The 229085-nt window shown below is 62.8% G+C and carries 214 protein-coding genes and 5 pseudogenes (1 of these 219 only partly in view); 98 read left to right on the top strand and 121 right to left on the bottom strand.

All coding sequences use genetic code 11. From position 1 onward, the window contains the following. Window positions 1-215: 215 nt before the first annotated feature. From AB3X94_RS05040 to AB3X94_RS04985, 12 genes and pseudogenes are all read right to left on the bottom strand, one after another. Window positions 216-1259 carry an XdhC family protein gene (locus AB3X94_RS05040; protein WP_368611025.1) on the bottom strand — a complete coding sequence of 348 codons (1044 nt, stop codon included), beginning with the start codon at window positions 1257-1259 and terminating at the stop codon, window positions 216-218. A 49-nt stretch (window positions 1260-1308) separates the two neighbouring features. Continuing rightward, entirely contained in the window at window positions 1309-1692 is a 384-nt protein-coding gene (locus AB3X94_RS05035; protein WP_368610924.1) for a BON domain-containing protein, read from the bottom strand. 28 nt (window positions 1693-1720) lie between these two features. Further along, on the bottom strand, window positions 1721-2866 hold the full coding sequence (locus AB3X94_RS05030) for a porin (protein ID WP_176107112.1): 1146 nt from the start codon (window positions 2864-2866) through the stop codon (window positions 1721-1723). Window positions 2867-3131: 265 nt separating this feature from the next. Next, a pseudogene (locus AB3X94_RS05025) lies at window positions 3132-3440 on the bottom strand (transposase); the annotation flags it as partial. 16 nt (window positions 3441-3456) lie between these two features. Further along, the gene (locus tag AB3X94_RS05020; protein ID WP_368610923.1) at window positions 3457-4929 is read right to left on the bottom strand and encodes an MFS transporter; all 1473 of its coding nucleotides are present in this window, start codon (window positions 4927-4929) and stop codon (window positions 3457-3459) included. Continuing rightward, entirely contained in the window at window positions 4893-5546 is a 654-nt protein-coding gene (locus AB3X94_RS05015) for an SRPBCC family protein (protein ID WP_368610922.1), read from the bottom strand. The genes AB3X94_RS05020 and AB3X94_RS05015 overlap by 37 nt, the downstream gene beginning before the upstream one ends. Next, the gene (locus AB3X94_RS05010; protein WP_368610921.1) at window positions 5534-7117 is read right to left on the bottom strand and encodes an alpha/beta fold hydrolase; all 1584 of its coding nucleotides are present in this window, start codon (window positions 7115-7117) and stop codon (window positions 5534-5536) included. Before AB3X94_RS05010 ends, AB3X94_RS05015 begins: the two co-directional genes overlap by 13 nt. Continuing rightward, complete coding sequence (locus AB3X94_RS05005; RefSeq protein ID WP_176107108.1) at window positions 7114-8361, bottom strand: CaiB/BaiF CoA-transferase family protein; 1248 nt, start codon at window positions 8359-8361, stop codon at window positions 7114-7116. The genes AB3X94_RS05010 and AB3X94_RS05005 overlap by 4 nt, the downstream gene beginning before the upstream one ends. Window positions 8362-8386: 25 nt before the next feature. Then, on the bottom strand, window positions 8387-11311 hold the full coding sequence (locus tag AB3X94_RS05000; RefSeq protein ID WP_368610920.1) for a molybdopterin-dependent oxidoreductase: 2925 nt from the start codon (window positions 11309-11311) through the stop codon (window positions 8387-8389). 7 nt (window positions 11312-11318) lie between these two features. Continuing rightward, window positions 11319-12185, bottom strand: a complete 867-nt coding sequence (locus tag AB3X94_RS04995) for a xanthine dehydrogenase family protein subunit M (RefSeq protein ID WP_368610919.1) — start codon at window positions 12183-12185, stop codon at window positions 11319-11321. Window positions 12186-12188: 3 nt separating this feature from the next. Further along, window positions 12189-13361: a thiolase family protein gene (locus AB3X94_RS04990; RefSeq protein WP_176107105.1), complete on the bottom strand. Its 1173-nt coding sequence runs from the start codon at window positions 13359-13361 to the stop codon at window positions 12189-12191. Next, a complete protein-coding gene (locus AB3X94_RS04985; protein ID WP_217709891.1) occupies window positions 13358-13795 on the bottom strand; it encodes a Zn-ribbon domain-containing OB-fold protein in 438 nt (145 codons plus the stop codon). The genes AB3X94_RS04990 and AB3X94_RS04985 overlap by 4 nt, the downstream gene beginning before the upstream one ends. Window positions 13796-13937: 142 nt before the next feature. Between AB3X94_RS04985 and AB3X94_RS04980 the strand changes: the two genes are divergently transcribed. Continuing rightward, complete coding sequence (locus AB3X94_RS04980) at window positions 13938-14639, top strand: TetR/AcrR family transcriptional regulator (RefSeq protein ID WP_176107103.1); 702 nt, start codon at window positions 13938-13940, stop codon at window positions 14637-14639. A gap of 334 nt (window positions 14640-14973) precedes the next feature. On the opposite strand, the gene AB3X94_RS04975 is transcribed toward AB3X94_RS04980, so the two are convergent. The 4 genes from AB3X94_RS04975 to AB3X94_RS04960 form a co-directional block, all read right to left on the bottom strand. Next, window positions 14974-15171: a hypothetical protein gene (locus tag AB3X94_RS04975; protein ID WP_368610918.1), complete on the bottom strand. Its 198-nt coding sequence runs from the start codon at window positions 15169-15171 to the stop codon at window positions 14974-14976. Window positions 15172-15341: 170 nt separating this feature from the next. After that, window positions 15342-15857 (bottom strand): hypothetical protein, encoded by a 516-nt coding sequence (locus tag AB3X94_RS04970; RefSeq protein WP_176107101.1) that lies wholly within the window; start codon window positions 15855-15857, stop codon window positions 15342-15344. 250 nt (window positions 15858-16107) lie between these two features. Further along, the gene (locus AB3X94_RS04965; RefSeq protein WP_176378817.1) at window positions 16108-16587 is read right to left on the bottom strand and encodes a nuclear transport factor 2 family protein; all 480 of its coding nucleotides are present in this window, start codon (window positions 16585-16587) and stop codon (window positions 16108-16110) included. Window positions 16588-16596: 9 nt separating this feature from the next. After that, window positions 16597-17268, bottom strand: coding sequence for a TetR/AcrR family transcriptional regulator (locus AB3X94_RS04960; protein ID WP_368610917.1), 672 nt, complete (start codon window positions 17266-17268; stop codon window positions 16597-16599). A gap of 122 nt (window positions 17269-17390) precedes the next feature. Between AB3X94_RS04960 and AB3X94_RS04955 the strand changes: the two genes are divergently transcribed. After that, window positions 17391-18041: a YceI family protein gene (locus tag AB3X94_RS04955; RefSeq protein ID WP_368610916.1), complete on the top strand. Its 651-nt coding sequence runs from the start codon at window positions 17391-17393 to the stop codon at window positions 18039-18041. A gap of 41 nt (window positions 18042-18082) precedes the next feature. On the opposite strand, the gene tdh is transcribed toward AB3X94_RS04955, so the two are convergent. Beyond that, window positions 18083-19114: an L-threonine 3-dehydrogenase gene (gene tdh / locus AB3X94_RS04950; RefSeq protein ID WP_368589635.1), complete on the bottom strand. Its 1032-nt coding sequence runs from the start codon at window positions 19112-19114 to the stop codon at window positions 18083-18085. A gap of 28 nt (window positions 19115-19142) precedes the next feature. Beyond that, window positions 19143-20348, bottom strand: coding sequence for a glycine C-acetyltransferase (locus tag AB3X94_RS04945; protein WP_368610915.1), 1206 nt, complete (start codon window positions 20346-20348; stop codon window positions 19143-19145). Between the two features lie 137 nt (window positions 20349-20485). Here AB3X94_RS04945 and AB3X94_RS04940 point away from each other — a divergent pair, with 137 nt between their 5' ends. The 3 genes from AB3X94_RS04940 to AB3X94_RS04930 all read left to right on the top strand — a co-directional run bounded on the left by AB3X94_RS04940 (window position 20486) and on the right by AB3X94_RS04930 (window position 22796). Then, on the top strand, window positions 20486-21133 hold the full coding sequence (locus AB3X94_RS04940) for a helix-turn-helix domain-containing protein (protein ID WP_368610914.1): 648 nt from the start codon (window positions 20486-20488) through the stop codon (window positions 21131-21133). A 67-nt stretch (window positions 21134-21200) separates the two neighbouring features. Then, entirely contained in the window at window positions 21201-21599 is a 399-nt protein-coding gene (locus AB3X94_RS04935; protein WP_368610913.1) for a DUF2471 family protein, read from the top strand. A gap of 114 nt (window positions 21600-21713) precedes the next feature. Beyond that, on the top strand, window positions 21714-22796 hold the full coding sequence (locus AB3X94_RS04930) for a site-specific integrase (protein ID WP_176107093.1): 1083 nt from the start codon (window positions 21714-21716) through the stop codon (window positions 22794-22796). A 70-nt stretch (window positions 22797-22866) separates the two neighbouring features. Here the strand turns inward: AB3X94_RS04930 and AB3X94_RS04925 are convergent, their stop codons facing one another. After that, window positions 22867-24096 carry a DNA-binding protein gene (locus AB3X94_RS04925; RefSeq protein WP_368610912.1) on the bottom strand — a complete coding sequence of 410 codons (1230 nt, stop codon included), beginning with the start codon at window positions 24094-24096 and terminating at the stop codon, window positions 22867-22869. Between the two features lie 1964 nt (window positions 24097-26060). Here AB3X94_RS04925 and AB3X94_RS04920 point away from each other — a divergent pair. After that, the gene (locus AB3X94_RS04920) at window positions 26061-27410 is read left to right on the top strand and encodes a replication initiation protein (protein WP_176107091.1); all 1350 of its coding nucleotides are present in this window, start codon (window positions 26061-26063) and stop codon (window positions 27408-27410) included. A gap of 59 nt (window positions 27411-27469) precedes the next feature. On the opposite strand, the gene AB3X94_RS04915 is transcribed toward AB3X94_RS04920, so the two are convergent. Further along, window positions 27470-28525: a ParB/RepB/Spo0J family partition protein gene (locus AB3X94_RS04915; RefSeq protein WP_176107090.1), complete on the bottom strand. Its 1056-nt coding sequence runs from the start codon at window positions 28523-28525 to the stop codon at window positions 27470-27472. Between the two features lie 24 nt (window positions 28526-28549). Next, window positions 28550-29209 (bottom strand): ParA family partition ATPase, encoded by a 660-nt coding sequence (gene parA, locus AB3X94_RS04910; protein ID WP_176107089.1) that lies wholly within the window; start codon window positions 29207-29209, stop codon window positions 28550-28552. Between the two features lie 725 nt (window positions 29210-29934). On the opposite strand from parA, the gene arsC reads away from it, so the two are divergent. Continuing rightward, window positions 29935-30294 carry an arsenate reductase (glutaredoxin) gene (arsC, locus tag AB3X94_RS04905; protein ID WP_368610911.1) on the top strand — a complete coding sequence of 120 codons (360 nt, stop codon included), beginning with the start codon at window positions 29935-29937 and terminating at the stop codon, window positions 30292-30294. A 54-nt stretch (window positions 30295-30348) separates the two neighbouring features. On the opposite strand, the gene AB3X94_RS04900 is transcribed toward arsC, so the two are convergent. After that, entirely contained in the window at window positions 30349-31332 is a 984-nt protein-coding gene (locus tag AB3X94_RS04900; protein ID WP_176107087.1) for a sulfonate ABC transporter substrate-binding protein, read from the bottom strand. Between the two features lie 180 nt (window positions 31333-31512). On the opposite strand from AB3X94_RS04900, the gene AB3X94_RS04895 reads away from it, so the two are divergent. Further along, a complete protein-coding gene (locus tag AB3X94_RS04895) occupies window positions 31513-31800 on the top strand; it encodes a DUF1272 domain-containing protein (protein ID WP_176110511.1) in 288 nt (95 codons plus the stop codon). A gap of 24 nt (window positions 31801-31824) precedes the next feature. Here the strand turns inward: AB3X94_RS04895 and AB3X94_RS04890 are convergent, their stop codons facing one another. Both AB3X94_RS04890 and AB3X94_RS04885 read right to left on the bottom strand, forming a co-directional pair. Further along, window positions 31825-32031: a zf-HC2 domain-containing protein gene (locus AB3X94_RS04890; RefSeq protein WP_176107086.1), complete on the bottom strand. Its 207-nt coding sequence runs from the start codon at window positions 32029-32031 to the stop codon at window positions 31825-31827. Then, window positions 32018-32626, bottom strand: a complete 609-nt coding sequence (locus tag AB3X94_RS04885) for an RNA polymerase factor sigma-70 (protein ID WP_368610910.1) — start codon at window positions 32624-32626, stop codon at window positions 32018-32020. The genes AB3X94_RS04890 and AB3X94_RS04885 overlap by 14 nt, the downstream gene beginning before the upstream one ends. A gap of 452 nt (window positions 32627-33078) precedes the next feature. Here AB3X94_RS04885 and AB3X94_RS04880 point away from each other — a divergent pair, with 452 nt between their 5' ends. After that, window positions 33079-33213, top strand: coding sequence for a hypothetical protein (locus AB3X94_RS04880; protein WP_260331982.1), 135 nt, complete (start codon window positions 33079-33081; stop codon window positions 33211-33213). Between the two features lie 83 nt (window positions 33214-33296). Here the strand turns inward: AB3X94_RS04880 and AB3X94_RS04875 are convergent, their stop codons facing one another. Further along, window positions 33297-33512: a hypothetical protein gene (locus AB3X94_RS04875; RefSeq protein ID WP_176107084.1), complete on the bottom strand. Its 216-nt coding sequence runs from the start codon at window positions 33510-33512 to the stop codon at window positions 33297-33299. Window positions 33513-33801: 289 nt separating this feature from the next. On the opposite strand from AB3X94_RS04875, the gene AB3X94_RS04870 reads away from it, so the two are divergent. Beyond that, window positions 33802-34359, top strand: a complete 558-nt coding sequence (locus AB3X94_RS04870; RefSeq protein WP_176107083.1) for an NADPH-dependent FMN reductase — start codon at window positions 33802-33804, stop codon at window positions 34357-34359. A 104-nt stretch (window positions 34360-34463) separates the two neighbouring features. On the opposite strand, the gene AB3X94_RS04865 is transcribed toward AB3X94_RS04870, so the two are convergent. From AB3X94_RS04865 to AB3X94_RS04855, 3 genes are all read right to left on the bottom strand, one after another. Next, entirely contained in the window at window positions 34464-35636 is a 1173-nt protein-coding gene (locus AB3X94_RS04865) for a hypothetical protein (protein ID WP_368610909.1), read from the bottom strand. Window positions 35637-35872: 236 nt separating this feature from the next. Next, window positions 35873-38140 (bottom strand): response regulator, encoded by a 2268-nt coding sequence (locus AB3X94_RS04860; RefSeq protein WP_368610908.1) that lies wholly within the window; start codon window positions 38138-38140, stop codon window positions 35873-35875. A 255-nt stretch (window positions 38141-38395) separates the two neighbouring features. Further along, on the bottom strand, window positions 38396-38542 hold the full coding sequence (locus tag AB3X94_RS04855) for a hypothetical protein (protein WP_176107080.1): 147 nt from the start codon (window positions 38540-38542) through the stop codon (window positions 38396-38398). A 203-nt stretch (window positions 38543-38745) separates the two neighbouring features. On the opposite strand from AB3X94_RS04855, the gene AB3X94_RS04850 reads away from it, so the two are divergent. From AB3X94_RS04850 to AB3X94_RS04820, 7 genes are all read left to right on the top strand, one after another. Beyond that, a complete protein-coding gene (locus tag AB3X94_RS04850) occupies window positions 38746-39111 on the top strand; it encodes a response regulator (RefSeq protein WP_176107079.1) in 366 nt (121 codons plus the stop codon). Beyond that, window positions 39104-39727 (top strand): chemotaxis protein CheC, encoded by a 624-nt coding sequence (locus tag AB3X94_RS04845; protein ID WP_176107078.1) that lies wholly within the window; start codon window positions 39104-39106, stop codon window positions 39725-39727. Before AB3X94_RS04850 ends, AB3X94_RS04845 begins: the two co-directional genes overlap by 8 nt. Next, a complete protein-coding gene (locus AB3X94_RS04840; protein ID WP_176107077.1) occupies window positions 39724-40674 on the top strand; it encodes a diguanylate cyclase in 951 nt (316 codons plus the stop codon). The genes AB3X94_RS04845 and AB3X94_RS04840 overlap by 4 nt, the downstream gene beginning before the upstream one ends. Before the next feature lie 232 nt (window positions 40675-40906). Then, window positions 40907-41755, top strand: coding sequence for a presqualene diphosphate synthase HpnD (gene hpnD / locus AB3X94_RS04835; protein ID WP_176107076.1), 849 nt, complete (start codon window positions 40907-40909; stop codon window positions 41753-41755). A 4-nt stretch (window positions 41756-41759) separates the two neighbouring features. Continuing rightward, window positions 41760-43028, top strand: coding sequence for a hydroxysqualene dehydroxylase HpnE (gene hpnE / locus AB3X94_RS04830; RefSeq protein WP_176107075.1), 1269 nt, complete (start codon window positions 41760-41762; stop codon window positions 43026-43028). Further along, on the top strand, window positions 43025-45109 hold the full coding sequence (gene shc, locus AB3X94_RS04825; RefSeq protein WP_368610907.1) for a squalene--hopene cyclase: 2085 nt from the start codon (window positions 43025-43027) through the stop codon (window positions 45107-45109). The genes hpnE and shc overlap by 4 nt, the downstream gene beginning before the upstream one ends. Window positions 45110-45112: 3 nt before the next feature. Beyond that, window positions 45113-45871: a phosphorylase gene (locus AB3X94_RS04820; protein ID WP_368610906.1), complete on the top strand. Its 759-nt coding sequence runs from the start codon at window positions 45113-45115 to the stop codon at window positions 45869-45871. A gap of 328 nt (window positions 45872-46199) precedes the next feature. Here the strand turns inward: AB3X94_RS04820 and AB3X94_RS04815 are convergent, their stop codons facing one another. Both AB3X94_RS04815 and AB3X94_RS04810 read right to left on the bottom strand, forming a co-directional pair. Beyond that, a complete protein-coding gene (locus AB3X94_RS04815; RefSeq protein WP_176110510.1) occupies window positions 46200-46580 on the bottom strand; it encodes a DUF1493 family protein in 381 nt (126 codons plus the stop codon). Beyond that, window positions 46580-47011 (bottom strand): STM2901 family protein, encoded by a 432-nt coding sequence (locus AB3X94_RS04810; RefSeq protein ID WP_368610905.1) that lies wholly within the window; start codon window positions 47009-47011, stop codon window positions 46580-46582. The genes AB3X94_RS04815 and AB3X94_RS04810 overlap by 1 nt, the downstream gene beginning before the upstream one ends. 274 nt (window positions 47012-47285) lie before the next feature. Between AB3X94_RS04810 and AB3X94_RS04805 the strand changes: the two genes are divergently transcribed. Together AB3X94_RS04805 and AB3X94_RS04800 are read left to right on the top strand one after the other, a co-directional pair. Continuing rightward, entirely contained in the window at window positions 47286-47762 is a 477-nt protein-coding gene (locus AB3X94_RS04805) for a DUF3828 domain-containing protein (RefSeq protein WP_368610904.1), read from the top strand. A 236-nt stretch (window positions 47763-47998) separates the two neighbouring features. Beyond that, window positions 47999-48484: an acyl-CoA thioesterase gene (locus tag AB3X94_RS04800; protein WP_176107069.1), complete on the top strand. Its 486-nt coding sequence runs from the start codon at window positions 47999-48001 to the stop codon at window positions 48482-48484. Window positions 48485-48581: 97 nt separating this feature from the next. Here the strand turns inward: AB3X94_RS04800 and AB3X94_RS04795 are convergent, their stop codons facing one another. Together AB3X94_RS04795 and AB3X94_RS04790 are read right to left on the bottom strand one after the other, a co-directional pair. Beyond that, window positions 48582-49601: a VacJ family lipoprotein gene (locus tag AB3X94_RS04795; protein WP_368610903.1), complete on the bottom strand. Its 1020-nt coding sequence runs from the start codon at window positions 49599-49601 to the stop codon at window positions 48582-48584. Between the two features lie 2 nt (window positions 49602-49603). Further along, entirely contained in the window at window positions 49604-52219 is a 2616-nt protein-coding gene (locus AB3X94_RS04790; protein ID WP_176107067.1) for an MMPL family transporter, read from the bottom strand. A 211-nt stretch (window positions 52220-52430) separates the two neighbouring features. Here AB3X94_RS04790 and AB3X94_RS04785 point away from each other — a divergent pair, with 211 nt between their 5' ends. After that, complete coding sequence (locus AB3X94_RS04785) at window positions 52431-53033, top strand: phospholipid-binding protein MlaC (protein WP_176107066.1); 603 nt, start codon at window positions 52431-52433, stop codon at window positions 53031-53033. Between the two features lie 115 nt (window positions 53034-53148). Here the strand turns inward: AB3X94_RS04785 and hpnH are convergent, their stop codons facing one another. Beyond that, entirely contained in the window at window positions 53149-54303 is a 1155-nt protein-coding gene (gene hpnH / locus AB3X94_RS04780) for an adenosyl-hopene transferase HpnH (RefSeq protein WP_368610902.1), read from the bottom strand. A gap of 10 nt (window positions 54304-54313) precedes the next feature. After that, a complete protein-coding gene (ispH, locus tag AB3X94_RS04775) occupies window positions 54314-55258 on the bottom strand; it encodes a 4-hydroxy-3-methylbut-2-enyl diphosphate reductase (RefSeq protein ID WP_368610901.1) in 945 nt (314 codons plus the stop codon). Window positions 55259-55635: 377 nt separating this feature from the next. Here ispH and hpnC point away from each other — a divergent pair, with 377 nt between their 5' ends. Both hpnC and AB3X94_RS04765 read left to right on the top strand, forming a co-directional pair. Next, entirely contained in the window at window positions 55636-56502 is an 867-nt protein-coding gene (gene hpnC, locus AB3X94_RS04770) for a squalene synthase HpnC (protein WP_368610900.1), read from the top strand. Then, window positions 56502-57674, top strand: a complete 1173-nt coding sequence (locus tag AB3X94_RS04765; RefSeq protein ID WP_368610899.1) for a glycosyltransferase — start codon at window positions 56502-56504, stop codon at window positions 57672-57674. The genes hpnC and AB3X94_RS04765 overlap by 1 nt, the downstream gene beginning before the upstream one ends. 95 nt (window positions 57675-57769) lie before the next feature. Here AB3X94_RS04765 and AB3X94_RS04760 read toward each other — a convergent pair whose 3' ends face one another. Together AB3X94_RS04760 and hpnA are read right to left on the bottom strand one after the other, a co-directional pair. Next, window positions 57770-58324, bottom strand: a complete 555-nt coding sequence (locus tag AB3X94_RS04760; protein ID WP_368610898.1) for a hypothetical protein — start codon at window positions 58322-58324, stop codon at window positions 57770-57772. 112 nt (window positions 58325-58436) lie between these two features. Then, window positions 58437-59447 carry a hopanoid-associated sugar epimerase gene (hpnA, locus tag AB3X94_RS04755; protein ID WP_368610897.1) on the bottom strand — a complete coding sequence of 337 codons (1011 nt, stop codon included), beginning with the start codon at window positions 59445-59447 and terminating at the stop codon, window positions 58437-58439. Window positions 59448-59584: 137 nt separating this feature from the next. Here hpnA and AB3X94_RS04750 point away from each other — a divergent pair, with 137 nt between their 5' ends. Then, window positions 59585-59878, top strand: a complete 294-nt coding sequence (locus tag AB3X94_RS04750; protein WP_013092809.1) for an acylphosphatase — start codon at window positions 59585-59587, stop codon at window positions 59876-59878. Between the two features lie 103 nt (window positions 59879-59981). Here the strand turns inward: AB3X94_RS04750 and egtD are convergent, their stop codons facing one another. Next, window positions 59982-60965 carry an L-histidine N(alpha)-methyltransferase gene (gene egtD, locus AB3X94_RS04745; RefSeq protein WP_368610896.1) on the bottom strand — a complete coding sequence of 328 codons (984 nt, stop codon included), beginning with the start codon at window positions 60963-60965 and terminating at the stop codon, window positions 59982-59984. Between the two features lie 557 nt (window positions 60966-61522). Here egtD and rarD point away from each other — a divergent pair. After that, window positions 61523-62413 (top strand): EamA family transporter RarD, encoded by an 891-nt coding sequence (gene rarD / locus AB3X94_RS04740; protein WP_368610895.1) that lies wholly within the window; start codon window positions 61523-61525, stop codon window positions 62411-62413. 20 nt (window positions 62414-62433) lie between these two features. On the opposite strand, the gene AB3X94_RS04735 is transcribed toward rarD, so the two are convergent. The 20 genes from AB3X94_RS04735 to AB3X94_RS04640 form a co-directional block, all read right to left on the bottom strand. Beyond that, window positions 62434-62973, bottom strand: coding sequence for a DUF962 domain-containing protein (locus tag AB3X94_RS04735; RefSeq protein WP_368610894.1), 540 nt, complete (start codon window positions 62971-62973; stop codon window positions 62434-62436). Between the two features lie 129 nt (window positions 62974-63102). Further along, on the bottom strand, window positions 63103-63420 hold the full coding sequence (locus AB3X94_RS04730; RefSeq protein ID WP_368610893.1) for a hypothetical protein: 318 nt from the start codon (window positions 63418-63420) through the stop codon (window positions 63103-63105). 241 nt (window positions 63421-63661) lie between these two features. Further along, window positions 63662-64048: a hypothetical protein gene (locus AB3X94_RS04725; RefSeq protein ID WP_368610892.1), complete on the bottom strand. Its 387-nt coding sequence runs from the start codon at window positions 64046-64048 to the stop codon at window positions 63662-63664. Between the two features lie 148 nt (window positions 64049-64196). Beyond that, window positions 64197-66191: a putative bifunctional diguanylate cyclase/phosphodiesterase gene (locus AB3X94_RS04720; RefSeq protein ID WP_368610891.1), complete on the bottom strand. Its 1995-nt coding sequence runs from the start codon at window positions 66189-66191 to the stop codon at window positions 64197-64199. 136 nt (window positions 66192-66327) lie between these two features. Continuing rightward, the gene (locus AB3X94_RS04715) at window positions 66328-67053 is read right to left on the bottom strand and encodes a GGDEF domain-containing protein (RefSeq protein ID WP_176107052.1); all 726 of its coding nucleotides are present in this window, start codon (window positions 67051-67053) and stop codon (window positions 66328-66330) included. Window position 67054: 1 nt separating this feature from the next. Next, on the bottom strand, window positions 67055-67450 hold the full coding sequence (locus AB3X94_RS04710; RefSeq protein WP_176107051.1) for a DUF1987 domain-containing protein: 396 nt from the start codon (window positions 67448-67450) through the stop codon (window positions 67055-67057). 19 nt (window positions 67451-67469) lie between these two features. Further along, a complete protein-coding gene (locus AB3X94_RS04705; protein WP_176107050.1) occupies window positions 67470-68033 on the bottom strand; it encodes a SiaB family protein kinase in 564 nt (187 codons plus the stop codon). Between the two features lie 12 nt (window positions 68034-68045). Next, window positions 68046-69161: a SpoIIE family protein phosphatase gene (locus AB3X94_RS04700; protein WP_368611024.1), complete on the bottom strand. Its 1116-nt coding sequence runs from the start codon at window positions 69159-69161 to the stop codon at window positions 68046-68048. A gap of 309 nt (window positions 69162-69470) precedes the next feature. Then, complete coding sequence (locus AB3X94_RS04695) at window positions 69471-69731, bottom strand: hypothetical protein (protein ID WP_176107048.1); 261 nt, start codon at window positions 69729-69731, stop codon at window positions 69471-69473. Further along, window positions 69724-70473: a DNA/RNA non-specific endonuclease gene (locus AB3X94_RS04690; RefSeq protein WP_368610890.1), complete on the bottom strand. Its 750-nt coding sequence runs from the start codon at window positions 70471-70473 to the stop codon at window positions 69724-69726. The genes AB3X94_RS04695 and AB3X94_RS04690 overlap by 8 nt, the downstream gene beginning before the upstream one ends. 321 nt (window positions 70474-70794) lie before the next feature. Further along, window positions 70795-71154, bottom strand: a complete 360-nt coding sequence (locus AB3X94_RS04685) for a DUF3564 domain-containing protein (protein ID WP_013092796.1) — start codon at window positions 71152-71154, stop codon at window positions 70795-70797. 216 nt (window positions 71155-71370) lie between these two features. Further along, window positions 71371-73083 carry an acid phosphatase gene (locus AB3X94_RS04680; protein ID WP_368610889.1) on the bottom strand — a complete coding sequence of 571 codons (1713 nt, stop codon included), beginning with the start codon at window positions 73081-73083 and terminating at the stop codon, window positions 71371-71373. A 101-nt stretch (window positions 73084-73184) separates the two neighbouring features. Beyond that, the gene (locus tag AB3X94_RS04675) at window positions 73185-73481 is read right to left on the bottom strand and encodes a hypothetical protein (protein ID WP_176107045.1); all 297 of its coding nucleotides are present in this window, start codon (window positions 73479-73481) and stop codon (window positions 73185-73187) included. A 192-nt stretch (window positions 73482-73673) separates the two neighbouring features. Next, entirely contained in the window at window positions 73674-74135 is a 462-nt protein-coding gene (locus AB3X94_RS04670) for a GNAT family N-acetyltransferase (protein WP_176107044.1), read from the bottom strand. 142 nt (window positions 74136-74277) lie between these two features. Next, window positions 74278-74481, bottom strand: coding sequence for a DUF3562 domain-containing protein (locus tag AB3X94_RS04665; protein ID WP_176107043.1), 204 nt, complete (start codon window positions 74479-74481; stop codon window positions 74278-74280). Window positions 74482-74717: 236 nt separating this feature from the next. After that, complete coding sequence (locus tag AB3X94_RS04660; protein ID WP_368610888.1) at window positions 74718-76016, bottom strand: TAXI family TRAP transporter solute-binding subunit; 1299 nt, start codon at window positions 76014-76016, stop codon at window positions 74718-74720. Window positions 76017-76366: 350 nt separating this feature from the next. After that, entirely contained in the window at window positions 76367-76804 is a 438-nt protein-coding gene (locus AB3X94_RS04655; RefSeq protein ID WP_246391978.1) for a hypothetical protein, read from the bottom strand. Continuing rightward, window positions 76805-77149 (bottom strand): STY0301 family protein, encoded by a 345-nt coding sequence (locus AB3X94_RS04650; RefSeq protein ID WP_368611023.1) that lies wholly within the window; start codon window positions 77147-77149, stop codon window positions 76805-76807. Next, window positions 77136-77522, bottom strand: a complete 387-nt coding sequence (locus tag AB3X94_RS04645) for a BPSL0067 family protein (RefSeq protein WP_176107041.1) — start codon at window positions 77520-77522, stop codon at window positions 77136-77138. Before AB3X94_RS04645 ends, AB3X94_RS04650 begins: the two co-directional genes overlap by 14 nt. Before the next feature lie 220 nt (window positions 77523-77742). Next, entirely contained in the window at window positions 77743-78669 is a 927-nt protein-coding gene (locus AB3X94_RS04640; protein ID WP_176107040.1) for a LysR substrate-binding domain-containing protein, read from the bottom strand. Between the two features lie 124 nt (window positions 78670-78793). Between AB3X94_RS04640 and AB3X94_RS04635 the strand changes: the two genes are divergently transcribed. After that, a complete protein-coding gene (locus AB3X94_RS04635; RefSeq protein ID WP_368610887.1) occupies window positions 78794-79888 on the top strand; it encodes a tartrate dehydrogenase in 1095 nt (364 codons plus the stop codon). Window positions 79889-80066: 178 nt separating this feature from the next. Continuing rightward, on the top strand, window positions 80067-81377 hold the full coding sequence (locus AB3X94_RS04630; RefSeq protein ID WP_368610886.1) for an MFS transporter: 1311 nt from the start codon (window positions 80067-80069) through the stop codon (window positions 81375-81377). Between the two features lie 81 nt (window positions 81378-81458). Here the strand turns inward: AB3X94_RS04630 and AB3X94_RS04625 are convergent, their stop codons facing one another. Continuing rightward, window positions 81459-82067, bottom strand: a complete 609-nt coding sequence (locus tag AB3X94_RS04625; RefSeq protein ID WP_176107037.1) for a hypothetical protein — start codon at window positions 82065-82067, stop codon at window positions 81459-81461. 606 nt (window positions 82068-82673) lie between these two features. Between AB3X94_RS04625 and AB3X94_RS04620 the strand changes: the two genes are divergently transcribed. Beyond that, complete coding sequence (locus AB3X94_RS04620) at window positions 82674-83222, top strand: hypothetical protein (RefSeq protein ID WP_176107036.1); 549 nt, start codon at window positions 82674-82676, stop codon at window positions 83220-83222. On the opposite strand, the gene AB3X94_RS04615 is transcribed toward AB3X94_RS04620, so the two are convergent. Next, complete coding sequence (locus AB3X94_RS04615; protein ID WP_176107035.1) at window positions 83216-83551, bottom strand: DUF4148 domain-containing protein; 336 nt, start codon at window positions 83549-83551, stop codon at window positions 83216-83218. The two genes, AB3X94_RS04620 and AB3X94_RS04615, sit on opposite strands and share 7 nt — an antisense overlap. Before the next feature lie 369 nt (window positions 83552-83920). Here AB3X94_RS04615 and AB3X94_RS04610 point away from each other — a divergent pair, with 369 nt between their 5' ends. Next, window positions 83921-84844: a LysR family transcriptional regulator gene (locus AB3X94_RS04610; protein WP_176107034.1), complete on the top strand. Its 924-nt coding sequence runs from the start codon at window positions 83921-83923 to the stop codon at window positions 84842-84844. Between the two features lie 11 nt (window positions 84845-84855). On the opposite strand, the gene AB3X94_RS04605 is transcribed toward AB3X94_RS04610, so the two are convergent. Beyond that, window positions 84856-85467 carry a hypothetical protein gene (locus AB3X94_RS04605; RefSeq protein ID WP_368611022.1) on the bottom strand — a complete coding sequence of 204 codons (612 nt, stop codon included), beginning with the start codon at window positions 85465-85467 and terminating at the stop codon, window positions 84856-84858. Window positions 85468-85474: 7 nt separating this feature from the next. Continuing rightward, entirely contained in the window at window positions 85475-86494 is a 1020-nt protein-coding gene (locus tag AB3X94_RS04600) for an AraC family transcriptional regulator (RefSeq protein WP_176107033.1), read from the bottom strand. A 200-nt stretch (window positions 86495-86694) separates the two neighbouring features. On the opposite strand from AB3X94_RS04600, the gene AB3X94_RS04595 reads away from it, so the two are divergent. Then, complete coding sequence (locus AB3X94_RS04595; protein WP_368610885.1) at window positions 86695-88962, top strand: glycoside hydrolase family 3 C-terminal domain-containing protein; 2268 nt, start codon at window positions 86695-86697, stop codon at window positions 88960-88962. A gap of 105 nt (window positions 88963-89067) precedes the next feature. Here AB3X94_RS04595 and AB3X94_RS04590 read toward each other — a convergent pair whose 3' ends face one another. After that, window positions 89068-89472: a DUF3224 domain-containing protein gene (locus AB3X94_RS04590; RefSeq protein WP_176107032.1), complete on the bottom strand. Its 405-nt coding sequence runs from the start codon at window positions 89470-89472 to the stop codon at window positions 89068-89070. A 93-nt stretch (window positions 89473-89565) separates the two neighbouring features. Continuing rightward, window positions 89566-90516 carry a LysR family transcriptional regulator gene (locus tag AB3X94_RS04585; protein ID WP_368610884.1) on the bottom strand — a complete coding sequence of 317 codons (951 nt, stop codon included), beginning with the start codon at window positions 90514-90516 and terminating at the stop codon, window positions 89566-89568. A gap of 82 nt (window positions 90517-90598) precedes the next feature. Here AB3X94_RS04585 and AB3X94_RS04580 point away from each other — a divergent pair, with 82 nt between their 5' ends. After that, window positions 90599-91318, top strand: coding sequence for an SDR family oxidoreductase (locus AB3X94_RS04580; protein ID WP_368610883.1), 720 nt, complete (start codon window positions 90599-90601; stop codon window positions 91316-91318). A 32-nt stretch (window positions 91319-91350) separates the two neighbouring features. Here AB3X94_RS04580 and AB3X94_RS04575 read toward each other — a convergent pair whose 3' ends face one another. The 3 genes from AB3X94_RS04575 to AB3X94_RS04565 all read right to left on the bottom strand — a co-directional run bounded on the left by AB3X94_RS04575 (window position 91351) and on the right by AB3X94_RS04565 (window position 94487). Beyond that, a complete protein-coding gene (locus AB3X94_RS04575; protein WP_368610882.1) occupies window positions 91351-92751 on the bottom strand; it encodes a DHA2 family efflux MFS transporter permease subunit in 1401 nt (466 codons plus the stop codon). Between the two features lie 55 nt (window positions 92752-92806). Beyond that, window positions 92807-94075 carry a multidrug effflux MFS transporter gene (locus AB3X94_RS04570; protein ID WP_368610881.1) on the bottom strand — a complete coding sequence of 423 codons (1269 nt, stop codon included), beginning with the start codon at window positions 94073-94075 and terminating at the stop codon, window positions 92807-92809. A 187-nt stretch (window positions 94076-94262) separates the two neighbouring features. Continuing rightward, complete coding sequence (locus AB3X94_RS04565) at window positions 94263-94487, bottom strand: hypothetical protein (RefSeq protein WP_176121089.1); 225 nt, start codon at window positions 94485-94487, stop codon at window positions 94263-94265. Between the two features lie 186 nt (window positions 94488-94673). Here AB3X94_RS04565 and AB3X94_RS04560 point away from each other — a divergent pair, with 186 nt between their 5' ends. Beyond that, window positions 94674-95558 (top strand): LysR family transcriptional regulator, encoded by an 885-nt coding sequence (locus AB3X94_RS04560; protein ID WP_368610880.1) that lies wholly within the window; start codon window positions 94674-94676, stop codon window positions 95556-95558. Between the two features lie 274 nt (window positions 95559-95832). Here the strand turns inward: AB3X94_RS04560 and AB3X94_RS04555 are convergent, their stop codons facing one another. Beyond that, window positions 95833-96816, bottom strand: a complete 984-nt coding sequence (locus tag AB3X94_RS04555; RefSeq protein ID WP_176107026.1) for an aldo/keto reductase — start codon at window positions 96814-96816, stop codon at window positions 95833-95835. Window positions 96817-96996: 180 nt separating this feature from the next. Between AB3X94_RS04555 and AB3X94_RS04550 the strand changes: the two genes are divergently transcribed. The 6 genes from AB3X94_RS04550 (at window position 96997) to AB3X94_RS04525 (ending at window position 102482) form a co-directional block, all read left to right on the top strand. Further along, window positions 96997-97974, top strand: coding sequence for a LysR substrate-binding domain-containing protein (locus tag AB3X94_RS04550; RefSeq protein WP_368611021.1), 978 nt, complete (start codon window positions 96997-96999; stop codon window positions 97972-97974). 120 nt (window positions 97975-98094) lie between these two features. Beyond that, window positions 98095-98694: a cytochrome b gene (locus AB3X94_RS04545; protein WP_176107025.1), complete on the top strand. Its 600-nt coding sequence runs from the start codon at window positions 98095-98097 to the stop codon at window positions 98692-98694. 63 nt (window positions 98695-98757) lie between these two features. Then, window positions 98758-100209, top strand: coding sequence for a glycosyltransferase family 2 protein (locus AB3X94_RS04540; protein ID WP_368610879.1), 1452 nt, complete (start codon window positions 98758-98760; stop codon window positions 100207-100209). 225 nt (window positions 100210-100434) lie between these two features. Beyond that, on the top strand, window positions 100435-101625 hold the full coding sequence (locus AB3X94_RS04535) for an aromatic ring-hydroxylating dioxygenase subunit alpha (RefSeq protein WP_176107023.1): 1191 nt from the start codon (window positions 100435-100437) through the stop codon (window positions 101623-101625). 225 nt (window positions 101626-101850) lie between these two features. After that, entirely contained in the window at window positions 101851-101976 is a 126-nt protein-coding gene (locus AB3X94_RS04530; RefSeq protein ID WP_281374993.1) for a hypothetical protein, read from the top strand. A 71-nt stretch (window positions 101977-102047) separates the two neighbouring features. Continuing rightward, window positions 102048-102482, top strand: coding sequence for a rubredoxin (locus tag AB3X94_RS04525; protein WP_368610878.1), 435 nt, complete (start codon window positions 102048-102050; stop codon window positions 102480-102482). A 33-nt stretch (window positions 102483-102515) separates the two neighbouring features. Here AB3X94_RS04525 and AB3X94_RS04520 read toward each other — a convergent pair whose 3' ends face one another. Both AB3X94_RS04520 and AB3X94_RS04515 read right to left on the bottom strand, forming a co-directional pair. Beyond that, window positions 102516-103370, bottom strand: a complete 855-nt coding sequence (locus tag AB3X94_RS04520; RefSeq protein WP_176107020.1) for an oxidoreductase — start codon at window positions 103368-103370, stop codon at window positions 102516-102518. A 216-nt stretch (window positions 103371-103586) separates the two neighbouring features. Continuing rightward, window positions 103587-104525, bottom strand: a complete 939-nt coding sequence (locus AB3X94_RS04515; RefSeq protein ID WP_176107019.1) for a LysR family transcriptional regulator — start codon at window positions 104523-104525, stop codon at window positions 103587-103589. 107 nt (window positions 104526-104632) lie between these two features. Between AB3X94_RS04515 and lysA the strand changes: the two genes are divergently transcribed. Beyond that, window positions 104633-105901: a diaminopimelate decarboxylase gene (lysA, locus tag AB3X94_RS04510; RefSeq protein WP_368610877.1), complete on the top strand. Its 1269-nt coding sequence runs from the start codon at window positions 104633-104635 to the stop codon at window positions 105899-105901. A gap of 10 nt (window positions 105902-105911) precedes the next feature. Here the strand turns inward: lysA and AB3X94_RS04505 are convergent, their stop codons facing one another. Continuing rightward, complete coding sequence (locus AB3X94_RS04505; protein ID WP_368583390.1) at window positions 105912-106832, bottom strand: LysR substrate-binding domain-containing protein; 921 nt, start codon at window positions 106830-106832, stop codon at window positions 105912-105914. A gap of 113 nt (window positions 106833-106945) precedes the next feature. Between AB3X94_RS04505 and AB3X94_RS04500 the strand changes: the two genes are divergently transcribed. The 3 genes from AB3X94_RS04500 (at window position 106946) to AB3X94_RS04490 (ending at window position 110107) form a co-directional block, all read left to right on the top strand. Continuing rightward, window positions 106946-107713 carry a transporter substrate-binding domain-containing protein gene (locus AB3X94_RS04500; protein WP_176107017.1) on the top strand — a complete coding sequence of 256 codons (768 nt, stop codon included), beginning with the start codon at window positions 106946-106948 and terminating at the stop codon, window positions 107711-107713. Window positions 107714-107749: 36 nt separating this feature from the next. Next, window positions 107750-108865, top strand: coding sequence for a succinylglutamate desuccinylase/aspartoacylase family protein (locus tag AB3X94_RS04495; protein ID WP_368610876.1), 1116 nt, complete (start codon window positions 107750-107752; stop codon window positions 108863-108865). A gap of 324 nt (window positions 108866-109189) precedes the next feature. Continuing rightward, entirely contained in the window at window positions 109190-110107 is a 918-nt protein-coding gene (locus AB3X94_RS04490; protein ID WP_368610875.1) for a dihydrodipicolinate synthase family protein, read from the top strand. Between the two features lie 76 nt (window positions 110108-110183). On the opposite strand, the gene AB3X94_RS04485 is transcribed toward AB3X94_RS04490, so the two are convergent. Next, complete coding sequence (locus tag AB3X94_RS04485; RefSeq protein WP_176107014.1) at window positions 110184-112319, bottom strand: phosphocholine-specific phospholipase C; 2136 nt, start codon at window positions 112317-112319, stop codon at window positions 110184-110186. A gap of 210 nt (window positions 112320-112529) precedes the next feature. Here AB3X94_RS04485 and AB3X94_RS04480 point away from each other — a divergent pair, with 210 nt between their 5' ends. The 5 genes from AB3X94_RS04480 to AB3X94_RS04460 all read left to right on the top strand — a co-directional run bounded on the left by AB3X94_RS04480 (window position 112530) and on the right by AB3X94_RS04460 (window position 120600). Beyond that, window positions 112530-114500: an amylo-alpha-1,6-glucosidase gene (locus AB3X94_RS04480; protein ID WP_368610874.1), complete on the top strand. Its 1971-nt coding sequence runs from the start codon at window positions 112530-112532 to the stop codon at window positions 114498-114500. Window positions 114501-114552: 52 nt separating this feature from the next. Then, complete coding sequence (locus AB3X94_RS04475; protein WP_176107012.1) at window positions 114553-117324, top strand: glucosidase; 2772 nt, start codon at window positions 114553-114555, stop codon at window positions 117322-117324. A 110-nt stretch (window positions 117325-117434) separates the two neighbouring features. Then, window positions 117435-119054, top strand: coding sequence for a glucose-6-phosphate dehydrogenase (gene zwf, locus AB3X94_RS04470; RefSeq protein ID WP_368610873.1), 1620 nt, complete (start codon window positions 117435-117437; stop codon window positions 119052-119054). A gap of 63 nt (window positions 119055-119117) precedes the next feature. Beyond that, window positions 119118-119942 carry an ROK family protein gene (locus AB3X94_RS04465; RefSeq protein ID WP_176107010.1) on the top strand — a complete coding sequence of 275 codons (825 nt, stop codon included), beginning with the start codon at window positions 119118-119120 and terminating at the stop codon, window positions 119940-119942. 91 nt (window positions 119943-120033) lie between these two features. Further along, a complete protein-coding gene (locus tag AB3X94_RS04460) occupies window positions 120034-120600 on the top strand; it encodes a YbhB/YbcL family Raf kinase inhibitor-like protein (protein ID WP_368610872.1) in 567 nt (188 codons plus the stop codon). 47 nt (window positions 120601-120647) lie between these two features. Here AB3X94_RS04460 and AB3X94_RS04455 read toward each other — a convergent pair whose 3' ends face one another. Then, entirely contained in the window at window positions 120648-121643 is a 996-nt protein-coding gene (locus tag AB3X94_RS04455; RefSeq protein WP_368610871.1) for an aldo/keto reductase, read from the bottom strand. A gap of 480 nt (window positions 121644-122123) precedes the next feature. Here AB3X94_RS04455 and AB3X94_RS04450 point away from each other — a divergent pair, with 480 nt between their 5' ends. The 5 genes from AB3X94_RS04450 to AB3X94_RS04430 all read left to right on the top strand — a co-directional run bounded on the left by AB3X94_RS04450 (window position 122124) and on the right by AB3X94_RS04430 (window position 126985). After that, the gene (locus AB3X94_RS04450; protein WP_368610870.1) at window positions 122124-124352 is read left to right on the top strand and encodes a TonB-dependent receptor; all 2229 of its coding nucleotides are present in this window, start codon (window positions 122124-122126) and stop codon (window positions 124350-124352) included. Window positions 124353-124431: 79 nt separating this feature from the next. Further along, the gene (locus AB3X94_RS04445; RefSeq protein WP_176107005.1) at window positions 124432-125115 is read left to right on the top strand and encodes a Fe2+-dependent dioxygenase; all 684 of its coding nucleotides are present in this window, start codon (window positions 124432-124434) and stop codon (window positions 125113-125115) included. Next, window positions 125112-125834, top strand: a complete 723-nt coding sequence (locus AB3X94_RS04440) for a PepSY-associated TM helix domain-containing protein (protein WP_368610869.1) — start codon at window positions 125112-125114, stop codon at window positions 125832-125834. Before AB3X94_RS04445 ends, AB3X94_RS04440 begins: the two co-directional genes overlap by 4 nt. Before the next feature lie 110 nt (window positions 125835-125944). Further along, complete coding sequence (locus AB3X94_RS04435; protein ID WP_176107003.1) at window positions 125945-126634, top strand: nitroreductase; 690 nt, start codon at window positions 125945-125947, stop codon at window positions 126632-126634. A 36-nt stretch (window positions 126635-126670) separates the two neighbouring features. Next, a complete protein-coding gene (locus AB3X94_RS04430) occupies window positions 126671-126985 on the top strand; it encodes a high-potential iron-sulfur protein (protein ID WP_176107002.1) in 315 nt (104 codons plus the stop codon). A gap of 26 nt (window positions 126986-127011) precedes the next feature. Here AB3X94_RS04430 and AB3X94_RS04425 read toward each other — a convergent pair whose 3' ends face one another. After that, complete coding sequence (locus tag AB3X94_RS04425) at window positions 127012-127362, bottom strand: DOPA 4,5-dioxygenase family protein (protein WP_176110502.1); 351 nt, start codon at window positions 127360-127362, stop codon at window positions 127012-127014. Between the two features lie 48 nt (window positions 127363-127410). Beyond that, a pseudogene (locus AB3X94_RS04420) lies at window positions 127411-127897 on the bottom strand (N-acetyltransferase family protein). A gap of 347 nt (window positions 127898-128244) precedes the next feature. On the opposite strand from AB3X94_RS04420, the gene AB3X94_RS04415 reads away from it, so the two are divergent. The 5 genes from AB3X94_RS04415 (at window position 128245) to AB3X94_RS04395 (ending at window position 132240) form a co-directional block, all read left to right on the top strand. Then, window positions 128245-128517: a DUF1488 domain-containing protein gene (locus tag AB3X94_RS04415; RefSeq protein ID WP_176107001.1), complete on the top strand. Its 273-nt coding sequence runs from the start codon at window positions 128245-128247 to the stop codon at window positions 128515-128517. A gap of 697 nt (window positions 128518-129214) precedes the next feature. Beyond that, a complete protein-coding gene (locus tag AB3X94_RS04410; protein ID WP_176107000.1) occupies window positions 129215-129688 on the top strand; it encodes a hypothetical protein in 474 nt (157 codons plus the stop codon). A gap of 315 nt (window positions 129689-130003) precedes the next feature. Then, window positions 130004-130357 (top strand): YciI family protein, encoded by a 354-nt coding sequence (locus AB3X94_RS04405; protein ID WP_176106999.1) that lies wholly within the window; start codon window positions 130004-130006, stop codon window positions 130355-130357. 178 nt (window positions 130358-130535) lie between these two features. Continuing rightward, window positions 130536-130949 (top strand): YciI family protein, encoded by a 414-nt coding sequence (locus AB3X94_RS04400; protein ID WP_176106998.1) that lies wholly within the window; start codon window positions 130536-130538, stop codon window positions 130947-130949. A 16-nt stretch (window positions 130950-130965) separates the two neighbouring features. Continuing rightward, complete coding sequence (locus tag AB3X94_RS04395) at window positions 130966-132240, top strand: RNA polymerase sigma factor (RefSeq protein WP_368610868.1); 1275 nt, start codon at window positions 130966-130968, stop codon at window positions 132238-132240. 25 nt (window positions 132241-132265) lie between these two features. Here the strand turns inward: AB3X94_RS04395 and AB3X94_RS04390 are convergent, their stop codons facing one another. The 8 genes from AB3X94_RS04390 to AB3X94_RS04355 form a co-directional block, all read right to left on the bottom strand. Then, the gene (locus AB3X94_RS04390; protein WP_176106996.1) at window positions 132266-132883 is read right to left on the bottom strand and encodes a LysE family translocator; all 618 of its coding nucleotides are present in this window, start codon (window positions 132881-132883) and stop codon (window positions 132266-132268) included. 55 nt (window positions 132884-132938) lie between these two features. Then, window positions 132939-133526, bottom strand: a complete 588-nt coding sequence (locus AB3X94_RS04385; RefSeq protein WP_176106995.1) for a DUF4337 domain-containing protein — start codon at window positions 133524-133526, stop codon at window positions 132939-132941. A gap of 150 nt (window positions 133527-133676) precedes the next feature. Further along, the gene (locus tag AB3X94_RS04380) at window positions 133677-134645 is read right to left on the bottom strand and encodes a zinc-binding alcohol dehydrogenase family protein (protein WP_368610867.1); all 969 of its coding nucleotides are present in this window, start codon (window positions 134643-134645) and stop codon (window positions 133677-133679) included. 95 nt (window positions 134646-134740) lie between these two features. Then, on the bottom strand, window positions 134741-137809 hold the full coding sequence (locus tag AB3X94_RS04375; RefSeq protein WP_368610866.1) for an efflux RND transporter permease subunit: 3069 nt from the start codon (window positions 137807-137809) through the stop codon (window positions 134741-134743). A 16-nt stretch (window positions 137810-137825) separates the two neighbouring features. Continuing rightward, window positions 137826-138977: an efflux RND transporter periplasmic adaptor subunit gene (locus AB3X94_RS04370; protein ID WP_176378731.1), complete on the bottom strand. Its 1152-nt coding sequence runs from the start codon at window positions 138975-138977 to the stop codon at window positions 137826-137828. A 54-nt stretch (window positions 138978-139031) separates the two neighbouring features. Continuing rightward, on the bottom strand, window positions 139032-140549 hold the full coding sequence (locus AB3X94_RS04365) for an efflux transporter outer membrane subunit (protein WP_368610865.1): 1518 nt from the start codon (window positions 140547-140549) through the stop codon (window positions 139032-139034). 290 nt (window positions 140550-140839) lie between these two features. Next, window positions 140840-141502 (bottom strand): VC0807 family protein, encoded by a 663-nt coding sequence (locus AB3X94_RS04360; RefSeq protein WP_368610864.1) that lies wholly within the window; start codon window positions 141500-141502, stop codon window positions 140840-140842. A 208-nt stretch (window positions 141503-141710) separates the two neighbouring features. Next, complete coding sequence (locus AB3X94_RS04355; protein ID WP_368610863.1) at window positions 141711-142445, bottom strand: GNAT family N-acetyltransferase; 735 nt, start codon at window positions 142443-142445, stop codon at window positions 141711-141713. A gap of 93 nt (window positions 142446-142538) precedes the next feature. On the opposite strand from AB3X94_RS04355, the gene AB3X94_RS04350 reads away from it, so the two are divergent. From AB3X94_RS04350 to AB3X94_RS04340, 3 genes and pseudogenes are all read left to right on the top strand, one after another. Next, entirely contained in the window at window positions 142539-144140 is a 1602-nt protein-coding gene (locus tag AB3X94_RS04350; protein ID WP_368610862.1) for a PLP-dependent aminotransferase family protein, read from the top strand. A 203-nt stretch (window positions 144141-144343) separates the two neighbouring features. Then, window positions 144344-144679 (top strand): hypothetical protein, encoded by a 336-nt coding sequence (locus AB3X94_RS04345; protein WP_176106988.1) that lies wholly within the window; start codon window positions 144344-144346, stop codon window positions 144677-144679. A gap of 138 nt (window positions 144680-144817) precedes the next feature. Continuing rightward, a pseudogene (locus tag AB3X94_RS04340) lies at window positions 144818-145078 on the top strand (flavin reductase); the annotation flags it as partial. Window positions 145079-145111: 33 nt separating this feature from the next. Here AB3X94_RS04340 and AB3X94_RS04335 read toward each other — a convergent pair. The 4 genes and pseudogenes from AB3X94_RS04335 to AB3X94_RS04320 all read right to left on the bottom strand — a co-directional run bounded on the left by AB3X94_RS04335 (window position 145112) and on the right by AB3X94_RS04320 (window position 147327). Then, window positions 145112-145609, bottom strand: coding sequence for a GNAT family N-acetyltransferase (locus AB3X94_RS04335; protein ID WP_176110500.1), 498 nt, complete (start codon window positions 145607-145609; stop codon window positions 145112-145114). Between the two features lie 142 nt (window positions 145610-145751). After that, on the bottom strand, window positions 145752-146117 hold the full coding sequence (locus AB3X94_RS04330) for a PQQ-binding-like beta-propeller repeat protein (protein ID WP_281375091.1): 366 nt from the start codon (window positions 146115-146117) through the stop codon (window positions 145752-145754). A gap of 462 nt (window positions 146118-146579) precedes the next feature. Next, a pseudogene (locus tag AB3X94_RS04325) lies at window positions 146580-146888 on the bottom strand (hypothetical protein); the annotation flags it as partial. Between the two features lie 55 nt (window positions 146889-146943). Continuing rightward, complete coding sequence (locus tag AB3X94_RS04320) at window positions 146944-147327, bottom strand: hypothetical protein (protein WP_368610861.1); 384 nt, start codon at window positions 147325-147327, stop codon at window positions 146944-146946. Window positions 147328-147476: 149 nt separating this feature from the next. On the opposite strand from AB3X94_RS04320, the gene AB3X94_RS04315 reads away from it, so the two are divergent. Then, complete coding sequence (locus AB3X94_RS04315) at window positions 147477-148349, top strand: GyrI-like domain-containing protein (protein WP_368610860.1); 873 nt, start codon at window positions 147477-147479, stop codon at window positions 148347-148349. Window positions 148350-148704: 355 nt separating this feature from the next. Continuing rightward, entirely contained in the window at window positions 148705-150069 is a 1365-nt protein-coding gene (locus tag AB3X94_RS04310) for an MFS transporter (RefSeq protein WP_368610859.1), read from the top strand. A 58-nt stretch (window positions 150070-150127) separates the two neighbouring features. Here AB3X94_RS04310 and AB3X94_RS04305 read toward each other — a convergent pair whose 3' ends face one another. Together AB3X94_RS04305 and AB3X94_RS04300 are read right to left on the bottom strand one after the other, a co-directional pair. Then, on the bottom strand, window positions 150128-150961 hold the full coding sequence (locus AB3X94_RS04305; protein ID WP_176106984.1) for an AraC family transcriptional regulator: 834 nt from the start codon (window positions 150959-150961) through the stop codon (window positions 150128-150130). Between the two features lie 45 nt (window positions 150962-151006). Beyond that, window positions 151007-152500, bottom strand: coding sequence for a DHA2 family efflux MFS transporter permease subunit (locus AB3X94_RS04300; RefSeq protein ID WP_368610858.1), 1494 nt, complete (start codon window positions 152498-152500; stop codon window positions 151007-151009). Between the two features lie 315 nt (window positions 152501-152815). Here AB3X94_RS04300 and AB3X94_RS04295 point away from each other — a divergent pair, with 315 nt between their 5' ends. Then, entirely contained in the window at window positions 152816-153193 is a 378-nt protein-coding gene (locus AB3X94_RS04295) for a hypothetical protein (RefSeq protein ID WP_368610857.1), read from the top strand. 8 nt (window positions 153194-153201) lie between these two features. Here AB3X94_RS04295 and AB3X94_RS04290 read toward each other — a convergent pair whose 3' ends face one another. The 12 genes from AB3X94_RS04290 to AB3X94_RS04235 form a co-directional block, all read right to left on the bottom strand. Then, window positions 153202-154425, bottom strand: coding sequence for a dienelactone hydrolase family protein (locus tag AB3X94_RS04290; protein ID WP_368610856.1), 1224 nt, complete (start codon window positions 154423-154425; stop codon window positions 153202-153204). A 33-nt stretch (window positions 154426-154458) separates the two neighbouring features. Then, on the bottom strand, window positions 154459-156099 hold the full coding sequence (locus tag AB3X94_RS04285; RefSeq protein WP_368610855.1) for an AMP-binding protein: 1641 nt from the start codon (window positions 156097-156099) through the stop codon (window positions 154459-154461). A gap of 84 nt (window positions 156100-156183) precedes the next feature. Continuing rightward, on the bottom strand, window positions 156184-156582 hold the full coding sequence (locus tag AB3X94_RS04280; RefSeq protein WP_176106979.1) for a RidA family protein: 399 nt from the start codon (window positions 156580-156582) through the stop codon (window positions 156184-156186). Beyond that, entirely contained in the window at window positions 156582-157022 is a 441-nt protein-coding gene (locus tag AB3X94_RS04275) for a thioesterase family protein (RefSeq protein ID WP_176120955.1), read from the bottom strand. Before AB3X94_RS04275 ends, AB3X94_RS04280 begins: the two co-directional genes overlap by 1 nt. After that, window positions 157019-158230: an acyl-CoA dehydrogenase family protein gene (locus AB3X94_RS04270; protein WP_368610854.1), complete on the bottom strand. Its 1212-nt coding sequence runs from the start codon at window positions 158228-158230 to the stop codon at window positions 157019-157021. Before AB3X94_RS04270 ends, AB3X94_RS04275 begins: the two co-directional genes overlap by 4 nt. A 1-nt stretch (window position 158231) precedes the next feature. After that, window positions 158232-159083 carry an enoyl-CoA hydratase family protein gene (locus AB3X94_RS04265; protein WP_176106976.1) on the bottom strand — a complete coding sequence of 284 codons (852 nt, stop codon included), beginning with the start codon at window positions 159081-159083 and terminating at the stop codon, window positions 158232-158234. 19 nt (window positions 159084-159102) lie between these two features. Continuing rightward, complete coding sequence (locus AB3X94_RS04260; protein ID WP_176106975.1) at window positions 159103-159657, bottom strand: MarR family winged helix-turn-helix transcriptional regulator; 555 nt, start codon at window positions 159655-159657, stop codon at window positions 159103-159105. Continuing rightward, the gene (locus AB3X94_RS04255; protein ID WP_368610853.1) at window positions 159654-160427 is read right to left on the bottom strand and encodes an SDR family NAD(P)-dependent oxidoreductase; all 774 of its coding nucleotides are present in this window, start codon (window positions 160425-160427) and stop codon (window positions 159654-159656) included. The genes AB3X94_RS04260 and AB3X94_RS04255 overlap by 4 nt, the downstream gene beginning before the upstream one ends. Beyond that, window positions 160424-162808 carry a bifunctional salicylyl-CoA 5-hydroxylase/oxidoreductase gene (locus tag AB3X94_RS04250; RefSeq protein WP_368610852.1) on the bottom strand — a complete coding sequence of 795 codons (2385 nt, stop codon included), beginning with the start codon at window positions 162806-162808 and terminating at the stop codon, window positions 160424-160426. The genes AB3X94_RS04255 and AB3X94_RS04250 overlap by 4 nt, the downstream gene beginning before the upstream one ends. A 257-nt stretch (window positions 162809-163065) precedes the next feature. Then, entirely contained in the window at window positions 163066-163680 is a 615-nt protein-coding gene (locus tag AB3X94_RS04245) for a hypothetical protein (protein WP_176106953.1), read from the bottom strand. 49 nt (window positions 163681-163729) lie between these two features. Further along, window positions 163730-164524: a molybdopterin-dependent oxidoreductase gene (locus AB3X94_RS04240; RefSeq protein ID WP_176106952.1), complete on the bottom strand. Its 795-nt coding sequence runs from the start codon at window positions 164522-164524 to the stop codon at window positions 163730-163732. A 3-nt stretch (window positions 164525-164527) separates the two neighbouring features. Further along, a complete protein-coding gene (locus AB3X94_RS04235) occupies window positions 164528-165109 on the bottom strand; it encodes a cytochrome b/b6 domain-containing protein (RefSeq protein ID WP_368610851.1) in 582 nt (193 codons plus the stop codon). A gap of 429 nt (window positions 165110-165538) precedes the next feature. On the opposite strand from AB3X94_RS04235, the gene glnH reads away from it, so the two are divergent. Genes glnH through AB3X94_RS04210 form a run of 5 tightly spaced genes read left to right on the top strand, consistent with a single transcriptional unit; the run spans window position 165539 to window position 169733 of the window. Further along, window positions 165539-166285 (top strand): glutamine ABC transporter substrate-binding protein GlnH, encoded by a 747-nt coding sequence (gene glnH / locus AB3X94_RS04230; protein ID WP_176106950.1) that lies wholly within the window; start codon window positions 165539-165541, stop codon window positions 166283-166285. Between the two features lie 27 nt (window positions 166286-166312). Then, window positions 166313-166969: a glutamine ABC transporter permease GlnP gene (glnP, locus tag AB3X94_RS04225; protein ID WP_018438276.1), complete on the top strand. Its 657-nt coding sequence runs from the start codon at window positions 166313-166315 to the stop codon at window positions 166967-166969. Further along, complete coding sequence (gene glnQ / locus AB3X94_RS04220) at window positions 166966-167703, top strand: glutamine ABC transporter ATP-binding protein GlnQ (protein ID WP_018438275.1); 738 nt, start codon at window positions 166966-166968, stop codon at window positions 167701-167703. The genes glnP and glnQ overlap by 4 nt, the downstream gene beginning before the upstream one ends. 10 nt (window positions 167704-167713) lie before the next feature. Continuing rightward, window positions 167714-168799 (top strand): C45 family autoproteolytic acyltransferase/hydolase, encoded by a 1086-nt coding sequence (locus AB3X94_RS04215; RefSeq protein WP_368610850.1) that lies wholly within the window; start codon window positions 167714-167716, stop codon window positions 168797-168799. Next, a complete protein-coding gene (locus tag AB3X94_RS04210; protein ID WP_176106948.1) occupies window positions 168735-169733 on the top strand; it encodes a MurR/RpiR family transcriptional regulator in 999 nt (332 codons plus the stop codon). Before AB3X94_RS04215 ends, AB3X94_RS04210 begins: the two co-directional genes overlap by 65 nt. Window positions 169734-170121: 388 nt before the next feature. Here AB3X94_RS04210 and AB3X94_RS04205 read toward each other — a convergent pair whose 3' ends face one another. The 5 genes from AB3X94_RS04205 to AB3X94_RS04185 form a co-directional block, all read right to left on the bottom strand. Further along, complete coding sequence (locus AB3X94_RS04205; RefSeq protein ID WP_368610849.1) at window positions 170122-171150, bottom strand: hypothetical protein; 1029 nt, start codon at window positions 171148-171150, stop codon at window positions 170122-170124. A 71-nt stretch (window positions 171151-171221) separates the two neighbouring features. Continuing rightward, on the bottom strand, window positions 171222-172106 hold the full coding sequence (locus tag AB3X94_RS04200) for a polysaccharide deacetylase family protein (protein WP_368611020.1): 885 nt from the start codon (window positions 172104-172106) through the stop codon (window positions 171222-171224). Window positions 172107-172181: 75 nt separating this feature from the next. Beyond that, window positions 172182-173444, bottom strand: coding sequence for an FAD-dependent oxidoreductase (locus tag AB3X94_RS04195; RefSeq protein ID WP_368610848.1), 1263 nt, complete (start codon window positions 173442-173444; stop codon window positions 172182-172184). Continuing rightward, window positions 173444-174646 (bottom strand): carboxylate--amine ligase, encoded by a 1203-nt coding sequence (locus tag AB3X94_RS04190; protein ID WP_176106945.1) that lies wholly within the window; start codon window positions 174644-174646, stop codon window positions 173444-173446. Before AB3X94_RS04190 ends, AB3X94_RS04195 begins: the two co-directional genes overlap by 1 nt. A gap of 143 nt (window positions 174647-174789) precedes the next feature. Continuing rightward, window positions 174790-176124: a glycosyltransferase gene (locus AB3X94_RS04185; protein ID WP_246391963.1), complete on the bottom strand. Its 1335-nt coding sequence runs from the start codon at window positions 176122-176124 to the stop codon at window positions 174790-174792. Window positions 176125-176275: 151 nt separating this feature from the next. Between AB3X94_RS04185 and AB3X94_RS04180 the strand changes: the two genes are divergently transcribed. The 4 genes from AB3X94_RS04180 (at window position 176276) to AB3X94_RS04165 (ending at window position 182274) form a co-directional block, all read left to right on the top strand. Further along, window positions 176276-178513, top strand: coding sequence for a polysaccharide biosynthesis tyrosine autokinase (locus AB3X94_RS04180; protein WP_368610847.1), 2238 nt, complete (start codon window positions 176276-176278; stop codon window positions 178511-178513). A gap of 119 nt (window positions 178514-178632) precedes the next feature. Further along, window positions 178633-179847 (top strand): glycosyltransferase family 4 protein, encoded by a 1215-nt coding sequence (locus AB3X94_RS04175; RefSeq protein WP_368610846.1) that lies wholly within the window; start codon window positions 178633-178635, stop codon window positions 179845-179847. A gap of 22 nt (window positions 179848-179869) precedes the next feature. Further along, window positions 179870-181090 (top strand): glycosyltransferase family 4 protein, encoded by a 1221-nt coding sequence (locus AB3X94_RS04170; protein ID WP_176106942.1) that lies wholly within the window; start codon window positions 179870-179872, stop codon window positions 181088-181090. After that, the gene (locus tag AB3X94_RS04165) at window positions 181087-182274 is read left to right on the top strand and encodes a glycosyltransferase (protein ID WP_246391961.1); all 1188 of its coding nucleotides are present in this window, start codon (window positions 181087-181089) and stop codon (window positions 182272-182274) included. Before AB3X94_RS04170 ends, AB3X94_RS04165 begins: the two co-directional genes overlap by 4 nt. Window positions 182275-182336: 62 nt before the next feature. Here AB3X94_RS04165 and AB3X94_RS04160 read toward each other — a convergent pair whose 3' ends face one another. Continuing rightward, a complete protein-coding gene (locus AB3X94_RS04160) occupies window positions 182337-183614 on the bottom strand; it encodes a hypothetical protein (RefSeq protein WP_176106941.1) in 1278 nt (425 codons plus the stop codon). A 399-nt stretch (window positions 183615-184013) separates the two neighbouring features. On the opposite strand from AB3X94_RS04160, the gene murJ reads away from it, so the two are divergent. Genes murJ through AB3X94_RS04145 form a run of 3 tightly spaced genes read left to right on the top strand, consistent with a single transcriptional unit; the run spans window position 184014 to window position 187777 of the window. Then, on the top strand, window positions 184014-185378 hold the full coding sequence (gene murJ, locus AB3X94_RS04155) for a murein biosynthesis integral membrane protein MurJ (RefSeq protein ID WP_176106940.1): 1365 nt from the start codon (window positions 184014-184016) through the stop codon (window positions 185376-185378). Between the two features lie 29 nt (window positions 185379-185407). After that, a complete protein-coding gene (locus AB3X94_RS04150; protein ID WP_368610845.1) occupies window positions 185408-186547 on the top strand; it encodes a glycosyltransferase family 4 protein in 1140 nt (379 codons plus the stop codon). A gap of 51 nt (window positions 186548-186598) precedes the next feature. Continuing rightward, window positions 186599-187777 carry a glycosyltransferase family 2 protein gene (locus tag AB3X94_RS04145; protein ID WP_176106938.1) on the top strand — a complete coding sequence of 393 codons (1179 nt, stop codon included), beginning with the start codon at window positions 186599-186601 and terminating at the stop codon, window positions 187775-187777. Window positions 187778-187858: 81 nt separating this feature from the next. Here AB3X94_RS04145 and AB3X94_RS04140 read toward each other — a convergent pair whose 3' ends face one another. Then, window positions 187859-189841 carry a phosphatase PAP2 family protein gene (locus AB3X94_RS04140; protein ID WP_368610844.1) on the bottom strand — a complete coding sequence of 661 codons (1983 nt, stop codon included), beginning with the start codon at window positions 189839-189841 and terminating at the stop codon, window positions 187859-187861. Window positions 189842-190581: 740 nt separating this feature from the next. On the opposite strand from AB3X94_RS04140, the gene galU reads away from it, so the two are divergent. The 3 genes from galU to AB3X94_RS04125 all read left to right on the top strand — a co-directional run bounded on the left by galU (window position 190582) and on the right by AB3X94_RS04125 (window position 193640). Beyond that, window positions 190582-191481, top strand: a complete 900-nt coding sequence (gene galU, locus AB3X94_RS04135) for a UTP--glucose-1-phosphate uridylyltransferase GalU (protein WP_368610843.1) — start codon at window positions 190582-190584, stop codon at window positions 191479-191481. A 377-nt stretch (window positions 191482-191858) separates the two neighbouring features. Then, window positions 191859-192515 carry a peroxiredoxin gene (locus tag AB3X94_RS04130; protein ID WP_176106935.1) on the top strand — a complete coding sequence of 219 codons (657 nt, stop codon included), beginning with the start codon at window positions 191859-191861 and terminating at the stop codon, window positions 192513-192515. A 57-nt stretch (window positions 192516-192572) separates the two neighbouring features. Then, a complete protein-coding gene (locus AB3X94_RS04125) occupies window positions 192573-193640 on the top strand; it encodes a rhodanese-like domain-containing protein (RefSeq protein WP_176106934.1) in 1068 nt (355 codons plus the stop codon). Between the two features lie 31 nt (window positions 193641-193671). Here the strand turns inward: AB3X94_RS04125 and AB3X94_RS04120 are convergent, their stop codons facing one another. Further along, the gene (locus tag AB3X94_RS04120; protein ID WP_368611019.1) at window positions 193672-194676 is read right to left on the bottom strand and encodes a DMT family transporter; all 1005 of its coding nucleotides are present in this window, start codon (window positions 194674-194676) and stop codon (window positions 193672-193674) included. Window positions 194677-195154: 478 nt separating this feature from the next. Here AB3X94_RS04120 and AB3X94_RS04115 point away from each other — a divergent pair, with 478 nt between their 5' ends. Continuing rightward, on the top strand, window positions 195155-195772 hold the full coding sequence (locus AB3X94_RS04115; RefSeq protein WP_176106933.1) for a dihydrofolate reductase family protein: 618 nt from the start codon (window positions 195155-195157) through the stop codon (window positions 195770-195772). 39 nt (window positions 195773-195811) lie between these two features. Here AB3X94_RS04115 and AB3X94_RS04110 read toward each other — a convergent pair whose 3' ends face one another. After that, on the bottom strand, window positions 195812-196756 hold the full coding sequence (locus AB3X94_RS04110; RefSeq protein ID WP_368610842.1) for a LysR family transcriptional regulator: 945 nt from the start codon (window positions 196754-196756) through the stop codon (window positions 195812-195814). Window positions 196757-196881: 125 nt separating this feature from the next. On the opposite strand from AB3X94_RS04110, the gene AB3X94_RS04105 reads away from it, so the two are divergent. Further along, entirely contained in the window at window positions 196882-198099 is a 1218-nt protein-coding gene (locus AB3X94_RS04105) for an FAD-dependent monooxygenase (RefSeq protein WP_368610841.1), read from the top strand. A 161-nt stretch (window positions 198100-198260) separates the two neighbouring features. Here AB3X94_RS04105 and AB3X94_RS04100 read toward each other — a convergent pair whose 3' ends face one another. Both AB3X94_RS04100 and AB3X94_RS04095 read right to left on the bottom strand, forming a co-directional pair. After that, window positions 198261-198593 (bottom strand): hypothetical protein, encoded by a 333-nt coding sequence (locus AB3X94_RS04100; RefSeq protein ID WP_176106930.1) that lies wholly within the window; start codon window positions 198591-198593, stop codon window positions 198261-198263. 73 nt (window positions 198594-198666) lie between these two features. Further along, window positions 198667-198885: a hypothetical protein gene (locus tag AB3X94_RS04095; RefSeq protein WP_176106929.1), complete on the bottom strand. Its 219-nt coding sequence runs from the start codon at window positions 198883-198885 to the stop codon at window positions 198667-198669. A 40-nt stretch (window positions 198886-198925) separates the two neighbouring features. Between AB3X94_RS04095 and AB3X94_RS04090 the strand changes: the two genes are divergently transcribed. Continuing rightward, entirely contained in the window at window positions 198926-200125 is a 1200-nt protein-coding gene (locus AB3X94_RS04090; RefSeq protein ID WP_368610840.1) for a TIGR03118 family protein, read from the top strand. Window positions 200126-200180: 55 nt separating this feature from the next. Here the strand turns inward: AB3X94_RS04090 and AB3X94_RS04085 are convergent, their stop codons facing one another. Both AB3X94_RS04085 and AB3X94_RS04080 read right to left on the bottom strand, forming a co-directional pair. After that, complete coding sequence (locus AB3X94_RS04085) at window positions 200181-200918, bottom strand: transporter substrate-binding domain-containing protein (protein ID WP_368610839.1); 738 nt, start codon at window positions 200916-200918, stop codon at window positions 200181-200183. Further along, window positions 200915-201058, bottom strand: coding sequence for a hypothetical protein (locus AB3X94_RS04080; RefSeq protein ID WP_176378701.1), 144 nt, complete (start codon window positions 201056-201058; stop codon window positions 200915-200917). The genes AB3X94_RS04085 and AB3X94_RS04080 overlap by 4 nt, the downstream gene beginning before the upstream one ends. Between AB3X94_RS04080 and AB3X94_RS04075 the strand changes: the two genes are divergently transcribed. From AB3X94_RS04075 to AB3X94_RS04060, 4 genes and pseudogenes are all read left to right on the top strand, one after another. Then, window positions 201057-201638 carry an RNA polymerase sigma factor gene (locus AB3X94_RS04075; RefSeq protein ID WP_368610838.1) on the top strand — a complete coding sequence of 194 codons (582 nt, stop codon included), beginning with the start codon at window positions 201057-201059 and terminating at the stop codon, window positions 201636-201638. The two genes, AB3X94_RS04080 and AB3X94_RS04075, sit on opposite strands and share 2 nt — an antisense overlap. A gap of 12 nt (window positions 201639-201650) precedes the next feature. Next, window positions 201651-201959: a hypothetical protein gene (locus tag AB3X94_RS04070; protein ID WP_176106925.1), complete on the top strand. Its 309-nt coding sequence runs from the start codon at window positions 201651-201653 to the stop codon at window positions 201957-201959. A gap of 72 nt (window positions 201960-202031) precedes the next feature. Further along, window positions 202032-202079 carry a hypothetical protein gene (locus AB3X94_RS04065; protein WP_368611018.1) on the top strand — a complete coding sequence of 16 codons (48 nt, stop codon included), beginning with the start codon at window positions 202032-202034 and terminating at the stop codon, window positions 202077-202079. A gap of 22 nt (window positions 202080-202101) precedes the next feature. Next, window positions 202102-202815, top strand: a pseudogene (locus AB3X94_RS04060) (O-methyltransferase). Window positions 202816-202945: 130 nt separating this feature from the next. Here AB3X94_RS04060 and AB3X94_RS04055 read toward each other — a convergent pair. Further along, entirely contained in the window at window positions 202946-203494 is a 549-nt protein-coding gene (locus AB3X94_RS04055) for a carboxymuconolactone decarboxylase family protein (protein ID WP_368610837.1), read from the bottom strand. Between the two features lie 324 nt (window positions 203495-203818). Between AB3X94_RS04055 and AB3X94_RS04050 the strand changes: the two genes are divergently transcribed. Beyond that, window positions 203819-204235, top strand: a complete 417-nt coding sequence (locus tag AB3X94_RS04050) for a plastocyanin/azurin family copper-binding protein (RefSeq protein WP_368610836.1) — start codon at window positions 203819-203821, stop codon at window positions 204233-204235. 120 nt (window positions 204236-204355) lie between these two features. On the opposite strand, the gene AB3X94_RS04045 is transcribed toward AB3X94_RS04050, so the two are convergent. Next, window positions 204356-205771: a UbiA family prenyltransferase gene (locus AB3X94_RS04045; RefSeq protein ID WP_368610835.1), complete on the bottom strand. Its 1416-nt coding sequence runs from the start codon at window positions 205769-205771 to the stop codon at window positions 204356-204358. 825 nt (window positions 205772-206596) lie between these two features. Here AB3X94_RS04045 and AB3X94_RS04040 point away from each other — a divergent pair. Further along, a complete protein-coding gene (locus tag AB3X94_RS04040) occupies window positions 206597-208201 on the top strand; it encodes a hypothetical protein (RefSeq protein ID WP_246391959.1) in 1605 nt (534 codons plus the stop codon). Between the two features lie 327 nt (window positions 208202-208528). Here AB3X94_RS04040 and AB3X94_RS04035 read toward each other — a convergent pair whose 3' ends face one another. Further along, window positions 208529-208690, bottom strand: coding sequence for a hypothetical protein (locus AB3X94_RS04035; protein WP_368610834.1), 162 nt, complete (start codon window positions 208688-208690; stop codon window positions 208529-208531). A 92-nt stretch (window positions 208691-208782) separates the two neighbouring features. Next, on the bottom strand, window positions 208783-209694 hold the full coding sequence (locus AB3X94_RS04030) for a CHAD domain-containing protein (RefSeq protein WP_368611017.1): 912 nt from the start codon (window positions 209692-209694) through the stop codon (window positions 208783-208785). A gap of 240 nt (window positions 209695-209934) precedes the next feature. On the opposite strand from AB3X94_RS04030, the gene AB3X94_RS04025 reads away from it, so the two are divergent. Continuing rightward, window positions 209935-210303 (top strand): NUDIX hydrolase, encoded by a 369-nt coding sequence (locus AB3X94_RS04025; protein ID WP_176106920.1) that lies wholly within the window; start codon window positions 209935-209937, stop codon window positions 210301-210303. Between the two features lie 66 nt (window positions 210304-210369). Here AB3X94_RS04025 and AB3X94_RS04020 read toward each other — a convergent pair whose 3' ends face one another. Further along, window positions 210370-211611 carry a cystathionine gamma-synthase family protein gene (locus AB3X94_RS04020; RefSeq protein ID WP_176106919.1) on the bottom strand — a complete coding sequence of 414 codons (1242 nt, stop codon included), beginning with the start codon at window positions 211609-211611 and terminating at the stop codon, window positions 210370-210372. Between the two features lie 202 nt (window positions 211612-211813). On the opposite strand from AB3X94_RS04020, the gene AB3X94_RS04015 reads away from it, so the two are divergent. Next, window positions 211814-213433 carry a DHA2 family efflux MFS transporter permease subunit gene (locus AB3X94_RS04015; RefSeq protein ID WP_368610833.1) on the top strand — a complete coding sequence of 540 codons (1620 nt, stop codon included), beginning with the start codon at window positions 211814-211816 and terminating at the stop codon, window positions 213431-213433. 10 nt (window positions 213434-213443) lie between these two features. On the opposite strand, the gene AB3X94_RS04010 is transcribed toward AB3X94_RS04015, so the two are convergent. Both AB3X94_RS04010 and AB3X94_RS04005 read right to left on the bottom strand, forming a co-directional pair. Beyond that, complete coding sequence (locus tag AB3X94_RS04010) at window positions 213444-213842, bottom strand: hypothetical protein (RefSeq protein WP_368589765.1); 399 nt, start codon at window positions 213840-213842, stop codon at window positions 213444-213446. Between the two features lie 93 nt (window positions 213843-213935). Continuing rightward, window positions 213936-214931 (bottom strand): aldo/keto reductase, encoded by a 996-nt coding sequence (locus tag AB3X94_RS04005; RefSeq protein WP_368610832.1) that lies wholly within the window; start codon window positions 214929-214931, stop codon window positions 213936-213938. Window positions 214932-215105: 174 nt separating this feature from the next. On the opposite strand from AB3X94_RS04005, the gene AB3X94_RS04000 reads away from it, so the two are divergent. The 8 genes from AB3X94_RS04000 to AB3X94_RS03965 all read left to right on the top strand — a co-directional run bounded on the left by AB3X94_RS04000 (window position 215106) and on the right by AB3X94_RS03965 (window position 223235). Then, window positions 215106-215702 (top strand): isochorismatase family cysteine hydrolase, encoded by a 597-nt coding sequence (locus tag AB3X94_RS04000; protein WP_368610831.1) that lies wholly within the window; start codon window positions 215106-215108, stop codon window positions 215700-215702. A gap of 84 nt (window positions 215703-215786) precedes the next feature. Then, the gene (locus AB3X94_RS03995; protein ID WP_368610830.1) at window positions 215787-216296 is read left to right on the top strand and encodes a hypothetical protein; all 510 of its coding nucleotides are present in this window, start codon (window positions 215787-215789) and stop codon (window positions 216294-216296) included. Window positions 216297-216413: 117 nt separating this feature from the next. After that, the gene (locus tag AB3X94_RS03990) at window positions 216414-217259 is read left to right on the top strand and encodes a helix-turn-helix domain-containing protein (protein WP_368610829.1); all 846 of its coding nucleotides are present in this window, start codon (window positions 216414-216416) and stop codon (window positions 217257-217259) included. Between the two features lie 45 nt (window positions 217260-217304). Next, a complete protein-coding gene (locus tag AB3X94_RS03985) occupies window positions 217305-217712 on the top strand; it encodes a DUF2000 domain-containing protein (RefSeq protein ID WP_013092622.1) in 408 nt (135 codons plus the stop codon). Between the two features lie 613 nt (window positions 217713-218325). Then, on the top strand, window positions 218326-219717 hold the full coding sequence (locus AB3X94_RS03980; RefSeq protein WP_176106912.1) for a class I SAM-dependent methyltransferase: 1392 nt from the start codon (window positions 218326-218328) through the stop codon (window positions 219715-219717). A 22-nt stretch (window positions 219718-219739) separates the two neighbouring features. Next, a complete protein-coding gene (locus AB3X94_RS03975; RefSeq protein WP_176106911.1) occupies window positions 219740-221095 on the top strand; it encodes a sensor histidine kinase in 1356 nt (451 codons plus the stop codon). Between the two features lie 8 nt (window positions 221096-221103). Next, on the top strand, window positions 221104-222228 hold the full coding sequence (locus AB3X94_RS03970; protein ID WP_176106910.1) for a hybrid sensor histidine kinase/response regulator: 1125 nt from the start codon (window positions 221104-221106) through the stop codon (window positions 222226-222228). After that, window positions 222228-223235 carry a response regulator gene (locus AB3X94_RS03965; RefSeq protein ID WP_176106909.1) on the top strand — a complete coding sequence of 336 codons (1008 nt, stop codon included), beginning with the start codon at window positions 222228-222230 and terminating at the stop codon, window positions 223233-223235. Before AB3X94_RS03970 ends, AB3X94_RS03965 begins: the two co-directional genes overlap by 1 nt. Window positions 223236-223366: 131 nt before the next feature. On the opposite strand, the gene AB3X94_RS03960 is transcribed toward AB3X94_RS03965, so the two are convergent. Then, window positions 223367-224257, bottom strand: coding sequence for a 2OG-Fe(II) oxygenase (locus tag AB3X94_RS03960; protein ID WP_176106908.1), 891 nt, complete (start codon window positions 224255-224257; stop codon window positions 223367-223369). A 436-nt stretch (window positions 224258-224693) separates the two neighbouring features. On the opposite strand from AB3X94_RS03960, the gene AB3X94_RS03955 reads away from it, so the two are divergent. Together AB3X94_RS03955 and AB3X94_RS03950 are read left to right on the top strand one after the other, a co-directional pair. After that, the gene (locus AB3X94_RS03955) at window positions 224694-225965 is read left to right on the top strand and encodes an efflux RND transporter periplasmic adaptor subunit (protein WP_176106907.1); all 1272 of its coding nucleotides are present in this window, start codon (window positions 224694-224696) and stop codon (window positions 225963-225965) included. A 15-nt stretch (window positions 225966-225980) separates the two neighbouring features. Continuing rightward, window positions 225981-229085 carry the 5' portion of an efflux RND transporter permease subunit gene (locus tag AB3X94_RS03950; RefSeq protein ID WP_368610828.1) on the top strand. 21 nt of this gene lie beyond the right edge of the window, so 3105 of the gene's 3126 nt are visible here — the first part of the coding sequence; its start codon is at window positions 225981-225983; its stop codon lies beyond the right edge, outside the window.

Here is a 229085-nt window from a genome sequence, read left to right as displayed (position 1 = left end):
ATTGCTCGGTCCGGGTGAAGCGGGAGCCTTTTGCTCCCGAAAAACCTCACCTTAGGGCCATCGCCCTCATTGCTTCCGGCTCCTATCGCAGCACAAAAAAGATGCGACCTGTCCGCGGTGACAGCGGCTGGCCATTCCCAGACCGACCTTTCCGAACTGCGTGAAATCATGCGGGGAAGCTGCGCTCGGCCGCCTCGTGGCTGTACACCGGGAAGTCAGGCATCATCCAACCATGTGAGATGCCCCGCATTTATTGCTGTGTCATTCGTGACTTCTTTTTCCGTCTTGCCACGCTCGACCCTGAGGATTGCCGGTAGCAACACGCTGTTCTTCGCCGCCGTCACTTCAGCGAGAATCGATATCGCGATTTCGGGTGGCGTGCGGCTACCGATATAGATTCCGGCCGGACCGCGCAATCGTGCAAGCTGTGCGTCGCTCAGATCGAACTCTTTAAGCCGCTCTCGCCGCGCAGCATTGTTGCGCCGCGAGCCAAGCGCGCCGACGTAAAACGCGGGTGTCTTCAGCGCTTCCATCAGCGCGAGATCATCGAGCTTTGGATCGTGCGTAAGTGTAATCATCGCACTGCGTTCGTCGAGTTTCATATCCAGGACCGTATCGTCGGGCATCGTGCGCACGAGCGTCGTGCCGGGCACATCCCATGTGTGCACGTACTCCTCGCGCGGGTCGCACACCACCACCTGATAATCGAGTCCTATCGCGACCTGGCATAAGTAACGCGAGAGCTGCCCCGCGCCAATAACGAGCATACGGTAGCGGGGCCCGTGAATCGTCGTCAGACGCGTCTCGTTGAAGTACACGCCATCAGTCGTGCTCGCTGGACCAAGTGTGACAGCACCGGTTGCCATGTCTAGCGTGCGCGCCACCAGTTCGCCGCGACTGAGCGCTTCGTGCAGGGTCTGCATGCCGCTTTGCTGCGTAATCGGCTCAAGCACGAGCTGCATCGTCCCTCCGCAAGGCAACCCGAAGCGACGCGCCTCTTCGGCGCTCACGCCATATTCAACCACTTCCGGTGTCCTTTGCGCGACGCCGCACCGACGCACCTGGTCGATGAGGTCATCTTCGATGCAGCCGCCCGAAATAGAGCCCACCACTTGACCATCGTCGCGCAGGACAAGCATCGCCCCCTCCGGGCGAGGCGACGAACCCCAAGTCTTCACCACCGTCACGAGCAGCATGCGGTGGCCTGCATCGAGCCAGCGCATCGTAGCTTCCAGCACCTCAAAATCGACACTGTTCATGCTCACATTTTCCTTCGGTACGTGGTCAAACACCGTCATGCACGCGCGCCTACTGACTGCCGAACGGCTTTTTGACCGTCAGCCTGTTGGTCACGGACGTCACGCCAGGAACTCCTTTCGTGATCTCCGTGGCCTCGCCGACCTGGGAGGCATCCGCCACCGTCCCGTCGAGCGTCACCACGCCACGCTTCACGACCACGCTGATGTTGCCGGCGTTGATCTCCTTGTGCTGCGCGATCGCTGCATAGACCCTGCGGCGCAGCGCAAAATTGTCTTTCGGGTTGATCGGCGCGGTCATGCCCCCGGAAGCTTCGGTCACGGTGCCTTTCGACACGCTACGCGCTTCGCTCTCGCTGGCCTGCGCCCAGACGTGCATGGATGTTGATCCGACCAGTATCCCAACAGCGATCTTTAGTGCCCTGCTTGTCTTCATCGAATGCTCCAGTTCGGCCGGCGTGAAATCAGAACGCGTGGCGGATGCCGAGCATCGCCGCGGTGCTTGAAGTACCCTCGGGAACCGGCGCGCCATAGGCGATCGTCTGGCTCATCTTGCCCCGGTTATTGACATGGCCAATCTGTACATAGGCGATGGTGGTCCTGGACAAACTGTATTCGGCACCCACCGCGTACGAATCCGATTGATTGGATGAAACGTTGCGATCCTTGAGGTAATAGAAGCCCGAGGTGACCTTGAGGGAAGGCGTGAACTTGTAGCCGAGCCCCCCGGAAATCATCTCGAAGTCGTTCTGACCACTGTTCGCCGGATTCCTGCCGATGCTGTATGACGTCGACACTGACAGATCGTGGAACGTGTACATCGCGCCGAAATAGTAGAAACGGTTGTTATTGAGCCCCGTGGGTGGCGCCGTGATGATCCCGCCGGTGGCCGTCGTCGTGAACGGATTGGTGTCGTGGCCGTTATAGTAGACAGCCGAGAGGTTCAGACCGTAGTTCGAATACCGGAGCACTGCCGACTCGCGCGTGCCGCCCTGGAATTGACCAGCGACACCACCCGGCGCGTATTCGAGACCAAGCGATATACCGTGAAACTTCGGCGACTGATAAACAATCGCGTTGGAGTCGTACAACGCACCGATCGCTCCGTTTGTACTGGTGCCTTGCCAGCCTGCAGCCTGATTCATGCCAAGCCACGCGGTGAGGATACTGCCGAAGAATTGAGCACTCCGTACGTCAGTGTCGGCCATCGCAAATATCATCGGCACGAACTGACGGCCCGCGTCGATCGAGCCGAAAGGACCGGAGACGCCCAACGTCGATTGCTGGCTGAAGATTGCGGCGGAGCCTGGCGTGTCGGACAGCCCGAACCTTCCATTGGTGCTGGTAAATGCTCCCTGGAGCCTGAAGTTGACCTTGTAGCCGCCTCCGATGTCTTCGGTACCCTTGAGCCCCCAGAAACTGGTGAAAATCCCCGCGTCCTTGAGTTCGTACACGTGCCCGAGATTCACTTTCGACTGGAAATTAGGCGCATTCGCGCTTTGATACAGCAATCCGGTGTCGATGGCGCCATACAGCGTCACAGATGATTGCGCGTGTGCCGTGACCGCCCAAGCAACGAGCGTCGACGCGACGATCACTTTCAAATTCATGTTGTCTTATATGGACGCCTCCCGGTTTGTCAGGTGATATTTGGTGTGCGGCGGACAGGATGAGGATGCAGACTTATATCCCGCCTGTGACGCGGATGGCGGTCCGCTGGCCCTGATGGAATCTGCCGGGGAAGGGCTCAACTCCTCTGTGCCCTCGAAGGACAAGATTCAGGTTTGCTTTCCCGCGGTCCTACCTGTTTTGCCATCACATGTATCTCAACCTGCGCAACCTATTAGCGACCAGTCTCCTTAGTGAGTTGATGTTCTATGTGGCATGCGCCACGTAGTCGGGTTGATACGTACGAGCGTGGGCAAGTAGCGCCCAGATCGTGCGTGCCATCTTGTTGGCCAGTGCGACGACCGCTACGTTGAAGGGTCGTCGGGCGAGCGAACGTTGCAGCGAGTCGCTCAGGTGCTTCGAATGGGTGAGCACTGAGCGTGCGCCGTGGATCAGTAAGGTTCGCAAGTAGACATCGCCTCGTTTGGTGATGCGCAGGAGCTTCACGCGGCCTCCCGTGCCGCTTTGTCGGGGCACCAGGCCCAGGAATGCGGCGACCTCGCGCCCCGAGCGAAAACATGCTGGCGTTTTTTCAGCCAGTTTCCGGGCCAAAAAATATAGCGGCCAGTCCGATTCCGAATACGGTTGCGAGAGCGATTCCCACCACACGAAATCCCAGATTTGCCGACGCAGACGACACGATCAACGGTCCAAGCGCGGTGAACAGACGTGCCATATTCCAGGCGAAGCCCTGGCCCGTGGCGCGAACATGGAGCGGATAAAGCTCCGTCAGGTACAGCGCGACTATCCCAAACCCGCCCAATCCGAAAAAGCCGAACCCAAGCATCGCGACATAAAACGTCCCCAGTGTTTTCGCACCGCCAAAAAGTGCAACGCCTGCAATCCAGGCGCCTGCGCAAAACACCGCATAGACGGCCCGTCTGGAGATACGCGGTATTAAAGTGACGAGGAGCAGAATCGAAGCGAATCCAAGTACCGCGCCGACGTTGGTCGCCATGAACGCGATGCCGGTCTGCCTGGTGAATTCCGGGTTGCCGGCGGATGGGAAGAACTCTCTCAGCAATGCGGGAAATAGGATGGATGCCCCCCAGCTACCGATCATCATTGCCGAGGCGATGAGCGTGCCCACCACGGTCCGACGACGCAATTGACGGCCGAATATCTCGGAAATCGAGCCCATTCTCGGACCTGCGTGACGAATTTCGGCCGCACGCGACTGCTCCCAACTAGCCGATTCCGGTGTGATGAACCGCAGGCCCAGGCTCGCGATTGCCGGTACCGCCCCCACGCCGAGCACCCAACGCCATCCAGCACCTGACAGAAGGATCGCAATCGCGGACGCGGCAATCAGCCCTACCACATTGGCAACCTGCATGACCTGGACAGCCTTCGCCCTGTGTTTTTCCGGCCAGGTCTCCACGACAAGCGCGGCGCCAGCGGCCCATTCACCCCCTATTCCAAAACCCGCCAGCATCTGAAACGCGAGGAGTTGATGCCAGTCCTGCGCCAAGGCACCGGCCGCCGTGAATACCGAGTAGATCAGCATCGTGCCGAGCATGACTCGAGCTCGCCCAAATCGGTCGGCCAGGACGCCAAACAGAATGCCGCCGATGCCCCAGCAAACCAGTTTCGCGCCGACAATGAGCGCTCCGATCTGCAGGGCGCTGCCTTGTGAAGGCCCGAGCAGGTCGTGAAGGGCCGGCACCATGATCATGGTGAAAAGGTAGAGATCCATCGCATCGAACATCCACCCTATAAACGCGGACGCAAGGACAATCCAGGCTGCCTTGCCCACGACAGAAGCACCGAAATTGCTCCTACGGTCTGTCGACTCGAACGTAGTCGAGTTCGTCTCCATCTGCTCATCTCCTTCGTTGTACTGCTTATAATTATCGAAGCACTCGCCCGCACTTCGATGCCATCGTGTGCCGTGCATCGCAAGGCTCAGTAGAAGCTGCTGCCTTTTTCCAACCGGGCCAAATTGAACAGAAAAATCAACGAAGAGAACTATGATGAATGCGCGCTGGCAAACCACTGCCTGCATTTTGCAACCACCGTTGCCCACACCAGGCCGAGCACGGAAATCTCGTTCGTTGAGCCCGCAGTGTTGTCGCTGCGTCTTGCCGCCACGGGTTCTCTTTCTCCAGTGGACGTTGAGGCGAACGCGTCCGCGCCGGCTAAGGACGCCGCTATTGCAGCCGGACGATCCGCGAGTTTTTTCAGCAAATTTTCAGCGAATTGACGGACCATCTGTTCCGATACGGCGTTGATGATTCCAACCCCGCGGCCATACTGCGCCACCTGCCCCGCCATCTTCACAGTGGTGTGGACGTCGACCTGAGTGCCGGCGACGTCACCGAGTCGCGATAGAGAAAACGTGGTCACCGTAGTGGCCGATCCGCGGTTTTTGGTCTCCTGCCAGGCGGCCTCAACGGTCGCCGTATACGCGTCGCCCAACGGAGCGCTCAAGGTAACCATGCCCGAGAATTCCATCGCGATTGGACCCAGCTTGATGCGAATCAGCCCCTTATACGAATCCTTGCCGAGTGTGTCGGTCAGCGTCGCCCCGGGAAAGCAGGACACGACCAGCGGCACGTCGAGTAGTGCCTTCCAGGTGTTCTCGATAGTCGAGTCGACCGAAAAGCGATTTACGATTTCCATACTTCCCCACCTTCGTCCGTGTATTTCTCAAACAACCCTAATAAGACTTCCGCGTAAGCATCGGGCGTATCGACACATGAGAGGTGCGCGGCAGCGCCCAGCGTTCGTTCCTTCGCGCCCCGGATTCCCTGTGCCAACTTCGCCGATACGGCTCTGGGTATGCTCATGTCGAGTTCGGCGCTCAGCACGAGCGTCGGCACCTCGATGTCGCGCAAAAGTCCGGACACGTCATCCGTGCAAATGGCGCGCAAGATTTCCAGATAATCCGTTGAAGCCATAGCCGCAATCTGCTGGGCGAGTCGTTCCCGCTTCGGATACGCGGTGTTCCTGTGGAGGGTCTGCTCCACGTACATGCGCGCAAAAAGATGCATAGGCAGTTTTTTCAGCATCCCTTCGGCTGCGGCGAGCCGCTTTTCCACCGCGGGTCCCGAAACGCCCGCGTAAGCGCTCGACAAGACCATCACAGCAACGCGTCGACCCAACTTCGAGGCAACGCGTACCGCAGTCAGTCCCCCCATCGAGATACCCACCAGGCCAAAACAATCGAGACCAATGGCCTCCGCCACTGCGACGACGTCGTTGGCGACCGCGTCCGCATTCCACGCGCTTCGCTTCGTCGAGTCGCCATGACCTCGGGCATCTATTGCAACGACTCTATATTTCGCGGTGAGTGCGGGCAGAACGTCGTCCCACAGCGCGCTCGATGTGCCGAGACTATGCAGCAAAACGACCGCGGGCCCATTGCCGACGTCAATATAGGCAATGCGTTCGCCGTCGACGGTCAGAGACCGCTTCTCGTGGGACGGCACGAACGGCGCTGTCACGTCGAGGCGTGCCGCAATCGATTCCGCCAGAACGTCGGCAGCAAGCGTGGCAAGCTTTGGCGAATGCAGACCGGGCGACTCGCGCAGGAAAGTCTTGACTCCGCGTAATGCCTGCGGAGCCCGGCTGTTCATGAAGGCAATGAAATCGTCCAGCGCTTTGTCCAGTTCCCAAGGAGCGACCATTTCGCCGATGAGCCCAAAGTCCAAGGCGGTCGCTGCGTCGATGGGCTGGCCCGTTAGAACCAGCCGCGAAATCGCTTTGACATGGACACGCGCGACGAGAACGGACATCAGCAGTGCAGGAGCAAACTGCTTCGCGAGTTCATCGGCCTCGAACTGGCTGCGCATTTCGGCGACCGCATAGTCGCTCGCTGCAACGATTGCGCAACCCATACCCGAAGCGAGCCCTTTGACGAAGCAGGCAACAGGTACCGCACTCGAACGGATTGCCTCGTAGAGTGCGAGAATGGGCGCCGCACCCCGTGCCTTGATTGCGGGGCGTGGATCTTCCGTTGGGGAAAGCGCCGGCGGTGGCGATGCGGCCCGCCCTCCACAGAAGTTCTCGCCCTCCCCGGACAAAACAATGGCCACGGTGCTCTCGGGAGGATCGCTGATCACCTGCGTGAGCGCTCCCATCATCGAGTCATCTAACTCGTTTTTGCCGTCAGCACTGCTCAGGGTGATATGCAGAACATTACCCTTCATCTTCAGCAGAAGATTTTCATGCATGCCGATCTCCTCGTTCATCGTGATTTCACGCCGGGTGATGGCATGCCCGGTACAAACTGCCGAACAACCCCCTGATTCTGAAGTGTCCTCAATGCCTCGGCATCAAGGCCGATGTACTCCCGGAGTACGATGCTCGTGTGCTCCCCCAGATGGGGCGGGTAACTCGCATCGGTACGCCCCGGATCATCAAACTTGATTGGATTGCCGGGCACGCGCACATAAGATCCCGCTCGACTGCGAAGCTCGACGATCATGTCTCGATGCGCGACCTGAGAGGCATTCAGTGCTTTATCGACTGTTTTGACCAGTGCGGCCGGAATTGAGGCCGAATTCAGCGAATCGAGCCAACTCTGCGCCGGTTCGTCACGGAAGCGCGCCTCCAGTATTTCCCATAGCGCCACCTTGTTCACGAGCCGTGTGGCCGAATCCTTGAATCGCGGGTCGTGTACAAGGTGTGGCAAACCAATGGCCTTGCACAGGTCCGCCCACATGCGTTCCGTGTTGGCGGTCACGACCAGTGAAACACCGTCGCCACATTCGAAAGCGCGGTAGGTCGGTATCGAATCGTGGCCTCGTCCCTGCGGTTCCGGTACTTCGCCAGACATCAGGTAATAGGCACCTTGATAACAAAGCATCGCGATTTGCGCGTCGAGCATCGACACATCGACGAACCGTCCTGCGCCAGAAGTCTGGCGCTCGACCAGCGCAGCGAGAATTCCCATCACGCCGTACATGCCGGCCGCCAGGTCGCCAATCGGAATGCCGGCGCGAACGGGCGCACTGCCGGGTTCCCCGGTCAGACTCATGCCCCCCGACATCGCCTGCACGATCATGTCATAAGCGGGTAGATCCCTGTCCGGACCCGTCTGTCCGAACCCGCTGATACTGCAATAGACGAGCCGTGGATTACGCGCGCGAAGCTCCGCCTCACCAAGTCCGAGTCGCTCCATCACCCCCGGGCGATTGTTTTCTACAAGAACATCGAAATGCGCGGCCAGCTCCCGAACGAGTTCGGCTCCCTTCTCCGTCTTGAGGTCGATGACAACACTCTTCTTGTTGCGATTGACCGCGAGATAGTAGGCGCTGTCCCCCTCGACGAAATGGGGCGGCACGCCGCGCGCGAGCTCGCCCCCCGGCGGCTCGATTTTGACGATCTCAGCGCCGAGATCACCGAGGATTTGCGTTCCGAAGGGGCCCGACAGGAACTGCGTGAGGTCTAAAACCCTCACACCGCTCAGCGGACCAGTTTTTCCAGAGTCCATATCGTTATCCCAGCAAGTTCTTCGTTCAAGGTGTGTCGAGGGCGGCGTCGCTGTACGCGCCGGCGGCATGCAGACGATCAAAGATCATTTCAGGCAGCACAGGTGTTTCGTCAAAGCGAATCGACCATCGGCTCAGCGCATCCTCGATGGCACTGACGATCGCAGCGGAGGCAGGAATCGTCCCGCCCTCCCCGGCCCCTTTGACGCCGAGAGGGTTGTTCGGTGACGGAGAAACAAGATGCGCCATCTCTATGCGGGATGGCATGTCGAGTGCGGTAGGCAGCAGAAATTCGGCGAAATTCGTCGCAAGCGGCTGGGCATTCTCGTCGTAGCCGTGGCGCTCGAGCAGCGTATTTCCGATCCCATGGGAAATCGCGCCAATCACCTGCCCCTCGACGAGCATTGGGTTGATAACGGTCCCGCAATCGTGTGCAACGCCATAGCGCAAGACCTTTACGTAGCCAGTCCCGATATCCACCTCGACTTCCGCGAATGCCGTTCCGTTGGCATAGACGCTGGCTCTCGGGGAGAAATAATGGGTGACCGTCATGCCTGCATCCAGTCCGTCAGGTAGCGTGAACCCAGCTATCCCATACGAAATTCGTGCGATTTGCCCGAGCGGCAACGCCTTGTCCGGCTGGCCTCGCACGCGTGCGGCGCCACGCACGATCTCGATCTGATCCAGAGGTACACGCAGGGCGTGTGCGGCGAGCCCCCTGATTTTTCCGGCGAGCTTGCCGCATGCGATGTGAACGGCATTGCCGGCGTTGACGGTGATCCGGCTCGCGAATGTCCCGATGCCCATGGCGAGCCTGCTCGTATCGCCGACGACTACCGTAATGGCATCCATCTCGACACCGAGCTGATCGGCAGCGATCTGGGCAAAGATGGTTTTCATTCCTTGCCCTTGCGCGCCGGCACCACCGACGTCCAGGTGTATGCGTCCGTCGTTTTGCAACGTGACTTCCGCCCCTTCATAGGGACCGAGGCCGCAACCCTCGACATAGTTGGCAAAGCCAATCCCGAGGTACCGTTGCTGCGCGTGCGCGCCCTCCTGACGGGCGCGAAACGCATCCAGACCGGCAAGCTCGACTGCCTTTTCCTGAGTCTGCGGATAGTCGCCGGAGTCATACACCATCGGCGAACCGTCGCGGAATATCAGGCCAGTTTTGTACGGCAGCTGGTCCGGCTGTACGAAATTGCGGCGTCGAATTTCCAGACGGGCGAGGCCGAGCTGGTCGGCTGCCGCATCGAGCATCCGCTCCATCGCGAATACCGCTTTTGGCCGCCCCGCGCCGCGCACCGGCGTGGTGGGCACCATGTTCGTGCTCGCCACTTTCAGCTTCACGTCGAATGCCGGGACGACGTACGGACCCAGCGACGAGGTCACCGCGATGATCGGCACAACAATGCCCCAAGGCACGTACGCACCGTTATCGTGGACCACGGAGCCGCGCACGCCGAGGATCTTTCCGTCCTTGTCGAGCGCCATCTCGAGATCCCACAATTGATCGCGCTCCTGGGTAATGCACAGGAAGTGCTCGCGCCGATCTTCGGTCCACTTGACCGGCACACCCAGCTTGAGTGCCGCCGAGGCCACGACCAACTCTTCCGGATAGGCAATGCCCTTGGGACCGAAAGCCCCCCCGACATCCGGCATGATGACCCGGATTTTCGCTTCGTCGTAGCCGAGCGCTTGCGCAAGAAGACGTCTCTCGAGGTGCGGTGCCTGGCCCGAATTCCAGACGGTCAACTCGCCGGTAGCGCCATCGAGCCGCGCGAGGGTTGCGCGGCACTCCATCGGGTGCGCAGTCCCGCGATGATGGAATATCTCGCGCTTGACCACGTGCGCGGCGCGCGCGAAGGCCGAGTCGACATCGCCGAAAGCAAACGGCATGTCGAGGAGGAGATTGGTCGGAACGTCGCTGTGAGCCCGTGGCGCATCCGGATCGAATATCTTCGTGATGTCGCTTGCGACCGGCAGTACCTCGTAGTCGATCTGCACCAGGTTGGCGGCGTCTTCGGCGATGTACCGGCTTTCTGCAAGAACAACGGCAATCGCCTCGCCGACGTAGCACACCTCGTCCGAGGCCAACGGCGACCACATGCGCGGCTCCGTCAGCATGTGAGTGGGTGCCAGGACCGGCAATGGCCGCCGATGTGCTTCATCCAGATCAGCGAATGTCCAGACATGCCGTACGCCCGGTACGGCCTCTGCTGCTTGCGTATCGACGTGTTTGATGCGGGCGTGCGCGTGAGACGATCGCACGAAACAGCAATGCAATGTTCCGGGAAGGTGGATATCGTCGACGAATTGCCCCTCGCCTTTGAGCAGCGCAGGGTCTTCGGTGCGTTTGACGGGTTTGCCGACATAGCGCGCACCCACGGTTGAATCCGACGGGGAATCGCTTTCTATCGAGTGTGCGGTAACCACGCCGAAAACGGGATCGGGCTCGCCGCGCATTCGGGCGGCCGCGAGCAGCGCCGCTTCGACGATGGCTTGGTAGCCCGTGCAACGGCAGATGTTCCCGCTGATCGCATCGCGAACTTCGACCTCGGACGGGCCGGGGTTGGTTCGCAAAAACTCCGTTAGTGTGGTCAACATGCCTGGGGTGCAGTATCCGCACTGCAATGCATGGCGATCCTGAAACGCCTGCTGCAGGATGCCGAGCGAGCCGTCGGTATTCGCGAGCCCCTCCACGGTTGTGACTTTCCGCCCGTCGACCTGCCCACAAAGCTGGAGGCAGGAGCGCATGGAACGTCCATCCACCAGTACCGTGCATGCCCCGCAAACACCATGCTCGCAGCCGTAATGCGTGCCTGTCTTGCCAAGCTGGTGACGAAGAAAATCGCCGAGCGTCACTCTGGGGTCGATGTCGCAGGTCGTTGCCTGTCCGTTCAGTTCGAAGGCAATCTTTCTCTGTTCGACGAATTCGATTCTCTGATCCATGATGCCCTCAGCTTGCGTTCAATGCGCGAGCGAACGCGCGCCCAAGCGCACGCTCGGTCACGGTCCACGCGAGACGTTTCCGATATGCGGCACTGGCGCTCGTGTCGCTAAGAGCGTCAATCCAGCTTGCCCTGCTGGCTGCTGCCTTTGCCAGACGGGCGCTGGGCTGCTGTCCATGGAGGACGTCGTCAAGCTGCAGACGACAAGGTTTGCTTCCCATCCCGCACAGGACCGCATCAGCGCGCCTGATCGCATGATTCACGTCGACCGACACCATGGCCGCGGCGCCGACGATTGCAAAGTCCCCATGCCTGCGCGCGAATTCTTCGAACGCATATCCGTGCGGCTCATTCCAGATACGAAGGCGAATCTGCGTCACCATTTCGTCCGGCTCGATTGAAGTAGTCATGAAGCCGCACGCGAATTCATGAAATGGGATGCGCCGCTCTCCGCTGGGTCCCACGGCGACGATCGTCGCATTGAAGATTTCGGCAAGAGCCGGCTGCTCCGAGGCCGGATCAAGATTGCAAACGCTTCCGACAAAAGTGCCCCGATTGCGCGTCTGAATATGGCCGACCAATCGATAGGCCTCCACCATCAGTGGTGCGTATTGCTGAATCAAAGAAGATTGCTCGATATCCCGCTGGCGAACCAGTGCACCGATGCATACCTCGTCACCTTCCAGCGTTATGCCGTTGAGGCCAGGTATCGCGTTCACGTCGACCAGGTGGTCCACATAGGCGTAGCGCATGGCCAGCATCGGCATCAGAGTCTGACCGCCAGCGATGATGCGTGCGTTGTCGAGCGTGGAAAGTAGCTCAACGGCACGCGCCACGCTTTCCGGACGGTGCCAGGTAAAGGGTGCTGATTTCACTTTTCACCTTCCAAGAATGTGTATCGCGCACGCACCGTGATCGAAGCCGTAGGTGCCTCCGCCGGTGATGTGCGCCAGCCCGATTCGTGGGCCACCCCGGCTGTCTCGTGCAATCTGTCTCGCACCGCAGCGCCCCTGCAACTGGCGAGTCAATTCGACAATCTGCGCGATTCCCGAGGCTCCAAGAGGATGCCCTCTGCAAAGCAATCCGCCGGACGGATTAAACGGAATGCGGCCGTCAATGGACGTTTGCCCATCTCGGATCAAGCGAGCCCCGTCTCCGTGGGCGGCAAAACCCAGTGCTTCGTAGTAAAGCAGTTCGGCGATGGTGAACGCGTCGTGACACTCGACGACATCGATGTCAGAAGGGCCGATACCGCAGGACTCGTACGTTTCACTCGCGCAACGAACCGTCACCTCCGGCGTGGTCATGTCTCGCCCGCCCTGCATATAGCGGCCCGAGGTCAGATGGGACGCAAGTATCGTCACGGCGCCTTGCCGGTTCGCCACCGGAAGGTCGGAGGCCGCAAGCACCACCGCCGCTGCGCCGTCGCCGAGCGGGCAGCACTGATGCAAAGTCAGCGGCGAGGCCACCTGTCGGCTGCCGAGCACTTCATCCAACGAGATGGTGCTGCGGATCTGTGCATAGGGGTTGAGCGCACCATTCGCCCTGGCCTTGACAGCGATCTGCGCGAGATCTCTGGGCGATAGATCGTATTCGTGCATATATCGCTGTGCGCGCATGGCGTACAGCGCCGGCATCGTCAGACCATTAGCCGCTTCGACATCCTCATCGCCAAGGTCAAGTGGCCCGCCCCCGAGTCGCGTCAGTTGTTCTGCTCCAACGACGACTGCACAATCCACCGCACCCGCGGCAATCGCGAGGCAGGCTTGCCGGAATGCGCTCGCTGACGACGAGCAGGCGTTTTCGAAATTCGCCGCTTCGATGCCGGTCAGCCCCGTCTCACGTCCGATACGTTGGGCAGCCAACGGACCGCCGGATACCGTACCGCAATAAATAGCGCCGATGCGTCGTCGATCGATTCCGGCTTCATCAAGAGCCTCGACGACCGCTGGCGCTGCGAGCTGGGAAAGCGTCACTTCCGGGAAACGACCAAAACGGATCATGCCAGTGCCCACGACGCTCACATTTCGCAAACCCTTCGCCATGCTCATGAATTAACCTGCTGGGATAGCCCGCCGGGTGCGGTAAAGAAGTAAGTGAATTGGCTTGCCTGCTTGTTTGCCGGCACCACACACAACTCAAGCTGCTGCCCGATCTCGACTGTGTGAGGCGCTACTTCAATGCGCGCAAACATCCGCAAACCATCGCAGAGGTCCACGTAACCAACGACGTACGGCACGGTGACACCCTTCGGACCGGTATGAACGACGCTGTAGCTGTATAAGTTGCCGAACGTCTGCAGCGGCGATGCAACGAAGCTTTGACTGCCGCACTCGGGGCATGTAGTCAGGACCGGATAGAGCAGCGCCCCGCAATCCGCACACTTCGCCCCCATCAGCGACCACTTGTCCTCTCCGCGCACCACTGCGGCTGTGCCTATTCGCTTGAAACCAGTCACCTTTGATCCCTCACTCATGCCCTGCATACTGTAGTGTCATTTACACTATAGTCTATGCAGTCAATTGAAGCTGAAAAGATGGGTAAACCCTGGATTCGCCCGCTTGGGCATTTGCCTCGCGGCTGGCGGATTCCACCGACCGCGGGCAGAATGGAACCGAAAACTTTGGATGCTTACCTGGATGGTTCAAAACGTGGGAACGACACAAACGCAACGAAAGGGGACCATCGCGACGACTGGCAATCGCCCGGCGCAAGGACTGCAGGCGTATCAGCAGCGTGTCAGCCAGGAAAAACGCAGGCTGATCCTGGAGGTCGCAATCGGGGCGTTTCTGGCGAACGGATACGACACGACGACGATGGACTCCATCGGCGACGGCGCGGGCGTTTCATATGCGACCCTGTACAAGCACTTTCCCGGCAAGGAGATCCTCTTCAGCGAAGCGATGGACCACCTCTTCCATCAGCTGTTCGCACGCTGGAAGGATCACACCGTGCCGCCGGAGCTCGAGACGGGCTTGCGTGAGATTGCCCGCGCATACAACGAGCTTGTTTCTGATCCCAACATGATTGCCGCAATGCGGCTCGTCATTGCACAAGTGCAATGCTTTCCCGACATCGGACTTCGCCTCCAGCGCGCGAAAGATCTGTTCAGCGATGTGACAGATGCCTGGTTGACAAAGCGGGTGGAAGAAGGCTGGCTGGCGATCGGCGACGTGCAACTTGCCCGCGCCGAATTTATAGGAATGTTGGGCGAATCGCTTTATTTTCCCCGTCTGATGCAGATTGACTACGCGATCCGCAACGATGATGTTGAAAGAATCATCGGTAGCGCAGTCTCCACATTCCTGTCGCGCTATCGCTCGCGCTGAATGACGCGCCGCGCCCCTTGGCACCACGTGCGCCGTATCCCAGAGCCTCTCGCCCTCTTCGGACTACACGCCCGCGTTCGTTGCCGGTTCGAATAAATCGGCGGCCTCATGCGATCGGTCAACGCCTGCGGCGACGTCGCATGAGATGCATCTCCTCACGCCAATTCGCGCGTACCACACATTTCGCTGCAGCCGCTGGAGCCAAGGTGAGCCTTTTCGGGAGATACTAATTTTTCCATCCTCTTAGCTCCTGGAAATCCTCACCGTCCCGAACTCCTTCACCGTCCTTGACACCCACATGCAGGTTTTGTTGGGAGCGCGTGAGCCAGATTCATCACCGGCCACCGGACATGCGTTCAATTCGCCACTTCGTGCTGCGCCGCTGGCACCTGAAAGCGCTCAGCTTATTTCTCAACTCTTTTTTTGCCTCCTGGAAGTCCTCACTATCCTGGAACAGCTCACCTATCCGCGAAGATTTTGAGACGGTGAACGGATGCCAGTTCAGCAGTTCACCGAAGTGAGTTTCGGACATATCTCCCGTTGACCCAACCGAAATGGAGACGAACGTGCAGTCGGGTTGAGCTCCCTAACGTCACGTACGAATCACCTCGGGAGATCTATGCGACAAGCAAGGTCGCAACTTCGTTGTCCGATTTAGGTGATTTCCCAAAGTCGCAACCTTTTTGACAACGCACAACTCCGTCAGAACTTCACCTTCACCTGAAAACCAATCGTAAAGGGCAGATTATCCGAAGGAATCGGCGGAATGACGATGAAGTTCGCGCCGACGCGCTTGTATTCGAGCATCACGATCGGCGCGACCACCGGGCCGATCGTATGATTGCTGCCGAGACCCCAGTTGCCGTAGTTATAGCCGGAGATGATCCCGCCGATCGCCGCGATCCGCACGATGCCCCAATGCGCGAACTCGGGCGCCCACACGGCGCCGCCATAGTAGGACGGCCGACGCAGCGAATTGCGAAAGCCGCCGGCCGTCAGCGCCCACTGGTTGTTCAGCCAACATTCGACGCCCAGCCCGGGGTTGAATTGCTCGAAGTGCGTATCGGGATCGGGATTGATGTGATACGAGCCGAGCATCGCGTCGACCCATACACCGCCGTCACACCAGCTCGCGTGTGCCGTGGAGACCGCCGCGAAGCTTGCGAAAAGCGCCACCGCGGCGCGCCGGATATTCTTGTTCATCTGCCTGAAGTGCATTTCTTCTCCGTCACCGGTCGAGCGCCGGTGTCATCGTGTTCTGGCGATCCGCGTGCCGCCCGACGCGCACTGTACCTGAAGCCGCGCGCTCGATGTTGAGGACTCGCTCGGCCCGGGCGGGCATGCGACGTGCCCCGCACCCGCAACCGCCAGGATAAAGGAGAACCGATGGCGTCCTGATGAACACGCGGTGAAGAAGTTCGCGGCGCGCAGCGGGCGCGCCCTCGGCGATGAACGTGGTTGGGAACGTCTACAGACCGAGATCGGACAGGCCGGGGTGATCGTCGGGCCGCCGGCCGAGCGGCCAGCGATACAAGCGGTCGGCTTCGCGGATCGGCAGGTCATTGATGCTTGCGTGACGACGCGCCATCAGACCGTGCTCGTTGAACTCCCAGTTCTCGTTGCCGTACGAGCGGAACCAGTTGTTCGAATCGTCGTGCCATTCGTACGCGAAGCGCACCGCGATGCGGTTGTCGGTGAACGACCACAGCTCCTTGATCAGCCGATAGTCGAGCTCCTTCGCCCACTTGCGGCGCAGAAATCCGACGATCTCCGCGCGGCCATGCACGAATTCGGCGCGGTTGCGCCACATGCTATCCGTCGTGTACGCGAGCGAGACGCGCTCGGGTTCGCGCGTGTTCCACGCGTCTTCCGCGGCGCGCACTTTCTGGATCGCGGTGTCGCGCGTGAACGGCGGCAGCGGCGGGCGGGTTTCGATCGTATCGGCCATGATGGTTCCTCAGTCAGGTCGTGCGGTGCGCCGGGATGGCGGCCGTTTGATGGCAGCGGGTTTCGCTGCCGCGTCGAGCAAGGTCTTGCCGACGGTCTGCGCGTCGAGCGCCGTAGCGGCTTCGCCGCTGACGAGCGCCACCGCGATCGCGCCGTCGAGCAGGACGAGCCATTGCCGCGCGAGCGGCGCCGCGCGACGCGCATCGATTTGCGCTTGCGCCGCGAACGCGTCGCATTCGGCGCGCACGAAATCGAGCAGACGGGCCTTGTGTTTGCGCGCGACGACGCGGATCGGATCGTCGGCCGATTCGATTTCGCCGGCCGCGTTCAGAAACGCGCAGCCATGAAAATCAGCCGATGCGAACCACTCGCGCAGCACGTCGAACATGCCGAGCAGGCGTTTGCGCGCATTCTTACCGTACCGTTGCGTGCTGGCGATAAACCAGTTCATCCAGCGCTCGTCGCGCCGTTCGAGCGCGGCCGCGATCAGCGCGTCTTTCGATTCGAAATGCGTGTAGAAGCTTTTGCGCGCGGTGCCGGACTGCCGCACGATCGCATCGACGCCGGTTGCGTGGATGCCGCCGGCGTAAATGAGCGCCTCCGCGGCATCGAGCAGGCGGTCGCGCGCGGTGCCGGGCTGGGCCGCGTCGTTTTGGGCAGTCGGATTCGTATCGTGTGTCATCGACAAAAAGGTAGAACGATCATTCTCTCTCGTCAAGTTTTTCTTCGAGCTTCCGCGCGATGGGTACGCTTGCTGCTATCTTGATGGAGATCGCTTGACACCGCTCAACCGGAATCGCTCCGATGAAAACATCCCCCGTTCGCACCGCATGGCTACGCGCGCTGCTCGGCGCAACGCTGCTGGGCGCGATGGCCTGCACGCCGATCCAGGTGCTCACGCATTCGGTCAGTCAGAACGAGGCGCGCGTGCCGCCCGGACACTACGACATCGATCAGGACCATACGAGCATCACGTTCGATATCGATCACTTGAAATACACGCGCTTTACGATGCGTTTCAATCGCAAGCAGGGAAAACTCGACTGGAACGACGGCGGCCTCGACCGCAGTACGGCGTCGGTCGCGATCGACGCCGCAAGCATCGACACGAACGTGCCGCTGCTCGACAAGATGGTGAAAAGCGACAGCATGCTCGATGTCGCGCGTTATCCGCAGATCCGCTTCGCGAGCACGCGTTTCGAGCGCACCGGCGAAGCGCGCGGCACGCTGAGCGGCGACCTGACGATCCGCGGCGTCACGCAACCGGTCACGCTCGACGTCACGTTCAACGGCTTCGCGCCCGATCCGCTGACGAAGAAAGACACGCTCGGCTTTTCCGCCGACGGTCATTTCAGCCGCGCGAAGTTCGGTCTGACGACCTGGTATCCGGCCGTCGGCGACGATATTCACGTGCGCATCCAGGCCGAATTCGTGAAAACGCCCGCAGGCGCGTGAGCGCGCTGCGGGCGTTGGCGTTCAGACAGTGAGATGCCGACTCAGGCAGCGGTCCAGTCGAGAATCACCTTGCCGCTTTCGCCGGAAAGCATCGTCGCGAAGGCTTCCTGATAGTCGTCGACCTTGAAATGGTGCGTGAGGATCGGTGACAGATCGAGGCCGCTTTGCAGCATCGCGACCATCTTGTACCAGGTCTCGAACATCTCGCGCCCATAAATGCCCTTGATTTCGAGGCCTTTGAAGATCACCTGAGTCCAGTCGATCGCGGTTTGCGCGGGCGGAATGCCGAGCAGCGCAATCTTGCCGCCGTGGTTCATCGCTTGGAGCATGTCCGTAAACGCGCTCGGCACGCCCGACATTTCGAGGCCGACGTCGAAGCCCTCGGCCATGTGCAGATCGTGCATCACGTCGCGCAACGATTCGCGCGACACGTTCACCGCGCGCGTCGCGCCCATCTTGCGCGCGAGGTCGAGGCGATAGTCGTTGACGTCGGTGATCACGACGTTGCGCGCGCCGACGTGCTTCGCGATGGCGACCGCCATGATGCCGATCGGCCCCGCGCCGGTAATCAGCACGTCCTCGCCGACGAGGTTGAACGACAGCGCCGTATGCGTCGCGTTGCCGAACGGATCGAAGATCGCGGCCAGATCGTCGGAGATTTCGGGCGGAATCTTGAACGCGTTGAAGGCCGGAATCACCAGGTATTCGGCGAACGCGCCCTCGCGATTCACACCGACGCCGATCGTGTTACGGCACAAATGACGGCGGCCCGCCCGACAGTTGCGGCAGAAACCGCAGGTGATGTGTCCTTCGCCCGACACGCGATCGCCGATCGCAAAGCCGCGCACTTCCTGCCCCATCTCGACGATTTCGCCGACGTATTCATGGCCGACGTGCATCGGCACCGGAATCGTCTTTTGCGCCCAGTCGTCCCACTTCCAGATATGAATGTCGGTGCCGCAAATCGCGGTGCGCGTGATGCGGATCATCACGTCGTTGTGCCCGACTTCGGGCTTCTTCACGTCGGTCAGCGTGAGGCCCGGCCCCCGTTCGAGTTTTGCCAATGCTTTCATCTGCTTCTCCGTTCCAATCACGCGGCGACTATGCCTGGATCACGCCAAGCTCGCGGCCGACGCGCGCGAACGCGTCGACGGCGCGATCGATCTGCTCCGGCGTATGCGCGGCGCTCATCTGCGTGCGGATGCGCGCGCGGCCACGCGGCACTACCGGAAACGAAAAACCGATCACGTAGACGCCTTGCTTGAGCAGCGCATCGGCCATTTTTCCGGCGAGTTGCGCGTCGCCGAGCATCACCGGAATGATCGGATGTTCGCCCGGCACGAGCGTGAAGCCGAGCGCGCTCATCGCGTCGCGAAAATGTGCGCCGTTTTCGCGCACCCGTGCGCGCAATTGCGCGCCTTCATCACTGGCGAGCAATTCGAGTACCTTGAGCGATGCCGCTGCGATGCTCGGCGTCAGCGTGTTCGAAAACAGGTACGGGCGCGAGCGCTGCCGCAGCAGCTCGATGATCTCCTTGCGCGCCGCGACATAGCCGCCCGATGCGCCGCCGAGCGCCTTGCCGAGCGTGCCGGTAATGATGTCGATGCGCGACAGCACTCCGCAATGCTCGGGCGTGCCGCGGCCGTGTTCGCCGATGAAGCCGACCGCGTGCGAATCGTCGACCATCACCAGCGCGCCGTACCGGTCGGCCAGATCGCAGATGCCGGCGAGGTTAGCGATGATGCCGTCCATCGAGAACACGCCGTCGGTCGCGATCAGCTTGAAGCGCGCGCGCGCCGCATCGGCCTCCTGCAGACGCGCTTCGAGATCGGCGAGGTCGTTGTTCCTGTAGCGAAAGCGCTTCGCCTTCGACAGCCGCACGCCGTCGATGATGCTCGCGTGATTCAGCTCGTCGCTGATGATCGCGTCGTTTTCGTCGAGCAGCGTTTCGAACAGGCCGCCGTTCGCGTCAAAGCAGCTCGAATAGAGAATGCAGTCGTCGGTTTGCAGGAACGCGGCGAGCGCCGCCTCGAGTTGCTTGTGCACGGTTTGCGTGCCGCAGATGAAGCGCACCGACGCCATGCCGAAGCCGTCGTTATCGAGGCCCTGCTTGGCGGCTTCGATCAGCCGGGGGTCGTCGGCGAGACCAAGATAGTTGTTCGCGCAGAAGTTCAGCACATCGCTGCCGTCGGCGAGACGCACGTCGGCCGACTGCGGGCTCGCGATCACGCGCTCGCTCTTGTAGAAGCCGTCGGCGCGGATCTGGTCGAGGGTGCCGCGCAGATGGGCAAGGTATTGGTCACGCATGAACGGGACTCCTGAGGGTGACGGCGCCCGCGTTCGCTTGGGCGCGGGAAGGGCGGCCTGTTATAGTCGGTTGTCAGCTTTATCGGATTTTTTCGTTTTTCCGAACTAAAATCCGATATATCGAACAACTCTAAACGATGGGTCAGGAAATGGCAAGTTCGGGTACACGCCGCGCCGCGGCCACTGCGGCGTCCACCTCCGCTAGCGCGGCATTGCTGCCGAATGCGGCGATTGCGGCGCCGCCGCGCGTCGGCGAGCAGATTCAGCGGCTGCGCGCCGAGCGGCGCATGACGCTCGACGATCTGTCGCGAGCGGCCGGCGTGTCGAAATCGATGCTGTCGGAAATCGAGCGCGACAAGGCCAATCCGACGATCGCGGTTGCCTGGCGGCTGACCAACGCGCTCGGCGTGAGCCTCGATTCGTTGTTTGCGCCGCCGAAGTCGCCCGAGGCGATCGCCGTTTCGGGACCGCACGATATTCCTACGCTAAGCGGTCATGAAGCGAAATACCAGTTGCGTGTGTGGGGCCCCATCGAGCTGGCCGGCAAGTTCGAGTGGTACGAGCTGACGCTGCAGCCTGGCGGGGCACTGGTGTCGAACGCGCACGAGCCCGGCACGCGCGAGCATTTGACCGTGCTGCACGGTTCGATCGAAATCGAGGCGGCCGGCGCGACGAAGCGGCTCAAGGTCGCGGACACTGCGCGCTACGTCGCGGATGAACCGCACGCGATCCGCAACGTCGGCAAGAGCGAGGCGAAGGCGCTGCTAGTGGTGATTCACGGCTAGGCCGTTCGGCCAGGTTGCGCCTGATACTGTATGTTTGTACAGTATCAGGTGTCGATTGGAGCCGAGAATGAACAACCTGAAAACCGACCCTACCGATCAAACGCTCGCCGCGCTGCGCTACCAGACCGCCGCGCGCGATCTCGAACATATCGTGCGCAGCATCGCCGCGCGCTACATCGTCAAGCAGGTGCCGCTCACGTGGCGTCTGCTCCATGCCATCGAAGCCGAGGCGCTGGCCGATCTCGGTTTCGCCAGCCGGCACGACGCGCTGATGCTCGGGCTGTTCCAGCGCCCGTCCGATCTGCCTTATCCCGAAACCGATGACAGCGTGGATTTCGGCACGTCCAATGCTTTGCCCGCCGTTTTTGCGTTTGCCGTCAATGCGTACGAGGAAGCCGCGCGCTGCGCGGCGCTGCCACGGCCGGTCGATGCGCCTTTGAAGCGCGCCCGGGCATGGGGCGGCTGATGGCGGCGCCATGTCGGGATGGCTCGGATTGTCATCCGTTCCTCGAAGTCGGCCGTGCTGCGGTGAGCGCCTACAATACGCGGACTGAACGGAGCAACTAACAGAAGGATGCCCATGTCACCTCCCCATCTGTCCGACCCCGTTCCCCGTCCCGCGCCCTCTACCGATCTGTTCGATCAGCAACGCGAAGACTGGCGTCGCGACCCGCAGGTCGCGTTCGATGCGTGGCTCGCGAAGCAGCATTTCCGTCGCTCTTCGGCGTTGGTCTATCAGGCGCAGTGGGGGCAGTTTCTCGATTGGCTCGGCGCGCGGCAACAAAGCCTCGCGACGGTCGACACGCCCGCGATCGCCGAATTCGTCGCCGGCCTCGAGATCCGCAAAACGCAACGGGTCCGCTATTTACGGCTTATCGAGCGGGTGCTCGATCACGTGCGCGAGATCGAATCGGCGTCGACCAACCCGGCGCGTTTCATTGCTCAGGATGGGCAAGCCGCGTGGCGCAATGCTCGCGACAACGAGCCGACCGGGTTTCTCACGCATGCGGAACGCACAGCGTTGATCGCGCGATTGTTCGCGCCGTTGCCGGCGTTGTCGACCGCACAGCGCTGGAGAGAGCGACGCGATCGCGCGCTGATCGCCGTGTTTCTGGGTGGAGGACTGAAGACGGGCGAAGCGGGAGCGCTTACGGTTAGTTGCGTGAGAGAGGGCTCGCCGTGGGTCACGATCGAGTCGCCGAATCCGGTGCTGACGCGGCGCACACGGCTCGCGCCGTTCGCAACGGCGATTCTCGACGCCTGGCTCGCCGAACGTCGGCTAACGGAGTTGGCCGGCAATCTCGTGTTTCCCGCGTCGCCGTCCGGCAGGCCGATGCACAAGGCCACGATGCTGCGCGCGGTGGATGCACTCGTCGACGCAGCGGGAATTGCCGCATCGCGCCAATCGCGCGCGAGTCCGCAGACCTTGCGCAACACGTTTGCGGCAGACCTTTTCGAAAGCGGAGTCGAGGCCGAACAGGTCGGTCAATGGCTCGGCTTCGTGCAGGCGGTGTCCGCGAACCGGCTGTACCGCGCGTGGCAAACGTGGATTGATCAGCAGGATTCGCCCGCGACAGAGGAGCCCGATCCGGCGGCGGCGCCGTTGGCCGAGCCCCGGCGTGACGGGCGTTTGACGAGGCAAACGGGAGCCGGCGAGCCCTGAAAAACCTCACCTTTACGCTCCCGAATTTCCTCACCTTTGACGGTTTTTCCGTTGGATTGGCCGTTTCTGGTTAACGGATCGTGTGCACGGAGCGGGACGACGGCGCGGTGGACGCATCGTTCGACAGAAACTGGTTCACCGCCGCGAGCCGCGATTCGCCGAGTCCGGAGGAGTGCTCGCATTCCGGGCACAACAATTCGAAACGGTGATCGACCTGCGACAGCTCCGGTTCACCTTCCTCGCATTTCGGGCATCGCGCGGGCAGCGTCACGTGGCCGTCGGCCGCGGTGCCGATCATGCTCAACTCTTTGCTCGTGAGCCGCCCCTCGGTGACCAGCGAGCAAAGCAGCACGGCGATGGCCGGATCGATGCCCTGCTGGCCACGCAGGGCGGCGACTTCTTTGGTCAGCGCATCGACTTCGTCCGACTGCTCGCGCAGCTGCGCGTCGAGCCGGTCGCCGCGCGCCTTGGCGGCGGCAATCTGCTGAATGAACTCGAATTCCTTGCGGCTCGCGTCGCGCACGCCTGACTGATACGTCGCGGCCATGCTGCGCAGCGAATCGAGTTCGACCAGCATCGGCTTGACCCGCCGCTCCGCTTCGGCGACCGCATCCTTGATCTGCTGCGCATAGTGCTCGGTGCTTTGCCGCAATTCGACGTGCAACGCGTCGATCCGGTCGCGCAACGCCGCATTGGTGGCCTGTTCGTTTTCGAGCCGTTGCCGCAGCGCCTCGTTTTCCTGGTCGAGCCGGCGCGTGGTTGCCTGCATACCTTCGAGGTGAACGCTGCCGTGCGTAGTCGCGCTCGATAACTGAGCTTCGAGCGCGCGAACCCGCTCCCACGCGGCTTCGGCGCGCGCTTCGCTGCGCCTGATAGAGTCGTCGGCCGCATCCCGACGAATTTCGGCGTCGCGTACGCGAAGTTCGGCGGCGCTGATCTGCGCGCGGATCTCTTCACGTTCGGCATCGAGCGACGCTTTGGCCTGCACGACCGCTTCTTCGAATAGCGCGCCCAGCAGTTCGCCGGCGCGATCTTCAAGTGCCTTCGGTATTGCGCCTGCTCCCACTTTGACCCGCGAAACGTTGCGGATGCGCTCCCAGAAATGATCGATGTCTTTCGGGATGTCGCTCGCGCTGCCGATTTGCGTGAGATCGCGCACGGCCGCCATCGATGGCCGGATGCCGAGATCGAAAAAGAGCCGTTTGCATGCATGCAGTGAAAGATCCTGGCGGCGCACGCCCTGCGCACGCATCGATTCAAGCTCATTGCGAATGGCTTGCCGCTCCTGATCCAGATTCATGTTTACCTCGATGTGGCTCGAATTGGATGGATCATAACAATTTACGTAGTGTTTGCTACCGATTTATGAGTGGCGGACGGATTGCCGTATACAGGCGGAGTTTTGCAGGCAAATCGCGATAGTAAACACGTCCGCGCCTTTTGTTATCGTGAAACAAAACGAAGAATAGCCAATAAGCCATTGTATTAGAAGCGCTTTGTTAGATTCTCCCGGGATCGCGCACTGTTTCACGATTGATCACCGGTGGCTGTGGGTTGTAAGACCCGTGTCTCACGGGACTCGCGGGTCCAAGGCTTGAGAGTAATAAAAGTAAACACCTTTGAACCCTTGTTAAAAACGTTAACGCCACGTCAAACCCTTGTCTGGCGGGGCTTTCAGCCCGGCAAGGTGAAGCTTTGCGGGAGACTTGGTGAGGGTCTGCGGGAAACTCGAGTGATGAGGTTCGGGGAACTCGGTGAGCGGGTCCGGGATAGAACGTGAGCGGGTTCAGGAAACGCCGTATACGTGGGGTTCGGGCAGAGGTGAGGTTTTGCGGGACCTCATGACCGCGAAGCGCCCGACAGCCCTCAAAAGTACCCATTCGGTTCGGGGGCCACCAAGGTGAGGGTTTTCGGGACGCTCGCGAGCGTGGTTTTTCGGGGCTTTTTTAGGGTGGTTAACCCCTTAGGTGAGCGCTGGCGGGAGAGAACATGAAACGAAGGTGAGATTTTTCGGGGCCCGGTGGCCAATTTTGCTTTCTTTTTGAGCATCCAGACCGCTGAGGTGAGGTTTTACGGGAGCGAAGATGAATTGTCACGCGTCGACGACCCAAAAGACCGCCTGGCTGGAATCGCTCGCGATTGGAAAGGTGAGGGGATTCGGGCGCCGGCTGATGAGGCGGATCCGCGAGCTGGTTTAGCCGGCGATTTTGCCAAAGGTGAGGCTTTTCGGGACACCCTGGCTTTGATTGCGAGCGTTAAGGTGAGGAAATTCGGGACCCAAATGGAGGCTGCGGGCCGGAGATGCCCGGCTGATGGCAATTGGCGGGAGTAGGTATACCTGGTCTCTGATCGCAAAGGTGAGGCTTTTCGGGGGGTCTGTGGAAGGCGATGAAAAGTGCTGCGGTGCGAAAAAGCCGGCTTAAGGTGAGATTTTACGGGGACACCCCCGGTTCGAACATTCGGTGGAATTGGCGCAAGCTATTGAAATTATGGAAATTTTTCCTTTCCGACACCAAAGGTGAGGGTTTTCAGGAGTTCTCAGGACAGGGACGTTTGGACCTCCAGCAGCCTCAAAGGTGAGGCTTTTCAGGAGATCACATTTGGGAAATGCGGTACTGGCGCGACACAAACACGTGTCGTGTTGTCCCGTTCGGCGGTGCTGCGGTGAGAGTTTTCGGGAGCACCGGAGTGGTGAGGATTTGCCTACGGCTCGTCTCCCCTTCTACGGCAGTTCGGTCGAAGCTCGAAGTCGCAAACGATGGTTAACGGGGGCGGGTGTCTCGGCGGTGCCGGTTGAGTCGTCAGTAGAGGCGCCGCGCAGTCGAACGTTGCTCGCCCCCGTCGCGCCGCGGGTCCGATACCGTGCGTGAATTCCATTTATTGATGCGGAGTTTGCGTCGCCCGGCAGCACGCGAGAATCGACGAAACCGTCGCGAGGCCGCACGACGAAGTCCCACCGGCTCCAGACACCGTCCGTTTACACGACGTCCCGAAAAATCCGCGAAAATTTTTGAGGTGAGAAGATTCGGGATCAGGTGCTCCCCCTTCCGGTACGCAGCGAAACGGGCTGGATTCGCAAACGCCGCGACCGGCAAGGAGAGCCCGATCCTCGTGGCGCGCGGGCGAGGTGAGGGTTTTCGGGACTTGCTCGAGGTGAGGTGCGCTTCGTAAACTCGCTTCACCGGCAATGGTGAGATGCGCGCTATAGACGCGTATCACCACAGCCGGTATGCTCTCGCGAAATCCCCTCCCTCACCTCGACGCATGGCCACGAAGCGCGCGAAAAAGACCGATGTTGTCAGCCCGAGCTCGGCTGAGCTGCGCAAAGCCGTCGAGGCAATTGCGATCCAGCCCAAGAGCGGCAAGATCACGTTGCTCACGCGCAAGCTCTTTAACGTTCTGCTCGCGGTGGCCCAGCAAGCGGATGAATCGGGCGACACCTATCGGGCGCTGCTGTCCGACATCGTCGCTAATTCCGCGTTCGATTCCAATGACACCGCGCTCGTCAAGGAGCACCTGCGGCGCATGGTGTCGGTGCAGGTCGAGTGGAGCACCGGCACCTCGAGTCAGAAGCCCGGCCGCAAATGGGGTATTTCGACGCTGATCGCGGACGCGGAAATTCTCGAAGATCCGACCACGCGTCGCGTCTGGGTCGAGTTTTCGTTTGCGCCGAAGATCAAGAAGAAGCTGCTCGATCCGGTTCAGTATGCGCGGCTAAGCCTGCAGTTCCAGAGCCAGCTGCGCAGCAGCGCGGGCCTCGCGCTCTACGAGATCTGCGTGCGCTACCTGACCAACCCGAGCCATCTGACGATGCGCGAGACCTGGGAATGGTGGCGGCCGATTCTGTCGGGCACGCCCGATACCGAAGCCGGCGACGAGGCGAAGCGCGAGTACAAGTATTTCAAGCGCGACTACCTGCGCCCGGCCATCGCCGAAGTCAACGCGGTCACGAACATTTTCGTCGAACTGATCGAGCATCGCGAGGGTCGGCGCGTCGCCGAAATCCAGTTCCGCGTGACCGAGCGCAAGCAGCCGATGCTCGCGCTCGACGAACATCCGAACGTGTTCGACAGCACGCTGGTCGACCGGATGGTGAAGATCGGCATTCCGCTGAAGGAAGCGCAGACGCTTTACGCGGACAGCGAAGAGAACCGGATCCGCGCCGCGTTGCAGATGACCGAGCAGCGGATGCGCAGCACGTCGCTGCCGCCGGTGCGTAGCGCGCCGGCGCTGTTCAAGGATGCGTTGAAGAAGGGCTATGCGCCGCCGGTCGAGGCGCTGCCGGCTGGTGGCGGCACCAGCAAGGCCATGGCATCGCCGGCCGACGATCTGAAGGCGCGTCTGCTCGGCGAATACTCGGCTTACCGTCGCAAGCAGGCCTACGAGTTGTACAACGAACAGGGGGAGTCGGAGCGCGATATCGCACGGCAATCGTTCGAGGAAGAAGAATTGCCGGGGCTCGGCACGCACATGCGCGACGACTGGCGGCGTCGCGGGCTCGATTCGAAGATCGTGGAAACGGCGTTCTTCGACTGGCTCGCGCGCAGGACCTGGGGCGAACCCACCGACGGCGATCTGCTCGCCTTCACCCTTAACCAGTCGCGCGCGGCCTGATGGGTCGATAACGGCCTTTGAAAGACAAGGGGCGGTGCAAGCGCACCGCCCCTCATGTTTTACTTCAGCATCTTCTCAATCTGCCGCAGGATGTCGTCACGCTTTTCACGCGTGAGGCCTTTCAGGCGCAACTCGAGTCGGTCGTCCCCATATGATTTCAGATCGCCGACCGACACACCACCAAGCTTGATTTCCAGACGTTGCGCATAGCGCTGCCGGCCCGCCGGTTTGGTGCTTTCCTGCGCGGTCGCGCGCCCCTTGACGATGTCGGCGACCTGGCGTGTGCTCAGATCGTCGGAAAGGATCCGGTTGATCAGTCGCAGCGTCGCGTCCGCGCCGCGAGCCGTGTGATAGCGGCCGACCTGGTATGCCATGTTCGAGCCGAAGCGGTCAGGGCGCGCGACCATCTCCTGCATCACGGTTTCCGGCAGCTTGGCGATGGACAGCGCGACTGCGACCGTCGATTCGTCGAGCCCGAGATGTTCGGCCAGTTCCTTCTGGCTCTGGAAATGCCGCTCGTCGAGAAAGCGTCGCCACACGATTGCGTTGTCGAACACGGTCTGCGAGTCGCGCTGCACGTTGAGGTCGTAGCCGAGCTTGTAGCTTTGGATGCCGATTGGCAGATCGATGACGATCGCTTTCACCGACTCCTTGTTCGCTTCTTTCAGCGCGCGCACGCGTCGGCCGCCGTCACTGACGAAGTAGGTGCCAGGGTTGTCGTAGTCGGGAATGACGTGAATCGCCTGTTGCTGCCCCTGCTTCGCCAGATTGACGGCAAGCTCGGCAATCGACGACTTCACATAGAAGTACCGTGGATTGAACGGGCTTGGCTTGATGGTCTTGAGCGCCAGTTCGATGATCTGGCCGGGACGATAGCCGTGCTCGAGCCGCCATGCGCGGTAGGCCGCCGATTCGTTGTCCGGATCAGGGATCTCGGCGTCCTGCAGACGCGACGGCACGACGGCCGGAATCGGACGCCCGGCGATCGCGGAGTTTTTCGCGTCATTTTTAACCAGGCCGTCGATCGCATTCAGACGGTCGAGTGCGGTGCGCTTTTCACTGCTAGTCGTGTCAGGACGTGCTTGAAAGCCTTTGGCGAATTGGGACGGTTTCATTCAGGGTCCTTTATGCGCATAAATTCACGGGAGCAAGGCGGCGATCTCGTTGGCGCACGCCCGTACTTCGAGCGCGGCGAGCTTCGCGCCGCGGTCGTTCATCTGAAGCACCGTTTGCCCCAACGCCATTGCCTGCTTGTAGGCTTCGCGCGTGGGAATCTGGGTCTTGAGGAGAGGGAAGCCGAGTTCTTCGAGCGCGCGCTTCAGCTCGCGCGTCAGCATCCGTTTCTCTTCTGTCTTATTGAGCAGGAACACGGCACGCAGGTCTTCGTTCATGACCTGCGCCTGCTGAACGAGCTTGACGAGGCCGATACTCGACCAGTAATCGGCGGGGGACGACGAAGTTGGGATCACCGCGACGCTCGCTGCAAGCAGGACGACGCCGGAGACTTTTTCGGTGATGGAGGGCGGGCAGTCGACGACGATGATGTCGTAGTCCGCCACGAACTTCTTGATCTCGCGATGGATCTGGCTGCCTGCTTCGGACAGGTTGACGACGGCGAATGGAATACCAACGTCGCCGTCGGAGGCGCTGGCCCAGTGGATCAGAGTGTTTTGGCCATCCGCGTCGACGACGAGAACGCGTTTGCCTTTCTCGTGAAATGCAGCGCCGAGATGCATCGCGATGGTGCTCTTCCCGACCCCGCCCTTCTGCTGTGTTACCGCGATGATTTCTGCCGCCAAATTTCACCTCCTCTTTTTAGACGCAAATGGATTTTACCTGGTTGAATTGCTATTTCAAATCATTTGAGTAAGGGAAATTCGGAAATAGGCCATTCGGCAAAGGGTTTATGCGCATAAAGAGGCATCAGCAGTTGCCCCGGGATCTTGTGGGGTGTCAGGGCAGGAATGGACTGAGGCTTAAGCGTTGCTGATCGCTATCTCTCGGAGGGGACGGGACGAGAGGAATGAGTGCTCGCGTGCTGCGTACCCAGTCGTCGGCAACTAGTCGCGATTCGCGAGCTGATCTCGCGGAGAAAAGGAGTGCCCACATCCTGGCGACCCAAGGCAGGCCAGACTTTATGCGCATAAAGTTCGCGCGGCAATTGACCCGGTGGAGCATTCGCCATCGAGTCGTCCGAGGCGGCTCCTTCGCCGTCGCGGCAGCAAGCGGCAAACGTGGGGGCGGCGCTTCATCAGCAAGTGAATATAGGTTGTAGAGGGTATTGCGCCCGCGCAAGCAAATCGCAGGCTCGATGAGAACTGACGCTGCGAGCATTAAACGATACCGGCTCACCTCGGAAGGCAGCATCGGTTTATGCGCATAAACCGACCCACCCTACCGATCGTTCAAACAACGCGCATGCCGGGCAATCATCCCGCGCCACGCCATCAAGTCACCCGCTAAAATTCCCGAACCCTTCTAACCGTCACAGCAACCTTCAACGGCGCAAGCCCTCAACCCAGCCATGATCACCATCTACCACAACCCGCGCTGCTCCAAATCGCGCGCTGCCTGCGAACTCGTCGCGAACACCTACAACTCCGCAAACGAACCGACGGAAATCGTCGAATATCTGAAGAAGCCGCTGACCGTCGCGGAGCTCAAGAATCTCAATGCTCAACTCGGCTGTGCGGTCCGCGAAATGATCCGCGACACTGAGGCCGAATATAAAGAATTCAATCTCGCCGACCCGTCGCTGACGGACGCCCAGCTCTATGAAGCATTGGCGAAGCATCCGATTCTTTTGCAACGACCTATCGTCGTGAGAAACGGGCGTGGCGTCATCGGCCGCCCACCCGAAAATGTCGCCGCGCTTTTCGACTGATCGCGCGACCGTCGAAGTCAACCGATCTGCGCGATGCGACCTCGAACCGCTGCGCTAGGCTTTGCCCGACAGCGCGGCATCCTTGGTCACGATCTTCGTCGGGATCAGGCGCAGTTCGGTGAACGTGTCCGCAATGCGTTGTTGTTCCGCAAGCACGTTCGCGTCGACGGGCTTATAGATATGCGCGTAATGCCGCAAGCCTGATTCGATCACGCTAGCGTCGAGCCCTTGAATCGGCGCGAGTTGTGCGGCGGCCTCGCTGTAATGGCCGCGCACCCACTCCCCTTCCTTGCCGACTTCATCGATCACGATCGCAAGAACGTCGCCGTTATGTTGCGCGAAGGGTCGCGCGCTCAGAAAGAACTGGTGGTGACTGACGATACCTTCCGCATCGGCAAGCAGCCGCGCGTTCGTCTGCCTTTTGGCGGCTTCGAGAAACGGATCCCAGATAGCCCACGCATCGACCGCACCGCGCTCGAAGGCCGCGCGTGCATCGGCAGGCGGCAAATACACGGGTTGGATCTCGCTGAACTTCACGCCGTTTTTTTGCAACGCGGCGACGAGAAACCAGTGCACATCCGAGCCCTTGTTCAGCGCAATCTTCTTTCCCTTCAGATCGGCCAAGCTTCTGATCGGCGCGTCCGGATGCACGAGGATGCCTTCGGCGTGCGGGGTCGGAATTTCATACGCGGTATAAACGAAATTGGCGCCCGCGGCTTGCGCGAACACGGGCGGCGCTTCGCCCACATAGCCGAAGTCGATCGCGCCGACGTTCAGCCCTTCCAGCAGTTGCGGCCCAGCCGGAAACTCGGTCCATTTGACCGTGATGCCGAGTGGCGCAAGGCGCTTTTCGAGCGTGCCGTGCGCCTTCAGCAATACCAGGGTGCTCGCGGCTTTCTGATATCCGATGCGAAGTTCTTTTGCATGTTCATCGGCGGCAAATGCGGTAGTGGAGAAGACCGGCAACGCGGCGGCGGCCAGCGTTGCGCCTACGCCGGCGAGAAACGTACGGCGCGTCAGCAGCGGATCACGGTGCATGAGAATACTCGTCGAAAGAGAATTTAACGGACACCAAGGCTGGTCCGATTGGCTCCGACGATAATTCGTCCGTCCGCCTGGACGAACCGATAAATTCGCATAAGCAAATCATTCGGCACTAGCGAAGCATTGCGTAACGCCGAAGGTCCGACCCACCCCCTCCCGCTACAATCGACCGGCATTACAGCGGCGTCGGCCAGCGACTCGCGCGGCAAGTCACTCCCGCCGAACGCGCCCGACGCGACGATTTGCACCTACGAATGCAGGTTCTGTGAGGTCTGCCCGCTGACGAGGCTGCGCAACGTGTGTCCGAATTGCGGCGGCAATTTCGCGCATCGCCCGATTCGCACTCGCGCGCAACTCGCGAAACATCCCGCGCGTGCCGATGCGCATACCGTCGGAATCGATGAAGCGTCGCATGCCCGCTTTTTCGAACGCTATTGCGACGCGCCGCCCGGTGAGCGCTGAACCGCGAGGTGGCAAAGCGGCAAATCACTCCTCGCCGCTCACCGCTCCATCGGCGCTCGCGACTCCGCTCGCCACATGCGCGGCGACCCGCAGCAGGCGGATCTGTTTGCGATAGTTCCGGCACCCGCTGCAGGTCGGCAGATGCAGGCGGATCGCGAGCCATTCGCCAGTCGACAGCGAGCGGTCGAGCGCGTCGGATAGCAGCCGCGTGATGTCCTTACACTTCCCCATTCGCGTCCTCGCTGGATAGGCCCTTTTCGCTCAGGCACGCGCGCAGCCGCAGCCGCGCGCGATAGATCAGCACGCTGCAATGATTCGCGTTGATCTGCAGTTCGGCACAGATCGCCGCGATGTCGAGGTCGAGAAACTCCCGCATCATGAACACGCGTCCGATGTGCTCGGGCAAATGCTCGAGGCACATTTCGAACAGCGTCCAGAACTGCTGCTGGCGCAGTGCGGTTTCGGGTGTCGGCCATGGACGCGGTTTCGTCTCGCGCGACCAGTGGCCGTTGTCCTTGAAAAGCTCGCGATCGAGTAACGCCTCGCCGTCGAGTTCGGCTTCGAGCGACGACAGATTGACCGTGCGCTGGCGCGCACGCAGCGTGTCGACGAGCTTGTGGCGCAAGATGCCGAATACCCAGGTCTTGTGCTCCGACTGCGCGGAAAAACGCGCTGCCTGAGTCCACGCGGCGGTCAGCGCTTCCTGCACGGCGTCCTCGGCGGCCGCGGCATCGCGCAATTGCAGACGGGCGAAGCGGACGAGGTCGCGCCGCAATTGCGCGAGATAGATGGGATCGTCGAGCGACGGGCCGCCTGGCTGCGTCACGGCGTGCTCCGTCGCTGTACTGTCGGCTGCGCGTGTTGCGCTGAAACGTCGTGATTCATGAGCGGATGGTCGTCCTCGCGCGATTTGCGGATGTGTGCGCCATTCTCCCCCACGTTCCTGCCCTAACGAATCGGTATTGAACATATATCCCTTGGCAATCGATGGCCCGAGGAGCTTGGTCGCGCGGCGCGGCGGCTTATGACACCGGAAATTAATTGTTGCAAGAAATGATATTTCGGCCTGCGCGCGAGAAGGTTTTTGAATCGCCGCATCGGTCACTCAACGCGTCGCGGTCAATCACCGGTTCCATGCGCTCAGGCAATAACGATTATTTCAATTTATAAAAAAATGTCTTTTCATCTTCGCTGTTTGTGGACGCGGACCCGCTCGCTATTCTTCACGCCATCGATCGCATGAGATCGCGCAACCATACGCAAAACGAGGACCGGACCATGAAACGCATTTTCTCCGCCCTGATCGCTTCGGCCGCACTGTTCGCAGCTGCTTCGGGCATCGCTCACGCCGACGCTCCGGCTTCGGCCTGCAACGGCCCGAAGTCGTACTGCAATGTATTTTTCGGCAACTGATCGGCACGTCGACATACGCAGCAAGCAAGCAAAAGAAAAGGGCGCCGGCAACGGCGCCCTTTTTTTGCATTCAGCGCTCAGCCCTAGCGGCTCGGTGCCTTCCCTCCCCCATCGAGTCCGGCGCCCGTACGCCACACCTGTTTGCCTTGCTCCGACAGCTCACCGCAGCTATGCGTGGCGTCGGCTTCGACGCCGTCGACGGCCATCTTGCCGCCCGCCGGCTCCTGCGCGCGCTGCCGCGCTTTCTTGCGTGCGGCAACCGCTTCGTCGTGGGATTTTCCTGCGTAGTCGAGACTCATTATCCGGTCCTCCAGAAGGTCGATGGTGTCCATTTGCCTCAGATCGCCCTGGCCCGAAGGCATGCTTGATTGACAAGGCAAAACTTCTACTTATCCACAAGGTTATTCAGCGATTCTGTGGATAACTTTTCGAGCGGCGAGGTTATCCACCGAAAGATGCCGCAAGAACCCTTCCCGATCCGCTATCGCCTCGCCAAATCCGCCAGTGTCCAGGCGTTTCACGCGGCTTTTGCCTATCATGAACAGTCCTACTCCCTGCGCGTCGAGCGCACTAACTGAGGAAGCGAACATGGCCTATCACATTGCAGTGGTCGTCGGCAGCCTGCGGCGGGATTCGTTCAATCGCCAACTGGCTCAGGCGGTGATTTCTCTCGCTCCAGCCGATTTCACCTTCGAATACATCGATATCGGCTCCCTGCCGCTGTACTCGCAGGACTACGACGCCGACTATCCGGAAGCCGGCAAGAAGCTCAAGGAGCGCGTGCAAGCCGCGGACGGTCTGCTGTTCGTGACGCCCGAATACAACCGCTCGATGCCGGGCGTGCTGAAAAACGCGCTCGACTGGGGCTCGCGGCCGTGGGGCACGAATTCGTGGGGCAACAAGCCCGGCGCGGTGATCGGCACCTCGGTCGGCGCCACCGGTACGGCGCTCGCGCAACAGCATCTGCGCAACGTGCTCGCCTATCTCGACGTCGCGACGATGGGGCAGCCCGAAGTATTCATCAAGCACGATCCGTCGGTGATCAACGAAAAAGGCGAGATCGTCAACGACGGCACGCGCAAGTTCCTTCAATCGTTCATGGACCGCTACGTCACGTGGATCAAGCGGCATGGGGCGGTGGCGTAATCGAGACTTAGCGGCGCCGACCGCGCCCTGACCGTCCACTGAAGCAACGAGGACACGGCGCGCGCCGCGCGAGGCGGCCGCGCCCGTTTCGCCCGCCGCATCACCTACACGTGGTGATGCCCGGTCACCCGCTCCCACCCATGACGCACCGCGAGCTTGAAGCGCTCCCACGTGCTCTCCGGCGACGTGGTTTCCCAATGGCGGCGAGCTTCGGGCTCGATCTCTTCCCACGGACGATCGCGAAAGCGCGCGTCGCGACCGATCTCCGCGCCGTAGCGATAGGCCGGCACGTAGTCTTCGTAGCGCGCGTTCGCGGCTGCGTACTGCTCGTCATAGTGCGTGCGGAAGTCTTCTTCGTACTCCAGATATTCGTTCGGCATCTGCGCGCCGGGTCCGGTGCCCGGCTGTCCGCCTTCCGGGACGACGTCGGACGGCTGGGGCTGCATCACCGCGCCCGAACCCGGCACGGAGCCGGCGGCGATGGCGCTGCGTCCCACATCGCCGGTGAGAGGATCGGCGATGGGTTCGTTGACCGGATCGCTCATCGGCCGTTCGCTGACCGGCGGCGGCGTGAACGGCTCGGCGGCCGCGCCGATGTCCGGCGGCGGCATGGCGGTCAGTGGATCGGGGCGCGGAGTCGCAGGAGGAGGCATGGTGTCGGGCGCGGTCGTCCCTGTTGCCGAAGTGGCGCCCGTCGCGCCGGCGATTCCAGTCGATTCGCCGACGCCCGCCGCACCCGTTGCGCCGCTGCTCGAACTCGCACCCGCCCCCGGTGTTGCCGTGGTGTCCCGCATGCCCGGCGTCGCGCCCGCCTCGGTCGTTACGCTCGAGGTACGCGGCGTGCCCGGCATCACCGCGCCGATGCCCAGCTCATCGAGCACCGAGTGGTCGCGGTTGGAGGCGACCGGGGCGTCCGCTTCGGGCAGGCGGTCGCCGATATCGGTCGCGCCGAGCCGCACGAGCGTGTTGCGCGCCAGTTCCGCATGCGACTGGCTCGCGGCATGAACGCACACGAGCACCGCCCCACGCCGCATCGCCTCGGCATAACGGGCGGTGTCCGACGGACGCGGCCCGGTCGAGAACAGGCTGGCGAGAAAGCGCTCGATATTCGCGAGCACGCCCGCGTTGGCGACTTCGCTGGTGGCCGAGCCAACCGATGGTTCGGCGTTCGCCTGCAACTCGATCTTCTCGCGCGCAAAACCGGTCTGCACGAGCGTGTCGCGGGCGGTTTCGGCCTGCACGTAAGTGTCGAATAAACCAATCACGAGATGTTGCATGGTTGTCTCCCGACATGTTCTGCTGGAACGGGCGGCGCCCGAGGCGCCGTCCCCTTGCCGTCTTTGGGCACGCAACGATCATGCCCCCGCACCGACGCGCGGCGGCGCTGCGTCCCGTGCGCGCCCGCGATGCCCCCCGCGCTACGCATCACGCGGGCTCGCGACCAAGAAGGCGCGGCGTGCGAGCGCCGCGCTTTTTACAAGGCCTGGTAAATGACGCCGGGACGACGCGGACGTCAGGTATCGGCCGGATCCGTGGCGGTATCGGCGCTCGTCTGCACGGTGTTGTGCTGGATCGTTTCGAGCAGCTGTTCGAGCAGTCCGATATCGAATGGTTTGGACAGCACGCGCACGTTCACGTGCCGCGCGCGGTCGAGCTCTTCCGCATAGCCGGTGACGAGAATGACCGGCAGCGGCGGGTCGAATCCGAGCACCGCTTCGGCCAGATCGATGCCGTTCATCTTCCCCGGCATGTGAATGTCCGACAGCACCAGATCGAACGGCAGCGGCTCGCCGGTGTCCGCGCGCTTCGCGCGGGCGTCGTCGAGCACGCGCAGCGCCGTGTCGGCGTTGAACACGCAGCTCACCTGGTGGCCCATCATCTGCAACAGCGCCTCGGTGCCGGCGGCGACTTCTTCGTTGTCCTCGACGAGCAGCACGCGCAGACCGTGCGGCGCGTCGCTTGCGGGCGCGAGCGCTTCGGCGGGTCCAGCCGTCTGCGGCTCGGTCGACGCGCGCGGCAGATAGAGCCGCACCGCGGTCCCCGCGCCGATCGCACTGTCGATTGCCGCGAGCCCGCCCGAGCCCTCGCAGAATGCAAAGACCTGCGGCAACCCGAGCCCCGTGCCCATGCCTTTGGACTTGGTCGTGTAAAGCGGCTCGAACGCGTGCGCGAGCACGTCGGGCGCCATGCCGGCGCCGGTGTCCTCGAGCGACAGCTGCACGAACTCGCCGGTCAGCGGAAAGCCGTCCTCGTGGCGGAACACGACGTTGCTCGCGCGCGCGGTGAAGCGCCCGCCGTTGGCCATCGCGTCGCGCGCATTGACGGCGACGTTGATCAGCGCGAGCTCGAGCTCGGCAACATCCACACGCACCGGCCAGGTGTCGACGCCGCTATCGATCACGAGCGACACCTTCGCGCCGAGCGACGCCCGCAGCAGCTCGCGGCACGACGGCAGCCAGCGTTGGAGCGACAGCGTCTCGGTGCGCAGCGGCTGCTTGCGCGCGACGCCGAGTAGCTGCCGCGTCAGCGACTGGCCGCTCTTCAACGCGCGCTCCATCGCCGACAGTTCGCGCTCCAGTCCGCCGACGCCGCGCCGTCGCACGATCTGCACGTTGGCCGACAGGATCATCAGCAGGTTGTTGAAGTCGTGCGCGACGCTGCCGACCAACGTGCCGAGCGCTTCCATCTTGCGCGACTGGCGGTACGCGGATTCGATCGAGCGGCGCATCGATGCCTCGGCCTGCCAGCGCTGCCACGCTTCCTCTTCGGCGCCGAGGCGGCGCAGCGACAGCCAGATCACGGACCACAGCGCGATCGACGGCGTGAACATCGACAGGATCAGCACGCTCAGGTGTCTGTACCAGGCGGCCCAGATCGCCGACGCGCGATAGCCGCACAGCACGTAGACCGGATACGAGCCGACGTGCCGGAATGCGACGATCAGGTTGCCGTCGGCGAAGCTCGAGTGCATCCGCACGACGCCGGAGCGCTGCCCGTGCGAAACCGCTTCGGCGAACGGCGAATCCGGTGCGAGCGCGGTCGGCTCGCGGGGGCCGCGCGGGTAATGCGCGAGGACCGCGCCGTCGGTGCGCACGAGACTCATGATGATCGGCGTGTCGTCGCTGTTGCCGAGCAACTCGCGATAGAACGCATCGAAATAGCTGGGCCGCAGCGCGATCGACACCGTTCCCGCGAACGAACCGTTGAATTGCTGGCGCGCGACGCCCATGTTGAACACCTGCTCGCCGCTGACGTGCCCCGTCATCACTTTCGACACGCGTTCGATCACGCTGCCGTCGCGGATGCCGACGAAATCGTCGCGCTGGCCGACCGAAATTTCCGGCGCCGGATACAGGCGGCTGCTCATCGACACCGAAGCCACCTGCGGATAGCCGCCGCCCATCGTGCGCAACTTGTCGTGAATCGTGTGTTCGCGCGCGCGGATGCCGTCGTCGTCGAGGCCCTCGGTCAGATCGACGATGCGCGAGTTCAGCGTCTCGTTCATGTCGAACACCTTCAATGCGTGTTCTTCGGCGATCCGCACCGTACGCAGCGCCAGCTCGGTCGCATCGGCCTCGCGCGAGCGCAGATCGCTGAATGCCATCGCCGCGACGTAGACGAACGGCAGCACGATCGCCGCGACCAGCAGCGCGATCAGTGTGATGCGACGTACCTGGAAGTTCTGTTCCGGTACGGCGGGAAACGACGCGTCGTCCTGCTCGCGGGAAGGACGACCCGAAAGGCGGCCCGCTCGCACGGAGTCGACCTGGTCTGATGTCATTGTCGTTGACGCGAAAAGTCGTTCGAATCTGGCAGCCCCGTATCGGGCCATTGCCGGCACCATGCCGCCTTCAGAACAAGCATAGACGGAGCGCGGAAAAACTTGCCGCAAAGCGTCGGGGACGCGCGTCCACCGTACCGGCCGTTCTTTAAGAGCGGTTTTAAAACAGCGACGAATCGGGAAGCGCAAACGTACACAAAAGGATAAACTTAAAAGATTGCCGGTCCTGACGATAAAACTATTTCTCAAATTAACCTAGTCTGGAAACAGATCGTTACCGTCGGCGATTTCGGCGAGTTGCTTTTGCGCGGCTTTGCTTCGACAATCCTCGCCACGATAAAAGGCCGTTGCCGCCTCTGTGCGCCGGATCGTCGAGGTCCGCCAAAACGCGTCCTGCTGCATTTAGCACCCCTCTCGCCATAGGCAATTGCAATTCGACAGGCGCCACTGTACCTGGTCGCGCATCGGTCGGCATCACGTGAAGGCGTGCTGTCCTCCGCTGTCGGGACGAACAAAACGCAAACGACCAGGCGCGGAAAGCGCGCAAACGAACGAGCCGATTCCTTTATCCGCCCGCCTAAAAAACCGCCCGACCCGCCGTTGCCATGCTGCCCATTGTGATCGCCGACGATTCGCTGCTCGCCCGCAAGTTGCTCACGAAGGCACTGCCGCCCGACTGGACTGTCGACGTGTCCTACGCGACGAACGGGCGCGAGGCGCTCGCGCTCTATCGCGACGGCAAGGCCTCGGTGATGTTCCTCGATCTGACGATGCCGGACATGACCGGCTACCAGGTCCTCGAGGCGTTGCAGCACGAGGACCTCAATACCTTCGTGATCGTCGTTTCCGCCGACGTGCAGCCGCTCGCCCAGGAGCGCGTGCGCGAGCTCGGCGCGATCGCGTTCATCGCCAAGCCGGTGACGCCGGAGGCGGTCCTGCCCATCCTCAAGGAGTACGGCTTGTATGTCTGAGCCCGCCTTCACCGAAGACCAGCGCGACGCGCTACAGGAAATCGCCAACCTTGCGATGGGCCGGGCCGCGACGCGGCTCGCGGGACTGCTCGATTCGTTTATCGAGCTGTCGGTGCCGCGCGTGAAGATGGTCGCGGTGAGCGATGCGGCGCGCACGCTGCGCGAGATGACCCACATCGACGACACGGTCAGCGCGGTGCGTCAGGGCTTTCGCTCGGATATCAAGGGCGAGGTGCTGGTGATCTGTCGCAGCGACAGCATCGCGCAGCTGTGTTCGCTGGTCAGCGACCCGTACGCGCGTTCGAGCTACGAGGCGATCGGCGAGCGCGAACTGATGCTCGACGTCGCGAACCTGCTGTCGGGCGCGTGCGTGTCGTCGATACTCGACCAGCTCGGCCGCACGCCGGTGTTTTCCGCGCCGGGCGTGCTCGGCGACACGCTGACGCTCGACGAAGTGTTCCAGCCCGGCGTGCTGCAATGGCAGGTGGCGCTGCTCGTCGAAGTGAACTTCGCGCTCGAACATCAGAGTTTTCGCGCGCATCTCGTGATGCTGATGGCCGAAGACTCAATCCGTCACATGAACGAAGCGCTCGATGCGCTGCTGTCCAGTCTATGAATGTCCCAGTGGAATCGTTGAGCGACCTCGTGGTCGAGCGGGTCGGTTTTGGTATCTTCGTGCTCGATCGCGAACTGAACGTGCTGATGTGGAATCGCTTCATGCAGGACCATAGCGGCCTGTCGGCGGAGCAGGTGGTCGGCCGCTCGATCTACCAGAACTTTCCGGAGCTGCCGCGCGTGTGGCTGTCGCGCAAGATCGAAAGCGTATTCCAGCTCGGCAGCTTCGCGTTCAGCTCGTGGGAGCAGCGCCCCTATCTGTTCAAGTTCGATCACGACCGGCCGATCACCGGCGGGGTCGACTTCATGCAGCAGGACTGCACGTTCATGCCGCTGATGCGCGGCCGCGAAGTGGTGGCCGTGTGCGTGACGATCTCCGACGTGACGCATGTGAGCATCGTGCAGCGCGAGCGCGAGGAGGCGGTTGCGAAGCTGCAGGAGTATGCGAATCGCGACGGGCTGACCGGCATCGCGAACCGGCGCTTTTTCGAAGCGCGGCTGCGCGACGAGTTCACGCGCTGGCAGCGCTACGGTGGCGACATGTCGATGCTGCTGTTCGATCTCGATCACTTCAAGCGGATCAACGACCAGTTCGGTCACGGCGTCGGCGATACGGTGCTGCGCGTGATGGCGCAGCGTGTGGCCGGTGTGGTGCGCGCGCAGGATACGTTCGGGCGCTTCGGCGGCGAGGAGTTCGCGCTGCTGCTGCCGTGCACACCGCTCGACGACGCGATGCTGGTGGCGGAGAAGATCCGTCGCGTGATCGAGGAAACGCCGGTCGAGCTGATCGGCACCAGCGTGCCGGTCACCGCGAGCCTCGGCGGCGCGTCGGCGCGCGAGGGCGTACCCGCGTACGACGTGCTGATCAACGAGGCCGACGCGGCGCTCTACAGAGCAAAGCGCCAGGGCCGCAACTGCGCGGTCGCGTTCCGGCTCGCGGGGGCCTGATTCGCTAGCGAGGGCGGTGCGGTTCCAGCTCGCCGCGCCCGGCGGCCTTTCTTTGCGTCCTCATTGGCCGCCCAATCTGCGGTCACCGGCAAAGATTGCTATACTTTTCGCCGTTTCCGGCCGCCCAGCCGGATGTTTCGCGCGTGTCCGCGCGCGCGGGCACACTGCCTTGCGGGTCGGCATAAAAACCTCTTTGAACGCCTTTCAGCGGGCGCCTCCAGCGGAGATCGTCTTGGCTGTTTCCAATCTCGTCGTGGACGATACTGAAATCGACGCGGCTGCCGCCACGTCCGGCAGCTCGTTTTATCTCGCGATGCGCATCTTGCCGGCGGCCCAGCGCGATGCGATGTACCAGGTCTACGCGTTCTGCCGCGCCGTCGACGACATCGCCGACAGCAGCCTGCCGCGAGCCGAGCGTGCGGCCGGGCTCGAGCAATGGCGCGCGGACATCGACGCGTGCTACGCCGGCCAGCCGCGGGCGTCGCTGCGCGCGCTGACGCGGCACATTCACACGTTTCATCTGCAACGCGAGGATTTTCACGCGATGATCGACGGCATGGCGATGGACGCCGCCGCCGACATCTGCGCGCCCGACGACACCACGCTCGACCTGTATTGCGACCGCGTCGCGAGCGCGGCCGGCCGTCTGTCGGTGAGGATATTCGGGATGCGTGAGGAGCCGGGCCGGCTGCTCGCGCACCATCTGGGCCGCGCGCTGCAGCTCACCAACATCCTGCGCGATATCGACGAAGACGCGGACATCAACCGCTGCTATCTGCCGCGCGAGCTGCTCGCGCGCGAAGGCATCGCGGCCACGAACCCGCGGCAGATCGCCGACGACCCGACGCTGCCGCTCGTTTGCGCGACGCTCGCCGAGCGCGCGAAGCAGCACTTCGCCGAATCCGATGCGATCATGGATCGCGAGCCGCGCGCTCAAGTGCGTGCGCCGCGCATCATGTCGGGCGTCTATCGCGTGCTGCTCGAGCGTACGCTGGAGCGCGGCTTCGACGTTCCGCGCACGAAGGTCAGCAAGCCGAAGCTGCGCCTGCTGTGGATCGTCGCGCGTTACGCGCTTTTCTGAGCTGATGCCGAAGCTCGTCCACGTGGTCGGCGCGGGCGTGGCCGGGCTCGCCGCCGCTGTGCAGTTGCAGCGGCGCGGCGCGCGGGTCGTGCTGCACGAAGCGCAGGATTACGCGGGCGGCCGCTGCCGTTCGTACTACGACTCGAGGCTCGGTGCGACGCTCGACAGCGGCAATCACATCGTGCTGTCGGCCAATGCCGCGACGCTGAACTACGTGCGTGCGATCGGCGCCGCCGACGAACTGGTCGGCCCCGCGCAGCCCGAGTATCCGTTCGTCGATCTGGCCACGCGTTCGCGCTGGAGCGTGCGTCTGTCGCCGGGGCGTTTGCCGTGGTGGATTTTCGATGCGCATGCGCGCGTGCCGAACACGGTACCGACCGATTACCTGTCGCTCGTGCCGCTGCTGTTCGCGAAGCCCGGCCGCAGCGTCGCGCAGACGATGCGCTGTGACGGTCCGCTATGGGACCGGCTGCTGCGGCCGCTGCTGCATGTGCTGCTGAACCTGGAGCCGCGCGACGCGTCGGCCGAGCTGACCGGCGCGCTCGTGCGCGAAACGCTGTTCGCGGGCGGGCTCGCGTGCCGGCCGCTCGTTGCGCGTAATGGTCTTGGCAGTGCGTTCGTCGATCCGGCGCTGCGGCTCCTGCAGCACGGCGGCGCGACGATCCGGCTCGGTTCGCGTCTGCGCGACATCGCGCTCGCGGCCGACCCGGCGCGTGTGCAGGCGCTGCATTTCGCCGATGAGAGCATCACGCTCGGCGCCAACGAGGCGGTGATTCTGGCGCTGCCGCCCGAAGCCGCAGCGGCGCTGGTGCCGGGGCTGCGTGCGCCGACGCGTTTCGCGGCCGCGCTGAGCGTGCATTTCGCGGTCGAGCCGCCGGTCGGTTTGCCGCAGATCAGCGCGCTGCTGAACGGAACGGCCGAATGGTTGTTTGCGTTCGACGACCGCCTGTCGGTGACGCTCAACGGTGACGAGCGGCTCTTCGACATGCCGCACGACGCGCTCGCGGCGACCGTCTGGGCCGAGGTCGCAGCGGCGGTGAAACTGCCGCTCGCGCCGCTACCGCGCTGGCAGGTCGTGATCGAACCGCGCGCGATGTTTGCCGCGCTGCCCGAGCAGGAGACGCTGCGACCGGGCACGCGCACTCGCTGGAACAATTTGCTGCTCGCAGGCGACTGGACGTCCACCGGCCTGCCCGCGATGCTCGAAGGTGCCATCCGCTCCGGCCAGAAGGCCGCGGATACACTGCTGAATCAACAGATGGAACGCCGATGAACGACTTATCTCAAACCCAGCCGCTCGACGCGGTGCTGCCCGAAGCCGCCGATGCGGCGCCGAACCTGGCCGAAGCTGCCGTGGTTGCCAACGCGCCCGCCGTGGCGGACGCATTGGCAACCGCAACGCCGTCGGCCATGCAAACTGCCGGCGCGAGCCCGCTCGACGCGTCGATCACGCGCGCGACCGATGCGATCCTGGCCGCGCAGCAGCCGGACGGCCATTGGATCTACGAACTCGAAGCCGACGCGACGATTCCGGCCGAATACGTGCTGCTGGTGCACTACCTCGGCGAGACGCCGAACCTCGAACTCGAACAGAAGATCGCGCGCTATCTGCGCCGCATCCAGTTGCCGAATGGCGGCTGGCCGCTCTTCACCGATGGCGCGCTCGACATCAGCGCGAGCGTGAAGGCGTACTTCGCGCTGAAGATGATCGGCGACCCGGTCGACGCCGAGCACATGGTGCGCGCGCGCGACGCGATCCTTGCGCACGGCGGCGCGGAACACGCGAACGTGTTCACGCGAATTCTGCTCGCCCTCTTCGGCGTGGTGTCGTGGCGCGCGGTGCCGATGATGCCGGTCGAGATCATGCTGCTGCCGATGTGGTTCCCGTTCCACCTGTCGAAGGTGTCGTACTGGGCGCGCACGGTGATCGTGCCGCTGCTCGTGCTCAACGCGAAGCGGCCGCTCGCGCGTAACCCGCGCAAGGTGCGCATCGACGAGCTGTTCCGCGGCGCGCCCGTGAACACCGGCATGAACGAGCGCGCACCGCATCAGCACGCGGGCTGGTTCGGCTTTTTCCGCTGTGTCGATACGGTGTTGCGCGCGGTCGACGGCCTGTTGCCGAAGGCGAGCCGCGAACGCGCGATCCGCGCGGCGGTCGCGTTCGTCGACGAACGGCTGAACGGCGAGGACGGCCTCGGCGCGATCTTCCCGGCGATGGCCAACTCGGTGATGATGTACGACGTGCTCGGCTATCCGGCCGATCATCCGAACCGCGCGATCGCTCGCAAGTCGCTCGACAAGCTGCTCGTCATCAAGGAAGACGAAGCGTATTGCCAGCCGTGTCTGTCGCCGGTGTGGGATACGTCGCTCGCCGCGCACGCTTTGCTTGAAACCGGCGAGGCACGTGCCGAACAGGCAGCCGAACGCGGGCTCGCGTGGCTGCGTCCGCTGCAGATTCTCGACGTGCACGGCGACTGGATTTCGCGCCGTCCGAACGTGCGGCCGGGCGGCTGGGCGTTCCAGTACAACAACGCGCATTACCCGGACGTCGACGATACGGCGGTGGTCGTGATGGCGATGCATCGTTCGGCTGCGCTCACGAAGTCCGATGTCGATCGTGAAGCGATTGCCCGCGCGCGCGAATGGGTAGTCGGCATGCAAAGCAGCGAAGGCGGTTGGGGTGCATTCGAGCCGGAAAACACCCAGTACTACCTGAACAACATTCCGTTCTCGGATCACGCCGCGCTGCTCGATCCGCCGACCGCGGACGTGTCGGGCCGCTGTCTGTCGATGTTCGCGCAGATAGGAGAGTTGCCGCAAAACAGCGAGCCGGCGCAGCGCGCGTTCGACTACATGCTGCAGGAGCAGGAGTCGGACGGCAGCTGGTACGGCCGCTGGGGCCTGAACTACATCTACGGCACATGGACCGCGTTGTGCTCGCTGAACGCGGCGGGCATGTCGCACGACGACCCGCGCATGCGGCGCGCGGTGCAATGGCTCGTGTCGATCCAGAACGAGGACGGCGGTTGGGGCGAGGGCGGCGAGAGCTACAAGCTCGACTATCGCGGCTACGAGCGCGCGCCGAGCACCGCGTCGCAGACCGCCTGGGCGCTGCTCGGACTGATGGCGGCGGGCGAGGTCGATCACGACGCGGTGGCGCGTGGGATCGACTATCTGCAGCGTGAGCAGCGCGAGCATGGGCTGTGGGACGAAACGCGCTTTACCGCGACGGGCTTTCCGCGCGTGTTTTATCTGCGCTACCACGGCTATCGCAAGTTCTTCCCGTTGTGGGCGCTCGCGCGCTTCCGTCATCTGAAGCGCAATGGGCTCACGCGCGTCACGGTCGGGATGTGACGGATGTCCGTGTCGATGACGCCGTCCGTCGGAACGGGCGATAGCCGTTTGCCGGTGATCGTCGTGACGGGCATGGCGTTCGAGGCGCGCATCGCACGCGGCGACGGCAGCGAGCGCGTCGAGGTCGTGTACGCGGCACGGGCCGATCTGCTCGAGCGCGCGCTAAGCGCGGCGGTCGCTCGCGGCGCGGCGGGGATTGTCAGTTTCGGCACGGCGGGCGGACTCGCGCCGGATCTGGAACCGGGGACGCTGATCGTCGCGGATGCGGTGCATGGACCGTTTGGACGCATCGACACGGATCGGCAGTGGTCGGAGCGGATTGCCGCCGCGGTAACTGACGTCAGGACCGCCGAAGGGCTCGCGGGACGTGTGCGCCGTGGCGCGACGGCGGCGGTCGCCGCGCCGCTGATCACCGCCGAAGACAAACGCGCGCTGTACGAATCGACCGGCGCGCTAGCGGTGGACATGGAATCGCACATCGCGGGGGCGACCGCTGCCGCTCGCGGTCTGCCGTTCGCCGTGTGTCGAGCGGTCGTCGATCCGGCCTGGCGCACGCTGCCGCCGGCCGCGACGGCGGGTTTGCGCGACGACGGCACCACCGCGCTCGGGCCGATTTTGCGCGAATTGCTGCGGCAGCCATCGCAACTGGGTGCGCTGCTGCGACTCGCCGGCGATGCGCGCGCCGCGCGGACTACGCTGGTCCAGACGCGGAAGGCGTTGGGGAAGGGCGGCGCGCTGCGGTTCACGGGCGTCGCCGGTTGAGCGACGGGGGAGGGTGGTTAGTTATCCCGATCGCGTCCGGGGCAGGCAGCAAGTCGCTAGCGTGTGCGTGAGCCGCCCCTGGAGCGGCGACTCGGGTCTTCGCCTAAGTCTCTTAGGCGGTTGCGCAGCCGCTGGTTGTCCGCGAGAAGCCCCGCAATTGCCAGTATGAACAGCAGCACCACAAACCACTGGCCGCTGTAGTGAATCAGCGCCCATGCGAGCGCCGCACAGGCAATGGCGGCGAGCAGAAGCGCCGCTTATCGACGATCCAATTCATAACAGTTCAGTTCGGTGGAGCCCCAGGGAGGCGTAGTGTCGGCGCGCCGGCCTATTTGTCAGCGCTTCGGATGGCGATCGCAGATTCAATGGCTTGGGTGTCCCATGTTCCGAGTCGCACGGCTTCTGCCAGCATGCCTAGGGTCAGCGGCACGAGGTCCGGTTTGCGATGCCGCGTTGAGAAAAGACCGATCAATGTTGAAAGGAGCTTTTGCCCTTCCGGGCCGAAGTAGCGCCTGTATGGAAAGCCGTCCGCCCGCACGTTGAACGTGAGAGCCCACCTGTCGATAAAGTCGACACCATCAAGTCCGGTTACCCCCAGGTCCCGTTCAAGCCTGGTAGATGGGGTCAACTTCAGTGGGCCACCAAAGATTGGCCTTCCTAGTTCTTCGCGAGTGAAAGCCTCAAGGCGTTCCCAGATATCCGTGTCAATCACAGCAGCCTGTCCTCGGGTAGCACCAGCCGGTTATAGGTCGTCACGGTGCGACGCATAATCTGTATCGCGTCCGCAGCGAGAAAAAACTCCCCAATTACTGGGACCATACGGCCGACGAATGCACCAAGATTCCGTGTGAAAGCAATCCGAACTCCTTTCAGCCCGACCGATGTAATCATCGGCAAGCGCACAGCGACCCTGAACGGGAGAACCTTGCGAGCGGCGAGGGATGCAACAGACGTTCCCACAGTCGCGCCCGCTAGCTTGCCCGACACCGGTATATCCGCCTGTCCTAAAAGTACCACTGCGGCGGCTGTCAGGTCGCTTATCCCGAATTGTTTAGCCGTTTCGTCCGGCGCTACGTACGTGAACAAATCTACGGCCCGAATATTTTTGTGTATGCCGAATGAATACCGGTTATCGCTCACTGCGTTCTCCCGTTTATAAAACGAGAAAATTCTAGCCGATGAATGCTCGTTTTTATTTTGGGATAGCCTCTTTGATCATAGAAATGGTGGGTCTAATTGTAAATTATGGTCAAATTAAATTTGACTAATCGACATGATCAGCGCGTCGCGATAAATATCAGGCGATGTTTGACGGTCAGACATTAATATCTGACTTTCGAAAAATACACCGCATATCCGGGGCAGACCTACGATCCATCAAACCTGCATACAAAATATTCCGGCACGGCTGACAATGATTAAATTTATTTTGCGTGTTTTTGCGTCACTGGCGGTTGCCTTGACATTTGAGCCGGGTGTCGCCACCGCAGCGACTCCGGGTACACCAGAAGCCGCTGTGAAGGCGTTTTACAGCTGGTATTTGCAGCAGCGGGGCAGCGTTTATCAATTGACGGATAGCCGCATTTACAACTATGTGGCAAAACAAACGGCCGATAATCTGCGGGATGACTATCGTCACAAACGCTTGCCTGGCGGCGCGGACTACTTCACGCGGGTGCAAGACCTCGATCCACAAATATGGCTCAAAACGATGACTTTGCACCCGGCGATCGCGCTCGGCGAGACGGCGGTAATCCCGGTGACGTTCGGCTTAGAGGAAAAGCAGGATCTCGTCGTGTTCGTCGCAAAGGAAAACGGACACTGGCGGATAACCAAGGTAGAGGACACCACCGGCTACCAAGGATTCCACCAGTATGACCCGATGGATTAGGGAGCACCTTCCTGACCTTACCTGATCTGATCTGCCCGCTCGCTCTCGAGCGGGCTTTTTCTGACCGTCGCAACCAGCGCCAGTCCTTTAAGAGAACCGCCGACTATCAGCACGATTAATTATGCAATCTTTGAAATACTAGGGGAAAACCCCTACCTTCGGTACAATGCTAGGTGTTAACCCTAGGTTCAGGCGCATGACGCGCCGCCCGGGGAGCCTCGAACACGGAGTACCAAATGAATTTCCACACAAGAAAATGGGTAAAGCCCGAAGACCTGAATCCCAACGGGACGTTGTTCGGCGGCAGCCTGCTGCGCTGGATCGACGAAGAAGCCGCGATCTACGCGATCTCTCAGCTGGACAACCAGCGGGTCGTGACCAAGTTCATGTCAGAGATCAACTTCGTCAGCTCGGCGCGCCAGGGCGACATCATCGAACTGGGCATGACCGCGACGCATTTCGGCCGCACGTCGATCACGCTGCGCTGCGAAGTGCGCAACAAGATCACGCGCAAGAGCATTCTGACGGTCGAGAAGATGGTGTTCGTCAATCTCGATGAAAACGGCGACCCGGCGCCGCACGGCCGCACGCGTATCCGTTATGCGGACGAGCAGTTCGCTCACTATCGCGCGAACTCCAAGCCGGTGCCGCAACCGGCACCAGTCGCTGCGGTCGAGGAAGATCGGGGCGCGGCGCGCAGCGAGGTCGAGAGCCTGCACTGAGCGGGCTGTAGTAAAGCCCGCGGGTTTTGTCGGGCGACGGTTGGCTGCACTTCCCCGCGGGGCGCCCAACGAGGGCGCCCCGTTGTGCTTTAGAGCGCTATTGCGGGGACGACGCCCGCACAGCAGGCGCAGGCGGCATTGCACCCGCGCCACTGTCCCCCGGAGCGGCGTAGTTCGGCAGATCCCCGCCAGGCGCTTTGGTCGCGCCGCCAGAAGCCCCATTGGGCGCCGGTGCGGACTCACCCGGATCGTTGTAATTCGGCAGCGCGCCGGGCGCGCCCTTGGCCGCGCCACCCGCTCCCGAAGCCCCATTCGGCGTTTCGCCCACATCGCCCGGATCGGAGTAATTCGGCACGCCGCCCGCCGGCGCGCCTGCCGCGGGGGCGGCAGCGGGGCCGGTATCGCCGTGATCGTCGTACTCCGGCAGCGGCGCGGGGTTATTGCTCGTGCCGCGCAGACGCGCAAGGCGCTGCTGCACATAGGCATCACGCACGAACGAGTATTTGTCGAGCGCAGCCTGCTCCAGAAGGCTGGTCGCGCCGAGCAGATCCGACCGCGTGCTGACGAACTGCAGCACGTACAGCGGATTGCGGGTCGCCGGTTCGACATAGTTCAGCGGATTGAACTTCACATCGACGACGAGCCCCATGCTGTCGCGCACCGTGCTTGGCCCGAACAGCGGCAGCACCAGATACGGACCTGACGGAATGCCCCAATGCCCGAGCGTCAGACCGAAGTCCTGATGATGCTTGGGCAGGCCGGCCGGCGTCGCCCAGTCGAGCAGGCCGCCGATACCAAACACCGAGTTGAACGCGAACCGCATGATGTCTTCGGTCGCGTCGGTGATCTTCAGTTGCAGCAGCGCGTTCGCTGCGTTGGTGAGATCGCCGAGGTTCGAGAAGAAATTGCTGACGGCGGTGCGCAGCGGCTGCGGCGTCACCTTCTGATAGCCCTTCGCGACCGGCACGGCGATATAGCGATCGACTCCGTCGTTGAAAGTGAAGATCGCCCGGTTCACTGGCTCGAACGGATCGCCCGGCTTGCGGTCCGGGGCGGTCGCGCAGCCCGAAATGAGACCCGCGGCGGTGAGCGCCAGCGCGGCGTTACGCAGCTTCATGCTTATATTCCTTTTTGCTTCCCGCGACGTTGACGCGGCTTGCCCATCAGCACCGGCTGGAAAACCACCGCGCCGATCAGCGTGCAGAACAACGAAAGCGCGAGCAGCCTCCCCATGCTGGACGTGCCCGGATGGTGCGACAGCCACAGGCTACCAAACGCGGTGGCCGTTGTGGCGGCGCTGAACAGCACCGCATGCGTGAGGCTCGACTGCAACAGGCCGGTCTGGCCGTGGCGCCACGCCATCACGAAGTAAATCTTGAACGCGACACCGACGCCGAGCATCAGCGGCAGCGCGATGATGTTCGCGAAGTTCAGCGGCATGCCGAACACCACGCACAACTCGAGCGTGACCAACGCGGAGACCAGCAGCGGCACCAGCGTGCGCAGCACGTCGCCGATCCGGCGCAGCGCGATCCACAGCAGCACCGCGATCGACAGCAGCGCATAGACGGCCGCCTGCAAGAACGCCTTGATGATCGTGTTGGCCGAATGGATGATCGAGATCGGTCCGCCGATCGCGCCCGGCTCGGCCTGCTTCACCGCGCGCGCGAAGCGCGCGAGCATCTGGTCGTCGTTCGGATCGACGCCGGGCAGCACCTTCGGCGCGATATCGACGAGCGCGTGGCCGCCCTTGCCGATCCACATCGCGGTGATGCCGGGAGGCAGCGTCTCCTGAGTGATTTCGGTCGGCTGCAGAAGGTTCTCCAGCTGCTTCAACGCAATGCGCAGCGTGTCGGACATCGCGACCTCGGCGCGCTCGCGCGTGGCGGCGTCGGCGGCCGCGAGCTTTTGCAAGGTCGCCGATAGATGCTGCGCCTCCGCCGCGCCCGCTCCCGGGTGGTCCTCGGCGGCAAGCGACAACTGATTCGCCGCGCGTTTCAAGGCGGCAACGCGCACCGCGTCGGTGGCCTGCGGCGCGGGCTGCTGTTGCAGCGCCGGCAGCAGCTGCTGCGCTGCGCTCGCAATCAGCATCATCTTCTGCTGCTGCTCGGCCGGCACGAAGGTGCTCAGCGTGTTGACGCGGCCCACTTCCGGCAGCTTGCGCAGTCGCTCGGCCATCGCATCGGCGTCGGCAAGCGACGGCGCCAGCGCCTGCACGTTGTTGACAGCGGCTTCGGGCGAATCCTTCAAAGACAGCAACGTCGCCATCGACTCCGTATGCGGGTCCTTCAGATGCAGCGGATTGAAGTCGAAACGCAGGTGCGCGAGCAGCGGCGTCGCGCCGATCACGACAAGCAGCGTGCCGATCAGCACGGGCTTGCGATTGCGATCGAGGAAGTCGTCGACGGGTTCTAGCTGCTTGAAACCCGGCGAGGCGACTTCACCCGGCGGATTGAAAAGCTTCAGCAGCGCCGGCAGCAGCGTCATGTTGGTGAAGTACGCGACGAACATGCCGACGCCCGCAATCTGCCCAAGCTCCGACACGCCGCGATACGCGGTCGGCAGGAACGAGAAGAAGCTCAGCGCGACTGCCACGGCCGCGAGCGTGAGCGGCACGCCGATGCTGTGCGCGGTGTGCATCAGCGCGGCCGATAGCCGGTCGTCGCGGTTGCGCTCCTCGCGATACTTGACGCCGAACTGCACGCCGAAATCGACGCCGAGCCCGACGAACAGCACCATGAACGCGACCGAAATCATGTTCAGCGCACCGACCATCAACAGGCCGAGCGCGGCCGTGATCGCGAGGCCGACGAACAGCGTGATGAACACGGCCGCGATCATGCGGCCCGAGCGCAGCGCGAGCCACAGAATGATCAGCACGACGATGAAAGTGCCGATGCCGTTCAGCACGGCGCCGTCCTGCACCGACGCGAACTCCTCGTCGGCGAGCGGCTGTTCGCCGGTCAGGCGGATCGTCGCGCCGTAGCGCTCCTGTAGATGCAGCGACACCGCGGTCGCGCGAATTGCTCTCGATGCGCTTGCGCCCGGCTCCAGCGCATCGTAGTTGACGACCGGCTGCACGACCACGAACGAACGCGCCGGATCGGTGGCGGCGCTCTTATCGACGAGCGCGCGCCATGAGAACGCGGCGGGCTGGCCGGCCAGCACGCGATCGAGCGTGTTCGCGCTTTGCGCAAGCAGCCGGCTCATGTCGGAGAGTTTGACCTGGCCGAGTTGCAGCGGCAGCAGCAAGCTCGTGGTCAGCGTGCCGGCGAGACCGGTCAGGCTCGGATCATGCGCAAGCTGATTGACGAGCGGGCGCGACTGCACGAGTTGCGAGGTGGTGGACATCACCTCGTCGGTGGACGGAAACAGCAGGCCGTTGTGTTCGAAGAACGGGCCCCCGGAAGGCTGCGAGACCGACGTGAACTCTTTAGGATCGGCTCTGAGCGCGGCGGTCAGCGCGTTGGCGGCGGCGTCGGCGAATTCGGGCGCGCGCGCCTCGACCACCACCAGCATGGTGTTGCCGCGGTCGGGGAAGGCTGCGTCGATCGCATTCTGGGCTGCCGCCCATTGCTTGTTGGTCTCGACGAGACGGCTGATGTCCGTGTTGATCCTGAAGTTATGCGCGACGTATATGCCGCTCAGGACAGCGAGCACGATCGACAGCGCGATGATCCTGAGCGGATGACGCACCGAGTACGCGACGAGACGGACGATGTATGGCTTCAGCATGTAGGCGGACGTGGCCTTATCACGGATGTTGTTTTTGACGAAGGTGCATAAGTATACAGAGCCCGGGCAAGCAAGCCCGACTTCGCTAGCAAGTACGACTCCTGACAGCTTCGCCAGGATGGGAACGTAATCCCCGCTATACTGGTCTACCCTCTTTAGCCGCGGGGGCTGCGGCCCGCCGGCGCTACTTCTTTCGAGTCATGACAAGCGTATGAAACGACATCTGACTGCTTTTGTGGCTGCGGCCGTGGTATCCACGGCGGCGTTTGCGCAGAGCGCACCCGACGCGGTGGTAAAAAGTGCAGTCCAGGGCACGGTGACTGCAATGAAGGCTGACCCGCAGGCGCGCGGCGGCGACATGGCGAAGATCACCCAGGTCGTCCAGACGCACTTCCTGCCCGCCACCGACTTCCAGCGCACCACGCGTATCGCGGTCGGCAAGCCGTGGGCGACCGCGACGCCGGAACAGCAGAAGCAACTGTACGAGCAGTTTACGCTGCTGCTGACGCGTACCTACGCCGCGTCGCTATCGCAATTGCGCGACCAGGAAGTGAAGTTCCAGTTTGCGCCGGTCAGCGCGCCCGCCGGCGCGACCGACATCGTCGTGCAATCACACGTGATCAGCACCGGCGGCGACGATGCAATCGACTACCGGCTCACCAAGGGGCCGTCGGGCTGGAAGATCTACGACATCAACATGATGGGCGCGTGGCTGATCCAGGTGTATCAGACGCAGTTCGCCGATCAGATCGCCAAAGGCGGCATCGACGGGCTGATCAAATTCCTGACCGAGCATAATGCGCGCGGCGCATAAGCGGGTCGGTCGGCAGAAGCGTTAACCGGTAAAAGAAAAGCGCGGTGGCCTTGATTGGCCACTGCGCTTTTTTCATGCTCGATAGGAGGCGCCCGGGCGCCTCCTGTGCAACGCGTCAGTGCGTGGCCGTCGCGGTCTCCACCTTCTTGCCCTTGCCGGCGCGCGTGATTTCTTCGAGCTTGATCTCGACGTGACGCGAGAACACGTACTCGGCGGGACGCTGCTTATCCAGCGGGATGTCCTGCGCGAACGCGCCCGTGGTCTTCGGACCGCGCATGCTGACCTTCAGCGCCTTCAGCGGATGCGCGACCGTGTCCATCACGGCCGTCGCTTCGAAGCCGCAGTGGACCATACAGTCGGCGCACTTCTCGTAGTTGCCGGTGCCGTACTTGTCCCAGTCCGTGGTTTCCATCAGTTCCTTGAAGGTCTTCACGTAGCCTTCGCCGACCAGATAGCACGGCTTTTGCCAGCCGAACACGGTACGCGCCGGGTTGCCCCACGGCGTGCATTCGTAGGTCTGGTTGCCCGCGAGGAAATCGAGGAACATCGCCGACTGGCTGAACGACCAGTTCTTGCCGTTGTTGCCGCGCTTGAAGATCTCGCGGAACAGCTGCTTGGTCTTGTCGCGATTCAGGAAGTGCTGCTGATCGGGCGCGCGCTCATACGCATAACCCGGCGACACCGTGATGCCGTCGACGCCCATCGGGCCCAGCGTGTCGAAGAAGTTCGCCACACGCTCCGGCTCTGCGTCGTTGAACAGCGTGCAGTTGATGTTCACGCGGAAGCCGCGGCGTTTCGCTTCGCGGATCGCGGCGACGGCCTTCTCGTACACCCCTTCCTGCGACACCGAGTGATCGTGCGCTTCCTTGTCGCCGTCGAGGTGGACCGACCACACGAAGTACGGATTCGGCTCGTAGTCGTCCATCTTCTTTTCCATCAGCAGCGCGTTCGTGCACAGATACACGAACTTCTTGCGCGCCATGATGCCTTTGACGATCTGCGGCATTTCCTTGTGCAGCAGCGGCTCGCCGCCGGCGATGGAGACGACCGGCGCACCGCATTCGTCGACTGCCTGAAGGCATTCTTCGAGCGACAGACGCTGGTTCAGGATCGGATCCGGATAGTCGATCTTGCCGCAGCCATTGCAGGCGAGATTGCAGCGAAACAGCGGCTCCAGCATCAGGGCGAGCGGATAGCGTTTGTTGCCGGAGAGATGCTGGCGCATGATATATGCGCCGACGCGGACTTTCTGTAGCAGCGGAATAGACAAGGCGTCCTCCTTAAACTTCGCGTGCAGCGAGAGGTTGCATCAGCTTCGATGGCAACTTGAATTCGACTTTTTCTTCACGGCCCGCCATCGTCGTGACATCGACGGGTCCCAATGCGCGCAGCGCATCGATTACGTTTTCGACCATTTCTTCGGGTGCCGACGCGCCGGCCGTGATGCCGACCGTGTGCACGTTGGCGAACCATTCCGGCTTCACTTCGGAGCCGTCGGCGACGAGGTAGCTCGCCACGCCGCTCTCACTGCCGATTTCGCGCAGCCGGTTCGAGTTCGAGCTGTTGGTTGCGCCGACCACCAGCAGCACATCGACCTCCTTGCTCAGTTCGCGCACCGCCGCCTGGCGGTTCTGCGTTGCATAACAGATGTCGCGCGTGTCGGGACCGACGATGTCGGTAAAGCGGCGCAGCAGCGCGTCGATGATGCCGCGCGTGTCGTCGACCGACAGCGTGGTTTGCGTCACGTAGGCGAGCGGCGTATCGACCGGCAACTCGAGTTTCGCGACTTCTGCCTCGCTCTGCACCAGCAGCACCGTGCCGGGGATCTGGCCGATCGTGCCTTCCACTTCGGGATGGCCGGCGTGGCCGATCAGGATCAGCGTGCGGCCGGCGGCCACGTACTGGCGACCCTGCACATGCACCTTGGTCACGAGCGGGCAGGTGGCGTCGAGCACGTCGAGGCCGCGCGCTTCGGCATCACGTTCGACGGTTTGCGCAACCCCATGCGCGCTGAATATTGCGACGGCACCTTGCGGCACTTCATCGAGTTCCTCGACGAAACGCGCGCCCTTCTGGCGCAGATTGTCGACCACATGACGGTTATGGACAATCTCATGGCGGACATACACGGGAGCGCCGTGTTGCTGTAACGCACGATCGACGATTTCGATTGCGCGGACAACGCCCGCACAAAAGCCGCGCGGCTGGGCAAGGATGACTCGCATAAGTTGGCGAACTCCGACTAACGCGGGTTTCGAAGAAGTCGTGAAGCTGACTTTATCGCCGCGCTCATCATGATTAGTTGACGTCTTGAGCCCCGGCGACCGGCCGGTACAGCAAAACCAAACGCGCATTCTAACGCTATCGGGGCCGCTTTGCTTTCTGGTGCGGCCCGCGTGTTGGGCGCTTGCCGCATCCGCTGGGCCTTGCGGAGGAGCGGGGCTACGGAGCGTTACAACGATGTAAGGAGCCAGCGCCAGATCGCCCCGTTATGCGCCCGGCCATGACCGCACACTGCACCGTCACCGCGGAACCCTTAAACTACCGATCCTTGCTGCGCGGACATCGCGCTGTATTACAGAATGGTTTCGAGGCTCGCTGGATGGACGTCGATCAACACGAAAACTTTCCGATCGCGAGCGTGTTGCTGCCGAAGGCGCTACGCGCGCCTGTCGGTATTATCTATCAGGTCGTGCGCACCGCGGCCGATATCTCCGCCGAAGGTCAGTGGAACGCCGCCGAGCGGCACGCCCGTCTGGCCGATTTCCGCGCCGGGCTCGACGCGATCGCGCAACGGCGCGCCGCGCCCGTGCATGCGCTGCTGTTCGGCGAGCTCGCTGGCGTGATCGCGCAATACGAGCTGCCGCTCGAACCGTTCTACGATCTGCTCGACGGCTGCGCGCAGGACATCGATACGAATCGCTATGCGGATCGCGCCGCGCTCGTCGACTATTGCCGTCGTTCGGCGCATCCGGTCGGGCATCTGCTGCTGCATCTGGTCGGCGCGGCGACGCCGGACAATCTCGCCGACGCCGACGCGATCTGCACGGGGTCGCAGCTGATCAGCTTCTGGCTCGACGTCGCCGCCGACTGGCAACGACAGCACGTGTATCTGCCGCAAGCCGATCTGCGGCGCTTCGGCGTGACCGAGGCGCAGATTGCCGAGGGGGTCGTCGATGACGCGTGGCGCGCGCTGATGGCCCACGAAATCGCGTTCGTGCGTGCCACGCTGATCAGCGGCGCGCCGCTCGCGCTGCGCATGCCGGGGCGGCTCGGCATCGAGCTGAGCGGCGCGGTGCATGCCGGACTGCGGTATCTCGAGCGCATCGAGCGCGCGGACTACGATGTGTTCCGCAAGCGCCCGGTGCTCAATCTGTTCGACTGGTGCGTGGTGGCGGCACGCACCCTGACAATGCAACTATCCAGGCGCGTCGGCATGGCGGCGCGCTCAATCGAGGGTAATGCTTAATGGCGGCGGTCCTGTTCATTCTTTCGTGTGTTTCCCTGCTGATCTGGTGCGTGCTGCTGTTCGCGCGCGGCGGCTTCTGGCGCGCGCGCGCCGCCGCGCCGCTGACCATCGCGGCGCGCGAAGCATGGCCGGCCGTCGCGGCCGTCGTACCGGCGCGCAATGAAGTCGATGTGATCGCCGAGGCGGTGACGTCGCTGCTCAAGCAGGACTATCCGGGCGCGTTCCACGTGATCGTCGTCGACGATCACAGCACCGACGGCACCGCCGACGCCGCGCGTGCCGCCGCGCTGCAGCTGCAATGTCCGGAGCGCCTCACCGTGCTGAGCGCTAAGCCGTTGCCGCCGGGCTGGTCCGGCAAGGTGTGGGCGCAGTCACAGGGCATCGAGGCGGCGCGCACGCTCGATCTGCCGGCCGAGTTCCTGTTGCTGACCGATGCCGACATCGGCCACCCCGCCGAGGCGTTGACGCAGCTCGTCGCGCGCGCGAATGCCGAAAAGCGCGACCTCGTCTCGCTGATGGTCAGGCTGCGCTGCGATTCGTTCTGGGAAAAAGCGCTGATTCCGGCCTTCGTGTTCTTCTTCGCGAAGCTGTATCCGTTCGCGTGGGTCAACAATCCGCGCAACCGTACGGCGGCCGCGGCGGGCGGCTGCATGCTGGTGCGCCGCGCGGCGCTCGAGGAGGCGGGCGGCATCGAGTCGATCCGTGGCGAACTGATCGACGATTGCAGTCTCGCCGCGCGCATCAAGCATCGCGGCACCGGGCGTCATCCGATCCGCCTCGACGTGGCGGCGAAGAGCGTGTCGCTGCGTCCGTACGATAGCTGGCGCGACATCTGGAACATGATCGCCCGTACCGCGTTCACGCAGTTGCGCTATTCGCCGCTGCTGCTCGCGGGCACGCTGGTGGGAATGGCGATCATCTATCTGTTGCCGCCGCTCGCGGCGTTGATTCTCGGGCCGCTCGGCTGGCCGGCCTGGATCGCGTGGGCGGCGATGTGCTGCGCGTATGCGCCGATGCTGGTCTACTACCGGCGCTCGCCGCTGTGGGCGCCGTTTCTGCCGCTCGTGGCGCTGTTCTATGTCGGCGCAACGTTCGCGTCGGCGGTGCGTTACTGGCGTGGCAAGGGTGGACAGTGGAAGGCGCGCGTGCAGGCGCCGACGCAGGAGCGGTGAATTCGTTTGGCGCAGGCCAATGATGCTCCCGCCAGAATGCAGACGTAAAAAAAGCGGCTCCTGGCCGCTTTTTTTTTTACGTCACGCGCTTCTCGTCACGCGTTCGTCAGCATCATGTACATCTGGATCACGACGTCCGGCGAGAATGTGAACGGCACCCAGCCGTGGCCGGTGTGGCGCATCACGAGCAAACGGTCGCCGCTCGACTGCTTCTGCACGGCCATCATCGGATTCTTCGTCGACACGAATTGCCAGCCCGGCGGGATGCCCTGCGGCTGCTCCGGCGTCATCGACGCGCGCGCGTTCGACAGTTCCTCGATCAGCCGGCTGATCTGCTCGGGGCGCAGCGCGACGGTCTGGTTGCCGATCGTCATCGTGATTTCGTCACGCGCCGGGCGGTTGATTTCGAGCGTCGGCTGTAATTGCGGGGCGGCCGGCTTATCGATCGCTGCGGCGTTTGCTGCGGGGCTCGCGGGCTGTTCCGCTGCCGCTTGCGCCGCTGTGTCGTGCGCGGCATGCTCCGCCGCTGCGGGCGAGGCCGCCGCGTCAGCGTTTGTCTCGGGAGTGTTCTCGGCCTGCGTGGCCACGACAGCCTGAATGAGCTGATCGACGCCCATTTCCAGCGCGCCGAGCTGTTCGTGAAGATTCATGCGAGGTTTCTCAGGTAGGACCCGCGATTTTACCCGCTGCACGCGGGCTTGGACCCGTCGCCGGCGCGGGACTTGTAACAAATTGCTTACCGCTGTCGCTTACCGGTGTCGCTTACCGCTTCAGATACCCCGCCTGCCGGAACCATTCGAGCGCATCGCCGAGACCCTCGCGATAAGGCCGCGCGCGATACCCCAGCTCGCGTTCCGCCTTCGCCGACGTGAAATACATCTTGTTCTTCGACATCTTCAATCCGTCGACGGTGACGAACGGTTCGCGCTTCGTGAACTTGGCGACCGCTTCCGCGCCCATCGCGAGCGGATACAAAGGCCAGCGCGGCAGGCTCAGTGTGGGTGCCTTGCGGCCCGTCAACGCCGCGATGTCGGCGAGCATCTGCTGCAGCGGCAGATTTTCGCCGCCGAGAATATAGCGCTCGCCGATCTTGCCGCGTTCGAGCGCGAAGAAATGGCCGGCGGCGACATCGTCGACGTGCACGAGGTTCAGCCCCGTATCGACGAATGCGGGAATCTTGCCGAGCGCCGCCTCCAGGATGATGCGGCCGGTCGGCGTCGGCTTCACGTCGCGCGGGCCGATCGGCGTCGACGGATTGACGATTACCGCGGGCAGGCCGTTCTCGGCGATCATGCGCTCGACCGCGCGCTCGGCGAGCACCTTGCTGCGCTTGTAGACGCCGATCGCCTGGTCGGCGCGAAGCGGCGAGGTTTCGTCGGCGGACTGGCCGGAGCTCGTCACCTTCAGCGTCGCAACGCTGCTCGTGTACACGATGCGTTCCACGCCTTCCTTCAACGCCGCGCGCATCGTCGCCTCGGTGCCTTCGAGGTTCGCGCGCTCGATCTCGCCGGGGTCCGGCGCCCACAGCCGATAATCGGCGGCCACGTGCAGCAGATAGCGCACGCCGCGCAGCGCGTTGCGCATCGATGCTTCGTCGCGCATGTCGCCGACGACGATTTCCGCATCGAGCGATTCGACGTTCTTGCGCGGACTCGTCGCGCGCACCAGCACGCGCACACGAAAGCCTTTGCTCTGCGCAATGCGCGCCACCGACGAGCCGACGAAGCCGGACGCGCCGGTCACGAGCACGAAATCGCGATTCTGTTCGGTCATTGTGTTTCCATTTCCTGCGTGACGGTCGACGGATTGTACGTGTCGCGCGCGGGGATGGGTGTTGTCGAGCACGCTCGCCGCGACACGACTAGAATGCCGGCTTGAAAGACTGTCAGGCATTAAAAGGAGGTAGCGGCATGGCCCCGGATCTGGATGAGCGGATCGAAACGTATTACGCGCGGGTGCGCGGCACCGTGCAGGGCGTTGGCTTTCGGCTGGCGACGGTGCGCCAGGCGCACGCCCTTGGCATCAAGGGATGGGTCGCGAATCTCGACGACGGTTCGGTCGAAGCGATGTTGCAGGGACCGGCCAATCAGATCGACCGGATGCTCTCGTGGCTGCGTCACGGACCGCCGGCGGCGCGCGTGACCGAGGTGAGCGGCGAGGAGCGCGCAACCGACAAGCGGTACGAGCGCTTCGAGCAGCATTGAGTTCGAGCTAAGCGGGTTAAAAAAGCGGCGCGCCGTCCAGAGGAGGGCGCGCCGCTTTTTCGTTGATGCCTTGATCGGCCGCGGTTCACCGCGTGCTCAGCGCTTAGCGCGCCACCAGCAAACTCTCAGCGAATCCCCACTCATCCTCGATCCATTGATGGCTGCACACGAAGCCGGCGTCATCGGCGATCGCGGGCAATTCGTCCGCGCGATACTTGTGGCTGCTTTCGGTCCAGATCGTCTCGCCTTCCTTCAGCGACACCGTCAGCTTTGCGGCGCGCACGTGAGCGGTGATATCGCGCTTCGCGCGCAGATGCATCTCGATGCTGCGCGCGTCCGGATTGAAGCGCGCGACGTGCTCGAACTCATCGAGCGGAAAGTCGCCGTCGAGTTCGCGGTTGATGCGCGCGAGCAGGTTCAGATTGAACGACGCGGTCACGCCGACCGCGTCGTCGTACGCGGCGACCAGCACGGGGGTCGGTTTGATCAGATCGGTGCCGAGCAGCAGCGCGTCGCCGGGCGCGAGCATGTTGCGGATGTCGCGCAGAAAACGCGTGGCCGCGAGCCGGCCGAAGTTGCCGATCGTGCTGCCGAGAAACAGCACCAGCAAGCGGTCGCCGGGCGCGCGCTGCCGGCTCACCTCGGCGAGACCAGCCAGATAGTCACGCTCATAGCCGACGATCGAAATCCGCTCGATGTCGCCGAGTTCGCGCCGGCACAACTGCAAGGCACTGCGCGAAATTTCAATCGGGCAGTAAGAAGTGGGGCGCTTTTTACACAGCGCCTCGAGAATGCGCCGCGTTTTGCGGCCGCTGCCGCTGCCGAGTTCGGCGACCGTCACGTCATGCGGCAAATGCTCGACGATGTCGGCCGCGTGCTTCGTGAGCAGCCGTTCTTCGGCGCGCGTGACGCCGTATTCGGGCAATACGGTAATCACTTCAAAAAGTGCGGAGCCGACTTCGTCGTACAGATACTTCGACGGCAGCTCTTTTTGCGGCGTGTGGGTGAGGCCGGCGTGTACGGCGGCGGCGAAGGCGCGGCGCAGTTCGGAAGGCGAGTTGCTGAGCGATAGGGCTGGCTGGGTCATGCTGGCTCCAGTAGTCACATTCGATGAGCGGGATTGCTGCCGGGTGGTGGCATGCGCGGTGAAACGCGGTTGACGCGTGCCGTGGGCGAGATGCGCGGACGTCGGTTCATGGCGGCCTCCAAGACTACGCTCGGAGTTGCATTCGCCGACCCGGCTCGTGGGTGCTGCTGGTTTCGTCCCGCTGTGGCCGTCGTTGTCGTGGGTGATGCGGCCACAGCGTGCAAAACTTGGTAGCAAGATTCGCGCACGGCGCTGACGAACGTAAATGGGTTCGTCGGCCGCGCGCATGAAGTTATGTTCTAGTGCATTGACGCGCAATGCGCACGACCAATTGCAGCCGATTGACGAAAAAGCGCAGGCCCATCGGCGACTAACCCGTCTAGAATGCCCGTTTTCCGGCTTTTTTGCAGAGCCGCTTCAGAACAACAATGCAGCGTCGGCCGCTTTGCCCGCATGCCTGCCTGCTCACGAGACATCATATTCATGACGACAACGAACGTCGCGAGCCTGGGTCGCGCGCCACAAGCCCAAGCGTCACACCGATTCCGGACCGCGTAATGACCCACAACGACTTCAGGCGCGGGATCGCATTGTCGGTCGGTGCGTCGGCGATGTTCGCATTGCTGTCCGCTTACGCGACGCTGCTGAAACCGCTTTCGGGCCTCGACATCTTCGCGTGGCGCATCGTGTGGACCGTGCCCGGCGCGCTGCTGCTCGTCGCGCTGCGCAAGCGTCTGCCGATTCTGCGCGCGCTGGTTGTCCGAATGATGAAGCAGCCGAAGCTCGGCATCGCGATGAGCGTGACCGCGGGCTTGCTCGGCGTGCAGCTCTGGCTGTTTCTGTGGGCGCCGCTGCATGGGCGCATGCTCGAAGTGTCGCTCGGTTATTTCCTGCTGCCGCTCGTGATGGTGCTGGTCGGGCGCTTCCACTATCACGAGCGGCTCGACGCGTTGCAGTGGCTCGCGGTCGCCTGCGCTGCGGTTGGCGTCGCGCACGAGCTGTGGGTGACCGGCGCGTTTTCGTGGCCGACGCTCGTCGTTGCGCTCGGCTATCCGCCTTATTTCATGCTGCGCCGTCAGATCAATCACGATTCGCTCGCGATGTTCACCGTCGAAATGGCCTTGCTGCTGCCGGTGGCGATCGTGTTCATTCTCGTCGGCGGTTCGCTGCAAGCGATCGCCGGACGCGCGGAAATGTGGTTTCTGCTGTTGCCGGGCCTCGGCGCGTTGAGCACGCTCGCGCTCGCTTCGTATCTGAAGGCGAGCCGCCTGCTGCCGGTCGCGTTGTTCGGCATCCTCGGCTACGTCGAGCCGGTGCTGCTCGTGTTCATATCGATCACGCTGCTGCGCGAAACGCTGAGCGTCGCACAACTCGCGACCTATGTGCCGATCTGGATCGCCGTTGCGCTGACCGCGCTGCACAGCGTGCGCTTCGTGCGGTTTGCGTAGAGCTGAACGGCGACGCCCGCTCAGCGATGCGCTTCGGTCCGCTGTGGATTGATGCGCGTCGGGCCTACCTGCGCCTCGATCGCGTCGCGCAGTTCGGGACGCCAGCCGACACCGAACAGCGCTTCGGCGAGCACGAATAGCGGGCCGATCAACAGGCCGATCACGTCGTCGACGAAGGCCGGCTTGCGATGTTCGTACGCGACGTGACCGACGAACTGGAACCCCCAGCCGATCACGAAGAGGCCAATGCCGGTCGCGAGCCACACGAGCGTCGTTTGCGCGGCGATCCACTCGCCGAACCCGACACAAAGCGCCGAGATGCAGGCCATCAGCACGCCGAGCGGCACGTCGAGCGCGAGGTAATAGATGGTCGCCGCCACGAACAACAGCCACGCTGGCGACAACGTGATCGGGAACATCCCGGCATCGAACGAAGGGCGGCTCAGCAACACCGCGAGCGCGAGCACGATCATCGGAATGCCGATGAAGTGCGTGGCGATATTGCGCCGGTCGCGGTGGTAGGCCGCGTATTGCGTGAGTTGCTGCGTCAGTGTTCTCATCAGTGCCGCTCCTGTGTCAACGTCAGCATAATCGCGCGCAGCGGATTTTCAAACCATCGGGTAGCCGGCGATCAGCGACGATCGCCCGCGGATGCTGTCCATGGTTTGTACGGTGCTCGTCGAGCGCGTTTAACGCGCGCCCGAGTGACCTGCGCGACGTTTCAATGCGCCGATCGTCGCGGCGGGCAACGTGGTGAGCAGCGTGTGCAACGTGAAGTCGAGGTCTTCGCGCGCGATGTCGAGTTGCACGCGGACTTCTCCGCGCACGGTTTCCGTGTTGATGACATAGACGCCGAGCGGCGAATGAAGCAGTGCGCGCAGGTGAGGGCGCGGCAGCGTCACGAGTAGAAGCGAGCGCGCCGACGGAAACGGAATGACGTTGCTGTGTTGAACCTGCTTGCTGGCAGGTTGCGCAGAGAGCGTGTCGAGCGATTGCGTGAGAGCCATGTGATGCGGCGTTCGTGTAACGCGATGGTGAATTGGAACAATTCGAGCGTAATCGCCCGCGGGTAAAGACGGTGCAAAAATTCGCGGGTCTGTCGACAAAAAGATACGACACGGCATGGCACACGGCGTAAAAAAAGGCGAGTCATAAGACTCGCCCTCCCTGAACGGCACGGCCCGGCTTCGATCAGCTTCTATTTGAACAGCACCTGGATGGCCGGTCAGCGCCGAAACCGATCACGTGTTATTGCGTTTTGGTCGTGTCGGCTTGTGCGCCGTCGGCTTTCGCCGGGGCAGTGCTGGCCTCTTTCGCACTCTCCGTTTTAGTCTTCGCGGCGCTCGTTTCGACGGCATGTTTGCCCGTGGACTTGTGGGCCTTCTTCGTATGGGCGGAAGTCTTTTTCACGTGCTTTTGCGTGGCGGCTTCGGCGGGCGCTTTCGCTGCGGCCGCGCTGTCGTCCGTCGCACCGGCTTGTACCGCGGTGCTTGCTTTCAGACTCGCCTGGCCGGCAGTCGGCAGTTGCGTGGCTTGCGCGGGTTGCGCAGGTTGTGCGGCGGACGGTGCGGACGTTTGAGCAAATGCGGTCGACACGAGCAGTGCGGAAGCAACAGCGGCGAAAAGCGTCTTCATGATGTGACTCCTGGTTGAATCGGTGGATTCGTTTGTCGCGGCTGAATTATTTCAGCGCTGCCGGTTTAACGTAGGGCGGAATACAGGAGTTGACGCTGCGCTGGTGACAAAACGTAAGTAGTGCGTCAGCGCGGATACATCTTGCGGCTCACAAAGCGAATCCACGGAAACTCGCCACGCTCAATGAAGACGCGACCGCGGTCTTGCCGAGCAATTGCGCTAAAGCCTCCGGCGAGACCGCCGGGCTAAACAGGAAACCCTGGGCCACCGTGCATCCGTGGCGGACCAGAAACTCGCGCTGGACCTCGAGCTCGACCCCTTCCGCGACCACATCGAAGCTCAGCGTTTCAGCAATCGCGATGATCGCAAGCGACAGCGCTTCGAGCTCCTTGTCTCTGCCGATTTCGCAAACGAAGGCGCGATCGATCTTGATGCGATCGACGCTAAAGCGTTTCAGATAGCTGAGGCTCGAATAACCGGTGCCGAAGTCGTCGATAGCGATGGAAACACCGAGTCCGCGCAGCTCGCGAAAAGCCCGTTGCGCTTCTTCCGCGTTGCGCATCAGCGTGCCTTCGGTGACTTCGAGTTCCAGTAGTTCGGCGGGCCAGTTGGCGTCCTCGAGTGCCGAGCGCACCACGCCGGGGAGGTCCGCCCGTTCGAGTTGAAGTGGCGAAACATTGACCGAGATGCGCACCGGGGGAAGCCCCGAGTGCACCCACGCGCTCGCCTGCAGGCACGCCTGCCGCAATACCCAGGTGCCGATGCTCTGAATCAGACCGGTTTCTTCGGCAAGCGGGATGAAGACGGCCGGCGACACCTCACCGAGTTCGTCGTCGTGCCACCGCAACAGCGCCTCGGCACCGACGATGCATCCGGTTTTCATGTCGATCTGCGGCTGATACGCCAGATACAACTCATTGGCTTTCGCCGCGCGCCGCAGTCGCGTCGTGAGCCGCAACTTCTCGGCGGCCGCCCGGCTCAACTCCGGCTCGTAGAATTGATAGCCGTTTCGCCCGCGCGATTTCGCCACGTACAGCGCGGCATCGGCATTGCGCGTGAGCAATTCCGGCTTCGCGCCGTCTTGTGGAAACGTACTGACGCCAATGCTTGCTTCGAGATAAAGCTCGTGCTCGCCGATGCCATACGGCTCGCTCATCTCATGAATCAGCGAGTCCAGCATTTCGGTGAGTTGCGTCGCGTCGGCTCGTTCCGCGACGATGACGAATTCATCGCCCCCGTAGCGCGCGACGAAATCCGTCGCGCGCAGCAGGCGCTGAAGCCTTCGCGCCACGGCTTGCAGCAGCAAATCGCCGATGCGGTGTCCGAGCGAATCGTTGACGTCCTTGAAACGGTCGAGATCGAGGAACAGGACGGAAACGTTCTGGCCTGTCGCTTGCGCGCGCACCAGCGACTCCGAGAGATGTTCGCCGAGCAGCACGCGGTTCGGCAGCTCGGTCAGGGCATCGTATCTGGCTTGATGCTCGAGTCTTTTGAGCGAGCGGCGAAGATGCGCTCCAATGCGGCCGTTCCAGTGAATCAGCGAAAGCAGCAACAAGGCCGAAGCGACGCCGCAGCCCAACAGCATGCGCGTAAACCACTTCCCGTCCAGCGAGGATTTGCTGACGACTGAAGCGACCTTGGCATCGGCCGCGAGTCGTACGTCGACTACCCGTTCGAGGACGCTATAGAAATAGGCGTCGATTTCCTCGAGTCGGGGGTCGCCCACTGCCACGCTGCCGGGATGCTCCGCGATCATGCGCGCAAGACCGAAGCTCTGCTCGCTGAGTCTGCCGATCATGTCGTCCAGGTCCGACAGCCGCGATATGCATTCCTGATTCTCGCTGCAGCTCTCGCGCGCGTCGCGCGTCAACGCGAGCAGTTCCAGCATCGGAAAGCTATAGGCCGCGCGGTTGTATAGCGGCACTGTGGCTATCGAGGTGTAGAGCGTCGCATGCTCGTCGAGCATGACATGCTGAACCTGGTCGAGGTCGTGGCGCAGCCGACCGGAAGCCTGGATCGTCCGAAGCGAACTGTCCTGCTCGCTGCTCTGGCGGATTGCGAGGAAGGTACTCGTCGCAATGACAGCGAGAATGGCAAGCACGGCTATGACAGTACCGGCTTTGCGCGTTGCTTCCTGTCCCAAGGCGCTTCCTTTCCGTCAACCCGGCGCGGGCGAAAACCGGCCCGCCCGGATAGTGAATGTTCAGGTGGCTGCATGACTTGCCTTAGGGCGCTGGGGATCTACCCGGGAATGGCGCGCTATGGCTCTGCTTATCCGCCTATCGATCGGCAAATTCCACGCGGTTGCGACCGCTTCGCTTGGCGCGGTACAGAGCCGCATCGGCGAGACCGTATGCGGTGTCGAAACAGGTTCCGACTGCGTTGATGCTGACGCCAAAGCTGGCCGTGATGCGGCGCTCGACCGGCGGAACGACCAGCGAGTCACTGATGGCTTCTCGCATGCGCTCGGCAAGAATGGCGCCACTGGCCGGTTCATGACCGGGCAGCAGCACCGTGAACTCCTCACCGCCCACTCGCCCGATGAAGCCTTGTTCCCCCACGATTCCGCGCAGACAATCGACGACCCCCGAAATGACCGCGTCTCCAGTGGGGTGGCCGTAGTCGTCGTTGATCCGCTTGAATTCGTCGATGTCGAGGATGATCATCACCGCGCTGCTGGTGCGCAAGACCTTGGTGGTCCGCTCGATCACGGCGCTGCGGTTCAGTACGCCCGTCAACGCGTCGTGCGAGGCGCGATACGCCAACTGCTGAGCCAGCACCTGCATCTCGCGTTCAGCCCGGTCGCTGCGGCCGATCAGGCGCCGTGTTTCGCGCATCAGGCGCTGGAAGTGCTCGATCAGTTCGCCCAGCGACTGGCGATACTCCGCGGCATCCGCATCGATGATCGAATGCATCGCGCGGGCCTTTGCCAGCGCCGTGCTCTCGTTCTGGAACAGATCGGGTGCGCCGCCCGAGGACACGTCACGGGAAGAGGTCGAACGCACCTTATTTTCCTTGCTGCGCGATGGGGCGATCGGTGAACTCGATCGCGCGGAAATCGGCCTTCAGTTCTTCACCGAATTCGGCAATGGTCTCGTCTTCCTCGTCGCGATACCAGTTCATCGACACGCGGCTTCCCGATTCCGCCGCCTGATCGAGCGCGTCGAAGATGCTGAACAGCATCTTGGTGCTCGAGCTGTTGAAGTACGTCAACGCGACGTCGATGGTGATTTCGGCCCCGGTGTTCGCTGCGAGGTACTTGCGCATCTGCTCGATGATCGGCGCGTAAAAAGCGGCTGCATTTTCCGGGTAGGACTCACCCTTGATCGACAACGCGTGTTGGTCGAAGCGAAAGTCGACTTCGGGCGACGTCGTCGTCGCGGGGATGTGTAGGTTTTCCATTGTTCTTGTGCCTTCCTGCTCAGATGATGGCCATGAGGCAAAACAGCGTGGTGCCGGGTTCGTCGGCACGCGGATGAAAAGCGAATTCAAGCGGCGCGCTCGCATCGCGCGCCATCGTCAGGAAGCCAAGGCCGGCGCCCTTGCTGTCCTTCGGCGCGTCGGCGCGCAATGTCACCTTGTACGCCTGCTTGATTTCTTCGAGCGACATGCTGCGCAGAGGCTCCAGCCTGTTGCGCAGGCCCTCGACCTCGGCGGTCGCGATGGGATTGACGCACAACATCACGTGATGCTCGCCGTGCCTGGAGATGCACACCGCGCCCTCGCGTATCGCGCCCGTCCCTTCGCCGCCTGGCTCCAGCGCGTTCGACGAGTAATGAACGATGTTCTGTGCCAGCTCGATAAAAGACGAGAAGAGTTTGCGGCGGGTCGGACCGCTGACGCCGGCGACTTCGAGTTGCAGTTTCACGACTTCGCCCATCGACGCGACGATGTTATGGGAGAAGTAGCCCTTGTGATAGAAGAGCACATTGCGCCGCTGCGCGAGTTCGAAAAAGGCGCTGTCTTGTTCTAGTAGTTGAGACATTCTGGGAATTCACTAAATGCGGGCACAGAAAAGCGTGACGTCGTCACGGCGCGGTTGATTGCCTTGCCATTGCGCGAGCGCGAGCCGGACGCGCTCGCAAATCGTCGCTGGGGTTTCGGCGCGGTTTTCGAGGATCAGGTCGAGCGCGCGGCGCCGGCCGAAAGAAATGTTGCGCGGGCCGCCGATCTGATCGGCGAGGCCGTCGGTATAGATGAACAGCAGGCTACCCGCCGTGACCGGAATCGAGCGCAAGCTCCACGCATAGTCGGCGCGACTGTCCACGTAACCGACGCCCATGCGGTCGGCGCTGATCGTCTCGAACTCCGCGGCATCGGGTGACAGGATATGCAGCGCGATCCTCGCGCCGGCAAAACGCAGCATGCTCTCCGTCGCATCGAACCAGAAGAGTGCCGTGTCCAGGCCGTCGTTGGATTGGGTTCCTTCGTCGGCACTGTTCACTTGCCCCAGCAAGGCCTTGACGTTGCGATTGACGGCCGCCAGCAGCGCGGCGGGGTCGCGCGGCCCGATCTGTTCGAGCGCCTTCGACAACGACGCCGAAGCAAGCAAGGTCATGAAGGCGCCGGGAACGCCATGTCCGGTGCAATCGGCAACAGCGCCGAACCAGCCGGTCGGAAAGGCCGCGAAATGATAGAAGTCGCCGCCGACTACGTCGCGAGGTTCCCAGACCATCGCCGCGTCGCGCAGCTTCATCGACAGCGTCTCGCTGGAAGCGCGCAACATGGCGCGCTGGATCACGCTGGCGTACTCGATACTCTGCATGATCTGGCGGTTCTTCTCCGCCTGCATTTCCGCGACCGCGCTGATCAGTTGCAGACCACTGCCGAGACCTGAGAAGAGTCCGTCGCGTGTCACGATGAAACCATCGACCAGTGCTTTTTCTCCGGCCTCGACGGTCCTGAACGTCAGCGCTTCGATGCTCACGTCGGCATCGACGATGAGCGGGTCCTTGTCCATGAACGCGATGCAACTCTTCTTGTCGTAAAGCTCGCGATGGAACGGCTTGCTCATCTGCGACATGAAGATGTCGCGGTTGATCAGGCCGATGGGACGGTGCTCATTGATGACAGCGAGGCTCTGCATGTCGCGACGCGCCGAGAAGATCTCCATGACCACGGAGTTGGGGTCTTCAACGTCTACGGATGGAACTTCGTGGCACAAGTCTCCGGCTGTGCGCGGATTCCCCTGTGCGGAAGAACGGCGAAATCTCGAGAACGCTGGATGCATGGCGACGCCAGTCGATGTATGAGGAAACCTCGCACGCTAAGGTTTCTCCATGTACTTTATGTGACAGAGCGAAGGCGATCCGCTCGATTGGCGCGAGATTAGAAAACGAGTGGTCACGCAAAGGTTTGCGTGACCGGCATCAGTAAAACTCGCGGGCTGCGAGGTTGCGCAAATGCAACGCTGAAGGTCCACTTATTCAAATGGATTCTGCACGACACCCGGCTTGGCATCCGGCTCGTCCTGCACCTTCGCCGGCAAATCCTTCTGCGCCTGAAGACTCGCGACGATTGCATCGAGCGCTTCCTTCAGCGCGAGCGCCGCCTTCAGGCCGCGTTGATCGCGCGTCAATTCGAGCGTGCCGTTCAGCACGACACGCGTCGTGCCGTTGCTGAGCGTGAGCGCATCGCCCTGAATATTGAGCACGTCGTCATCGTTCGAATAGGGCTTAAACACCTTTTAGTCCTCCTGGCCGCTGGTCCTTCAGGTTATCCGGAATGCCCGGAAAGCGGATGCCCGACATTGCTTCGAGCTCGTGAATCGTGCGCATGTCGTAGCGGTTGGTCGCTACATTATCAACCACGACTGCGAATGCCAGTTGACGCGACGGCACATAGACGACCTTGTACAACTGAGTCGGCACGAACACGCGCGTCGGTCCGATCGTCTGCAATTGCTGTCCGGTGAACAGCGGTCCGGTGACGACGTACGTGTCGTCGTAGGCTAGTGCGATCTTGCGCACCGCGGTTTCGATGCGTGCCCACAATCGTTGGTTGTTCTGACGGTCTTGCGGCACGATGTTCGCGAGCGAGAACGATTGCGCCATCGCCTCATTGTTCCAGCGATTGCCCGCCGGACTCATATGGCCGCGATCGAAGCCGCTGCGTTTGTAGTCGGCGAGGGTCGCGCCTTCGCCTTCGGGCAGACGCGCGTCTTCGAAGAACTTGTTGGTACGCACCATGTCCTTCGCTTCTTCGATGTGCTCGCGTGTCAGATGCTCGGCCGACCACAGCGGACCGTGCGTGATACCCGAATGCAGCACCGCGAAATCGCTATAGCAAAGCATGCGCGTTTTGGGCGCCATCTTCTGATTGGTGAGGACGGGCCATTGCGCATTCGGCGTGAAACTGGTGCAGGAGGGCGCCGCGCCCGCATGGGCGGCGACGGCGAGGAACAGACAGGCAAGCCACTTCTTCATGTGTCGGTGGTTCGATGAAAGGGGACGCAAGTATAGCGTCGCGGCCCGCATCGAGCGACCGCACCATGCGAATCAAAGAAAGGGGATGGGAAACAGAAGAGGCGGCGTGCGCCGCACAAAAAAGTGGGCCGCTTTGCAGCGACCCGAATGCGTGGACTTCCGACTCTACTCACGCAATCTTAAGAAGGTCTTAAGACCTGCGTTCTCGCGGTACGTTATGTTCGTTTGCGCACGAACAGATTTACGCGCTCGAGCAGTGCTCGCGGAACGAGCCGGAAGTTTCGACCGGAAAAGAGGCAGCGCGGCGAAGCGCGCCGGAGATTAATTACCGAACACGCTGTTTTCAGCGCGAGTTTTTTGACGATCCACCGCCTGCAAACGCCAGAAGCCGCTAGTCGCCTTGCGGGTTCGCAGCGCGGTCCATGCTGCGGCGCCTTGCGCGGCGCTCACTCGTTCCTTGCGATCGACGTGCAGACCGCGCAACGTACAGAGCGGCGCGTCGGCGCTCGGTGCGCACAGCGTGGTCACGCCGTTCTCGTCGCGCAGTTCACCCCAAGGGGGCAAGTCGATCCCTTGATGCGCTTCTCTCGACCACCGATGTTCATCAGTATCGAGCCAGAGCACAGCGTAATCATGGCTTACGGTGGGATCGGAACCGTTGATCAGGATGGTCAGTCGCATAGCAGTTCCGTTCATAATTTGCGAAGGGCTTTACCAGTCTAGGCGGCGCGGCGCTTTATGCAAGACAAAGGCATGATTTGCGAATGGAAAAATAATTCGCCAAACCGTGAGGCGAGGTACGATGCATGCTCGAAGCGGCGCGCCGTACGCGATATGCATGCTGGAATGAGCACATGCACACCGCGAGGCGCGGCAAATCAACGCAGCCGACAGGCGTCAAGCGAGATCGAGCGAAGCGGTCAGATCGCCGAGCGGCGCGAGTCCGTTGCTGGCGAATGCCTTGTCGCGCGCGACCACGCCATCGAGCGGAGCGAGTCCATGCACACGACTAATAAAACGCAGAATTGAGTTCGTGTCGTACACCGTGTGATCGACGTAACCCTTCTTCGCGAGCGGCGAGATCACCAGCGCGGGAACGCGCGAACCCGGCCCCCAGCGATCCCCGATCGGCGGCGCGACGTGATCCCACCAACCGCCGTTCTCGTCGACGGTGACGATCACGACCGTGTTCTGCCATTGTGGCCCGCGCTGAATATGCTCGATCAGCGTCGCGATGTGACGGTCGCCCGAGGCGACGTCGGCATAGCCCGCGTGCATGTTCAGGTCGCCCTGCGGTTTGTAGAACGTGACGGTCGGCAAACGTCCCGCGTCGATGTCGGCGATCAGGCGATTGGTCGACGCGTCGTTGCCCATCCCGCCGTCGCGCAGATACCGGCGGCGCGCGGCCGTGCCCGGCGCGTAATTGGCGAAGTAGTTAAACGGCTGATGGTGATACTGAAAGTCGGGCATCGATCCCGTATCGCGATGATCGAGCGCGAATTGCCATGCGCCGCTGTACCACGCCCAGTCGATGCCCTTGGCGGTCAGCCGGTCGCCGATCGTCGCGTAATTCTGCGGCGGCATCACGCGCGGGTCCGACGGATCAGCAAATGCCGGGTCGCCGCCTTCGGCCGGACGCACGCTGCTCGGCTGATACGGCGGAGCCATCGTGTTGACTGCGTAGCCGTCGGCGGTGAAAGCGCCATCATTGACGAACTTTGGCGGACCGTCGAGCGCCGACGCGGGCGAATTGGGCGCGAGCTTCAAACGGGTGCCGGTCGGATCGTCGCCTTCCACGACCGACACCATCTTCCTCGCCGGGCTGCTGTGGATGTCCGGGTAGTACGGCGCCTGCGCCGAGATCAGGAAGATGTGATTCAGCCATGAACCGCCGAAAGCGGCCATGAAGAAGTTGTCGCACAGCGTGTACTGCTGCGCCAGATTCCAGAGACGCAGTGAGTCGGCGGAATTGCGGTAGTGCCCCATCACGAGGCCGCCCGAATCGCCCCACGCGGCGAACTGGTTGTTGCGCCCCGCGTTGATCTGCATCTGGTTCTGATAGAACCGATGGATCAGATCGCGGGTGATCACGCCGGTCGGCAGCGGCGCGCCGTGCGCATCGACGATCTGGAACGGCCGGTTGCGCAGATGATCGAGATCCTTTTCGCCAATCATGTAGCGCTTGCCGTCCACTTCCTGCGCCTGCGGCACCAGCCCGCCCCAGATCGCCGGCAGCCGCGGCAACGGCGTCTTGCCATCGCGGTCGAGCTGGACGTACTGCTCGGCGGTGACCGCGTTGAGCGGATGCTGGACACCTGGATAGTTGCCGTACAGGTTCGCGAAGCTGCGGTTCTCCGCGTAAATCACCACGATGTTCTTCACCTGATCGTGCAGCGCAGCGTCGAGCCGCAAGTCGGCGGCGCTGCGCGGCGGGCCGTTGCCCGCGAGTGCCTCGCCCGTTTTGCAGCCGGGCAGCGCGAGGCCGAGGCCGACCGCCGCGAGACCGGTCAGGACGCGCCGGCGTTCGGGATCGTCGGGGGCGTCGTTGGTGTTGTCGATTGAATCGGGGTTGTCCAGTTTCGGCGGCATGTGAGGATCGTGGTCGGTCATCGGTGAGTTCCGAAGGAGACGTGACGGTCGCTTCGGCGCCGCTGGAGGCGGCGCGCGCGACACCGGTTATGGGTCCGCCGAGGCCGGCAGGCCTCGCGGCTTTACGGCAGCCGACGCTTCACGCGCCAGCTGTGATGCGTGGCATCGACAGCCAATAGTAGCCAGTGCCGTGCGTCGATCGGATGACGCTTTTGCGTCGCGTAACGGTCGACGGTCAATTCGAGTTCGTCATGCGCGCGCCGATGATAGGTGGCGTGCGCGCCGGAGCCATCCGCGAACTCGACGCGCGCCTCGGCGAGGTTCGGCGCGCCGGCCGGTTCGGGAAGTTCGGCGATGCGCACCGCGCAGCCCGGATAAAGATGCGAGTCGGCAACCTGAATCTGGATCGCGTTGGGCATGACGTGGCCTCCTACGCTTGGGCGGCGCGAGCGCGCGGCTGGGACACACCGCGCCGCTGGACCGGATCAAAGCATAGCACCGCGTGGCCGAATCGCCGCATGCTTCGCGCTATCGTCCTGAATTGAATCGCATGAACCGCATAGCGCGACGCGATCGGACTCGGCACGCATCCGCTGAGCCGCGATCAGGCGTCAAAGCGTTTTCCGATAAACCACGAAGCCGGACTTGTCCGCGACCTTGTCATAGAGCTGCATCGCGGTGCGGTTCGTCTCGTGCGTCTGCCAGTAGACGCGTTGCGCGCCGTCGGCTTGTGCCCGCGCATAGACGGCCTCGATCAGCGCACGGCCGACACCCTTGCCGCGCTCGCTATCGAGCGTGTATAGGTCCTGCAGATAGCAGATCGGTCCCGCCATCGTCGTATGGCGGTGATACAGAAAATGCACGATGCCCTGCAATTGCCCGGCGCGTTCGGCGACGAACGCATGCATCGGCTCGTAGCCATCGAAAAAGCGATTCCAGGTGATTTGCGTGATCTCGCGCGGCAACGCGGTCTCGCCCGAGCGGCCATAAAACGCGTTGTAGGCGTCCCATAGCGGCAGCCATGCATCGAAATCGTCGCGGGTGACGGCGCGAATCTGCAGCGGGGCGGACATGTGGGCGGCTCCTGTGGAAAGCTGTGGAACCGCCAGCATAGAAAATTTGCGACGTGATTGTTAGCTCCACCATGAACGACAAATCTGGAGCCACGACGCTTGCGGCAGTGCGGTGAGCCGATGCATCACCGCCTGCAGCGAGTCAGTGCTTGCGAGGATGCTTCTGGCGAAGCTCGTTGCGGACCTTCTTCGCGGCGAACAGCGGCACGTAGTCGAACACGCGCGCCTCGCTCCGGAATTCGGCGAGCGTATCGGCGTACATGCGGGACACCGTTTCGGTCGGCGTGTCGGTTTCTTCGGCGATGCTGCGGACTATTTCGTCTACATTCGGCTCGGGCTGCGACATGGACGCTCTCCGGTTAGTGTGCGGCGGACTGGATGGACGGTACGCGCACGGCAGGAGTCCATTACAGGATGCGATTCGCGAGCACGCCAATTAAATCGGCCTATCGTCCGACCGATTTCACAGAGATTTTCTTCTTGCGCTGCGGCAATCGACCATGCGGTGAGGGCGCGCGCAAAATCAACCGGTACGGCGGTGGTGAATACCCGGGAAACGTGCAGGGGTAAGGAGCGGCGTCTCTACTTCTCCATCTTCTGCGCTACGTGCGCGATCCGGTCGCGCACGACGCCGATCGCCTGCTTCAGCGCGTAAACGTCCTGAAAGTAGCGGTACGGAATCCGGATCTGGCTAGCGTTCGCGTCGATGTTTTCAATCTCGTCACTCCATTGCGCGACCTGCGCGCGAGTCGGCTCGGCGTTCTTCCATACTTCGTCCTCGAGCGCCTTGATCGCGCGGTACCACACGAACAGGCGTTTCTTCATACGCGCTTCGAGCATGCTCGGCAGCGCCTGGGCGAGGCCGATCAGCAGCGCAAGGAACGGCACCAGAATCAGCAGCCGTCGCTCGATCAGACTCGCGAGCCAGAACGGCAGGTAGCGATACAGAAACGGCCGGCCCGATTTGAAGTAGCGCACGCTTTCGTCGGAGATCGGGAATTCTTCAGTGTTCAGGTTCGGGAACGTGCCGAGCGGCGTGAAGTAGTCCTCGCCGCCGTGCACCGTGCGCGCCGCGTCGAGCAGCAGATAGACGAGCGCCGGATGCAGCGTGTCTTTCGACACCAGCAGCGCCGTCGCCGCGAGCAGCGTGACGTCGCTGCGCGGCAGATCGTCGGCGACGCTCGTCGAGGCACGCGGCAATACGATCTTCGACAGCGACGGGAATTTTTGCGCCAGTGCATCGGCCTGCGCGAAGCTCATCAGCTTCAGGTTGCTGGTCAGCAGCGTGTGCTGCATGTCGGCGTCGGGCCGGCCGATGAAGAACGCCGCATCGATCTGACCGCTTTCGAGCCCTTCGTATGCGGCGTTCGCGTCCATCTCCAGCAGCGTCGAGTTCTGGCTCGTGACGCCGCTGTAGCCGAGCAGCACCTGGGAGACGTTGAGCAGCCCGCTGCCCGGCACGCCTATCGAAATGCGCTTGCCGCGCAGTTGCGACAGCCGGTCGATCGTCGCGTCGCCGCGATAGAACACCCAGATCGGCTCGTACGACACGGCGGCGATGGTTTGCAGATTGTCGGTGTCTTTCGGACTGGTCGTGCCCGACTGGATGAAGCCGACCTGATAGGCGCTGTCCGGGTCAGCGAGGCGCTGGTAGTTTTCGACCGAACCCGACGAGCTGCGGATGTCGAGCTTGATGCCTTCGCGCTTGAGCAGCGGCGCGTAGCGATCGGCAAAGCCGCGATAAATGCCGCCGTCTGCGCCGGAAGTGATGACGATCGTGCGCTGGAACGCGGGCTCGAGAATCAGCGCGACCATCCAGCCGAACGCGGCGACCAGCACGATCGCGCCGATGATCAGAAGACGCCGGCGCCGCCGTGTCATCGGGGTTCTCGGGCTGCGGTACGGCGCGGGGTCTGGTCTCGGCATCGTTACCCGGTTTGGTCAGGTCCGGCCTTGGTGAGTAAAGGAGTGGGATCGGGGTTTGGTTCCTCAACTTTACGATATCGGGGAGTTTTATTCGATAGCCAGTGATGTGCAGTGAAAAGAGGCGGGTCTGTTAGAGACTGTGGGGATCGCGATTTTCGTGCTACAGATTCCAGTCGTACAGGCCGTTCCGGCGTACGAACACGCGCGTCGTTCGTTCAGTCAGAGGGAGTTGCGGTGTTGGAGGCACCTTCTATCCCATTAGCAGGGCGCAGCCCATATGCAAGCACGCGTAGCCGTCGCAGCGGTTACTGTTCAGCCTGCGATGTGGCATTAGCCAATGCTTTACACAGTGAACTCATGCCTTTTGGGCAAGATCTGGTAGAGAGCGTAGCGATCTTTGCAAGGTCGTCAGTATCAAGCGTTGAGTTAATGTGACGCAGCACGAACGATTCTAGTGGCGGATCGAGCTTGATTTGTGCATCGAGTTCCGGCAGTGCTTTCCAGTGGTCAATCAGCAATCGCGCGATTGCCTCAGAATAGCCTTCAGCAATCCCACCATCGTCGCAGTGACCATACTGACTGAATGCGCTATTTACCTGAGCCCAGCTATCGAGTTGATCCACCATCGCGTCCGCCGCAAAAGCATCTTTTTCCGGGCAAATTTTGCCGTATGCCAACGGCATCCACGCAGCAATAGCAGCAGCTACAAGCAGCGCCGCCATTTTGCGGTTATCCCAGTCCATTTAACGAGAGGTGCAGTGAACAGCAAAGGGTTTGCTGGTGGCTTCGCAGGTCCGAGCACCAACAGCATGAATCACAAAAGTGCTGTTAGTGCCGTGATAGCGGCATACCAGATAGGGGTCGACGCCCGTTAAATCCCACTGGTCAGATGTTTTTCCTGGCTCAGGAATAAGGTCCGCCTCCTCCTCTGGAGGGCCATCGAACAGGGATGCGTTATCCAGAACATGATGTTGCCCTCCCGCAGAAAGAACGCTTGGGCATTTGAATCGGATCCGTGTTGGCGACGCACACGCGGCGCTTGTTGCCACGAGGCAAACTGCCAGGAAGAGCGCCTTATTCGACAACATAATATCGGCTGCCATCATTAACAGGCGTTCCATGGCCGCGACGGAAATGGATAGTACGCCGATGCGGAGGTTGTTTGGTATGGCCATTCCACTGGTCAATTACAGTGATTCCATCCAGTGTTTGCCCGAGATAAATTGCCGCATGGCTGGTTCCGTTCGTGTGATTTCCATAGCGTCCATTGCTGTCGAATGTGGCTATTACGGTTCCTTTGGCGATGAGGAAATTGCCTTGGACTCGGTCTCCCCTTTTCCATAAGGAAGACGGCGGAATACTCACAACAGCATGAACGAGTGTAACGCACTGGCCATTCCCGATCAGATGCCCTTGGTTGATCAGGTCATCTGCCTTTTCCGTATCAGCGACATAGCGCATCTTTTCTACTTCTCCTCAGCCAGTGAAAGGGGATAAGACTCAGCACACACTATCGAGGCAACCGTGCAAAAACAAGCAGTACTCAGTTTTCAGATAATGCCGATCTGCTGATAAGGCCGTCCAGATTGTGATTCAGCTGCTCGCGAGCCAGAAACAGCCTCCTTCTCAATGTGTTGCAATGTGTCGAGTAGCTCCGCGACGAGTTAACCGCTCCGCAGCACTACCCAACCACCCCCACCTCACCCCCCAACTCCCGCGCAATAAACTCGACAAACGCGCGAATCCGATTCGACATCTGCTGCCGCGGCGAATACACCGCGAAGATGTCCGCATTCGGCGTGTCGTGATCAGGCAGCAACTGAACGAGCGACCCCTCCGCCAGATACTGCCGGATGTCCCATTCCGCGCGCATCAGGATGCCGTGTCCTTCGAGCGCCCATTTGACGGCGATCTCGCCGTCGTTGGTGGTCAGCGTTCCCTTGATGCGCACCGCCTCGGTCTTGCGCGCGGCGCCGCGTCCCGACGTCAGCCGCCACACGCCATACGCTTCGTCTCCCTGCCGAATGCCGATGCAGTTGTGGCGCGTCAGATCGTGCGCCGTGAGCGGCGTGCCGTGCGCCGCGAGATACGACGGCGCCGCGCACAGCAGACGCCGGTTCGGCGCAAGCCGGCGTGCGACTACGCGCGTATCGGGCGGCTCGCCGAAGCGGATGCAGACGTCGAAGCTGTCGTCGGTGAGCGGCGGGGGCGTGACCGACAACTGCAGTTGAACCGACACTTGCGGATACCGCGCGACGAAGCGCGAAATCGCCGGTCCGATATGGCTGCGCCCGAAGCCGAGCGTCGCGTTTACGCGCAGCAAACCCTTCGGTGTCTTCTTCGCCGAGCCGAGCAGTTCGGCCAGCTCGTCGATCTCGTCGAGAATCCGCCGCGCGCGTTCGAGGTATAGCTCGCCTTCGGGCGTCAGCATCATGCGGCGCGTCGTGCGGTTCACGAGCGCGACGCCCGCGCGCTGTTCCATCTGCGTGAGGCGCTTGCTGACGGCGGCCGCGGTCAGCCCGAGTTCGCGCGCGGCCGCGCTGAGACTGCCGCTCGCGGCGAGCGTCGAGAAAAAGCTCAGATCCGCTGGCTGCACGGTGTCGCGCATCGTCGTTTCCACGCCTTCGCATTTGTGAATGCAAGTTAAAGATGCTTTGAGTTTAGCACCGGTTTTTACCCATGCGACCGCGCTAGAGTCCACTCACGCCATTCACCAAGCACAGGACGCAGACATGAAGACCTATCGCATCGCAACCATTCCAGGCGACGGCATCGGCAAGGAGGTCGTGCCGGCCGGCGCGCAGGTGCTCGAAGCGCTCGCGAAGACCACGCGCGCCTTCACGTTCGAGTTCGAGAACTTCGATTGGGGCGGCGACTACTATCGCCAGCACGGCCTGATGATGCCGGCCAACGGGCTAGATGCGATCCGCAACAAGGATGCGATCCTGTTCGGCTCGGCGGGCGACAAGGACATTCCCGACCATGTCACGCTGTGGGGTCTGCGTCTGAAGATCTGCCAGGGCTTCGATCAATACGCGAACGTGCGCCCGACACGCATCCTGCCCGGCATCGACGCGCCGCTGAAGTACTGCAAGCCCGAAGACCTGAACTGGGTCATCGTTCGCGAAAACTCGGAGGGGGAATACTCGGGTGTTGGTGGCCGCGTGCATCAGGGCCATCCGATCGAAGCCGCGACCGACGTGTCGATCATGACGCGCGCCGGCGTCGAGCGCATCATGCGCTTCGCGTTCCGGCTCGCGCAGTCGCGTCCGCGCAAGCTGTTGACCGTGATCACGAAGAGCAACGCGCAGCGTCACGCGATGGTGATGTGGGACGAGATCGCGCTGCAGATTTCGAAGGAGTTTCCGGACGTCACGTGGGACAAGGAACTCGTCGACGCGGCGACCGCGCGCATGGTCAATCGTCCTGCCACGCTCGACACGATCGTCGCCACCAATCTGCACGCCGATATTCTCAGCGACCTCGCAGCCGCGCTCGCGGGCAGCCTCGGCATCGCGCCGACCGGCAACATCGATCCGGAGCGCCGCTATCCGTCGATGTTCGAGCCGATCCACGGCTCCGCGTTCGACATTATGGGCAAGGGGCTCGCGAATCCGGTCGGCACGTTCTGGTCGGTCGTGATGCTGCTCGAACACCTCGGCGAATTCGCCGCGGCCAGGCGTGTGATGCAGGCCGTCGAAGCGGTCACCGCGAACAGGTCGCTGCATACCCGCGACCTCGGCGGCACGGCCACGACCGCGCAGGTGACGGCGGCCGTATGCGCGTTCATCGAGCAGGCGGCGACGCCCGCGGAGAACGCGGCTTGAACGCCGGCTTCGCTTGAATTGACCGGCACCAAGCGGGAACCGCGCGCAACTCAGGCGCACGGTCTACGCCCCGGCCACCACGTGGCCGGCACCCAACCTTGACTCGACTAGCTCGGCCCAACGTCGGCCGGCGCGAGGCTCGCGCGCGGTCCACTGCCGCGCGCAGCAGGAGGAGACAATGACTTCGGAACTCGAAAGCCGGGTGTCCCGCAAGCTGATGCTGCGGATCATCCCGTTCGTCATGCTGTTGTACTTCGTGAGCTTTCTCGATCGCGTGAATGTGGGCTTCGCCGCGTTGTCGATGAACAAGGCGATCGGTCTTTCGCCGACCGCGTTCGGCCTCGGCGGCGGCCTCTTCTTTATCGGCTATTTTCTATTCGAAGTACCGTCGAACCTGATCCTGCACAAGGTCGGCGCGCGCCGCTGGATTGCTCGCGTGATGGTGTCGTGGGGGCTCGTGTCGCTCGCGTCCGCGTTCGTCGTCGGGCCGAACAGCTTCTACGCGCTGCGCTTCATTCTCGGCGTCGCGGAAGCGGGGTTCTTTCCCGGCATCATCCTGTATCTGAGCCTGTGGTTTCCGACCCGGCAGCGCGCGGTCGCGGCGGCGTGGTTCATGGCCGCCGCACCGATTTCGACCGCGATCGGCTCGCCGATTTCCGGCGCGATCATGAAACTGCCGCCGATCGCCGGACTCGCCGACTGGCAGATGCTCTACATACTCGAAGCCTTGCCGGCGATCATCCTCGGCTTCGGCGTGCTCAAGTATCTGACCGACAAGCCCGCGCAAGCCGAGTGGCTGCAGCCCGAGGAGCGCGACTGGCTGATCGCGAAGCTGAAGCTCGAAGCCGACGCGCGGCACGCCCATGCAGGCCACACGGCCGGCGCGCTCAGCGCGTTGCGCGATCCGCGCGTGCTCGCGCTCGCGCTGATCTACTTCGGCACCTCGGCGGGACTTTATACGCTCGGCTTGTGGGCGCCGCTGATCATCCGCCAATATGGTTTCGGCACGTTCGAAACCGGGCTGCTTGCCGGTGTGCCGAGCGTGCTCGCGGTGATCGCGATGGTGCTCTGGGCGAAGCACTCGGATCGTACCGACGAACGTACTTGGCACGTCGTGATTCCGTGCGCGCTTGCGTGCGTAGGCTTCGTGTTCGCCGGCAATGCGAGCACCGCGTTGATGATCGTGCTTGCGCTCGTCGTCGTGAACGTCGGCATCAGCGCCGCGAAGGCGCCGCTGTGGGCGATGCCGAGCATGTTCCTGTCGGGCGCCGGGGCGGCCGCGGGGATTGCGATGATCAACTCGATCGGCAACCTCGGCGGCTTCGTCGGGCCGTTTGCGATCGGCTGGCTCAAGAACGTGACGGGTGGCTATACGGCGGGGCTTTATGTGGTCGGCGCGACGTTGGCGGTGTCGGCGGTCGTGACGCTGATGCTGAGCCGCCAGACCAGGCATGCGCCGGTCGCGGTGGGCGAGCGGCAAGGGCACTGAGCGAAACATCGATGATACGGGAGAGCCGCCGGCTGAAAGGCCGGCGGCGAACGTGAACTCATCCGATGCGTTAGCACTCGACTACCGGAACCCGTAGACCAGAACCTTCTTCCCTTCAAAGTGTTCCTGCACACCTTGCACGCAATTCATCGGACAGCTGTAGTCGGGAGTCGACGAGGCTGTCGGGACACTCGCCCGATAGACCACGGATTCGATCTGCGTCCCGTCCGAAGTGATCACGATGTTCAGGTCAGTCTCGACGCCAGCCGCCACAGGTCCTCCGGTAATGTAGCGGACCGACATCGTTCCGGTGCAATCGGAGTTCACCGTGTAGGTGCCGGTCTGGTGAGGATTGAAGGTAGTCGAGCCGGCTTTCGGCACGCCGTTGATGTTCCCAACGTCAGTGCGTGTGAAACCACCGTTGCCGTCGAACGTCACCAGGGCGACGTCATCGTAAATCAACGGGCTCGTGAACGGATGCAGCGTGTTCGTCGAATCGAGCAATCCAAGAATCTCTCCGTGACCGATGAACCCATAGGGTCCCTTTAGCGTTGCCTTGGAGCAAAGGCCCCCGCGACCACCGTCGCCATCACCGTCGCCATCACCCCTGCCGCCGGCCTGCGCGGTGCCGCTCAGCGACAGAATTGCAACGGCTACCGCCGTCCAAACGCTTATATGCCGGGTCTTCATCTTCATCTCCTTGTTAGCAAATCAGGCGCATGAAATCGCGGCGTGCAACAGCCGTTCGGCTGCCGGGATCGGGGCCTGGATCAATCAAACGAAAATAGTCGATATGAAATGGCCGCAGCGATGCCTGGTCGCCGTCGGTTGAAGGACCAGAGGTGGGGCCAAAGTGGTGAATGACGAAACGTTTTCGCCGGGCAGTCGTGTTTCGCCCGGTGTCGGCGGATACGTGCGGAAAGGATGCACGAAAGTCCGCGCAATGGTGACTTCGTGAGTCAGCCACGCTTTAAAGTCGCATGGCGAAAACCAGTGTAATCCACGCTATTTGCGCAGACCTGATGAATATCGGACAAAAGGAAGGCACAATCAGATCGCGCGCCGCGAAGGATTGCGCTTTCTTTGGGGTTCCGCGTGGCTAATGTGCAACGTCGTCACGCCCGGCAAAAGAGCGTGCGCGACAACGAGACGACAGAGCGAGCTGATTGAAAGCTTGAGCGGCCGCTTCATGTTCCTGGCGGAACTTTTTGGGCGATCACCGCCACTGCTGCGGCCTCAACGGGACAGCACGCGGTCGCGTTCATCTGGAGTCCCTACACGCTGGTTTTCGCTGCTGTGCTGTTCGTCGTGCTGGTGTGCGTTGCGGCGCTCACGGATAGAGGCGCGTTGTTCAGCGTCAACCGCGCGATGAGTTTCGGGCGGCGTCTTTACGTGTGGTGGTCGTGCGCGTGGCGTCAGTGGCTCGCGAGTACGCTGCTTTTCATCGTCGCCGTGGTGGCGTTTCACTTTCTGGTGCCGCGCGCGGCGGTGCCGCTGATGAGATTCTCCGAGCATGTGATTACGGCTGATGTCGCGAGGAGTTCGCCGGCATGGTCGATGGTGATTGCGGCGATGCCGGCGATCGTCGCGCTCGCGATCTACCTGCTGGTGAGTCTGCCGATCGCCGGATATATGGTGCGCAGCGGCCTGGCCGCGCATGGTTTCGCCGGTCCCGAACGTTTCGGCTTCTGGCGCGCGGTGTCGCTCGGGCTCACGACGTATCTCTGGTCGGTGCCTGGTAGCCTCGCGATTGCCGATATCCGGTGCATGCGCAACGGCCCGCTCGAAGCGGGCCGTCTTCCATTGCCGCTGCCCACATGGGCAGCGCTCGCCAAACGTCAATGATGCGCGTAGACCGAGGCGAGGGCGGCAACGTCCTGTTGCTGCGACAGAGCCGGGACCTTAACCGCGCCAGCTCCGGCCGCCGACGACCCGTTCGCCGCCCCGCCATATGCCGACGCCGCCGCGCCGTTCAGCGCGCTCACGCGTGCCTCGGCGGCCTGGATATCCTGCGGATAGGTGTTGTAATCCGCAGCCGGGTTGTAACCCGCCTTTTCGAGTTGGACCAGTTCCGCGCGAACCTGGGCACGCGTAACCGGCGCGTTGGACTGCGCGAACGAAACGACGGGGACAGCGACAACAGCGGCAACGATCAGCGACTTGACGAGTTTCATGGCATCCACCTGAGAGCAATTGAGTTGGTTCAGACCACGGTTGCGTGGCCCGTGCATCCAGTCGCGTCGACGTCCGCTTTGCTTTGCGGCACCGCCGACTGGCATGGACATATTTGAACCCCCTCATGTATCCCGTCTGTTTCCGCGAACCCCGACTTTTGCAACGGTGTTTGTCGGTCAGCCCGGTGGATACATAACGATACGAAACTCGTCGAAATCACCGCGCGCCGTTACTGGCCGCGAGTTCGGCGGGTCGAGGAAGCGCGTGCGCAACACCATCTTGACCAGGGCAATCCTTGCTAGCAAGAGCAACAAAGTTCACATATCGTTCCTCACACAGCAACGGAGCCACAGGCTAACGGGGATGTGATGCGCGAAATCAATCAGCAGCGGCTGCGCTATTTCCATGAGGTGCTCGGGCACGGCACGATCCGCGGTGCCGCGGACAGCCTCAACACGTCGCCCTCGGTGATCACGCGGCAGATCAAGCTGCTCGAAGACGAACTGGGCGTGCAGCTGTTCGAGCGGCAGGCGCGCGGCGTCCGGCCCACCGAGGCCGCCGCGCATCTGCTGGAGTTCTGGCGCGGCTATCGCGCGCAGCAGGAGAAGTTCGAGGATCAGCTGCACGCGTTGCGCGGCTTGCAGCAAGGCCGCGTCGATCTGGCCGTCAGCGAGGGTTACGTGGATGCGCTGATTGCCGAGGTCATCACGCCGTTCTGTGTGCAATACCCGAAGGTCGATATCGGCCTCACCGTGCTGCCGGTCGACGACGTGCTCGACGCAGTTGCGGAAAGCCGCGCCCATATCGGGCTCGCGTTCAATCCGCCGCCGCATCCGCGCGTCGAATATCGCGCGAGTTCCGCGCAGCCCGTGGTGTTGCTGGTGCGGCGCGACCATCCTCTCGCGCGGCGTGGCAAGCCCGCCACGATCGACGATCTGCTCGCGTGGCCGCTGGCGTTGATGCCGAGCACGTTCGGCATCGGGCACCTCGCAACGATGCTCGCGTTCGTCGAACACGTTGAGATCCGCGCGACGCTCACCACCAATTCGCTAACGGCACTCAAGCGGTTTGTCGCCGATGAAAACTTTGCGACGCTGATCGGAGAGTTCGCGGCCTCGCGCGAGATTCAGGCTGGCGAGCTGGCGACCGTGCCGATCGACCACGCGCTGTTTTTAGGCACGAAGGCGCGCGTGCTGGTGAAATCCGGGCGGCCGCTCGTCGCGGCTGCGCACGAACTGCTCGCGTGGATCTTGCAGCGCATGACGATGTTTGGGGGCGGCGCGCAAAGGTGAATCGGGTTGATTCACTGCGACCGCGCGCAATAGGCCCCCACCTGCCGCCTGCGCACCACCATCAACGAACAGACCCCGATGGACGCCACGATATTCACGGCCGGATAAAACGCCACGGCCACACTCCATTTCGGCAGCGCGAGAATCGCGAGCGCGTACTTAAGAACGCATAGCGCAAAGTACAAAAGACTCTCACTCCACGGATCGAGGATGGTCTTGCGCACCGTCGGCCCGAGGCCGACGAGTTCGATCAGCGTGACAAGACAGATCGACCAAGTCGGATCATTGGTGAGTATCCAGAGCGGAATAGCCGACAACGCAGCGACGAGGCAAAGCCAATCGAAAGCGGTCCGCCGCCGTTCACCCCGAAAGACGCTCGCGACGAGAACAAAGAAGCAGGTGGCCGCGATCGCCGCCGTAGACCACGCCGAAGGGCCTGCACCGGCGACGAATTGCCCGACCGCCGCAATCGCCGTGACGACCGACCAGACCAGCCACGTGAACAGATGCGGACGTACGGTGCCGCGCCAGATCGCAAGTCCATAAGGCAGAAACGCGACCAGCGAAACGATCGCCCCCATGACGCCGAACAGTCGGGTCATGTCCTGAAAGATGCGCATCATAGGAAGATCACACCCGGCACTGTCCTCGATATCGTGCCGGCGGTGCTCCACATGCGCGCGTAAAGAACCGAGTAAACGCTGTCGTCGATGCAAAGCCGACCCGCTCGCTGATCTCGCTGATCGACATCGGCGTATGCGCGAGCAGCGTACGCGCTTCGTCGATGCGCGTTTGCGTCAGCACCTCGGTGAAGGTTTTGCGCTCCGCGGCGAGCTTGCGTTGCAAGGTCCAGCGCGTCAGCGACAGCCTCTCGCAGACGATCGTCTGCAGGCTCTTGGGATCGATCGCATCCGCCTGCTCGCGCAGCACGTCACGCAGACATCGCTCGACTGTCGGAGAAAAGCGGCCCTGCTCGCGAATCCGCTGCAAGATGCCATGCGCGGCATGCATATGAATTTTCGAAAGCGGCGCGTTGTAGACCTCGAACGCGCGATCCAGCGCCGACGACTGCAACACCATCCGATTGCACGCCTGATCGAGTTGAACGCGCACGCCCAACGTCCCGCACAGCGCCCCGAGCGCACCGAGCCGCGCATCGGTGATGCCCGCGTCGCGCACGCGCAGGCGCGCGTCGTAGAGCCTGGCCACGCGCGCGATCAGCGTGAAGTTGCCGAGCGCGCTCGAGGCGTTGCGCCCTTCGCCTTCCGTCACGTATTCGAATGCGACTTGGTCGCCATCCTCCTGCATGATGAGCCAGTCGACATTACCGATCAGGTCGCGGTACGTGACGTAATTACGCAATGCATCGCGCAGCGTCGGACTATTGCAGAGCACGCCCGCGAGCTCGGGGAAATACAGCAGACCATCGAGCGCGTCGCCCTCGGGCGCGCCGCGCATCAGGCAGCGTTCCGCGAGCTGGAGCATTGCGACATGCTTGTCGCCCGGGACTCGCGCATCCGCCGCGGCGAGGTCAGCCTCCGCGATGCCGATATCGTGAGCCACTTTGGTGCGATCGAGACCCTCACGCTCCGCCGCGTCGAGCAATCCTCGATAGATGCGCGCTGATACGGACTTCTGACGCAAATCCACTGTGCCCTCCTCCGGTCGAAACCTGTCTGCGGGTTTTCCTGACGCTTCATCGGTCAAGTGCTGCACCCATCGGTCAAGCGCGTTTCGAGCGCATCCCTAGAATTTCTTTCGGCGCATTACCGCGAGCGCTAAGCGTAACAGGACGACAACGTTATGCAATGCAAATCACATGACCGACAACGACAACCCGGAGCGAGACGATGAGAAGCAAGCTGACGATACCCTTTGCCGCAGGCGCCATCGCCTGCGGTGTCGCGGTGGTACTCGCCGCCTGCGGCAATGGCAGCAGCCTCAGTGACCCGCCGTTGCCGAGCGATCCCGATGCACGCGCCGATGCGCGTGCCGCCGCGCTGGTCCAGCAAATGACGACCGCCGAAAAGATCCAGCTCGTGCACGGTGTCGGCATCCCCAACGCGGGACTGGGCGGTCCGTATCCGGCCGGCGTCAACGGAGCAGGCTACATTCCGGGCATCGCGCGGCTTGGCATTCCGGGCCTTGCAATGGCCGATTCGGCGGGCGGCGTCAATGTCGTCAAGTCGAATGCGACGGCGCTGCCCGCGCCGGTGGCGCTCGCGGCAAGCTGGGACCCGGCGCTCGCGAACGAGTACGGCGCGCGTATCGCGACGGAGCTGCGCGTGCTCGGTTATGGCGAAGGTCTCGGCGGCGGCGTCAATCTGGCGCGCGAACCGCGCAATGGCCGCACCTTCGAGTACATGGGCGAAGACCCGGTATTGACCGGCACGCTGAGCGCCGCGCGCACGATCGGCACGCAGGCGCAGAACGTCATCGCGACGATCAAGCACTACGCGATGAACGATCAGGAAACGAACCGCATGACGAGCAACTCGGTCGTCGACGAACGCACGATGCGCGAGACCGAACTGCTCGCATTCGAACTCGGCGTCACGCAGGGCACGCCCGGCAACGTAATGTGTTCGTACAACCTGGTGAACGGCGTGTATGCGTGCGAAAACCCGTATCTGCTGACCACCGTGCTGAAGAACGAGTGGGGCTTCAAGGGCGTCGTGCAATCGGACTGGACCGCCACGCACAGTACCGTCGCGTCGGCGCTGGCCGGCCTCGATGAAGAAGAGCCCGGCGATCTCGGCGGCGGAGCGTCGATTCCAGGCTTCACGCTGACGTCCTATTTCAACACCGCGCTGACGAGCGCGGTCAATGCCGGCAGCGTGCCAATGGCGCGACTCAACGACATGGTTCAGCGCAAGCTTCGCACGATGATCCGCTATGGCGTCTTCGATTCGCCGCCGACCACCGGCGGAAGTGTCGATCAAACCGCGGGCAATGCGCTGGCGTTGCAGGTCGCGCAGCAATCGTCGGTGTTGTTGAAGAACGCGGTGGCGAACGGTGATTCGCAGCCGGTGCTGCCGCTGAACGCGGCGGGGTTGTCGTCCATCGTGGTGATCGGCGGTCACGCGGATGCGGGCGTGCTATCGGGCGGCGGCTCGGGCGCCGTGCCGGCGGCCGCGGGCAACGCGGTGTCCGGTTGCGTGTCGCCGTCGCCGCTGCTGAGCACCTGCGCGACATGGTACAAGTCGGCACCGCTAGCCGCGATTCAGGCGAAGGCGCCGAACGCGAGCGTGACCTTCGTCGACGGCACGAACGCGGCGGCGGCGGCCACCGCGGCCGCGAAGGCGGACGTGGCGATCGTGTTCGCGACGCAATGGGAAAGCGAAGGCGCGGATCTGTCGAGTCTGAGCCTGCCGAGCAATGCGACCGACAGCTATAACCAGAGCTACGATCAGAACGCGTTGATCACCGCGGTCGCGGCGCAAGCGAAGCGCGTGATCGTCGTGCTCGAAAACGGCAGCCCGGTCCTGATGCCGTGGCTCGGCAACGTGCATGGCGTGCTCGAGGCCTGGTATCCGGGCGTGCAGGGCGGCCAGGCGATTGCCGATCTGCTGTTCGGCGCCGTCAATCCATCCGGCAAATTGCCGATCACGTTCCCGATGCAGGACGCGGATCTGCCGCAGCCGACGATCTCGGCCACCGATACGACCGTCAATTACAGCGAAGGGCTCTTCATGGGTTATCGCTGGTATGACGGCAAGCAGATCGCGCCGTTGTTCCCTTTCGGTTATGGGCTGTCCTATACCAGCTACAGCTACTCGGGCCTCAACGCGCAAGTGGATGCGAGTGGCAATGTGACTGTGACCTTTACCGTCAAGAATACCGGCTCACGCGCGGGCGGGGAAATCGCCGAAGTTTATGCCGCGTTACCGAGCGGTCTGGGCGAACCCCCGAAGCGCCTGGTCGGCTGGCAAAAGGTCGCGTTGCAGGCGGGGCAGTCGCAGCAGATCAGCGTATCGATTGCGCCGAAGCTGCTGTCGACGTGGGACGCGACCAATCACGTGTGGAAGCTGAACGGCGGCGTCTATCAAATGATCGCGGGGGCTTCTTCGCGCGATCCGAATGCGTTGACGGCATCGCTGACGATCGCGGGGCATTGAGCGCCGAGGTGTTGAACCCGCAAGCCCGGCAGCAGGGTACGGGGTATAGCTCCGTGTCCTGACTGCCCGGCTAGCTCGTGTCGTGGCCGCTCGGGTTTCGGCATGTCAACCGCCGGGCAGCCGATAAGCGAACTCGTACGAATGCGCGCCATCGACGATGTCGATCTTGAACTCGCCTTCAATGCCGCTCAGCTCGCCCGTGCCCGAATCGGGCACGACCGTCACCGCCAGCGACGCAGCACCGCGATTCATCACGCCGATATGCTGCAGCACGAACGTGCCCTGCTTGCCCGCCAGCGTGCCCCTCACCTGTTCGAGCGCGACATAGCCAGCCGAGCCTTTGACGTTCGTCATCGCGCTCAGCATTTGCCCTTGGGTGGTCGCGACGAGATCGCCGGAGATCTGCTTGTCGATCGACATGCGGCCGAGCTTCGATTCGGCCTCCGCGTTTTCGAACGGCATCGGTTGAAGGGAGACGATGAAGGTGCCTTTTGCTATGTGCTGAGTCATCGGGATTTCCTCCTGGCTTGAACGGGCGATGGCGAAGCGGTGAAACGAGACGCAACGCAATGTGACGCTGGTGAACCGTAGCACACGTCGCTGTCAATTAGCCGCACGCGCCGTGCTGTCAGCCGTGCCGAACGCATTCGCGAACTCGCGCTTCAACCACGCCAACGCCGGGTCCTGATCGTGCGCCGCGGCCCACATCAACGAAACCTCGTAGCCCGGCACTTCGAATGGCAACGGGCTGAGCGCGAGACCGAGCGTATCGCGCCAGACGCGGCCGATGAACTCCGGCACGGTCGCGATCGCCGCCGTGCGTTGCACGATGAACGGACTGGTCGCGAAGTTCGAACTCGAAAACACGACCTCGCGCTTCAGTCCCTGCAGCTCCAGTCGTTCATCGATGAAGCCGCGCAGCTCGGCGCTGAACGAAGTCAGCACGTGGCGGTGGCGCAGAAATTCGTCCATCGACAAATGCTTGCGACGCGTCTTGACGAGTTGCGGGTTGTAGACGCTCACGAAGCGCCATGAAAACAGCGGCATGAGTCGCTGCCACGGCACGCACTCGCGGAACACGCCGACTGCGAGTTCGATCGCGCCATCGTCGAGCATCGCGGCGGCGCGCGTCGAATCGGTGGAGCGTGCGATCAGCTTCACGCCGGGCGCTGCCACGGCGAGGCGCGCCATGATCTCCGGCATCAGCAGCAGTTCGAGCGAATCGCTGAGGCCGATGCGGAACACCCGCTGCGCGCGGGCCGGATCGAACACGGACGGCTGCGTGAGCGCCTGATGCAGCGATTGCAGGAATGGCTCGATCTGCCGCGCGAGTTCGAGCGCGCGCGGCGTCGGCGTCATGCCTTGCGGCGTGCGCACGAACAGCTCGTCGCCGAAGGTCTCGCGCAAGCGTTTCAGTGCGCCGCTGACGGCCGGTTGGCCAAGAAACAGCCGCTGCGCGGCACGCGTGACGCTGCGCTCTTCCAGCAGCGCGCGCAAGGTCAGCAACAGGTTCAGGTCGAAGCGCCGAAAATCATTTTCAATGATGTTGGCCATGACATTAAACGATTTGAATGATGGGCGTGCACCGCGCATTCTACTGCCACGGGGTCTTCCGTTCACTCTCAGGAGCAATGAAATGGACTGGCAAAATCAGAAGGTCGTGGTGCTGGGTGGTTCGTCGGGTGTTGGGCTCGCGACGGTGAAGCGGCTCGCGGCGGCTGGCGCGAGCGTCGTCGCGGTGGGGCGCGACCGCGCCAAGCTGGACGATGCGCTGAGCGGCATCGGCGCACAGGTGACGGGCGACGCGCTCGATTGCACCGATCGCGCGGCGCTCGAACGCTTTTTCGGCGGCCTCGGCCGGATCGATCATCTGGTGATGACGCTGTCGGGCGGCGAAGGCGCGGGGCCGTTTGCGGAGCTGGATCTGGCCGCGCTGCGGCGCGGCTTCGAGGCCAAGTTCTGGCCGCAGCTCGAAGCGGCGCAGACCGCGCTGCCCGCGCTGCGTCGCGACGGCAGCATCACGTTTCTGACCGCGATTTCGGCGCGCATCGCGAATCCGGGTACGGCGGGTCTGGGCGCGATCAACGGCGCACTCGAAAGCATGATCGGCACGCTGGCGCGCGAGCTGGCGCCGCTGCGCGTGAACGCGGTGTCGCCGGGGGTGATCGATACGCCGTGGTGGGACAGATTTCCGGCGAGCGTGAAAAGCGAGCTGTTTCGGCAGCAAAGCGAAACGCTACCGGTGCGGCGCGTCGGCCGGGCCGACGATGTCGCGCACGCGCTGCAGTTTCTGCTGGAGAACACGTTCATGACGGGGGCGGTGATCGAGTGTGACGGCGGCTTGCGACTGCTGTGAAGCACGGGCGCGGGAATGTGCGCTGAGGCGTCCTACGCCCTCCGAACCCGAACCGGCAGACACATCGTCGCTGCGAAGCACAGCAAATGCAGTGCGGCCAGCAGCACGAACATCGGCAGAAATCGGCTGGGCTGTACATCCGAAGCACCGTGCAGCGTCAACGCGAGCGCCATCGAAAGCAGCGTCGTGGCGAACGGACCGCCCACTCTCTGCGCGATGTTCAACGCCGTATTCGCGACCGCGAGCCGTTCTCTCGGGATCGACGAATATGCGGCCGAGATCGATGGCACGCTGATCGTCCCCTGACCGACGCCCGCAAGGAACAGACTGACAGCGGCCCATCCGGCCGAGAACGAAGCGATGCTCATCCACAGAAACACGAGCGTGCTCAGAAACGCCAGCAATGCGCCGGCCGCCGCGAGCGCGCGGCAACCGAGCCGCTCGGTCAACCAGCCGATCGGCGGGAACGAGCACATCATGCCGACGCCGGTCGCCGCGAGCAGGCCGCCCGCGTGCGCGGCCGACAAACCGCAGCCCGCGATCAGAAACAGCGGCACTGCAAGCTGTCGTCCATACATGATCCCGTTCGCGGAGAACTGCGCGAGTGCCGCGACCGAGAACGTACGCCTTGCAAACATGCGCACGTCGATCAGCGCGGCATCGCCTTTGCGCAACGCGTACAGCACGAACCCGGCGAGAAACACGACGCCCGCAAGCAGCCACGCGAGGCCCACCGCGCGCAACGCGTTCTGAAGTCCATAGACGAGTGCGACCAGCCCAGGGGAGATCAGCGCAAAGCCGGTGAAATCGAACGGCCGCTTCTGCGACGCAGGGGCATCGCGCGGCAGCAGCAACACCGCCATCGCGATGCCGACAGCGCCCACCGGCGCATTGATGAAGAACAGCCACGGCCAACTCGCGTGCGCGAGGACGAGTCCGGCCAGCACCGGGCCGAGAATGGGACCGAGCAGAATGGGCAGCGCGGTGAAGCCCATCACGCGCTCGAGGTTCCTGCCGGCCACTCGTCCGATCATCATCTGCGCCATCGGCACGAGCACACCGGCAACGAGGCCCTGGAAGATGCGCGCGCCGATCAACTCGCCGATCGTCTGCGCCGCGCCGCACAGCATCGACGCTATCGTGAACGTCGAAAAGCAGAACAGGTACAGCCGCTTCGCGCCGATGCGGTCGACCAGCCAGCCGTTGAGCGGCAACATCAACGCCATCGCGAGCAGGTAGCCGCTGACGATCCACTGCGCGGTGGCGATCGACGCATCGAGCGTATGGCCGATCGTCGACAGCGACACGTTGACGAGCGTCGAATCCATCTGCGACATGAACGAACCGATCGACACGACCGCCGCGACCTTCCAGACGGTGGGATCGATCCGCTCGGAAGCGGACGCGGAGATGTGCTCGCGCATGCCGCTCATCGGTCCGCGCGTGTACGGATGAAGGTCTGGCGCTCGGTCAGGCTCATGTACCGGCTCACGCTGCGTTGCCGCTCGCGGTCGCCGCGGCCGCGGGCTGTACCTGCTCGAGATGGCGCAGCAGCTTCGTCACCATCATCACCACGACGAACGCGAGGACCACGAAGAACAGCGCGAGCGGCGTGAGCACCTGCACCGACACGAAGCCGGCCAGCCCCATCATCGCCGAGGACACCAGCAGCAGCGCGCAGCCGAGAATCGCGCTCGTCAGGCCCGCGATGTGCGGGAACAGCGAGTTGCCCTTCGCCATCAGCGTCGGATACATCGCGCCGGCGCAGAAGCCCATCACCAGCACGGGCGTCGCGAGCGTCCACACGCGCAGGCCGACCGTCAGCGCGAGCAGCAGCATCACAACCGACGCGGCCGCCATCAGCCGCGCGCCGATGCGCAACCGCTGCTCGGCGCTCGGCAGACGCGGACCGTGCAGCCGATTCGACAGACCGCCAAGAAAGTACATCATGCCGATGCCGAGCGCGAGATAGCCGAAGAAGGTCGGCGGCTTGTGCAGCGTGGTCTGCACCATGAACGGCCCGACGATGTTGAACACGAGCAGGATGCTGTAGCACAGGCCCTGCGCGAGGAAACAGCTTTGGAACACGGGGCTCGCGAGCACCTTGCGCGCGTTCGCGGTCAGCGTGCGCGGTTCGAGATGCACGGGCTTCGGCAAGGTCTCGCGATAACGCCACAAGAGCGCCCACATCACCAGCGAATAGATCAGCAGAAACACGAGGCACGCGCGCCAGCCGAACGCCGTCTGCAGATGCGCGCCGATCACCGGCGCGACGATCGGCGCGAGCCCCCATGCGATCGACATGTACGTGAACGCATGCAGCAACGCCTGACCCGCGAACGAATCGGTGATGATCGCCTTCGCGAGCAGGTTCGTGCTCGCGATGCCGAAGCCCTGCAACGCACGGGCGAGGATGAACGTCTCGAGATTCGGCGCCGCGAGCGACAGCAGACACCCGACCGTGTAGACGGTCAGGCCGAACGCGAGCACGCGCTTGCGGCCATACGCGTCGGCGATCGGACCGAAGATCAGCTGGCCGAACGCGTAGGCGGCCATGTAGCCGGTGACGCTGGTCTGGATCGCTTGCGGCGAGGTACCGAAGTAGTGCGCCATCGCGGGCAGCGCGGGCACGTAGATGTCGATGGCGAGCTGTCCGGCGGATGCGAACAGGCAGATCAGGAACAACAGAAAGCGCGGCGAGTTCGGAGCGGAGTCGGCGGAGGCGGAGGCGGGTTGGTCGGCGGTAGCGTGGCTCATGGGTGCATCGAAAGGGAACACTGGCGGCGCGGGCAGCGGCGCGTTCGGATATCGAACGGAAAAGACGCGGGTGCCCCCGGCATTATCGCCGGGTATTGTGCCCGTGGTATCGCGGGAAGTGGGATATTCCCTGGCGAGGGTGTGGGATGGCGCGGCCGACCGGCGCGCTATGCCGCCGCAACGACGCTCATCTCGCGCAATCTTCGATCGACCGCAGCAACGCCCCGTGGTCCGCCGGGTCCTGGAAGAACGCGACGAAGCTCGCGTGTTCGCCGTTTGCGATGCGGTCCGAGCAGTCCTTGCCTTTGAGCGGGGGGCGAGACGCCGTCCAGATCATCGCCATCACGGCGAGGGCCAGCACGACGCCTGTAAAGACGAACCCGAGCAGCAACGACCTGGCGTCGTCCGACATTGCGTCTAGCGGATGAGAAGCGTCTTCCGGTTCGCAACTTCTTGTTGAAGATGAGTTCATGCCGATGTCCCGATAGTCAGCGTTCAAAAACCAGCGCCACCATGTTCCATCTGCACGTAAGATTGGAAAAGTTGAGTTTACTGACCATGTGATTCAGGTTTTCTGACCAATGCCATTCCGACTCCGATGAGAGAGATCAGTCTCGACCGCCTGCGCACCCTCGTTGTCGTCGCCGACCTCGGCTCTTTTGCCGAGGCCGCTGGCGTTCTGCATCTCGCGCCACCCACGGTCAGTCTGCATATCGCGGATCTCGAAAGTCGCGTCGGTGCGCCGCTGCTGTCGCGCAAACGCGGCCAGGTGCGGGCTTCGGCGATCGGCGAGACGCTGGTGGCCTATGCGCGTCAATTGCTGGCGAATGCGGAGCAGGCGCTGGAAGACGTGCGGCGGCAGGTGGAAGGGCTCGGCGGACGGGTTCGGCTCGGCGCTTCCACCGCAGCCATCGCGAATCTGCTGCCGCAGGCGTTGGAACGGCTGGCCGAGGACCATCCCGGCATCGACGTACAAATCGCCGTGCTGACTTCGCAGCAAACGCTGACGCGACTCGCGGAGGAGTCGCTCGACGTGGGCATCGTGGCGCTGCCGCAAGCGCCGATACGCGGGCTATCGATCGAAAAATGGCGCCGCGATCCGGTGGTCGCATTCATGCCGGCCGGGTGGCAATGTCCGGCGCGCATCACGCCGCATTGGATCGCCGCGAAGCCGCTGATCCTGAACGATGCCACCACGCGGCTTTCCCGTTTGACGACGGAATGGTTCAGCGCGGCGGGGCAGCATCCCACGCCGCGCATCCAGCTCAACTACTCGGATGCGATCAAGAGTCTCGTGGCGGCGGGATACGGCGCCGCGCTGCTGCCGCAGGAAGCGCGCTGCTCAACGGCCGACACTCGCATCGTCACACGTCCGCTGCGCCCGGCGTTATGGCGGCAGCTGGGCCTGGCCTATCGCTCGGGTACGGTGGAGCGTCCGACTCAGTATGTGCTCGACGTATTGCGGAGTTTGCGGTCGAGCTAGTGAGCGTCCGGATCGAGCAGCGGCACGAATACTCCCTTGTGCAGCTCCGTGCTGATGAAGCCAAGCCACTCCTGCAATTTCGCGCGTTCCGCCGTGCCGAGTCGCATCGGCGATTTTGCATACTCTCGCGCTGCGCTCGCGCGCGGGCGACTCGCGCGAGTCGCTGCGCGCGACGGCGCAGGCTGGCGTCGCGCTGATCTGCGGGGCGCCGGGCAAAAAGCCAGGCAAACCGCGGCACAGGTCCAAAACCTGAAGCGCCGCGACCGCGCACCGCCTAGCGGTTGATGAACCGCTGAAGCTGCGCCGGATAGCGCTCGCCCACCACCTTGATCTGCTCGAGCGCCGCTTCGATGTCGGAGAGATCCGCCGGCGTCAGCACGACACTGGCGGCGCCGACGTTCTCCGCGAGGCGCGGCAGCTTCGTCGTGCCCGGAATCGGCACGATCCATGGCTTCTGCGCGAGCAGCCACGCTAACGCGATCTGCGCGCGCGTCGTGCCTTTGCCATCTGCGATCCGGCCGAGCACGTCCACCAGCGCGGCATTCGCCTTGCGGTTCTCTTCCGAGAAGCGCGGCGCGATATTGCGGAAATCGCTCTTGTCGAAGGTCGTGCGCTCGTCGATCGCGCCGGTCAGAAAGCCCTTGCCGAGCGGGCTGAACGGCACGAAGCCGATACCGAGTTCTTCGAGCGTCGGCAGCACGCTGGCTTCGGGCTCGCGCCACCACAGCGAATACTCGCTTTGCAACGCCGCGACCGGCTGCACCGCGTGTGCGCGGCGGATCGACTCCACGCCCGCTTCGGACAGCCCGAAGTGCCCGACCTTGCCCGCGGCGATCAGATCTTTCACCGCACCGGCGACGTCCTCGATCGGCACGTTCGGATCGACGCGATGCTGATAGAACAGATCGATGCGGTCGGTTTTCAGACGCTTCAACGCAGCCTCGGCGACAGCGCGAATGTTTTCGGGCCGGCTGTTGAGCGGCTTTTTGGTGTCGCCGTCCTGAAAGCCGAACTTGGTCGCGACCACCACCTGATCGCGAAACGGCGCGACCGCTTCGCCGACCAGCTCTTCGTTCACAAACGGACCATAGACCTCGGCGGTATCGAAGAACGTGACGCCTTGCTCGAAGGCCGCGCGGATCAATTCGATGCCGGCCGCTTTTTCGGTGGCAGGGCCGTAGCCGAAGCTCAGGCCCATGCAGCCGAGGCCGAGCGCGGATACTTCGAGGCCGCTTTTACCGAGTTGACGTGTTTGCATACGATGCTCCAGTTGATGCGCCCGGCCCCCGGCTGCTGCCGGGACCACGACGCTTTGAATGCGACACGCGCCACGCGAGTCGCGGCACTGGAAGCGAGTTTAGGTTGCTGTGTGCGGCTCAACAATATCTCTATACTTGCATGACGTATTGAATTGAATTCACAAATGGCGAATTCCCGACTGCCGCGCGCGGGCCTTGCCGAACTGACCGCCTTCATCACGATCGCCGAGCAGCGCAGCTTCAGCGCCGCCGCGCGCGTGCTCGGGCTGTCGCCGTCGGCGTTGAGTCACGCAATGCGCAACATGGAGTCGCGCCTCGACGTGCGGCTCTTCAATCGCACCACGCGTTCGGTCGCGTTGACGGAAGCTGGCGAGCAATTGCTACGGCGCGTGCGTCCGGCGCTGGCGGATCTCGACGACGCGGTCGGGGAAGTCACGGCCGCGCGCAACCGGCCGTCGGGCACGATCCGCATCAGCGCTTCGGAGGCGTCCGCGAAACAGCTCGTACGGCATGTGCTGCCCGATTTCTTCGCGCGCTATCCGGAGATTCACGTCGAGTTCGTGGTCGATTCGAGGCTCGTCGATATCGTCGCCGAAGGATTCGATGCGGGCATCCGCGTGCTCGAGGACGTGCCGCGCGACATGATCGCGGTCCGCTTCGGGCGCGACATGCGTCTGGTGGCGGCCGCGTCGCCCGAGTATCTCGCGCGTTATCCCGCCCCCAAGGCGCCGCACGATCTGATGCGGCACCGTTGCATTCGCTTTCGCTTTGAAAGCGGCACGCTGTGTCGCTGGGACCTCACGCATCGCGGCAAGAGCGCGAGCATCGACGTCGATGGACCGATGACGCTCGGCAATGTGAACCTGATGGTCGAAGCGGCGCTGGCCGGCATCGGCGTCGCCTGGGTGCCGCTCGACCATGTGGCCGAACACGTCGCGAGCGGCCGGCTCGTGCAGTTGCTGCCGGAGTGGAGCCCGACCTTCGCGGGCTTGTGCCTGTACTACCCGGCCAACCGTCATCCGCCGACCGCGCTGCGTTTGTTCGCCGAAGCAGTGCGCGCTTGGGGCGAGCGGCAGTTGAGCGATGAGCGGAACAAGGACCCGCGTCATCCCGTGAAACGAGTCGGTGCGCGAAATCAAAAGCCCGAAACAAACTGAAACACGCACGTTAAGCGCTTTACGGAATAAGACGGCAAACTTGGGCGTTTGCCTGATACCGGCAGCGTCGATTTTCAAACATCTTTCGCGCCTTTCATCGCCTTCGTGAACGGAACCCCTATGAACACCCAAGCGAACTCCCTGGCCGATTCGACCGATGCGACTTACCCGCCGCGTTACACGCGCACCGCGATGACATTGCACTGGCTGATCGCGTTGCTGATGATCGTCAACGTCGTGCTCGCTCTGTCCGCTGATTCCCTGCCCGACGACTGGGTGCGTCCTGTGATCGACACGCACAAATCGATCGGCATCACGGTGCTCGGGCTCGCGGTGCTGCGCATTCTGTGGCGCCTGTCGCACAAGCCGCCGCCGTTGCCGCGCGAGTTTCCGTCGTGGGAAAAGATGGCCGCGCATCTCGCGCACTTCGCGCTGTATTTGCTGATGATTGCGTTGCCGCTGTCCGGCTGGCTGCACGATTCCGCGTGGAAGGGCGCAGCCACGCATCCGATGCAGTGGTTCGGCCTGTTCCAATGGCCGCGTATCGGCTATGTGATGCACCTCGACCCGACGCTGAAGGAGACATTGCACGATCGCTTCGGCGCGCTGCATACGTGGCTCGGCTATACGCTTTATGCGTTGCTGGCGATGCATATCGGCGGCGCGCTCAAGCATGAATGGCTCGATCGCAAATCGGTGTTGAAGCGCATGAAGCCGTAAAGCCGCGGCACGAACACGGTTTCATCAACCAACCGCCACCAGCTCCAACCTGAAATATTCGCTTTGAAGAAGACCCTCGAACAGGCACTCGCGGCCGCGTCACCACGCATCCTGCCGCGTCGCGCGACGCTTTGGAGCACGCTGATCCATTCCAGCGTCGTCGTGCTGTGGGCGCTGCTGTTCGCGCGCGCGTTCTTTCTGCGCGGTGCGCTTGCGTGGTCAACCGGGATTGCGTATGTCGTCTATGACACGTTGCTGCTCGCGTTCGTCACGTGGAAATCGTTGCCGCTCACGCGCCGCGCGGCGCCGCTCGAAGCCGACTACGAACGGCGCGAACTGCCGGGCATGGGTGTCATCGTCGCGTCGCATAACGAGGCCACCGTGTTGCCGGTGACGCTCGCCGCGCTGCTGAGGCAAACGCACGGCCCGGCGCAGATCGTGATCGCCGACGACGGCTCCACCGACGCTACTGCCGACTTGCTCACCCAACGCTTCGGCCTCACGCCCGCCGCCGAAGGCGTGCTGAGCGCGCCGAGTTCGCTGCATCCGAATCTGTTCTGGCTGCGCGTGCCGCACGGCGGCAAGGCGCGCGCGCTGAACGCCGCGATCACCGTGATGACGACCGACACCGTGATGACCGTCGACGCGGACACGCTGCTCGACGACGACGCCACCTACGCGATGCGCGCCGCGTTCGCGAGCGAACCGTCGCTCGTCGCAGCGGCGGGCATTCTCGTGCCGGTCTGCGGCAAGTCGCTGTCGGGCCGCGTGTTCCAGTGGTTCCAGACCTACGAGTACATGCGCAACTTCATCGCGCGTTTCGCGTGGATGCGCGCGGACAGCCTGCTGTTGATCTCGGGCGCATTCGCGTCGTTCCGCCGCGATGCGCTTGTCGCGGTCGGCGGCTTCGATCCGCAGTGTCTGGTCGAGGACTACGAGCTGATTCACCGGCTGCGCCGCTATTCGGTCGATCACGAGCTCGGCTGGGACGTGCGCGTGCTCGGCGAAGCGCATGCGCGCACCGATGCGCCCGACACCCTCGCAAGCTTTCTGCGCCAGCGTCGCCGCTGGTTCGCGGGCTTCCTGCAGACGCAGTACTGGAACCGCGACATGACCGGCAATCCGCGCTACGGCACGCTCGGCATGCTGATGCTGCCGATCAAGGCGGTCGACACGATGCAGCCGATCTACGGCCTCACGGCATTCGCATTGCTACTCGGTTTTCTATTCGGCGGACATGGCGCGATCGTCGTGTCGATCTTCAGCGTGATCGGTCTGAAAACGGCGATCGATCTGGCGTTTTACCTTTGGAGCATCCATTTGTACCGGCGCTGGACCGGCGAGCGCAGCGGCAACAGCCTCGGCATGGCGATGCTCGCGGCCGTCGCCGAGCCGTTCACGTTCCAGCTCGCGCGTCATCTGGGTGCCGCGCTCGGCTGGCTGCACTTTTTGCGCGGCGGCCGCGCATGGGGCGTGCAACGGCGCACCGGGCTCGTCGCTCGCGACGACGATTGAGCACGTCGATGGACAGCTCATAACCCAGGTCAATGTTTCTGTAGGGCGGGTGTGGTAAAGGTAGATCCTTCACGCCGATGCGGCCGATGCGCAATGTGTGCTGCGACGCATCGCGCATGCCCGCCACAGTGCCATGCGGCGGCTGCATCAAGTAGACTGGTAAAGATGCCGCACTGCCATGCAGCGCGGCAACCTTCTATCCGCTCGTGCACGGAGGCTTGACCTATGCATGCAGTTCCCCCGCTAGAACAGGAACAGGAAATCGCCGGCGCCGCGCTTGCCGCCGCGCCTGCTCAAGCCACTCACGACGCGCCGGTGCGTGATCTGCGCCGCGTCGCCATTCATCCCGATTACTGGTACCCGCTCGCGTGGTCGCATGAAGTGAAGCGCGGCAAGACGCTCGGCGTGACCTTCGCCGGCGATCCGATCGTGCTCGCGCGCACCGAGAGCGGCAAGGTGTTCGCGCTCGAAGATCGCTGTGCGCATCGGCAGGTGCCGCTGCATCAGGGCGTGGTCGACGGCGAATCGATTCGCTGCGGCTATCACGGCTGGACCTACGACTGTTCGGGCACCTGCATCGATGTGCCCTACCTCGGCCGCGAGCGTCTGCCGAACGGCGTGCGTTCGTATCCGTGTCAGGAAGTGGAGGGACTGATCTTCGTGTTTCCCGGCGATGCCGCGCTCGCCGAGGAACGGCCGCTGCCGGGCTTTTGCTCGGTGTCGGACCCGAAGTACAAGACGCGCCGCTTCGGCCGTCCGGTCAAGTGTCATTATTCGTTCATGCACGAGAACCTGATGGACATGAATCACCAGTTCCTGCATCGGCGCCAGATGGGGCAGATGCGCGCGCGTTCGCTCGGGCGGCGGCGCGGTGAGGGCTGGGTCGAGATCGACTATACGTTCGCGCGGATGGCGGGCCAGCAGCCGATTGGCGAAGCGATGGTGTTCGGCGAGAGGCGCAAGACCGGTGGCTTCAACCATAAAGACGTGATGACGATCCGCACCGAATACCCATACCAGACCCTGCAGATCCGCAACGACGACAAGACGCTGGTGATGGACCTGTGGATCGTCTATGTGCCGCTCGATCGCGAGCAGCGCACCAACCGAACCTTCGGGCTGCTGTCCATCCGCAAGCCCGGCATTCCGGGTGTGATGAATCTTGCATGGCCGCTGCTGGTGTGGTTCACCGAGCGTATTTTCAAGGAGGATCGCGAGATCGTCGAAGCGGAGCAGCGCGCCCACGATTCGCAGGGAGCCGACTGGAATCACGAGGTGTTCCCGGTCATCAACGACCTGCGCGCGCTGCTGCGCGAGTGCGGCGCGCCGGACCAGGTGGTCGGCGCGGGCACTGGCGATACCTCGGTGATCCGCTTCTGGGATTCGCGTCACGGCAATCCGCTCGCGAAGACCTGAACGCAGCGCGGCGCGGGTGTGTTCACCGGCGCCGCGCAACCCGTCCCGCCACGGCTTTCTCCCTCGCTGGGAATTAATCCATCTCCGCACGGTAGACAATGCGCGGCGTGCAAGCGGCGATAATGTCGCACGGTACTGTTATTGCTCGCGAGTTTGCGCCAATCGACATTCGTCGCGTCCGCACCCGTGTACCATTGCGCTTTTTCCAAACTTCAAGACTCACTCGTGACCACGCAACAAACCCCCGCCGCCTCGCGTAAATCCCTCACTCTGCTGCAACTGCTTGGCCTGATCGGCGCCGCCGGCCTGATCGCGTCGTACGCGCTGAACCTGCTGATACAGGCGCACTGAAGCAGCGCCCGCGTCGCGCGGGCAGCCTTACGCCGGCGCGCGTCGCCGGCTTTCTCGAGTTTCCGATTGCCATGTACAAAAAGGACGTAGCCGTAGAAATCCAGTTTTCCCCCGAGCGGCTCAACGATGGCGCCGGCGATCCGTACTGGATCGATCTGACCCACGACGAAGCGCAGCGCCTGCTCGACAGCTTGCAGGCGCGGCTCGCGGGAACCGGTAGCGGCATGGTCGCGCCGCTCGTCGTGAGCCTCGATCCGACGGCGCGCACGAACGCGGCGGATGCCGCCGCGTCCGCTAAGCCCGATGCGCCGTCGGCCGCGAACGCCGCCACGGCCGAGGAGTTCAAGCAATGGGTCTGCGTGATCTGCGGCTGGGTCTACGACGAAGCCGCCGGCGTGCCGGAAGAGGGCATCGCGCCGGGCACGCGCTGGGCCGATGTGCCGGCCGACTGGCGCTGCCCGCTGTGCGATGTGGGCAAGGACGATTTTGCGCTGGTGGAGTTTTAAGGCACGCGCCGAGGCTCGCCTGACAAACCTGCTCTACGCCGTCCGTTCCGGATAGTCCGCGCCCTCGGTCGTCGCTCGCCATGTGTCGAAATCGCCGCGCATGAAATCGAGCTTCTTGTACGCGAGATCGAGCGCGGCCTTGCCGAGCAGCAGACGCAGCGGCGGCGTGTCCGACAACGCCGCATCGATGATCGCCTGCGCGGCGCGCACCGGGTCGCCAGCCTGCTTGCCGCTGCGCGCTTCGGTCTGCTTGCGGCGCTCGCCGGCGGTCGACGCGTAGTCGTCGATCAGCGTCGCCGACTGCTTGATCGACGGCCCCGCCCAGTTGGTGCGGAACGGCCCCGGCTCGACGATCAGCACGCCGATGCCGAGCGGCTTCACTTCCAGCGCGAGCGATTCCGACAGCCCCTCGACCGCGTACTTGGTCGCATGATAAAAGCCGGTCGCCGCGAAACTCGTAATGCCGCCGATCGACGACACGTTGACGATCAAACCGCTGCGCTGCTCGCGCATGATCGGCAGCACGGCCTTCGTGATGTCGATGAGACCGAACACGTTGGTCTCGAACATCGCGCGGACTTCGCTGTCGTCGCCTTCCTCGATCGCGGCCAGATAACCGTAGCCCGCGTTGTTGACGAGCGCGTCGATACGGCCGAAATGGCGCTTCGCCTGCGCGACCACGGTTTCGATCTGCGCGCGATTGGTCACGTCGAGCGGCAGCACCAGCGCGCGCTCGCCGTGCCCCTGGGCAATGTCCTTCACTTTCGATGCATCGCGCGCGGTGACGACCGCGCGCCAGCCGCGTTCGAGCACGAGCTTCGCGAGCTCGCGGCCGAAGCCGGTGGAACAGCCTGTGATAAGCCAGACGGGATTGTCTCGATTCATCATGTGGAACACTCCTGTTGAGGGTCTATGACGTGAGGACTCGAAAACGGCGCGCCGATGCGGCGCGAACGCGCGGCGCGTCGGTAATCGGTATGCGGGTGATGTCAGCTTGAAGCGTGCCCGGTTGGCGCGGCGGACGGTTCGGGCGGTGGCCCCGCGCGAGCGCGCGTGCTGCTGCGCGGATTCGCCGGGGGATGACGACGGGTGCCGCCGTGACTGCTATGACTGCGAGGACCGCGTGGGGCTGGTGTGACGTTTCAATTGTAGTCGCAGCGCGGCGGCTTCGCTTTGCAGCGCGCCGACGAACGCGTCCGCGAGCGGATGCGCGGGCCGGTGCTCGGGACGGATCACGCCGACGCGAAACGGCAGCGATAACGCGAGCGGCCGGATATGCAGATTGCGGCCCGCGAAATCGAGCGCGGTCAGCGGATTGACGATCGCGATGCCGAGCCCTTGCCGCACGAAGCTGCACACCGATACCGCGGTCGGCGTTTCGATCAGCAGGCGGCGCGCGATGCCAGCCCGCGCGAACGCTTCGTCGATCTGCAGCCGGTACGGATCGTTGGCAGACAGGCTGATGAACGCCTGATCGGCGAAGTCTTTCAACGCGATCACGCGTTTCGCGAGCAGCGGGTGAGCGTCGGGCAGCACGCACACTTCATCGACGGCGATCAGCGGCGTGAGCCGCGTGCCGGGCGGCGGCGCGTCGTGCTCGGTGAGGCCGAGGTCGTAGCGCTGCGCGGTCAGCCATTCTTCGAGAAACGGCGACTCCTGCGTCGCGATCGATACGCTGACACCCGGCTGCGCATCGTGAAAGCGTTTGACGGCGCCCGGCAGGATCGAATGCGAAAACACCGGCAGCGCGATCACGGACAGCTGGCCGCCCTTGAATTCGCGCAGCGCGGCCGCCGTCGACGCGACGCGCTCGAGCCCGACATACGCGCGCTGAATCTCGTCGAACAGCGTCAGCGCGGATTGCGTTGGACGCAGCCGGCCCTGCGCGCGCTCGAACAATGCGAAGCCGATGCTCTGTTCCATGCGCGCCAGTTCGCGGCTCACAGTGGGCTGCGACGTGAACAGCATCTCGGCTGCCTTGGTGACGCTGCCGCCTGTCATCAGCGCGCGGAAGATTTCGATGTGCCGGTGCGTGAGCGCCATTGTGGTTCGGGGTATATCAGAAGTGAATAGATCAGCGATAGATTGGTATTTTACTGAATGATCGCCGCGGCTCATCATGTCGGCTAACGCTTTCGCAAAGCTTCGACATGCAACCGACCGTGACGCCATTCAACCCCCATCAACTCGCCGATCTCGCGCGCCAGCACGGCACGCCGCTATGGGTGTACGACGCCGACGCGATCCGCCGGCGCATCGGGCAGTTGCGCAGCTTCGACACGATCCGCTACGCGCAGAAGGCCTGTTCGAACGTGCACATCCTGAAGCTGATGCGCGACGAAGGCGTGATGGTCGATGCAGTCTCTTCAGGCGAACTGACACGCAGTTTTGCGGCGGGCTTTGCGACTCAACCTAGGTCGCACGACGCACCCGAAGGCGTGGTATTTACCGCCGACGTGCTCGACCACGCGACGCTAGCCACCGTGCTCGACGAGCGGATCACGGTCAACGCCGGCTCGCTCGACATGCTCGAACGGTTCGGACGACATGCGAGCGAAGGCCATCGCGTGTGGCTGCGGATCAATCCCGGCTTCGGTCACGGCCACAGCAGCAAGACCAACACCGGCGGCGAGCACAGCAAGCACGGCATCTGGCGCGACGACCTGCCACGCGCGCTCGAACTGGTGCGGCGCTATCGGCTGAAGCTCGTCGGGCTGCACATGCATATCGGCTCCGGTGTCGATTACGCGCATCTCGCGAAAGTTTGCGACGCGATGGTCGATGCAGTGTCGCAACTCGATCAGGATATCGAGGCGATTTCCGCGGGTGGTGGTTTGTCGGTACAGTATCGCGATGGCGAGCCGAGCGTCGATACCGCGCATTATTTCCGGCTGTGGGACGATGCGCGGCGGCGCATCGAAGCACAGGTCGGGCATCGTGTGCGGCTCGAAATCGAACCGGGGCGCTTTCTGGTCGCGCAGGCAGGCGTGCTGGTCGCCGAAGTGCACGCGCTGAACCGGCGGCCGTCGCGGCAATTCGCGCTGCTCGACGCGGGCTTCAATGACCTCGTGCGGCCGTCGTTCTACGGCAGTCATCACGAGATCAGCGTGCTTCGGCGCGACGGCACGCCGAGCGATGCACCGGTCGGATCGTTCAGCGTGGCGGGGCCGTTGTGCGAGGCCGGCGACGTGTTTACGCAGGCGGAAGGCGGTGTCGTGACGAGCCGCTCGATGCCCGCGCCTCAAGTGGGCGACCTGCTCGTGTTTCACGATGCGGGCGCGTACGGCGCGTCGATGTCATCGAACTACAACAGCCGGCCGCTTGCTCCCGAGGTGCTGATCGAGCGCGGCAATGCGCGGCTGATCCGGCGCAGACAACGCATCGAAGAATTGATCGCGCTCGAAGAAACGGCGGGTTGAAGTTCAAGGCTCAACGCGCCCGCACCGTGCGCGTGTACGACGCGATCATCGTCGCGAACTCCTGCGCGGCTGGCGTCAGTGGAATCGCCGCGCGTTGCAGCAGACAGACGTTTTGCTGCAACGCGCGCTCGCGCACCGGGATCGTCGTCAGCATGTCCGCGAACGGCCCGCGCTTCGTGATGACCGACGATTCGAGCGACAGGCAATCGGTCGCGCCTACCAGATGCAACGTCTCGTATAAGCCCTCGACGGTCGCGACGATCTTCGGCGGCGGCAAACCGTGGCTGTCGAACAGATGACTCAAGCGGTTGACGTGCGGCTCCTCGGTCAGATTCGGCGAGCGCGTCGTCACCCACGTGCAATCGACGAGCTCGGCGAGCGACTTCGCGCCCGCCTTCGGATGACCGCGCCGGCACACGATCACCGGGTCGGACGGATAGAGCGGCGTGACCGACAGATCGGCGGTATCGGTCTGCTTCGAGACGAGCGCGACCGCGAAATCCAACGTGCCTTCACGGATCCACGAAATCATCATGCGCGACGTGCCCGTGCGCAGATGCACGGCGACGCGCTCGAAGCGCGCACGAAACTCCATCAGCACCGGCGCGAACGCGTCGACGAGCGGCTCGGTCGTCATGCCGAACGTGACCTCGCCCACGTAGTCGCCGCGCAACTGACGCACGTCCTCCTCGGCCCGCTCGCATTCACCGAGGATCGCGCCGGCCCGCTGGAGCAGCCGCTGGCCTAGCGCGGTCAGCGCAATGCCGCGATTGGTACGCGTGAACAACGTCGCGCCGAGCATCGATTCGAGGTTCTGCAACTGCTGCGTGATGCCGCTTTGCGCAATGCCGAGCGCGCGCGACGCCGCGCGGATGCTGCCATGCTCGGCGACCGCCGTGAACGCGCGCAACTGCGAAATCGTCAATGCCATTGGCGTCAGGGACTGTGATCGGTAAAAGTGATCATGATAGTCCGAACGGGACTTCTTTGAGGCGCGGCGGCAGCTTACGATCGCGCTTTCCTGATCCGCTCCCGTCGCCGTCCATGAAAACTTCGCTGATGACTCTTTGCGCCGCGCTGGCTTTCAGCAGCGGTGCGTTCGCCGCTGACGCCAACACGTTGCGCCTCGGCATCGACCCGACCTATCCGCCGATGGACTCGAAGGCCCCCGACGGCAGTCTGAAGGGCTTCGACGTCGATCTCGGCAACGAGATTTGCCGGCGCATCCACGCGCATTGTCAGTGGGTCGAACTCGAGTTTTCGGGCATGATTCCGGCGCTGCAGGCACGCAAGATCGACGCGGTGCTGTCGTCGATGGCGATCACCGAAAAGCGCGAGCAGCAGATCCTGTTTTCGTCGAAGCTGTTCCAGTTCAAGTCGCGGCTGATCGCGCGGCAAGGCTCATCGCTCGCGCCTACGGCGAGCGGACTTGCCGGCAAGCAGATCGGCGTGCAGTCGGGCACGCAGTTCGAGGGCTACGCGCTGAAGAACTGGACGCCGCTCGGCGCGAACGTGGTCGCCTACAAGAGCCAGGACGAGGTGTTCGCCGATCTGCGCAACGGCAGGCTCGACGGCGCGTTGCTCGGCACCGTCGAGGCCGACTACGGCTTCCTGCGTACGCCGGCGGGCAAGGGCTTCGCGTTTGTCGGCGAGCCGCTTTCGATGGGCGATCGCGGCGTCGGTATCGGCTTGCGCAAGGATGAAACCGAAGTGCAGGCATCGATCAACGCAGCGATCGCGTCGATGCGCCAGGACGGCACCTATGCGCAGATTGCGAAGAAGTACTTCGACTTCGATCCGTACGGCAATTGATCCAGGTTTCCAACTTTTCTTCACGGCTTTCCCTTCATGAACAGGCAATCGATTCCGCTTCTGTCGCCGGCTATCGGCACGCACCGCGAGCTGGTGTCGTTTCATTTCGGCCCGGCCAATAGCGGGCAGAAGATCTACATCCAGGCGTCGCTGCATGCCGACGAAACGCCGTCGATGCTGACCACGGTGCTGTTGAAGCGGAGATTGCTGGACCTCGAACAGGCCGGCGCGCTGAATGCGGAAATCGTGCTCGTGCCGGTGTCGAATCCGGTCGGGCTCAGTCAATACGTGCTCGGTCAGTTCGTCGGCCGCTTCGATCTCGGCAGCGGCAAGAACTTCAACCGGCATTTCGTGCAGTTCACGAAGCTCGTCGAGGATGCAAAGGAGGCGCTGGGAGCCGACGCGAACGCGAACCGCCGCATCGTGCGCGCACTGCTCACGGCCGAACTCGCGCAACAGAAGCCGCTGACCGAATTCGAGTCGCTGCAACTGGCGCTGCTGAAGCTGTCATGCGACGCGGACGTCGTGATCGATCTGCATTGCTCGCTCGAAGCGGCGATGCATGTGTACACGAGCGAGGCCGCGTGGGCCGAGTTCGAGCCGCTGTCGCGCTACCTCGGCGCCGAGGCCTCGTTGCTCGCGACGGATTCGGGCGGCGGCGCGTTCGACGAAACCCACAGCCTGCTGTGGTGGAAGTTGCAGCAGCAGATGCCGGCGAGCAAGCCGGTGCCGACCGGGTCGATCGCGGTGACGGTCGAATGCCGCGGCCAGCGCGACGTGTCTTACGAAGTCGCGCAGCAGGATGCCGACGCGCTCGTCGACTATCTGGTGTGGCGCGGTGCGATTCGCGGTGAGGCCAAGCCGTTGCCGCCGCTTCTGTCGCCGGCGACGCCGCTCGCGGGCAGCGAGCAGTTCTATGCGCCGGTAAGCGGGATTCTCGTGCACCGCGCGAAGATCGGCGACACGATCCGCGTCGGCCAGCCGCTGTTCGATATCGTCGATCCGCTGACTGACGAGACGACCACGATCGCGAGCCAGACCGAAGGGGTGCTGTATATGCGACGCGCGATCCGTTTCGTGACGGCCGGGGCGCCGCTCGGTCGCGTGAGCGGCACGCGGCCGATCAGAACGGGCGTGTTGCTGGGCGCCTGATCGATTGACAGAGGGCCCGCGCTCCTCGTCGCACCGCCTGCGCGCCGGCGGCACGAGTTACGACGCATCGCGTGCCGCTATGCCGGACTCGGCATCCAGGACCGCGTCAACGCCTCGCGCGACGGCGCTCACATGCGCCGCAGCCGCGTTGCCGTGAAGTTGGATGGCGCGATCCGACGCGGCCATTCCGCGTCTCGCCGACTGTGCGGATTTAATCTCTTTCAGCCGCGAAAAAGCCCAAGCCCGCGCCCGGACAAAGGTCGATACTCGTCGTCATACTCAACGTGTGTCGGCGCGGCCGGCTTTTTGAAGGAGACGGATAAAGTGAGCAAGGCTATCCAATGGAGCGGGGTGTTTCCCGCCGTCAGCACCCAGTTCAAGCCGGATTTCTCGCTCGACATCGACGCGACGCACCGCGTGGTCAGCAATCTCGTCAAGGACGGCGTGTCGGGTCTGGTGGTCTGCGGCACGGTCGGCGAAAACACTTCGCTGAGCACGTCGGAAAAGCTGCAGGTGATCGAGGCAGCGCGCGACGCGTCCGGCGGCAAGGTGCCGGTCGTCGCGGGCGTCGCCGAGTTCACGACCGAGTTCGCACGGCAGACGGTGCGTGAAGCCGCGCGTGTCGGCGTCGACGGTGTGATGGTGATGCCGGCGCTCGTCTATTCCGCGAAGCCGCACGAAACCGCCGCGCATTTCCGCTCGGTCGCGACCAGCACCGACCTGCCGGTGATGATCTACAACAACCCGCCGATCTACAAGAACGACGTGACGCCGGACGTGCTGATCGCGCTGCAGGACTGCGAGAACATCGTCTGCTTCAAGGATTCGTCGGGCGATACGCGGCGCTTCATCGATCTGCGCAACGCGGTGGGCGACCGCTTCGTACTGTTCGCCGGCCTCGACGACGTGGTGGTCGAAAGCATCGCGGTGGGTGCGGAAGGCTGGGTGTCGGGCATGTCGAACGCGTTCCCGAAGGAAGGCGAGACCCTGTTTCGCCTCGCCACCCAAAAGCGTTTCGATGAGGCGTTGGCGCTGTATAGCTGGTTCATGCCGCTGTTGCACCTCGACGCGCGCCCCGACCTCGTGCAATGCATCAAGCTATGCGAGGAACTGCTCGGGCGCGGCAGCGCCGTCACGCGTCCGCCGCGCCTCGCGCTGCAAGGCGATACGCTCGCCGAAGTCAAAGAAATCGTCGCAAAGGCGCTCGCTACGCGTCCGACGCTGCCGGACGTTGGTCTTTAAGAACGCCTGAAAGACATCGGCATCCTGTCCGCCTAGGAGGGGAACAGGATGCCGAACCCAACCGCGAGCGCAGACATCAACTCGCCGTCAGCACCGGCGCAACCGCAGCCGGATCACTGATACTCGGCCGGCCGTTCTCGACGTGACCGGCAAAGCGGCGCGAGAAGCGTGCGTCGTCGCTGCTCGTCACCGTCAGGTCGTACCAGTGATGGCTCGACGTAAGCACCCAGCCTTCTTCGATACGCGCATTGGCGGGCACGACCACGGTGCGCGGCCGCGCGCCGTATGCGTTGTCGATCACCGTCAGATGCGCGATGCCACCACTGCTGTTGGTGAACTTCAGGAACACGTTGCCATTCGCGACGTCGTATCGCGCGGTCACTTCAGGCTGAGCCGGCTTGTCGTTGCCGTGTCCGTTCTGCGCACTCGCCCGCGTGTGGCCCGCGAACTTGCGCACGAAGCCGTTCGGGCCGAACACGTCGAACGCATACACGCCGTTCGTCGCGCTCAGGTCGAACGTATCGCTGAGCGACTTGCCCGCTTCGACCGTGTAGCGCCACGGACCGTCGGTGCGATTCGTCGCGTACACGCAGAAGTGAGCGCCCTGCTCGCCGGTATTGCCGAGCGTGATTTCGAACGTGTTCTTGCCCACGTTCGCCGCGCCGTTCGCATGCAGTTCGTACGGCAACGCGCGCGCGAAGCGGATGCCCGCTTCCTGCGCTTCGATCGGAGTCGACGTCGTCGGCACGGTCGGCTTCGGTTGCGTCCTGCACTGGTTGTCGGCCATGTCCAGGTAGCTTTTGGTATCCGGCAGCGTCGGCATCTTCGAATCCGGCGTGCGGAAGTCGAACGCGGTGCTCAGGTCGCCGCACACCGCGCGACGCCATGCCGTGATGTTCGGCTCATGCACGCCGAAGCGCGTTTCGATGAAGCGGATCACCGACGTGTGATCGAACACTTGCGAGCATACGAAGCCGCCCTTGGTCCACGGCGACACGATCGTCATCGGCACGCGCGGTCCGAGTCCGTACGGACAGCCGTCGGCGCTGTAGCTGCCGCCGCGCAGCGGATTGACGACGTCGTGGATCTCGCCGTCGGTCGTCACCGTCGACTTGCCCTGCGCGGACTTCGTCGGCGGTTGCGGCGGCACGAGGTGATCGAAGAAACCGTCGTTCTCGTCGTACATGATGAAGAGCACGGTCTTGCTCCACATTTCGGGGTTCGACGTCAGCGCGTCGAGAATCTGCGACGTGTATTCGGCGCCGTACGCGGGCGTGTAGCGCGGATGCTCCGAATACGCGGCCGGCGGGCACAGCCACGAGACCTGCGGCAGCCGGTTCGCGAGCACGTCGGCCTTCAGGTCGTCGATCGTGCGCACGGTTTGCGCGCGCTCGTGGAGCGGCGAACCCGGCCGCGCGTTGATGAAGTTCGTGAAGTTCTGCAGGATGTTGGTGCCGTAGTTGCCGTACAGCGGATCGAAGCCCGTCGTGCCCTGTTGATAGACCTGCCATGAAATGCCCGCTGCCTGCAGACGCTCCGGATACGTGGTCCATGACAGCAACTGATAGTTCGGCGGACGATCGCCGTCCGCCCAATCGTTGTTGTCGAGCAGCGGGCCGCCCAGCGTGCCGCTTGGGTCGACCATGCCGGTCATCAGATACGCGCGGTTAGGGTGCGTCGGGCCCGGCAGCGAGCAGAAGTACGCATCGCAGATCGTGAACGCGTCGGCGAGCGCGTAGTGGAACGGGATGTCGCTACGCAGGTGGTAGCCCATCGTCATGTCGGTCTTGTTGGCAGGCCACTGGTCGTGGCGGCCGCCGTCGATCGCGGATTGGGTCTTGGACCACGTGTGATCGAGTTCGCCGACGCACTGCGCGCTCGTCGTCGCGGTGTTCAGATGGAACGGCAGCACCGGCCTCGCCGGGTCTTCCTTCGACGGCTGATTCCACACCGGCAGGCCGCTCGGCAGCGGGATCGGGAAGCGGTCGTTATAGCCGCGCACGCCGCGCAAATGACCGAAGTAGTGGTCGAACGAGCGGTTCTCCTGCATGAACACGACGATGTGCTCGACATCGCGAATCGTGCCGGTGCGCGAAAACGCGGGCACTGCCAGCGCGTTGCGGATCGACTCGGGCAATGCGGTCATCGCGGCGGCGGCGCCCGCGGATGAAGCCACGGTTTGCAGGAAACGGCGACGGCTAGTTGATGTCATCGAATATCACCTTCTGCGTAAAGGAAGAATAGCGGGTGAACGTGCCGTTGGGGTGTTTCGCTGTCGGTGACGCGTTGCTCTTGCCGATCAGTTGCGGGCTAGTCGTCGGTTGATCGAAAGAAAACGGAAAGTATTGGGAAGATCAATGTTCATTGCGCTGCCATCTGCGCTATGTTTGCTGCATTACGATTCGCGTATGAGCACGATTCAATGACTCGCATCGATCCACCCATCGACATCTCGCGACTCGAAGACGAATGGCTCGAAGCCGACGGCTTCGGCGGCTTTGCGTCAGGCACGGTCGGTATGTTGCGCACGCGCCGCTACCATGCGCTGCTGCTAGCCGCGACGCGCGCGCCGGGCGGACGCATGGTGCTCGTCAACGGCATCGAGGCGTGGGTCGAGGCGGGCGGCGAGCGCTTCCCGTTGACCATGCAACGCTATGGGCCTGACCTGATCTATCCGGATCTGCGCGGCAACCTGCTCGGTTTCGATACCGCGCCTTGGCCGACTTGGCGCGTTCAACTCGATACGCATACTGCGATGATCGCCGACGTGTTCGTCAGCAAAGCGACGTGCGAAACGGTATTGCGCTGGCGGCTCGAAGGCGGCGAACTCGATGCGCCCGTGCTGAAGGTCAGACCGCTGTTGTCGGGCCGCGATTATCACGCGCTGCATCACGAGAATCCGACCTTCGACTTCGGCGCGCAGGTCAGCGCCGATCAATCGTGCGCGAGCTGGCGGCCTTATGGCGGACTGCCGGTCGTGCGGGCGGCGACGAACGGCACCTATACGCATGCGCCCGATTGGTATCGCAACTTCTGCTACGTGCGCGAGCAGGAGCGCGGTCTCGATTGCAGCGAAGACCTCGCGGCGCCCGGCGTGTTCAGCTTCGATCTCGCCGAGGGCGAAGCGGTGATGATTCTGAGTGCAGCGAGCACTGCCGCCACCCAGAGCATCAACGACAATCCCCGGACCACCGCCCGCGCCTCCGAACTCGCCGACACCGAACGACAACGTCGGGCCGCACTCGGCTCGCGCCTGCAACGCTCGGCCGACGCCTATGTCGTCACGCGCAACGAAGGCCGCACGATCCTCGCAGGCTTTCCGTGGTTCACCGACTGGGGCCGCGACACCTTCATCGCGATGCGCGGCCTGCTGATCGCGTCGAACCGTCTCGACGACGCCGAAGCGATCCTGCTCGAATGGTCGGGCACGTTGTCCGACGGCATGCTGCCGAACCGCTTCCCCGACTACGGCGACGCGCCCGAATACAACTCGGTCGATGCGTCGCTATGGTTCATCGTCGCCGTTCACGACTATCTGGCTACGCCCCATGCAAGCGCGCGGACGCGCGCGCATCTGCAGCAAGCCGCCGAAACGATCCTGACCGGCTACACGAACGGCACGCGCTTTAACATCGGCTGCTGTCCCGACGACGGTCTGCTGCGCGCCGGCATCCCCGGCGTGCAACTGACGTGGATGGACGCGAAAGTCGGCGACTGGATCGTCACGCCGCGCATCGGCAAGCCGGTCGAAGTGCAGGCGCTATGGATCAATGCGCTGCGAATCGCGTCGGCATGGAACCCTCAGTGGCGGCAGGCTGCCGAGCGCGCGGCGCTCGCATTTCACCGGCGCTTCGTCGATCCGGCCACGCAGACGCTGTTCGATAACGTCGACGTCGATCATGTGCCGGGCACGGTCGACCGCTCGATCCGGCCGAACCAGATCTTCGCGATCGGTGGCCTGCCGTTTCCGCTGCTCGAAGGCGCGGCGGCGCGCGCGGTGGTGGCGCAGGTCGAAGCGCAATTGCTGACGCCGCTCGGCCTGCGCTCGCTCGCGCCTTCCGATCCGGCCTATCGTGGCCACTACGGCGGCGCGCCGCTCGAACGCGACGGCGCTTATCATCAGGGCACCGTGTGGGTTTGGCTGATCGGCCCGTTCGTCGATGCGTGGCTGCGAGTGAATGGCGCAAGCGCCACGAATCTCACACAGGCGAGGAGGCGTTTTCTCGCCCCGCTGTACGCGCATCTCGATCACGCGGGCCTCGACCACCTGTCCGAGATCGCCGACGGCGACGCGCCGTACGCGCCCGCCGGCACGCCGTTCCAGGCATGGTCGCTCGGTGAAATGCTGCGCGTCGAAAGTCTGCTTGCCCGATTCGAGCGCGACGGGGCGTAAACCGCGCTACGATGTTGGGTCCTACCGCCAGGCTTGTTGCAAGGACGTTCTCATGCCACCGCTGCGCGCTGCCAATCTGCTTGCCACGATCGAAGGTTCCCGGCTGCATTCGCCCGAATGCGGCCACTGGCAGCGTTGGGGGCCGTATCTGAGCGAGCGCCAGTGGGGCACGGTGCGCGAGGATTACAGCGCGAACGGCACCGCCTGGGACTCGTTTCCGCACGACCATGCGCGCAGCCGCGCCTACCGTTGGGGCGAAGACGGCATCGCCGGGTTCGGCGACGACCGGCTCAGCTGGTGCGTATCGCTCGCGCTGTGGAACCGCAAGGACCCGATCATCAAGGAGCGCCTGTTCGGCCTGACCAACGCGCAGGGCAATCACGGCGAGGACGTGAAGGAGCTGTACTTCTATCTGGACGGCACGCCCACGCACTCCTACATGCGCATGCTGTACAAGTACCCGCATGCGGCTTATCCGTACCAGAACCTGATCGACGAAAACGCGCGCCGCGGCGGCGACATGCCGGAGTACGAAGTACTCGATACCGGCGTGTTCGACGATCTGGGCTATTTCGATGTGCAGGTCGAATACGCGAAGCACACGCCCGACGACATCGTGATGCGCGTGACGATCGAAAATCGCGCGGACGAGGCGGCGTCGCTCGATGTGCTGCCGCAGATCTGGGCGCGCAACTCGTGGTCGTGGAAGGAGAACAAGGACAAGCCGAAGCTCGTCGCCGGCACCGACCACGACGGCGCGGTGCGTCTGCTTGGCCATCATCATGTGCATGAACCGATCGTCGTGACCGCGTGGTCGAAGGACGCACCGCAACTCGCGTGGCTGTTCTGCGAGAACGACACCAACGTGAAGCGGCTGTTCGGCATGGACGGCGCGGGCCCGTTCAAGGACGGCTTCAACGATTACCTCGTGCACGGCGACGCGAACGCGATTCGTCGCGACGCGGGTACCAAGGCCGCCGCACATGCACCGCTGGAACTCGGGCCGCATGGACGCGCGGTCGTGTATCTGCGCTGGCGCCCGCAAGCGGCGAGCGATGAAGCGCCATTCGATGCCGACGCGTTGATCGCGCGCCGCCTCGCCGAGGCCGACGAATTCTATGGCGCATTGCAGCACGAGATCACCGACCCCGATGCGCGCCTCGTGCAACGTCAGGCGCTCGCCGGCATGCTGTGGTCGAAGCAGTACTACCAGTACGACGTGCAACGCTGGCTCGACGGCGACCCGCTGCAGCCGAGCCCGCCCGCCGCGCGCAAGCAGGGCCGCAACAGGGACTGGCGACATCTGTGCAATGCGGACATCGTGTCGATGCCGGACAAGTGGGAGTACCCGTGGTATGCGTCGTGGGACCTCGCGTTTCACGCGGCCGCGTTCGCGCTGATCGATCCGGCGTTCGCGAAGAAGCAGTTGCTGCTGCTCGTTAAGGACCGCTATCAGCACCCGAACGGTCAGTTGCCGGCTTACGAATGGGCACTCAGCGATGCAAACCCGCCTGTCCATGCGTGGGCCGCATGGCGCGTGTACGAGATCGATCGCGCGCTGACCGGCAAGGCGGACCGTGATTTTCTGGAACTCGTGTTTCACAAGCTGCTGCTGAATTTCTCGTGGTGGGTGAACCGCAAGGACGCCGACGGCCACAATATTTTTCAGGGCGGTTTTCTCGGTCTCGACAACGTCGGCATCTTCGACCGCTCATCGCCGCTGCCGACCGGCGGCCACATCGACCAGGCCGACGGCACCGCGTGGATGGCCGCGTATGCGCTCGACCTGATGCGTATCGCGCTCGAACTCGCCTACGCGAATCACGTGTTCGTCGATATCGGCGTGAAGTTCTTCGAGCACTTCCTGTACATCGCGGAAGCGGTCAGTTGCGACGACGGCTGCGACACGGGCCTGTGGGACAGCGCGGATGAATTCTTCTACGACAAGCTGCGCTTGCCGGACGGCAGCAACATGCCGATGCGCGTTCGCTCGATCGTCGGATTGATACCGCTGTTCGCCGTGCACGTGCTCGAAGAGCGTTTGCATGGCGGCTTGCCGGGCTTGCGCGAGCGCCTCGTATGGTTTCTCGAGCATCGGCCCGATCTCGCGAAGCTGGTGTCGCGCTGGAACGAGCCCGGCAAGGGCAACGCGCTGCTGCTGTCGCTGCTGCGCGGGCATCGGATGAAGGCGCTGCTACGGCGCGCGCTCGACGAAAGCGAATTTCTTTCCGATCACGGCGTGCGCGCGTTGTCGCGTTGCCATCGCGACCATCCGTTCGTGTTCGAACACAACGGCAACAGCTTCTGTGTGAAGTATCTGCCGGCCGAATCCGATACCCGTGTGTTCGGCGGCAATTCGAACTGGCGCGGGCCGGTGTGGATGCCGGTCAACTATCTGCTGATCGAATCGCTGTACGAGTTTCATCGTTACTACGGGGATGATTTCCGCGTCGAGTATCCGACCGGGTCGGGCCAAAAGTTCTCGTTGAGCGAAATCGGCGACGAACTCGCGCGCCGCGCGACCACGCTGTTCCTGAAGGACAAGAACGGCGAGCGGCCGGTGATGGGCGCGTATCCGCTGTTGCAGGCGGACCCGCGTTCGCAGGATCTGATCCTGTTCCACGAGTATTTTCATGGCGACAACGGTCGTGGCGTCGGGGCTTCGCATCAGACCGGCTGGACCGGGCTCGTCGCGTTGCTGTTGCAGCCGCGCGCGATGGCGGCATCGGGCAACGTGCCGCTGGCGGGGGAACCGGCGCCGGCGCCCGCGCCGATTCCGGTGAATGAACCGGTACCGTCGCTCGCGGCCGCGACGACGAAGTAAGCACGCCGCGCGCTCGCGCGCGAAGGCGATTGAACTGTGCGGCAGCGCGCGTGGTCTTTCATGTATCGCCACGTTCGTTCTCTCGGCTTTCCAAGTTCCAGGTGAATTTCATGTCGACTACACCGAACTCTTCCGCCTCTTCCGATCAACCCAACGCAACGCCCGCCTCGAGCTGCAAGCTCATTTCGAACCGATACGACACGCTGTCGTCGCCGGCCGGCAAGAAGCCCGCGCCGCCGTGCACGCTCGTGATCTTCGGCGCGGGGGGCGATCTGACCAAACGTCTGTTGATGCCGGCGCTTTACAACCTCTCGGTCGATGGCCTGCTCGATGACAGCATGAAGATCATCGGCGTCAATCACGGTGAGCGCGAAACGCGCGAATGGTGCGACGAACTGCATACGTCGCTGCAGAAATTCGCCGCCGACAAAGCCAGCACCTTCCACGCCGGCAAGCTCGACGACAACGCGTGGAGCTGGGTCGCGCAGCGCCTCGAATACATGGCGGGCGAGTTCGAATCCGACGACACGTTCGCGAAGCTGAAACAGAAACTCGATCAGTCGAAAGTCGGCAACGTGATTTTTTACCTCGCGGTCGGCGCGCGTTTTTTCAAACCGATCGCCGAGCGGCTCGGCAAAGCCGGCCTGCTGAAGGAAGGCGACGGCGCGAACGGCGGCTTTCGGCGTCTCGTGATCGAGAAGCCGTTCGGCACCGATCTCGCATCGGCGCGCGATCTGAACGCGCACATCCTGTCGTATGCGCGGGAGTCGCAGGTATACCGCATCGATCATTTTCTCGGCAAGGACACCGTGCAGAGCATTCTCGCGGTGCGCTTCGCGAATGCGATGTTCGAGCCGGTCTGGCGGCGCGAGTACATCGACTGCGTGCAGATTACTGCGGCGGAAACGATCGGCGTCGAAGGGCGCGGCAGATTCTACGAGCAGACCGGCGCGTTTCGCGACATGGTGCCGAACCATCTGTTTCAGCTGCTCGGCATCGTGGCGATGGAGCCGCCGAATTCGTTCGACGCCGAAGCCGTCCGCGACAAGAAGGTCGAGCTGTTCGACGCAATCCAGCCGCTCAAGCCCGACGACGTCGTGTTCGGCCAGTACGAAAAAGGGTCCGCCGGTGTGGGCTATCGCGAGGAGCCCGACGTCGCGCCCGGCAGCACGACCGAAACCTACGCGGCGGCGCGCGTGTTCGTCGAGAACTGGCGCTGGGCCGGCGTGCCGTTCTATCTGCGTACCGGCAAGCGGCTCTCAGTGCGCCGCACCGAAATTTCGGTGCAGTTGAAGCCGGTGCCGTTCCGCCTGTTCCGCGACACGCCGGTCAACGCATTGACGCCGAACGTGCTGACGTTGCGCATCGATCCCGAGCACGGCTCGAGTTTCGATTTCAACGTGAAGGCGCCGGGCCCGGTGATGCAGGTCGGTGCGGTGCAGTCGTCATTCAACTATGGCGACTTCTTCGACGAGCGCGCGAACGTCGGATACGAGACGCTGCTATACGACTGCATGCTAGGCGACGCGACGTTGTTCCAGCGCGCCGATGGCATCGAGACGGCCTGGTGTGCGGTCGACGACGTGCTGCATCCGAAGAGTGGCGGTGCTCTGCCCGTGCACGGTTATGCGGCAGGCAGCGACGGGCCGGCCGAAGCCGACGCGCTGCTCGCGCGCGATGTCCACGCGTGGCGGCCGTTGCAGCAGAAAGCGCCCGGTCGCAAGTCGTAGCGGCACCTTTGAACCAACCCGCAGACACGCATCACAACCGCTTCACCACAACCGGGAGACATCGTGGCGACACGCAACAAGAACGCAGTGAAACGGAATGCGCCGAAAAGCGGCAGCGAGCACATCCTCGCGATCGACGTCGGCGGCACCGGCCTGAAGGCCGCGATCATCGACGCCAACGGGCAGATGAAAACCGAGCGCGTGCGCGTTGCGACGCCGCATCCGTGCACGCCGGATCAACTGGTTGACGCGCTCGCGCAACTCGTGGCTCCGCTCATCGAGCAGGTGCAGCCCGCTTGTATCTCGATCGGCTTTCCGGGTGTCGTGCGTAATAACCGCATTCTGACCGCGCCGCATTTCGGCATCGAAGGCTGGCACGACATCGCGCTCGCGGATCCGCTCGCGCGGCGCCTGGGCGGTTTGCCGGTGCGAATGATCAACGATGCCGAGATGCAGGGCTTCGCGGCAATCGAAGGCCACGGCCTCGAATTCGTGCTGACGCTCGGCACCGGCGCCGGCACCGCGATGTTTCGCGATGGCGAGCTGATGCCGCATCTGGAGCTCGCGCATCATCCGGTCAGCAAGAAGGGTGTCGCGTACGACGAATACATCGGCGAGGCCGCGCGCGAGCAGGTCGGCAACAAGCGTTGGAGCCGGCGTGTCGAGAAGGTGATCGGCATTCTCGAGTCACTGGTCAATTACGACAAGCTGTGGATCGGCGGCGGCAACGCGGCGCGCATCAAGTTCAAGCTGCCGGCGAACGTGGCGACCGTATCGAACGACGCGGGGATCGAGGGCGGCGCGAAATTGTGGCATCCGCTGTCGGTGCGCGAGACGCGGCAGTATCCGGAGGCGACGGAGAAGACGGGGCGGTTTAAGCCGAAGTGAGGGGGTGGGCGGTTGCTGCTTGATGGGCTTCTCAGCGCTGCCGCGCTCCTTCCAAGGCCCCCAGTAACCTTCCCAAACCCAGAGACTCTCAATGACTCGCATTCAACTGAACATCGCGCGGCACCTCCTCTCCGCTGTCGCGTGCGCGCTGCTCGCTTACGCGAGCGCACATGCCTACGCGGCACCGTCCTTCGCAGTGTCGTCACCGGGACTGGCCGATGGCGGCACGCTCAACGCGAGCCACGCGGCGAGCGCGAACAACTGCGGCGGCGGCAACGTGTCGCCCGCATTGCAATGGCATAACGCGCCGGCCGGCGCAAAGAGTTTCGCGGTGACGATCTTCGATCCCGACGGCGCGAAAGGCCTCGGCGTCGTGCACTGGATCGTGTACGGCATCGCACCGGGTACGACCGGACTCGCCGAGGGCGAAGCCGCGCCGGCGGGCAGCGTCGCCGGCACGAATCGCACAGGCGGCCCCGGCTATTACGGCCCGTGTCCGGCAGTCGGCGATGTGCCGCATCACTACGTCGCGCAGGTCTATGCGCTCGATCTGCCGCCCGACGCATTGCCGGCCGGCTTGACGCGCGATGCGTTCCTCGCCGCGATCAAGGATCACGTGCTCGCCGCGACGAGCACCGTGCTGCGCTACGGACGATGAAGTCGCGCGGCCGAACACCGGGCCGCGCTTGATCTGCAGAAGGGCGCTTAGCGCGCCGCATCCCCCCATCGATACTGCACGCTCGCGTCATCGAGCTGAGTCTTGATTGCGTCGTCGAGCGTGAACTCGGCCGCCGAGAGCGTATCGCTCAACTGCTCGGCGCGACTCGCACCAATGATCGCCGACGTGATCAGCGGATTCGCGAGCACCCACGCAAGCGATACCTTCGCCAACGATTCGCCGGTCGGCGCGGCGATCGCCTTCAGTCTTTCGATCGTGTCGAATTCGCGCTCGTGCCAGTAGCGCTGTTGATACATCGCGCCAGCCTTGCCGACGCTTTCAGTGAAGCGCCCCTCGGTGGGCGTCGCATCGAGCCGATGCTTGCCCGTCAGCAGTCCGCCCGCGAGCGGGTTATACGGCATCACGGCTAGCTGCTCCTCGGCGGCCAGCGGCAGCAGCTCGCGCTCGATCTGGCGAAACAGCAGGTTGTAGCGCGGCTGGACCGACACGAAGCGCGCGACGCGCAGCACGTCCGCGCGTCCCAAAGCTCGCGCGAGCCGGTACGCAAGAAAGTTCGATACGCCGATATAGCGCGCCTTGCCCGAGCGCACGATCGTATCGAGTGCTTCGAGCGTCTCGTCGAGCGGGGTTTTCGCGTCGTCGGAATGGAGCTGGTACAGGTCGACGTAGTCGGTGCCGAGGCGCTGCAAGGACGCATCGATCGCATCGAGCAGGTGTTTGCGCGACGCGCCCTGATCCCACGCGGCGGGCCCCATCTTGCCGACCGCCTTGGTCGCGACGATGAAGCGCTCGCGCTTGCCCTTCAACCAGCGTCCGACGATTTCCTCGGTGCGTCCGGACAGGTCTTCGCCGGCGCCGAGCGGGTAGACGTTCGCGGTATCGATGAAATTGACGCCGGCGTCCGCGGCCGTGTCGAGGATGCGGTGCGATGCGGCTTCTTCGGTTTGCAGGCCGAAAGTCATGGTGCCGAGACACAGGCGCGAAACGGTCAGGCCGGTGCGGCCGAATTGGCGATATTGCATGAGGTCGACTCCAGAGGGGACGAAAGCGTTTGCCGGAAGGGTGGGACTTTCATGTTGTATGCGGTGTTGTAAAAAGGATAAACGGACTCGCGATTCGATGTGCACGACCGCCGCGATAGGATGTTATTTAAATGAAAGAAATCGCGTAAGGTTGAATTGGCTCTCGAGTGCGTCATTGATAAGCCTTTTGCAAGCATAGAATTACAAACAGTAATGAATCTGCGTAAGTAGCGCCCTTACGTTTACGTATTGCTTTCGAAAAGTAAAAAACAGAAACAAATCGATTACGCGAAGTAATGTACCCCGCGATTGATGCCTTCTTGTGCGTATGAAATGATAGCGATTCTCATTTAAACCAGCCAGCCATCCCGTCATCTCCATCTCACACAACGGAGAGCGGCAGCCAGCCATTTGCGCTTTCGTCAGGAATTCGACCTCATTGAGGCGAATTCGACCAGGCGCATTTCTGACGGGATTTCCATGCTCAATCACACGCCGCTGGCGACAGCGCTGGCGCTCGCTTTTGCCGTTCCTTATGCGACGCCTGCGCTCGCGCAAAGCGCGTCACAACCGGCCGCCTCCAGCGCGCCGCAGAACGCACAAACCAACGCACAAAACAACGCACAGAACTACGCACAGAACTACGCACCAGCCGCCGCGCAGACGCTGCCGACCATCGGCGTGCAGGCTCAGACCGTTCAACAGGACTTCCAGGCCGAGCGCGCGAGCGTCGGTGCGAAGACCCCGACCGCGCTGCGCGACATTCCGCAGACCGTCACCGTGATCAATCGCGACCTGCTCGCTTCGCAGGGCGCGACGTCGTTTACGGACGCGCTGCGCAACGCACCCGGCGTGACCATCGGCGCGGCCGAGGGCGGCCAGATCGGCAACAACATCAACCTGCGCGGCTTCACCGCGCAGAACGACATCTATCTGGACGGCTTTCGCGACCGCAACCAGTACTACCGCGACACGTTCGATCTCGAAGCGCTGGAGGTGCTATATGGTCCGTCGTCGATGCTGTTCGGCCGCGGCTCGACGGGCGGCGTGATCAATCAGGTCAGCAAGAAGGCGAACCTGACGGACTCGGCGGAAGTCTCCGGCATGATCGGCACCAACGACCGCTACCGCTCCACCGTCGACGTGAACCACAAGCTCACCGACACCTCGGCGATCCGCCTGAACGCGTTCGGCCAGAGCCTCGGCTCGACGCGCGACGTGATGAAGAACAAGGATTTCGGCGTCGCGCCGGAGCTGCGCTTCGGTATCGGCACGCCTACCGAGATCACGCTGTCGGCGCTGATCCAGCGCAACAACGACATGCCCGACTACGGCATCCAGGCGCTGAACGGCCGCCCGTCGCCGGTGCCGAAAAACACGTTCTACGGTTTGACCAGCGACCGCACGATCCAGAACGTGCAGATCCTCACCGGGGCGATCAAGCACAAGTTCTCCGACGACCTGACGCTGACGAACCAGACGCAGATCTCGCACTCGATGACCGACGCGCGCGAAACCGCGCCGCAAGCGGTGCTGACCGGACCGCTGTCGTCGAGCACTGCGCTGAGCAACGGCAACTTCACGACGCTGCCGCCGTCGGCCCTGTTCATCAAGCTGCAGAGCCATGACCGCGTGATCCAGAATCACGCGATCTACAACGACACGATGGTCGAATACAAATTCGACACCGGGCCGGTCAGGCACGACGTGATTGCCGGTGTCGAAGTGGGCCACGACAGCTATACGAACCAGGCATATACGCGCAACAACCTGCCGATCGTGCCGATGCTCAATCCGCCGATCATCGGCACGCCGTCGAACGTGACGACGGCGGTCGGCAACTACGCCGATTCGAGCGCGAACGAAATCGCCGCCTACCTGAACGACACGATCACGCTGACGCCGCACTGGAAGCTGATCGGCGGTCTGCGCTGGGATCGCTTCTCGGCCGAGATCCACAACACCGTCAGCGCGCCGGCTTTCGCGAGCCAGATCAACTACTTCACGAGCGTGCGCACGGGCCTCATCTATCAGCCGACCGACTGGCAGTCGTACTACGTGTCGTACGGCACGTCGTTCAACCCGTCGCTCGAAAACCTGACGGTCACGAACCTCACGCAGAACCTCGCACCGGAATCGACGAAGTCGTATGAAGTCGGCGGCAAGTGGGATCTGTTCGGCGGCAACATCTCGCTGACCTCGGCATTGTTCCGCGAGGAGAAGGACAACGCGCGCACCCAGGTCTCGCCGACCGAATACGAGCTGGCCGGCGACATTCGCGTCGACGGCTTCCAGGCGAGCGTGACCGGGCACATCACCGACAAGTGGCAGATTTTCGGCGGCTACACGTACATGGACGCGAAGATCCTGAAAGCGGCCGACGGCACGCAGGGTCACACGCCGGCCAACACCCCGCGCAACACGCTGACGTTCTGGACCACCTACGCGATCACGCCGCACTGGGAAATCGGCGGCGGTCCGATCTATATGTCGTCGCGTTATGCATCGAATACGAACTACGTGAAGGTGCCGGGCTACACGCGTTGGGACGCGACCGCGGCCTATCACGCGAAGAAGTACGACGTGCGCCTGAACCTGCTGAACCTGACCAACAAGTACTACTACGACGCGTTGATTCCGTCGGACGGCGGCCGTTCGGTGCCGGGCATCGGCCGTACGTTGCTCGCGACGTTCGATTACCGCTTCTGATGGCCGCTTTTGCGACGCACTGGGCGCATCCGTTAGGCTTGCCGCTTTGCAAATGGCAAGCCGACTCGAAGGACACACTATGCTGCTGCACATTCCGAAGGTACTGGACGCCGGGCAATTGCGCTTCGTGCGCGAGCGGCTCGATCGAGCCGGCGACGCGTGGGTCGATGGCCGCGCGACCGCGGGCTATCAGGGCGCGCCGGTCAAGCGCAATCAGCAGATCGCCGAGCACTCTTCGATTGCGCGCGAACTCGGCGACGTGATTGTCGCGGCGATCGAGCGCAATCCGCTGTTCATCAGCGCGGTGCTGCCGAACCAGGTGTATCCGCCGCTGTTCAACCGCTACGAGGGCGGCATGCGGTTCGGCAGCCACGTCGACGGCGCGGTGCGCGTGCTGCCGAACGGCGTGAAGCTGCGCACCGACGTGTCGGTGACGCTGTTTCTCAGCGCGCCCGACGAATACGACGGCGGCGAACTCGTGATCGAAGACACCTACGGCGTGCAGCAGGTAAAGCTGCCGGCCGGCGACATGATCGTTTATCCGGCGACGAGTCTGCATCAGGTGACGCCCGTCACGCGCGGCGCGCGCGTGGCGAGCTTCTTCTGGGTGCAGAGTCTCGTGCGCAGCGACACGCATCGCGCGCTGCTGTTCGACATGGACACCGCGATTCAACGGCTCAATGCAACCCATGCCGACGAGGCTGCGCGACGCAGCCTCGTCGGTTGTTATCACAATCTGCTGCGTACCTGGAGTGAAACGTGAGCGAATCGGACACCCTCGACATGCAACCGCCGGCGGCCGGCCAACATGGCGCGCACGAACCGCGTCGGCTCGATGGCGATGAACTGAAGGCGCGCCAGCAGCGCTCGCGTCGCGCGACTTTCATCAAGTGGCTGCGCAACGTGCATGGCTGGGTTGGATTGTGGGGCGCGGCGCTCGGTCTGCTGTTCGGCACGACGGGCTTCTTCCTGAACCATCGCGGCGGTCCGCTGCGTGTGTCGACCGGCGAACCGCAGGTCTCGGTGATGCAGGTGCCGCTGCCGCAACCGGCACCGGAAACCCCGCGCGAACTCGCGAAGTGGCTCAAGCAGGAGCTGAAGGTCGCCGGCAATCCGGGGCGTGTGCAGAAGGAATCCGAGCATCCGGTGGCATGGGGCGATCGCAGCGTCGTGCAGCCCGAGCACTGGCAGCTGAATTTCGCGTCGCCGAAAGAAAATACCTCGGCCGAATACTGGGTGGGCAATAACACCGTGACGGTCAAGCGCAGCGCGAACACCTTTCTCGCGATGCTGACGAACATGCATAAGGGCGTGGGCTTGAGCATCGGCTGGGTGCTGCTGATCGATACGCTCGCGGGCAGTCTGATCCTGCTGTCGCTGACGGGCGTGCTGTTGTGGACCGAGTTGAACAAGCGCAAGACGGTGGGGCTCGTGCTCGTGGCGGGTTCGATTGCGGCGGCGGTGGCGTTGGGGACGATGTAAGGGCGCAGCGCAACGCCCTGGACGAAGCCTGCGCGCTGGCGGGCAGGCTTGGAGCGGTACGCGCTAGAATCGTCGCTGACCTACTTCGCTGGCTCTGCCGCCATTCGCCGATGACCTCTCCCGCGAACCCCGTCGACACCGCGCTGACGACGCGACGCGCGGTGCGCGCCTTTCTGCCGACGCCGGTGCAGCGCGCCGACATCGAAGCCATTCTCGAAGCCGCCAGCTACGCGCCGTCCGGCACCAACACGCAGCCGTGGAAGGTGTACGTGCTGACGGGCGAATCGCTCGCGCGTCTGTCGCGCGATCTGCTCGCGGCCTACGACGATCCGCAGCGCGACCAGCTGTGCCAGGAGGAGTACGCGTACTACCCGCGCCAATGGCAGTCGCCGTACATCGACCGGCGCCGCAAGATCGGCTGGGATATGTACGGCCTGCTCGGCATCGAGAAGGGCGACAGGGCGCGCATGCACGAACAGCACTCGCGCAACTTCCGTTTCTTCGACGCACCCGTCGGCCTGCTGTTCACGATCGATCGCAGCCTCGAGCGCGGCAGCTGGCTCGACTACGGCATGTTCCTGCAGGCGATCATGACCGCAGCGCGCGGACGCGGCCTCGACACCTGTCCGCAGGCCGCGTTCATGCAGTTTCATCGGCTGATTGCCGAACATCTCGGCCTGCCCGAGAACGAGCAGTTCGTGTGCGGCATGTCGCTCGGCTTCGCCGACCCCAACGCGCTGGTCAATACGCTGCGCCCCGAGCGCGAGCCGGTCGAGCGCTTCACGCGCTTTCTCGATTGACCGCAGACCTCAGTCCCCACCCAGAGGCAAACGAAAATGAAAACATCGCGCCGCCATTTCCTGCTGGTCAGCGCGGGCGTCGGCTCGTCGCTCGCGCTGTCTCGCGTCGCGTTCGCCGCGACCGTTCCCAATGCGCTGAGCGAGAGCGATCCGCAGGCGCAGAAGGTCGGCTATACCGAAGATGCGTCGAAGGTCGACAAGGCAAAATTCCCGAACTTCGCGGCCGGGCAATCGTGCGCGAACTGCTCGCTGTTTCAGGGCAAGGCGTCGGATGCGTACGGCGGCTGCACGCTGTTCGGCGCCAAACAGGTCGCGTCGCGCGGCTGGTGCAGCGCGTACACGAATATGTAAGCACGCCGGCGCATCGTTCTCGGCTGCTACAGCAGCGCCTTTAACACGAGCTCGTGCGAGTGCCCGATCCACACGGCGGCGTCGCGATGATCGCGCAGCGCGTCGCCGGTATTCGGATGCAGAAAGACATCGAGCGCGCCGTGATTGAGCGTGAGCCAGCTGACCACGTCGGCGAACTGTTGGTGCGCGAACGCGAGCTGATACGACCACATCGGATGCGGGCCGACCGGCCGTTCATGGAAGCGCCCGATCTGCAGTTTGTCGCCCCAATGCGCGTCGATCTGCTCGCGAAACGCCCACGCGGCGTCGCGGCTCGCCGCGTCGAAATAAATGTGCGCGTGCCAGCTTTGTATTGCTGAAGCATCGCGAAAGTTCATATCAGAGTTCATTGCCAGGCTCGTTCCGTATCAGTCTTTATCCGACATTCATTCTGCTTCGTTTTCCGCCGGCGCGCGCGCTGCAACGCGCATGTGAAACTGTGTCTGATCCTCGCCGACGATCGCGAAGCCAAGACGATCGTACAGCCGTTTGGCGGGATTGCCCTTGAGCACCTGCAAGCTGACCGGCAGCGCTTCGGCCGCGGCGGCGCGCAGGATCGTGCGCAGCACCTGCTCGCCGATACCGCGGCCTTGTAGCGCCGGCGCGATCTGCAACTGCGCGACGAACCATTCGTCGTCGTTGCGATGCGCCTTCAACAGGCCCGCGGGCGCGCCGTCGATGCAGATCACACTGCGCGGCGTCGTAGCGATGCCGCAGGCGCGCGCGATGGGCGTTTTCGTCGGTCGGCTCGCCGGCGCGCGCCAGGTGTTCGGTCATCGTCGCCTTGCGCAGTTCGAGCAGGAAGGGTTCGTCGTCGGGTTGCGCGGGGCGCAAGGTCAACCCGGATCGTTGGTCGGGCAGTTGGGCGGTCATGTCGGCAAGGTGGTAGCGCGCGATCGGGCACGCGATGATCATGCGAAGCGCGAGTAAGAATTGTCGTCGATTGTCGCGTCCGCTGCGCTTTTATTACCACGCGGCTATGTTGCGGTCTTCCCACTTTGCGATGCGGTCATCGTTGCCGGTGCCCGTGAGTGCCTGTGTCGCTATCGGCGTTGGGTGGCATGCGCTTTGCTCTAACGTCTGGCTCCATCGCGGCCACGCTATCCGCACCCCTGTACGAACAGACAAAACGGGCCTCGCGATGCTGCGAGCGTCAGATGATTTTCCGGGGACGTTCGCGTCATACGGCGAACGTCGTAATCAACGTTGCGAGGTGTGCTATGGCGATGATCGAGGCGGTACCCAGCGTCTCGGCAGATGGACGGGCGGTGATTTTCCAGCTTTCGTCGCGGGGACGAGACCTTGAATGCGCGGTCACGCGCGAGGCGCTCGAACAGCACTTCTGGCTGCAACGCGGCGCGGGTGAGGCGCGCATTCTGAAGACGTTCGCGGATGGGCGCCAACGCATTACCGCGATCGCCGAACGAAAAATGCTCGCGCGTCCCGGTGAGAAGGTCTTGCTGACGATCGACGATTTCTCTACACGCGGTTGACGTGCGTGGCGCGGCGGGCCGAAAAGCCCGTTGTTACATCGATTCGCCAAATTAAGCCGCCAATGTCCCTCGCTTCGCGCAATTGCATTCGCGGGTGCGCGCCTACACTCTTTTCCATGGAGCGACAAATCACCGAACTCCATCGATGCGACTTCCCCTCGTGTCGGATTTGAACCGTACCGTTGATGAAGTAGTCCGCAGTTCGCAGTTCGCAGTTGACGCAATATGAAGCGCGCAATGCATCGAACACGCGCGCGAAGCAAAAGGGGTAGCGGCCAGCAGTAGGAAATAACGAGGACCGGCCCACATGCAGTGGTATTTGGAAGTGAATTGAATCGATAGTTCGAAACTTGCTGTCGAGCGGTAGAAATTGCCGTTGCAGTACACGTAAGCAATAGCTTTGCAGGTTAGGTGGTTATAGGTTTGCAGGCACTCCACGCGCCTGCTCGACTGTTCCATCCTGTCAGCCCTGTTCCCTCGCGGAACAGGGCTTTTTTTCGTCGCAACGAAACGCGCTGCTTGTTTCCGGCGGCTTCGAACCGATATGGGGACAGTGTGTTCTTCGATACGTCGAAGAACCGGCACGTCGCAGAGCGTGAACTGTCGGGCGCGAAATGCGTCGGACGTTCGAGCGCGGCGTTTGCCGCCGTCGCGTGCCGAAGTCCGGGCGCGCTGCCGAAAGAAGGAGGTTGAATCGATGTCTAGCAAATCGCGAGTTCGCAAGCCCGGCCGCACGGCCATGTCCCCCTTGTTGCGTTCCCTCACGCAGAGCCGCACCGCGCACGCGCCGGTCACTCAGACCATGCTGTTGCAGGCCTACGCCGCGCTCGATGCCTTTCGCCGCGGCCACGGCGCACGCATGCTGCACACGACGCTGAGCCGGCATCTGCTGGTGTCGCAGGAACTGACCCGCGCCGGACTGGGCGCCGACGCGCTCGCGGACATCGAAAGCGCGCATGCGGCGATGGTGCGGCTCGACATGCGCGAGCGCAGGACCGGCCGCTGGTCGCTCGAAGACGACGACTACGCACGTCTGTGCACGGCGCTCGCGATCTTCGACGGACAACTGTCGGCCGCGTCGCTGAGCGAGCTGGCGAGCGCGGAAGCGAAAATGATCGAAGGTCTGATGCGCTCCGCGCGGCTGAGAGCGCTGGCGGAAGCGCCAGTTTGAGCGTCCCGCAACATGCAAAACGCCCCTATAGGGGCGCTTTTCACATTCGGCGCGGACGTAAATTGATTCCGGAGAATGCTTGAATGCGGCATCGACGTGTCGCGCGCGGCCGGCTGATGCGCGCCGCGTGGCTCGTTACGAGTGTCCGTAGAAGTCCCGCCGGGCGCGTTTGCCGCTGAGATTCCCGCTTGCTAGACTGGCTGCGCCTGATTGCCACCTATCTGCCTGCCTACCTGCTATGGCACCGAGGCCGGGCGTCGCTGACGTCGTTGCGATGCCGACCCGCGCATACAACCGAGCCCTGTCGGAGACCCCATGTCCTACATGCTGCTGATCGTCGAACCCACGGACCAACGCGAGGAGCGCGGCGAAGCCGCCGGTCGCGACCTCTATGACCAGATGGTGCGGTTCTCCGAGAACCTGAAGGCGCGCGGCAAGCTGCTCGCGGTCGAATCGCTGACTTCGCAGAAGGACGCCGTGCGCGTGCAGGTCCGCAATGGCCAGTCGAAGCTCGTCGACGGGCCGTTCGCCGAGGCGAAGGAGATGATCGGCGGCTTCTTTCTGCTGAACTGCGACAGCCGCGAGGAGGCCGTGGCGATCGCGCAAACCTGTCCGGCGGCGGCGTGGTGCACGGTCGAGGTGCGCAAGCTCGGCCCGTGCTTCATCTAGCCACGGGTGGCTCTCACGTCATCCGCTTCGTGTTTTCCCTGGGATGCCGGGACCGCCGCGGGTGTCGATCTGACCTTGCATCGCGCGTCGTGTGAGTAAGGGGCTAGCCGGCGTGGCCTCTCCAAGCGATTCACGCGAATCCACTCACCACGAACCACTAACAACAAGGAGCAACGACATGCGATTCATGATCATCGTAAAAGCCACGGCCGCGAGCGAAGCCGGCGAGATGCCCGAACCGTCGCTGATCGCCGCGATGGGCGCCTACCACGAAGAACTCTCGAAGGCCGGCGTCCTGCTCGACGCAACCGGCCTGCAGCCGAGCTCGAAAGGCTGGCGCGTGCGCTATAGCGGCGGCAAACGGAGCGTCGTGGACGGGCCGTTCGCGGAGACCAAAGAGCTGATTGCTGGCTACACGTTGATCCAGGTGCGCTCGCGCGACGAGGCGATGGAATGGGCGCGGCGTTTCCCGGCCCCGTTCGGTGAGCACGCCGATGGCGAAATCGAAGTGCGGCAGCTGTTCGAGATCGACGACTTCGAGCCGGGACCGGAAGTCGAGCGCTTTCGCAAGCTCGAAGAAGATCACCGCTGAGGTGAAGGCTGACGCCGTGACGATACAGGCCACCCATCGTGCGATCGACGCTGTCTGGCGGATCGAATCCGCGAAGGTCATCGCTCACGTCGCGCGGATCGTGCGGGACGTGGGGCTCGCCGAGGAACTCGCGCAGGACGCGCTGGTGGCCGCGCTCGAGCATTGGCCGAACGCGGGCGTGCCCGACAACCCCGGAGCCTGGCTGATGACGGCCGCGAAAAACCGCGCGCTCGATCGCTTGCGCCAGGAAGCGCTGCATGCGCGCAAGCGCGAGGAGCTCGGCCACGATCTCGACGCGATCGAGGCGCACGTGGTGCCCGATTTCGTCGATGCGCTCGATGCCGCGCGCGCCGACGACATCGGCGACGATTTGCTGCGGCTCATCTTCACCGCGTGCCATCCGGTGCTGTCGACCGATGCGCGCGTCGCGCTGACGCTGCGCCTGCTCGGCGGCCTCACCACCGACGAAATCGCGCGCGCGTTTCTCGTGCCGGAGCCGACCATCGCGCAGCGGATCGTGCGCGCGAAGCGCACGCTGTCGGCGGCGCGCGTGCCGTTCGAGGTGCCGCAGGCGGACGCGCGCGCGGCGAGGCTCGCGTCGGTGCTGCAGGTGATCTACCTGATTTTCAACGAAGGGTATTCGGCTACTGCCGGCGACGACTGGATGCGCCCGGCGCTATGCGAGGAGGCGCTGCGGCTCGGGCGCGTGTTGAGCGGACTCGTCGCCGACGAAAGCGAGGTCCACGGTCTGGTTGCGCTAATGGAGATCCAGGCGTCGCGCACGCATGCGCGCACCGATGCGCAGGGGCGGCCGGTGCTGTTGCTCGATCAGGATCGCAGCCGCTGGGACCCGCTGCTGATTCGCCGCGGCCTCGCGGCGTTGGACAGCGCGCATGCACTCGGCGGCGCAAGCGGGCCGTATGCGTTGCAGGCGGCGCTCGCCGCGTGTCATGCGCGGGCACGCCGCGCCGAGGACACCGACTGGGCGCAGATCGTCGCGCTCTACGATGCTTTGGCGCAGGTCGCGCCATCGCCGGTCGTGGAGTTGAATCGCGCGGTCGCGGTGGGGATGGCGTTCGGGCCGGCGGCCGGACTCGAGATCGTCGATGCGCTCGCGGCTGGTTCGGCGCTCGAGAATTATCACTGGCTGCCGAGCGTGCGCGGCGATCTGCTGGTCAAGCTCGGACGCATCGACGAAGCGCGCGATGAGTTCGAGCGCGCCGCGGCGATGACGCGCAATACGCGCGAGCGCGAGCTGTTGCTGGAGCGTGCGCGCGGGCTTGCGCATTGAGTTTTGGGCACCTCCGAGTGCCGCCTCAACGAATCAGCTGCCGCACTCCCAACGCAACGATCAACCCGCCGCACACGCGATCGACCCACATCTTGCCGCGCCGATACACCGACGCGATCCGCGCATGCGACAACGCCAGCGCGACGAACCCGTACCAGCTGCTCGCGACGACGAACACCATGCCGAGCATTGCGGCAAACGTGCCGGTGCTCACATGCGCGGGTGCGGCCGACGAAAACACCGCGGCAAAAAACGCCATCGACTTCGGATTCGCGATGTTGGTCGCGAAACCCTGCGCGAACGCCTGCCTGAAGCCACCCGCCGGTGCTTTGACGAGCACCGCCTGCCTTGCCGCCGACGCATTGAAGATCAGCCGCCCGCCGAACCACAGCAGATAACAGGCGCCCACGATCCTGACCACGAGCGCGAGCCACGGGAACGCCGCGAACACGATGCCGACGCCGAGAATCGCGCAACTTGCCCAGAACAGATTGACGAGCACGATGCCGGCGACCATCGCGAGCGCTTCGATGCGCGTCGCCGAAGCGGCCTTATGCGCGACCGCGACGAAGTTCGGGCCCGGACTCACGACGCCCGCGATATACACGGAAAACACGCCGACCACGGCGGACCCATCGATCACGACACACTCCCTGTTGAAAAGCTCCGGCTCGAAGAAGGCAAGCGATGTACCTCGCTCATAGCCCGAAAAACGCCGCGCCTGCGGTCAGGACGCCTGCTCCCGCGACGAGGTACGACACATTGCGCAGCCAGTTCTTGCGCGTGAGCAGCGTGATCGCGCACAGCGCAATCGCGACCTGAATCAGCAGCGTCGCCTGAGCCCAGCGATGATGGCCGTGCAGCAGCGTTTCGCTGCGCGTGTCGGCGGCGACGACCTGTTTTTCGATCGCTTCGGCGTTCGCGCGGATCGGCTCCTTCTGCTGCTTGTATTTCTCGACGTCGGCGACGAATTTCGCGTGCGCGTCGGTATTGGGCGCCGACAGCGCCGCGCCGAGTTCGGCGAGGTTCTCCTTCTCGCCCTTCGCCTGGTAGTAGCTCCACTGGTTCGACGCTTCGGTCTTCTTGATCGCGGCTTCGTTCTTGAAGAACAGCGCGAGGTTTTCGGCGTTGCCGCTCTGGTACGCACACAGCGCGCCGATCGTCGCGAGGATCGCGGTCATCACGGCCATCCGGCTCGCGAACGGATCGGCGTCGTGATGCCCGGCGTGGCCGGCGTGTTCGACGGCGTGGTCGTGCGGACCGTGCACTTCATATTCATCAGACATCAGATTCTCCGAGGCAATGCTTTTGTCGTTCTCGCCGGGCGGCGCGGGCGCCCGGCGGCCTCAATCTTAGCGTGTTGCGGGCGGCCTGAGGCCGCGGCTTCAATGCAGTGTCGCCGCCAGCGGGTTGCGCAGACCTGTGTCGGAGGTTGGTTATTGCATAAGGATCACGACGCGCCCGCGCGTGCCGGCGGCGACCGCGTCGTAGGCTTCGCGCGCGCGGGCGAGCGGAAATTCCTGTGCGATCGCCGGGCCGCTCAGCTTGCCGCTGTCGAAGCCCTCGACGAGCGACGTCATCAGCGGCGCTGATTGCGCGACGCCGAGCTTCGCGCTGTCGACACCGAGCAATTGCGTCTCGTTGTGATAGAAATCGATCAGATCGAACTCGACCCGGCGCTTGCCGGTCGCGCTGATTTCGAGCACGCGGCCGCGCCGCTTCGCGAGACTCAGCGCGGTCTCGAACGCGACACCGCCTACCGTGTCGTAGACGACTTCCGCGCCCGCGCCGCCGGTCAGCTCGCGCACACGTTCGGCCGCGTGTTCGTCGAACGGCACGTAGGCGTCGATCAGGCGGCCCGCGGGCGTGGCCGGATCGAGCGGCCGGCGGTCGACGGCGATCACGCGCGCGCCGCGTGCCTTCGCGATCTGCGCGACCGCGCCGCCGACACCGCCGCCCGCGCCAAGCACCGCGACAGTCTCGCCGGCCTGCAAGCTTGCGTATTCGACGGTGCCGAGCCACGCGACCACGAAGTTCACGCCGATTGCCGCCGCCTCGACATGGCTCAACGCAACGGGCTTGCGTGACAGCGCCGCGACCGGAATGCCGAGGTTCTCGGCGTGCGTGCCGTCGCGCGTGAAGCCGATGTCGCCGCCGGTGCCCCACACTTCGGCGTCACGCCACGCGGCCGGGCCATCCACCACCACGCCGCTGAAGTCGCGCCCCGGTATGCGCGGCAGCACCGTATGTTCGAAACGGCCGGCCACGTTCTTCACGTCGCTCGGATTGACCGAGGCCGCCATGACCCGCACGACCGCATGCTCCGCGTCGGCCTGCGGCGTCGGCAGATCGACGTATTCGAGCACTTCGGGGTTGCCGAAAGATTTGAACTGGATCGCTTTCATCGTGCGTGGCTCCGGTTGGTCTTGCGCCGCGTTGCGCAGCGAATGCTCCGTAGTCTAGGTGACGAACGCGCAGCGGGTACGCGAACACCCAGGCCCTAACCCGCCTGACCCGCCTCGCCGGCTTTCGGCGCCTGAGCATGCCGCTGATGATCGGCGGCCAGAAACATGTACATCGCCGGCACGACGAACAACGTGAACAGCGTGCCGATCGACATCCCCGTGAAAATCACGAGCCCCATCGCGTTGCGGCCCGCCGCGCCCGCGCCCGACGCGATCACGAGCGGCACCACGCCGAGCACCATCGCGGCGGTCGTCATCAGGATCGGACGCAGCCGCACGCCGGCGGCTTCCTCGACCGCTTCGCGCTTGCCGCGGCCCGCGCGCTGCAATTCGTTGGCGAACTGCACGATCAGAATGCCGTGCTTGCTGACGAGTCCCATCAGCGTGACGAGACCGACCTGCGTGTAGATGTTCAGCGTAGTCAGGCCGATGTTGATGAAGATCAGCGCGCCGAACAGCGCCATCGGTACCGAGATCAGGATCACGATCGGATCGCGGAAGCTCTCGAATTGCGCCGCGAGCGCGAGGAACACGATGATCGTCGCAAGCAGCAGCGTAATGACGAAGCCACCCGACTCCTGCACGAACTGGCGCGACGCTCCCGAGTAATCGGCCGAATATCCGGCCGGCGCGACCTGTGCGGTCGCCTTGCGCAGAAAATCGAGCACCTGGCCTTGCGACACGCCCGGCACGATCACGCCGGAGATCGTCGCCGAGTTCAACTGCTGGAAGTGATTGATCGATTCGGGCACGACGCTGTGCTTGATATGCGCGACCGTCGAGGCCGGAATCACGCTGCCGTCCGGCGTGCGCAGATAGTAGTCGAGCACCTGCGACGGATTGAGCCGATCGGTCTGCAGCACCTGCGGAATCACCTTGTACGAACGCCCCGCGATCGAGAAATAGTTGACGTAGCCGCCGCCCAGCGCCGAACCGAGTGCCTGTCCGACGTCGCTTTGCGATAGCCCGAGCGAGGCCACCTTGTCGCGATCGACGACGAGCACCGCTTCCGGCTTGTCGATTTTCAGGTCGGTATCGACGAAGAAGAACATGCCGCTCGCGCGCGCTTTTTCGAGCACCGCTTGCGATACCTCGTTGAGGTTTTGGAACGGCTCGGTCGTGCTGATTACGAACTGCACCGGCAAGCCCTGCGAGCCCGGCAGCGGGGGAAACTGGAACGCTGCGACGCGTGCGCCCGCGATCTGATTCCACTTCTGCTGCAATTCCTCCTGCAGTACGGTCGCGTTTTTGCCGCGCTGATCCCAGGTCTTGAACAGCACCCCGCCAATGCCCTGATTGATGGTCGGCGAACCCGTCAGCTGGAACATCTGCGAGTACTCGGGCAGCGATTTCGAGGCATCGAACACCTGGTCCGCATAGGTCTGCATCTGCTGGATCGTCGCGTTCGGCGGCCCGATGATCTGCGACAGCACGACGCCCTGATCTTCCTGCGGCGCGAGTTCCGACTTGGAGGTCATGAACAGATACACGGTGCCGCACAGCAGCAGCGCGCCCATCACCACGAACACGGGCCAGGTATCGAGCGTCGCATGCAACAGCCGGCCATAGCCGCGATGCACGCGCTCGAACTGACGGTCGACGAAACGCGCGAAACGCCCCGATTCCTGCTCGGCGCGAAAGAAGCGCGAACACATCATCGGCGACAACGTGAGCGCAATTACGCCCGATACCGTCACCGCACCCGCGAGCGTGAACGCGAATTCGGTGAAGAGCGCGCCCGTCAGCCCGCCCTGGAAGCCGATCGGCGCATACACGGCGATCAGCACGACGGTCATCGCGACGATCGGGCCGCCGAGTTCGCGCGCGGCGATCAGCGCCGCGTCGAACGGCGTCTTGCCTTCGTGCTTCATATGCCGATCGACGTTCTCGACGACGATGATCGCGTCGTCCACGACGAGCCCGATCGCGAGCACGAGCGCGAGCAGCGTCAGCAGATTGATCGAATAGCCGAGCGCCTGCATCACGAAGAACGTGCCGATCAGCGACAGCGGCATCGCGATCAACGGCACGATCACCGCGCGGAAACTGCCGAGAAACAGGAAGATCACGATGGTGACGATCACGAGCGCTTCGACGAGCGTCTTGATCACTTCCCTGATCGCGGTGTTCACGAAGTCGGTCGCGTCATACACGATGTCGCCCGTCATACCGGTCGGGAACTGCCTCTGCAGATCGGGGAACACGGTTTTCACCCGCTTGGCCACATCGAGAATGTTCGCGTCCGGCGCGACCTTGATACCGATGAACACGGAGCGCTTGCCGCTGAACGCGACGTTGAAGTCGTAGCTGTCGGCGCCGAGCACGACGTTCGCGACATCCTCCAGGCGCACGATCGAGCCGCTCTTCTGCTTGACGACGAGTTGCTTGAAATCGTCGACGGTATGCAGGTCCGTGCCCGCTTCGAGGTCGACGCTGACCATCTGCCCCTTCGTCGTGCCGAGCGTCGCGAGATAGTTGTTGTTGCCGAGCGCGGTGAACACGTCGCTCGCGCTGACGCCGTGCGCGGCGAGCCGCGCCGAATCCAGCCACGCGCGCATCGCGAACTGCCGGCCGCCGAGCACTTCGGCGGTCTGCACGCCCTGGATCGAGTCGAGCTTCGGCTTGACCACGCGCAACAGGTAGTCGGTGACGTTGTTGCTCGGCAGCACGCTGCTGTAGAAGCCCATGTACATCGCGTCGGTGGTCTGCCCGGTCTGAACCGTCAGCACCGGCTGCTGCGCCTGCGGCGGCAACTGGTTGCGCACCGAGCCGATCTGCGTGTTGATCTCGGTCAGCGCGCGGTTCGCGTCGTAATTCAAACGCAGCGTCGCGACGATAGTCGACACGCCCGTGATGCTCGTCGACGACATATAGTCGATGCCCTGCGCCTGCGCGATCGCCGCTTCGAGCGGCTGGGTAATGAAGCCGGCGATGGTGTCCGGGTTCGCGCCATAGTAGGCCGTCGTGATCGTGACGACCGCGTTCTCGGTCTGCGGATACTGGCTGACCTTCAGCACCGCGAGCGCGCGCAGCCCGAGCACGAGGATCAGCAGGCTCACGACCGAAGCGAGTACCGGCCGGCGGATGAAGATGTCCGTGAACATGACCGGGCGGCCTCGCTTATTGTTCCTGCGGCGTCGGATTCGGACTGTCCGACGGCTGGACGCGGTTGTCGATGATCAGCGGCGTGCCATTCTTCAGCTTGAGCTGGCCGCTCGTCACGACCTGCGTGCCGTCGTCGACGCCCTTCAGAATTGCCACCTGGTCGCCGCGCGTCGGGCCCGGCGTCACGAACACCTGCTGCGCGACGGGCAGCGTCTTGCCCTGCGCGTTGGGCTGCGTGCCGGGCTTCACGATGAACACGGTCGCGCCATACGGGTTGTAGGTGATCGCCGTTTGCGGCAGCGTTAAGTGGCGCTCCTCGGCGCCCGAGTCGATCTTCACGTTCGCGTACATGCCGGGCAGCAGCTTGCGCTCGCGATTGTCGACGCTCGCCTCGATCTGCACGTTGCGCGTCGCGCTGTCGACTTTGGGGCTCATCGACTGGATCTTGCCGGTGAAGCTTCGTCCGCTGTACGCGTTGGTATCTACGCTGACGGTCGCGCCGATCGCGAGCTGGCCGAGCTGCTGTTGCGGTACCGAGAAGTCGGCGTAGATCGGATCGATGGCTTGCAGCGTGACGATCGTATCGCCCGGATTCAGGTATTGCCCCGGATTGATCGTCGTGATGCCGAGGCGCCCCGCAAACGGCGCGCGAATCGTCTTCTTGTCGACGAGCGCCTGCTGCTGCGCGACCTGCGCCTTCTTGCCCTTGAGGTCCGCCGCGTCGGCGTCGAGCTGCGCTTTCGCGATCGCCTTGATGTCGTACTGCGCGCGGTCGCGCTCGTAGACCGTCTGCGCGAGGTCGGCCGCGGCCTGCAGCGATTGCAGCAGCGCGACGTCGCTGTCGTCATTGAGTCGCACGAGGATCTGCCCGGCTTTCGCTTCCTGCCCCGACACGAACGCGACCTGGCGCACGAGGCCGGCGACTTCGGTCGTCACGTCGACGCCGCGCACCGCGCGCAGGCTGCCGACCGCCGCGAGCTGCGGCTGCCACGACTGATAGTGGACCACCACCGCCGACACCGTCGCGGGCGGCGTGGTGTTGGCCGCCATGAACTTCGCGAACATGTGCGCGCGGAACAGGTTGAAGCCGACCAGCCCAGCGAGCAGCAGGCCGACGCAGATCAACATGATCACCATGCGCTTCGTCATCGGTTTTCTTTCGGCCATCGTGATGTCCTTGCTCGGCTTGGGGCGAGGGCTGAGGGTTGTGTCAGGGCACGGTCAATGTGGCGTTGCGGCGGCGGGCGCGGCGGCCGACTCGGGCGCCGCGCCATTCCACCAGCCGCCGCCGAGCGCCTGGAACAGCGCGGCCGTGTCGGCGTAACGCGCGGCCTGCGCCTGCGCGAGACTCACCACTGTCTGCTGATACTGGCGTTGCGCGTCGAGCAGCGCGAGGTAGCTCACGCCGCCGACGCGATACTGCCCGCGCGTCAGTTCGAGCGAATCGCTCGCGGCGCGCGACGCGTCGGTCTGCGCCTTGAGGCCGGTCGCATCGTGTTCGAGCGCACGCAGCGTGTCCGCGACGTTCTGGAACGCAAGCAGCACCGTCTCGCGGTATTGCGCGCCGGCCTGCTCGTAGGCGGCCTCGGCCGCGCGCTTCTGCGCGCTCAGCTGGCCACCGTGAAAGACCGGTTGCAGCAAGCCCGCGCCGATGCTCCAGATCGTGCTGCCCGCCCTGAGCACTTGCGCGGGCGTCAGCGCCTCGGCGCCGTAGCTCGCGGACAACGTGATCTGCGGATACATCGCCGCGGTCGCGACGCCGACCTGCGCGCTCGCCTGATGCAGCGTGGCGTCGGCGGCGAGGATGTCGGGGCGCTGGCGCACCAGCGACGACGGCAGGCTCACGGGCAGCGTGTCGGGCAGCGAGAACATGTCGAGTGTGAATTCGGGCACGCCCGTGTCGCTCGGCAGTTTGCCGGCGAGCACCGCAAGCTGGTGGCGCGCCTGGTCGAGTTGCTGATAGAGCGGCGGCAGCGTCGCGCGGGTCTGCGCGAGCAGCGTTTCCTGCGCGAGTACGGCCGCGCGGCTCACGCCGCCGAGTGAGAGTTGCTGGTCGAGCACGTTCAGCTGCTGCTCTTCCTCGGTGGCGATCCGCTCGGTCGCGTCGATCTGTGCGCGCACCGACGCTTCCTTGACCGCCGCGGTCACGATGTTGGCCGATATCGTCAGATAGGCGGCCTGCAGCTGGAAGCGCTGATAGTCGATTTGCGCATGCAGCGCTTCGAGTTCGCGCCGCGCGCCGCCGAACACGTCGAGCTTGTACGAGACGTTGACCGACGCGTTGTAGAGATTGAATTCTTCGACGAGGCCGGGCTGACCGAACGCGATGCCGTTGATCTTTTCGCGCGTGGCGTTGAGTTGCGCGTCGACGCTCGGCAGCAAGGTGCCCCCCGCCTGCGCGATGTAGTTTTCGCGGGCCTGGCGCAACGCGGCCTGGGCCGCGGTCATGTTCGGACTATTGGCGATGGCCTCGCGGATCAGCGCGTCGAGCGGCTCGCAATGAAACAGCGTCCACCACGCGGCGGGAATGTCCTGCTCCGGCGCGAAACGCTGCGGCAGGCCGGCGGGGCCGGGCGCGGAGGCGGTCTGGTCGGGCAGTGGCGTGGGGGTGAAAGTGTTCGTGGCCGGCGCGGGCGGCGCGTGGTAGTCGGGGCCGACCATGCAGCCGGCCAGCGCGATGCAACTGCACAGCGCAACGTAGAGGCGCCGCCAGACAATACGCTGACTCACGTCGATCATCGATCTACCTTGTACGCCAGGGGCGGGTGGACCGGACGAAGATGTTCAGGGCACCCGAACGTTCTTGGAGTTGTCTTGCCGACGCTGGAATTTACCACGCACGGCGCGAGCCGCGTTTGGCCTCGCGTTCGCTAACCGCCGAAGGCGGATACGAGATCACGTAGGAGGGCGGTGATAACGGCTGGAGCTCCGCGCTGTCTGCGGCGGTGCTCGCCTGGTGGCCGGCGAACCGGAATCCTTGTTTGGCCAGGTTCCAGGAGTTGGCATGAACGGACCGCCGGCGCGGTCATTCACGCACCAGCCGCCGAACTCTCCGCCGCCGCCTCATCCCCCGGATAGCGCTGCGCGTCCCTCTTGATACGCCGGCGAATCAGGATCGTCCACAGCGTCAGCGACACGTACACACCATAACGCAGCGCAGTGGATGCAAGCGCCGAGCGCGGGTCGTTCGGCCAATGCAGCACGATCGCGCTTCGCACGATGTTCTCGCCGATCATGCCGATCCCCCACACGAGTGTCATCAAGCGAATATAGCTGGCGAGCATCGGACGATCGCGCCAATGTCGCTCGAACACTTCCACGCTGCGATGATCTTCGCGCGACATCGTCGAGCGCGCCAGATAGAACACCATCGGCTTGCGCAGCGTGAGCGACGCGAGAAACGTGATGCCGATAAAGCCCGACACCATAGGATCTTCGATCAACAGCAGACGCGCGTCGCCGAACACGAGGCTCGTGACGAGCGCTGGCAGCACGCCAGCGAGCACGAGTGCGCTCAGCGCGTCGAAATGCCGGTAACGCAGCAGATCCACCGTCATCCATGCGATCAGCGGCAACGCCGACGCGGCGAGCGCGCCCGTCTGCCCCCAGTGCGGAAACGCGAGCCGGTAGACAAGCAAGGGCAGCGCGAGATTGACGAGCAATGCGCTCAGGTAGCGCAGACGGGATTTCATCGGCTCGGCTGTAACGGCATGGACGGAGGCACGCGCGGCACATGCTGGTGCGCTGTGACAATCGCGCTTCGGCAGCGGCGCACGAACGTATGGAGCCAGTGTAGGGCGAAGTTGCGCGCGTTGCCGGGGTTGGCGGCGCGCAGCGAAAGGCTGGCGCAAGCGCGCCGCGTGCGGGGAATCGGCGGCGCGCCGATGCGATCGCCTGGTTTTACCGGGCCTCGTCCGCCGCTCGCCGCTGCGCGATCAGATCGGCAAGCCGCTCGACCTGCTGCCCTTGCGCATCGAAATTGCCCGCGTCCAGCCACCGCTGATAACACGAACGCAATGCCGGCCATTCGCTGTCGATGATCGAAAACCACGCCGTGTCGCGATTGCGCTCGCGATAGACGATCGCCTGCCGGAAGATCCCCTCGAACGTGAACCCGTAGCGCAGCGCAGCCTTCCGCGACGGCTCGTTCAGCGAATCGCATTTCCATTCGAAACGGCGGTAACCGAGCTTGTCGAACACTTCGCCGAGCAGCAGGTACATGGCATCAGTTGCGATGCGCGTGCGCTTGAGCCGCGGCGAGTACGTGACGTGGCCGACTTCGATCACGCCGTTGGCCGGATCGATCCGCATCAGCGACAGCGTGCCGACGGGCTTGCCCGTCGCGAGGTCGATCACCGCGTAGTGCAGCGGATCTTTCGATGCCGCCATTCGCGTCAGGTGCTCGCGATAGGCCGCGAGGCTGACGAACGGGCCGACCGTCAGATAGGTCCAGTCGCGGCCGTCGGTGGCCGAGCGGTACGCGTCGAACAGGTCGGCCGCGTGGCGCTCGACGTCGACGGCTTCGAGCCGGCAATAGCGGCCGCTCAGCGGCTCGCGGCCCGGCGGCTGCGCGCCGTGCCAGCCGGGCATGGGCGCGCCGATCGGCTGGCCGTAGGCGTTACGTGTGGGTTCCATGTCCTTTCTCCTGGTCGTCGATGCAGGAACGATACGGCAAACGTGGTATGTTCAAAAGATCCACGACACGCTTATTCGATAGGTCCAGCCGCCATGATCGAAATTATCGGACCGCTCGTCCATGCGAACGACGTTTCCGCCGCGAGCGGCGCCAGCGGGGCCACTCGGCCCGCGCCGCTGCAAAAGCAGCTGATCGAACGTCTGCAGCAGGCGATTCACGCTGGCCGTCTGCCGGCCGGGTCGTTGCTGCCGTCGTCGCGGCTGCTCGCCGCCGAAATGGGCGTGTCGCGCAACACCGTCGTGATCGCTTACGAACATCTCGCCGCGGTCGGCTACGTCATCGCTGATCGTCAGGGCACGCGCGTGAGTCCGCTGTCGAGCCCCGCCGCGCGCGGCGAGCGGGCGACGGCGCCGGCCGCGCCGGAGGTCGTGTACGCGACGCGCGTCGAGCAGTTCGCGGCGACGCACAAGCACGCCGACAACAGCTATGCGCTGACCCCCGGCACGCCCGCGCTCGACCGCTTCCCGCTGGCCGCGTGGCGGCGCGCGCTCGAACGTGCGATGGAGCGCGCCTTACCGCACGCGCTCGGCTACGGCACGCCGGCCGGCGAAGCGGCGTTGCGCGACGCGATCGCCGCGCATCTGCGGATGGCGCGCGGCGTGCGCTGCGACGGCTCGCAGGTCGTGATCACCGAGGGCGCGCAGGAGGCGCTGAACCTGTGCGTGCGGCTACTGACCAATCCCGGCGATATCGCATGGACCGAGGACCCCGGCTACCGCGGCGCGAAGGCCGCTTTCAACGCGGGCGATTTGCGCTTGCTGCCGATTCCCGTCGATGCCGAAGGCATGGCCGTGCCGGCCGACGCGTGGCGCACGCATCCGCCGAAGCTGATCTACACGTCGCCCGCGCATCAGTATCCGACCGGCGCGGTGTTGTCGGTGGCGCGGCGGCTCGAACTGATTGCAGAGGCGCGGCGTTGCGGCGCGTGGCTGATCGAGGACGATTACGACGGCGAGGTGCGCCACACCGGCGAGCCGATCGCGAGCATGCAGGGCCTCGTCGACGAGGCGCCCGTGCTGTACGTCGGCTCGTTCAGCAAGACGATGTTTCCGGCGCTGCGCATCGGCTTCGTCGTGCTGCCTCGGGCGATCGCCGCGCATGCCGCTGTTGCGCTGCAAGAGATGCTGCGCGGCGGGCACCGGCTGGAGCAACTGGCGCTTGCGCATTTCCTCGAAAGCGGCGAATTCGGGCGGCATCTCGGGCGGATGCGGCGGCTGTACCGCGAGCGCCAGCAGGCGCTGCGCGACGCGCTGGCCGAGCATTTTCCGGCGGCGACGATTCTTGGCGGCGATTGCGGGATGCATCTGACGCTGCGGCTGCCCGCGTCGCTCGACGATCGCGCGCTGACGGCGCGGGCGCAGGCGTTGGGGCTCGGTCCGCGCGCGCTGTCGGGGTTCGCGATCGGGGCGTCGGAGCAGACCAACGGGCTCGTGATCGGGTATGGCAATACGGAGGCGGAGCGCTTGGGGCCGGCGGTGAAAGCGCTGGCGGAGCTGGTGCGTGAGATGCAGAGCGAGGCGCGACCGGCTGCGAAGCGCGCGGCAAAATCCGCCGGGAAACCCGCTGGAAAACCCGCCCGGTCCCGCAAAAAGCCCACCCCGCAACGTCGTACGCCGGCCACGCAGGATATGTAAGTTTTACGTTTGTCCGCCCGGACCATGTCGCGCTATCGTGTCGTATGCGCGGCGACTCCGCTCCGAAGTGCTGGGTCTGGCTGGGTCTGCCCGCATGTGCCGTGGTTGCTCGGCCCGCCGCGTCGCAGGTGTGGCGCCGGCGATGGGCACGAACAATGCATTGAGTGTGGTTTTCGATGACGATTTATCCGACCGGAGACGATATGAAGGAAATCGAACCGACCCCGTGGTTTGAGCTGGCCATCCATACGCCCGTACGCGAAGGCTGGTACGAGGTGCAGTTGGCGAGCGGGGACACGGCGTTTGCGAAATTTGGCGATGGCGTATGGACCGAAAAGCCGTTGCTCGTGTTCACGCATTGGCGCGGCCTATCCGCCGATCCGTCGAAAGCCGCGGACGGCGCGGCCGAGTCGGTCAGCGCCGAGGCCACCGCGGCGCAGGGTGTGCGCGCCGCCTGGAACGCGTTCTTCCCGGGACTCGGCGAAGAGCAGCACAAGCCGCACAATGTGGTGCCGAACGGCAAGGCGCCGCATCATTGAGCGGCCATTGAAGTTCGCTTGAAGTCTGGTCGGGCGGCGGCTCGTGGGCTGCCGCCCGGCAGTTCGATTCGCCCGCCCATCGCTCCACACTGCGGCTGCGCACTGCGCGCATCGCATTTCTTCCGCCCCGCTACAATCTCCGCGTTCGATCTCGAGACCTTCCGCGCGCAAAAAATCGACGTGCCGATGCTGGCCGGCTGCATCACGTGGATGGACTGCAAGGTGATTCCGGATGACAGCCAGCGGCATGATCTGATCATCGGAGAAGTGGTCGCCGCGTATGCGGATAGCCGCGTGTATTCGCACAACCGCTGGCATTTCGGTGACGATCCCGACCTGCGCACGTGCCATTACGTGGCAGGCGGCACTTTCTTCGCGACGGGCGATGCGTTCGAGGTGGCGCCCGTCGCGGCCTTCGCGCAGTGATCGCGCTTAGGTGTTCGGTGCGGTTTCGCCTTCGGCGAATGCCTTGAGCGCGTCGCCCGCGAGACGGTAACGCACCCATTCGCTTTGCGGATTCGCGCCGATCGACTTGTAGAAGCCGATGGCCGGCTCGTTCCAGTCGAGCACGCTCCATTCGAAGCGGCCGCAGCCCGTTTCGCAGGCGATTTGCGCGAGATGGCGCAGCATCTGTTTGCCTGCGCCGCTGCCACGCGACGCGGGCGACACGTACAGGTCTTCCAGATAAAGCCCTTGCTTGCCGAGCCACGTCGAATACGAAAAGAAGTACACGCAAAAACCGACGGGCGCACCGTTCATTTCGCAGATCAGCGCTTTCGCGGGCGCGCCCTCGGAAAACAGGCTTTTCTCGATGTCTTTGATACCGGCGACGACTTCGTGCTCGGCTTTCTCGTAGATCGCAAGTTCGGTGATGAAGCGCAGGATCAGGGGGGCGTCGGAGGCGGTGGCGGGGCGGATGTGGATCGTCAAGGTCTGGTGCTCGGTGAGTTCGGTGGTGATTCCGGTCCGGCTGGCGGTACGCACGCGCCAAATGCGCCGGCCTCGGAACAGACTCACATCGTAGCAAAGAGCCAAAGGCCCCGCCGTGAAAGGACGAGGCCTTTGGCGTTTCCTACAGACCGAAGGCGAACAATTTTTGCGGCCCCGGTCCGTTCGTTGAACCAGAGCCCCAGAACACCACGCCGTCCGCAACGGCCGGTCCGGCATTGCACGCGCCGCCGCTATCGAATGACCACAGTACTTTTCCGTTGGAAGAATCGAGCGCGTACATCGTGCCTTTCGTGTAGTCGAGATTGCATCCGAACACCACGCCATTCGCGACACTGACCGCTGCCTCCGCGCGGCTTCCGAGTGGGTCCGGCGTGGTCCACTTCACCGCGCCGGAATTCGCGTTGAGCGATGCCCAGCCGCCCGACGTGGTTGTGCCGCCGCCGTTCGCCAACTGCCATACGCCTGGCGTCGTGCCCGAGCCGGTCATCCCGCTGTTCGATGCCGCAACGTAAATAAACTGGCCGTCGTTGGCCGATCCCCACTGCAGACCGCCTGTGAGTCCGCCGGGGGCGACCTGGGTGGACCAACGCAGTGCGCCCGTTTCTTCATCGAAGGCCCAGAACATCCCGCTCTTTTGTCCCGCGCCGACCAGTCGGCCGGCATTGCCATTGCCACCGAAGAGCATCGGCCCTTGCGCGAAGTCCCAGTCCGGACCCTGCGGATTGGGGCAGTTGGCATTCGGCGGAAGAGTGAAGACGCCCGGCACGTTGAGGCCGCAGCCGACATTCCACGTGTCGTACGGCAGTCCGCGCGCGGACCATTTGACTGCGCCCGTCGTCATGTCCAGCGCGAGGATCGAGTCGAAGTGGTCGTTCGGGTCGATGCACGATGTCGGCGTGCCGCCGCTGTTCATGCAATCGAGTACGGCCTGAGGTACTGCCCAGTTGTTGCCGGAACCCATGAACACCGTATTGCGATCGACGTCGACGGCGCCCGTGCTTCCCCAGACGGAGCCGCCGTAATAACCCGTCGGCATCGTGTATGTCTGCCACTTGATTGCGCCGGTCGCGACCTCGAGCGCGACGACGCTGCCGCGGAAACTCCACTGCCACGCAGGCGGGGGGGCATAGGCGGCCATCAATTCTTCGTTCGATTTCGTTCCTACGAAAGCCGTACCGTTCGCGATGACGGCGGACTGCGTGACCATTGAATACGTGGTTGGATCGACTTGGGTGTGCCAAAGCCGCAGGCCGGTGTTCTTGTCGACGGCAAAGGGAGGCTTGCCGGGTTCGCCGGTAAGAGTGTGACGCGCTTCAAGCCTCCGGCAATACCGACTTTCCGCGCCGCTTTTTCGGCTTTGGTTCCACCCCCACTCGCGGGTCCCGCTCCAGAACGAGCGCCGTCAACTGCTCGACAGTGTCTTCAAACGCAGGGTCCTCCTGCGGCACATAGAGCCACTTCCCGAGTACCGGGTGAGGCCGCAATGCAGGCAGATCGGTAATCAGCGCAGCATGGCGTTCCTGCGATGTACAAACGAGCAGCCCATTCCACGGCTTATCGCGATCGGCCGCGACCAGACACAACAGGCCGTCGATATACGCGGCATCGCTGCCAAACATCCGCCGGCGCAGATAAGTCGGATCGCGTTCGAACGCGTCGAAGATCCAGATGAGCGAATTGCTGATCGAAGAGGGCATCGGCGGATAATCTCAGGAAGCGAGGCAAAGGAATAAGTTTACGCAGATTCTCCAGGCTCGGCAGCGAGCCAATCGAAGATCGAGCAAGTCCGGCTAGGTAAGATGTGTCCAACCTCGGCGACCATATCGGAACTCGCACGATCCAGACCATGCTAACTCACACAAACGCCACCGCCGCTTACGCTAAACGCTTCGAAACCGTTCTCGCCTATATCGACGCAAACCTCGAGGGCGATCTGTCGGTCGACGCGCTAAGCCGTATCGCAAACTTCTCGATGTTTCATTTCCATCGACAGTTTGTCGCGTATGTCGGCGTGCCCGTCGCACGCTACGTGCAGTTGATGCGCTTGCGTCGCGCGGCTCACCGCCTCGCGTCGCGGGCGTCGTGCTCGGTTCTCGATGCCGCGCTCGACGCCGGCTTCGACAGTCCCGAAGCCTTCAGCCGCGCGTTCAAGCGTGCGTTCGGCATGGCGCCGAGCGCGTTTCGACGGCATCCAGCATGGCAGTTCTGGAGTGCGAGTTTTATTGTTCCCTATCTTTCGAGGAGACTGACCATGCAAGTGAAAATCGTCGATTTTGCGGAAACCCGGGTTGCCGCGCTCGAGCATTGTGGTTCACCTGGACTCGTCAACGAGAGTGCGCGCAAGTTCATCGATTGGCGTATTCAAAGCGGACAATCGCCGGTGGGGTCGAGCAGGACCTTCGGCATCCCGCACGGCAATCCGGACACCGTGCCAGCGGAGGAATTCCGCTTCGATATCTGCGGAGAGATCGACGAGCCGGTCGCACCGAATCGCTATGGCGTGCGCGAACTCGTCATGCCGGGCGGACGGTGCGCAGTGGTGCGACACACGGGATCGACCGATCACATCGGCGAGACGATCTACCCGATCTATCGCGACTGGCTGCCTCCGAGTGGAGAAGAGTTGCGAGATCATCCGCTGTTTTTCCACTACCTGAGCGTCTATCCTGAGACGCCACTCGATCAATGGCAGACGGATATCTACATTCCGTTGGTGTGACTAGGGGAACGGAGGCGATGAGCATATGAGATGCCTAACCGTTCTGCGCGTGGTCTCCGAAGTTTGGGTTCATTCGGGCTCCGATCCAATTTTCGCGTCGGTATCAATTGCATTGAAGCGATGATTGACGGATTGTAGATGCGGCAAAAAATGCAATTGCGGAATGTATCTTGGAAACAAAGCCCCGATCTCTGCGAATAATGTTGCAGATACGGGTTTTCATCGATCCAGGCTCTCGGCCATGACAGAAGCCGAAAGGCGGTTCCGCTTTCGGCATCTCGCCTAATCACCGGAACCACCCAATACCCTGGGTGTCAACTGAGGATGTCACCCGTCCATTTTGGGGAGATATCAAATGGCTGCCACGCAATCTGGGGCTATGCCCCTCTCCGATGAGGAGGCACGGCGCCAGTTGCGCCGCGCTGTCATCGCCAGCACGATTGGTACCACGATCGAATGGTATGACTTCTTCCTGTACAGCACGGTCACTGGTCTGGTATTCGCGAAGCTGTTTTTTCCTGAATCGGACCCGCTCGTCGGCACACTCCAGGCTTTTCTGATTTACGCCGTCGGCTTTATCGCGCGGCCGGTGGGCGCGGCGATTTTCGGCCACTATGGCGATCGCATCGGACGTAAAGCAACGTTGATCGTGACGCTATTGCTGATGGGAGTCGCGACATTCGCCGTCGGCTTCGTTCCGACCTACGCGTCGATCGGCATCTGGGGGGCCATCGCGCTCACGGCTCTGCGCTTTATTCAGGGTGTGGGCGTGGGAGGCGAATGGGGCGGTTCTGTGCTGATGTCGATGGAATGGGCACGCACCAACAAGCACCGGGGTTTCGTCGCGTCGTGGCCGCAGTTCGGCGTACCGGCGGGATTGTTCGTCGCGAATCTGGTGGTACTGGCCACCAGTCGGATCTCCGGTAGCGCATTTCTCACGTGGGGCTGGCGAGTGCCGTTTTTCCTCAGTATTGCGCTGGTCGCGATTGGCCTTTATATCCGCTTGAGTATCCTCGAGACGCCGATCTTCGCGAAGCTTCTCGCTGAGCGCAGGATCGAAAAGGCGCCAATGCGTGAAGTCTTGCGCCGGCAGCCGAAAGACATTCTTCTGTCGGCTCTTGCGCGTATGGCCGAACAGGCGCCTTTCTATATTTTCACGGCTTTTATCTTCACCTATGGCGTGATGAGCCTGGGCGTTACACGCGATCTGTTGCTCACCGCGGTGCTGGCTGCTTCGGTGCTGGAATTCTTCACGATTCCGTTGTTCGGTCACGTGTCCGATCTGATCGGACGCCGACGCATGTACGTGATAGGCGCCGCTGCTGTCGGGCTATTCGGTTTCCTGTACTTCTTCATGGTCGGAACTCATAACCCGGGATGGATCTTCGCGGCGATCGTGCTTTCGCTGGTGCCGCACGCAATGATGTATGGTCCCCAAGCCGCGTTGATCGCAGAATCGTTCACGGGGCGCTTGCGCTACAGCGGCGCGTCGATGGGATACCAGTTGGCTTCCGTCATCGCTGGCGGTCCGGCACCGTTGATTGCGACCGCGCTTTATGCTTACTTCCATTCGGGATTTGCGGTGGCGTGGTATGTGTTCGTGTGTGCGGTGATTAGCGTGGCCGCCGCTATGCGATTGAGCGATTACACGAATAAGGACATTTCGCGGGAATACGACGACGTGCATGCATTGCATGATCGGGGACACGCCACTCCGTGATCGATCAGGCGGATGGCCGGTCGCAGCGGCCATCCGCGGCCATCCGCCGAATCAGGCATCAGCTTTTCAGCGGCAACCAGACTTCGACTCCACCCATTCCCGTCACCGGATCGAACTGCTCGCCGTACCGTTCGAAATGCGGTGCATCGGCAGGCACGTGCCCTGATGCGGGCAACCACTGATTCCAGATCGTATTCATCGTGCGACGAATGCCCGAGATGTGCTCGCGATGACTGAACACCGCATAGCGTTGCGCCGCGATGCGTACGCGACTCAGCTCCGGCGGCAATGCGGAAAAATCGCTGACTTCGACGCCGCACATATAGTCGAAGTTGCCCAATTCGTCGGCGTTATAGCCAACGCCATAAGCCACCTTGCCGACCTGTCCCGGCACCCTGCCGTACCAGGCGCCAAAGCGCTGCCATTGAGAGGGAATCGCCTTGCTGGTCTCGCACGTATAGCGCTCGCTCAGTCCAGCGATGAGAAGCGGCTTGCCGTCTTCGAAGCGCGGCGGTTCCAGATGGGTCAGAAGGGTTTCGTCCATTTTGATCGGCTCCACGATGCTCAGGTTGTCGAGATGACCCCGCGCGCGCAGCGCATCGGGCGTGAGCCCGAACTGGTCGCGAAACGCGCGCGTGAATGCTTCGTGAGAGCCGTAGCCGGCGTCGAGGGCGACCGCGAGGATGTCGGGCGCACCATCCGCGAGACGTCGTGCGGCCTCGCTCAAACGCCGTGCGCGAACGTAGCGCATCACCGGCATCCCGGTGGCCGCTTCGAACGCGCGGGCGAGGTGAAAGCGCGATACGCAGCCACCGCGGGCGATGTCGTCGAGCGTCAATTCGCCCGCGAAGTGGCTTTCGATATACCAGAGCGCTTTTCCAACCGGGTTCATCTCAGTTCTCATGTCAGCATGAAGCCAGCATAGTCAGCGGCGAACTCAGGCATTTGATCGTGCTTGCTGTTTTGCAGTCGTGGCGGAGGGTCGGGGCGACTCCACCACGTCACTCCGCGCGCTCGCAGCGCCGCCCGCTTGCCCCGGCCTCAGCAACAGGCCGCCCAGCACGCCGGCCGCCGCCGCAAAGACCGCCCCAAACAGAAACGCGACGTGATACCCGCTGTTCAGCGCGGCCGCCGCGCTCGACGACGCCTGCATTGCCTCACTACGCGCCGCGGCAAGACTCGCGAGCACCGCGAGCCCGAGCGCCCCGCCCATCATGAACGACGTATTGACGATGCCCGACGCGAGGCCCGAATCGGCGGGATCGACATCGCTCATCGCGGCGAGCAGCAGCGGGTTGAATGCGATGCCGGCGCCGAAGCCGAGCAGCAACATGCCGGGCAACACGTCGGGGACGAAGCTGCCGCCGACGGGCGCGCGCGCGAACAGCGCGAGCCCGCATGCAGCGATCAGCAGGCCCGCCGCGAGCGGCCCGCGCAGCCCGAAGCGCATCACCACACGCGCCGACAATCCCAGCGAAAAGAGTCCCATGATCAGATTCGCGGGCAGAAACGCGAGCCCCACCTGCAACGGCCGGTACCCGAGCACGCGCTGCAGATACAGCGCCGAAATAAAGAACCACGCGAACATCGCGGCCGCCCACAACACGCCGACCACGTTCGCGGTCGCGACATTGCGCAAACGCAGCAGACCGAGTGGCATCAACGGATGTTCGACTCTCGCCTCGATTGCGAGGAACACCGCAAGCAGCGCGAGCGCGACGCACAGCAGGCCGAGCGTTTGCGCAGAAGTCCAGCCCGCTTCGTTGCCGTTGACGATTGCATAGACCGCCAGCATCAGCGATGCGGTCACGCTGAGCGCACCGGCCACGTCGAGCCGTTCGCCGTGCGCGTGTCCGCGCGCGGCGGGCAAGAGCGCGAGGCACAGCGCGTACACCGCAATGCCGATCGGCAGGTTGACCAGAAAGATCCAGTGCCAGCTCAGCAGATTGGTGAGCAGTCCGCCGAGCAGCACGCCGATGCTGCCGCCGCCCGCGCAGACGAAGCCATACACGCCCATCGCTTTCGCGCGTTCACCCGGTTCGGTGAACAGATTCATGATCAGCGACAACGAGACCGCCGAGACGATCGCACCACCCAGGCCCTGCACGCCGCGCGCGGCGACCAGCAGCACTTGCGAATTCGCGAGGCCGCAGGCGAGCGAAGCGAGCGTGAAGAGCGTAATGCCGCACAGGAACAGCTTGCGGTGTCCGTACAGATCGCCAAGCCGTCCCCCGAGCAGCAGACAGCCGCCGAACGTCAGCATGTAGGCGTTGACGACCCATACGAGGGAGGTTTCGCTAAAGCCGAGATCGGCGGCGATGGACGGCAGCGCGACGTTCACGATGGTCGTGTCGAGCACGATCATCAGCACGCCGAGGCAGAGCACGATCAGTGCGAGCCAACGTTGCTTGCCGTGGAGGGAGTGGGTCATGCGGGTGCCCCTTTACGCGGATTTACGCGGATTCGGTCGATCACCGACGATGGGTTTTCGAGTCTAGCACCCGCGCATTTCGCGTCCAACTACGAAATCCTGGGCGGCAGCTCTTCGGATCGCGCCCATAACGCTTGATCTCGTAGGGGACGCCGTGTTTCTTCGAGCCGCCCGCGGTGATGGTTGGCGACGTGTACTACCCGGTTCACAATAAGGACTTTAGAGAGTAGTCAATAAAACACAACGAGGAGGTGACCGCGTGATCTATTCGGATCGAAAGTTTGTTCGAATCGACCCATCGATCAAGGTGTACTTATGAAACACGGGCGATCGATCGGACTGGCTGCGGTAGTGCTTGCAATGATGTTTGCCGTACTTCTCGTCGCGACGCACACCGATACCGGGAATGCGAGCGAATGCATCAAAAGCACGTCAAAAAACGGCCGCTACATTGCAGAACGATGCCTGCTCCAATGGCGAGGCGGCAACGACCCGGACTATCGCGGTCAGGTCTACGACGCTGTCTCAGGCAAACTGCTGGTGCACAGAACCTTCAGCACGCCCGTTCCTGAATTGATTTGGCTGGACGACGAAGGCGTTTCAATTTCCCGCGGCGACGACGACGCGTCGTTTGTAAAACTGCCGCCGTCATTCTATGACCGGATGATCGCCCGATTTTCATCGAGGGAATGACCACATCCTCAAACCTTAGACTTACCCCCCATCAACCCATTCGACGGCAAAGTCTCATCCAGCAACTTCCTCGCACTCTCAATCCCCGCCACCGGCAAACCCTCCGGATCGAGCAACCCCACCTGCACGAGCACCGAAGCCTGATCCCAATAGATGTGCTCGTTATAAAGCTTGTCACCGCGGAAGCACACCACGGCGAGCATCGGCACCTCGAAGTACTTGCCGGTCGGCGCGACGCCCGGCAGCAGCCAGTCGATCTCGCAGCTATGCGTGCAACTGAAAATGAACTCATCGACGACGCGATCCGAGCCGATCGTGCGCGAAATCGGGATCAGCTTCGTATCGGGCGGATTCGAGTTGACGAAATGGTGCGTGTAAAAGCGCTTCAGATTGTCATGCCCGACACCGCCCGTCATCGTCGGCACGTGATTGACGTAGGGCTCGGCGACCATCGTCGGCATCACCGCATCGACGTCGCGTGTCGCGAACTCGTGATAGCAATGCGCTTCCCACAGCGCGTTCAGATCGTAGACTGGACCGAGCACCTTGCGCAGCAGCGCGAGCGTGCGCGAGTACGCCATCATCGCGGCCGGCTTGTCGTACTGCTTGCGCTGCGGCGCGGCGAACGCGTGATCGCAGCCGGGATACACGTATTGCTCGATCTGCGGCCGCGTACGCAGTGCGGCGCCAATGCGTTCGCGCGTTTCGGGCGGGCAGTGCGCGTCGTTTTCAGGGAAGTGGAACACCATCGGGCAGTTGATTGCCGATACTTCGTCGAGATGCGCGTCAAGCCCCACGCCGTAATAGCTGACCGCGCAATCGACTTCGGTGCGCGCCGCGCTCAAAAACGCGAGCTTGCCGCCGAGGCAGTAGCCGACCACGCCCACCTTACCAGCCTGCTCGGGCAGTTCGCGCAACGTGGCGATCGTGGCGGCGATGTCCTTCACGGCGACATCCGTATCGAACTGCCCCAGATAGCCGAGCGCCTGTTTCATATCGGCGTCGCCGTAGCCAAGCGAAATGCCCGGCTTGATGCGCCAGAACAGATCGGGCACGAGCACGACGTAGCCTTCTTCGGCGTAGCGATCGGCGGTCGCCTTCATCGTGTCATTGACGCCGAAGATTTCCTGCAGCAGCACGAGCCCCGGGCCCGAGCCGTGCGCGGGGCGCGCGACGTAAGCGTTGAAACGGCCGCCATCGTGGACGAGGACTTCGATGAAAGAGCCGGCCATGCGGTCTGTCTCCAGTCTTATGATAGATACGGGTTACGTCATCATGCGCAACTCGAAACGTTTGAGCTTGCCCGTTTCGGTGCGCGGTAGCGCGCCGACGAACGTGATGACGCGGGGATATTTATACGGCGCGACGTTATTCTTAACGAAATCCTGCAGTTGCGCGACCAGTTTATCGTCGGCCGTGTAGCCGGGGTTCACCACGACAAAGGCCCGGACGATCTGCCCGCGCGTTTCGTCGGGCACGCCGATCACGCCGCATTCGGCTACCGCCTCGTGCTGCATCAGCACGCTTTCCACCTCGGGGCCGGAAATGTTGTAGCCGGCCGACACGATCATGTCGTCGGCGCGCGCCTGGTAGAACACGTAGCCGTCCGCGTCCAGATAGACCGAATCGCCCGGCAGGTTCCAGCCGTCGCGCACGAAGCGCAACTGTCGTTCGTCCGCCAGGTAGCGGCAGCCGGTCGGGCCGCGCACTGCGAGCTTGCCGATCGTGCCGGGCGGCACGGGTTGCATGTCGTCGTCGACGGCTTGCACGACGTAGCCCGGCACCGCGCGGCCGATCGCGTGAGGCCGGATCTCCGCGCCTTGCGACGAAACGAAGATGTGGATCAGCTCGGTGCCGCCGATGCCGTCGATCATGTCGATGCCAGTCGCGTCGCGCCACAGAATCCGCGTCGAATCGGGCAGCGCCTCGCCGGCCGACACGGTCTTCTTCAGCGACGACACGTCGTGTTGCGCGACGAGCGGCGCCATCTGCCGATAGAACGTCGGCGCGGTGAACATCACGGTCGCATGAAAACGTTCGACCACGTCGAGCAAGGTCTGCGGCGTGAGCTTTTCGACGAGCACCGTCGACGCACCGACGCGCAGCGGAAAGCACAGCAGGCCGCCGAGCCCGAACGTGAACGCGAGCGGCGGCGTGCCGCAGAAGATGTCGCTCGCGGAAGGCTTCAGCACATGACGCGGGAACAGATCGCACATCGCGATCATGTCGCGATGGAAATGCATGCAGCCTTTCGGCGCGCCGGTCGTGCCGCTCGTGAACGCGATCAGGCAGACGTCGTCGGCGGCGGTGTCGCATGCGGTGAAGTGCTCGGACTTGTGGGCGGCGAGCGTCTCGAGCGAATCGGCGGAATCGTCGTGAAAGCGGCGCGTCTGCTTCAGCACTGCGCAGTAGAACTCGTCGCGCGGATTCGTGCAGCGCTCGAGTTCCGCGCTCAGGCGCGCGTCGCAAAGCGCGGCGCTGACCTGCGCTTTCTCGATGATCTGCTTGAGTTCCTTCGCGCGCAGCAGCGGCATGGTCGGCACCACGACGAGCCCCGCCTTCAGCGCCGCGAGTGTGGCGACGGCCATCTGCAACGTGTTCGGTCCACGCAGCAGCACGCGGTTGCCGGGCCGCAAGCCCATTTCATCGACGAGCACATGCGCGCTGCGGTTGACCAGCGCGAGCAGTTCGCCGTACGTGGTCGCCCGCGGCTTGCCGTCCACGTCGGACCAGATCGCCGGCCGGTCGCGATGCCCCGCCTCGATGGTCCGCTCCAGCAGTTCGGTCGCGCAGTTCAGCCGCGGCGGATAGGCGACGTCCGGATTGTCGAGCAGAAAGACGGGCCATTGATCCTGCGGCGGAAGATTGTCGCGCGCGAAAGTATCGACGTGTGCTGACGGTTCCATCATGGTCTCCCGGGGCGTTGAGCCGGAAAATGCGCTTCGTTCGGTGTGAAGGGCTTGCCTGTGCGTTCGATACCTGTATGACGTTCAGTGCGGAATCACCGCGGTGGCTTCGATCTCGACCTTCGCGCGGTCTTCCATCAGCGCGACGACCTGCACCGCGCTCATCGCGATGTCGTAGTCGCCGATCAGCTCGCGAAACACGCGGCCGATGTCCTTCAGCGATGCGAGGTACTCGCGCTTGTCGGTCACGTACCAGGTGAGGCGCACCAGATGTTCGGGCTTGCCTCCCGCTTCGCGCAGCACGGCAAGCAGATTCTTCAGCGCCTGCTCGGACTGCAGCGCGAAATCATCGGAATGGAACTGCGCCTGTTCGTCCCAGCCGATCTGGCCAGCGATGAACACCTGTGTGCCGCCGCTCGCCGCGACGCCGTTCGCATAGCCGCGCGGTTTGACCCAGCCGGCGGGAAGGAGAGCTTTTTTCATCAGCGCTGAGCCTCGATGGGGGAGGGCGATGGAGCGTACGCCGCGAGCGCGCTCGCGATGTCGCCGGGAATATCGATCGATTTCGCGCTGTCGAACGACATGAACACGAGCACCTGTTTCGAACGAAAGCGCGTTTCGCCGTTGCAATGCCCGTGAATCTCGATGCCGATAGAACTGCGGCCGATGGTGTGGACCTCGAGCGTGAGCAGGATCGTTTCGCCCATCTGGCTCGGCCGCGAGAACTCGCAGTCGAGCTTGACGATCGGCAGGCCGATGCGGCGCCGCGCGATCATGTGCGCGTAGTCGATGCGCAGGCCCTCGTTGAACCAGTCTTCGACGAGCACGTTGGTCATCACGAGGTACTGCGGAAAGTACACGATGCCCGCGGGATCGCAGTGCGAGAAGCGGATGCGGACGGGCCGCTCGAACGATGTACTCATTGCGCGTTACCGTTCGCAGCGGCATGCGCCCTCAACAGATCGCGGCCGACGATCAACTGCTGCACTTCGGTCGCGCCTTCGTAAATGCGCAGCGCGCGGATCTCGCGGTACAGCATCTCGACCGCGCTGCCGCTTTGCACACCCATGCCGCCGTAAAGCTGTACGGCTGCGTCGATCACCTGCTGCGCGCCTTCGCTCGCGTGCCACTTCGCCATCGCGGCTTCGCGCGTGACGCTTTCGCCCTGGTCGCGCAGCCACGCGGCCCGATAGACGAGCAGCGCGCTGCTGTCGATCGTCAGCGCCATCTGCGCGAGCTTCGCCTGCGTCAACTGGAAGTCGCCGAGCGTCTGGCCAAACATCTTGCGCGACGCCGCGCGCGCGAGGCCTTCGGCCATCGCATGACGCGCGAAGCCGAGCGATGCGGCCGCCACCGACGTGCGAAAAATATCGAGCGTGCGCATTGCGATCTTGAAGCCTTCGCCGGGCGCGCCGAGCATCTGGCTCTTCGGCACGCGCGCGTTCGTGAAGCGCAGACGCGCGAGCGGATGCGGCGCGATCACGTCGATGCGCTCGGCGATGTCGAGGCCCGGCGTTTCTGCATCCACGATGAATGCGCTGATGCCGCGCGCGCCTGGTGCTTCGCCGGTGCGCGCGAACACCACGTAGAAGTCCGCGATTCCGCCGTTCGATATCCACGTCTTCTCGCCGTCGAGCACGTAGTGGTCGCCCTCTTCGCGTGCGGCCAGCGCCATCGCCGCGACGTCCGAGCCCGCTTGCGGCTCCGACAGCGCGAACGCGGCGATCGCCGTGCCGCTCGCGACGCGCGGCAGATAGCGCGATTTCTGCTCATGCGTGCCGGCGAGCGAGATCGCGCCCGAGCCGAGGCCTTGCATTGCCAGTGCGAAATCGGCGAGGCCCGAATGGCGCGCGAGCGTTTCGCGCAGCAGACACACCGCGCGCGTGTCGATCGTGTCGCCGTGGCCGCCATAAGCGACGCCGCCGACGCCGTATTTCAGCCAGCCGGCCTCACCGAGTTCCCGCACCAGCAGGCGGCAGGTCGCGTCGGTGTCGCCATGATCTTGATGCTTGAGATGCTCGCGGCACCACGCGTCGATGCCGGCCGCGAGTTGGCGATGACGCGGCTCGAAAAACGGCCACGCGAGCGGGTTATGCAAGTCGATCGGCGTGTTCTGATGGTCGGCGCTCAACTCAGTCTCCTTCGAACACCGGACGTGTCTTCGCCGCGAACGCGTCGTACGCGCGCTCGAAGTCGCGCGTGCCCATGCAGATCGCCTGCGCCTGCGCTTCGGATTCGATCGCTTCGTCGATGCTCATGCTCCATTCCTGGTGCAGCATCTTCTTCGTCATGCCGTGCGCGAAGGTCGGGCCGGACGCGAGATCGGCGGCGAGCTTGTGCGCTTCTTCGATGAGCGCGGCCGGGTCGCACAGGCGGTTGTAAAAGCCCCATGCGTGAGCTTCGTCGCCGCTTGCCGAGCGGCCGGTGAACAGCAGTTCGGCGGCGCGTCCCTGGCCGATGATGCGCGGCAGCATCGCGCATGCGCCCATGTCGCAACCGGCGAGGCCGACCCGCGTGAACAGGAACGCGAGCTTGCTGCGCGCGGTGCCGAGGCGCAGATCGGAAGCCATCGCGAGGATTGCGCCGGCGCCCGCGCAGACACCGTCGACGGCCGCGATGATCGGCTGCGGGCAATGGCGCATGGCCTTGACGAGGTCGCCGGTCATGCGCGTGAACAGCAACAGCTCGGGCATCGGCAGATCGATCAGCGGCGCGATGATGTCGTGCACGTCGCCGCCCGAGCAGAAGTTTTCGCCCGCGCCGTGCAGCACGACGGCTTTCACGTCGGTCGCGTACGCGAGGTCGCGGAACAGGTCGCGCAACTCCGCATACGATTCGAAGGTCAGCGGGTTCTTGCGCTCGGGGCGGTTCAGCGTGATCGTCGCGACCTTGCTGGTCACCGACCAGCCGAAGTGCTTCGCCTCGTAGCCCGCCAGGGTCAGGCGGTTGCCGGCCATCAGTGCGTCGGCGGTGGATCGTGTCATGTATGCCTCCAGTGCGAAGTCAGCCTTTCAGGCTGTCGAGCAGATGCCGCTTGAGTTTGCCGAGGTCCTGATGGGTCTTCATCTTTTCGTCGAGGCTCAGGCCGCCGAACATTTCGACGACCCATTGCTCGTGCGCGACGGCCATTTTGTCGAACGCCTTGCGGCCAGCCGTCGTCAGGCACACGCTGATCGAGCGGCGGTCGTTCGGGTCGGTATCGCGCGTGACGAGCCCCTCTTTTTCGAGCTGATCGGTGATGCCGGTGACGTTGCCGCCCGTCACCATCAAACGGCGCGACAGCTCGGTCATCTTCAGGCCTTCGGGATGTCGTTCGAGTTGCGCCATCAGATCGAAACGCGGCAACGTGGTGTCGAATTCGGTGCGCAGACGTTTGCGCAATTCGGCCTGCACGAGGTTGGTGGTGGTCAGCATGCGCAACCACAGACGCAGGCCCATATGGCTGTCCGCACCGGTGCTCATTTCGAGGTCCACGACGTTCTCCGCGGGTTGGGCGACGCCTTTGCGCGACGGTTTCGCATCCGCCGCCGACTTTTTTGCTTGTGTTGATTTGCTCACGTTACTTCCCCACCCGAAATGGAAATGGATTGCCCCGTGATCGCATCCGAGCCGGGGCGGCACAGCCACAACACCGCGTTCGCGACCTGCTCCGGACTCACGAAGCGGCGCTGCGGATTCGAGCGCAGCAGCGTGTCGCGCGCCTCGGCTTCGGTGCGCGAGGTCTTGCTCGTGATCTGTTGGAGCGATGCATGCAGCAGCTCGGTTTCGGTGTAGCCGGGGCACACGGCGTTGACGGTGATGCCGCGCGTCGCGGTTTCGAGCGCGAGCGAGCGCGTGAGACCGATCACGCCGTGCTTCGCGGCGCAATACGCGGCGACGTACGCATAGCCGATCTGCCCCGCGGTGCTTGCGACGTTGACGATACGGCCATAGCCACGCTCGAGCATGCCCGGCAGTACAGCGCGGGTGCCCAGAAACACGCCGGTCAGATTCACGTCGAGCATGCGCTGCCAGAGCGCGAGATCGGTGTGCGTGAACGGCGCGGCCTGCGCCTGCCCCGCGTTGTTGACGAGGATATCGACGGCGCCCGCCTCACCGAATGCGCGCGCCACCGACTCTTCTTGCGTGACGTCCATGCTGATGCACGCGACATCGCCGAGTGCCGCGCATTGTTCGCGCTGCGCTTCGAGGCGTTGTGCGTTGCGGCCCATCAGCGTGACGCGCGCGCCGGCGCGCAGCAGCGCCTGCGCGATGGCTGCGCCGATGCCGCTGCCGCCGCCGGTGACGACCGCGTGTTGGGCGGCGAGAGAGGTGTCTGACGTGTTCACACGGTTCCTTCGGCGCGTTGCGCGCGTTGTTGCGCCGTCAGGCCGGCGTTGGCGATGGCCTGCGCGCGCTCGCGTTCGAGGTTGCGTTCGAGCTGCATTTTCGCGGCGGTGTAGGGCTTCGGCCACGCGATGTCGAGATAGCCGATCTTCGCCGCTTCGTTCAACGTCCACGACGGATTCGCGAGATGCGGACGCGCGATCGCGCACAGGTCCGCGCGGCCCGCCGCGATGATGCTGTTCACGTGGTCCGCTTCGGAAATCGCGCCGACCGCGATCGTCGCGATGCCGGCTTCATTGCGCACGCGATCGGCGAACGGCGTCTGGAACATGCGGCCGAACACGGGCTTTTCTTCCTTGCTGACCTGGCCCGACGACACGTCGATCATGTCCGCGCCGGCGGCCTTGAACGCTTGCGCGATCTTCACGGCGTCGTCGGGCGTGTTGCCGCCTTCGACCCAATCGTGCGCGGAAATCCGCACCGAAATCGGCTTGTCCTGCGGCCACACCGCGCGGATCGCGCTGAATACCTGCAGCGGATAACGCAGACGGTTTTCGAGCGAGCCGCCGTATTCATCGGTACGGTGATTCGTCAGCGGCGACAGAAAGCTCGACAGGAAATAGCCGTGCGCGCAGTGCAATTCGAGCCAGTCGAAACCCGCTTCGATCGACATGCGCGTCGCCTTCACGAACTGCTGCTCGATTGCGCGCAGCTCTTCATGCGTGGCTTCCCGCGAATGCTGGCTGATGCCGCGCAGATACTGCTGCGGCGACGCCGAAACGAGCGGCCAGTTGCCTTCGTCGAGTGGCTGGTCGATGCCTTCCCACGCGACGCGCGTCGAACCTTTCGCGCCGGAGTGGCCGAGCTGGATGCCGATCTTCGCATCCGATTGGAGATGCACCAGATCGACGATGCGCTTCCACGCGGCCAGATGCTCGGGCGCGTACATGCCGGGGCATCCCGGCGTGATGCGCGCTTCGGGCGACACGCAGGTCATCTCGGTCATCACGAGCGCGGCGCCGCCCATTGCGCGCGCGCCGAGATGCATCAGGTGGTAGTCGCCTGCCACGCCATCTACCGCCGAGTACTGCGCCATCGGCGACACCATCACGCGATTCTTCAGCGTGACGCCGCGCACCTTGAAGGGCGTGAACATCGGCGGAATCGAATGTTTGTCCGCCGCGCGCTCGACGCCCGCGCGCTTCGCGAGCCAGTCTTCGAAGCCGGACAGATATTGCGAATCTCTCTCGCGCAGGTTCTCGTGCGAGATGCGCTGCGAGCGCGTGAGCAGCGAATAGGCGAACTGTTCCGGCTCGAACGACGTATAGCGATCGACGTGCTCGAACCATTCGGTCGAATTGCGCGCGGCGTTCTGGATGCGCAGCACGTCGACGCTGCGTACTTCGGCGTAGTGCTTCAACGCTGCGGCCAGATCGTCAGGATGCGAACCCGGATGCGCGCTGATGCTGTTCGCGAGTTCGATCGCGTCTTCTAGCGCGAGCTTGGTGCCAGAGCCGATCGAGAAGTGCGCGGTATGCGCCGCGTCGCCCATCAGCACGATCGGCGTTCGTGTGCCGTTCGCGTTGCGGCGCCAATGCACCCATTCCTTGTTGACGACGCGCGGAAAACGGATCCATTGCGACGAGCCGCGCAGATGCGCCGCGTTGGACATCAGCGCATTGCCGTCGAGGTACTTCGCGAACAGCTTCTCGCAGAACGCGATGCTGTCTTCCTTGCTCATTTCGTCGAGACCGGCGGCGCGCCATACGCGTTCCGGGGTTTCGACGATGAACGTCGAGGTTTGATCGTCGAAGCGGTAGGCGTGCGCCTGGAACCAGCCGAATTCGGTTTCCTCGAACGCGAACGTAAACGCGTCGAACAGCTTCTTCGTGCCGAGCCACACGAAGCGGCAGTCGCGCACGTCGATGTCCGGCTGATAGGTGTGCGCGTATTTCTGACGCACGGCGCTGTTCAGGCCGTCGCTCGCGATGATCAGGTCCGCGTCGTATGCGCTGTCGTCCACGACCTGGGTTTCGAACACGAGCTTCACGCCGAGTTCTTCGCAGCGCGCCTGCAGGATATTCAGCAGGCGTCTGCGACCGATGCCGCAAAAGCCGTGGCCCGACGAACGCACGCTGCGGCCGCGGAAGTGGATCTCGATGTCGTCCCAGTGATTGAACGCGTCGAGGATCGCCTCGGCGCTCGGGGCGTCGGCGGCGCGCAGATTGCCGAGCGTCTGGTCGGAGAACACGACGCCCCAGCCGAAGGTGTCGTAGGGGCGGTTGCGCTCGATCACCGTGACTTCATAGCCGGGGTTGCGCTTCTTCATCAACAGACCGAAGTACAAACCGGCCGGGCCGCCCCCGATACAGACTATGCGCATGCTGGTTCCCCAAAATGAACTCCGCGTTGAGATTAATTTAGGTTTTGATAGTTTAGATGTCAAGTAAATTTCGGGAGTGCCAGCATGGAGGAATTTAGCCCGCATAAATCCGCAGACGATGCTCGTGCGGCTGCGCGGTCGGCGGGCAGCGAGATGAATGCACCCCATCCAGGCAAATCAATCGTGACGATGCGTCGGCACGCGCGGCGTCGACACATGACGCCGTGCGTGGCGCTCGCCGAGGCGAAGGTCAGCGCTCACATCGGCGGTACCACGCCGTCCTTTTCGACCACGACGCGTTGCGCAACGTAACTTCCCTGCGACGCAGGCGTTGCGACGATGAACACCTTCTTGCCGGCCGTAAGATCGCTGTGCTCCGCGGGCGTGAACGTGACGACGGGCACGTTTGGCGGCACCGTCACCACATTGCTGCCGCCCTTGTACGACAGCTTCAGGTCGCGTCCGTTAGTGCTCTGCACGACGGAGTCGACGTTCGCGTTGGTCATCGAGCTTTTCGGGCCCAGGTCCCACGGGTAATGCCCTTCGCCCGTGCCGCGCGCGGACTCGGGGAACACCACCACTTCCGTTGCCGTCAGCTTGCCGTCGGTGCCCGTGGTTGCAGCCGTGCCAATGAACGTACCCGGCTTGATATCCGATAGCTGCATCGTTTTCACAGCCGAGACACGCACATCCGGCTTCACATCGACCGACACGGTATCGCCGCTGCGGCGATGGACCTTGAGCGTGTCACCGTTTTGCGACACGATTTCGCCACGGATGCGCGTGGGCGTCGTGGCGGGCGCCTGCGCGAAAGCAGCGCTCGCGAGCGCGGCAGCCATAAAGGCTGCGCCAAGTTTGATGCGGAGTGTCATAGAACCTCCCAACTGGATGGTTGAAGGACGGGGGAAAGACATCATTGCTTCACGAGCCGCTGAACCAGTTGTAGCCCTGGTTCTCCCAATAGCCGCCCGGATACTGGTTGGTGATTTCGATTGCGACGACATGCTTGGGATTCTTGAAGCCGAGCTTGGTCGGCACGCGCAGCTTCATCGGGAAGCCATACTTCGGCGGCAGCACGTCACCGTCGTAAGTCAGCGTGAGCAGCGTCTGCGGGTGGAGCGCCGTCGGCATGTCGATGCTGGTCCAGTAGTTGTAGTCCGCGCAATGCAGCGACACGTACTTTGCAGTCGTGTCCGCACCCGCGCGACGCAGGAAGTCGGAAAAGCGAACGCCGCCCCAGCGGCCGATCGCGCTCCATCCTTCGACGCAGACAAGACGCGTGATCTGGCTTTCCTGCGGCAGCGCATGCAGTTCGTCGAGCGACCAGGTGCGCTTGCCATGCGCGAGGCCGGTGACCTGCAGACGGTAGGTCGCGGCATCGATCTCGGGTACGTCGTCGATCTCATAGAACGCGTTGAACGGAAACGGCCGCGTGATCATCGATTCCGGATACGTGGGCGCCAGCTTGTTCGGATCGAACAGCAGCGCCTGCACGCGGTCGTTGAAGAACGAGATGCGGCGCAGCGCGGTGTTCACCGCCTTGTCGTTGGTCAGATCGCAACCGGAGAGCATCGCGATGCCGCCCAGGGTCAGCAGCCGCCGGCCGAACAGGCGGCGCGCGGGCGATTTGAGTTCGCGCTGTGCGTCGCGGATGATCGATTCGGCATGCGTCGCGAGAAAACTGCCTTTTTGCGCGGTGCGTTTTCGGATCGTCACGATTTACCGTCCCCGTATCATCAACAGTAACGAGCGCGGCACGAGCGCGGCCATCGCGACGTGAACGATGAAAAACGCCACCAGGACGCTCATGCATACGAAGTGCACGACGCGCGCATTGTCATATCCGCCCATCAGCGTGCGCAGCAGCGGGAACTGCACCGACTTCCATATGACGAGCCCCGACAACACGATCAGCACGATGTCGGCGATCACGACGAGATAGGCGAGCTTCTGCACCGAGTTGTAGTGCGCGAGGTCGTCGTGTTTCAGGCGCCCGCGCAGTGCGGCGACCAGGTCGGCGGCCAGCTGTTTCGGCCTGATGGGCACCAGTTTGCGTCGCAAGCGTCCGGACGCCAGATTCAGCGCGAGATAGACCAGAAAATTGGCGACCAGCAGCCACATCACGGCGAAATGCCATAGCAGCGCGCCGGCGAGCCAACCGCCAAGTGTGATCGAAGGTGGAAACTGAATGGCTGGAAAGATTGGCGACGCATCGTAAATCTGCCAGCCGCTCATGACCATCAGCACGACCGCGACAGCATTGATCCAGTGTGTGATCCGTACCCAGCCGGGTTGAACCATGTTGTGACTCAAAATCACTCCAGATTCGGTGGCATTCATTCCAGTCGCGCGGGAGCAAGCCGGTCGACACCGAATCGCGCTCCGACCGTCAGGCTGCCAGGCTAACGCGATCGATTGACCGTTATTCCGTCGCGCGTGAAGATTTTTCCCTTGCAATCGACTTTCAATAGCGACACACACCGCGCGCGAAAGCCGTCCCGCCGCAGGGGATTCGCAGCATCCGGCATGCCCTATTGCGCCGGGCACAAGCGCTTCGGCGCAAAGACATGCTTCGGCACCCCGCGCCTTCCGTCCGACATCTCCTATCGGGGTATACCCGATTCGCAAGCAAATTTGCGCGCCAAGCTATTGCGCAAATAAATTTGCAGAAAGATACTCATCGCAAATCGGTTTGCTGTCGTTCCTCAACCCCACCTCGAAGAGGTCATCATGAAACTCGTAGCAAAGCTCGCCGCGGCTGCACTCGTCGCCGTTTCCGTCCTCGGTCATGCCGCGCGGGCCGAGACCTTGCTGGTCGCCTGCGACACGGCGTTCGTGCCGTTCGAATTCAAACAGGGCGACAAATACGTCGGCTTCGATATCGACCTGTGGGAAGCCATCGCGAAGGACCTAAAGCTCGACTACAAGCTGCAGCCGATGGATTTCAGCGGCATCCTGCCGGCGCTGCAAACCCATAACGTCGACGTCGCGCTCGCGGGCATCACGATCAAGGACGAGCGCAAGAAAGTGATCGACTTCTCCGATGGCTACTACGACAGCGGCTTCACGCTGATGGTGCCGGCCACCAGCGCGATCAAGGGCCCGGACGACCTGAAGGGCAAGTCGCTCGCCATCAAGACGGGGACGTCGGCGGCGGATTACGCGAAGATGCACTTCGCGGGTACCGATCTGCGCCAGTTCCCGAACATCGACAACGCGTATCTGGAGTTGCAGACAGGACGGGTCGATGCAGCGATGCACGACACGCCGAACGTTCTCTACTACATCAACACGGCCGGCAAGGGCCATGTGAAGGCGGTCGGTCCGCAGATGATGGCGCAGCAATACGGCATCGGCTTTCCGAAGGGCAGCCCGCTCGTGCCGAAGGTCAATGCGGCGCTCGCGAAGATCAAGGCTGACGGTCGCTATGCGGCGATCTACAAGAAGTGGTTCGGCGCCGAGCCGACGAAGTCCTGATAACGCAACGGCTGCGGGAGGCAAGTCATGCAGTTCGATCTGTCAGTCGTCGTCGATGCGTTACCGGCACTATTGCAGGGCGCGAAGCTGACGGTGCTCATCACCATCGCGGGCCTTGCGGGAGGCCTGGCGGTCGGCTTTCTGTTCGGCTTGATGCGGGCGTACGGGAACGCCTTCATGCAGAAGATCGCGTTCGCGTACGTCGAGTTCGTGCGCGGCACGCCGATCGTCGTGCAGGTGATGTTCATCTACTTCGCTCTGCCCGTGCTGCTTAACGTGCGCGTCGATGCGTTGACGGCCGCGATCGTGTCGATCATCGTCAATTCGGGCGCGTATATCGCCGAGATCGTGCGCGGCTCGTTCCTGTCGGTGCCGCGCGGATTGAAGGAAGCGGGACTCGCGCTGGGCATGCCGATGTGGCGCGTGCTAGGGTTCGTCGTCGGGCCCGTTGCGATTCGCCGCATGACGCCTGCGCTTGGCAACCAGTTCATCGTGAGCCTGAAGGATACGTCGCTGTTCATCGTGATCGGCGTCGGTGAACTCACGCGTCAGGGTCAGGAAATCATGGCGGCGAATTTTCGGGCCGTTGAAATCTGGACGGCCGTGGCCGCAATCTATCTGTGCATGATCGGTGTGCTGACGTTCTGTCTGCGCACGATGGAAAAGAGGATGCGGATACTATGAGCGCGCTCGATATGGTGCAGTTCAAGCAGGTCACGAAGCGCTTCGGGCAGACCACCGTGCTGGACGGCGTCGATCTGAACATTCGCGCGGGCGAAGTCGTGGTGCTGATCGGTCCGTCGGGTTCGGGCAAATCGACGCTGCTGCGTTGTATCAATGCGCTGGAGCATATCGACGGCGGCGATCTGATCGTCGATGGCATCAGCGTGCACGGCGGCTCGAAGAAGGTGCGCGAGATTCGCCGCGAAGCGGGCATGGTGTTTCAGCAGTTCAACCTATTCCCGCAACTGACGGCGCTCGAAAACGTCGCGTTCGGTCCGCGTCAGGTGCGCGGCATGAGCAAGTCCGACGCGGAAACGCTCGCGCACGAGCTGCTCACGAAAGTCGGCCTGGCGGGCCGCGTCGGGCACTATGCAAGCGAGTTGTCGGGCGGTCAGCAGCAACGCGTCGCGATTGCGCGTGCGCTGGCCGTCAAGCCGAAGCTGATGCTGTTCGACGAGCCGACTTCGGCGCTCGATCCCGAACTGCGGCAGGAAGTGCTGCGGGTGATGCAGTCGCTGGCGGAAGAGGGCATGACGATGGTCGTCGTGACGCACGAAATGACGTTCGCGCGCAAGGTCGGCACGCGTCTGATCTTCATGGAGCACGGCCACATCACGGTCGACGGGCCGCCCGCGCAGTTGCTCGACAATCCGCCGAATCAGCGCCTGCGCGATTTCCTTCAACACGTCGAATGATCTCGAACTCATGTCTGTAATTGGATTCATCGAAATCTCCGGCTCGCCGTTCGACGCGGGCGAGGCGCTAGGCCGCTTCGGCGCGTTGGCCGTGCATCGCCACCTGGTGCAATCGGCCGCCTGGCGCGACGTCATGCAATGGCGTGGCACGCCGCTCGCGGCCGCGCTTTCCGCACATACGCGGCAGCGCTTTCCGCGAATCTGGGCGGAATTGCAGGGGCTTGCCAACGGCCTCGGACTGCCCTTCGACGATGTGTTCCTGTGGAACTGCCGCGGCGACCTGTGGGCTGCGTCGCCCGACGGTTGCACGACGGTGCAATTGCCATCGGTTGATGGCAAGCGCATCAGTCACAACGAAGACGGCGACCCCGGCTTCGCGGGGCATTGCGCGATTGCCGCGTGTCGGATCGACGGCAGTCCGGGCTTTGCGGCGTTCGTGTATCCGGGCTCGCTGCCGGGCCATACGTTCGCCGTGACGGACGCGGGTCTTGCCGTCACCGTGAACAACCTGCGGGTGCGCGAGACCGAGGCGGGCGTGCCGCGCATGGTGCTCACGCGCGCGTTGCTGGATGCGCGCGATCTCGATGCGGCCGTTGCCGTGGTGCGCGACAACCCCCGCGCGGGCGGCTTCCATCTGACGCTTGCGCATCAGGCGAGCGCGCCGTTGCTGAGCGTCGAGTACAGCGCGCACGGTTGTTCCGTGCAGGAGATCACGCAGCCGTCATTGCATGCGAATCACGCGATTCATCCGCCGATGCACGGCCTCGCTCAGGTCGTGACCGATTCATCGCGTAGTCGGCAGGCGCGCGGCGACCGGATGCTGCGGGACGCAAGCGAAGCGGGGCATGCGCCTGAGCCGCTCGCGATCCTCGCCGACACGCACGACGAATCGCTGCCGATCTACCGCACCGATCCCGCCGATCCCGACGACGAAAACACGCTCGCAACCGCTGATATCGTGATCAGGGCGTCTCACATAGAATGGGACGTTTATGAACAACCAGGGACGCCGCCGCGATATCGATTGATCAATGGACACAAACCTACGCACGAAGCGCCGCAAGCCGGCGAACAAGGACGAGGCGAGCGCGCCTGAAGCCGTCGCTGGCGCGCCGCGCAGCGTCGATGCGCTGCGCGAACTGGTGGTGCGCATCGGTCGCGACGAGGCGGGCCTGTCGCTCGGCGGTAAGGCGCACGCCGTGCTGGCGTGGCTGCTCGAACGGCCGGAGGAAGTGGCCGTGCGGACCATCACCGATCTGGCGACGGCACTCGACGTCAATGCGTCGACGCTGACGCGGCTCAGCACGAAGCTCGGCTATACAGGGTTCGCGGATTTTCAGAGCGTGTTTCGCGATTCGCTGGCGGAGCGTCACCGGCATTTCTATACGAATCAGGCGGAGCGGCTCGTTGCAGGGAAAAAGCAGCGTGCGCACACGCCCGTCAATAGCGGAACGTCGCCCGAAGTCGAGGTCGTCGTGCAACTCGCGCACGAATCGATCGTCAATGTGGAGACGTTTCTCGCGCGGCTATCGGCTGACGATCTGCGTGGCGCGGCCGCGCTATTGGCGGGGGCGCCGCGCGTGCGCGTGCACGGCTTGCGGCAGTTCAGCGCCCTCGCCAGCTTTCTTTGCTATGGGCTCGGGATGATCCGTACCGACGTCGCGTTGCTCGATGCACAAGGGCTCGGCGTGGCTGAAGGACTCGCGCAGTTGCAACCGGGCGATGTGGTGGTCGTCACGAGCGTCTCGCCTTATACGCGCAGCGTCGCTGAAGCTGCGAAGGCAGCGGCCGAGGCGGGTATGACGGTCATCGCGATCACGGATACGCTCGCGTCTCCACTGGTGCCGCCCGCGCGCCACGCGTTTCTGATTCCGCATGACAGCAGTTTCTTCAGCAATAGCATGGGCGCGTATCTGATCTTTTGCGAAGGCCTGCTCAATCTGGTCGCGACGCATCTGGGGAAGCGGTCTTTGCAGGCGCTATCGCGGCGCGAACGATTGATTACCGCGTTGGGGATCGAGACGGACTAATGCTGGCGAGGGATCGTAAAGATCCGTTGTCGGACCGCGAGGTAGGTGCAGCGCATCTGCGGCTCGCTAGCCGCGGCCGTTGTGATCCGCCGCTTTCTGCTGACTTTCAATATTTCCCGCTCGATCGGCGCTGCTCAAGGAGCGCAAGCGCCGCTGGCGGAGCCGGCCATTCTTCGACGTATTCGAAAACAGGACGTCCGCGACGGCTCTGAGAGCAAGGTAGACCACGAATAGAAACGCGATCGTACCGATTATTCGTATAAGAGTCGTCATCTTGAACCCTCACTTAAGTAACGCGACCTCAGTTGGCTCGATTGGAAAACCGATCCATCAGTCGGGATTCCCAACTCCCGGCCGCGCACCTCCGGTCAATGCAGCACAGTTGCGCTTACTGAACGACTTTGCATCCTCTCACGCAGGTGTTTTGCCGATACTGTGCGGCGCCGCCGCTCGCCTTTTGCCATATGATACCTGGCCGTGTTGCGAACGAATAGTACGCCTTTTCGCTTACCCCCATTACGGTGTTGTAACGCACGATGTTGGTCGAGTAGTCTGCGTCGCCGGCGGTGCCACCTGTCAGCAGCACCGAAGCGCCCATATCGGGCGCTCCATAGCCGTGAATTGCCCTGACGTCGTTGTATTCGATCACGTTATCGCCGCCCAGTTGCAGCGCATTGTCATTCTCGACACCTACCGCGCAATCTATCAGAACATTATGTCCAATGTACCCGTGTCGATGCGCGACGAATACGGCGCCGTAGTATCCGCAGCTCTCGAAACGGTTGTATGCAATCACGTCGCCGCTGCCGCCGTCCACTTCCCCGTAGGTCTGAAACATCGCCTGGCCAAAAAATCGCCTGAAGGTGTTGCCGACAAGCATGAAGTCGCTGACCCTGTCCCGCGTCTCGACGGGAATGTTGTAGTGCAGCGCATCGTCGTCGAGAATAAAGCGTGGAGCAGTGGAATTGGTTCCTTCGAATACGCAATTGGCGATGCTGTCGCCGGTCAGCGTTTTCCCCTCCGGTGCGACGACGGAAAACATGCTGAATACCGGCTTGGTCTGCCTGAGCGTCGTGCCTTTCGCACATTCCATGTGCCGATGGCTGACCGTGATTTTGACCGTGTGGTCGATCACGCAGGTCCCAGCCGGCACCCGTACGTCGCCGGCATCCAGCGCGGCCTGAAATGCTGACGAATCGTCCGACACGCCATCGCACTTGGCGCCAAAGTCAACGGGATTCACTGGGTCAACGAGGGCTGGTGCGACGATAGTGCGCTCAGCCGGGGGCGTACCCGGCAGACCGCTGGCTGGCGGCACCCTGGCTGCCGCATCGCCGCGATCCGCGAGTAGCCGCAATGACAGCGCGGCAATGAGCCCGCTGAGCAACAGGCCGCAGGCCCAGTAAGCGAACCTCATGAAAATTGACTCCAGCGTTCGTTTAATAGCGCAACAGGGTTACAGCCGGACGGACATCCGGCCTTCGCCAACTAGAACTGCGGAAAGCGTCCATCCCACGAGCCACCTCGCAAGTAGCGCAGAAAAACCGGAATGCCTGTCAATTGGGCGGCGAACCAGGTGGGCGAGGCGTCGTCGGTAATGATGATCGTGCGCAAACGGTAAGGATCGGTTTGGCTATCGTTCCAGCCAACGTCGCAGGTGCGCGCGGTCTTGAATCCCGCCGCCTTCACGTATTCGATCTCCCGCGCGCCGTAGTTGCCGTTCGGATACGCGAAGTGAGTGCACTCGCTATTCAGTAAAGCGCCAACCTCGTGTCGTGAACCCGCGATTTCCTCCTCACATTCGGATGCCTCGCAGCGCGTCAAGATCGGATGAAACCGCGTGTGCGCCTGAAAGTCCACATAAGGCTTCATCGTTTGGATCTGCTCATGGGTGAGGCCCGACGGCTTGTCTTCGCCGTCCTGCGCAAATCCTCTCACCTCGAGTTCGGCCAGCCGACGTGAATTGCCTAGTCGCTTCAGCCGTTCGATACCGGCCTGTTCCGCTGACGGATGCAACCACCAATGCCTGCGCCGGCGCGCGACGATTCGACTGCATAGGAAAATGGTCGGGCGAACCTTATGTTTGATGAAAACCGGCAGAAGATCAGCATTGCCTGCGTGGCCATCGTCAAAAGTAACGACTGCGCGAGGCCGCCCTTTGCTGGGCTCATTGAGAGCCGCGAGAGGGATCACATCGCAGATCTTCCGCAAATGGGTCAGATGCACATCGAGCGTTGCAGGGTCCGGATCGTGATACAGCAGGATCGCGACTCTGTCACGCCATAGCAAAGTTCGCGTTAGCCACGTCATACCGGAAAAGGACAAGCAGCGAGCCATGATTTCTTTCACGGCGCTGTTTCGCTGGGGAATCATCATTGGGCACACTCACTGAGTAGACAGTTGGTGTATCGATGAGCCTGAACTCGACACGATCCGCATGGATGGCGCTTAATGATCAGCCTGATTCGCAACTGCTTCCGTGGTTGCTGCGGCGGGCGTCGTTCGCGGCGCGGGGCTATCGTGCCGATAACGCTTCAGGATATGCCGTGCAACCTGCGGCGCTGCGTATTTCGCTCCATAGATGAATCGCATCACAGGACCAAAGCTGTATGCGGATGCGGGTCCAATCACATAGAGACCGGGAACACCGGTCTCGAAATGGCGCGTAAGCTCCGGCACACCGTCTTCAAGGGACATCGACTGGACGATTTCCCTTGAAAGAAATGCATGTCGACTGAGGTCGGTTTTGAACCCGGTCGCCGCAATGACGTGGTCGGCCTCTAACTGCGATTGCTGGTCTTTCGTGGAGACCTGCAAGACGATGCGATTTTTATCAACGGTCGCGTGACGTATCTGGCTGCCGACCGACACGTCGACCTGGTCGACGACGCGATCGCGCAGCCACCAGGCGCCAGACGGGCCCCACGTGGAATTTACGACCTGCTTTCGGCGCTGTGCGCCAAATGCGCGAAACACGAACGGCCATTCCGCGATGATATGGGCGCGCCAACCCGGGCCGATTCGCCCATCCGGCCTGATCAGCCTCGATACAAGGCTCCGGTTGTTCTGCGGTTTGTTGTTCCACGTCACGACAGGTTCACGCGCGAGCACGCGGATACGACCACCGTTTTCGTTCATGAGCGCGGCGAGGCCGAGTGCCGACTGTCCGCCACCCACGATAACGATATCCTTTCCTCGCACCCATTCGAGATTTCCGTACTCGCAGGAATGGGAGACGAATTCTCGTGGCAGCCCTTGCAGAACCGGAGGCGTCTTTTCGAAACCCTTGAGCCCCAGCGCCAGCACCACGCGGCGCGCGACGACGGAAGTGCCGTCACTCAGCGACAGATGGAACATCCCGTCCACGCGGCGCATATCGACAACATCGACCTGCCTTAAATCGTCGACGAGCTGTTGTTGAAACCACAGTCCATAATCAATAAACGTTTCGCGTGTCAGGCGCATGCCGATCGGCTGGTAGCGAATGCCCCTCAGCGCACAATAGTCCTGAAGCGCATAACCGCGCTGCGGTGCATAGAGACTCGTGGACCAGCCGTCAGAGCGCATCAGCATGCCCGGTGGCGCGAAGTTTCGCCAGCCTTCCATAGGCGTGCCTAAAACCTGATGAGGCACGCCCGCCGCATCCAGGTGAGCCGCGAGAGACAAGCCATAAGGTCCTGCACCAATGATTGCGGTATCGGTCGTTGCCATTAGTTCCTCCCACTTAACAGATTTTCGGGTCGATTTGTGAGCACATCTCTCTGCATCATCTGCCGCAGTCGGCGCAACGGATTTCCCATGCAGTACTGTCTTAAAGCGGGAAACGGGTCCTCGATGCGAAAATAGCCGTCCACGATCTCCGTGATGCCCGTCAGCAGTTGAGGTGGCGGCTTGTCGGCGATTGACGCCCGCCACGCGACGCTCACACGGTTTGCCGTGGCCGTCGTCACAGGTAGTCCTAGCTCGTGCTGATAGGCCGCGACTGGGATATTCGTCCCACACAAGGTAGCGATTTCTTCCTGCCAGTCCGTTCTTCCAACGGTGGGTTCGATCATCACGAACTTCCGGCGATGATCGTCCCACTTGTATTCCATGCTGCCCATGCCGTCCATGCTCGCGCATTCCGCGAAAGCCAACGTGATGGGCTCGAGTACTTTGTGCGCGTCGGGCGCCGCAACACATACCGCTGTGCTACCTACGTTGCGGGGATAGCAGGAGAGCTTGCGTCCGGTGAAGGTTGCGATTGGCCGTCCATCCGCACCACGATAAAAGAGCGTGAAATAGATGTTGCTATCCGCCCCTTCTATCCACTCCTGCACCACGATTCCTCCAGGAGTCTCAAGCATGACGGCTGCTTGCTCGCGGGCCTCTTTTAGCGTTTCGATACGAAGCGCGCGTTCTTTTTTTCCGGTTAACGCACTTCGCTTGTCATCGGGTTTCATCACGCATGGGAACTGCAGCATACCCAGCAGTGCCATATCGGAGCCACTTTCAAGAACGACAGTACGCGGAACCTCAAAATCATTTACTTGTGCGAACACGTGGAAACTCGCCTTACTGCTCAGGAGCTTTATCTTCTCGTCGGTCGGAATCCGAATGCGGAACCACTTCGATATTTCGTCGATGTTTTCGGAGACAGCATGAACCGCTGGTTCGGCCGTCAATATCAGAACCGGCGGCTCGCTCATTCCCCTGCCGATTTCGATCATGTCGTCGATGAATTCTCTTCCTTCGAGATTTCTGATTAGCCGGCCCTGCGTGTGACGAGACCAAAAGGCAGCCCTGCTTTCCATATCGACAGTCAAGGTTCGAATTCCTTGCCGAGCGAGCGACCTGACGACGCCAAGGCCGTTCAATTCGCCGCCAACCACTACTGCGCTGACGTTTGCACTGCGTGAATCCATACGCGCCATAATCGCTCCGGGTACGATTGCCTACATAAGAATGCCTGGGTCATTCGCACGTTCGTCCTTGCACGACGAGGAGTGCATAGCCGACTGCAATGAGAATTTTTTTGATGGAAGATTGGTCCGCTCTGTCCAGCTGATATGCGAATTCATTCCGCCTGGGATGGCTGCTCAGCGGTGTGGTTAGCCGGTGTTTCGCTCGGAGCGGGCAACGAATCGCGGGGCATGTAAATCACGAGCCAGCGCGGTGCCCTGAATTTGACGATCGATACATACAGCCAAACGTAGACCGCCATGAAAGTCATCGCGGTCGCAAAGAGCGCCACTTCGTTATTCCAAAGGAACGTCGCCGGCACGATACTGATGAGGCTGATCGTCCAAAGGTATGGCGACGTCCTCGCGTTGCGCCTCGTGCGCTGGCGTGTCGTCTCGGGATGAGCTGCGCGGCGCACCATCCGCCTGAAGATCAACGTGTGCAAATGGATGCCGTCAGGCTCGCCTGCCGCGCAGCCGCGCACAATGCGCCGCCGGTAGATCGTGAAGACGGTTTCGAAGATCGGATAGATCGTCACGACGACAGCGTACCAGGCAGAGACATTCGGATGGCGCGCTATAAGGAGGACGACGAGTTCGGCAATCGTAAAGCCGATGAAGTACGCACCCCCGTCGCCGAGGAAAATCGCCGCGGATGGGTAGTTCCACACGAGGAAGCCCACGATGGCGCCGATCATCGTCAGGGACACGCTGAGAATCAGCCAGTCGTCCACCTGATGTGCGACGAAACCAATCGAGGCCAGCATCAGAACTGCCACTCCGCCGGCCAATCCGTTGAAGCCGTCGATCAGATTGAACGCGTTGGTCAAGCCGGACACCATGAGCAAAGTGAGGCCCAGCGCGATCGGCGAATAGACAAGAAGGGAATCTATCAGCGGAAGATCCACACGATCGACGACGGCCCCTAGCGCAAAATCACCGATCGCCGCAGAAACGATTGCACATAGCAACCTCGCCGCTGGACTCACCTGCTTGGTGAAGTCCTCGATGATCCCGCCGAGGAAAACTGGCAACGCGCACAGAAGCAATTTGAAAACCTCCATGCGCGGATTACTGCCGAGTAATGCACCGAGCGCGAGTGTTAGCGCCACCGCGAGCGCGACCGCGATGCCACCTACACGGGGCACGGCCGTAGCGTGCATCTTTTGTACGCCATCGAGTTGATTGTCGAGTCCAATGCCGCCACCGAGCCGAGCGCTTTTGACAACGATAAAAGTAATCAGAAAGCATGCTAATAGGCCAAATATTAAGTTCGGCATCTCTCTCGCCTCGATGGTGTTGACCTGATAACTGTCTCTCACACACAAAACGCGAATTCCACGACGATTAAAGCCATTTGTGTGGCGAGCAGCCTTTTTATTAATTCGGCATTTGCTACCGACGGGTACAGAAGGTACGGGAAAAAGGTACCCATCAATGTTCGTTTCCATACACAAACGGGGCCGGCCCGCTGGTACGTTCTACCGAAATGATTTTGGCTACTGTAGGCCTGCTGCGCGACTGATCTGATGCTTCACAACGGACGGAGCCTTTCTTCGCGAAGCATGTGACTTACGGGTTCTGTTTGTCCTGGGGATCTCCATGAACGAAAAGCAGATATCGATGCCGTCGTCGGCGCGGTCCAGCCACGGCAATCTTTCGCAAATACTCGATGTGATTTCGCGGCGCCGGCTGACGATTGCAGTCACAACGGTGGTCTGCCTCGTTGTGGGTGGCGTCGTCGCGCTCACGTCGCCGGTCTACCAGTCGAACATTCTCGTCAAGATCGATCAGTTGCCTGAAGCGCAGCCCTCCTCGCGTCCGGAACTGATGTCGTTGGTTTCGCCTGCGTTCGATGCAAGGTCGAAGACGACGGGAGAGATGCAGGTAATCCAGTCGCGCCAGACCGTCGCACATGTGGTCGATGAGCTCGAGCTCGACGTTGTTTCAGGCCCGCGTCGCTTTCCTGTCATCGGAGCGTGGCTCGCGAGTCATGCAAGTGATCTCTCGAAGTCGGTCTTTGGCGCCATTGGCGGCTACGCGTGGGGCAAGGAACAGATCAAGGTTGGTGCATTCAAAGTTCCACGCGAGCTGGAAGACCGCCAGCTGACATTGACGGCGCTGTCCGAGGATCGATACGAGCTGAGCGGTAGTGAGCTTGACAGGCCCTTCGTCGGCAGCGTCGGTCGGACCGAAACGATCGCGACCACCAAAGGCGATGTGACGTTGCGCATCGACACGATCGTGGCGGGGCCCGGTATCCGGTTCAATCTGAAGCGCTTGTCGCGCCAGGACGTGATTGACGATATGCAGAAGCATCTGCAGATCACTGAGCAAGGCGAGAAGTCGAACGTCGTGAGCGTCTCCATGCGGGGTAGCGATCCGGAGATGCTTAGCCAGACGTTGAACGCGCTCGGCGCGCAATACGTGCGTGAAAATAACGATCGCAATGCGACCATCGCAGCAAATTCGCTGAGGTTCCTGGAGAGTCAGTTACCCGCTATGCAAGCGCAAATGGTGGCGGCCGAGCACCGCTACACCGCATATCGCAATTCGCTCGGTCTCGTCGATGCGACTGAAGAAGGGCGGCTAAATCTGCAGAGAGTCTCCGATGCTGAGGCACAGCTGCTCACGCTGCAGCGCACCCGTGCCGATCTGGCAGCGCGATACGCGCCGTCGTATCCGGCCGTAGCGTCGCTCGATGCGCAGATCGCGATGACGAAGCAGTATCTTGAAGCCGGGAGAGCGCGCGTCAATGCCATGCCGACGGAGCAACAAGACGCGCTCGCCCTGATGCGCGACGTGAGAATGACGACCGACCTTTACACGGCGGCGCGGAACAATGTCGAGCAACTTCGGCTCATTCAGGCGAGCAAAGCGGGTTTCGCGCAGATCATCGATCCCGCAATCGTACCCGAACATCCGGTGCGGCCCGTGCGGTCACTCGTGCTCGCCGCGTCGTTGTTACTCGGACTACTTGCGGGTGTCGCGATTTCGTTTGTCCGCGAGCTGCTTTTCGCTGGGGTGACCGAGCCTGAACAAGTCGAAGCTCGCACCGGTCTGATGGTGTACGGAATGGTGCCTCATAGCGCAAAGCAGGACGAGCTTCAGACCAAAGCGAACGCTACCGACGCGCGCGACCTGATTCTCGCCTGCCGGCACCCGTCCGATCCGGCCGCGGAAAGCCTGCGTTCGTTCCGCTCGGCCCTGCAATACATGTTGGCGAGTGCGCGCAACAACATCGTCATGGTGGCGGGTCCGATGCCACAGGTCGGAAAGTCGTTCGTCGCCGCGAACCTTGCGGTGATCCTGGCGATGACCGGAAAACGCGTGCTGCTCGTCGACTGTGACTTGCGCAGGGGCGCCCTGCATCGCAGTTTTGGACTTCCGTCCGGCCTGGGACTCGCGGAAGTTCTCGCGGACCCGTCACTGACTGTCGAGCTTGCAACACGAGAGGTTTTACCGAATCTCGACATCTTGCCGTGTGGTGACTATCCCGCCAATCCGGCCGAATTGCTCAATAGCGTCGCTTTCGACAGCTTGATGAGTAATGCGTCGGCGCGATACGACATCGTACTGCTCGATTCGGCGCCGGCGCTCGCCGTCTCGGACGCCGGCATTGTCGCGCCGCACGCAGGATCGGTCTTTCTGGTGGCACGGTTCTCGGAAACCCGTCTTGCGGAAATCGAGGAAACGGCAAGGCGCTTTGCCCAGGTCGGCACCCGGATACACGGCGTGATGCTTAACGGCTTCTCGGTACGCAGCGTGAAGTACCTGCATCCGGGGCGCTACGGCAGCCACATCTATGCGACGAGCCAGCACACTGACCGCATGAACTGACATCGTCGACGCGTATCAGTTCGACTTCACGACGGAGAACCGGCTATTCGCGACGTTGCTTTCTTTAGCCGGTGTCGTGCTCGTGCACAAACATCTCGTTACTGCCGTTCGCCGTAATAGTGGCGCGCGACTTCGTGCTGGCCCGCCAATTCGGGCCAGTTGGTGTGCAGTTTTCAACCGCGAAACACGCTGAGCCTTTGGCCGTTCCGGGGAGACAACGAAACGTGAAGATTGTTCTTGTCGTCAATTCAATGGGAGGACCGGGCGGCGCCGAACGGGTTGCCGCGGTGCTGTCGGCCGCGTGGGCCCAACGCAACGACACCGTTACGCTCGTGCCGACCTACAGCAAACACGGTGGATGTTTTTTTCCCATCGACGAGAAGGTGCGGATGATCTATCTGGCCGACCGCGTCAGGCATAGCCCGCTGCGACGGGTCAACTACATCGCGAGACTGGCGGAGTTGCGCAAGCTATTCGTGGAAGAGCAGCCCGACGTCATCGTGTCGTTTTTGACCAACGTGAACATCAACGTGATCCTGGCTTCACGGGGCCTGCGCATTCCGGTGATCGCCTGCGAGCACAACGATCCGGTGGCCGATGGCCGCCCGTTTCTGTGGAAGCTGCTTTGCCGGCTCACCTACCCGCGGGCCACCGCGCTCACGTTCCTTTCCCAATCGATGGCAACGCCGTTCGAGAAGATGCGCTCGGGAGACACGCCTCACATTGCCGTGATGCCGAATCCGATTCCGGACGAGCTTTTCAGCATGACGAGGCCGCAGCGCGTGGAAGGCAGAAAGCGCCTTATTTCAGTGGGTCGTCTGAACCCCCAGAAGCACTACGAGCTGCTGATCGAAACCTTTGCGAAGGTCGCGCACGATTTCGAGGATTGGGATCTGTGGATCTGGGGCGAAGGCCCTGAGCGGCCGATGCTCACCCGCAGGATTGCAGAGCTCAATCTGTCCAGGCGGGTATTTCTGCCGGGCAGCACGCAGGCTGCATGGGATGAGATGGCCGCCGCGGACGCTTTCATACTGTCGTCCCGCTTTGAAGGGATGCCGGTGGCGTTGATGGAGAGCATGGCGCTCGGTGTGCCGGCGGTCTCGTTCGACTGCCCGAGCGGGCCGCGCGAGTTGATGCGCGACGGGCAGGACGGTCTGCTGATCCCACCGGGCGATGCAACAGCGCTCGCCGCCGGACTGCGGCGCATGCTGTCGGACCAGGCGCTGCGCGAAGAGCTCGGCGTCAGGGGCGCGCGCTCGATCCGGGATCGCTATTCCGTTGCCCATATTCTGACGATCTGGGATCGCCTGTTCGCCCAGTTGCGCCTGGGTTAATCAGTTTTTCCGGAGGACGATAGTGCCGACGAATAAAGTCATTCTTCTCGCGAACACGGACTGGTATCTCTTCAACTTCCGCTTGTCGCTCGCACAAACCCTACGAGAGCGCGGGTTCGAGGTGATCCTGCTATCGCCCGACGGCAGTTATGGGCCGAAGCTTCGAGCTCTCGGTTTTACCTGGGAGGCGATTCCGATGGAACGGCGCAGCCTCAACCCATGGCGCGAGGTCGGCCTCATTCTATGGCTCGCACGCGTTTTCAGACGCGAGCGTCCGCTGCTCGTCCACGGCTTTACGATCAAGGGCGCAGTCTATAGCTCGCTCGCGGCGCGGCTGGCCGGCGTGCCGATTCGCGTCAACGGCATCGATGGCCTCGGTTACGTGTTCACGAGCGATGAACTGCGCGCCCGCATGCTGCGTCCCGTGGTGAGCAATCTCATGCGCTTCGCCTTCAATGGGGAACGCTCCGCCGTCGTTCTGCAGAATTCGTCGGACGTCGCGCTCTTCAAGCGGTCTCGCATCGCTGCGGACCGGGCGGTGCGGCTCGTGAGAGGCGCGGGGGTGAACCTGACACGCTACCGGCCGCGCGAGCCGGCCGAGACGAAAAAAGGTGCGCCGTTGCGCATCGTGCTGGCGGCGAGGCTGATCTGGGAAAAGGGTATCGGCGAATTCGTCGAAGCGTCTCGGATACTGAAGAGCGAAGGCCGTTCGGTGATTTTCCTGCTGGCGGGCTCTCCCGACGAGGGCAATCCAGCCGCGATTCAGCGCAGCAAGATCGAGGAATGGGACCGCGACAACCTGCTTACCTGGCTGGGGCACGTCAGTGATATGCCCGCCTTGCTTTCGGAGGTCGATGTGGTCGTGTTGCCGAGCTACTATCGGGAAGGTTTGCCGACGACGCTGATCGAGGGCGCAGCCTGCGCGCTACCGCTGATCACGACCGATGCGCCCGGCTGCCGCGAAGTGGTGAGCCGCAACGGCGACGATGGCATCCTCATTCCGGCGCGAGACCCCAAAGCGCTCGCCGACGCGATCCGCATGCTCGACGACGATCGCGCGCTCGGCGCCAAGCTGGGCCTTGCCGCGAGAGCGAAGGTGCAAACCGAGTTCGACGAGAACATCGTGCTCGCCAAGTTGCTGTCGATCTATCAGGAGTTGGGCGCCGCGTCGCCGGTCCCGGCGACGGTGCCGGTGCCGGTCGCAGGCTTGGTGGCAACACCGCCGGAGGGGACATCGCCATGAGAATCGTCCATGTCATCTCCGGGCTGCGGGTAGGCGGGGCCGAAATGATGCTCTATCGGCTGATCCAGGCGTCGCAGCGCGATGGTGTCCAGCACACGGTGATCTCCATGTCGTCACTCGACACGATGAGCGAGCGCATACGATCGCTCGGTGTCGAAGTGCGGATACTCGGCATGTCGCGGAGTTTGCCCAATCCGCTCATGCTGTTTCGCCTCGTGCGCTGGCTGATCGAACTGCGTCCTGACGTTGTGCAAACCTGGATGTATCACGCGGATCTGTTTGGCGGAATCGCCGCGCGCATCGCCCGGATCGTCGCGGGACGGGGCGAACGACGAGGCGGTACCTTGAGGCTCGCCTGGGGTGTGCATCAGACCGAGTTCCCATCGCTGCGTTCGGGCACGAAGCTGGCAATCGTCGCGAAGTTCTGTGCGTGGCTGTCAACGCGCCTGCCCGACGTGATCATCTGCTGCGCTGACGCGGCGCGCATCTCGCACGTCCGAGGCGGCTATTGCAGTACGCGAATGCAGGTGATTTTCAACGGCTTCGATCTCGACTTGTTCAAGCCGCGCCGGCGCGACAGCGATCCGTTGCGCAAGGCGCTCGGACTGGACCCTGCGACGAAGATTGTCGGCATAGTCGGCCGCTACGACCCTGCCAAGGACTATGGCACTTTCATCAACGCCGTAGCGAGGGTGTCTGCAATGGAGCCGGACTGCCGCTTCGTCATGATTGGCCGGGGCCTTGACGAGAGCAATCGGGAACTCACGGCGATGATCGACCGCGCGGGCATCAGGGACGTTTGTCGACTTACGGGCGCAAGCAATGACGTGCACCTGCTGATGTCCGCTTTGGACGTCTTCTGTCTATCGTCACGAAGCGAGGGACTGCCGACGGTGGTTGGCGAAGCGATGGCATGCGGTGTCCCCTGCGTGGCGACCGATGTAGGCGATACCGCGGCATTGATGGGAGAAACCGGCCGTCTGGTTCCGAGCGGCGATCCGGACGCGCTCGCCGCTGGTATCGTTAGCCTGCTTTCGCTCGACCGCGAGGGACGCGAACAGCTCGGCAAGCTGGCGCGCACGCGAATGGCAACACGCTTTTCAATCGAGCGCTGCTGGGCAAGCTACCGGCACGTCTATTCGACGCGCGACCAGGCGTTCGGGTTCGGTATTGATCGCACGTGAGGGCAACACAAACCTCGCAGGCCGGGACATGAGAGGATCGAGTACCGGCCGCAGATCGAAACTTAGGGCGAGCGCGGCGCAACTAGCAAATCCGGTTCTCTACCCTCAACATCGACACCCCGATAGCCGGCAGCCGAATGGGTATTGTCCCGCGATACCCCCAGCCGCATCACCAGGGGCAGGAGCCCGAAGTAGAGAAGCGGCGACGTGTACGACAGCTTTGATGACATCAGCAGCCCGAAAAAGCACAGATTGGCAATGTCCTTTTTCATGACCAGGAATATGCCGATGGGAATTGCAAGTCCTACGATGCCAAGTTGCACGACGAAAAAATTGAGCAATCCTGCGTCGTTAAGTGATGCAACAAAGGTCGACGTGTGTTCCGAGACATCGAACAGGTCGTATTCGACGGAGAAGGGGCCGTAGCCGAACAGAAAATCCCATCCATGGCGCACTTCATAGACGTACGACAGCAGCCGCAAGCGCAGTCCTGAATCCGCATCGATTTTGAGCATGAAGCTATTGACGTAAGCCGCAATCAATCCCGGCGAGGCCAAGGCGATCAATGTGAATATTGCCGTCGCCCACGCTCTCATGCGGCGCGAGTGCGTGACCATCAATGCTGCAATCAACACCACCGCCTGTACAACCGCCGCAGCTGACTGCGTGATGAGCATGGATAGCACGGTCAGAGCGATGGGCAGCGTAGCCGGCGTCTTTCCTCTCGCCCTGGAAAGCAGGATATAGCCGATTGCCATGGTTCCCACGGCCGCGGCGAACGTCGAAGGTTCTATATACAGACCCGTCGGCCGGAATGCGAAAACGGGATGCACGGACTCCCAATTCTGGTACCGCGACGCGTCACCCGTAATCGGCCTGGTAAAGTCGATGTACTGGCCGCTGATGAGCAGCGTTGCTGTCTGCAGGAACAGGACGGAGCAATTGAGGACTAGCAACCTCGAGACAGCTGTCGTGACTTCGCCGATGCGTGTTGAAATCAACGCAGCGAATGACGCAAGAAAGCCGATGTCAAGCAAGAAGAAAATGTAGTTGTTCGTCGCGGATTTCTCGAGATTGTACGAAGCGTTCCCGTGTGGTACTGCGAGAAACCACAGATAGCACGCGGTAATGACAGTCGCCGAAAGCGACACAAGAGCCACGCATCGAATACTGAACAACGCCTCGCGGACCTTCGCGTCGCTCATGCACACTGCCATAAGCAGCAGAATGCCTGTCATCACGACATATGGTCCATGGCTCGTCAGTGAGCACAGCAGCAGCGCGACGAACATCGCGCTGCGATGAATTGCGGTCGACCGCATCGTTATTTGTGTACTCATGCTATGGCTTCTCTGCTAAGCAAATAGTTGGACCAGGCCTTTGATTCAACTATTCGTTATTCCGGTACTTTCTGCGCACCCCGGTGAATGTAGAGGAAATAGGTACCTGTCAATGTGCGTTGTCAAACATTAATAGGGACGCAGTGACTGCTATGTTTTACCGACGTTTTGCGTGGCCGGATGCGTGCCACGCCGCGGTCTAAACCCTGCGATACGGAAGACTCCTACGTGTGCGAAGCATGTGGGCTTCGGTCTCCGCGCCCTGAGGAACTCCATGAGCGAAAGGAAGGTGTCCCTGGCGTCGTCGGCGCCGCGCAACCGAGCGCCAGCGGAAATACTCGCCACTGCGAAGTTTGCCGCACAGGAATTTGGACGGTTCAGACGATGGTGAGCGCACTGATGTTCCAACTGACTCGCTGGCGCGAGCGGGTGCTCAGTACGCATCCTGACCATGCACGCATCGCACGGAGCCTGGCGCGCGTCTCTGCGTTCGTGCTCATCGGGAAATGTGCCGGAGCGCTGAAGGAAATGGCGATTGCGTACAAGTATGGAGTCAGCAGCATTGTCGATGCGTATCAGTTCACGTTTTCGATGGTGAACTGGTTGCCAACCACATTGCTATCCGTGGCAGGTGTGGTGCTCGTGCCGATGTTCGTCAACCTGCGCGCGCAAAAGAAGGAAGACGTGGCGCAGTTCGTCGGCGAGCTCGAAGGGGCCGCGCTAGTGAGCGGTCTTCTGGTTGCTATCGTCCTATACGTCGGCTGGCCGTTCGTGATGCAGCACCTTGGGCCGGATGCGCCGTCGACGACGCGCGACTTGTCCCGCGAAATGATGTACTGGCTCGCGCCCACAGGTGTACTGACGCTCGGCGCGGGGATTTATGCCGCGCGGCTGCAGGCCAACGAAAAGCATGTGAATACATTGCTCGAGGGGCTGCCTGCCGCGGTGATTCTCGTGAGCGTACTCGTGGCTTCGCCCGACGCGGGCCTCGTGTCGATCGTCTTCGGAACTGTGGTCGGCCTGGCGCTGCAGATGCTTTGCCTCAGGTGGCTTGCCGGACGCACCGACGGCGTGTCGAGCCGGGTCAGGCTCTCCATGCGCTCTCCGCATCTGGGCGAAGCATGGCTGTCCATGCGCACCCTCATGGTCGGCCAGGTCGCCGTCTGTTTCGCCGGACCGCTCGACCAATACCTGGTCGCGAATCTCGAAGCGGGATCGAATAGCACGCTTGGCTACGCGAACCGCGTACTCGCGCTGTTGCTCAGTGTAGGGGCGATGGCTGCCGCGCGCGCCACGCTGCCCATCTTCTCCGACATCCGCAGGCAGGGTGATGCGCGGCGTGCGCGCCGAACGGCGCTTTTCTGGGCGCTCGCCACGCTCGCTGCTGGTCTCGTTTGTGCGCTGGTGTCGTGGTTCCTCGCTCCGACTGCGATCGCCGTTCTGTTCGAACGAGGTGCGTTCACGCCAGAAGATACGGTGAGAGTGGCAAGCGCATTTCGTTGGGGACTTTTGCAAGTGCCGTTCTATTTTGCGTTGATGGTGGTGTGGCAACTCTTTGCCAGCGAAGGACGCTTCAGACTAGTGACAAACATCTCCTTGCTGGCGTTCGCGGTGAAGGTAGGGGCCAGCTTCGTGCTAGTTCACCTATTCGGAGTCGCGGGTGTGCAGATTTCACTTGCTTTGATGTACGTAACCGCATTCGTGCTTGCGATCAGCATGCTGCGGAGCAGTTCAACTTCGCGGCACGACAGCGAAATGCGCTGAGCCCTCGACCGTTCAAGAGACTACGAAACGTGAAAATTGTTCTTGTCGTCAATTCAATGGGTGAGCCGGGCGGCGCCGAACGGGTTGCCGCGGTGCTGTCGGCCGCGTGGGCCCAACGCAACGACACCGTTACGCTCGTGCCGACCTACAGCAAACACGGTGGATGTTTTTTTCCCATCGACGAGAAGGTGCGGATGATCTATCTGGCCGACCGCGTCAAGCATAGCCCGCTGCGACGGGTCAACTACATCGCGAGACTGGCGGAGTTGCGCAAGCTATTCGTGGAAGAACAGCCCGACGTCATCGTGTCGTTTTTGACCAACGTGAACATCAACGTGATCCTGGCTTCACGGGGCCTGTGCATTCCGGTGATCGCCTGCGAGCACAACGATCCGGTGGCCGATGGCCGCCCGTTTCTGTGGAAGCTGCTGTGCCGGCTCACCTACCCGCGGGCCACCGCGCTCACGTTCCTTTCCCAATCGATGGCAACGCCGTTCGAGAAGATGCGCTCGGGAGACACGCCTCACATTGCCGTGATGCCCAATCCGATTCCAGACGAGCTTTTCAGCATGACGAGGCCGCAGCGCGTGGAAGGCAGAAAGCGCCTGATTTCAGTGGGTCGTCTGAACCCCCAGAAGCACTACGAGCTGCTGATCGAAACCTTTGCGAAGGTCGCGCACGATTTCGAGGATTGGGATCTGTGGATCTGGGGCGAAGGCCCTGAGCGGCCGATGCTCACCCGCAGGATTGCAGAGCTCAATCTGTCCAGGCGGGTATTTCTGCCGGGCAGCACGCAGGCTGCATGGGATGAGATGGCCGCCGCGGACGCTTTCGTACTGTCGTCCCGCTTCGAAGGGATGCCGGTGGCGCTGATGGAGAGCATGGCGCTCGGTGTGCCGGCGGTCTCGTTCGACTGCCCGAGCGGGCCGCGCGAGTTGATGCGCGACGGGCAGGACGGTCTGCTGATCCCACCGGGCGATGCAACAGCGCTCGCCGCCGGGCTGCGGCGCATGCTGTCGGACCAGGCGCTGCGCGAAGAGCTCGGCGTCAGGGGCGCGCGCTCGATCCGGGATCGCTATTCCGTTGCCCATATTCTGACGATCTGGGATCGCCTGTTCGGTCAGCTGCCAGGGTTGAAGGGTTTTGCTGGAGCACGAAGATGCCGATGAATGAAATCGGTCTCGACGGCTGTATCAGGCACTGTTTGACTCGGAGGACGGATGAGCAAGGTCTATAGGTACGTCTCCAGGGCTACCGGCTCGGACGCCGTTGCCAGGAGCCTCGATGCGGTCTCTCGATTCCCTCTTTCCTGTGTCGCCACGGCCCTCAAGCTGACAGCCGACGGCAGAAAGAAGCCAATGGACAAAATGGCATTGGAGGCACGCATACAGAAACTGAGACCGTATCGGCCATCAGTTTCTCAGCAGTTGGCCTGCATGAATGAGGACACGGGCCTATGGCTTTCCATCATCGTGCCCGTGTACAACGCGCAAGCCTATCTGCTGAAGTGCATTGACTCGGTTCTGACCCAGAACACCGCACTCGCCTACGAACTGATTGCCGTCGATGATGGATCGACGGACGATTCTTCGGCCATTCTCGATTGCTACGCGAACCGCCCCCGCGTAACCGTGGTGCACATCGCGAACAGCGGCGTGGCTCTGGCCCGCAACGAAGGTCTCAGACACGCAAAAGGCAAATACGTGATGTTCGTCGACGCGGACGACTACCTACCGCCGGACTGCGTCGAGACCCTACTCGCTCCCGCACTTCGACACGACGTCGATATCGTGCAAGGCAGTTACTGGGTCGTCGACGTGACGGACAAAATACATAGGACGCAGGTCTTCGACGATTCGGTCGCGACTCGCGCTGATCCCGATGTCTTCGATCTGTCGGGGTATCCGTGGGGAAAAGTCATCAAGCGCGATCTTTTCAAAAGCGTGCAGTTTCCGGAGGGCATGGCGTATGAAGATTCGGTCGTCACGCTGGTCCTGCTTCCGCTGGCCAATGGCTATGTGAGCCTCAGTCAGCCGGTCTACTTTTATCGCGAGAACCCGCGCGGCCTGACGGCTGTCTTGACCAGGGATCCAAAGACACTGGATGCCTATTGGATTGTATTGAAGCTTCTGTCGGACAGACGTTCATTGGGCCTGCCGACTGACAACCGGGTCCTCGGGCAGGTTAAGAGTCATTTCGGCGCACTGCTCTACGGGAGGCTTGCCAATTTCGACAATGAGGTAAAGCGCGCAGTCTTCTATCTATGCTGCCTTCAACTGGAAGCGTTGCGAAGGGAATGCAGCGGTGGCATAAGCAGCGACAAGGTCGATAGGCTCGATTGCGCTTTCCGCACACGAAATTTCCTGCTCTGGAAGTTGCTTTGTTTTTTCGAGTTGTAAATTTCGCGATCGTGTCTCGCGTTGCGCGGTCCGTACCTCACGGTTGACGCGCAGCGCGATCCCACGCGGCATCCGGCCGGATTACGAATCGATGTGCACCGACACCCCGTTCGCCGAATAAACGGGTGTCGCCATGTGGCCGTCGACCGTGATCGTCGTGAACTGCTTGTTCGCCCCATTGCCATCGATCAGATCGATGGTGTCGCCGACCTTGGGCGCAAAGCCGTTCACGAACTTCACGTGCAGCGTGCCGCCTGCGATGGTGAGTTGATTGCCAACGTGCAATTGGCCGGCGCCTTTGCCGTCGATGTCGAGTTCGAGCGTCGTGCCGGCGAGCTGCGTGTACTTGCCGACGATGGACACGGGCGAAGTCGCCGCGATGGTGACGCCGCCCGCACCCAAATACACGTCGCCCGTGCCGAACGCATTCGGAGAATCCGCCTCGAGCACACCGCCGCTTACCTGGGAACCGCCCGACCAGGTGTTGTTGCCACCGAGCTTCAACGTACCGCTACCCTGCAGCGTCAACTTCCCCGCGCCGGAAATGTCGTTGCGCCACAGATCCGACGCGTTGAATCCGCCTTGGGACGCATCCATCGAAACGATGACGCTGCCATTGAACGCACCATATCCGTCGCCGGCCGCAAACATGTTGAGGCGGCCCCATCCTTCCGCGTCATCCATGACCGGATAGCCGGAAGGAAGCTCGGTCGTCTTGAGCACCACGCGGCGCTGGGCTGCGCTCAGATACGGAAAGCGCGTCTCCAGCAATACTTCCGCACCCTTCGGCACGACGGGAGGCGCATCGGTCGATTCGATCGGAGCAAAGCCGAACGTCATACGGCGGGTGAAGTCTGCTTTGTTCGTTGCATAGTCGGCGAAGCGGTCCGTCGCTGCCGTGCCGGAGTGGGCGAAAGCGGCGAAGTTCGTCGAATTGGTGTTGGTCGACTGCATCAGGGCTGCGTGCGCCTGACTAAATGCGGCGCCCTTCAGGGTGGCGTTGCTGGGATCGGAGAGATTCGCAGCAGTCGCCGCAAGTGCAAACATTCGACCAGCAATGACGTCGAGCGGCGAATGCATACCGGCAAAAATGCGGTTTTCGCCAAGTTCGAGGCCGCGGCTCGCCATCTCCTGGAACCGCTCCGGCAGCACGTAGGCCATTGTCATCGCGTCGCGCATCGCCTCCGCCTCGTGACCGCTGATATATCCGCCATCGGTCGAAGGCGTGGTGCTCTCGGCCGGCACCAGAGTCGGAGCTACCACGACACTCGTGCTCCAGCGGTATGGCCGCGCGTATTTGTAGAAGCGCTTGGCCGGCTCGGTCGATGCGTTGTTGCCCATGTTGCTGAGCAGATCGACAACCTGGCCGAAATTGCTATTGCCGCCACTGCTGCCGACGCCGATGTTGTTGCCGGCGTCGTTGTACAGCACGGTCGTCGCATCCGCCGGGATCGACGTGATCGTCGTCGTCTGCTGCGCCGCCGTGCGCCACGCGTTGGTGAGCGGGCCCATGCCGTCGGTCACGCTGTAGCCTTTGCCGCGCCGGTCGTCGTAGTAGGCTGCATCGGCCTGTGCCTGGGTTCGGTTGGTCGTCTCGGTGACCACGAATTGAATGTTTGCGGCATGGACGGCGCTATTCACGACCGCCCCACCCGGCGTACCGTCATTGGGTAGTCCGGTCCACGTGGATTGCACGACAGCCGGAAAGGAACCATTGGCGGGGGCGGATACGCCCGCATCGACGATCTCGGTCAACGGTTGCCAGATATCGAGGAATCGCGAGACGACACGCACGCCCGCATTCGTGGCGAGCGTCGCATATCGAGCGTCGCCGCGCTGGTTGGTCGCAATCGTGTCGACGAACGCGGGCACGTCGGGGATTGCGGCGTTGTCGACAAAACCAGGGTCGGCAGGCGGAGCCGGGATCGAGGCCGTCGCCGTTGTCGTCGAAGTATTCGAGGACGTCGGCGTAGAAGAGTCATTGCTGCCACCGCACGCGGCTAGTGCCGCCACGCTTGCGAGAATAGTGAGGCGCAGCGGAAGAGAGACGCGAAGATGAGTCATCACGAGACTTTCTTGTCGTTGTTGGTGGCGTCGAATTGTGCGGATGAATTATTACGGCATTGTTGCGACCTATTTTCAGGCAAGGGGGACATGCATCGCAGACGTCTGAGCGCAGAGAGGGAGAAAGCCAACCCCTAAAGCCAACCCCTAAAGCCAACCCTTTACCGTCGCCACTCGCCAGACGACAAACATGACGAGGCCCACCGACGCGGCGGTCAACAGAATGAAGTCAATCGAGCGCGCTAGCTTTTTCATATCAAAGTCGGATCGGACGTGCGACGTCCGCATGTGAACAGGGAGTCAGGCGTGCGTGAGTATCGAAACGCGCTTGTGCGGAATGTCGAGCGCTCACGGGCACGCTGAGATGGATCGCGGCCAGGCAGCGATCGACGGGGCGCCCGGCATTCAGCGTGGGTGTGAAGTTACGCCCTGCAAGCTTAAAAGCCGCTTAGCCCGAGCCTGTCCCCTTGACGACCTGGGTTCCCCCGAGTCGCCCGGCTCCGCGGACTGACGCGCCGCAACGGCGAATATCCACACCCGCCGGCAAACCGTGCCATCATGGCGAGCATTCAGCAGATGTTTGCGAGCGGACGGAAGCCACGTTTGTTGCAAGCGCTTCATCAGTACCGCACGCTCCGACGCGCAGCACTGGCCAGCCGAAGCGGGACGCCCAGCCGGCGGCATCCGGCCATGCTCTACAGCCGTGCTGCTCCGTCTACCAGCCGGACGAGGAGTTCATCATGCTCGCAGTTCACAAGGCGGTGTTTCCGGTCGCGGGAATCGACACGCGATTTCTGCCGGCCACGAAGGCGAGTCCGAAGGAGATGCTGCCGGTCATCGACAAACCGCTGATTCAATACGCGGTCGAAGAAGCGGTTGCCGCGGGTATCACCGAGCTGATCTTCATCACGGGCCGCGGAAAGCGCGTGATCGAAGATCATTTCGACAAATCCTACGAAGTCGAACACGTGCTGCGGGCGCGCGGGCTGCAAAACCTCGCCGAACTCGTGCAAAGCATCAAACCGCCCAACGTCAGCTGCATCTATGTTCGGCAAGCCGAGCCGCTCGGACTCGGGCATGCGGTGTTGTGCGCGCAAAAACTGATCGGCGACGAACCGTTCGCGGTCGTTCTCGCCGACGATCTGCTCGAGGGTCAGCCGCCCGTTCTCGAGCAGATGGTGCACATCTTCAGCCATTACGATTCGTCGGTAATCGGGGTCGAGGAATTCGAAGCGGACGGCGCTTGCTCGCATGGCGTGGTCGGCGGACGACATTGGGACGAGCGCGTGATCAGCGTGTCGAGCATCGTCGAAAAGCCCGCGCCGGAAAAAGCGCCTTCGTGCTTCGGCGTCGCGGGGCGCTATGTGTTGATGCCAGCGGTATTCGACCACTTGCGCGCGCAGCGGCCCGGCCCTCACGGCGAGATTGAACTGACACCCGCCATTCATTCGATGCTCGAGGAAGAGCAGGTGCTCGCGTATGAAATCATCGGCAAACGCTACGACTGCGGGACCAAACTCGGTTATTTGCAGGCGATCGTCGACTTCGCGCTGCGGCATAACGAGGTGCACGATGCATTCGGTGCCTGGTTGCGCAAGCGCGTAGACGGCGAGACGGCCGCGCCGGGCATCACGCATTAGCGCCGCCCATTGGACGACGGCACGGTCTGATCAAAGCAGGGTCCGGTAAATGTGTGCGCTATCGCACACACGCCGGCGCATCGAATGTCCATGATTTACCGATCAACGCCATTCCTCTCAGCCATTCCGGAGTGGCCAGCCAGACAGATTTCGATGGGTGTCAGCATGGGCCTGCGCGTAACGCGCTATATTTGAATTCTCACTGCGCGATGCGGCGATGCGCTACTTGCCGCGCGAGTATGCGCCGCGAAAGCTTCATCTATCGTTGTGAGCCTTGGTGATTTTCAATCCCCGAGATTAACCGGGCTCGTGTTGGACCGTTGCAGACAGGCCTCGCTCGGGTCTTCCGCTTAACCACGACTTCACAGGACGGCAATATGTCACTTCGTATCAATGACACCGCGCCCAATTTCACCGCGCGGACCACGCAGGGCACCATCGATTTCCACGACTGGATCGGCGACCAATGGGCGATCCTGTTTTCTCACCCGAAAGACTTCACGCCGGTTTGCACGACTGAACTGGGCTACATGGCGAAGATCGAGCCGGAGTTCACCAAGCGCAACGCGAAGCTGATCGGGCTATCGGTCGATCCGGTCGAAGACCACGAAAAATGGGCCAAGGACATCGAGGAAACGCAGGGCGCCGCCGTCAAGTACCCGATGATCGGCGACACCGACCTCGCAGTCGCCAAGATGTACAACATGCTGCCGGCCGACGCGGGCGATACCAGCGAGGGCCGCACCGCAGCGACCAACGCGACCGTGCGCTCGGTTTTCATCATCGGTCCCGACAAGAAGATCAAGCTGACGCTGACCTACCCGATGAGCACCGGCCGCAACTTCGACGAAATCCTGCGCGTGCTCGATTCGATCCAACTGACCGCCAAACATAGGGTCGCGACGCCGGTCAACTGGAAGCAGGGCGAAGACGTGATCATCACGTCGGCGGTCAGCAACGAAGAGGCGCAGCAGGTGTTCCCTGGCTTCAAGACCATCAAACCGTATCTGCGCACCACCAAGCAACCGCGCTGACAGATGCGGCATGGCGGCCGTTCGCGGCCGCCTCGCCGACCTTCTCGAGAGATGCAGATGATTTTTCGTCAGCTGTTCGATCCTGTTTCGTCGACCTACACGTACCTGCTCGGCGACAGCGGCGAGGCGGTGCTGATCGACCCCGTCTACGAGCAGGTGCCGCGCGATCAGGCACTGCTGCGCGAGTTGGGCCTCTGGCTGCTTACTACGCTCGATACCCACGTGCACGCCGATCACGTAACCGGCGCATGGCGCATGCGTTTGCGTTGCGGCAGCGAGATCGGGCTTGCCGCGGTCGTGGGGGCGAAAGGCGTGACGCGGCCGCTCGCGCATGGCGATCGGATCGACTTCGGCACGCGTCACCTGACCGTGCGCGCGACGCCTGGCCATACGAATGGCTGCCTGACCTACGTGCTCGACGACCAGAGCATGGCCTTTACCGGCGACAGCCTGCTGATTCGCGGCTGCGGCCGCACCGATTTCCAGCAGGGCAGTCCGCAGCAGTTGTTCGCGTCCGTGCGCGAGCAGATCCTGTCGCTGCCGGACGGCTGCCTCCTCTATCCCGCGCACGATTATCGCGGCATCACGGTGACGAGCGTGACCGAGGAGCGGCGCTTCAATCCGCGTCTGGGCGGCGACGTCGACGTCGGCGATTTTGCCGGGTACATGAACAACCTGAATTTGCCGCATCCGAAGCAGATGGCGGTCGCGGTGCCCGCGAACATGCGTTGCGGGCAGCCGGAAGGCGGCGCCGAAGTTGCGACCGAAACACCGGATTGGGCACCGTTGACGCTGCGCTTTAGCGGCGTGTGGGAAATCGAGCCGATGGCGCTGCTCGAGCATGGCGCGAAATTTCAGATCGTCGATGTACGCGAGGCGCCGGAGTTCATCGATCGTCTGGGTCATCTGCCGGACGCGAAGCTGGTGCCGCTGTCGCAATTGACAGCGCGGCTCGAAGAACTGGATCGCGAGCGACCGGTGGTCGCGGTGTGCCGGTCCGGCGTGCGCTCGGCGCAGGCGAGCGTATTGTTGACGAAGGCGGGGTTCGGCAAGGTGGCGAATCTTGCCGGTGGGATGCTGCGGTGGCGGACGGAGGGGTTGCCGGTTGCGTCGGACAGCGTTTGACGGGAAGCCGACGCTACGGAACCCCGCGAACTCAGCCGCGACCCTGAGAGCCCACGGCGACACCAGCCTTCGAATAGCCAGCGCTCCGTTGCGCCGAGCGCGTAACCAGCCAGATTCCTCCGCATACCAGCACCAGCGCGACGAGATTCTTCAATTCCATGATGTTCTCGTTCAGGCAAATCGCGGACAGCACGGTACCGAACACGGGCACCAGGAAATTGAAAACGGTAACTTTGCCGACCTGGTTATATTTGAGCAGAAGACTCCACAACGTGAAGGCCGCTGCAGACAGCAACGCCAGGTAGGCCAGCAAAGCCATCGATCCCAGCGTGAACGCGTGCAACGAACCACCGGTCGCGTACCCCGCCGCCAGCAGAACGACGCCGCCAAACCCGAGTTGATAACCGGTCATGACCATGACGTCCATACTCTGCGAAATGCGCTTTCCGTAAATCGATGCAGCGGATAGCACGAATGCGGCAATCACGATAAAGCCTTCGCCGAGCAAGGTGAATGCAAATTCAAACAGACCGTCGCCGATATTGACGACCATCACGCCGACGAATCCCAGCAGACATCCAAGCGCTTTGCGTGGCGACACCTTATCGTTCTTGTAGATGAAATGAGCAAGCAGCACGCTGAAGAAGGTCGTCGTCGAGTTCAGAATCGAACCGCGAACGCCGGTCGTGTAGGCGAGACCGATATAGAAGAAAACATATTGAATGGCCGTTTGCGTGAAACCCAATAGCATCAGCTGTCCGCTATTGCGTCGATTCAATTCGAAAACAGGCTTCTTTGAAAAGGCAGCAAGAATCAACAACAACAGTCCCGCGAGCACGAACCGGTAGCCCGCGAAGATCAGCTTCGAAGGAATATCGTTTTGTGTGATTCCGAGCAACGCGTAGCCAATTTTAATTGCCGGGTATGAACTGCCCCAAAGCAGGCAGCATAGCGTCGCCACGATGACGAGCACTTTCGGTTGGGTGAAAAACCGCGCGGAATCGCGCGATCCGGTTGTGGCTGAAGGCACGGACATTTTTCGGGTGATGTTGTCTTTGTGCACTATGTGGGCAGGCCACAGCAGTGCTTTTTTATTGCGGTATCGCTTATTTGCTTTTCAGGGATACCGCATGAAGGCTTCGCGAAATTATACGCAAATGCAATTGTAATGTCAGGGAGGAGCGGCTGCCTCGCGTCTAGCCATGCGTCGAACGTCGACGCGAATTCGGGCCGCGAATACTCATCGGCCATTGCGCGAAAGGCCACGGGCGACCGGACGTTACGCCGGCTGCTATGTGCGCATCACTGTGTCGGGCGATCTTCCGACCATACGCTGGCGAGTGGTGCGCACCTTCACACCTGCGGCGCAGGCACCCGTGGGTCCAATCATTCTGCGCCGATCGCGCGATGCCCGCTTGCGCGGCTTCACGCAGTCCGCACGCCGATTGTCGATCCGCGTGCGAGTCGTTCGTCGTAGAGATAAACCGATCAGCTTCATCGACCAGGAGCCCATCATGCGCAAGCACATCGTTTCCATGTTCCTCAGCCTGGATGGCGTCACTCAATCCCCCGGCGCGCCCGAGGAGGATGCCAGTGGCAACTTTCGCCTGGGCGGCTGGATCGTCCCTTACGCCGACGAAGCGATCGGCGTGAGTGTGCACGAGCTGCTCGCTCAGCCGTTCGAGTTGCTGCTCGGGCGTTGCACGTATGACATATTCGCGTCTTATTGGCCCCATGTCCCGGCCGATTCACGCAGCCGCGGCATGGCCGACCAGTTCAATCAGGTCCGCAAGCACGTGGCCACGCATCGATCCGATACGCTCGATTGGCACAACAGCCACCCGCTGAACGGCGACCTTGCCGACGCGATACGCGCGCTGCAACTTCAGGACGGTGCCGATCTATTGACGTTCGGCAGCGGCGACATGGTGCGCCAACTGCTGGCGGCGGGCCTCGTGGATGAGCTCCGGCTTCTGATTTACCCCGTCATACTCGGGCACGGCAAACGTCTGTTCGGCAACGACGCACAAGCGTCGGCCTTCACGCTGGAACACGCGACGAGCACGCCCGGCGGCGTGCTGATCACGCGCTACACGCGCAATGGCGAGGTGCGAACCGGAGTGTTCGAGTAGACGTGAAGCTTCGGAGGATCGACGTTTACAAAAAAAGCCCTATTTCTTCCTCACGTCCCGCGCTCGCCTGCCACTCGTCGCCGTATCCGCGAACAGGTCGATCACGACCTCGCGCAGCCAGCGACTGCCTTCGTCGTGATGGACCCGTTCGTGCCACAACAAATGGATCGGCGCGGCGGGCAGCGTCATCGGCAGCGCGCGCAGGCTGAGCGAGAACGGCGTGGCCAACTCCAGTGCGAGACGCTCTGGCACCGTGGCGATCAGGTCGGTACGTTGCAGGATGTAGCCTACGCTCATGAAGTGCGGCACCGTCAGTCGCACCTGACGCCGCACGCCGCGCCGTTTCAGCCACTCGTCCACCTGACCGTGGCCGGTGCCGGCCGACACCACCACCAGATGCTCGGCTTCGCGCCACGCGGAAAGCGTGAGCGGCGCCTCTTCGAGTGGGTGGCCGCGTCTGAACAGACAGACGTAGCGCTGATCGAACAGACGCCGCTGATAGAAACCGCCCTTCAACTGCGGCAACAGTCCGATCGCCAGATCGACGCGGCCGTCGCCCATCTCCTTGCTCAGATTGACGCTCGTATTGCGGACCGTATTCATCGCGACGCCTGGCGCGACGCGCGACAATCGTTCCAGCAATGCCGGCAAAAACACGACTTCGCCGATGTCGGTCATACCGATCGTCATCGTTCGCATTGCGCGCAGCGGATCGAAGCCCGTCACCGGATTGAGCGCGGCGTGCAAGGTGGCGAGCGCCTGCGAGACCGGTTCCGCGAGACGCAGCGCGAACGGGGTAGGCACCACACCGCCCGGCGCGCGCACGAACAGCGGATCACCCAGCAGGCGGCGCAGCTTCGCGAGCGCATTGCTGACGCCCGGCTGGCTCATGTTCATTTGCTCGGCGACGCTCGCCACGCGCCGCTCCTGCATCAGCCGCTGGAATAGCAGCAGCAGGTTGAGGTCGAGATCGCTCAGTTCCATGGCTTCGGCATGACTTAAAGATCATTCATTTCGGTGATGAAGGAGATTCATTTCATCTTATTGAGCAATGACGGTCTAGTGCTGAAAATACCGACACGATAAACCCGCATATCGGAGACACAATCATGACCCGGATGGACCTGAGCATCGCGATCGTCGGCGCCGGCATCGGCGGCCTTACGCTGGCGCTCGCACTACGCGAGCATGGCATCGATGCGCAACTCTATGAGCAGACCGACGAGTTGCGCGAAGTGGGCGCGGCCGTCGCGCTGTCGGCCAACGCGACGCGCTTTTACGAGCGCATGGGACTACGCTCCGCGTTCGACGACGTGTGCGCCGAAGTACCCGGGCTCATCTATCGTGACGGCCGCAGCGGCAGCGTGATTGGCCATCATCGCGGCATGCCCAGCTATCGCGAGCAGTTCGGTGGCTCCTACTGGGGCGTCCATCGCGCCGATCTGCAGGCGGTGCTGTCGAAGGCGGTCGGTCTCGAGCACATCGAGCTCAGTCATCGGCTGGTCGATCTCGTGCAGCATCCCGATCGTGTGAGCCTCGCGTTCGACAACGGTCGGCGTATCGATGCCGATCTCGTGATCGGTGCCGACGGCGCACGCTCGATCACGCGACGCTGGATGCTCGGCTACGACGACGTGCTGTATTCCGGTTGCTCGGGCTTTCGTGGCATCGTGCCGGCCGAGCGCATGGACCTGTTGCCCGATCCGGAGACGATCCAGTTCTGGTTCGGGCCCGGCGGCCATCTGCTGCACTATCCGATCGGCGACAACGGCGATCAGAACTTCCTGCTGGTCGAGCGTCATCCGTCGCCGTGGCCGTCGCGCGACTGGGTCATGCCGTCGACCGAAGGCGAACAACTGCGCCTCTTCAAGGACTGGCATCCGGCCGTCGTGCAGATGATCACGGCGGTGCCGATCAGTCAGCGCTGGGGCCTGTTTCACCGTCCGCCGCTCGGCCGCTGGAGCAAGGGTCGCGTGACGCTGATCGGCGATGCCGCGCATGCGCTCGTGCCGCATCACGGCCAGGGCGCCAATCAATCGATCGAAGATGCCGTGGTGCTGGCCGCACAACTGGCCAAGGCGGGCCCAGGCAACTGGCGGGAAGCGCAGGAGGGCTACGAGCGTCTGCGCCGGGGCCGCACGCGCAAGGTGCAATACGCGTCGATCAGTACCGCGGACGTGCTGCATCTGCCGGACGGCCCCGCCGCGCAGGAACGCAACGCGCGGCTTGGGGCGCGCGATAGCATGCTGCATCACCTCGACTGGATTCACGACTTCGATGCGCTCGCGCAGGAGCCGAGCGACCGGCAAGGGGGCACGTGGCTTTGAGCCTGTCCGTGACGCTTCGATAGCCAGGCGGTTGGCCGCATGCGACGGCCATGCCTCTGCTATTTGACAAACTGGGCGCCGGTCGCAATTACACCTACGCCGCTGCGAACGGAGCGTTTGTGCCGCACTGGCTCGCAGCCGACGGTCATTTTTGCCAGCTGTTAATGGCCGGTAGCGGCTGGCGATACCACGCTCGGGGTCGCCAGCGTGTTGTTGGTCTTGGGCGCGGGGGTGGCGGTCGTCGAGCCGGTGTCGTTGCTCGGCAGGCCCGAGTTCGGCGCCTTGGCGCCCATGCCGCTGTCCGAGTTGGTGTTGCCTGGCATGCCGTAGCCGCCTGACGTTGTGCCGTTCATCTGATTCGACGGACTGGCGGTGCTGCCTGCGTTTCCGGTCGAACCGCTGCCGCTCTGACCTCCGGCCATCTGCGCAAAAGCGCCTCCCGACAGCGAGAGTGCGGCGACGGCCGCGACTAGTGTGATGGTTGCCTTGCTCATGATCCGCCCCTCCTTGATTGGACTGGAAGATAGACGCAGACAGTTGTCGCCTGCGCTACAGGAAATGTCGCAATCAGCGTGCCGCGCGTTTTCTCAGGTGCTGAATCGACGGTTGAATTTCACGCAGTGACGGCTCGATACAAGTTTTGGCCGCACGCATGGAATAGTCACGCCCCGTGTTCGTTGCGTACCAATCGCTTTTGTCTGGACGAACTCGACCATTGCGATCGCACGGGATCTGCCGCGAAATCAGCCGCTCCGCCGGAATAAACCCGATGCCGTGCTCGTTCATTGAGCGTTAGGTCCTTTGGGGCAGAACAAGGAGTGCGGTCATGAAGTCTCTACTCGCTATATTCGGCGTCGTTGCATGCGGCGCGGCCGTCGCGACTCTTGTGTCATGCGGCGGCGGAGGCGGCGGTAGCTCGAATTCGAGCAGCACGAGCCCGCCGGTTCAGTCGTCGTTCACAGCGACGGCGCTCGTATCCGATGGCGCGGTGCCGGCCGCACACACCGACGCAAATCTGAAAAACCCTTGGGGCGTCGCCTTCAATCCCAATGGTTTCGCCTGGGTCGCGGACAATGGCACCAATGTCGCGACGCTCTATGACGGCAATGGCGTGCCCCAATCGCTGGTCGTCACGATACCCGATGGCAAGAACGGCTCCGCATCGCCGACGGGCATCGTGTTCAACGGAACACAAAGCTTCCTCGTCACGGAAAACGGCAAGTCCGGAGTCGCTGCATTCATCTTCACGGGCGAAGGCGGCACCATCACCGCCTGGGCGCCCGCCGTCGGGCCGACCAATGCGTTCGTCATGTACGACGATGGTGCCGGTGGTGCCGTCTATAAGGGCCTCGCGCTCGCCGCCATGAACAATGGCAACTTCCTCTACGCGACGGACTTCCATAACAACAAGATCGACGTCTTCGATAGCTCGTTCACGAAGGTCTCGATGCCCGGCGCCTTCACGGACCCGGCGATGCCGGCGGGCTTCGCGCCGTTCGGCATTCAGGCGATCGGCTCGAATCTGTTCGTCACCTATGCAATGCAGGACGCAGCCAAACACGACGATGTCCCGGGCGCGGGGCTCGGCATGGTCGATGTGTACGACACCGCGGGCAATCTGAAGCAACGCTTCGCAACAGGCGGTTCGCTGAACGCGCCGTGGGGTATTGCGCAGGCGCCCGCGAGTTTCGGCTCGATGAGCGGCGCAATCATAATCGGCAATTTCGGTGATGGCATGATCAATGCGTTCAACGCATCGAGCGGGCAGTCGATGGGACCGATCAGTGGACCGAACAACAGCCCGATCGTCGAACACGGCATATGGGGCATCGCGTTCGGCAACGACCTCAGCAATCAGCCTTCCAGCACGCTCTTCTTCGCGGCGGGCCCGAATGACGAAGCAGATGGCGTCTACGGAAGAATCGATCTGAATACGGCAACGTCGAGCTCGGGCACGACCACGACCACGACCCCGGGCACAGGCACGGGCACAAGCGCGGGCGGAGGGATGAGCGTTGGAATGTAGCGCCAAGCGCGTAATGGACAAGCGCCGCTCTTGATGCCAGAGCGGCGGGATTTCTTTATCCTCGACCCGCGATAGCGGGATCGATCTCGTTGTGTGTCAGGCCGAAAGCCGCCATGCGCGCACGATGATCCGGTGAGCCCAGATATGAACGAAGGGCCTGGTTTACCGCCTGGATCAGATTGCTGTTACTTCTATTGAACGAGAATGCCCCGAGCGGCGGCTTCTGCTGCTGGCTCTTCGTTCCCGGTTCGTGCTCGACGGCCTCGAGCATTGAGCCTCCGATCCGGCTCGCAACTATCCGATTCCCCAAGGCCGTGCTCGCATAGGCATCGATGGCGCCGGAGAGCACCGCTTCGATAGCATCGGCCTGATGCTCGAAGACGGTAATCTGATCCTCGCTTACGCCAGATGCTCTCGCTGAGTCGTGCTGAACCTGTCCGGCTATGATGCCAACGCGCGCGCCAGCGCGTTTGGCGAGTGACGCGTAGCTGTCGAGCGCTTTCGGGTTTCCAGTCCGAACCAGAAAACCGTCTGCGATCCCCCATACGGGGACGCTGAACGCGACCCTATCGGCGCGTTCACGCGTGACGAACAGCGGAACGTTCATATCCCACCTGCCTGCTTCGACGCCGGGCAGGAGTTCACTAAACGATGTCAGATGGTGCTCGATCCGGGTGGCACCGATCGCCCGAAGCACCGTGTCGGCCAGAGCGATGTCGGCACCGGTGGCAGTACCATCTGTTTCCATCCAACCGAACGGGGGCTCTTCGATGTACGCAATCGTGACCTTCATGGCTGGGTCTCCCACTTCTTGCCGTTACGTAATGGTCGCAAACCTGCTACGCATTGCATCGCGCGAATCGGCAGTTTCTCAGGGAAAAAATTTTCGCGCTCGCCACAATATTCGCGCTGCTGAAACGTCTTCAGGCGCATGGAACCGCCACCCACCTCGCACCCGATGACCGACCGAGACAGCGACATCACCGCGACCGTGGTGCGCGAGCGCACGAGGCTCGTCAATTTTATCCGGCGTCGGATACGCGACCCGGACGATGCCGAGGACATCCTGCAGGATGTGTTCCACGAATTCGTGCAGGCTTACCGGCTTCCGGCTCCGATCGAACAGGCGAGCGCGTGGCTTTTTCGCGCGGCGCGCAATCGCATCATCGATCGTTTTCGCAAGAAGAAAGAGCAACCGATGGCGGATCTGTCCGAGGCCGAGGACGACGCCAGCGGCGAGTATCGCCTCGACCTCGCGCTGCCGGCGCACGATGCCGGTCCCGAAGCCCTCTACGCTCGCGCTGTATTGCTCAAGGCTCTGCAGGATGCGCTCGATGAATTGCCGCCGAATCAACGTGAGGTATTTATTGCGCACGAACTGGAGGGGCGGTCCTTCAAAGACATGGTGGCGGAAAGCGGCGTCGCGCTCAACACGCTGCTCGCGCGCAAGCGCTATGCGGTCTTGCATCTGCGCGCCCGACTGCAGGCCATTTACGACGAACTGGATATTTAGAGGAGTCGACGGATGAAGTTTCGAATCAGATGCGTGGGTAAAGCGCTGCTCGTGGTGATCGCGATAGCCGTGCTCGGGTTGGTGGTGATGACGTTATGGAATTGGGTGATGCCGGCGCTATTCGTCGGCGCCCGCGCGATCGACTTCGCGCATGCGTTGGGCTTGCTGGTTTTGAGCCGCATCCTGTTTGGCGGATTCCGCGGACATGGCGGCTGGCGCGGACGGCGTCACTGGCGAAAATGGGAAGCGATGACGCCTGAAGAGCGCGAGCATTTTCGGGCGGCATGGCGATCGGACCGCGACCGGCGCGACGGAGATTGAACGTGCGCGAGGAATCGACGGTCGACTGCAAACAGCGGTCGGGCGTGATTGCGCCGGTCGTGCGGTCTTTGTGTGGCGGCGTGCCCCGAAGGCGCGATCAAGCTCGCCGGAACGGCATAGCGGTACACGTCAAGGAGCGCATATGGCTTCGTCAACCACGGATCTTCTGCGACGGCTTCACGAACAGAGTCAGACCGAGGTGATAGCCCGCGCACGCGCGCAATTCCAGGGATCGAGTGAGGAGTCTGACTCTTTCGGAGGATTACGAAACCCTCGCGCCGCGACTCCGTGGACGGTTTCTCGAAACGCTCGGACTATCCAGCGAAGATTTCGAATCGTCGGAAGGCCCGCCTTTATCGTTGCGGTGTCGGCGGAAACGGGAAGGTTTTTGCGCAACATGGTGCTTTCGAACAAACCAGCTCGAATCCTAGAACTCGGCAGTTCGTGCGGGGTGTCCACGCTGTATTTCGCCGAGGCTCTTCGCATGTTAGGCAGTGGCATGGTTGTCGCGACTGAACTCGATGCCGGCAAGTGCGCGCAACTTCGGGCCCATGTCGGAATGGCGGGCGTGGACGCTTATGTCGACGTGCGGGAGGGCGATGTGTTCGAAACCGTTGCCGAGTTGGACGGTACTTTCGACATGGTGTTTATCGACGTATGGGCCGACAGCTATCTGAATCTGTTCAACGGGATCGAGCGCCTGCTGCGGCCGGGGTCGATCGTTCTCGCCGACAATATGTACACAGCCGAGGACGCCGTTCGGCCATTCAAGCGCTATCTCGACGGCGATTCGCGCTTTTCCACCACGACGCTGAACTTTGAATCGGGGGTCGAATTTACCGTTGTCGTGTCTTAGGCAGAAATCGGTTCATGTGCCTGACCGAACAGGCATGCAGGAGAAAAGGCCCTTTCCCCGTGAGGAAAGGGCTTTATCAGGCATTCCGCGGCAGCGGGCTCTATTGCTATTCACGCCGCCCCAACTTGCATCAAGCCTTCCATTCGTAGGGCTGCAAGAGTTCTTCGAGCGGCGGCTGGGTGACGTTCGCGGTGTAGTTCGTCATCGTCGAGGCGGCGACCACGAGGACGACATCAAGCACCAGCGCCTGATCGAAGCCGGCCTCGGTGAACGCAACGATGTCGTGGTCGTCGATGCGGCCGCGCTTTTCGATCAGCGTGCGTGCGAGGCGTGACAGCGCCGCAAGCTTGGCGTCCTGCGGGAAGCGGCGTTCGCGGATCGCCTGCACGTCGGTCTCGCTCAGACCCTCCTTAAGCCCGAGGAATGAGTGGAATGCGACCGGCCAGGCGGAGCCATTGGTCACCGCATTCGTGAGCAGCAGTACCTGCATCTGCTGTTCGTCGAGGTTGCCGCCGTGCGCCTGATTGAACACACCCACGAGGGCAGTGATCAGTCTCGGTGAGCCCGCCATTTTGGCAGGCATATTGGGCACCATACCGAAGATCTCGGCGAGGCTGTTCAGCGCGGGCTTCGATTGTTCGGGTGCGGATTCGAGCGTATAGGTGGGAAAGTTGGCCATGGTATTTCCTCGAGGTTCGGGGGATATCGCTGGGTACGTTCGGGCGACATGCACAGATTAGTCAGAGGCGCGAGTCCCGCCAATTACATGGCAGGTAATAAACGAACCACACTATTCACGGGGCGCGGCGAGCAAAGCGATATGCCGCGCCTCAGCGGACTTACGGAATAAGCCTTCCGCCGCGCACGTTTACTGCACGTATCGCGCAATGCGCAAAGCGCTCATGCCATCGCACAGGCAGGGGTATCTGCTTGTCCGATAAATTGGCCGCGGCAATCGCTCGACGCCAGACACGCGCGATATGTCGATTCAAAGGAGGGCGCCATGTATGGCACTTACAGAATCGCCATCCTCGCGGCTGTGATCGCGCTCGGGATGACATCGCATTCAGGCTGGGCGGAGCAAACCGTTGATGCAACATTGCTATCGAACTCGATCCAGCTCGGGACGCACACCGTCAAGGCGGGTCCCATCACGCTTGAAGTCACGAATGCTGCGGACAACAACATGGAACACGAACTCGTGGTGCTCAAGACAGATCTCTCGGACGATGCACTGCCCGTCAGCAAAGGACAGGTGCTGGAGCGCAGGCTGAAAAAGATCGGCGAAGTGGAAGACATCGCGCCGGGCAAGAGCAAGCGCGTGTCGTTCAAGCTTGCGCCTGGCCACTACGCGTTAATCTGCAACAAGGCGGGACACTATGCAGCGGGAATGCACACGGCGCTCGTCGTCACGCCGTAGAGCGTGCTTACTCACAAGCGAGCCACCGCAAACGGTGTTCGCCTTCACCAGGTGACAGTCGCAGCGGACCGTGGTTCTGTGCATGCATGGCTGGGCACAGAATAAAGAGCTAGCGTTTGATCAAATCGCAAAAAGGACTGCGGCTACGCAAAGCATCATGATGACCAGGCTAGAACGGTTCCTGAACGCATATACGATCGGGTCGTCATGCATCTGGCCTCGGAACGCTACCATCCAGACGCGGCTGATCCAGTACAGCACGAGAACAAAGAAGATCCAAAGCCTGTGGGGATGACGATACAACCCTGTGACGGCAGCAGAATTCATGTAGAGCGCAAGAACGAGCACCGCGACATAGCCCGCAGCCGGTCCAAACGAGCGCACGATGCTCATGTCGGCCGTCAGATAACCTCGGCCAGACGTGGAGTCCTTGCCCTCCCGCTGCATTTTGTCGAGTTCGGTATAGCGCTTCACCAACGCGAGACTGAGGAATATCATCACCGAGAACATGATTAGCCAGTCTGACGGCACGACATCGACCGCCGCGCCCCCGGCCACGATGCGGGTGGTATAGAGCGCAGCCAGCGTGAAGACATCTACGAGCATCACCCGCTTCAGGTGGAAGGAATAAGCGAGTGTCATTGCGACGTAACACGCTAGCACGAGCTGAAACGCCGGCGGCAGGAAAACCGCCAGGCTCGCCGACGCCAGCAACAGGACGAACAACATGCCAATGCCGCTAACTAGCGGCAACTCGCCTGACGCAAACGGACGTTTGCACTTGCGACTATGGCGCCTGTCCGCGTCGAGATCGAGCATGTCATTCAATATATATACCGAAGACGCACACAAGCAGAACGAAAGAAATGCGATCCCGGCAACCTTCAGTGCATCGATATTTGTGAAGCGATGCGACGCAAGAAGCGGCACGAAGATCAACAGGTTTTTCACCCACTGATAGACGCGCATTTCCCGTACGGCCAGTCTGAAGAGAGACCGTTTGTTATCGAAGATGACCGTGGTTTGATTCACCTTCCGCGCGGCCGCCTGGATGCTCGTTCCTCCAACGACGATCGCCGTGCGCGCCTGCTTCCACACCGGCAGATCGGCTCGCGCGTTTCCGCAATAGTCGAACCCTTGCACGCCAAACTCCGCCGTTAAAACCGACGCCTTGTTCGTGCCTGACAGATTGATCGACTCGTTGCTCGACATCACCCCTTTGAAGAATCCGAGGTGACGCGCGATCTGTTCGGCAAACCGTTGATTCCCCGCAGTGCAGAGATAGAGGTCGCGGCCGGCCGCGCTCTCTTTCTTCAGGAAGTCGATCAGGCGTCCGTTGTATGGCAGCAGTGACACGTCGATTGCGGCCCGTTCGGCTATCTGCGCTTTGAGATAACCCTTTCCGCGCAGCAACCATTCCAGACAATAGAGCAGATAGAGCGGATTTCGCTTGACGAGGGCGAAAAACGACTCGATCAGAAGATCGCTGGACGTCAGTGTCCCATCCAGATCAACGCAAAGTGGAATGGCAGCCATAGTGACCTCGATGTACCTGAATCGTCATCAAACCTTCCAAAGTTTGAGCAATGCAAAGCCACATTGAGCCGCTGGATCAGCCCGCGAGCGCACGCGCCGCTGCCGCGACCCATTTCTGCGTCGTCGGCTCGGTCGGGTTCATCTACTGATTCCAGTGAATTTTTCTACTTGAGAAGCGCAACTGCGGCTGGAACGCGCCATGCTGCAGTGAAGGGTGCGCGCACGCTCCCTGCATGAAGATCGTGATCGTCATGCACTCGACCCTTGTCTGACCGCATCGATCTGTCGATAGGGGTAGCACCACAGATTCGTGCGCGGACAATGAAGCCAATCGCTGGCTATTGCCTGTTCGCTGCGCAGCAGCGAAACGTTAGAACCTGAAGCGAGCATAGACCTGCCGGCTCTAAGCGGTGTGACAGGGGCTCGGAATGTGGTGATATTGGCCGATAACGTTGAACACTCACCACGTCAGGGTGCACGCCTCGACTTTCGAGGCACCCCCATCGAGCCGGGTTATTTGTGCGGCGCTCCGACAGCAGAAAAGTGCCTTGGCGGTTCGCGCAATGCGAGCTTGTGCAACGCCACACAAATGCACATAATCGGCAGTGTTCGACATCGCTATCGTTCCTCTTCTACTTCGTTCATCCCAACCCCGGCCGTGCGTTGTGTTGTCGTGGGCATGCTTCGATGGTCAGAGCGGTGACCTGATAGAGGGCGGGCATGCGTCGACGGACGGGGGGTCTCCATCAACCAGAGAAGGCCCGCATTTCCACGATGACGAAAGACGCCACTCAGCGCGTGAACTCCACGCGGAAATCGATGAGGATGCAAGCCGCCCTCGAGCGTGTGAACTGGACGCAGCTGTGCGACCAGATCCTCATTTTCGTATTCGGCTCGTCGCTATATGCCGCAATCCTCTACAACTTCGACATCAATAGCGGCGTGCTGGCGGGAATCTGGGCGTTCGCGATCGTTGTAGCCGTCGTCATCTATGGCTATGTTTCCCGTTTCGAATGGCGCACCACGATCGTTACGGTACTATTCATCGCGGTGGTGTTGTTTGCGTTCGGATTCCTGCGGGAATTCAGTTTTGACGGCTTGAACTACCACGTCGCGACACCGCTATCGATAGATCACACCCTGAACGGCATTGCCGATACCGATGCACTGGGCGGAAGCTTCTGGGCCGAACACTACCCCAAGGCATTTGAATATTTTGCATACACGGCCAAGGTTCTGGCTTCACGATTCAATAGTGGAAAGTCATTTACGCTATTGCTCAGTGTTCCTGCCTGTGTTGCTCTAATGCGTGTGCTCCAGTCAGCGGGAATATCTGCCAGAGCTTCACTGATTGCTTCGGCTTGCTGCGTTTATAACCCGGTGGTGCTCGGCCAGGTGACGAGTTTTTATGTCGACGCTGCGCATTACTTCTGCTGGGTCATCTTTTCGGTCCATTTGCTTTTCGCCCTCAAGCGTAGGCCTTATTCCAGAGTTCAACTAGGTATCGCACTCGTGCTTCTGATCGGCTCGAAGCTGACAGGACCGGCCTTCGCCGCTATCTCGATCGCTGTTCTCTTCACAGCGGCGTTTATTGGCGGCGAAAAGAGACGCTTTCTGACTCAGAACCGGGGAGTTATCGGAGAGCTGGTCATCTGGTCTTTTGTTGCTGTCGTAGTGATCGGCTATTCGCCGTACGTGGAGAACATAGTCGCTGGAAAACACCTTTTCTACCCCGTGCTGGGCAGCGACAAGATCGATATCATCGGTGGAAGAGTGTCAGCAGACTTTCTTGCAATGAATCCTTTGCAAAGGATATTCCTCTCGTATTTCTCGCTGCCGCTGGATTGCAGGCCGTGCGAGAACGCGGAGCCTACCTTCGTCCCGTCATATGCGCACTTGCGCGACGCGTTTATCGCGCTGCACACGGCTGCTACGCGTTTTGGCGCATTCGGACCCTTCTTCGGGGTTATGTTTATTGCGTGCATCGCTTCTTTGTTCTGGAGGAGGAGAGGCGGCGGTGAGATTGCGAAGATATTTCTTCTCGCGACGTTAGCGAGCGTGCTGCTACATCCGCAATCGTGGTGGGCCCGCTACGTCCCGATGTTTTATATGGTCCCTTTTCTGGTCATTGCGGGCTTTTCATCCGCTCGGAAACTATTCCATGTGGTAGTCGCCGTCGCCATCGCGAATTCGGTTCTCGCTGCGGCAAGCGTTACCGGCTACCTCCTGCTGAAGGAAACGCACTACAAAAACCAGGTGGCTGCAGTGCGCACCATGTGCGGTGAAGAACCAATATTGCTAGCATCTTCGGAGATGAATTGGGAAGCGGATTTGCGCGACGACCGTCTCGTGGTTGTTGCGGCGGGAAGGCATCCGGCCAATTCGAGTTGTCCCGTGAACTTCGACGAGATGATGGTAATGAAGAAGTAGGCGTCTAGCGTGTAATCCTCTCGATTGCTCAAGCGACAGAATGGGTCGTCATTGTTCTGCAGGACTGCGGCGGGTCTGCTCGCTGAAGACCACTGTCGAGTGGCACCGATCTATTTGAGCCCCAAACGCTGTCTGACCAAGCTGTGCAACTCGGGAAGAGCCTTCCGGCGCACGAAGGATTCTGGGTCCTCAATGTCGATTTCGTGAAGAGTCTGATTGGGCCCGGCTACGGGGACTGAAATCGGCACCCGAGATCTTGCGTTCTGCGGCGGTATCCAGGTTCCTACCAATTTGCCATTTTGGCTGATGACAGCGATTTTCGACATTTCAGTTCCAGTCCTGGATATTCAGATTGTGCGGAACCGGACGCGAACCGGGATTTGTGATCGTAATCGTGTAATTCAGACCGTTATTAGTCGCGATCACGCCCTGATTGACGGTCACCAGAACGTCGCTGCCGATCACATCGTCGATTGTGTTTGCTGGCAATGCCCACATCAAAGACGGATTTGCAGCGTGGCGCAAAAGAAGCTATTCGGAGATGACGCAAAGCGAGTATCAACGAACTGATCCGGCCCGTCTCAGCTAGAGATGGCTCGAACCTGTCGCGATGCCGCCTGCATCCGTAGGGACTTCTGTTTTTCCAACCATTGCAGCGATTCCTGCACGACCTTGGGTGGAACTTCATTGAAGGACGCGTTGCGAATCAGCGCCTCGCTTGCGGCAATGTCGTTGAACTGCCCCAGCTTGTTCTGCACGGATGTCAGTTCCTTGATGGTGCGACTGTGTCCGCCTTTGATAACGGGTTGAAAAAACTCCAGCAGGTACCTCAGTTTTTTGCCTGCCTTTCTGACATCGTGGAGATCCTCCTCGTGGGGGTCCACGCTACGTGCAGCGCGTTTGCTGCGCTTTTGAAGTGCGCGTTGCGCTAAACGGACACGCTTTTCGGCGAACGCCCGAATGGCTAGACCGTCGCAGCGCGACAGCAGTGTGGTTTGCGCGCGAAGCAGGGCATCGTTCAGGAACGCCTCGACATCGTCGCTTTTGATCATCGTCTGACTATGCACGACCGCCTGCGCTCGCCTCTCGCGCGCCGCGGCCACCAGCGGTTCGATCGATGCGCCGGACTGCTGGGCGGCTTTCAGCAGATCGCCTGCTATGTCCCAGTCACGCGTTCCGCCTGCGACGGCCGCAAGACGCTTGAATTCTTCTGTGACTTGGGCGGTCGATTCGTCTCCGAGGTATGGGGAGTACGCCCAGTACAAAGCCCGAAGCTTTCTGAAAGCAACGCGAAGCTGATGAAACCCTTCGGCGTCGCTCTGCGTGGATAGCTCTTTTGCCCTTTGCACGGCTTCAGCCACCACCGGCGCCGCGAGCGACGAGAAGGTACTGGCAATGGAACTCGATTTAGACAGTGATGAACCGGCCGTCCGGCGGTTGACCTTGAAGAGCGCATTTGGCCGTGGCAAGGACCAGTCACCATCCATATCCATTGCAGCCTCGAATCGGAAAAAATATACTGCCGAGACCTTACCACAGGGAGCATCGACCGCCGCGATTGTGACGCGCTGATGACAGGCTTTGCCGTGCCGCGCGTTCATGGTCCGCGCTTCGAAAACATCACCGCATTCTGCGGTTCTGTATTAGCATGCTCAACTATGTCTGATAACGCCCGATACGCCGCCGCGTCGTGAGCGTCTTGAGAGCATCCAGGGCATAAGTGGGAGTCCGGTTTGAAGAAACGCGCCACCGTGATCTGTCGCAGAGGTAAGCGAATCCTTCTGGTCGCACGTAGTGCATCAAAGTGGGCTTTGCCGGGCGGGATTCTCAAGCGCGGCGAACACCGCACCGACGCCGCACTTCGGGAACTCAAGGAAGAAACACAACTCTCCGGGAAGTCAGCCAAGCACCTTTTCGACTTCCGCGGCAAGCAGAAGCACCATCACGTGTTTTCCTGCGAAATTCCGAATCGCGCCAAAGCTCGCCCGAGTAACGAAATATCCAGGTGTCGCTGGTTTCACCTGGATGACATTCCTCGCCTCGTGACCACCGGGCCGACAACCGATATCGTGAAGCTGATGAATCAGCGGCGCAGAAAGTAGCACTGCCAGCAGTGGGACGAGCGAGACCGGCGCACCAGTCTCGCTCCAATTTCAAAGTCCCGCCAACTACGCCGCCAACTTCAGCGCCTGCTCAAAATCGGCAATCAGGTCGTCGGTGTCCTCGATGCCCGCCGAGAGCCGCAGCATGCCGTCGGAAATCCCCATCGCCTTGCGCGTTTCCGGCCCGGCTTCGAAAAAGATCGTCGGCGCAACGGGAATGATCAGCGTGCGCGTGTCGCCGAGACCGGTCGCCTTGACCGGCAGCTTGAGCGCGTTGACGACTTCGACCATGCGATCCGCGTTGAGCAATTCAAACGACAACAGCCACGAGGCGCCCTTGAACAGCGTCTGAGCGATCTCGTATTGCGGATGGCTTTTCAGGCCAGGATAGAACACTTTGCCGATCGCTTCGTGCCCTTCGAGAAACTGCGCGAGCGCGAGCGCATTGTCGCTGCTTTGTTTCACACGCAAGGCGAGCGTTTCCGCGCCCATCGCGATCGAGTGCGCCTGCTCGGACGACAATGACGCCCCCATGTCTCGCAAGCCCTTCTTGCGGATCTGCAGAAGCCCCTGATCCTTCGCCGCCGAGCGCCGATAGTCGTCGGCGATATTCGGATACGCGCTCCAGTCGAACAGGCCCGTATCCGTCACCGCGCCACCGAGCGCGGCGCCATGACCCGCGATGGTCTTGGTCAGCGAGTTGATGACGAGGCTCGCGCCGACCGCCTTTGGCTTGAACAAGGCAGGCGAGGTGATCGTGTTGTCGACCACGTACGCGATGCCGCGCTCGCGGCACACGTCACCGATACCTTGCAGGTCCGGAATCTGCGTGCCCGGATTCGCGATGGTTTCGACGAACACCATGCGCGTATTCGGCCGGATTGCGTTCTCCACGTCGTCGAGGTTGCACGCGTCGACGGTCGTCACTTCGACGCCGAGCGCCCGCAATGTGCCGAACAGACTGTTGGTGTTGCCGAACACGTAACGGCTCGACACGAGATGATCGCCCGCGCGCAGCAGCGTGAGGAACGTCGCGGTGATGCCGGCCATGCCGGTGCTGAAGCAGACCGTGCCGACGCCTTCTTCGAGGCTGGTGATCTTGCGCTCGAGCGCGGCGGTGGTGGGGGTGCCTTGCCGTGCGTAATTGAAGCCGCCTTTCTTCGTGCCCTGGAACACGCCGATCAGGTCCTCGACGCGCTCGAAACCATATTGCACGGACGTATGAACTGGCTGACGCAAGGCGCCGTGCTCAGTGCCCGCGGTTCTGTCGCCGTGAACGATGCCAGTGGTGAAACCTTGCTTGTCCATTCCTTCTCCGCCTTTTCAGATCGATTGCTTCCGACCGATTATCGCCTGTAACCGTCCGCCGGCGAAGTCCTTGGCGTCCCGCCCGGCGGCGCCGGGCGCTCCGAATGGGCAAAACGCGCTCCGCGATGTTGCGCTGCGGGGTTGACTAGCCTCGGTGGCACGCACAGGCTCTAAGTCTCCATCGACCAGCACTGGAGGAAACGTGGCCAAGCCGAATACGGCGCGCATCATTGCCGCGCAGGCGAGTCCGTGCGACGAGCTCGTCATCCGCACACAGCCCCTCACGATTGACCGCCCATGCCGGCGCAAGCGGCTCGCGCTCGCCGCGACCATCGCTGGTTCGAGCATGGCGTTCATCGATGGCTCCGTCGTCAACGTCGCGCTGCCGTCCATTCAGAGCGAACTCGGCGCGAGCGTCGCGGCGATGCAGTGGGTCGTCAACGCGTATCTGCTGTTTCTCGGCTCCCTCGTGCTGGTCGGCGGATCGATGGGCGACAAACTCGGCCGGCGCACGGTGTTCATTGCGGGCGTCGGGCTTTTCACGCTGGCGTCGGCCGCTTGCGGGTTTGCACCGAATGCGTCTGCGCTGGTCGCCGCGCGCGCGGTTCAGGGCATCGGCGCGTCGCTGCTCGTGCCCAGCAGTCTCGCGATCATCGGCGCGGTGTTCGACGACGCCGCGCGCGGACGGGCGATCGGCACCTGGGCGGGCGTCGGCGCGATCACGTCGGCCGTGGGGCCGGTGGCGGGCGGCTGGCTCGTCGATGCGTGGTCGTGGCGCGCGATCTTCTTCCTGAACGTTCCCCTCGCGGCGCTGACGATCGCGCTCGCGATATTGGCGGTGCCCAACAGCCACCGCGCCGATGCACCGCGACAGATCGACTGGCCCGGCGCACTGAGCGCGGCCACGGGACTGGCCGCGCTGACGTTCGGCCTGACCGAAGCATCGGCGCGTGGCTTCGCGCATCCGCTCGTGTTCGGTGCGATTGGCGCCGGCGTGCTGATACTCGCGGCATTCGTGATCGTTGAGGCGCGCAGCCCTAACCCGATGGTGCCGCTCGATCTGTTTCGCTCGCGCGACTTCACCGGTGCCAATCTCGTCACCCTGCTGCTTTACTTTGGCCTTGGCGGCGCGTTCTTCTTCCTGCCGTTCACGCTGATCCGCGCGCATGGCTTCAGCGCGACCCAAGCGGGCGCGGCGCTGTTGCCGGTGCCTTTCATCATCGGTCTGCTATCGCGCTTCACCGGCGGTCTGACGAGCCGCTTCGGTTCGCGCGCGCTGCTGACCGTTGGCCCGGGCGTCGCCGGAATCGGCTTCACGCTGCTGGCGCTGCCGTTCGTGCGCGGCAGCTACTTGACTGGATTTTTCCCCGCGCTCGTCGTGCTCGGGCTCGGCATGACGATCACCGTCGCGCCGCTCACCACGACCGTGATGAGCGCGGTGCCTAGCGACCGCACAGGCGTAGCGTCCGGCATCAACAACGCGGTTGCGCGCGTGGCGGGCCTGCTGGCGATTGCGGTGCTCGGCATCGTCTTCCTGTGGTCGCATCACGCGGCGCTATCGGCGCGCCTCGACGAACTGCACGTACCGCAAGATGTGCGCCAGAGCGGGCAACTGCTGGCGCCGGTCGAGCAAGCGGGAGCGGCAGCAAGCGCCTCGCCTGCGCCGCGCGACACAGCCGTGGCGCGCGCGCAAGCCGATTCGATGACCGACGCGCTGCGCGCCGTCGCGCTCGTCTGCGCCGCGTGTGCGTTCGCTGGAGCGGGGCTCGCGATGGCGACCCTCCAGCCGCTGAATCGGGCGGCGGTAGCGCGCCCGCAGTGAGAGTCGAAACTCAGTGGTGAACGGGCCGTACCGGCGACCCCGTCGGGCGGATCACCGCGGCCGCTCGCGCCTCGATTCTTTCCGCGGACGAAGTAGGCTGATGCGGAATGGTTGCGCTGTCGTACCCGTTCATTTGTTCATCGATGACGAAGTCCGCGACTCTCATCGCGTCCATCGCGTTGCCGTCCACGTCGTTCCACTCGCGAATCGCGCGATTGATCTTGGTTAGCGCGGTGACGGCGAGCAGGATCGCGTCGGTCTCGGTGATCTTGCCTTCGAGATCGTCGACGAGGTAATCCGCAACACGTAGCGCCGCGCCGATCAAATTGCTGTCGTCGCTCAAGTCCGTCAGTACCGCATGAACCACTGCGAGGCAAGCATCTTTGCGTGCAAGTGCGATGTCCGTCATGAGGTTCTCCAGAGTCGAGGTGCCAGCACAATTTACTCCGAGTGCTCCCTGCATGTCGAATGCGCCCGCGGCGCAGCCGCCACCGCGTTGCCTTTACCAGCGCTGGTGGACGTGGGGCGCGATATGGTGCTGATAGATTTCCCGGACCCGCTGCATGAGCTCGTCGGACAGCGGCGCGAGGCTCGCGGCCGATACGTTCGACGCCGCCTGGGCGGCGTTTTTACTGCCAGGGATGATGACGGAGACGGCATCCTCCATCAGGATCCAGCGCAGGGCCAGTTGCGCCATCGAGGCGTCCACGGGTACGAGGCCGCGCAGTTCGTCGACCGCCTTCAACGCGATGTCGTAGGGCACGCCGGAGAACGTTTCGCCGACATCGAACGCCTCGCCATGCCGATTGAATGCACGATGATCGTCCGACGCGAAAACCGATTCCGCGGACAGCTTGCCCGTGAGCATGCCGCTCGCCAGAGGCACTCGCGCGATGACCGCAACGTCTTTCTTTTGCGCCTGCCTGAAGAACAGATCGGCGGGACGCTGACGGAACATGTTGTAGATGATCTGGACCGAAACCACATTTGGATATTCGATCGCCTTCAGCGCTTCTTCGACCTTTTCGACCGACACGCCGTAATAGCGGATCTTGCCGGCGGCGACGAAGTCGTCCATTGCGTCGAACACTTCGGGACGGTAGTACACCTCGGTCGGCGGGCAATGCAGTTGCACCAGGTCGAGCGTGTCGACGCCGAGGTTCGAGCGGCTCCGGTCGATGAACGCTTCGAGCTCACGCCTGTTCAGATAGCCGCTGGTCACATGCGGGTCGAGTCGGCGCCCGAGCTTCGTAGCGACGATGGGACGTTCGCCGCCTCGTTGCCGCAGCACGTCCCGGATGATCCGTTCCGAGCGACCGTCGCCGTAGACATCGGCCGTGTCGATGAACGTCACACCGTGATCGAGCGCGGCGTTCAGCGCGGCCTTGGCGTCATCTTCCGCAACGCTCCCCCACGAGCCGCCGATCGCCCATGCCCCAAAACCGATTTCAGACACATTCCAGCCGGTACGACCAAATTTTCTCGTCGAAAGCGTCATTTGGATGTTCATCCTCTGTTTTTGCGAAGTTACGTCGCAGGTGCTTCATTACCCTTGCGGGAGTGCCGGCGACCTTGGTACGTAGTGTAGCAAGCGGGCGGGGGCGTATGATTGCCACGGCATCGGAACGGCCGCTCTGACAACAGGAAGTGGAACCGGGATAAAGGTGGCGCAATGACAACCAACGCAGGTTCTGACGACATCGCGAACGAGGCCATCACACCATCGCGAACCGCGCTCATCGTGATGCACTATCAGACCGACATTCTCGGACTGTTTCCATCGGTCGCGCCGGCGTTGCTCGCCAATACGCGCAGGTTATGCGACGCGGCCCGGGCCAAAGGCGTCAGCGTCTATTTCGCCAATCTCCGGTTCAGTCCGGGCTATCCGGAAGTCAGCCCGTTAAACAGGAACGGGCAGGGAATCAAAAAACTTGGCCTCTTCCGCGAAGACCGGACCGCGCCCGAGTTGGGCCAGCAGGCCAACGAACCACTCGTCATCGCGCATCGTGCGAGCGTGTTCTTCGGCACCGATCTGGAGGCGCGACTCTCCGCGCAAGGTATCGATTCGCTGATGATGGTCGGCATCGCGTCGACCGGAGTCGTGCTCTCCTCGGTCGCGTACGCGAGCGACGCGGACTTTCGCCTGTACACGGTCAAGGATTGCTGTTACGACCCGGACCAGGTGGTCCATGAACATCTGTTTGCGACGGCGTTCGATTCACGCACGACGGTGCTGTCACTGGCGGACGCGTTGCTACTGCTCACATAGACCGATACCGACGACTCGACCCGTTAGCCTCGGCATGCCATTTGCTGACTGAAACCGGAAGACAAACTCACCAGGCGACAAACCGTGGCGCCGAAAGCAACGGACATCAGCGCGTTTCAGATTTTCGAGAGCGTCGTCATCCGCTTGTACGACGGCGGGGTGCTGTCGCCGGCGGTGCTCGAACGTGTCGTCGGCGCTTTCGCACAAGCGAATGTCGACTGGCATAGCACCGTGCAGGGCCGTTCGGTAGATGGCCGTTCACTGCACGAAATCGTCGCGCTGACGATGCTGCCCGGACAGCCGCTTCGATCGGCATCGGCATCATTCATGTCCGTGATCGAACACATCGCGGGCGCCGCCTCGCAAGCCGAATCAAAGCCCGCGAGACGGGGTAGAAAAGCCCCACCTCCGGCGGACAAAGCGGAAACGGAAGCGGAAGCGGGAACGGAATCGCAAGAACTGCTGGCGCAATTGTCCGGCAACGAACCATCCGGCAAGCGCCGCCGCGCGAACCAACAACAGGATCGGCCGGCGAGCCCGCACGGCTATAACCCGTTCGTCAACGCCCGGCCGCCGCGCTCGAAGAAGCCGTGAACCCGGTCGCGGCTCGCTTCGCATGCGCCTGGCGCTGGCGTCCCCGCCGATCCCGATTCCCACGCTGCCGTACACTATCCGCTGGCCGCATCGCCCGCGGGCCGTCAGCTCCAACCCATGCCCACTCCACTCGATCCCGCTAACTGGCTAACCGCCCGCCGCGATGCCGAAACCGGCATCGAAAGCCTGCGCGCGCATTTCAGCGGCCACGCCTACGATCCGCACGATCACGACGACATGCTGATCGGCTACACGGAGCAGGGCGTGCAACGCTTCCAGTGTCATCGGTCGTTGCACACCAGCGTGCCGGGCCGCGCGATCCTGATCGAGCCCGGCGCGCTGCACGACGGTCACGCGCCCGAGGCGGGCGGCTTCACGTACGCGATGCTGTATCTGCCGCAAGCCTGGGTCGAGCGCGCGGCGCGCCGGCTCGACCTGCCGGGACTGGCCGGCGTCGAGGCGGCGTTCGGCCATACGCTCGTCGACGACCATGCTCTCGTCGATGCGATCCGCCAGGCGTTCGTCGCGATTCATGGCAACGAGGGCCGGCTCGCGCGCGACCAGACGCTCGATCGTCTGCTGCTGCGACTCGGCGCACAGTTGCGCGACGCGCCGCTCGCCGGCGACCCCGCCGCGTCGCCCGCGATCGCGCGGGTGCGCGATCTGCTGCACGAACAGATGGACGGCAGTCCCGGGCTCGACGAACTCGCCGAAGTTGCCGGCATCGACCGATTCAGGCTGACGCGTCTGTTCCAGCGCGCGTTCGGCACGTCGCCGCACGCGTATCTGGTGCGCTTGCGCCTGCGCGCCGCGCGGCGCCTGCTCGCGGCCGGCCGCACGCCCGCGCAGGTCGCGGCCGAAGTCGGCTTCTCCGACCAGAGCCATCTCGGCCGCTGGTTTCGTCGCGCGTATCGGATGACGCCAGCCGCGTACCGGCAGATGTGCACAAACGTTCCAGACTGATCGCGCGGCATCGTCGATCATGAGCGGCTCAACGAAGGAGTCGTCATGTTCGATACCAAAGTGGCGCTGATCGTGCGCAGCGATCTCGCGGTCTGGCAGAAGCTCAATGTGGTCGCGTTTCTCGCGACCGGCGTCGCGGCCGCGGCGCCCGATGCGCTGGGCGAGCCCTACGAGGATGCCGCCGGGCACCGCTACGGCCGCATGCTCGGCCAGCCGATGATGGTGTTCGCCGCCGACCGCTCCGGTCTGCAGGGTGCGCATCGGCAGGCGCTGTCGCGCGAGCTCAGAATCGTGCCGTATGTGCACGCGATGTTTTCGACGGGGCATGACGCGGCGAACCGCGCAGTGTTTCGCGCCGAGGACGCGGCCAATCTCGACCTCGTTGGTCTCGCGCTGCACGGACCGAAGAAAGCCGTCGACAAGGCCGTGAAAGGTTTGGCCTTGCACGAGTGAGTCGACGAGTGCGCGAGCCGCTCGATTGTCGACGGCACTCGCGCCGAAGCTAAAAAAAAGCGTTTGCCGCGCCGGACCTGAATTGCGTTAAAACAAAAAAGCTTATTCGGCGAATGCACGAGGCATCAATTGCCGCTTCATTTCACATCGTTTCGACTCTCGAAACGGTATTGCGTCAAAGCGCCGGTCTATCCAACGGGCATAGATCGGAAAGGCACAAGTAACGCACCTCCTCTATAGCGGAGCGTGTCGCCGTCGTGGCAATGCGATTGCAAGTCTTTGTCGGGAAACGAATTGTCGGCGATTGCGCCAACGCGGTCGCCAACTCGTTTCAAATTATTCTTTGCAAAAACGGCTTTCTATAGCATGGACATGCTCGCGAGAAAACCTTGCGTATACGTTTCAACCTAAATTGAACCTCATTCAGAATTGAATCTGTTGATGTTACACTGCAAGCCGCTGGAGCCATTCTGGCAAAGGGCTTTGGTGTTTCCAGCTCAACTGTGGTTTGAAACGCGTCCACGACTTGTCGCTGGTGTCGTGCGTGCGGCAGCCATTCACTGGACTTCTCCAACACCCTGCTGCGTTCCCGGATTCCTCAGGTACTAATACCGTGTACTCTCAAACGCAAATCGACCCGGTGGTCAGCTTCCGCAACTCGCAGCGCGAGCATGTGCGTGGGACGATCATTAACCTCCAGAGAAAGTCTTTGGTCATGGAGGTCTATAACCCCTATTCCATCGTGCAGGTCAGCGAGGTCTTAAGCGAGCTGAGCGTGCGCATGGGCACCAAGAATGCCTATCTCGGCAAGGCGGTGGTGGTGAGTCTGGTGAACACCGGTCTGACCGCGGTGGTTTCACTGGCACTCATCGACGAATGGCGCGAGCTTAGCGTTCTGCCCAATGAAGCGAAGTCGGTCGGGCGGGAAGCAGAACTCTTTATTAGCGACTGGGACGCGCGCTTCAATATCCGCCGCGACTATCAGATCGTCGTGAACGAGATGCGCGCGTTCCTGTCGGAAGTGTCGCGCTGGGTGGAGCAGGTCGATCTGACCGAGAGCTTGCCGAAGACCGAAGGCGGCCGGCTGCGCGAGGACCTGTTCTACGAGCTTGCCACGCCGATCATGCTCAAGATCAAGTCCTACCTCGACCGTCTCGAGGAAGAAGCCGAGCGCGTCGACGCGGAGATCGCACCCGTGCATCGCACCTATGCGCAATCGGCGCTGCATCCGTTGCTGCTGCGCGCGCCGTTCGTCTACCGCACGTTCACCAAGCCGCTCGGCTATGCCGGCGACTACGAGATGGTCAATCAGATCCTCAGCGATCCGCAGCAGGGGCCGACCACTTACTTCCAGATCGTCAATACCGCGTTCCTGCAGGCGGCGGTCGCGACCGCGCACCGCAACCGCATCACTCTGCTGATCGACTTTCTGACGCGGCAGGCCGAGGCGGCGCGCGCGGCCGGCAGGCCGTTCCGCATCCTCAACGTCGGTTGCGGGCCCGCTTTCGAGATCCAGCGGTTCGTGCGTGAATATCCGCATCCGGAGCTGCTGTCGTTCGAGCTGGTCGACTTCAGCGAGGAAACGCTGGCGTTTACGAAGGACGCGATCGAGAGCTCGGCGCACGCCGCGGGCCATAAAGCCTCGGTGCAAATGGTGCATCAGTCGGTGCACGACCTGCTCAAGCGTAAGATTTCCACGGACCCCTCCGCGCGCGAATTCGACGCGGTGTACTGCGCCGGTCTGTTCGACTATCTGTCGGACAAGGTCTGCGCACGTCTGCTCAGTTACTTCGCCGCTCGCACCCGACCCGGCGGCCACTTGCTGGTCACCAACGTCCATTCCGCGAATCCGGAGAAGTACGGGATGGAGCATCTGCTCGAGTGGTACCTGATCTATCGGAACGAGAGCGGCATGAGCTCGCTGCTTCCCCCCAACTCCACTGACCAGAAGCTCTACGTCGACGAGACCGGGGTGAATGTGTTCGCGGAAGCAACGATCCTCTGAAACCGTGTCGACATCCCTGTCCATGACTACCAGTCCCCTGCAGAGCGGCTATCAAACCGAGCTGGCCGACTTTCGCGTCACGTTCAGCCGGGGCGGCGCGTGCACCGCGATTGCGCTCGTGCTGCTCGGCGTGGGGCTGGATTACGCGCAGTATCCGCAGTATCAGACGTCGTTCGCGCTCGCGCGGCTGCTCGTGTCGTTGATGATCGGCGGTATCGTCGCCTTGCTCGACACCGACATGGGACGACGGCTTACTCCATGGCTGACGCTGTCCTGGCTGCTGCTGCCGCAGGTGATGATTTCATGGATGATCTGGCGCACCGATGGCGTTCTGTCGCCTTACTATATGGGGCTGAATCTGGCCATCTTCGCGTCCGGCATTGCCTTGCCGTTCGGCTTGTGGCAAAACCTCGTGTTTGGCGTGTTGTCGTGCCTTCTGTATCTGCTGGCCTGCCTGTTGCCTCCGCATGACGGCTTGCCGCTCGGCACGTTGACCGTCAATGTTCTGCTGCTTCTGTTCGCCGCGGCCGCGAGTGCGGTCTACACGTTCTTCAATGAACGCGTGCGCTTCATGCTGTTTCGCCTGAAGGCCGAGGTGTCCGAGAAAAACGCGGAGGTCTCCGCGAAGAACGCCGAGCTCGAAGTGATCAATCGGCAGTTGCTCGACATCAAGGGCCAACTGCTGCAGCAGGAAAAAATGGCGGCGATCGGTACGCTCGCGGCGGGCCTGCTGCATGAAGTGAACAACCCGGTGAACTTCTGCCTGATGGCGATCGAGGTCGCTCTGGAGGAGCCGATCTCGAAGAAGGAGCCGACGCTGCAGGAATGTCTGGTCGATGCGCGGCAGGGCATGCAGCGGATCCAGCACATCGTGTCGGACCTGAAGACGTTCGCGTATCGCAAGCCCGGCGCCGAGGCGGAGCTGGGCACGCCGTTCCTGTTCGAAAAGGCGCTCGATTCGGCGATCCGGCTCGTCGGGCATGAATTGCGCGGCGTCACCGTGACGCGCGAGCTGCCCGCGGATACGCTGGTGCAGGGCGACGAGGCGGCCATCATCGGCGTGCTGATCAACCTGCTGTCGAACGCGGTGCTGGCGATGCGCAAGGCGGGCACGCCCGCGCCGGCGATCCACGTCAACGTCAGATGGACGGAAGAGCGCCTGCACGTGACGGTGAAAGACAATGGGCCGGGCATCGCGCCGGAGAATATCGCGCGCGTGTTCGAACCGTTCTTTACCACCCGCGAAGTGGGACAGGGCCTGGGCCTCGGACTGTCGATCAGCTATGCGGTGATCGAGCGCCACGGCGGCCTGCTGTTTGCCGAGAGCGAGCTGGGAAGTTGGGCGGCGTTCAGTTTCGATCTGTCGCCCGCACCCTGAGAAACACCATGAATGACATCCGTCAGACACAGCCCACTCTTCTCTACGTCGATGACGAAGAGTTGGCGTGCAAATATTTCGCGCGCACCGTCGGTGCCGATTACGAGGTCCTGCTCGCGACGAGCAGCGACGAGGCCATCGCTATCCTCGAGCAGGACAGTGCCCGGATCGCGGTGCTGGTCACGGACTTCCGCATGCCGGGGCGCGACGGCGGCGACCTGCTGCGCCAGGTGGCGCTGGAGTATCCGCACATCGTGCGGATTCTGGTCACTGCTTACGCAGACGTCGAGATGCTGTTGCAGACGGTCAACACCGGCGAGGTGTTCCGCATCCTCGAAAAGCCGCTGAAGCCGGCGGCGGTGCGCGATACGCTGCAACTGGCATTTGACCGCTACCACGAACGCGCGATGCAGAATCAGCGTCTGATCGCGATCGACGAAACCCTCGCGTTCATCGCGCACGAACTGAACACGCCGCTCGCGGCGATCGCGTTGAACGCGCACAGCATCGAAGATCGGACCGACGCGGAGCGCGATGCCGAAGGCGAAATTCTCGGCGCCGCGAAATCGATGCGCGAGAGTGCGCAGTACTGCATGGCGGTGGTGTCGTCGTTCTGGCGCTCGGTGCACAACGGGCGGCGCCGGCAACAGGAGGGCGACGAGGCGCGTATCGAGAGCACCGCGCATGGGCTGATCTCGGCGTTGCTCGATACGTATCCGTTTACGACCGCGCAGCGCTCGTGGGTGCATGTCGATGTCGAAAGTGACTTTGCGGTGCTCACGCAGCCGAACTGCGTGGCGCTCGTGCTGTCGTCGCTGTTGTCCAACGCGTTGCGCGCGCTCGCGGATGTGCCGTCGCCGTCGGTGCGCTTTACCGTAACGACGGAACCCCACCCGAGCATCGGCATCTGCGACAACGGGCCCGGAATTCCGCCCGAGATCAAAGACCGCCTGTTGACGGACCCAATTACAACGCACGCGAAATCCGGGGGGAACGGCTTGGGCCTGATTCTATGCAACCGTGTCATGCAGTCCTGTGGCGGCGGACTCAGGATCGAGTCCACGTCGGGGGGAGGCACCACCGTAGTGCTGGATTTCCCCCATATCAAAGGTCAAACGCACAGGAGTTGTTGATGAACGAAGCAAAAGCCACAGAGGAGTTGGCGCCGGCGATCATCTTCGTCGATGACGAAGCTACCGCCGTAAAGTACTTCCAGCGTGCCATCGGAAGCCTGGCGCCGGTCCTGACTGGCGGCTCGGTGGAAGAGGGCAAGGCGCTGCTCGACGAGCACGGCGACAGGGTCGGCGTTCTCGTCTCCGACCAGCGCATGCCGGGCGAGTTCGGCAACGAGCTGCTGCGCTACGCGAGCGAGCGCTTTCCGCATGTCGTGCGGATTCTGACCACCGCGTATTCGGAAATCGATCAGACCGTCGCGGCCGTCAACCTCGGCCATATCCATCGCTACATCAAGAAGCCTTGGGACATCACGGCGCTGCGCATGGAGTTGAAGCAGGCGCTCGAACTGGCCGAGCTGCGCAAGGAGCGCGACACGCTGGTGCGCGAGAAGCTGGGCGTGCTGCAAAAGCAGGTGGTCGCCACCCGCATTGGTCTGGTGCGTTCGCTGTCGGCTACGCTGATCGGGCCCGAGCGCTTCCAGCCGGTCGAGACGTATCTTGCGGCGGCGGTGCTCGCCGAAGTGCCGAACTCCGAGCCGGACTGGCTGCTGCAGGACTACTCCGACCTGATCGCGGCCGAGAGTGCCCGCAGCGGCGCGTTCGGTCATGCGGTCGCGGCGCATCTCGCCACGCTGCGCAACCGGCACGGCGGCGCGAGCGTGACGGCGAGTGACGCGCTGACGGCGCTGGCCGGGGCGTTTTCCGAGGCTGGCATCAATGTGCGCCGCGCAGGCGATGGTCTCGTGTGCGACCAGCCGGCCACGCTCGCGGAGTTTCTCGCGGAGCCGGGCAACAACGCGGTGTCGAGCGGCCACGCGGCATGGCTGGCGAGCCTGCTGTGGCTCGACGGCACTGACGGTGCATTGCAGCCGGCACGCGAAGGCAATGCGATCGCGTTCCGGCCGGCGCAGCGCGGTAACGAGTTCGCCGCTGACCGCCTCGCCACGTGGATCGAGCAGTTCTGATCAGTTTGCTTAGAGGGCGCGGCGTCTGACGCGCCCCTACTCACACTGGCTTCGCGCCGCAGCCCGCCTCGGCTAGCAGCGCGAAGCTGACCAAGGCTCGCACGAGCCGTCCCCGCTTCGGTCGATCATTCTCAAGCCTGAATGCGCGGCACGAAGCGCCGCGTGCGAATCCATTTGGTCGCCACCCACTTGTCGCCGGTGCGCAGCGGCGTGCTCGCGTGCAGCGAGCTCGGATCGCACATCCCGTAGCGGTTGCCGTATTCGAAGTAGAGCGCATGCCCGCGCTGCGGCACGACCGACCAGCCGAGCTGCGGAAACACCGTCTCACCGCCGCCTTCCACGTCTTTCAGATACATCAGCAGCGTGCCCATGCGCTGGCCGCTGCGGCCAATCGACTCGCGATTCGCTGCGTTGCCCGTCATCAGATAGTCGACGTGCGGCGTCGACTCCGCGCCTTCCTCATAGTGAAGCATTTGCAGGCCTTCGCCGTTCTCGACCGGCGTCGCCGTCAGTTCCGCGATGCGCGCCTCGATGCGCGCGATCAGCGGCGTCTCGCCCAAACGGAAAAACATCCCGTGACTGCTGCGATGAGCGGCGATCACATCGCGGCCGGTCACCGGATCGACGACGGCCGAGCGGTCCAGCCGCGGCTGTGCCAGCGCGATCAGCTGCTCGCATTCGTCGGCACTCAGGAAGTTGGCGAGGTGCACGGCGGCTGGTCGTTGCAGCCGCGACAGCACGCGCACCTTGCGCTCGCCGAGCTGGATCAGAGGACCTTCGGGCACGCGCAGCGGCTCGGGCTGATAGCTGAGCGGCGCGCCGCCGACTTCGAGCTTGTCGCCGGGCAGCGCCATGCCGTACAGGAACGCCGACGCGACCGCCTCGACCATCGCCGCGGCCAGCTCGGCCGCGTTGTTGCGGCTCACCAGTTCGTTGACGATCGCTTGCGGCGCGACGCCGCGCGAAAGATTGGCGGCGATCCAGTCGCGGACTTCGGCGGGGAAATTGACGGTGATGGACATCGGGGCGAGCTTGTGGGGTGTCGTGACAGTCGCGGCGCGACGCTGGCTCGCGATGATATCGGACGAATGTGACGACTCTGGACGGACGGCCCGGTTTTCATTTGGCTGTCGTCTGTTACCGCATGTTGCGATGTCCCGCCGCGCTCAAAACTCGACCCATGCGGATGTCCGCCGCCCGCGCGCCGCCTGATCGATACCCCAACCCTTTCACCCGCCAACATATTGCACCCCTGTAACTCAAGCCCTGCGCAAGCCGGCTAGATTCACGCATGCCCCACACCAAAGTCGCGCCCCGCTTTCTTACGTCTTCATAACAACAGTACCGAGGGCTTCGACTGATGACAACGCGCGCGAACCGTGTCACTTTTGCGCAGTCCCGTCAGAGGACGAGCTTCCAGCCGAATCTTGACATCAATATCCGTTCCCGGAGATCAACATGAGCGAAACCGTGTCCCCGCCGCCAAAGCGCTCGCGACGCGGGCTCATCATCTTCGCGGTTGTCCTGCTCGTGCTGGTCGCGCTCGTCGTGGTTCATCTGCTGACGCGCAAGAAGCCAGCGCGCGAGAACGCGGCGATCGTCGTCACCGTTGCGCAGGCGACGCTCGGTTCGATGCCGGTCACGCTGAGCGAGCTCGGCACCGTCATTCCGATCGCGACCGTGACCGTGCTGCCGCAGCTGAGCGGCTATCTGACCGAGGTCGGCTATCACGAAGGCCAGGAGGTGCAAAAAGGACAGTTCCTCGCGCAGATCGATCCGCGCCAGTATCAGATCAGCAAGCAGCAGGCGGAGGCGACGCTCGCGAAAGACCGCGCTTTGCTCGCGCAGGCGCGCGCCGATCTCGAGCGCTATACCCAGCTGAACGAGCGCAAGTCGATCGCGCAGCAGACCTACGCGGATCAGCAGTTTCTCGTGCAGCAGGACGAAGCGGCGGTGAAGGTCGATCTCGCCAACATCGCCCAATTCGATCTCGACCTCGCGTATTGCCGCATCACCGCGCCGATCGCGGGCAAGGTCGGCTTGCGGCTCGTCGATCCGGGCAACTACGTGACCGCGTCGTCGACGACCGGAATCGTCGTCATTACGACCGTGAAGCCGACCACGGTGCAGTTCACGGTGCCGCAGGATTCGCTCGCGTCGATCGTGCAGCGTCTGTCCACCGGCGCGAAGCTGCCGGTCACCGCGTATTCGAGCGACAACTCGCGCGAGATCGCAACCGGCACGCTGTACGCGGTCAGCAACCAGATGGCGACCGCGACCGGCACCATCACGTTGCGCGCGACCTTCGCGAACGACGACGAAGCGCTGTTCCCGAACGAGTTCGTCAACGTGAAGCTGCTCGTCGACACGATGCAGAACGCGGTGCTCGTGCCGAGCGCCGCGGTGCAGTCCGGCGCGCCGGGCGACTTCGTCTATCTGGTCAATCCGGACAGCACGGTGTCCGTGCACAAGGTCAAGCTGGGCCCGAGCGACGGCAGGAATACGGTGATCGAGTCGGGTCTCGCGGCCGGCAACCAGGTCGTGACGGACGGTACGGATCGTCTGAACGACGGCGCGAAGATCCAGCCGGCGCATCCGAAGTCCGCCGCCGCGGCAAGCGGCGCGGCCGCCGCCGGCCCGAAGGCGCCCGCCGCGGCGTCCGAAGGAGCGCCGGCGTCGAGCGCGGCGGCATCGCCCGCTGCGGCCGCGTCAGAAGCCGCTTCGTCGTAACGGACCGCCGCGCCGATGAACATTTCCCGCCTGTTCATACTTCGCCCGGTCGCGACGCTGCTGTTGATGATCGCGCTCGTGCTCATCGGTCTGATCGCGATGCGCGTGCTGCCGGTGTCGTCGCTGCCGAACGTCGACTATCCGACGATTCAGGTGCAGACCTTCTATCCGGGTGCGAGCCCGACGGTGATGGCGACCACCGTGACGGCGCCGCTCGAAGTGCAGCTCGGCGAGATTCCGGGCCTGCAGCAGATGACCTCGTACAGCTCGGACGGCGCGTCGGTGATCACGCTGCAGTTCGATCTGTCGCTGAACCTCGACATCGCCGAGCAGAACGTGCAGCAGGCGATCAACGCGGCGAACAGCTATCTGCCGTCGGGCCTGCCGGCGCCGCCGACATACGCGAAGGTCAATCCCGCCGACCAGCCCATTCTGACGCTCGCGGTCACGTCGAAGTCGATGTCGCTGACGCAGCTCGAGGACGTCGCGAACAATCGCCTCGGCACGAAGATCTCGGAGGTGTCGGGGGTCGGCGTCGTGACGACGAGCGGCGGCAACGTGCCCGCGATCCGCGTCGAGGCCGACCCGCACAAGCTTGCCGCCTACGGCCTCAATATCGACGATTTGCGCACGCTGCTCAGCTACGTGAACGTGAGCCAGCCGAAGGGCAATTTCGACGGCCCCGATCTCGACTACACGATCAACGGCAACGATCAGATCACCGACCCGAAAGACTATCTGGACACGGTGATCGCCTATCAGAACGGCTCGCCGGTCTACATGCGCGACGTCGCGCGCGTGAGCCAGGCCGCGCAGGACGTCGAGCGCGGCGCGTGGTACAACGGCTCGCCCGCGATCGTGCTGAACGTGCAGCGCCAGCCCGGCGCGAACGTGATCCAGACGGTCAATCAGATCATGAAGGTGCTGCCGCAGCTCGAATCGACGCTGCCGGCCGGCATGAAAGTGACGGTGGTGTCGGACAGTACCGGCGTGATTCGCGCGTCGGTCGCGGACGCCGCGTTCGAGCTGATTCTCGCGATCGTGCTGGTCGTCGCGGTGATCTTCGTGTTCCTGCGCAACGTGCCCGCCACCGTGATTCCGAGCATCTCGGTACCGGTCTCGCTGATCGGCACGCTCGCGGTGATGTACCAGCTCAACTATTCGATCGACAACCTGTCGCTGATGGCGTTGATCATTGCGACCGGCTTCGTGGTCGACGACTCGATCGTGATGATCGAGAACATCGTGCGCTATCTGGAAGAGGGCATGTCGCCGCTCGAAGCCGCGCTCGAAGGCGCGGGGCAGATCGGCTTCACGATTCTGTCGCTGACCATTTCGCTGATCGCGGTGCTGATTCCGCTGCTGTTCATGGGCGGCGTGATCGGGCGCCTGTTCAGCGAGTTCGCGGTGACGCTCGCGGTCACGATCGTGATTTCGGCGGTCGTGTCGCTGACGGTGGTGCCGATGCTGTGCGCGCGGATGCTGCGCGCGCAGGCCGAGCGGCATCCGAGCCGCTTCGAGCGCATCAGCGAGCGCCTGTTCGACAAGACGCTTGCCGCCTACGAGCGTGGCCTGCGCTGGGTGCTCGACCATCAGACGCTGACGCTCATGGTCGCGGTCGCCACCGTCGTGCTGACCGGCATCCTGTATGTGGTGATTCCGAAGGGGCTGTTTCCGGTGCAGGACGTCGGTGTGATCCAGGGCATCAGCGTCGCCGACAACTCGGTGTCGTACGCGGCGATGGTGAAGCGGCAGAGCGCGCTCGCCGATGCGGTCCTGAAGGACCCGGACGTGGTGTCGCTGACGTCGTACGTTGGCATCGACGGCACCAACGCGACGCTGAACAACGGCCGCTTCCTGATCAATCTTCGCGACAAGGACAAGCGTTCAGACAACGCGCAGGAAATCGCGCGCCGGCTGGCGCAGGAAGTCGCGCATGTGCCGGGCGTGAAGCTTTTCATGCAGCCCGAGCAGGACCTGACACTCGACACGACCGTGTCGCCGAACCAGTACAGCTTCGTGTTGCGTGGACCGAGCCAGCAGGCGTTCCAGAAGTACGTGCCGGAACTCGTCGCGCGTCTGAAGCAGATTCCGTCGCTGTCCGACGTGCAGAGCGACCTCAACACCGACGGCCTCAGCGTGAACGTCGAAGTGAACAGGCAACTGGCCGCGCGCTTCGGCATCACGCCCGCGACGATCGACAACGCGCTGTACGACGCGCTCGGCCAGCGCATCGTGTCGACGATCTTCGAGCAGTCGAGCCAGTACCGCGTGATTCTGGTCGCGAAGCCGGAGTCGATGCCGACCGTGCAATCGATCGGCAATCTGTATCTGCCGAGCCAGACCAGCAGCACGGGTCAGGTGCCGCTGTCCGGCATCGCGAAGATCGAGATCAGGAAGGCCCCGCTCGTGATCAGTCACCTTGCGCAGTTCCCGTCGGTGACGATCTCGTTCAATCTCGCGAAGGGCGCGTCGCTGAGCACCGCGGTGGAGGATATTCACCGGGCCGAGCAGGCGATCGACCTGCCGCCGTCGATCACGTCGTCGCTGCAAGGCGCGACCGCGGCGTTCGAGGATTCGCTATCGAGCGAGGTCTACCTGCTGATCGCCGCGCTCGTTGCCGTGTATATCGTGCTCGGTGTGCTGTACGAGAGCTTCATCCATCCGGTCACGATCCTGTCGACGCTGCCGTCGGCGGGCATCGGCGCATTGCTGTCGCTGATGCTCGCGGGGATGGATCTCGACGTGATCGGCATCATCGGTATCGTGCTGCTGATCGGCATCGTCAAGAAGAACGCGATCATGATGGTCGACTTCGCGCTCGACGCCGAACGCAATCACGGCAAGGCGCCGCGCGAGGCGATCTTCGAGGCGTCGCTGCTGCGTTTCCGCCCGATCCTGATGACGACGCTCGCGGCGATGCTCGGCGCGCTGCCGATGCTGCTCGGCACCGGCACCGGTTCGGAACTGCGCCGCCCGCTCGGCCTCGCGATCATCGGCGGTCTGACGCTGAGCCAGGTGCTGACGCTGTTCACGACGCCGGTGATCTATCTGTTCTTCGACCGGATGGCCACGCGCGTGAACCGCTGGCGCGCCGAGCGCGCTAAGCGCAACTCAGGC

Origin of the sequence: Paraburkholderia sp. BR10923, from assembly GCF_040948765.1 — a bacterium.
GTDB classification, from domain to species: Bacteria; Pseudomonadota; Gammaproteobacteria; order Burkholderiales; family Burkholderiaceae; genus Paraburkholderia; species Paraburkholderia youngii.
This window is presented reverse-complemented; position numbering and strand designations above follow the sequence as displayed.

Bases quoted from the DNA above. Each gene is read 5' to 3' on its own strand.
- AB3X94_RS04125 (WP_176106934.1), top strand. From the start codon at position 192,573: ATGATTTTTCGTCAGCTGTTCGATCCTGTTTCGTCGACCTACACGTAC.
- glnP (WP_018438276.1), top strand. From the start codon at position 166,313: ATGCAGTTCGATCTGTCAGTCGTCGTCGATGCGTTACCGGCACTATTG.
- AB3X94_RS04330 (WP_281375091.1), bottom strand. From the start codon at position 146,117: ATGACCGGCTCGGGCACGACGCCAGGCGTATGGCAGTTGGCGAACGGC.
- AB3X94_RS04595 (WP_368610885.1), top strand. From the start codon at position 86,695: ATGAGAAGCAAGCTGACGATACCCTTTGCCGCAGGCGCCATCGCCTGC.
- AB3X94_RS04665 (WP_176107043.1), bottom strand. From the start codon at position 74,481: ATGTCGCAGCCCGAGCCGAATGTAGACGAAATAGTCCGCAGCATCGCC.
- AB3X94_RS04900 (WP_176107087.1), bottom strand. From the start codon at position 31,332: ATGCACCGTGATCCGCTGCTGACGCGCCGTACGTTTCTCGCCGGCGTA.
- zwf (WP_368610873.1), top strand. From the start codon at position 117,435: ATGTCGACTACACCGAACTCTTCCGCCTCTTCCGATCAACCCAACGCA.
- AB3X94_RS04625 (WP_176107037.1), bottom strand. From the start codon at position 82,067: ATGAAGACCCGGCATATAAGCGTTTGGACGGCGGTAGCCGTTGCAATT.
- AB3X94_RS04080 (WP_176378701.1), bottom strand. From the start codon at position 201,058: ATGCGCCTGAAGACGTTTCAGCAGCGCGAATATTGTGGCGAGCGCGAA.
- AB3X94_RS04300 (WP_368610858.1), bottom strand. From the start codon at position 152,500: ATGACCCACTCCCTCCACGGCAAGCAACGTTGGCTCGCACTGATCGTG.
- AB3X94_RS04295 (WP_368610857.1), top strand. From the start codon at position 152,816: ATGAAACACGGGCGATCGATCGGACTGGCTGCGGTAGTGCTTGCAATG.
- AB3X94_RS04445 (WP_176107005.1), top strand. From the start codon at position 124,432: ATGCTGCTGCACATTCCGAAGGTACTGGACGCCGGGCAATTGCGCTTC.
- AB3X94_RS04580 (WP_368610883.1), top strand. From the start codon at position 90,599: ATGGACTGGCAAAATCAGAAGGTCGTGGTGCTGGGTGGTTCGTCGGGT.
- AB3X94_RS04855 (WP_176107080.1), bottom strand. From the start codon at position 38,542: ATGCAGCAGGACGCGTTTTGGCGGACCTCGACGATCCGGCGCACAGAG.
- AB3X94_RS04460 (WP_368610872.1), top strand. From the start codon at position 120,034: ATGACTCGCATTCAACTGAACATCGCGCGGCACCTCCTCTCCGCTGTC.
- AB3X94_RS04515 (WP_176107019.1), bottom strand. From the start codon at position 104,525: ATGGCGCTCACGCACCGGCACATCGAAATCTTCCGCGCGCTGATGACA.
- AB3X94_RS04160 (WP_176106941.1), bottom strand. From the start codon at position 183,614: ATGAGTACACAAATAACGATGCGGTCGACCGCAATTCATCGCAGCGCG.
- AB3X94_RS04380 (WP_368610867.1), bottom strand. From the start codon at position 134,645: ATGAAAGCGATCCAGTTCAAATCTTTCGGCAACCCCGAAGTGCTCGAA.
- AB3X94_RS04860 (WP_368610908.1), bottom strand. From the start codon at position 38,140: ATGACATCAGACCAGGTCGACTCCGTGCGAGCGGGCCGCCTTTCGGGT.
- AB3X94_RS05000 (WP_368610920.1), bottom strand. From the start codon at position 11,311: ATGGATCAGAGAATCGAATTCGTCGAACAGAGAAAGATTGCCTTCGAA.
- AB3X94_RS04555 (WP_176107026.1), bottom strand. From the start codon at position 96,816: ATGCAAACACGTCAACTCGGTAAAAGCGGCCTCGAAGTATCCGCGCTC.
- AB3X94_RS04570 (WP_368610881.1), bottom strand. From the start codon at position 94,075: ATGAGCCACGCTACCGCCGACCAACCCGCCTCCGCCTCCGCCGACTCC.
- AB3X94_RS04040 (WP_246391959.1), top strand. From the start codon at position 206,597: ATGCAAGCCGCCCTCGAGCGTGTGAACTGGACGCAGCTGTGCGACCAG.
- AB3X94_RS04215 (WP_368610850.1), top strand. From the start codon at position 167,714: ATGTCTGTAATTGGATTCATCGAAATCTCCGGCTCGCCGTTCGACGCG.
- AB3X94_RS04105 (WP_368610841.1), top strand. From the start codon at position 196,882: ATGACCCGGATGGACCTGAGCATCGCGATCGTCGGCGCCGGCATCGGC.
- AB3X94_RS04630 (WP_368610886.1), top strand. From the start codon at position 80,067: ATGACTTCGGAACTCGAAAGCCGGGTGTCCCGCAAGCTGATGCTGCGG.
- AB3X94_RS04075 (WP_368610838.1), top strand. From the start codon at position 201,057: ATGGAACCGCCACCCACCTCGCACCCGATGACCGACCGAGACAGCGAC.
- AB3X94_RS04180 (WP_368610847.1), top strand. From the start codon at position 176,276: ATGAACGAAAAGCAGATATCGATGCCGTCGTCGGCGCGGTCCAGCCAC.
- AB3X94_RS04880 (WP_260331982.1), top strand. From the start codon at position 33,079: ATGAAACGCATTTTCTCCGCCCTGATCGCTTCGGCCGCACTGTTCGCA.
- AB3X94_RS04370 (WP_176378731.1), bottom strand. From the start codon at position 138,977: ATGGCCGAAAGAAAACCGATGACGAAGCGCATGGTGATCATGTTGATC.
- lysA (WP_368610877.1), top strand. From the start codon at position 104,633: ATGCAACCGACCGTGACGCCATTCAACCCCCATCAACTCGCCGATCTC.
- AB3X94_RS04850 (WP_176107079.1), top strand. From the start codon at position 38,746: ATGCTGCCCATTGTGATCGCCGACGATTCGCTGCTCGCCCGCAAGTTG.
- AB3X94_RS04030 (WP_368611017.1), bottom strand. From the start codon at position 209,694: ATGGATATGGATGGTGACTGGTCCTTGCCACGGCCAAATGCGCTCTTC.
- AB3X94_RS04785 (WP_176107066.1), top strand. From the start codon at position 52,431: ATGAAACGACATCTGACTGCTTTTGTGGCTGCGGCCGTGGTATCCACG.
- AB3X94_RS04700 (WP_368611024.1), bottom strand. From the start codon at position 69,161: ATGGAGATCTTCTCGGCGCGTCGCGACATGCAGAGCCTCGCTGTCATC.
- AB3X94_RS04085 (WP_368610839.1), bottom strand. From the start codon at position 200,918: ATGAAGGTCACGATTGCGTACATCGAAGAGCCCCCGTTCGGTTGGATG.
- AB3X94_RS04840 (WP_176107077.1), top strand. From the start codon at position 39,724: ATGAATGTCCCAGTGGAATCGTTGAGCGACCTCGTGGTCGAGCGGGTC.
- AB3X94_RS04365 (WP_368610865.1), bottom strand. From the start codon at position 140,549: ATGATCGACGTGAGTCAGCGTATTGTCTGGCGGCGCCTCTACGTTGCG.
- AB3X94_RS04310 (WP_368610859.1), top strand. From the start codon at position 148,705: ATGGCTGCCACGCAATCTGGGGCTATGCCCCTCTCCGATGAGGAGGCA.
- AB3X94_RS04195 (WP_368610848.1), bottom strand. From the start codon at position 173,444: ATGGCAACGACCGATACCGCAATCATTGGTGCAGGACCTTATGGCTTG.
- AB3X94_RS05015 (WP_368610922.1), bottom strand. From the start codon at position 5,546: ATGGAAATCGTAAATCGCTTTTCGGTCGACTCGACTATCGAGAACACC.
- AB3X94_RS04865 (WP_368610909.1), bottom strand. From the start codon at position 35,636: ATGCAACATCTCGTGATTGGTTTATTCGACACTTACGTGCAGGCCGAA.
- AB3X94_RS05005 (WP_176107108.1), bottom strand. From the start codon at position 8,361: ATGGACTCTGGAAAAACTGGTCCGCTGAGCGGTGTGAGGGTTTTAGAC.
- AB3X94_RS04095 (WP_176106929.1), bottom strand. From the start codon at position 198,885: ATGAACGAGCACGGCATCGGGTTTATTCCGGCGGAGCGGCTGATTTCG.
- AB3X94_RS04290 (WP_368610856.1), bottom strand. From the start codon at position 154,425: ATGGCCGGCTCTTTCATCGAAGTCCTCGTCCACGATGGCGGCCGTTTC.
- AB3X94_RS04235 (WP_368610851.1), bottom strand. From the start codon at position 165,109: ATGGTTCAACCCGGCTGGGTACGGATCACACACTGGATCAATGCTGTC.
- AB3X94_RS04265 (WP_176106976.1), bottom strand. From the start codon at position 159,083: ATGACACGATCCACCGCCGACGCACTGATGGCCGGCAACCGCCTGACC.
- hpnC (WP_368610900.1), top strand. From the start codon at position 55,636: ATGGACGTCGATCAACACGAAAACTTTCCGATCGCGAGCGTGTTGCTG.
- AB3X94_RS04805 (WP_368610904.1), top strand. From the start codon at position 47,286: ATGATTAAATTTATTTTGCGTGTTTTTGCGTCACTGGCGGTTGCCTTG.
- AB3X94_RS04055 (WP_368610837.1), bottom strand. From the start codon at position 203,494: ATGGCCAACTTTCCCACCTATACGCTCGAATCCGCACCCGAACAATCG.
- AB3X94_RS04320 (WP_368610861.1), bottom strand. From the start codon at position 147,327: ATGCCCTCTTCGATCAGCAATTCGCTCATCTGGATCTTCGACGCGTTC.
- AB3X94_RS04455 (WP_368610871.1), bottom strand. From the start codon at position 121,643: ATGCAATATCGCCAATTCGGCCGCACCGGCCTGACCGTTTCGCGCCTG.
- hpnE (WP_176107075.1), top strand. From the start codon at position 41,760: ATGCCGAAGCTCGTCCACGTGGTCGGCGCGGGCGTGGCCGGGCTCGCC.
- AB3X94_RS04050 (WP_368610836.1), top strand. From the start codon at position 203,819: ATGTATGGCACTTACAGAATCGCCATCCTCGCGGCTGTGATCGCGCTC.
- AB3X94_RS04925 (WP_368610912.1), bottom strand. From the start codon at position 24,096: ATGAATCTGGATCAGGAGCGGCAAGCCATTCGCAATGAGCTTGAATCG.
- AB3X94_RS04930 (WP_176107093.1), top strand. From the start codon at position 21,714: ATGTCACCTCCCCATCTGTCCGACCCCGTTCCCCGTCCCGCGCCCTCT.
- AB3X94_RS04670 (WP_176107044.1), bottom strand. From the start codon at position 74,135: ATGTCCGCCCCGCTGCAGATTCGCGCCGTCACCCGCGACGATTTCGAT.
- AB3X94_RS04165 (WP_246391961.1), top strand. From the start codon at position 181,087: ATGAGAATCGTCCATGTCATCTCCGGGCTGCGGGTAGGCGGGGCCGAA.
- AB3X94_RS03970 (WP_176106910.1), top strand. From the start codon at position 221,104: ATGAATGACATCCGTCAGACACAGCCCACTCTTCTCTACGTCGATGAC.
- AB3X94_RS04485 (WP_176107014.1), bottom strand. From the start codon at position 112,319: ATGACATCAACTAGCCGTCGCCGTTTCCTGCAAACCGTGGCTTCATCC.
- AB3X94_RS04410 (WP_176107000.1), top strand. From the start codon at position 129,215: ATGTCTAGCAAATCGCGAGTTCGCAAGCCCGGCCGCACGGCCATGTCC.
- AB3X94_RS04685 (WP_013092796.1), bottom strand. From the start codon at position 71,154: ATGCGACTGACCATCCTGATCAACGGTTCCGATCCCACCGTAAGCCAT.
- AB3X94_RS04415 (WP_176107001.1), top strand. From the start codon at position 128,245: ATGGCGATGATCGAGGCGGTACCCAGCGTCTCGGCAGATGGACGGGCG.
- AB3X94_RS04480 (WP_368610874.1), top strand. From the start codon at position 112,530: ATGACTCGCATCGATCCACCCATCGACATCTCGCGACTCGAAGACGAA.
- AB3X94_RS03955 (WP_176106907.1), top strand. From the start codon at position 224,694: ATGAGCGAAACCGTGTCCCCGCCGCCAAAGCGCTCGCGACGCGGGCTC.
- AB3X94_RS04935 (WP_368610913.1), top strand. From the start codon at position 21,201: ATGAACAACCTGAAAACCGACCCTACCGATCAAACGCTCGCCGCGCTG.
- AB3X94_RS04960 (WP_368610917.1), bottom strand. From the start codon at position 17,268: ATGACACACGATACGAATCCGACTGCCCAAAACGACGCGGCCCAGCCC.
- galU (WP_368610843.1), top strand. From the start codon at position 190,582: ATGCTCGCAGTTCACAAGGCGGTGTTTCCGGTCGCGGGAATCGACACG.
- AB3X94_RS04915 (WP_176107090.1), bottom strand. From the start codon at position 28,525: ATGAAACCGTCCCAATTCGCCAAAGGCTTTCAAGCACGTCCTGACACG.
- AB3X94_RS04545 (WP_176107025.1), top strand. From the start codon at position 98,095: ATGAACACCCAAGCGAACTCCCTGGCCGATTCGACCGATGCGACTTAC.
- AB3X94_RS04475 (WP_176107012.1), top strand. From the start codon at position 114,553: ATGCCACCGCTGCGCGCTGCCAATCTGCTTGCCACGATCGAAGGTTCC.
- AB3X94_RS04690 (WP_368610890.1), bottom strand. From the start codon at position 70,473: ATGAAGAAGTGGCTTGCCTGTCTGTTCCTCGCCGTCGCCGCCCATGCG.
- AB3X94_RS04955 (WP_368610916.1), top strand. From the start codon at position 17,391: ATGAAAACATCCCCCGTTCGCACCGCATGGCTACGCGCGCTGCTCGGC.
- AB3X94_RS04765 (WP_368610899.1), top strand. From the start codon at position 56,502: ATGGCGGCGGTCCTGTTCATTCTTTCGTGTGTTTCCCTGCTGATCTGG.
- AB3X94_RS04505 (WP_368583390.1), bottom strand. From the start codon at position 106,832: ATGGCATTGACGATTTCGCAGTTGCGCGCGTTCACGGCGGTCGCCGAG.
- AB3X94_RS04565 (WP_176121089.1), bottom strand. From the start codon at position 94,487: ATGTCGGACGACGCCAGGTCGTTGCTGCTCGGGTTCGTCTTTACAGGC.
- AB3X94_RS04590 (WP_176107032.1), bottom strand. From the start codon at position 89,472: ATGACTCAGCACATAGCAAAAGGCACCTTCATCGTCTCCCTTCAACCG.
- AB3X94_RS03975 (WP_176106911.1), top strand. From the start codon at position 219,740: ATGACTACCAGTCCCCTGCAGAGCGGCTATCAAACCGAGCTGGCCGAC.
- AB3X94_RS04210 (WP_176106948.1), top strand. From the start codon at position 168,735: ATGGACACAAACCTACGCACGAAGCGCCGCAAGCCGGCGAACAAGGAC.
- AB3X94_RS04735 (WP_368610894.1), bottom strand. From the start codon at position 62,973: ATGAGAACACTGACGCAGCAACTCACGCAATACGCGGCCTACCACCGC.
- AB3X94_RS04435 (WP_176107003.1), top strand. From the start codon at position 125,945: ATGACCTCTCCCGCGAACCCCGTCGACACCGCGCTGACGACGCGACGC.
- AB3X94_RS03985 (WP_013092622.1), top strand. From the start codon at position 217,305: ATGTTCGATACCAAAGTGGCGCTGATCGTGCGCAGCGATCTCGCGGTC.
- AB3X94_RS04315 (WP_368610860.1), top strand. From the start codon at position 147,477: ATGCTAACTCACACAAACGCCACCGCCGCTTACGCTAAACGCTTCGAA.
- AB3X94_RS04575 (WP_368610882.1), bottom strand. From the start codon at position 92,751: ATGAGCGGCATGCGCGAGCACATCTCCGCGTCCGCTTCCGAGCGGATC.
- AB3X94_RS04200 (WP_368611020.1), bottom strand. From the start codon at position 172,106: ATGATTCCCCAGCGAAACAGCGCCGTGAAAGAAATCATGGCTCGCTGC.
- AB3X94_RS05030 (WP_176107112.1), bottom strand. From the start codon at position 2,866: ATGAATTTGAAAGTGATCGTCGCGTCGACGCTCGTTGCTTGGGCGGTC.
- AB3X94_RS04285 (WP_368610855.1), bottom strand. From the start codon at position 156,099: ATGGAACCGTCAGCACACGTCGATACTTTCGCGCGCGACAATCTTCCG.
- AB3X94_RS04760 (WP_368610898.1), bottom strand. From the start codon at position 58,324: ATGAATCTTCACGAACAGCTCGGCGCGCTGGAAATGGGCGTCGATCAG.
- AB3X94_RS04145 (WP_176106938.1), top strand. From the start codon at position 186,599: ATGAGCAAGGTCTATAGGTACGTCTCCAGGGCTACCGGCTCGGACGCC.
- AB3X94_RS04585 (WP_368610884.1), bottom strand. From the start codon at position 90,516: ATGGCCAACATCATTGAAAATGATTTTCGGCGCTTCGACCTGAACCTG.
- AB3X94_RS04375 (WP_368610866.1), bottom strand. From the start codon at position 137,809: ATGTTCACGGACATCTTCATCCGCCGGCCGGTACTCGCTTCGGTCGTG.
- AB3X94_RS04020 (WP_176106919.1), bottom strand. From the start codon at position 211,611: ATGGACAAGCAAGGTTTCACCACTGGCATCGTTCACGGCGACAGAACC.
- AB3X94_RS03960 (WP_176106908.1), bottom strand. From the start codon at position 224,257: ATGTCCATCACCGTCAATTTCCCCGCCGAAGTCCGCGACTGGATCGCC.
- AB3X94_RS05035 (WP_368610924.1), bottom strand. From the start codon at position 1,692: ATGAAGACAAGCAGGGCACTAAAGATCGCTGTTGGGATACTGGTCGGA.
- AB3X94_RS04045 (WP_368610835.1), bottom strand. From the start codon at position 205,771: ATGGCTGCCATTCCACTTTGCGTTGATCTGGATGGGACACTGACGTCC.
- AB3X94_RS04005 (WP_368610832.1), bottom strand. From the start codon at position 214,931: ATGACGCTTTCGACGAGAAAATTTGGTCGTACCGGCTGGAATGTGTCT.
- shc (WP_368610907.1), top strand. From the start codon at position 43,025: ATGAACGACTTATCTCAAACCCAGCCGCTCGACGCGGTGCTGCCCGAA.
- AB3X94_RS04985 (WP_217709891.1), bottom strand. From the start codon at position 13,795: ATGCAGGGCATGAGTGAGGGATCAAAGGTGACTGGTTTCAAGCGAATA.
- AB3X94_RS04890 (WP_176107086.1), bottom strand. From the start codon at position 32,031: ATGGGGAAGTGTAAGGACATCACGCGGCTGCTATCCGACGCGCTCGAC.
- AB3X94_RS04875 (WP_176107084.1), bottom strand. From the start codon at position 33,512: ATGAGTCTCGACTACGCAGGAAAATCCCACGACGAAGCGGTTGCCGCA.
- AB3X94_RS04000 (WP_368610831.1), top strand. From the start codon at position 215,106: ATGACAACCAACGCAGGTTCTGACGACATCGCGAACGAGGCCATCACA.
- AB3X94_RS04130 (WP_176106935.1), top strand. From the start codon at position 191,859: ATGTCACTTCGTATCAATGACACCGCGCCCAATTTCACCGCGCGGACC.
- AB3X94_RS04560 (WP_368610880.1), top strand. From the start codon at position 94,674: ATGAGAGAGATCAGTCTCGACCGCCTGCGCACCCTCGTTGTCGTCGCC.
- AB3X94_RS05040 (WP_368611025.1), bottom strand. From the start codon at position 1,259: ATGAACAGTGTCGATTTTGAGGTGCTGGAAGCTACGATGCGCTGGCTC.
- AB3X94_RS04405 (WP_176106999.1), top strand. From the start codon at position 130,004: ATGTCCTACATGCTGCTGATCGTCGAACCCACGGACCAACGCGAGGAG.
- AB3X94_RS04710 (WP_176107051.1), bottom strand. From the start codon at position 67,450: ATGGAAAACCTACACATCCCCGCGACGACGACGTCGCCCGAAGTCGAC.
- AB3X94_RS04750 (WP_013092809.1), top strand. From the start codon at position 59,585: ATGGCCCCGGATCTGGATGAGCGGATCGAAACGTATTACGCGCGGGTG.
- AB3X94_RS04305 (WP_176106984.1), bottom strand. From the start codon at position 150,961: ATGAACCCGGTTGGAAAAGCGCTCTGGTATATCGAAAGCCACTTCGCG.
- AB3X94_RS05020 (WP_368610923.1), bottom strand. From the start codon at position 4,929: ATGCAGGCAGTGGTTTGCCAGCGCGCATTCATCATAGTTCTCTTCGTT.
- murJ (WP_176106940.1), top strand. From the start codon at position 184,014: ATGTTCCAACTGACTCGCTGGCGCGAGCGGGTGCTCAGTACGCATCCT.
- AB3X94_RS04250 (WP_368610852.1), bottom strand. From the start codon at position 162,808: ATGCGCATAGTCTGTATCGGGGGCGGCCCGGCCGGTTTGTACTTCGGT.
- AB3X94_RS04400 (WP_176106998.1), top strand. From the start codon at position 130,536: ATGCGATTCATGATCATCGTAAAAGCCACGGCCGCGAGCGAAGCCGGC.
- AB3X94_RS04920 (WP_176107091.1), top strand. From the start codon at position 26,061: ATGGCCACGAAGCGCGCGAAAAAGACCGATGTTGTCAGCCCGAGCTCG.
- AB3X94_RS04190 (WP_176106945.1), bottom strand. From the start codon at position 174,646: ATGGCGCGTATGGATTCACGCAGTGCAAACGTCAGCGCAGTAGTGGTT.
- AB3X94_RS04245 (WP_176106953.1), bottom strand. From the start codon at position 163,680: ATGACACTCCGCATCAAACTTGGCGCAGCCTTTATGGCTGCCGCGCTC.
- AB3X94_RS04110 (WP_368610842.1), bottom strand. From the start codon at position 196,756: ATGGAACTGAGCGATCTCGACCTCAACCTGCTGCTGCTATTCCAGCGG.
- AB3X94_RS04185 (WP_246391963.1), bottom strand. From the start codon at position 176,124: ATGGAAACGAACATTGATGGGTACCTTTTTCCCGTACCTTCTGTACCC.
- arsC (WP_368610911.1), top strand. From the start codon at position 29,935: ATGATCACCATCTACCACAACCCGCGCTGCTCCAAATCGCGCGCTGCC.
- AB3X94_RS04100 (WP_176106930.1), bottom strand. From the start codon at position 198,593: ATGAGCAAGGCAACCATCACACTAGTCGCGGCCGTCGCCGCACTCTCG.
- AB3X94_RS04615 (WP_176107035.1), bottom strand. From the start codon at position 83,551: ATGAAACTCGTCAAGTCGCTGATCGTTGCCGCTGTTGTCGCTGTCCCC.
- AB3X94_RS04275 (WP_176120955.1), bottom strand. From the start codon at position 157,022: ATGAGTACATCGTTCGAGCGGCCCGTCCGCATCCGCTTCTCGCACTGC.
- hpnA (WP_368610897.1), bottom strand. From the start codon at position 59,447: ATGACCGAACAGAATCGCGATTTCGTGCTCGTGACCGGCGCGTCCGGC.
- glnQ (WP_018438275.1), top strand. From the start codon at position 166,966: ATGAGCGCGCTCGATATGGTGCAGTTCAAGCAGGTCACGAAGCGCTTC.
- AB3X94_RS04345 (WP_176106988.1), top strand. From the start codon at position 144,344: ATGAAGGAAATCGAACCGACCCCGTGGTTTGAGCTGGCCATCCATACG.
- AB3X94_RS04680 (WP_368610889.1), bottom strand. From the start codon at position 73,083: ATGACCGACCACGATCCTCACATGCCGCCGAAACTGGACAACCCCGAT.
- AB3X94_RS04090 (WP_368610840.1), top strand. From the start codon at position 198,926: ATGAAGTCTCTACTCGCTATATTCGGCGTCGTTGCATGCGGCGCGGCC.
- AB3X94_RS05010 (WP_368610921.1), bottom strand. From the start codon at position 7,117: ATGAACGAGGAGATCGGCATGCATGAAAATCTTCTGCTGAAGATGAAG.
- tdh (WP_368589635.1), bottom strand. From the start codon at position 19,114: ATGAAAGCATTGGCAAAACTCGAACGGGGGCCGGGCCTCACGCTGACC.
- AB3X94_RS04820 (WP_368610906.1), top strand. From the start codon at position 45,113: ATGTCCGTGTCGATGACGCCGTCCGTCGGAACGGGCGATAGCCGTTTG.
- AB3X94_RS04800 (WP_176107069.1), top strand. From the start codon at position 47,999: ATGAATTTCCACACAAGAAAATGGGTAAAGCCCGAAGACCTGAATCCC.
- AB3X94_RS04360 (WP_368610864.1), bottom strand. From the start codon at position 141,502: ATGAAATCCCGTCTGCGCTACCTGAGCGCATTGCTCGTCAATCTCGCG.
- AB3X94_RS04425 (WP_176110502.1), bottom strand. From the start codon at position 127,362: ATGAACTTTCGCGATGCTTCAGCAATACAAAGCTGGCACGCGCACATT.
- AB3X94_RS03965 (WP_176106909.1), top strand. From the start codon at position 222,228: ATGAACGAAGCAAAAGCCACAGAGGAGTTGGCGCCGGCGATCATCTTC.
- AB3X94_RS04430 (WP_176107002.1), top strand. From the start codon at position 126,671: ATGAAAACATCGCGCCGCCATTTCCTGCTGGTCAGCGCGGGCGTCGGC.
- AB3X94_RS04010 (WP_368589765.1), bottom strand. From the start codon at position 213,842: ATGACGGACATCGCACTTGCACGCAAAGATGCTTGCCTCGCAGTGGTT.
- egtD (WP_368610896.1), bottom strand. From the start codon at position 60,965: ATGACCCAGCCAGCCCTATCGCTCAGCAACTCGCCTTCCGAACTGCGC.
- AB3X94_RS04495 (WP_368610876.1), top strand. From the start codon at position 107,750: ATGAACAGGCAATCGATTCCGCTTCTGTCGCCGGCTATCGGCACGCAC.
- rarD (WP_368610895.1), top strand. From the start codon at position 61,523: ATGACCCACAACGACTTCAGGCGCGGGATCGCATTGTCGGTCGGTGCG.
- AB3X94_RS04980 (WP_176107103.1), top strand. From the start codon at position 13,938: ATGCTTACCTGGATGGTTCAAAACGTGGGAACGACACAAACGCAACGA.
- AB3X94_RS04605 (WP_368611022.1), bottom strand. From the start codon at position 85,467: ATGATGCGCATCTTTCAGGACATGACCCGACTGTTCGGCGTCATGGGG.
- AB3X94_RS04945 (WP_368610915.1), bottom strand. From the start codon at position 20,348: ATGCGTGACCAATACCTTGCCCATCTGCGCGGCACCCTCGACCAGATC.
- AB3X94_RS04635 (WP_368610887.1), top strand. From the start codon at position 78,794: ATGAAGACCTATCGCATCGCAACCATTCCAGGCGACGGCATCGGCAAG.
- AB3X94_RS04520 (WP_176107020.1), bottom strand. From the start codon at position 103,370: ATGATGAATCGAGACAATCCCGTCTGGCTTATCACAGGCTGTTCCACC.
- AB3X94_RS04660 (WP_368610888.1), bottom strand. From the start codon at position 76,016: ATGACACGGCGGCGCCGGCGTCTTCTGATCATCGGCGCGATCGTGCTG.
- ispH (WP_368610901.1), bottom strand. From the start codon at position 55,258: ATGCGAGTCATCCTTGCCCAGCCGCGCGGCTTTTGTGCGGGCGTTGTC.
- AB3X94_RS04705 (WP_176107050.1), bottom strand. From the start codon at position 68,033: ATGTCTCAACTACTAGAACAAGACAGCGCCTTTTTCGAACTCGCGCAG.
- AB3X94_RS04525 (WP_368610878.1), top strand. From the start codon at position 102,048: ATGTACAAAAAGGACGTAGCCGTAGAAATCCAGTTTTCCCCCGAGCGG.
- AB3X94_RS04385 (WP_176106995.1), bottom strand. From the start codon at position 133,526: ATGTCTGATGAATATGAAGTGCACGGTCCGCACGACCACGCCGTCGAA.
- AB3X94_RS04975 (WP_368610918.1), bottom strand. From the start codon at position 15,171: ATGTCCGAAACTCACTTCGGTGAACTGCTGAACTGGCATCCGTTCACC.
- AB3X94_RS03990 (WP_368610829.1), top strand. From the start codon at position 216,414: ATGCCCACTCCACTCGATCCCGCTAACTGGCTAACCGCCCGCCGCGAT.
- AB3X94_RS04655 (WP_246391978.1), bottom strand. From the start codon at position 76,804: ATGGACTGGGATAACCGCAAAATGGCGGCGCTGCTTGTAGCTGCTGCT.
- AB3X94_RS04070 (WP_176106925.1), top strand. From the start codon at position 201,651: ATGAAGTTTCGAATCAGATGCGTGGGTAAAGCGCTGCTCGTGGTGATC.
- AB3X94_RS04645 (WP_176107041.1), bottom strand. From the start codon at position 77,522: ATGCGCTATGTCGCTGATACGGAAAAGGCAGATGACCTGATCAACCAA.
- AB3X94_RS04280 (WP_176106979.1), bottom strand. From the start codon at position 156,582: ATGAAAAAAGCTCTCCTTCCCGCCGGCTGGGTCAAACCGCGCGGCTAT.
- AB3X94_RS04355 (WP_368610863.1), bottom strand. From the start codon at position 142,445: ATGGAACCCACACGTAACGCCTACGGCCAGCCGATCGGCGCGCCCATG.
- glnH (WP_176106950.1), top strand. From the start codon at position 165,539: ATGAAACTCGTAGCAAAGCTCGCCGCGGCTGCACTCGTCGCCGTTTCC.
- AB3X94_RS04970 (WP_176107101.1), bottom strand. From the start codon at position 15,857: ATGCACTTCAGGCAGATGAACAAGAATATCCGGCGCGCCGCGGTGGCG.
- AB3X94_RS04725 (WP_368610892.1), bottom strand. From the start codon at position 64,048: ATGAAGACGCTTTTCGCCGCTGTTGCTTCCGCACTGCTCGTGTCGACC.
- AB3X94_RS04205 (WP_368610849.1), bottom strand. From the start codon at position 171,150: ATGAGGTTCGCTTACTGGGCCTGCGGCCTGTTGCTCAGCGGGCTCATT.
- AB3X94_RS04350 (WP_368610862.1), top strand. From the start codon at position 142,539: ATGATCGAAATTATCGGACCGCTCGTCCATGCGAACGACGTTTCCGCC.
- AB3X94_RS04730 (WP_368610893.1), bottom strand. From the start codon at position 63,420: ATGGCTCTCACGCAATCGCTCGACACGCTCTCTGCGCAACCTGCCAGC.
- AB3X94_RS04115 (WP_176106933.1), top strand. From the start codon at position 195,155: ATGCGCAAGCACATCGTTTCCATGTTCCTCAGCCTGGATGGCGTCACT.
- AB3X94_RS04870 (WP_176107083.1), top strand. From the start codon at position 33,802: ATGGCCTATCACATTGCAGTGGTCGTCGGCAGCCTGCGGCGGGATTCG.
- AB3X94_RS04845 (WP_176107078.1), top strand. From the start codon at position 39,104: ATGTCTGAGCCCGCCTTCACCGAAGACCAGCGCGACGCGCTACAGGAA.
- AB3X94_RS04450 (WP_368610870.1), top strand. From the start codon at position 122,124: ATGCTCAATCACACGCCGCTGGCGACAGCGCTGGCGCTCGCTTTTGCC.
- AB3X94_RS04120 (WP_368611019.1), bottom strand. From the start codon at position 194,676: ATGTCCGTGCCTTCAGCCACAACCGGATCGCGCGATTCCGCGCGGTTT.
- AB3X94_RS04650 (WP_368611023.1), bottom strand. From the start codon at position 77,149: ATGTTGTCGAATAAGGCGCTCTTCCTGGCAGTTTGCCTCGTGGCAACA.
- AB3X94_RS04535 (WP_176107023.1), top strand. From the start codon at position 100,435: ATGCATGCAGTTCCCCCGCTAGAACAGGAACAGGAAATCGCCGGCGCC.
- AB3X94_RS04795 (WP_368610903.1), bottom strand. From the start codon at position 49,601: ATGAAGCTGCGTAACGCCGCGCTGGCGCTCACCGCCGCGGGTCTCATT.
- AB3X94_RS04500 (WP_176107017.1), top strand. From the start codon at position 106,946: ATGAAAACTTCGCTGATGACTCTTTGCGCCGCGCTGGCTTTCAGCAGC.
- AB3X94_RS04940 (WP_368610914.1), top strand. From the start codon at position 20,486: ATGGGTCAGGAAATGGCAAGTTCGGGTACACGCCGCGCCGCGGCCACT.
- AB3X94_RS04990 (WP_176107105.1), bottom strand. From the start codon at position 13,361: ATGAGCATGGCGAAGGGTTTGCGAAATGTGAGCGTCGTGGGCACTGGC.
- AB3X94_RS04140 (WP_368610844.1), bottom strand. From the start codon at position 189,841: ATGACTCATCTTCGCGTCTCTCTTCCGCTGCGCCTCACTATTCTCGCA.
- AB3X94_RS04640 (WP_176107040.1), bottom strand. From the start codon at position 78,669: ATGCGCGACACCGTGCAGCCAGCGGATCTGAGCTTTTTCTCGACGCTC.
- AB3X94_RS04675 (WP_176107045.1), bottom strand. From the start codon at position 73,481: ATGCCCAACGCGATCCAGATTCAGGTTGCCGACTCGCATCTTTATCCG.
- AB3X94_RS04790 (WP_176107067.1), bottom strand. From the start codon at position 52,219: ATGCTGAAGCCATACATCGTCCGTCTCGTCGCGTACTCGGTGCGTCAT.
- AB3X94_RS04965 (WP_176378817.1), bottom strand. From the start codon at position 16,587: ATGGCCGATACGATCGAAACCCGCCCGCCGCTGCCGCCGTTCACGCGC.
- AB3X94_RS04610 (WP_176107034.1), top strand. From the start codon at position 83,921: ATGCGCGAAATCAATCAGCAGCGGCTGCGCTATTTCCATGAGGTGCTC.